Raw genomic sequence first — 230,686 nt, 5'->3', positions numbered from 1 at the left:
TAGGGCGTGCCGTCATCGTTATTACTGACGGTGAAAACCATGAAGGCGGAGCTGTGGAAGCTGCCAAGGCTGCTGCAGAAAAAGGTATTCAAGTCAGTGTTCTGGGTGTGGGTATGCCTGATGGTGCACCTATCCCCGTAGAAGGAACCAATGACTTCCGCCGTGACCGTGATGGAAACGTGGTTGTAACCCGCTTGAATGAGCAGATGTGTCAGGAAATAGCTCAGGCAGGAGATGGGATTTATGTGCGTGTAGACAATTCAAATGCTGCACAAAAGGTGATTGCTCAGGAGATTAATAAAATGGCGAAAGCGGATGTGGAAACACAGGTTTATACAGAGTTCAACGAACAATTCCAGGCTGTTGCATGGATTATATTGTTACTGTTGTTGGCTGAAATGCTGATTTTGGAACGTAAAAACCCGTTATTCCGTAATATCCATCTGTTTAAAAAGGAAGAAAGGTATGATGATGAGAAATAGAACTATCGGAATTATCTTGCTGCTACTGACGACTATTTCAGTTTCTGCACAGAAAGCGGAACGCGACTATATTCGTAAGGGAAACCGTGCTTATAAAGATAGTACGTATGTAAATGCTGAAGTGAATTATCGGAAAGCTATTGATGTGAATCCGAAGTCAGCGATATCCATGTATAATCTGGGTAATACGCTTATGCAACAGAATAAGTTGCAGGAGGCTATGGAGCAGTTTGTTGCTGCCACTAAAATGGAGAAAGATAAGGGTAATCTTGCTCAAATCTATCATAATATGGGAGTAATATTCCACTCCGGTAAGGATTATGCCAAAGCTGTGGAAGCATACAAAGAGTCACTACGTAATAATCCGAAAGATAACGAGACGCGTTATAACTTGGCTTTGGCTCAGAAAATGCTGAAAGATCAGGAACAGAATCAGCAGAATCAAGACCAGAACCAAGATCAGAATCAGGACAAAAAGGAGCAGGAAAAAGAACAAGATAAAGACAAACAAGACCAAAATCAACAAGATCAGCAGAACCAGGATCAACAGCAGCAACCTCCTCAGCCACAAGAAAATCAGATGTCAAAGGAAAATGCTGAACAGCTTTTGAAGTCGGTGATGCAGGATGAGAAAGATGTACAGGATAAGGTGAAGAAACAGCAAGTTATCCAGGGTGGTCGTTTGGAAAAGGATTGGTAAATAATAAAAGATACGATAATATATGAGAAAATTAATTTTCTTATGGATAGCACTGGTAGTAGTCAGTCTGCAAGCTTTGGCTAATGACAAGGTGTCATTTACCGCGTCAGCTCCTGATGCTGTAGCGGTGGGTGACCAGTTCAGACTGGCATATACAGTGACTACACAGAAGGTGAGGGATTTCCGTGCTCCTTCTATTAAGGGATTTGACGTACTGATGGGACCCAGTCGCTCTCAGCAAAGTAGTATGCAAATAGTTAATGGGGTATCGACCTCAACCAGCAGTATTACTTTCACTTATATACTGATGGCTACTGCTGAGGGTAGTTTCACAATTCCGGGAGCTACAATTACAGCCGATGGTAATCAGATGGTTTCTAATTCTGTGCAAATCAAGGTTCTGCCAGCAGATCAGGCCGGAGCAGCTTCTTCAGGCGGAGGTAATAGTAGCCAGCAGGGCAATACCAGTCGTGCTTCTTCAGGAACTTCTGTTTCCAATCAGGATCTCTTTATTTTGCCTACTATTAGTAAGGCCAATGTGTATGAACAAGAAGCATTCTTGCTGACTTATAAAATTTACACTCTGGTTGACCTTCGTGGTTTTGACAATGTGAAACTTCCTGATTTTAAGGGATTTCATTCACAAGAAGTAGAACTTCCGGGTGATAGAAAATGGAGCTTGGAACATTATAAGGGACGGAATTATCAAACTACCGTTTACCGGCAATTTGTGCTGTTTCCGCAGCAGTCTGGTAATTTGACTATTGATCCGGCACGTTTTGATGCTTCTATTGCTAAAGCTACTCAAGTATCTGATCCATTTGAAGCTTTCTTTAATGGTGGCAGCAACTACATTGAAGTCAAAAAGACATTGATGACACCGAAACTAACTGTAGATGTAAAACCTTTACCAGGCGATAAACCTGCTGATTTTTCCGGTGGAGTGGGAGAGTTTAGCATTTCTTCTTCCATTAATAGTACTAATGTAAAGACAAACGATGCTGTAACTATTAAACTTGTCATTTCCGGTACAGGCAATTTGAAGTTAATAGGTGATCCTGAGGTGAAATTCCCGGATGACTTCGAGGTATATGACCCTAAAGTTGATAATAAATTCAGGCTGACAAGTACAGGGCTTTCGGGTAGTAAGGTTATTGAATATCTGGCTATTCCACGCAATGCCGGAACATTTAAAATACCAGCGGTGAAATTCAGCTATTTTGATATCAAATCCCGTACTTATAAGATATTGACTACCGAAGAGTATGAATTGCATGTAGAGAAAGGTGAAGGAAATGCAGCGCAAACTATTGCTAACTTTACGAATAAAGAGGATTTGAAAGTCTTGAATGAGGATATTCGCTTCATCAAGCAAAATGATGTGACGCTTTCTCAAAAGGGAGACTTTTTCTTTGACTCTATGTTATATTGGTTGCTCTATTTAGTACCTGGCGTTGCATTTATCATTTTCTTTATCATTTACCGTAAGCAGATAGCTGCTAATGCTAATGTTGCGAAAATGCGTACGAAAAAGGCAAATAAGGTTGCTGTTAAACGTATGAAGTTAGCTGGTAAGTTGTTGGCTGAGAATAAAAAAGATGTTTTCTATGACGAAGTCTTGAAGGCTCTTTGGGGATATATAAGCGATAAATTGAATATTCCGGTTTCTCGCCTTTCAAAAGATAATATTGAAGAGGAACTTCGTAAATATGGAGTGGAGGATGCTTTGATTAAAGAATTCCTGGCTGCATTGAATGATTGTGAGTTTGCCCGTTTTGCTCCTGGCGATGATAATCAGGCTATGGATAAAGTCTATTCGGCTTCATTAGCAGTAATAAGTAAAATGGAGAATTCGATTAAACATTAATTAGGAGGTTATATGATGAAAAAAATACTGTTTTTTACTTTTGTTGGCCTATTAATGGCATTGACCTCTTCTGGACAGACTGTATCGGATACATTACAACAAGCGAATGATTCGGTAACAATAGGTTCACACACTGAATTCTCGGCTGCTGCGCAAGAGAATAGTGTGACAAAAGCAGAAGGAGATAGCGCATATGTGAAGAATGATTATGCCTCTGCTATTCAGATATATGAAGCTCTGCTGAAAGAAGGAGAAGCGGCCGAGGTATACTATAACTTAGGAAATAGCTACTATAAGGCTGGTGATATAGCAAAAGCCATTTTAAATTATGAGCGTGCACTTTTAATACAGCCAGGCAATGCTGATATTCGGGCTAATTTAGAGATTGCTCGTGCAAAAACGATTGATAAAGTGATCCCTGTACCCGAGGTTTTCTTTGTATCTTGGACGAAATCATTGATTAATTGTTTGAGTGTGGATGCTTGGGCAAAGGTAGGCGTCGTTTGTTTCTTTTTGTTGCTTGCATCTCTTTATTTCTTCTTCTTTTCCAAGCAAATCGTGTGGAAGAAAATAGGATTTATTGCAGGGATAGTATTTCTGGTGTTAGTTTTATTAGCGAATGTCTTTGCTTTTCAACAAAAAAATGAGCTATTGAATCGTAACAATGCTATCGTACTAACTCCGAGTGTAACAGTACGTAGTACTCCGAGTGAAAGTGGCACCAGTTTGTTCATATTGCATGAGGGACGGAAGGTTGAAATTAAAGATAACTCCATGCGTGAATGGAAAGAAATCCGCTTAGAGGATGGTAAAGTAGGATGGGTACCTGCGTCATCTGTTGAAGTTATCTGACAGATATAATTCTTTCATAATAAGATAGTTAATAATAGAAAGAAGCCTGTTGAAAGGGAAAATACAAATTTCCTTTTGACAGGTTTCTTTATTTTTGTAAAAAAGACACCGAAATAGTTTGTTTTATCTTTTTTTTTCCTTAAGTTTATAGCGTGATAAGTGAAACTCACAGAGTTATTAACCATTAAATTTATAAATATGAGAACAATAACATTTAATGAACTTCGCAGAATTAAAGATTCATTACCTACTGGTAGTATGCATAGAATAGCCGATGAGCTCGGATTGAACGTCGATACAGTTAGAAATTTTTTTGGCGGTCACAATTTTAAAGAGGGTAAGAGTGTTGGGATACATTTAGAGCCTGGTCCGGATGGTGGTTTGGTTATGTTGGATGATACTACCGTCCTTGATAGAGCTCTAAAAATTCTAGATGAAATGAATGCCAGTGCTGAGCCTGTTCGAGCTTAAGAAAAGAAAGTTATAAATGAATCCCAATTGATAGACAAACAATTGGGATTTCTTATTTGTTTATAAAGTAAAAACAGTTGATTATGGAAGACAAGTTAGTAACCTTAGCTATTCTGACTTATGCAAAAGCTCAGATATTGAAGAATGTGCTTGAAAATGAAGGCATTGAAACCTATATTCATAATGTAAATCAAATACAACCTGTAGTGTCTTCAGGTGTGCGCTTACGTATAAAAGAAAGCGATCTACCGCGTGCATTGAAGATAACTGAGAGCTCTGCTTGGCTTTCTGAAGAGGTAGTGGGAGGGAAGTCACCCAAAGTAGAAAAGGAGAGTAATAAGGTCTTAATTCCTGTAGACTTTTCTAATTATTCAATGAAGGCATGTGAGTTTGGTTTTAATTTCGCTCAGAATATGGGAGCGGAAGTTGTGTTGCTTCATGTTTATTTTACACCAATCTATACCACGTCATTACCTTATGGAGACGTTTTTAATTATCAGCTAACAGACGATGAAAATGTAAAAAACATATTACAAAAAGTTCATGCAGATTTAAATACTTTATCTGACAAGGTAAAAGCAAAAGTAGCTTCAGGAGAGTTCCCGAATGTAAAATATAGTTGTGTATTGCGTGAAGGTATTCCAGAAGAGGAAATTCTTCGTTATTCGAAGGAATATCGGCCACGTATTGTGATTATGGGGACTCGTGGTAAAAATCAGAAAGATATAGATTTAATTGGTAGTGTAACTGCTGAGGTAATTGAGCGAAGCCGCGTACCAGTTTTAGCCATTCCGGAGAATACTCCGTTTAAACAGCTGGCAGAAGCTAAACGTATTGCATTTATCACCAATTTTGATCAACGGGATTTAATCGCATTTGATTCTTTGATTGTTGCTTTAAAGCCATTTCATTTCTCTGTATCTTTGATTCATCTGTCAGATGTTAAGGACACTTGGAATGAAATTAAATTAGGTGGTATTAAGGAATATTTTCAAAAACAGTATCCGGACCTGGAAATTCATTATGATGTTGTGATGAATGATGATTTCCTGAACAGCTTAGATAATTACATAAAAACTAATCATATTGATATAATTACGTTGACTACTTATAAACGCAATATATTCTCTCGCTTATTTAATCCTGGTATTGCTCGGAAGATGATTTTTCATTCCGATACACCGCTGTTAGTTATTTATGGACGCCCAAGCTAAAATAAATAGCGCAAGCATTTCAAATTAATAATAACGATTATGTTTAATATATGGCACTAATATTCTTCTTGCATAATTAAAGCCAACTTCTTAGGTCTACCCATATCTTTTGGCGGTCCTGCCCCTGTGTGTACGGAGTGGCGTGTAGCCTTTATTTTATTGCGGGTTAAACGTCCCCAGTCCTCAAGTGCGGTGCGGCTTATACGGTATGTGTACTTAATCATATAAAATAAACCCTAAAAGTTTTTTGTCTAACTTTTAGGGTTCACTTCAAAAAGCAGTTTTTTAAGTTTATACTTTACATCAGCTTTTCAATTTCTTCAAATTCTGGTCCCATATCTAAATTATAATATACTCTGTAAAGACCATTCAACCATAAATCCTTTTGGTCAGGTTTTAATTCTCTTGCTTTTTCATAGCAAGGTTTTGCATTTTCATAGAAAGCTTTCAAAGTAATCTGATCTTCTTTATATTTAGGATCATTAACGTCAGTAGTAGCTTTTTCTGAGAAGTCTTGAGCTTGGAGACAGTAGATCAGTCCTAAATTGGAATAAGCTTCTGCATAAGTAGGATCTACTTCAATTGTCTTTTTGTAGTATTCAATAGCCTTATCATAATCCTTCATATTGTGGTAAAGATATCCTTTTACGTACAGATAGAATGTATTATTGGGGTCTTTAGCTAACATTTCATCAGCGAATTGCATGGCTTCATCGTATTTATTGTTATTGCTATAATAATCAATTAAATGACCGAAGAAGAATGAATGCTGAGGGTATTTTTGCAAACCTTCTTTTAATGAAGCAATCCACTTAACAGTATCGCCTTGTGCTTTTAAAGCTGTAGAGATGAACTCCATAGCATACTGACCTACTTCTTTGTCGTTCTGTGCATAAGGAGCATATTTCAGAACACTGGGATAATCCTCCATCTTTGCTGCTGCCAAGCTTGCATAATAAGCAATCTGAGCTAAGAGTGTATCTGTCTGCAAGAAGTTTTCCTTTTCAAACATCGGATTCTGAGCAATTTCAATATAAGTTCCAAAGAAATCTAATGCTTCTTTGTTCTTCTCTAAGTTATAATATTGAATACCGCCATTGATCAAGTTTGGGCGTTCTGCTACAATAGCAGCAGCATTGGGTTTTCTGTACTTGTTCTTGATTTTTCCCTTTTCATTTGGAACCTGTGCGAGTTCATCGCACTTAAGGTAGTATTTGCACATATTCAATGCGCTATTATATACCTTAAGAGTATCATAAGGTTTTCTTAAATAGGCATTTTCCATCTGTTTTTCATTAATCCTTTTCTGAATAAAACCTGCTACATCCCAAGTATCGGCATTATCCTTTGTTTCAGGATTAGTCAAGGCTTGATTGATGAGCTGCTCGGCCTTATTAAAGTCCGGATTCACTTCATTTGCAATGCTTTTAGCTTCTTTCACAGTCTTTTCTTGAGCGAAAGTGAAGCCTGCAGCGAGCAATAAAATCACTGAAAATAATACTCTTTTCATGATAGTTGTAAAATTAAAATTAATATTATGTCTATTCTTCATCTTCATTATTGACTTTATTATCAGAGTTATAGTCTTCCTCCTCTCCTTCTACCTCATTTATAGTGGGAATTGGAGAATTTTCATCATCAACAGGAATTTCATCTTCCATACTTTCTGATGTAACCTTACATACTGAACCGATCTCATCATTTCTCTTTTCAAGATTGATCAGACGAACACCTTGGGTAGCACGACCCATAATACGGACATCAGCAACTTTCAGACGAATGGTGATACCAGATTTATTGATAATCATCAAGTCATTATCATCTGTTACAGACTTAATTGTTACCAATTTACCTGTTTTATCGGTGATATTCATCGTCTTAACACCCTTACCGCCACGATTAGTCTTACGGTAGTCTTCGATATCAGAACGTTTGCCATAGCCTTGTTCAGAAACTACCATAATGGTTTCTGCTTCAGGATCTTTGATGCAAATCATTCCAACAACTTCATCTTGCCCGTCTTCGTCAAGCGTCATACCACGCACACCAGTTGCAGTACGTCCCATAACGCGTACAGCACTTTCGTGGAAGCGAATGGCACGTCCATTACGATTGGCAATGATAATTTCGTTGTCACCGTTAGTCATACGTACTTCGATAACGCGGTCGTCCTCACGGATAGTAATGGCGTTTACACCATTCTGGCGAGGGCGGGAATACTGTTCAAGTAATGTCTTCTTGATAACACCATTCTTGGTACAGAATAAGACATAATGGCTGTTGATGAAGTCTGTGTCAGAAAGGTTCTTCACACGCAGATATGCATTTACAGCATCGTCTGAATCAATATTCAGCAAGTTTTGGATGGCACGTCCCTTGGAATTCTTGGTACCTTCAGGGATTTCATATACTTTGAGCCAATAGCACTTACCCTTTTGAGTAAAGAACATCATGGTATTGTGCATGGTTGCCGGATATATGTGTTCAATGAAGTCTGCATCGCGGGTATCTGTACCCTTGGAGCCTACTCCACCACGGTTTTGAGCACGGAACTCACTCAACGGAGTACGTTTAATATAGCCCATATGAGAAATGGTGATAATCATTTCGTCATCTGCATAGAAATCTTCCGGATTGAATTCTTCGGATGAGTAAACAATCTCAGAACGACGTTCATCTCCGTATTTTGCTTTTACTTCAATTAATTCATCAGTAATAACTTTGCGGCAAAGTTCGTCATTCGAAAGAATTTCTTCGTAATAAGCAATCATCTTCATTACTTCTTCATATTCAGCATGAAGCTGATCCTGCATTAGACCAGTCAACTGGCGCAAACGCATTTCTACGATGGCACGAGACTGAATTTCTGTTAATTGGAAGCGTTCTATCAAGCCGGCAATAGCATCATTAGGTGTCTTTGCAGCACGGATGATACGGATTACTTCATCGATATTATCTGATGCAATGATTAAGCCTTCCAATATATGAGCGCGTTCTTTAGCCTTACGCAAGTCATATTGAGTACGACGAATAACCACCTCATGGCGATGTTCTACGAAGTACTTAATCATGTCTTTCAGATTCAGCAAACGAGGACGCCCGTGTACCAATGCTACGTTGTTCACACTAAAAGAAGTCTGTAACAGCGTCATTTTATAGAGTTTATTCAAAACTACGCTGGCGTTGGCATCACGTTTGATATCAATCACAATACGCATACCTTCACGGTCAGACTCATCATTGGCATTGGAGATACCCTCTATCTTCTTATCATTGGCTAAATCAGCAATATTCTTGATCAGTTCCGCCTTATTGACACCATACGGGATTTCCGTGATGACAATTTTGTCATGTGTAGAACTGGTTTCTATTTCTGCTCTTGCACGCATGATAACGCGACCGCGACCGGTAAGATATGCCTCGCGTACGCCACTCATACCATATATATATCCTCCTGTTGGGAAATCGGGAGCTTTCACATAGTTCATCAACTCCTCTATCTCGATATCGTTGTTCTCGATGTATGCGATGCAAGCATCAATAACCTCTGAAAGGTTGTGGGTAGGCATATTGGTTGCCATACCTACAGCAATACCAGATGCACCGTTTACCAAAAGGTTTGGAATACGGGTAGGCATAACGGTAGGCTCCTGCAAAGAATCGTCGAAGTTGCTCTGCATATCAACGGTTTCTTTGTCGAGGTCTTGCATCATATCTTCACCAATCTTGCGCAAGCGACACTCGGTGTAACGCATAGCTGCTGCGCTATCGCCGTCTACCGAACCATAGTTACCCTGGCCATCTACCACCATGTAACGCATTGCCCAAGGCTGTGCCATACGAACTAATGCACCGTAAACGGAAGAGTCACCATGCGGGTGATACTTACCCAATACTTCACCTACAACTCTGGCTGATTTTTTATAAGGTTTATCAGACGTATTTCCCAGTCCCATCATTCCGAAGAGAATTCTACGGTGGACAGGCTTAAAACCATCTCTAACATCCGGAAGGGCACGCGAAACGATGACCGACATGGAGTAGTCAATGTACGATGACTTCATTTCCTCCTCGATGTTAATCTTTATAATTCTGTCTTGTTCAAGCATTTAAAAAGATTATTAATTATACATACTTTGGTTCATGAAAAACCACGCTAAAGTACTGCTTTTTTACGATATACAAAAGTTTTCGCCCATAAACTTTATTTCAGAACCATTCTCTCACCTACTTTGTTCTTATAATATATAAATAAGGTATTAATAAGGAGCTTTTTCCCAAGAATGAAAGCACTTTAGTATGATACTGGTGAACGGATATTAAACTGTGGCACGGGTTTTGTATATAAATAATAAATAAAACGATGAAATACGTACTGGAAATTATAAATGCGTATCTTTGTATTAAGTAACACCTTAGAATAAGGAAGGAGAATATTAAGTATGAATAATCAGTTTTCACAAAGAGTTTCTGACATTATCACTTACAGCAAGGAGGAAGCTAACCGGCTGAAGAATAGATATATCGGTCCGGAGCATCTTCTACTCGGCATGTTGCGAGACGGCGGAGGGAAAGCTATAGAAATATTGCAGAAACTGGATATAGACCTAAACAGGGTTAAGAAACGGCTGGAAGGTTTTTTAAAAGAGATTGAAGATGATAACTTGTTGCCCGATGCAGACATTCCATTGTCTCCGATGGCAGCTAAGATATTGAAAATGTGTATACTCGAGGCTCGTCTGCTGAAGAGTGCCACTGCTGATACTGAACATGTATTGCTGGCTATCTTGAAAGACGGTAATAATTTGGCCGCTACGGTATTGGAAGAAAATAATATAGACTATAAGTCAGTGTTCGAACAGCTTTCTATGAAAGCCAGCCCTAACGCAGGTATGGGATTTACGGAGGATGATGACGAGGAAGAAGATGAAATGAATATGTCTTCACGCTCTTCTCAAAGTGGTAGTTCACAGTCTTCTACGCAAACTGCGTCTAAGAAACCATCCAATGATACTCCGGTATTGGATAACTTTGGTATGGATATGACCCGGGCTGCGGAAGAAGGTAGACTGGATCCTGTGGTAGGTCGTGAACGTGAAATCGAGCGGTTGGCTCAGATATTGAGCCGTCGTAAGAAGAATAACCCGGTATTGATAGGTGAACCTGGTGTAGGTAAATCAGCTATTGTAGAGGGATTAGCATTACGTATTGTCCAGAAGAAAGTATCCCGTATTCTGTTTGATAAACGTGTGGTAATGCTTGATATGGCTTCTGTAGTAGCCGGAACCAAGTATCGCGGACAGTTTGAGGAACGTATTCGTTCTATCATTAATGAGTTGCAGAAGAATCCGAATGTAATTCTGTTTATTGACGAGATTCACACGATTGTGGGTGCCGGAGCAGCTGCCGGTTCTATGGATGCTGCCAATATGTTGAAACCTGCATTGGCACGTGGTGAAATACAATGTATAGGTGCCACTACCCTTGATGAATACCGGAAGAATATAGAAAAAGACGGTGCTTTGGAACGCCGTTTCCAGAAAGTGATTGTTGAACCGACCACTGCTGAGGAAACGCTCCAGATATTGAAGAATATTAAAGAGAAGTACGAAGACCATCATAATGTGACTTATACGGATGAAGCGCTGGAAGCATGTGTCAAGTTGACAGACCGCTACATTACTGACCGTAATTTCCCGGATAAGGCTATTGATGCTCTGGACGAAGCCGGTTCGCGCGTCCATCTGACAAACATTACTGTTCCGAAAGAGATTGAAGAACAGGAGAAACTGATTGAAGAAGCCCGTCAACAAAAGGCGGATGCGGTGAAATCGCAGAATTTCGAACTTGCTGCCAGTTTCCGTGATCATGAGAAAGAGTTTTCTGCTCGTCTGGAAGAGATGAAGGCTGAATGGGAAGCTCGCTTAAAAGATGATCGCCAGATAGTTGGTGAGGAGGAAATTGCGAATGTGGTTTCTATGATGTCCGGTGTGCCTGTACAGCGTATGGCGCAGGCTGAAGGTATCAAGTTGGCGGGTATGAAAGAAGAGTTGCAAGCTAAAGTTATAGCTCAGGACCCGGCTATTGAAAAGGTGACGAAAGCAATTCTGCGTAGTCGTGTAGGATTGAAAGATCCTAACCGTCCTATCGGAACATTCTTGTTCCTGGGGCCTACGGGTGTGGGTAAAACTCACTTGGCGAAACAGTTGGCGAAATATATGTTTGGCTCTGCCGATGCGCTGATACGTGTGGATATGAGTGAATATATGGAGAAGTTTACCGTTTCTCGTCTTGTTGGTGCACCTCCGGGATACGTAGGATACGAAGAAGGCGGACAGTTGACAGAGAAAGTGCGCCGTAAACCTTACTCTATCGTATTGTTGGACGAGATTGAGAAAGCTCACCCGGATGTATTCAACATCTTGTTACAACTGATGGATGAAGGTCGTCTGACTGACAGTTATGGCAGAACTGTAGACTTCAAGAATACAGTGGTTATCATGACTTCAAACATTGGTACACGTCAATTGAAAGACTTCGGTCGTGGTGTAGGTTTTGCCGCCCAGAATCGTACGGATGATAAAGAATATTCACGTGGCGTGATACAAAAGGCTTTGAATAAGTCGTTTGCCCCTGAGTTTCTGAACCGTGTCGACGAGATTATTACTTTCGACCAGCTTTCGCTGGATGCTATCGAAAAGATTATCGATATCGAGTTGAAAGGCTTGTATGAGCGCGTGGAATCTCTTGGATATAAGCTTGTTATTGATGCTAAAGCTAAGACGTTCATGGCATCTAAAGGATATGATGTGCAGTTTGGTGCCCGCCCGTTGAAGCGTGCCATCCAGACTTATCTGGAAGATGGACTTTCGGAATTGATTATTTCTTCCGAATTGCAGACGGGCGATACGATTTCTGTCTCTTTGAACGAAGAAAAAGGAGAACTGGACATCAAGAAAGCATAAAAATGAAGTCTTCTTAGAAGATGATAAACAGTCAAAATGTCAGTCCTTATGGGCTGGCATTTTTTTTGCATTACACTTGCCAAACGATTAAATATATAAACCTAAAAATATAAATCATAAATAGTATGCAAAAAGGAAATATTGGGGTAACTACCGAAAACATTTTCCCCGTTATCAAAAAGTTCTTGTACAGCGATCATGAAATTTTTCTTCGCGAGTTGGTTTCTAATGCCGTAGATGCTACGCAGAAGTTGAAAACCTTAGCCTCTATTGGCGAGTTTAAAGGTGAGGTTGGCGATTTGACCGTACATGTGTCTTTAGGAAAAGATACAATTACTGTTTCAGACCGTGGTATTGGTTTAACTGCCGAAGAAATCGACAAATATATCAACCAGATTGCTTTTTCAGGTGCCAACGATTTCCTGGAGAAGTATAAGAATGATGCTAATGCAATTATCGGTCACTTCGGTTTAGGCTTTTATTCAGCTTTCATGGTGGCTAAGAAAGTGGAAATTATCACGAAATCCCATAAAGAAGGTGCTCAAGCAGTGAAATGGAGTTGCGATGGCAGTCCGGAGTTCACCATTGAGAACATTGATAAAGCTGACCGTGGTACAGATATAGTACTTTACATTGACGATGAAAGCAAAGAATTCCTGGAAGAAGCCCGCATCTCTTCTCTGTTGAAGAAATATTGTAGTTTTCTTCCCATACCTATTGCTTTTGGTAAAAAGAAAGACTGGAAAGATGGAAAACAGGTTGAAACAGACGAAGATAACATCATCAATGACAGTAATCCGTTGTGGACATTGAAGCCCAGCGAACTGAAGGATGAAGATTATAAGAAGTTCTATCGTGACCTGTATCCGATGTCTGATGAACCTCTGTTCTGGATACATCTGAATGTAGATTATCCGTTCCATCTGACAGGTATCCTCTACTTCCCGAAAGTAAAGAGCAATATCGAACTGAATAAGAATAAGATACAGCTTTATAGCAACCAGGTATACGTTACGGATTCAGTAGAAGGTATCGTACCTGACTTTCTGACACTGTTGCATGGTGTGCTCGATTCTCCGGATATTCCGTTGAATGTATCCCGTTCTTATCTGCAGAGCGACTCTAACGTGAAGAAGATTTCGACATATATCACGAAGAAAGTATCTGATCGTCTGCAATCTATCTTTAAAAATGATCGCAAACAGTTCGAGGAAAAGTGGAATGACCTGAAGATTTTCATCAATTACGGAATGCTTACTCAGGAAGACTTCTATGACAGAGCAAAAGATTTTGCCCTTTTCACCGATACGGATGGTAAATGCTATACATTTGAAGAGTATCAGAAGCTGATCAAAGATAATCAGACTGATAAAGATGGCAATTTGATCTATTTGTATGCTAATCATAAAGATGAGCAATTCAGCTATATCGAGGCTGCTAAGAATAAGGGATACAATGTGTTGCTGATGGATGGTCAACTGGACATTGCTGTAGTAAGCATGTTGGAGCAAAAGTTTGAGAAATCTCGCTTTACCCGTGTAGATAGTGATGTTATCGATAATCTGATTATCAAAGAAGATAAGAAAGGTGAAACTCTGGAAGCAGGCAAACAAGAAGCTCTTTCTGCTGTGTTCAAGAGCCAGTTGCCTAAGCTGGAAAAGGTTGAGTTTAATATCACTGCGCAGGCTTTGGGTGAAAACTCTTCTCCTGTGATGATTACTCAAAGTGAATATATGCGCCGTATGAAAGAAATGGCTAATATTCAGGCAGGTATGAGTTTCTATGGAGAAATGCCTGATATGTTCAACCTTGTGCTGAATTCAGATCATAAACTGGTGAAAGAAGTTCTTGCAGACGAAGAAAAAGAATGCGACTCTGTTGTAGCTCCTATTCAGCAAGAAATGAATGACGTAGACAAACGTCGTAATGAACTGAAAGATAAACAAAAAGGTAAGAAAGACGAAGAAATTTCTACTGCTGAAAAGGACGAAGTGAACGGATTGGATCAGAAGTGGGAAGAACTGAAAACAAAGAAAGACGAAGTATTTGCCGGATATGCAGCTAAAAATAAAGTTGTCCGCCAATTGATTGACCTGGCATTGCTGCAAAATGGCATGCTGAAAGGTGAAGCTTTGAATAACTTTGTGAAGAGAAGCATCGAGCTAATCTAAATACGCCCTTTATTCACAATCTATATGCCGGGAGCATTGCAACTTTTATAAGAGTTGTAATGCTCCTTTTTTCGTATATTTTGTGTGGGAACGCTTGTTTTTTAGCGTTGGATACGTCCAATTTCGAAACAATTGCATATATTTGAGCTTTGATAATAATATATTTTCAGCTCGGAACTTTGAAGTATGAAAAGAATTCTTTTGCTTTTATCGTTTTGTTTCTTGTTGCTGCCCATGTTGCATGCCCAAAAAGTTGGACTTGTATTGAGTGGTGGTGGTGCGAAAGGTATGACGCATATCGGCATCATTCGGGCTTTGGAAGAAAACAATATCCCTATCGATTATATTACCGGTACATCCATGGGAGCCATTATCGGTTCGTTGTATGCCATGGGATACTCTCCCGATGATATGGAGGCTTTGCTGCGTTCAGAAGACTTTAAACGCTGGTATTCGGGAAAAGTAGAGCCTAAATACGCCTATTATTTTAAGAAAAGTATCCCCACGCCGGAATTTTTTAATATCCGCTTTGACTTTAAGGACTCCTTGAATGTCAAACCGCAATTGCCGACCAGTATGGTTAACCCCATTCAGATGAATCTGGTGTTTGTGGAGCTGTTTGCCCGTGCTACGGCTGCTTGTGACGGTGATTTTGATAGGCTGTTTGTTCCTTTCCGCTGTATTGCTTCTGATGTATACAATAAACGGCAAATAGTGTTAGGGAAAGGTGACCTGGGAGATGCTGTCCGTGCTTCCATGAGTTTCCCGTTTGTTTTTAAGCCTATTGAGATAGATAGTGTGCTGGCTTATGATGGTGGTATTTACAATAACTTTCCAACGGATGTAATGCGGGATGATTTTCATCCGGATATTATCATTGGTAGTGTGGTGGCCGCCAATCCATCCAAGCCTAAAGAAAATGACCTTATGAGTCAGATTGAGAACATGGTGATGCAGAAGACGGACTATTCTATTCCGGATTCTGTCGGCATCCTCATGACATTCAAGTATGATGATGTGAACTTACTTGATTTCGACCGTCTTCAGGAACTCCATGATATAGGTTACAATCGCACTCTTAGTCTGATGGATTCTATAAAGGGGCGTATTCATCGTAGGGTGAATGCAGATAATGTGCGTTTACGCCGTCTGGTTTATCGCAGTAATCTGCCGCAACTCTATTTCCAGAAAATTTATATTGATGGAGCTAACTCACAGCAACAGGCTTATATTCAGAAGGAATTTCATGATGAAGAAGATGAGCCATTCACTTACGAAGAGCTGAAGCGTGGATATTTTCGTTTGCTTGCGGATAATATGATCTCTGAAATAATACCGAAGGCAGTATTCAATGAAGAGACCGATATGTACGATTTGCATCTGAAAGTAAAGATGGAGGATAATTTCTCTGTCCGCTTGGGGGGTAGTGTGTCTACGACGAGTTCCAATCAGATATATCTGGGCCTGGGCTATCAGAACTTAAATTATTATGCCAAAGAGTTTACGTTTGATGGCCAATTGGGTAAAGTTTATAATAATGCCCAACTGATGGTGCGTATAGATTTGCCTACTCATATTCCTACTTCATATCGGCTTATTGCGTCTATCAGTACTTTTGATTATTACAAGAAAGAGAAACTGTTTTCTAAAAACGATAAACCTTCCTTTAATTCAAAGGATGAACGATTTCTGAAGTTGATTATCGCTTTACCATTCTTAGCGAATAAACGGGCTGAATTTGGCTTTGGTATTGGAAAATTGCAAGATAACTATTTTCAATCTAGTGTGATAAACTTTGAAGAAGACCGTTCGGACAGGAGTTTATACAGGCTTATAGGCGGTTCTATTAGCTTTTATGGAAGTACACTGAATTCCCGTCAATACGCTACAAAAGGGTATAACGAGAAATTGATAGCCCAGATTTTTACGGGAAAAGAAAGATATAAGCCTGGAAATCCGGCAGAACAGCCTGTTACACAGGAACGGCAATCATGGTTACAGATTTCTTATATGAAAGAAGCATATCATAGTATGGCGCCTAAATTTGTTTTGGGATGGATGGCGGAAGCGCTGTATTCATCGAGGAATTTCTCGGAGAATTTTACGGCGACAATGATGCAGGCTGCAGAGTTTTCGCCGACTCCGCATAGTAAGCTGATGTATAATGAGGCTTTCCGCGCTAATCAGTTTCTGGCTGCCGGTATCAAGCCTATGTTTATTTTCAATGATATGTTTCATCTGAGAGGAGAATTTTATGGATTTATGCCTATTTTCCCTATCGAGAAGAATACGCAAAACAAAGCATTTTATGGAAAAGCTTTCTCAAAGGTAGAATATATGGGAGAAGTTTCTGTTATTTGCCAATTACCTTTTGGAGCGATCTCTGCTTATGTAAATCATTATAGCTCACCGAGAAGGGAGTGGAATGTGGGGTTGAGTATCGGCTGGCAACTGTTTAATTACCGTTTCATCGAATAATTTTCTTCAAAAAAAGTTTGTGGAATACTTGCAGTTTCGGAAAAAGTCCGTATCTTTGCACCCGTTAAACAAAAAGGCCGCGTAGCTCAACTGAATAGAGTAGCTGACTACGGATCAGCCGGTTACAGGTTTGAATCCTGTCGCGGTCACATCTTTTTGATAACAAGGTCGCGTAGCTCAACTGAATAGAGTAGCTGACTACGGATCAGCCGGTTACAGGTTTGAATCCTGTCGCGATCACGAAAAACCTCTGCAAATTACTTTGCAGAGGTTTTTGTTATACACCGTAGGGGTAACAGTGGATCAACGTAAAAACCTGAGGGCTTTTCTTTTTTAAGCATACAACATCGTCAGTCTATATAAAAAGAATGCCTTATCTTTTACCCCTCTGAACTGTGTCCTGAACGCTTTGAGTTTAGCATTGAATGATTCCGCCGCTGCATTGGTTGCCCTCCTTTCAAAGAAATTGATAATATTCAGATAGTGGGTCTGAATGGATCGTGCCACTCTTCCGAAAGCAAGAAATCCGGATTTATCTACCTCATCATACCATCTTGCAAGTCTCGTCAAGGCTACATCCTTAAACTTACACTGATGATAAATCAGGCCTAAACGCATGGCCAGATAATAGCCTTTCTTAATCTCCGGATACTCTTTAAACAGGATATCAGCCCGTTCTCTTTGAGACTGGGTCCACAAGGATTCTTTCTTGTAAAGAAGATAGATGCTTCTTGCCAGCAACTGCTTCCGCGTGTCTCCATTAGAGAAAACGGGAGCGTGATATATCCTGCCACAGGCTTTTGCATAGGCAATCTGTGTGGATTCTTCATCCAAAGCCTCCCAGCGCGCTTTCACACGCATCTCCTGAACGGCTTCATAAGCCAGTTTCTGTACGTGGAAACGGTCGGTAACCCGTTTGGCGGCAGGAAAACAGCTACGGGCAATCTGCTCCATATTGGGAGCCATATCCAAGGTTATCTCACGTACTTGATAGCGACGACGGCGGGAAAGTCTGAGTAAGACAGAACTTACCGTACAGACATCTGTGCCTTTTATTATGGCGATAATACTGCCTTTGCCACCATGGGCAGCCTTGTTGGTGAGTATGGTATAGAGCTCACCACGCGAAAGGGCAACCTCATCAATACAGACATAAGCACCGATATTCTTTTCAAAAAGCAGCCAATCCTGCGCATGAGCAAGCTGATCCCAGTGAAGATAACCACTCAGATGATTGCGGTATTGACGCTCCAGAAGAGCTCCGTCAATACCATACAGAGTGCCCAATAACTTACAGCTAACCGGATAACTATCAATATAGCTCTTTTAAAAAAGACGCAAAATCCTGCGTCATACGGGTACCTTCAGCGACCATACGCCAGTTGCGGCTGATGTACTCATTACTCTTCTTTAAAATCCAGCGACGACGACGGATATTCAGGAAAAGTTTCTTTCCCCGAAGAGGGAAGTCTTGAACAACCACAGGATCATAGAATCCTTTGCTTTCGGTTTCCCGGCTGGAATATTGCTCGGGAACGACATTCTTTTCTTCAAGATAAATAACAACCTCACTAGAGCTTTCCTGCACATCTACAAGATCAAAGTAATCTAAAGTACCTTCAGGAAGCAGAAGGCGATAACCATTGGAATCCATACTAAATAAATTTGAAGACAAAGATACTAATTTTTAAATTTACCCCTCAGGTTTTTACATTGATCCGTAACAGTTATATCTGTGTAGACTCATGCAAATATGTGTGTGAGTTGATACAGATATAACTGTGTGCTTGTGCAGATATAAGTATTAATTTCTTTCCTGAGATGAATAAATCCGTCTCATGAGACAGTAAAAATCAGCTTGTGAGACGAAAAAAAACATCCCCTGAGATGAAATAATCTATCTCAGGGGATGTTTTACAAAGAAGTATCTTCGTTTTTTCTTAGCACTTAATATTTAACTCATCCAAAATCTTCCGCATGGCTTCAAAAGTAGTAATCCTGGTAGGCACAAGCGGGAGGCGAAGTTTATTCTCAATCATTCCCATAACGTTCAACATTGCTTTTACGCCTGCCGGATTGCCATCCACAAAAAGAAGCTTGAATAACTCGGCAAATTTATGGTGGATAGTCAATGCATTTGCATAATCTCCTCGCAATGCCAGTCTTACCATGCGGCTAAATTCGCGTGGAAATGCATTTCCGATGACCGATATGATACCAACAGCTCCCAAGGTAATCAAAGGGAAGGTAATACCATCATCTCCCGAAATAACGTCAAAATTGGCCGGTTTATTTTTGATGATATCATCCATTTGGGTGATGTCACCGGAAGCTTCCTTGATAGCAATAACATTTTTGAAGTCACGGGCAATGCGCAGCGTGGTTTCTGCTTTCATATTTACACCGGTACGACCGGGAACATTATAGAGTACAATTGGGAGCTCTGTAGCCTCTGCAATTGCTTTATAATGTTGATAAATACCTTCCTGAGAAGGTTTATTATAATAGGGAACAACAGACAGAATGGCATCTACTCCGGTAAAATCGTCGTTTTGAAGCGTATCCACAATGGCACGCGTATTATTTCCACCAACACCGAGCAGGATAGGTATCCGACCATTTACGCGTTCGATGACCATTTTCTTGATTTTCTTTTTTTCTTCTTCCGTCAGTGTCGGAGTTTCTGCTGTGGTGCCCAGCACACACAAAAAATCAGTATTGTTTTGAAGTTGATAGTCCACCAAACGTATCAATGCATCGTAATCAACGCTTTCATCCTCTTTAAAAGGAGTAATCAGCGCTACCCCCATTCCTTTCAATTTAGTCTGTATCATGAGTGAAATTTAAGTAATCTCTAATTAAATGACTCGCAAAAGTACGAATATTTTCGATTTCTACAGCAAATATAAGCTATAAAAAAGATTTCACTGGAAAAATGTTACGAAATGAGCGCTAAAAACTCATCTTCGCTCATTATCTGTACACCCAGCTTTTGCGCTTTTTCCAATTTGGCAGGTCCCATATTTTCTCCTGCCAGGATAAAACTGGTCTTGGCAGAAATACTACCTACATTTTTTCCTCCATTCTTCTCTATCAAATCTTTATATTCGTCTCTGGAGTGATGGGTGAACACACCGCTGATTACAATAGACTGTCCGGCAAGCTTATCAGTATAGCCGCTCAGATCTTCTTCCTTCCGGCTAAACTGTAATCCGGCAATTTTCAGTCGCTCTATTAATTCTCTATTCAGAGGATTAGCGAAGTAGGAAATGATACTTTGTGCTATTTTCTCACCGATTTCATCGATATTTATCAATCTTTCAAGATCTGCATTTTCCAGTTCTTCTATGTCAGTGAAGGACTTAGCTATTTTCTTTGCTACAGTTTCACCGACAAAGCGGATACCCAGGGCGAACAAAGCTCGCTCAAAAGGCACTTCCTTGCTTTGGGCAATACCCTTGACGATATTTTCCGCCGATTTATCTCCCATACGGTCCAGGTTCTTGATATCGTCTACAGTCAGCTTGTACAGATCTGCCGTATCCTTAATGAGTCCTAACCGATAGAACATATCCACAGTTTCCGGGCCTAATCCGTCAATGTTCATAGCCTTCCGGCTGATGAAATGCTCGATCTTTCCTTTAATCTGGGGTGGACAAGCCGTTTCGTTGGGGCAATAGTGCGCAGCTTCTCCTTCGTAACGGATTAATTTGCTGCCACATTCAGGGCAATGAGTGATGAACTTCACTTTTTCACCTACCATCATACTCCGGGCATCTTTGTCTACTCCGGTAATTTTGGGTATGATTTCGCCACCTTTTTCTACATAAACCATATCGCCGACATGCAAGTCGAGCCCTTCAATGATATCTGCATTATGCAGTGAGGCGCGTTTTACGATTGTACCCGATAATTGTACCGGATCCAGGTTGGCAACAGGGGTTACTGCTCCGGTTCTTCCCACCTGGTAAGTCACCTTGTTTAAGCGGGTCAATGCACGCTCTGCCTGGAACTTGTATGCGATGGCCCAACGAGGAGATTTTGCGGTGAAACCGAGGTTTTTCTGCTGTTTCAGGCTATTAACTTTCAAAACAATGCCATCCGTGGCTACAGGTAAATTCTTCCGTTCTGTATCCCAATAATGGATGTAATCGAACACTTCCTGCAGGCTGTGGCACTTCTTCATATGGTCGGAGATTTTGAATCCCCATTGTGCAGCTTTCTGCAGGTTTTCATAATGTCCGTCGCAAGGTAGTTCTTCGCCTAATAAATAATAAAGGTAGGCATCCAGTTTGCGGGAAGCAACTATAGCAGAGTTTTGTAATTTCAAAGTGCCTGATGCAGCATTACGCGGATTAGCAAAAAGAGGTTCTTCGCGCGCCTCTTTTTCGCGGTTTAGTTCCTCAAAGACTTCCCACGGCATTAGTATTTCCCCTCTGATCTCAAATAATTGGGGATAATCACCATGCAAAACAAGGGGGATAGTACGGATTGTCTTCACATTATCCGTTACATCATCGCCTTTTTCACCGTCGCCACGGGTTACGGCACGTATTAATTTACCGTTTTCGTATGTCAGTGAGATGGAAGTACCGTCATATTTAAGTTCGGCACAAATTTCAAAATCTTCGTTCAGGGCTTTTTGAGTGCGATCATAAAAGTCAGATACCTCACCTTCAGAATAGGTATTACCCAACGAAAGCATTGGATATTTGTGTGTCACTTGCGTGAAATTCTTATTCAAATCGCTTCCTACGCGCATAGTTGGCGAAGTTTCATCCTGATATTCAGGGTGTTCTCGCTCCATATCCTGCAATTCCCGCATCATGTCGTCAAACTCTTTGTCGGAGATTTCGGGAGCATTCAATACGTAATAATTGTAGTTGTGCCGATGCAGTTCGGCACGGAGCTGATCTATCTTTTCTTTTGCAGTCATAGCTATTTCAGATTGTTTGAACGCAAAAATACAGGTTTCTCCTCTAATATTTGTACTTTTGCAGAAAATTAAAATTAATATGCGCATTGATATAATAACAGTTCTACCGGAGATGATTGAAGGCTTTTTCAATTGTTCCATTATGAAACGTGCTCAGAATAAAGGGCTTGCAGAAATATATATTCATAATTTACGTGATTATACTGAAGATAAATATCGACGGGTGGATGATTATCCTTTTGGCGGTTTTGCCGGAATGGTGATGAAAATAGAGCCTATAGAGCGCTGTATCAATGCCTTGAAGGCAGAAAGGGAGTATGATGAAGTCATTTTTACGACTCCTGATGGTGAGCAGTTCAATCAGCCAATGGCCAATACACTTTCACTTACCCAGAACCTTATTATCCTTTGCGGGCATTTTAAAGGTATCGATTATCGTATTCGCGAGCATCTGATCACTAAAGAAATCAGTATTGGGGACTATGTGCTGACCGGTGGAGAGTTGGCGGCAGCAGTGATGGCGGATGCTATTGTCCGCATTATCCCCGGTGTTATTTCCGATGAGCAATCAGCGTTATCCGACTCGTTCCAGGATAATCTTTTGGCAGCTCCGGTCTATACAAGACCTGCCGATTACAATGGTTGGAAAGTTCCGGAAATTTTATTGTCCGGGCATGAGGCTAAGATTAAGGAATGGGAGTTGCAACAGTCTTTGGAACGGACGCGCAGACTCCGCCCGGATTTGCTGGGAGAGGAATAAATCAGTTGTATAAAAATAGAAAAAGGACATTCATAGCGAATGTCCTTTTTTATATAAAATAGGTGCGAATGATATTCACTTGTTATTGGCTACACCTCAAGCGCACCGATAATTTCTTTCACAGACTTATATCCGTGTCTATCGAGATAGTCGTTTATACCTTCCGCTACTTTAATTGTAACTGCCGGATCGATGAAATTAGCCGTACCGATTTGGATGGCTGAAGCTCCGGCAAGCATAAATTCCACTGCGTCTTTCCAGTTCATGATACCTCCTAAACCTATGACAGGTATTTTTACCGCCTGAGCAACTTGCCATACCATGCGGAGTGCGATTGGTTTTACTGCTGCGCCGGACATACCACCTGTTACGGTAGAGAGTATAGGACACCTGCGTTCCGCGTCTATAGCCATTCCAAGCAGTGTATTAATTAATGAAACGCTGTCTGCACCGCCATTTTCTACTGCACGGGCTATTTCAGCGATGCTTGTCACGTTGGGAGACAGCTTCACGATAAGTGTCTTTTTGTAAGCTGCGCGCACAGCTTTCACCACTTCTTCGGCTCCTTTTGCAGTGACGCCAAAAGCCATTCCACCTTGCTTCACATTAGGGCAAGAGATGTTCAATTCAATGGCAGGAATTTTGTCAAGTTCGTTAATGGCTTCCGCTGTTTTTACATAATCTTCTATGGCAGAACCCGAAACATTTACAATCATATTGGTTTCGATGTCCTTAATACGCGGATATATCTGTTCAACAAAGTAATTTACTCCCTTATTTTGCAGTCCCACAGCGTTTAACATACCTGACGGAGTTTCTGCCATACGCGGATATGGGTTACCTTCACGTTTGTGAAGAGTCGTGCCCTTTACAATTATACCACCTATTCGCGTAATATCAATGAAATCGGCAAACTCTTCACCATATCCAAATGTACCGGAAGCCGTCATCACCGGATTCTTCATTTGTAATTCTCCAATGTTTACACTTAAATCTGCCATAATAGTTTGTTTATATTAAAAACCGGACCTTCTTTACATACACATAAATGCCCTTCCGTTGTATTTTCTACACAACAGAGGCAAGCGCCTATACCACACGCCATTGTATTTTCCAATGATACTTCACAAGCTATATCTTTACTTTTGGCATATTTAGCCACCGCCATCATCATAGGCTTAGGGCCACAAGTGTAAATCTGCTCGAATTGCACCTTACTCAATATGGAATGTTGTGTCACGTATCCTTTTTCGCCATGACTGCCGTCCTCGGTAGTCGTATATACATCACCATAAGCTGCAAACTGCTCCAGTTGCAGCAAGTCCTTATCGCTTCTTGCTCCCAGAAGGAACGTCGGTTTACTGCCGTTTTTAGCTAATTGCTCGCCCAGATAAAGCATGGGAGCTGTACCAACACCTCCACCTACTAACAGAAGCTTATCAGAAGCCTTTTCAGGCATTGTGAAGCCATTTCCCAAAGGAAGTACTACGTTGACCCTGTCTCCGGCTTTTGCTTCGCCTAATTGCCTCGTTCCGTCTCCAATCAGTTGGATCAGAAACCATACTTCATTGCGTTGTCTATCTACATAATTAATGGAAATGGGGCGGCGCAAGAAAGTAGTTGGAGATCCGTCCACACGTATTTCCGCAAATTGTCCCGGAAGCATATCCGGAAGCGGAGACGGAGACGTCAGTTTCAATAGCACATAATTAGCGTGCAGTCGGACGTTCTCAGTCACTGTCAAATCTAAAATGTATTTTTTCATTATCCTATATAAAGAGGTGAATTTTATCTTCAGGGTACAAAGATAATGCAAATCGAATGCAGAACTTTCATGCTTGCATGAAAAAGTTCTGCTGAGATGCTTATCTTATCCAAAGATACGGGAAATTGTGCAAATAGTCGTTTATGAGCCTTACTTTTCGGGTTTAAACGTCTCGTACGTATTATCGTCGAAGAAAATTCTTATTTCAGTGATTTTTCTGGGAGGCCTTTCTTTATAGATAATCTCCTGTTTTACAATCTCTTTAGTAGCATTTGCAGGTGTTTCTAATGCGATTTCCTTGCGATTTTCGGTCGGACCTGTCTCTTTGGACGGATTTACGGAATTCTCAGCGAATAATGGATAGTCGAATCCACTCTCGATAGAAGAGTCAGAATCGGAAGGCGTATTACTCATTTCACCTTGTCCGGTAAGTAACCATTCCAAATTTATATCATTATATCTTTGATGTAGACGAAGAATAACTTCTGTACTTGGATACTTATTACGCGGGCCTAAAATATGTGAGATGGTAGCTTGAGCTACACCAATACTTTCGGCAAATGCGCCTGCGGTTAATTTTTCCCGATCCATGATCATTTTGAACCTATCTTTTATGCTCATAACTGTTGCGATATAGGTGATGTTTACAATTGTATTGATTCTCTTTTGAATTACAAAAGTAAAAAAATGAAGTTACAAAAGCAAATTAAAAATATGAATTCTTTTATATTACAATTGTGTGCCTATTATTTCAAATGTTATATATACAAATGTGATGATATATATTACCTAGATTTTAAGCCCATATTTTTACTTTAATAAAACTATGTATATTATTGGTTATTATGTATATAAGTTTAAATTATTTCTGTGGTATATCCCATATTACAATTGTTTTCTCATTGATTTCTCTATTTATGAACTGATAGATCATATAAATAGTTGTTTTATATTGATTATTAGTAATTTAATTGTTATTTTACTCCTCGTTAACCCCTATCCTATTACCTTTGTTATTTTATCATTACTTCATTTAAAACAGTCTTATCACAATTGTGTATTATGCCTTTTAATTACGTTTGTTATATGTGTAATTGTTATATATCCAATTGTGAACATAGTGATATTACGTTTTTAATATTTCATAGTTGAAATAGCAACTATTTCCTTTTCTAATTGCATTTATTCTTGATGATAGATTCGATATTACAGAAAGAATTTGTTACACTAAAATAAGGAGAGTCCAATTGATATGTTCTAAAGTCTTCGTAATTGTAAATCCTTGCTTTATTTCTGTATAAATGATCGTGAACTTAGAATTTTTTAATTCTCAGGAGCTTATTTTATGCTTATTTGATTGTAATACAGTGTATTATACCCTATTTTTTAGTTCTAAAATTCTCTCATTCTAGAAAAACAACCCTTTTTTAAGTGAGAAATGACATAATGATAGTGAAAATGGCATTTACTTCTCTATTATTGCTGATATAGTTAACAAGTATAATCTCCTCTAAAATAAGAAATAGACAATCTATTTCTATTGATCTGCTGCCCGCTTTCTAAATATAATTTTCCTTTTTCTTAGAAAAAGTATATTGTTTTCCTATAAAAATATGCCTGCTTTACTCGGGACAGGAGAATATATTATATAAAAACACATGGTCTATTTAATGCAAATAGACCATGTGTTTATATCAGATAAATGGTCTGTTCACTGTATATAGACCATCTGTTTCTGCGAATACGTTGTATGTATTTCAGATACCCTTCCACACTCTATTACCTATGAGTAGTACGTTTGGGAACAGTGGAAGGGGGTGAAGGAAAAGCTAAATTTATTGTTTAATGAAGAGCGTATAGAAGAAAAAAGCTGTTAATGCAGGATCTTGAAGACCAGCTCGCGAAGAATATCCCCGTCACTTAAAGATGGATTTCCCACTCCTTTAGATTTTGCATCCGCATATCGTATTTCTCCGATAATTTGCATGGTCTTTACTCCATTATATCGGCGCATAGCTGCGAGATAGTCTTTGGCCTGCCAAGGGGTACGTAGTCCCAACATGTTGGCTATGCCTTGCTCCGATTTTTCAGGGGCATAATAGGCCAACATCAAGTTAGAAAAGAATCCAAAAAGTAAAGATAAAGTCATTTGAATAGGGTTTGTTTTCGGATTTTCTTCAAAATATTTTATTATCTTATTAGCTTTCAGGACATCCTTTTCAACGAGGGCACTGCGCAATTCGAAGTTATTATAATCCTTACTGATACCAATGTTCTTCTCTATCTGTTCGGGGGTAACGCGTGTATGACCTTTTGGAAGTGTAATGATCAGTTTTTCCAGCTCTCCTGTGAGGCGACTGAGGTCGGCGCCAACGAAATCGGCCAGCATGGCAGTGGCTTTAGGTTCCACGTCGATACCTTTGCGTTTCATATAAGAAGTGATGAATGCAGGCAGTTGCGCATCCTTCACTTTTTTAGATTCAAACAGAACACCAGTCTTTTCGATTTCGGCAGCCAGTTTCTTTCTTCGATCCAGTACGCCATGTTTATGGCATATTACTAATATGGTAGAAAGCAGTGGCTTTTGGAGGTAATAAGAAAGCTCCTCCATATTACGGATATTCTGCGCTTCCTTTACCACCACCACCTGATGCTCGGACATCATCGGATAACGCTTGGCGGCATTAATAACAGTAGCTATATCAACATCTGCCCCGTATACAACGGTCAGGTTGAACTCCTTTTCCGTTTCGGTCAGAATATTGTCTGTTATATAGTCGGCAATGAGATCGATGTAATAGGGTTCCTCGCCCATAAGATAATAGACGGGACGGTATTGCTTCGCTCTCAGTTCCTTTAAGATGTCATCACACGTGATTTCCTGTTTTGCCATATTCGTTTTTACCAGTCGAATTTCAGATGTTTTACGGTTTTCTTCTCGTCAATAATCATACGCAGGGATGCGATGCCGATTTCAACGTGCTCGGTTACGTAGTTTTGGGTAACCAGATTATCACTTTTATCGGTTTTTACTCCTTCAGGAATCATCGGCTGGTCAGAAACCAGTAAGATGGCTCCGGTAGGAATGTGATTGGCAAAACCGCAGCTGAAGAGAGTCGCTGTTTCCATATCGACGGCCATGGCACGGGTTTTCTTCAGATATTCCTTGAATTCCTCGTCATGCTCCCAAATGCGGCGGTTGGTAGTGTATACGGTACCTGTCCAATAGTCGCGGGCATGGTCGCGGATGGATGAAGAAACGGCACGTTGCAACATAAATGCCGGTAGCGCCGGTACTTCGGGCGGGAAATAGTCATTGGAAGTTCCCTCGCCACGGATGGCGGCGATAGGAAGGATGAGATCCCCTATTCTGTTTTTCTTATCGATACCACCGCACTTGCCCAGGAACAGGCAGGCTTTGGGCTGTATAGCACTTAGTAAATCCATGATAATTGCAGCGTTAGGGCTTCCCATACCAAAGTTGATAATGGTCATGCCTTCTGCTGAAGCAGACGTCATATTAGCGTCTTTACCAAGAACGGGCACATTGAACTTCTCCGCAAAAATATCCACATACTTGTTGAAGTTAGTCAACAGAATATACTCTCCAAAGTCCTCAAGCTTACGTTTTGTGTAACGAGGCAGCCAGTTAGCTACGATTTCTTGCTTTGTTTTCATAAGATTTCATTAAATTTGTTCCCTAAATACTTTCAGGGAGCGATTATTTAACTCACAAAAGTACAATAAAAAAGTAGAATTCGGAAATTTGTTAATCACTTATCACATATCAATATGTTATCGTTAAACTTACCTGTATTTGATGCTAAAGTCGTGAACCGTGAAGGGAAACCTGCTATTTTCGACGTGATACGGCGCCGATATGTAGCACTGACGCCCGAAGAATGGGTACGCCAGCATTTCGTACATTTTCTGCTGAACCATAAAGGATATCCGCAGACATTGATGGCGAACGAGGTACAGGTGCAGCTCAACGGAACGAAAAAACGTTGTGACACAGTGCTTTACCGTCGTGACCTCACGGCACGGATGATTGTGGAGTATAAAGCGCCGGATATAGAGATTACGCAAGCGGTGTTCGACCAGATTACGCGCTACAATATGGTGCTGAAAGTAGATTACCTCGTAGTGAGTAATGGAATGCAACACTATTGCTGCCGGATGGATTACGAGCGGAATAGCTATACTTTTCTTCCGGATATTCCTGATTACCAGACGTTATAATATCCATTAAAAAGGGCTACACCCTTTGCCCCGGATGGTTACACCCTTTGGGGGATATGGTGTAGCCATGTGAGGCAAAGGGTGTAGCCCTTTTCAATGAGACTAATCAGGATCTAAATCAATGAACTCAATCAGGGTCTAAACCTTCTCAGTTTTTTCTTCTATCTGCTTCTTTCCCAACTTTTCCTGTATCTTCTGCATTAACTCATAGAAATTAGGAATATAGACTGTGGCAAGCAGTGTATTCAGTGCCATACCAAACACGACAGCAGCTCCTAGTGCAATACGGCTTTCCGCTCCTGCACCCGTAGCAAACAGCAACGGCATCACACCGAATACAAATGCCAGGGATGTCATCAGGATAGGCCGTAAGCGGATATGCCCTGCCTGGAATGCCGCATCACGAATGGAGTTGCCTTGCGCACGGAAATCGCGGGCGAACTCTACAATCAGAATACCATTCTTTGCCGACAGTGCCACAAGCAGGATAATACCGATTTGTGTATAGATGCTGACAGGTGTTCCCATAATGAGACAGCCAATCATCGCTCCCAACAATGCTACCGGAAGTCCGATGACCGCAGCTACCGGGCTCGTCCAACTCTCGTACTGTGCTGCAAGTACCAGGAAGGCAACGAGTAACGCCATTACAAACACAACGGTTGTCGTCGTTCCCGCCTGCGTTTCCTGATAAGCTACTGACGTCCATTCATAACCAAATTCATCGCCCAATTGCTCCTTAAAGAGTGCCTCCATTTGTTGTATCGCCTCTCCGGAACTGCTTCCCGGGGCTACGTTGCAAGTGACGGAGGCAGTGGAATACATATTGTAACGGTTGATCTGGTCCATTCCCAACTGTTCCTCCACCCGCATAAAGGCTGAAAACGGTACCATCTCTCCCGATGCATTCTGTACACTCAACTTCAGTACATCGTCAATGATCCGTTGGGCACGATCCCGTGCACCGAGTTTTACCTGATAAATACGGCCGAACTCAACGAAATCGTTCACATAAGCAGCTCCCATGTAGTAACCTAAGGAAGTGAAGACACTGTTCAGCGGAATACCCATCAATTGCACTTTATCCCGGTCGATGTTCAGGAAATACTGGGGTACATTAGCCTGGTACTGACTGCTGACGGATGCCAATGCAGGTTTGGTGTGATAGGTTGCCATCAGCGTCTCTACGGCATGTTGCATTTCTGTGGCACCGAGGTTATTACGATCTTCCACTTGTAGCTGTAGACCGCCCGTAGCACCGAGTCCGGGAATGGCAGGGGGCACCATGGCAAAAACTTCTGCTTCCTGAATTCCATAAGCCTGCGCATTGAAACGATTTACTACAGACTGGGCCGTATGTTCCTTTCCTTTACGCTCGTCCCAGTTCTTCAAGATGACGAAATAGGTGCCGGAATTACTCTGTTCCCCGCCTCCCATGACAGAGAAGCCGGATATGCCGATATAATTTTTCACTTCGGGATAGCTGTTGAGGATTTCATTGATCTCACGTCCGACAGCTTCTGTGCGTTCCAGACTTGAAGCAGGCGGCAATTGCACCACGGCAAGGAAATACCCGTCATCTTCTTCGGGAATAAAGGTGCTGGGCCACTTCATAAACAGGATCACAGCGAGTGCCGTAAACCCGGCATAAGACAACAGTGCAGCGGCAGGGCGCCGGAGCAACCAACCCACGGTTTTATCATATATCCCTTGTGTTTTGTCGTACACAAAGTTGAAGCCCCGGAAAAGTGGCGACTGTGCAGGTTTTGTGGGCTGTAATATCAAGGCACACAATGCAGGAGTCAGTGTCAGCGAGTTGAAACCGCTTAGCACGGTGCTGGCAGCAATAGTCAGCGCAAACTGCTTATAAAGCTGCCCGGAGATACCGCTGACGAGCATTGTCGGAATAAATACGGCAAGCAACACCAGCACTACGCCCACAATCGGACCGGTGATCTCCCCCATCGCTTGAATGACCGCCTGCCGGGCACTGTACTGCCCTGTATCAAGCAAACGCGTGGAGTTTTCCACTACCACAATGGCGTCATCCACCACAATGGCCACAGCAAGTATCAGTCCGAACAGCGTCAGTGTATTGATGGAGAATCCGAAGAGCGCCATCACTGCCAGAGTACCGATAAGTGATACGGGAATGGTGATACACGGAATGATAACCGCCCGCCAATTTTGTAGGAAAAGGAAGATGACAAGTACCACAAGCAGGGTTGTTTCCAGGAAAGTTACCAGCACTTCGTCTACTGAAGCGTGGATGACGTCCGTCGTATCCAGGGTTACACTGTAATGGATGCCGCTGGGGAACGATTCTGATAGTTCCTGCATCTTCTCTTTCACACCTTTGGATACATCCAGCGAATTGGAACCCGGTTGCTGATAGATGGCAATGGCGGCGGTAGGTTGCCCGTTCAGTCGGGATACGACACTGTAGGATGCGGAGCCAAGGTCGATGTGAGCCACATCACGGAGGCGAAGCACTCTCCCGCCCGCTTCTGTTCGCAAGATAATATTGCCGAACTCTTCGGGAGATGAAAGTCGCCCTTTCACCGTCAGACTGTATTGATAGGCAGGGGCATTGTTGCCGGAAGAGACATTGCCGATGTTAGTGTTGCCCGGAGTAGGATTTCCCGGCAGGGGTTGTCCCACGGCTCCGGCACTGACTTCTACATTTTGTGATTGAATGGCCTGGTAAACATCGGCTGCCGAAAGATTACGGATACGCAGTGCTGCCGGGTCCAGCCAGATACGCATGGAGTAGTCTCCCGCTCCCATCACATTGACAGCGCCTACACCCGGTACGCGTGTCAACTGGTCAACAAGGTTCAGGGTGGCGTAGTTGCTGAGGTATAGTCCGTCATATTCCTTGTTTTCGGAAGTCATGGTGAGGAACATCACGATGTTCGACGACTGCTTTTGAACGGTTACTCCCTGTACCACTACCGGGGTTGGCAATGAAGCCTGTGCCACGCTGACACGGTTTTGGACTTGTACGGTTGCCATGTCGATATCTGTTCCGACGGCAAAAGTAATGGTGAGCGAATAGGCACCCGATGAGGAGGAATTGGAGGACATATAAAGCATGCCTTCCACTCCGTTTACTTGCTGCTCGATGGGTATACCCACGGTTTGGGCCACTGTTTGCGCGTTGGCACCCGGATAGACGGCACTGACCTGGACGGTAGGCGGCGTAATGTCCGGATACTGCGCAATGGGGAGTATGCCCAGTGTGACCAGTCCCGCCACCACGATCAGCAGCGCAAGCACGGTAGCAAAGATAGGACGGTTTATGAAGAATTTTGAGAACATGAGCTTAGTATTTAGTTATTTACGATTGGTTATTTGTTGATGGGCTTCACTTTCATTCCTTCCCGTACTTTCATCAGTGCCCGGGTGACGTAGCGTTCCTGTGGCGAGAGTCCGCCGGTTATTTGCCGCAGACTGTCGTCTATCAACTGTCCCACCTCGATGTGGCGATAGCGCACCATATCGGAATCGTTCACTACATACACATATTTTCCCAATTGATCGGTCCCGATGGACGCGTCTGGTATCAGTATAGCCTGCGATTCTTTGCCGTATGGCAAGGTGATGCTGACATAAAGTCCGCTTTTCAGTAAACCTTTCGGGTTGTCCAGGCGGGCACGCAGATTCAGAGTTCCGGTGCTCAGGTCTACATTTGGTGCGAAGTAATCGAGTGTGGCAGGATACGGTTGTATGCCGTCTTCCCCCAGGTTAACAGTGATTTGCCGGGGTAGTGTATCTTTTTGCTGTGCGGTTCCTTGTTGCATCAGCATGGCAAGCCACTGGTTATCAGTGATATTGAAGTATGTGTATAGCAGGTCATCTTTATAGATCGTGGCAAGGGTGACAGGTTGCAGACTTCCCCCTACATAACTGCCCACATCGACTTGATTCCGGCTGACAGTCCCATCAAACGGCGCCCGAACTGTGCAGTAGCCCAGATTCGTGCGCGCCGTATTTAGTGCAGCTTCGGCATTGCTGACTGCTGCTTGCGAAGTGGCAACATTCGATTTCGACTGTAACACCTGTATCTGGCTTACAGCATCGCTTTTCACAGCTTCCAGCATACGGGCATAGTTGTTCTGGGCATATTCCAGATTGGCTCGGGCGGTGTTCAGTTCCGCTTCCGCCTGTTCTACATTGTCCTGGTAAATAGTGGGTTCGATGACGAACAACACCTGCCCTTTCCGGACTCTGCTTCCCGGAGCATAGGCGATGGTTTGCAGTGTCCCGTTCACCCGTGCCACCAGGTCGACGGTCTTTTCCGAACTCAGATAGCCCGGATACTCTTTAGTCAGTGTGATGTCTTTCACCACCGGGCTGGCTACGCTTATCTCCGGAACGGGCATCGCTCCGCGCCCTGCTTCTTTTTTGTCCCCACATCCCGCCAGCAACGGAATCAGCGTGAGGATGATGTACATTTCATTTTTCATATATGGTTATGGTTTAGGAATTATTACTCAGTTCTCTTTATATCCTCCTCCCAGTGCCTGGTACAATGACACCAGATATAGCAGTGAACTACCCTCCGCCTGCGTCAACTGGTTTTCGTACGTCAGTAGCGAACGGAGTGCATCCAGTACATTCTGAAAAGGGCTAAGTCCCTGTTTATAAAGCTCCAGGGAGAGTTTCAGTGTCTCTTGTCCCTGATTTCGTACTTCCCGGAGGGCGACAATTTGTTTGATGGAATTCCGGTAATTATTCATCGCATTGTCCGTTTCCTGTACAGCGGTAAGTACGGTTTCGTTGAAGTTATGCACTGCTTCGTCCAGTTGTGCACGTGCCTGTTTGGTGGCATTCACCAGCTTTGTTCCGCTGAACAGTGTCCAACTGAGGGTTGGGGCAATTTCAAATGTCATACTTTTCCGTCGGGTCAGGTCTTTCAAATCCCGGGCGGCATATCCTACAGATCCTTTCAGGAATACTTGTGGCAGCCAGTCGCTTTTGCTGGCTCCCAATAGTGCGGCTTGTGCATTAACCAGTCTTTCGGCTTGGCGCACATCGGGACGACGAAGCAATAAATCGGCAGGTAATCCTACTCCAACAGGTTCCATGTAGTCGGGCAATTTCCCGATTCTTTCCAATGTGGGGCGTATCTCCTGCGGATAAGTTCCCAGCAGAATAGCCAGCGAGTTGATGTATTGGCTGATTCCGGATTCCAGTTGCGGAACAGATGCTTTAGTGCTGAAATACACTGATTTAGCCTGTGCTACATCCAGTTTCGATACAAGTCCCGTGTTGTAGCGTACTTTGGTGATGTTGAGCACTTCTTCTTGCGTCCGGCAGTTATGCATTACTACCTGCAGTTCCTGTTGCAGTTCTCGCAGGTTGATGTAGGCAGAAGCTACTTGTGCACAGAGGGATACCTGTACGGAGATGTACTCTTCACGGCTGGCTTGGAATGTTTCCCGTTGCGCCTTTACCCGTTGCCGGATGCTTCCGAATATATCCAGTTCCCAACTGGCATTGAGTGACGCATCATAATAATGTGTGATGGATTGGGGCAATTCGGTGGTGTTTCCACTGCTTTGCTGGCGGAGCCATCCACCATTTAAAGAAATAGAAGGGAAAAAATTACTGCGCTCCATCCTCAGGCTGGCACGTGCCTGTTCCATACGGTCTATAGCGGCAAGTACGGAATAGTTTTCGCCGGATGCTACGCTGATAAGAGAGTCCAGTACCGGGTCATTGAATGCTTTCCACCACTGGTCATCTACCGGTAATATCTGTCCGCTGAATAAGTTATCATCTGCGGATGCCGTGGTAGAATTAGCGGTTCCTGTGGAAGTAGGGACCGTTTTAGAGTTCGGAATCACCGTATTCCCCCAGCCTCGGGGCAATGGTTTTTCCAGATAACGGTTGCCATTCTGTGCCGTGACGGCAGAACATAGGCACGATAAGAGCAGCACGCTGCCCCAAGCTTTAATCTTCATAGGTTTAGGTTGTTTTTTGTGATACAGGGTTCATAACAACCTGGAGCTCTATTTGTTTAGAGAAGATTGGGGAGGTTATAATGGGGTTCTGACAGATGGATGTGGATTGGTGTGGGTGATCTATAATTGAAGAAATGAATTAAAGATTGCTGGTATCCTTTTGTTAGTTTGCTGATAATCAATTAACTGTATTTACCGACAGCTTACTGCAAGATGTAAAAGCATTTACCGCCGTATGTAACAACCTTTACCCCTTATTGTAACGGCTTTTACTTCGGCATGTAACGACCTTTACCGCGATATGTAAATGGAGTTACCGTGCGGGGTTAACAAAGCTATCATTTGGGGTAAACAGAATTTTCATGAGAGGAAACGACTGTGCACTTATAAAGTGAAGTAAGAGATAATCCATACCCCTACAATAATGAGTTTAATTCAACGACTTCGGTAGTGTATATATAGGAAAGGACACCCCTGCAAGCAACATCTTATTGCTTGCAGGGGCGTCCTTTCCTATATATACACCGCCGAATATTATTCCGCAGTCTTTTTTCTTCTAGTCGGCTTTTCCTTTACCTCTTCCTTGTGTTCGATGGTTACACCAGCCAATTCCGGGTCAATCATGATACGTCCGCAATACTCGCAAACGATGATTTTCTTACGAGAACGGATATCCAGTTGTCTCTGGGGTGGGATTTTGTTGAAGCAACCGCCACAAGCGTCACGCTGTACATATACGATACCCAATCCGTTGCGAGAGTTCTTACGGATACGCTTGAAAGACTGGAGCAAGCGCGGTTCGATCTTAGTTTCAAGTTCTTTGGCTTTGTCTCTCAGCTTTTCTTCTTCCTGCTTGGTTTCAGAGATGATTTCGTCCAGTTCGTTCTTCTTAACGTCCAGGTCTTTCTGTCTTTCGTCCAACGCTTCTGTGCTCTTTGCAGCTTCAGCAGACTTCTCCTGTTCCTGTGCAGCGAACTCTTTGATTCTCTTATCGCAAAGCTCCATTTCCAGAGTTTGGAATTCGATTTCTTTGCTTAGGAAGTCGTACTCACGGTTGTTGCGTACATTCTCCTGCTGTTCCTTGTATTTTGCGATAGAAGCTTTTGAAGTTTCAATCTCCACTTTCTTGGTAGCGATGGCGGATTTCAGTTCGGCTACTTCTGCCTTAATTCTGTCGATACGAGTGCTCAGACCGGCGATTTCATCTTCCAAGTCCTGTACTTCCAGCGGAAGTTCACCTCTTAAAGTCTTGATTTCATCAATCTTAGACAACATAGTCTGCAACTGGAACAGGGCTTTCAACTTCTGCTCCACGGTCAATTCCTGAGGATCTTTTTTTGCTTCTTTAGCCATTTTACTTATAAATATTTTATGGGATTGGTATTCACTTTGCACTGTTGCAGCGCAAGGTTAGGAAACAACTCCCGGATTATTGTATAGAATATTTCTTTTGTATATTGTTCGCTTTCGTAATGTCCTATCTCTGCCAACAGAATATCCGTATCGTGTCCGAAGTAATCGTGATACTTGATTTCCCCGGTGATGAACACGTCTGCACCGTTGCGTATGGCAAGCGGCATCAGAAATGCTCCAGCTCCTCCACACAGTGCCACGGTTTGTATTTCACGCCCGGTCAACTTGTTATGCTTCAGGCAGCCTACTTCAAAGGTCTTCTTGATGCGTTTCAGAAACTCCAACTCCGTTTCCGGTGTTTCCAGTTCTCCGATAACTCCTGCCCCAGCCTGTGTCCAGCTATTCTGCAAAGGATATAAATCGAATGCAGGTTCCTCATACGGATGGGCACTCAGTAGAGCTTTGATAACTTCCGATTTCTTATAGGCAGGCAATACGGTCTCTATCCGCACTTCCTTTTCCGTATGCAACTCTCCGATGCTTCCACAGAACGGGTGGCTACCCTCCTGAGCGCAGAAAGTTCCCTCTCCTTCTATATTGTAGCTGCATGCGTCATAGTTTCCTATGCAACCGCATCCGGCTGCAAACAAAGCTTTACGAACATCTTCCGCCTGTGCTGTGGGTACAAAAGTCACCAATTTTACCAAGGTATTCTCTTTGGCTTCCAGCACGCGTACATTACTCAATCCTATTTTCTCGGCAATCTTGAAGTTCACCCCTCCCGGAGCATTGTCCAGGTTGGTATGTGCCGAGTAGATCACGATATCATTCTTGATTGCTTTCATGATACAATGCTCTACATAGTCCCTACCCGTGATGGATTTATATCCTTTGAATATCAGCGGATGATGGGATATGACAAGATTGTACCCTAACGCAATCGCTTCGTCCAGCACGGCTTCGGTGACGTCAAGACACAACAAAGCCCCTGTTGCTTCCGCTTCTGTCAATCCGATTTGCAGGCCGGCATTATCAAATCCGTCTTGCAATGGCAGAGGCGCGAACCGTTCAAGGGCGCTTACTATCTCCTTAATTCTCATTATGTGAATAGAAAATTTCGATGCAAATATAGTAAAAATGCACTGAATAACTGTTTGTTTTACTCTTTTTTTATATATTTGTTCGGATAATTGTAAAACTCTATACCATGAAAGTATTACTTTTCTCGTTTTTCGCTTTATTATGCATTCTTTTCTCGTGCCAACCCTCACCCAAAGCCCAGGATGGCGGTGAAGAGGATGCACAAGAGGAATTTGTGGATACTACTCCGAAGGCTACAGCTATCTTCTGGATAGATAAACATAAGGAAATGCCCGGACAATCGTCAAAGAGGCCGGGGGCGGTACGTACCGTGAAAGCCAAAGTCAATATCCATTTGGCAGGGCGTATAGAAGTACTTTCGTATGTGAAACCGCAGAAAGGATATATAAAAAGTTATATAAATCGCCGTCTTGAGACGTTCCGGGTAAGGAAAGTGTTGATGGACAGTGCTTATATAAAACCCGGCGTACAGTATGTGCAGTTGCGTTATACTCCTGAAAAAGTAGAGCATTAACGGTTTTTCTTCTTTTCCTTTTTCTCTACCATTACCTGCAATAGTTTTCCGTTGGCATCGAACGACTTACGCGATGCCAACGAGATGGTAATCATCAGCGAAAGCATGGATGCCGTGAAGGTTATCACCATAATCATCATTTGATATTTGATGGCGACATTCGGGCTACTACCTCCCAGGATTTGTCCGATCATTGTGCCGGGCAGTGCCACCAAGCCCATAACGGCAATATTGGCAATCAACGGACTGAAAGACTTAATGATAGCCTGTTTGATAAAAGGCGCTTGTGCCTCTGCCCTTGTGGCGCCATTGCCAAGCAGATAGCGATACAATTGTTGTTCCCGTTTCAATCCGCTGTAATAAGCATTCAGCGCAACGACATTGCTGGATAGCATGTTTCCCATCAGGATACCGAATATCGGAATAAAATACTGGGCACTGAACACATTCTCCAACCGTAATACAATGGCAATGAAGTACATGCCGATGCAGACAACACTGAATAAGAAACCTATGGAGATAGGAATAAACAGTATTTTCCGTTTCAATTGGGTGCGTGCCAGGGCGGTTTGTGCGGCGACGAATATCATAATAATCACCCACAGAAAGTTGATCCACGGGTTATTCCACAGAAACAAGTATTTCAGGTAGATACCGATAAAGAAAAGTTGTACAATCATCCGTGCGATACCAATCACGGTAACCCACAATAGCCCTGTCTTGAACTTCCACAAGTAGAACAGCGGAATGAGCAACAGCAACAATCCGATGGCTAAACTGGTATATGATATGTCGATAGTTCCCACTTTATTAATCTCTTAGTTATAGCGTTATCATCTGGTTGCATCCTTGCGCAAATCCCTGGTCGTGAGAGACGGCGAGAATGGCACTTCCCTCCCTCATTCGTTTCCGGAAGAAAGCAAGTACTTTATCCGTAGAGTCCGAATCCAGTGCGGAAGTCGGTTCATCCACAATCAGCAGCGGCTTTTGCATCAGGGTGGCTACGGCAATCATGATACGTTGCCGTTGTCCTCCGGAGATCTCATTCACACGTTTATCGTACAATTCCTCTTCCAGCCCCAATTCATCGAAACAGGCAAATAGTTTGTCCAGTGAAAAGGGGGTATTCCGGTTAGCTTTCAGATTGAAAGGGAGTTGCACCATTTCCTTCACCCATTCCGATGGAAGCGCCAGTTCTTGCGGTATCCATGCCACTTGCCTGCGAATTTGGTCGATAGTTCCTTTTTCCAGTAAAATGCCGTTAACGGTGATGCTCCCTGCTTTGAGGGGTACAAATCCTAAAACTGCATTCAGCAAGGAGGTCTTTCCCCGCCCCGATTGTCCGGAAATGCAGGCGATTTCCCCTTCGTGCAGTTGTAAGCAAAAACCGGAAAAAAGTGTATCTGCTCCGAAAGCGATGCATGCGTTGTCTATTTGAAGTATAGTCCTGGTCTCCATTTGAAAGCAAATATAGAAAGGAATTCTGAGAAAACGACGGATTATTGGCTGAAATCAGTATCTTTAAATAAGATAAGCTGCATTTCGGCATAACTTTTTCATGCAAGCATGAAAGTTCTGCACTCAATTTGCATTATCTTTGCTATCAGTTTTTAATAAGAGTGAGAATTATGATACAGAACGAACGTGCAAGCCGCCACGAACATGTGTTGGACGTGGCAAGGCAGATGATGACTGCTGCCCGTACTGCTCCGAAGGGAAAAGGTGTAGATATAATTGAAATAGCTATGGTCACCGGAGACGATTTAAAAGTATTGTCGGACAAGATGGTTGCTATGGTAGAAGAACACGGAATGAAGTTCTTTTTGCGGGATGCCGCCAATATTTTGCAGGCTGAATGTGTAATTATAATAGGTACGCGCGAGCAGGCGCAAGGATTGAATTGCGGCCATTGTGGTTATCCCACTTGTGCGGGACGCCCTGAAGGTGTGCCTTGTGCCGTGAATTCGGTCGATGTAGGTATAGCTATCGGTTCGGCTTGTGCCACGGCGGCCGATTTGCGTGTGGATACCCGTGTGATGTTCTCTGCCGGACTTGCTGCGCAGCAATTGGAGTGGTTGCCGGGATGCAGATCCGTGTATGCTATTCCGGTCAGTGCTTCGACCAAGAATCCGTTCTTTGACCGCAAGCCGAAAGAAGAAAAGAAAGAATGATAAATATGAGTGATACGTTCAATGCTGTTTTGCCTGCCGAATGGGCGCCGCAAAGCGGAATACAGCTGACTTGGCCCCATGCCGGAACTGACTGGGCACATATGCTTACGGAAGTACAGGCCTGCTTTGCCGCTATCGCACGCGAAATAGCCCAACGGGAATTGCTTCTGATTGTAACTCCCGAACCGGAGGAGGTCAAAAAGCAGATTTCAGCTACCGTCAATATGCAGAATGTCCGTTTCATGGAGTGTGAAACGAATGATACCTGGGCGCGTGATCATGGTGCAATTACCATGTTGGATGCAGAAGGTGCTTCACTTCTTGATTTCATGTTCAATGGTTGGGGGCTGAAATTCGCTTCAGATAAAGACAATCTGATTACCCGTCAGGCTGTGGAATCCGGTTTCCTGAATGGGCGGTATGTTAATCGTCTGGGGTTTGTCTTGGAAGGTGGTTCCATTGAGAGCGACGGTTTGGGAACATTGCTCACCACGTCCGAGTGTTTGCTTTCTCCCAATCGTAACGGGCAGATGAGCCGCGATGAAATCGAAGACTATCTCTGTTCTGTATTTCATCTGAAACAGGTACTTTGGCTCGATCATGGGTATTTGGCAGGAGATGATACGGATAGTCATGTCGATACGCTCGCTCGTTTTTGTTCACCGGATACTATTGCCTATGTGCAATGCACCGATACGCAGGATGAACATTACGAAGCTCTCCATCAAATGGAAGAACAACTGAAAAACTTCTGTACTTTGAATGGAACCCCCTACCGTCTGTTGGCATTGCCTATGGTGGATAAGATTGAGGAAGAGGGCGAACGCCTCCCCGCAACGTATGCCAATTTCTTGATAATGAGTGATGCGGTGCTTTATCCTACTTACCGTCAGCCGGAGAATGACCAACGTGCTAAAGAAGTCTTGCAGGAAGCGTTCCCGGAATATGAGATTGTAGGCATTGATTGCCGGGCGCTGATTAAGCAGCATGGATCGCTCCATTGTGTTACGATGCAGTACCCTGCCGGTGTATTGAAATAAAATTAGAAAGATATGAGAAAAATAAAAGTCGGAATTATTCAGCAAGCCAATACAGCAGATCTTCGTACGAACCTGATGAACCTGGCTAAAAGCATAGAAGCCTGTGCTGCACATGGTGCGCAACTGGTTGTATTACAGGAACTGCACAACTCCCTGTATTTCTGTCAGACTGAAAACACGCAACTGTTTGATCTGGCGGAAACCATTCCCGGCCCTTCCACCGGATTTTATTCCGAACTGGCCGCTGCCAATAAAATCGTATTGGTAACCTCCCTATTTGAGAAACGTGCTCCGGGACTCTATCATAACACCGCCGTTGTTTTTGATCGTGACGGAAGCATTGCCGGAAAATATCGCAAGATGCATATCCCCGACGATCCGGCCTATTATGAAAAGTTCTACTTCACCCCCGGAGATATAGGTTTCGAACCTATCCAAACCTCTCTCGGAAAACTGGGCGTACTTGTTTGCTGGGATCAGTGGTATCCCGAAGCTGCCCGCTTGATGGCATTGAAAGGTGCCGAATTATTAATCTACCCCACCGCCATCGGTTGGGAAAGCAGTGATGCCGATGATGAAAAGGCACGCCAGCTCAATGCCTGGATTATCTCCCAGCGTGCCCATGCCGTAGCCAACGGACTTCCTGTTATCTCCGTTAACCGTGTCGGTCACGAACCCGATCCGTCCATGCAGACAAATGGCATCCAATTCTGGGGAAATAGTTTTGTAGCAGGCCCGCAAGGAGAATTCCTTGCACAAGCCGGAAACGACCGTCCTGAAAATATAGTAGTGGAAATAGATATGGAACGCTCGGAAAATGTACGCCGTTGGTGGCCTTTCCTGCGTGACCGCCGTATTGATGAATATGATGGATTGACGAAACGCTTCCTCGATTAAAATGCAATTCGATAAAAGTGTGATAAAGCGCAATTTGATAAAAGCGCAGTAAAACGCAGTTTGATAAAACGTTAACGGAACGTGATTCTCCTGTTCATTATAAAATTCACGCCTCCGTAGATGAACAGTCCCAGGAACTGAGCCAGGTATTCATCACAATTCAGTGCCTCGACTAACACTACCAAGAATAGGAATTGCGCCAGATACGCCATTCCGAAAGCGATAGAAAAGAGCAACACCTGCCTCCAGGTGTTGCTCTTCTTTTCTTTATCATCCAAAGGAAATATCCAGTGCTTGCACCAGATAAAATTATGAGTCTGTGCAATGACGTAAGCAGTTATGTTAGAGAGCATATAGTCGATGTCCAGTTCATCCATCATCAGCCAGATGACTGCTGCTATAATCAGGGCATTCAGCGTACCGATTACCGCAAAACGGAAGATGCGTCTCGACTCTCTCACAACAAATTAACCTACTCTTATTCTTTGATATCTACGATCAGATTCAGTTCGTCCAACTGAGACGGATCAAGTGCCGCGGGAGCATCCAGCATCACGTCGCGTCCACTGTTATTCTTCGGGAATGCGATGCAGTCACGAATACTATCCAATCCGGCGAAGAGAGATACCCAACGATCAAGACCATATGCCAGACCGCCATGAGGAGGTGCACCGTATTTGAATGCATTCATCAGGAATCCAAATTGTTCTTCTGCTTTCTGCGGAGTGAATCCCAGGATTTCAAACATCTTTGCCTGCAACTTCGGATCGTGGATACGGATTGAACCGCCACCAACTTCCACACCATTGATTACCATATCATAAGCATCGGCACGTACAGCTGCCGGATCTGTCTCCAGCAAATCAACGTCTTCGTCTTTCGGATGGGTGAACGGATGGTGCATAGCCATCAAGCGGTTTTCTTGCTCGCTCCATTCAAACATCGGGAAGTCTACCACCCACAAGCATGCGAATGTGTTCTTATCACGCAATCCCAGTTGGCTACCCATTTCCAGACGAAGCTCGCAAAGCTGCTTGCGTGTCTTCATGGTGTCGTCGCCGCTCAAAATCAGAATCAAGTCACCCGGTTTGGCACCGAAAGCTTCTTTCACCTGTTGCAGTACTTCCTGCGTATAAAATTTGTCAACGCTCGATTTTACACTTCCGTCTTCCTCTACACGGGCGTAAACCATACCTTTTGCACCAATCTGCGGTCTCTTCACGAATTCCGTCAGTGCATCCAGTTGTTTGCGGGTGTAGTGTGCGGCACCTTCGGCACAGATACCACCGATGTATTCGGCACTATCAAATACAGAGAAGCCATGACCTTTCAGTATATCCATCAGCTCCACGAACTTCATACCGAAACGCAAGTCGGGTTTGTCGCTACCATAATATTTCATGGCGTCCGCCCATGCCATACGCTGGAACTGACCTTCCAATTCCACACCGCGGATTTCTTTGAACAGATATTTCGTCATACCTTCAAACAGGTTGATGATGTCGTCCTGTTCCACGAAAGACATTTCGCAGTCTATCTGAGTAAATTCCGGCTGACGGTCGGCACGAAGGTCTTCGTCACGGAAACACTTGGCAATCTGGAAGTAACGGTCGAAACCGGATACCATCAGCAATTGCTTTAAGGTCTGCGGGCTTTGCGGCAAAGCGTAAAACTGTCCCGGATTCATGCGTGAGGGCACCACGAAGTCGCGTGCGCCTTCCGGAGTAGAGCCTACCAGTACAGGAGTTTCCACTTCGATGAAACCCTGGCTGTCCAGATAGCGGCGTACTTCAATGGTCATTCTATGGCGGAGTTCCAGATTTCTGCGTACCGATGGGCGGCGCAAATCCAGATAACGGTATTTCATGCGGATATCGTCGCCACCATCCGTATTATCTTCGATGGTGAACGGAGGTGTCAGGGCTGCATTCAGCACATTCAGTTCCGATACGATGATTTCAATATCTCCGGTCGGGATATTGGCATTCTTGCTGAAGCGTTCGTTCACCGTTCCTGTAATCTGAATGACGAATTCGCGTCCCAAGCGGTTGGCGTTCTCGCAAAGTGCGGCGTCCACCTCTTCGTTGAAAACTAACTGGGTGATACCGTAACGGTCGCGGAGGTCAATGAATGTCATGCCTCCCATTTTGCGGCTGCGCTGCACCCAACCTGCCAGCGTTACTTGCTTATTGACATCGGAGATACGAAGTTCTCCGCAGGTGTGTGATCTAAACATGTTGATAATTACTAATTATGATTTACTAATTACAAATTGGCTGCACTGTAATGGTTGCAGGCCAGTTGCTAATAGTCTGCAAAAATACAGATTTATTTTATAAAAAACTCAGATTTTCGTTAACTTCTTAATCTGCTCTTTACTCTTATCCAATATCATCTTATTCTTATGCACAATCTCCTCATTGATCTGCTTCAGGCCATTTATATAATCCTGTGCCCGTTGCAATACATTCGAAGAGTCTTTTTCGGCATATCGGGGGATGATTACCTGCAATCCTTCTTTGATAACCTTTACGTCGATGTTTTCCCCCATCATCATCGGGTCCCCGTCAAAGTGCACTACTCCTGGTTTGGTACGGTGGATGCGCAGCGTCTGGCAGCGGAAAGTTTTGATGCGGCTATTTTGGTCTATAGTCTTATTAAACAGTTGGAAAGACAGGGAGGGCACATCCAGCACCGTGAAAGGTTCAAGGATGGTCACGTCCAGTAATCCGTCCGTCAGCATGGCCTGTGGAGCTATGTACGCATTGTTTCCGTATTGCGAAGCGTTGCCGCAGGCTATCAGGAAAGCCTTATACTTTAAAGTACCGTCTTCCGTTTCCAGTTCGTAAGTTTCGGGCTGATACTTCAGACTCTCCAGCAGAGTCTTTTCTAAATAGGTAAGAGGGCCTCTCCTGCCCGCCTTTGCAAACTTCAGGCTGACAAAAGCATCAAAACCCACACCGCAGGTACAGAAGAAAGGCACTTCATTGATTTTTCCGTAATCGATGACGTCTATAATTCCTTCGTTGATGATTTCTATCGCCTTTTTGGGCTCCATCGAGATTTGTAGATGGCGTGCCAGTCCGTTTCCCGAACCACACGGAATGATGCCCAATGCAGTTTTTGTATGCACCAGCGAACGGGCTATTTCGTTAATCGTACCGTCACCGCCAATAGCCACTACAGCATGCACATTTTCCTTTGCTTTTTGTGCAGCAATTTCAACAGCATGTCCGGCATATTCGGTATAGATTACCTCTTGGACATACTTTGCCTTATCCAGCTTTTCATCGAGCAAATGGAGGATTTGCTCTTTGCTCTGCGTACCGGATTTCGGATTTATAATGAATGATATTTTCTTTTTTTCTTCGTCCATGCAAGGGTTGTTTCACTATGCAATTTTATAAATGGCAAAAGTAATACAAATACTTGAATTTTTAACCATAGAGTGGGCTTTAATCCATGGGCAAATATATTTTTTAGTAAAAAAAGAACAGATAAGCACATATTTTGCTATCTTTGCCCCCTGTTTTCAAAAGGCTTGTAATTAAGAGTTAAATATTTCATATTATATAATAAACATTTCATGGGATTACTACAAGACAAATTGGCGAAATACGACCTGCCACAGCAATATATGGCAATGGGCGTATACCCCTATTTCCGCACAATTGACAGCCATCAGGATACTGAGGTGTTGATGGATGGTAAAAAAGTCCTGATGTTCGGTTCGAATGCTTATACAGGACTGACTTACGATAAAAGAATAATAGAAGCCGCAAAAGCCGCCACAGATAAATACGGTACAGGTTGTGCAGGTTCCCGTTTATTAAATGGAACTCTTGATATACATGTAGAGTTGGAAAAAGAACTGGCTGAGTTTGTCGGAAAAGACGATGCACTCTGTTTTTCCACCGGATTTACTGTAAATGAGGGTGTTATTCCGCAATTGACGGGACGTAACGATTACATTATCTGTGACGACCGCGTGCACGCTTCCATCGTAGATGGCCGCCGTCTCTCCTTTTCTACTCAATTGAAGTACAAACATAACGATATGGCCGATCTGGAAAAAGAACTCCAGAAATGCGAGCCGGATGCTATCAAACTGATCGTGGTGGATAGTGTTTTCTCTATGGAAGGCGACCTTGCCAACCTCCCCGAAATCGTACGTTTGAAGAAAAAATACAATGCCAGCATCATGGTGGACGAAGCACACGGATTGGGTGTATTCGGAAAACAAGGACGCGGTGTTTGCGATCATTTCGGTGTGACGGATGATATCGACCTGATTATGGGTACGTTCAGCAAGTCACTGGCTTCTATCGGTGGTTTCGTTGCCGGAGATGCTTCGGTAATCAACTGGTTGCGCCACAATGCCCGTTCTTATATATTCCAGGCAAGTAACACGCCTGCTGCTACGGCTGCTGCCCGTGAAGCTCTTCACATCATTATGAACGAACCGGAACGTCAGCAACGTTTGTGGGACATCACCAACTATGCATTGAAGAAATTCCGTGATGCCGGTTTCGAAATCGGTGAAACTGAATCCCCTATCATTCCGCTGTATGTGCGTGATGCGGAAAAGACATTTATCGTAACTAAGATGGCGTTTGACGAAGGCATCTTCATCAATCCGGTTATTCCGCCCGCTTGTGCACCGCAAGACACGCTGGTACGCGTAGCATTGATGGCTACTCACACCAAAGAGCAGGTAGACTATGCTGTTGAGAAGTTGACGAAATGTTTCCGTGAACTCGGAGTGATTGAATAAGGATTTTCCTGAAATCAGATAAAATGCAAAGAGACTGTCTTCAAAAGGCAGTCTCTTTTTTTTAGGAATTGATAAAATTATGTAAGTTTGTAGCAGAATACTGAATTCCTATTCAATGAAAAACATCATTAACAAGATCAGGCAAGTTTATCCGGTTTCCGACGAAGCACTTCAGGCATTGCAGGCAGATATGCAGGTAAGATATTACCCTAAAAATACTTATATAGTGCACTCGGGGGTAACGGACCGTCTGGTTTATTTTATTGAAGAGGGAGTTGCCCGTTCCGTATTTCATCACAACGGACAAGATACTACCACCTGGTTCAGCCAGGAAGGTGACATTACTTTCGGTATGGATTCGTTGTATTACAAACAGCCGTCAGTAGAGAGCATTGAAGCTCTTTCGGATTGCAAAATCTATGTCATCCATATAGACAAACTGAATCTTCTTTACGAAACGTACATCGATATAGCCAATTGGGGAAGAATCCTGCATCAGAATGTAAATAAGGAGCTTAGCCATATGTTTGTGGAGCGTCTTCAGCTTTCGCCCAAGGAGCGGTACGAACAGTTTAACCGGCGCTATCCCGGATTGATAAACCGGGTGAAGCTGAAGTATGTGGCTGCTTTTCTGGGTATTTCCATTTATACACTCAGCCGGGTGCGTGCCCAAAAATAAGTATTCGCCGGTCTTTTTTGCTTTTGAGCAAAAAAACTTCAGATGGCAAGCTGTATCTTTGCCATCTGAAAATATTAACTTAATACTAAGAAACAAATGTCTAATACCCCCTCAGCAGCATTTTCGGATACCAAGGCGCATTACGATCTTCTGGACGGACTTCGTGGTGTAGCGGCCCTTATGGTGATATGGTATCATATATTCGAAGGCTATGCTTTTGCAAGCGATACCATGATTACAACGTTCAATCATGGATATTTAGCCGTGGATTTTTTCTTTATCCTTTCAGGTTTCGTTATCGGCTATGCCTATGATGACCGTTGGGGTAAGAGTCTTACAATGAAAGATTTCTTTAAGCGTCGTTTGATACGTCTTCATCCTATGGTGATAATGGGGGCTGTTCTGGGTGCTATTACATTCTGTATTCAGGGCTCCGTGCAATGGGATGGAACACATATCGGCATCTCCATGATAATGCTGTCTCTGCTCTGCACGATATTCTTTATTCCCGCAATGCCGGGCATAGGTTATGAAGTGCGTGGCAACGGTGAGATGTTTCCGTTGAACGGGCCTTGCTGGTCGTTGTTCTTCGAGTATATAGGTAATATTCTTTATGCCTTGTTTATCCGTCGCTTATCCAATAAGGCGCTGACTGTGCTCGTTGTATTGTTAGGAGTGGCATTGGCGCTATTCGCAGTCTTTGATGTTTCCGGTTATGGAAATATAGGTGTGGGCTGGACGTTGGACGGTGTCAACTTTGGCGGCGGATTATTGAGAATGTTGTTCCCGTTTTCTGTGGGTATGCTTATGTCGCGTAACTTCAAGCCTATGAAGGTGAAAGGCGCGTTTTGGATATGTACCATTGTATTGATTGCTTTGTTCTCAGTACCCTATCTGGAAGGTGCGGAGCCGATTTGTACAAATGGTGCTTATGAAGCATTTTGTATTATCGTAGCTTTCCCCGCCCTTGTATGGATAGGAGCATCGGGAACTACTACGGATAAAAAGTCAACTCAGATATGTAAGTTCCTGGGAGATATCTCGTATCCGATTTATGTGATACATTATCCGTTCATGTATCTGTTCTATGCATGGCTGATTAAAAATCAACTCTTTACTTTGGGAGAAACCTGGCAGGTTGCTTTATGCGTTTATGCCTTGAATGTAGTGTTGGCTTACCTGTGCTTGAAGCTGTATGATGAGCCTATACGAAAATATTTGGCTAAACGGTTTTTAAAGAAGAAGTGATTACGCCCTTTCAGGGTTCAGGTCGGGGCTGAGATCGCGATGCCCCACTACTCTAGTACACATTATTTTTCATAACCTTTCATTTTCAATATAATTATGGGTCGCATGATATAATCTTTAAGAAAGGAAGCATTATAGTATAAACTGGAATCTTGCCTGCAATACACTAAAATTCTTGTCGCTTATCTTCCGAATGTGTTTTCCGGGGATTACATAACTATAGTTTACTTTAATCCCTATATGCTTGTTTATGTAGTAATTCAATCCTAGAGAAAGATCCTTTTGTGCTCCGCCTAATACTTCCGCAGTCCGGTCGTTCATATCTACGATATTGAAACGTCCGCAGAGTTCGAGCGCACGACCTATAGGGCGGGAAGGACATGCCGGAGCTGCATCATAGTCATAAGTATCTCCTATCAGGAGCCACGAACATTGCGCATATCCACCCTGTCCGGTATAGTCGGCAAGGGCATTCCTGCGTTTCACTTGAGTACGGATATATTCGCTTTGAAAGAAGAATTTTCCGTAATAGATCAGCAGTTCAGTACCCAGCTTCACTTGATGGCGGGCATTATCCACTTCCGCATAAATCAGGTTACGATTGTCGATAGTACTCACTCCGGCAGATTTATAGACAAAGGTATTCTTGTTATCATCATCCGGCAAAGCACCATCGGGAGTGCGATAGATAGCGGCAATACCGAGATGCAATAGCTTTCCAGCTTCATTTACAGGTCGGTAAACAAAACGTCCGTCTACGGCATAACCTTGCGAGGTATTCTTTAAGTTACTGATATCGTTGTCGGTAAACAATCCTCCGCAAGCATAATAATGCGTAGCATTGTAAGTGTAGGCAACTCCCAGACGCCGACTGTTGGTCATGGCAAGCACAGAGCCGGGTGACTGATGGAAACGTAGGTCGAAAGTGCTGCAAAGCATATCCATGGTGAAAGGTTCGTAGAATTGCCCTACCTGGATGATATGCTTACCGGAAGTGTAAGTAGCGAAAGCATCTTTGATAGAAACCTTGCTGCCTACATAGCCTATTTCCACTTTCATGTCCCAGCGCTGGTAAGTGGCCTTCATGCCTACACGCAGATCATTGAATTCCGTACCGTTACCGAAATGATTGTCATTCCTGAGATAAACACCGCCATCCATAAGCATGCGGCCGGTTACTTTGTACTGTAATTTGTCGGAGAGAGTTTCCTGTGCTGTGGCGGTCAGAGAAGTGACGACCGCCAGCAGGCACAGGGAGGATTTAGAAAGGTAATTCATTAGTAAGAAGTTTGTTGGACTACTTCTATCAGACGTGTGAAATCTTCAGGATGTACATCTCCGATGTTGCCGATGCGGAAAGTATCTGCCTGAGATATCTTGCCCGGATAGATGACGAAACCTTTTTCTTTCAGTTGGGTGTAGAAAGAGTTGAAATCGAAACCTGCTTTCGGATAAAGGAAAGAGGTGATGATGGGCGACTGGAATTCGTCCGGCAGCAAGGTTTTGAAGCCGAGTGCACGCATTCCTTCTACCAATATGCGGTGGTTTTCGCAATATCTCTTGTGGCGGGCGGCTACTCCCCCCTCTTCTTCCAGTTCGGCAAGTGCCTGCTTGAAGGCTCTTACTACATGGGTGGGTGAAGTAAACCTCCATTTACCATGTCCTTTTTCCATCGTCTCCCATTGGTCGTAAATATCGAGTGAGAGTGAACGGGAAACACCTTTGCAGTGTAACAGTTCGGATTTGCGGGCTATGATAAAACCGAAGCCGGGAACACCCTGGATGCATTTGTTGGCACTGCTGATCATGAAGTCGATACCTAATTCATGCATATCCAGAGGCACACCGCCGAAGCTGCTCATAGCATCTACAATCAGCTTTTTGTTGTGGAGCTTCACAATGTGGGCAATTTCTTTGAGAGGGTTCAGGATACCGGTAGTGGTTTCGCAATGTACTACGGCTACGTGGGTGATATCTGAATTGTTGGACAGGTAATCGTCTACATAGTCAACGGAAACCTGTTCGGTTTCTTCGAAAGCAAGCATATCGTAGTTGATGCCGTGATACTCGGCAATGTGGCCCATGCGGTCACCATAAGCGCCATTGCTGAGGATAAGCAGTTTGTGTTTGGGAGTGATAACACTGCCGATAACGGCTTCCACGCAATAAGTACCGCTTCCCTGCAAGAGTACGGAAGTGTATTCGTCGGTGGCTGTGGTGGCAAGGGCAACGAGGGATTTGCGGATTTCTTCTACAATGTGTACGTTATAGTCGGCGTCCCATGTACACCAATCGGTCATCATGGCTTCTTTTACGGTTTCTGACGTGGTTAATGGGCCGGGGGTTAATAATAAATAGGGTTTCATATTGGTTTGATATTTAAAAGGATTAATGATTCGTATTCAGTTTATGATTGATAAGTTCTATGATTTTGGGAAGCTCTTCGATGCTGTCCACCACATAGTGGGCGCCTGCCAGAAGCATGCGCTGTCTGACTTCTGCTTTCCGGGCAGTGAGCGTTGCGGGAGACATTTGTTCTACTTCCTCCTGGGTTAGTCCCAGTTCGTTGCTGCCGAGTATGACACCGACGGTCCAGACTTTGGCATTGATACCCTCTTTGATGTCGGCAATGGTGTCACCGTACTTCAGAACACAGTCTGTTGAAGGGATGGCAAGATCGATCATGTTTTGGTAAATCATATAAGGGAAAGGACGTCCGGCAGGCAGGTCGTTGGGAGTGACACACTTGTCGGTGGTGTAACCTTTGCGGGCTGCATTGGGGAGCACTACGTCCATCATGGCTTGGGTGTAGCCGGTGGTGGAACCTATTTTGATGCCTTGTTTTCTCAGTTCGTTCAGGGTATCGATGACTCCGGGAATGGGGTCGGTGTAGTTTGCCAGGGAAGCAAAAAGGTATTCCTCGAATTTGGCGTTCATATCTGTTACGTCCTGTTCGTTCCAGGGACGGTGATAGAGTTTCTCAAACTCCTCGCCTACTCCGTCCATCTTGAACAGTTCGCGGATGTGGTCTATCTTGGCCATTCCCATAGGGCGGCGGGCTTGTTCCATCGTGATGTTGATGCCTATTTCATTGAAGGCTTTCAAGAAGGCGGCTACCGGAGCGAAACATCCGTAATCAACTGCAGAGCCTGCCCAGTCCATAATGATACATTCTATTCTTTTCATATTTACTTGTTATTTTATAATGAGTTGTTTAATAATAAATTGGGGTTTATCTATTTTTGTAAGCCTTTTAGGCTACCTGCAAAACTTGAATTATTCATCTGTTGAATTATTGCTTATTGCGATAAGATGTTCTTATTTCTCTTACTTTTTTAGCTGGGCATCACAGAAAATGCAGATTGTAACATTTCCGGTTTCTCTTCTACCGCACGTCCCGTGCGCAGGAGTTCTTCTTTCTTATGTCTCTGTACCAGATAGACAATAGAACAGCTGAATGCTACGGTACAGATTATTCCTACATAACCGGACATCTGGTTGTAAAAATCGAGCCAATTGATATCCGTATTAAAGAATTCCTTGAACATCAGGACGAGTACAGTACCAGTATATCCGATGAAATCAATAGTCACAATAAAGAATCCTACATTTCCTTTTATCTTGAAGCATGCTATGAAGCGGTCGAAAAATATGCTTTGAAAACAAAGGTAGGCAATGTAAAGGCTCAGACTCTGGATGAACAACCAAGTCACGGTGCTGAGTTGAAGCGTATCGTAATTGAGTGATACGAAACTCATGGTAGCCGTTCCGGCAACCACCATACTCAAGAGGATGACCAATACTTTGATATTACTCTTTACAAAGACCATCATTCCGAAAAGTGCCAGGATGATAAGAGTAACAACACTGTCGATCTGTGCAAACAGCCAGGAAGAATGTCCGCTCATGTCGATAATCTTCACCAGGAAATCTTCTTTAATATCCCGGAGGATAACCAACAGAAGGTTGGCTACGAACAGGAGGATCAATACAGGCATGAAGTTGCGGAACAGTTCTTTGCGTTGTTTTCCGTTGAGAGTGACACGCTGGCTCTTTTCGGCAATGTCTTGTTGGGTGGGTTGCGGCAGGCGATTCAGGGTGTAACCCAGCAAGGCAAGCAATGGCAGGGCAAAGGCACCGATGAGAGCGGGCATCCAGAACTCTCCTACATGCAGGGTGTTCATAACGAACAGTCCGATAGATTTTGCCACGCCGGAGCTGATGACAATACTGATACCCAAAAGGCTGGCAAGAATATCGGTGGTGCGTCTGCCTTCGATGAAGCTGAATATCACGCCCCACATGCAGCCCAGTGACAAACCGTTGAAGAACATGGCGAAGATATTATAAGGAGCGGGCAAGAGTCTGAAGAGAACCAGGGAGAGTTCCGCTACCAGAATAGAAGCCAGAATGAACTTCATGCGGTGCTCCTTCTTTAATTCGGAAATCAACTTGATACCGACAAACTTGGCGATGAGGTAGCCCAGAATCTGGACGATGGTAACCAATACTTTATAATCCAATCCGAAGGCATCCAGTCCGTCGAAGGAGGCAGCGGTGAAAGGTTTGCGAAGCGCATATACTAAGGAGTACGAAAGAAGCGCTGCACCTCCTGCCCAAAGTATGAATACAAGATCGGATATTTTCTTGTTTGAAAGTAGTTCCGTTTTAATGTCGGTAATTGTTTTCATTTTATTCTCTTTTGATTTCGAGGGCAAAAGTAGAAGGATGATGTTACAGAAAAAATGAATATTTATTATTAATACATTTAATTATCGGATAGAAAATAAAGTAACATTAATGTAACATTAATGCAATCGGAATATAACACAAGTGGGTGTTCTTTGCAAATTAAAAACCAAAAACACTTACAAAATATGGAGGAACTATTAGAGATATATAAGCGGATAGAAGATCTGCGTAATAAAGGGGTGAAAATGAAAGATATAGCTGACAAAACGAATATGCCCGCCAGTGTGCTGTCTTCTCTCTATTCAAGTGTGCTGCCCACCTTTGCAAGATCGGTAAAGAAAGGAATGACGGAAGAAGAAGCATTGGACTATGCCCTGTCTCAGGTGAATAATGTTTCGAAGAAACGTTTGCTCGGCAACCTTACTGAAATGAAAGAGCAGTTGCTGGAACTGGAACCCGTGACAACCGGTAACCAGAAGGAAATTCCATTCGTCAGAATGTTGACCGAAGAGATGAATCATTCGGCACAGGAAGTGTATAATTATAGTGGTATATATATAAGTTATAGTCTTTCGTCTTCGAGTGATTGCCTGAAGATGGAACCGTATCTGATTAGTGCCTCCGAAAACAATGACTATGTACAGGTGACTCATATGAGCGCTTACAATACAACGCATCGGGGGATCGGGTTATTAAATAATCATCAGAATGCATATATCATCTTCAACGAAAGGGAGGCTCCGCAGCTTGCATTATTCACCATCTATCTGCAACTGCCCATGTACGACTATCCGTCTATGCTGAAAGGGCTTTACCTGAGTCTGGACTATAACCGGAATCCGATAGCCCGGCGGATTGTTTTCGTGAAATATTCCGATAGCACCAGCATGGATGATTTTATAGAACTGAAAGGCGGACTGCTGACCGAGGAAGAACTGACACCGGAGCAAAAGGTCTATTTTGAATATACATGCCGGGGCGGGGATTATATAAAAACGTGTACGGTGCCCTCCCCTCACCTGAATGGTGACGATCTGGAAAGGGAGAAGAAGATGCTGAAACTGTGATTCTGCTAATAAGAATAGAATGACGGTATGTCTTTTGTTACAGATTTACAGTTTTTCTTATCATCTTGCTTTGATATTGAAAGTTTTTTAGTATGTTTGCCGCATTATTAATGAAAAACACGTCTTTTCAATGAAAAAGCAAGATTTCCTGTTTATTATTCTGGTGGTGGTAGTCTTTCTACCCTTCTTTTTGAGTGACGCGGTTTATGACTGGTATAAGTCGTTCAATGCTGAACATGGTATGGTGATGAGCTTTCTGAAGTTTGCCATTCTGTCTTCGTTGGGCGAAGTGCTGGGATTACGAATCAGTGCGGGAGTGTACAACCGGAAGGGCTTCGGTATTATTCCGCGCATGGTGGTATGGGGCATACTCGGTATGGGTATCAATGCCGCTATGATTATCTTTTCAAAAGGTGTGCCGCAGTTCATGGAGTATATGGGAATGGCAAATGCTGCCGCAACGTTTACAAGTGAAGCGATGTCTCTCGATAAGGTGCTGGTGGCGCTGGCCATATCGGTAACGATGAACACAATCTTTGCTCCGGTATTCATGACTTTCCATAAAATAACAGATACGCATATCCTGATGTGCGGCGGTTCTATTAAGAGTCTTATCACCCCTATTCCGATGACGAAAATCATCACCGGACTGAACTGGAACGTTCAATGGAACTTCGTTTTTAAGAAGACAATCCCGTTCTTCTGGTATCCTGCACACACCATTACTTTCATGCTTCCACCGGATATGCGCGTATTGTTTGCAGCATTGCTGGGCATTGTGCTGGGAGTATTGCTGGCAGTGGCGGCACGGAAATAGTTTTTTTATTACCTTTGCTTCCTGCTAAACGAAGATAGATGTATGAAACTATATAGTAAGCAGGAAGCAATCGCACGCATGAATATGCTGGCAGGCTGTTCAAAGTCGTTTGTCTTTCTGATTGATTATTCGCAGGAACAGGTTTATGTGGAAGAGACGGCAGAGGTCTCACCGGAGGAGTTGATATATAACCTGAATGGATTTACGAATGAAGCAGTTGCCGGTTTAACGGATGAATTGCTTCCGGAGAGTTTGCCGGAACAGATAGAATGGATCTCACAGCCTGTTTCTTTTCAGGAATACAGTCGTGCTTTCGAACATGTGAAAAAGAATATTCTTGCCGGAAACAGCTTTCTTACGAATTTAACTTGCCGGACTCCGGTACAAACCAATCTGACTTTAAAGGATATATATTGTAACTCCCGTGCTTTATATAAAGTATGGGTAAAGAATCGTTTTGTAGTTTTCTCTCCGGAGATTTTTGTTCGGATAAAGAAAGGGATTATCAGCTCTTATCCCATGAAAGGTACGATAGACGCTACCCTGCCCGATGCCGTACAAACCTTGATGAACGACGGGAAAGAAGCGGCGGAACATGCTACGATTGTGGATCTGATCAGGAATGATCTGAGTATTGTAGCATCTCATGTCCGGGTGGAGCGTTATCGCTATATAGATGTGTTACAGACAAATCGGGGACCGATATTGCAGACCAGTTCGGAGATATGCGGTGAACTTCCAGAAGATTACAAACGGCAGTTAGGTGATATTCTTTTCAGTATGTTGCCTGCCGGTTCTATTACCGGTGCACCCAAAAAGAAGACGATGCAGATTATTCGTGAAGCTGAAGGATATGAACGGGGATTTTATACGGGAATAATCGGATATTTCGATGGAAACAATATGGATAGTGCCGTGATGATACGTTTTGTGGAGCAAGAGGCGGACGGAATGTATTTTAAAAGCGGTGGTGGCATTACTTTCAAGAGTGACGCCCGCAGTGAATATGAAGAAATGAAACAGAAAATATATGTGCCGATTTATTGAAACGATACAAGTACGTGACGGTAAGTTGCAGAACCTTGCCCATCACAACCGTAGGATGAATGAGACGAGACAGGCGGTTTTCGGAATGGCGGATCAACTAGATATTCTGGATTATACAGGAGATTGTCCTGAAAGCGGTTTTTATAAATGCCGGGTAGTTTATGGCAGAGAAGTACGTGAAGTGGCATTTTCCGCTTATACAATGAGGACTGTACGTTCGCTCCGGTTAGTCGGTTCGGATACGATTGATTATCGCTACAAAAGTACGGAACGGAAGGAACTGGAAGCATTGTATGCCCTGCGCGGCAATCAGGATGATGTATTGATTGTCAGAAACAATCTTTTGACGGATACTTCCATTGCTAATGTGGCGTTAGAAAAAGAGGGAGTCTGGTATACACCGAGGACTCCCTTATTGAAAGGCACAAAACGTGCATTGCTGTTGGAACAGGGGGTACTGACGGAATGTGATATTCCGTCAGATGAGATTTCCTCCTATTCACATATCGCTTTATTTAATGCGATGATTGATTTTCAGTCTCTGGTTCTGGAGATTAACCGGGATACGGTTATTCGTATTTGATACTATCTACCGGATTATTTCTTGCTGCCCGATAACTGTTCAGGCATACTGTGAGCAGGGTGATGCAGACAGTGAAGAACAAAGGAAGCAGGAAATGAAGGATACCAATGTGTACATGGTAAGCAAATTGTTGCAGCCAATAATTCATCAGATAGCAGACCAGGGGTACAATGAGTATAAACGCTATACCTATGTAGTACAGGAACGGGCGGTTGACAAGCCATAATATTTGCCCGAATGATGCACCGTGAATTTTCCGAATTCCTATTTCGCGTATACGTTGCTGGATAGCATAATGGGTGATGCCGAACAATCCGAACAGTGTGAGGAACAAACTGATTGATGCATACATCAGCAGGATGCGGGAAAAGTCGGTGACTTCCTGATTATTGGAGATCAGTACCTGATAAGGGTCTTCATAATTGAATGGAGTACCGGGGTATTTCTTTTCCCATAATCCGCGAAGATGATTGATAACTGCTATGCGATCTTGTTCGTCAAACTGTAAGGTCAATGTGGTATAGTTATCTTGGGGCATTTCGTGCAGAATCATTCTCAGTGGAAACACATTGTTTGTGAGCGAATATTTCTTGAAATCTTTCATGACGCCGATAATAGTACCTTTCTCACTCTTTTCGGGCACGTATTTAGAGATCGGTTGTCCCACCGGGTCTTTTCCTTCGGGCACAAGATAGCGAATGAAGGACTCGTTGATGATGACCGGCACAGAGGTACGGAGTAATAAATGGAATGTTTGTTTGGCATCCAGTAAGTCGAAATCGTATATATCCAGGAAGTCCGGACAGTTTTCATAAAGTTCAAGCATCAGAAGATCATTCTTCTCACCATTTTGGCGGGGAACGGCCATACTCATGGTATAAAGGCCTGATTGAGAAGATACAACAGACTTCACTCCGGGGATGGATTTAATGTCTTCTATCCAAGTAGATAAAGGGGATTGCCGGGAGTCGCCGATTCCAAACTCAACGATTCCTTTGTAGCGGCTTCCCTCCTGCTCTATCAGGTCCATTTGGCTACGGATTATCATAAAAGCACTTAGCAGTCCGATAGAAATCATGAATTGTAAGGTGACCAGTGCTGCTACAATGCGCTGTTTCTTACGACCTGTAAAGAAGCTGCGGTAACGGCTTTCGGACAAGGTCTGTATCTTCCGGCTCATGTATTCTGCCGGAACAACGGATAGAATGATGACAAACAGCAGGATAACAGGGAATACCTGAACGGAGAAAAGATAGGAGAACGACAGATGTGCGGATATTGTTGCATTGAATACTGCTAACAGGTCGCTCATCAACAGAATGGATAACAAGAACGCTGTAATCACCATCAGGAAAGTATCGGCAAAGAGTTGCCAACGGATTTGACGGTGGCTTGCACCTAAAAGGCTTTCAATGTGTAAGGTGCGTATTTGCTTCAATAAGCGTGAAAAACTGAGGTTGATATAGTTGAAGCAACCGATGAACAAGATTAATAAAGCAGATAGCAGTCCGACGCTTAACAGGGCCTTTTGCCGATGCTCGATACACTGGTTGCTATCTTGTGTGGTAGTGGTAAAATAGGATTCCTGTAAAGTCTGGGTACGGTAATACCCTTTGCCTAATAAAGTAGGAAGTTCGGTTGTCTCGAAGCGTTGGCGAAAGGCGTTGAGGTCTGTTCCTTCTTTGAGAAGTATCGAACAGGTGGTTCCTTCGGGAATTTTTAGATGCGTGAGCAAGTCTGCCTGCAACATGCTTTGCGGTGGCAGGCGGAAGACGGCGGCGATACGGTAGGCACTTTCGCCGGATTGAGGGATATCCAGCAGCTTGCCGAGGCAATCGGTGGTACCAAAACAACGTTCGGCCAGAGCTTGGCTGATGGCAATGGTTCCCGGGTGAGTCAATACTTCTTCTATTTTTCCTGCAAGGGTTTCGATGGGGATAAACTTGGGCAATGTGCTGTCTGCCGATAGCAGGTTCAGTTCGGAATATTCTTGGTCGCCCACACGGATTTTTGTGTGAGTGATGGCTTGTGTGCGTAGTGAAGCTTCTATCTCAGGGAATTGTGAGATGATTTCGGGGACAGATTCGTGGTATACGAATGTTCCCTGCATTTCTTGTTGTGCGAAAGGTAGTGTTTGTGTCAGCCGGAGGATACGGTCACGGTTGGGGTTGTTATACTCAATGTTGTATTCGTATAGGACGAAGGCTGTCAGTAGGTTGGTGCAGGCGATACCGATAACCAGACTGACAAGAGAAATAGTGACGAACAATTTATTTCGCCACCAGCTACGCAGGACAAACTTCAGAATGTACATGTTTAATATCTTGATATGTTATTTGAAAAGTAGGTCAATCTGTTACCCTGGGCTTGTCGAAAGATATCTTCTCTTGACACAAGGTTGTAGAGATGAGATTCTTCGATCTTGCCCAGGATGACAGGACTTGACAGAGTAAAGAAACGTTTACAGACTCACCTCTGTCACCACCTGTCCGTCGAACAGATTAATGATACGTCCTGCAAAACCGGCATCGTGCTGTGAGTGGGTTACCATGACGATGGTGGTTCCTTCTTTGTTCAGTTCATTCAGCAGTTCCATCACTTCCTTACCGTTCTTGGAGTCCAGATTACCGGTAGGCTCATCGGCAAGGATCAGCTTTGGATTGGCTACTACGGCACGGGCAATGGCTACACGTTGCTGCTGACCACCGGAGAGCTGCTGTGGGAAGTGTTTGCTTCGGTGTGTAATGGCCATGCGTTCCATAGCTGTTTCCACGCGACGTTTGCGTTCGGCGGAAGGAATGCCCATGTAGAGCAACGGCAGTTCGATGTTTTCGTATACGTTCAGTTCGTCAATCAGGTTGAAGCTTTGGAATACGAAACCAATGACGCCTTTACGCAGGCTGGTACGTTGTGCTTCGGTGTATTTGGATACTTCCTTTCCATTGAGGTAGTATTCTCCACCGGAAGGATTATCGAGCAAGCCGAGGATATTCAGCAATGTAGATTTACCGCAACCGGAAGGTCCCATGACTGCGACGAACTCGCCTTCTTTCACTTCGATGTTCACATTGTTCAAAGCCCATGTTTGCACTTCTTCTGTCTTGAAGATTTTCTGCAGGTTTACTGTTTTAATCATAATAGTGATAATTTTAATTAGTAATATTGTTTATTCATTTTTTATTATCTCGGCCGGATTGATATGCATGATCCGGTAAATTTTATATGCGGTGGTGAGGAATATCATGAAGGCTACGCTGAAGAATAACAGAATTCCCCAATCCCAGCCTTGTATACATTTCACTGTACCTTCGCCTATTGATAGCAGCATCAGTCGTACCAAAGGATAAGCAACCGCAAAAGCCAGCAGGAAAATCACCAGATAAGCTTTACTGAATATACCGGCAATGACCCATGGGGTAGCTCCGTTGATTTTACGAATGGCTATTTCCTTCTGTCGGCTGACTGTGTCCATGGAGATGGCCGAATAGATGCTCAGTACAACTAATAGTATACTTACAATGGCCAGGATTGTCATCGCCACTTGTGTCATATACATCGATCCCATCATCGTTTGTTTGTTATCGGACAGGGAACGGATTTCAAGAGGCAAGGTTGTGGGTACGTAGTTACGACAGATATCAGTGATGCGCCGGATACTTTTGGTAGCGTTTGTACCCGGTGCCAGCTTGACATAGAAATACCTGAAATGGTTGCTGGGGAAAAATACCGAACCGATGGTTGCTCTTCCCTGAGTTTCTTTATAGAGCTCTTTAAAGATACCGATGATACGGTAACTCTGGCCCTCAATCTCTACTCTATCTTGCACGTTGTCCTTATCCAATTGGAGTCTGAAAGCCTCACTGACATAAACGGTACCTTCTGCATCTCCATTTACTTCTTTTCCTTGCAATGGGATGTTCAGGAATTTAAAGTAACTCGGAGCTCCCTCTGCTATGGCAATCATGACCTCCGATTGGTCAGCTTTCTTATAGGTGCGCATAAAATGATTTCCACTTTGCAAATCATCTGTCATGGTTAGTGTCTCTATACACTCCGGTAATGCTTGAATATCAGATAATATAGGGTTTATGTGCTGCCACATACGTTGGCTGTTCACCTTCAGGGAAATGATATTTTCTTCTTCTTCGGATGTAAGCGGATTGTATGCTCGACCGAACACTTCGTGCCACACCATATTGACGCCGAGTGTACTGCCCACAAAGAAAATGGCAATGCCTAACTGCAACCACATCATAATCGAACGGAAAATATGACGGCTACGGTTATTGCTGATTTGGCTGATTATGCTCACTTGCCGTAAACGGCGGATAGGAAACCATATTACGAGCATACAGATCATCAGAAGTGCAATATATATTTGAAACTGTACAACATAGATAGATGACAAGGGTAAGTCAGGCATATCATGGCTTGGAATGTATATCTTCGCAAGATTTATCATGAGTTCCGTTAAAAACAGAGATAAAAGAAATGCGGTGGACATCATCCAAAATACTTCAGCAAAAAGGAGCAGGAACAGTCCTTTTATCTCAGATCCCATACATTTGCGAAGCGCCACTTCACGCTGACGATTATAGAACATCTGAATGATGAACTTAAGGAAATTAATTAGCCCTGAAACCAGGATAAGTGAGGCTATGAATAGTATCAGATACTGCACCATTGTCAGTTCTTTGTCCTGCCGCATACTGAACGCTGCGTAAGGGTGTACGGTGTCCTCATTCCGTTGCCACGTTATGGACTGTAAACTTTTGTTTAGCATTTCCATAGTTGCCTTAGACGATAGATAACCTTTTACACTCAAGGCGTCATAAGTCATGATTTTATAGGAGAAATAACAATCGACTTTGGGGTCTTGCAGTCCGTTATCTTCCACTACATTCACGACTTTAAAGCTCTGTATTGTATTTTCAGCTATACTTTGTGGGTTAGCAAGGCGTATGGTTGTTCCAATAGGATTTGCAGTGCCGTATGCTTTACTTGCAAATTTATGGGATAATATCACTTCATCAGGTGCTTCGGGAAGTCGGCTGCCATGTAGCAATTTTCTGTTGTTATAGGAGAAAAAGTTACTGTTAACCCCTCTATAACCTATTAGAAAAGGTAAATTACGTTGTTCGTTATCGATGACTTCTATTTCCGTAGAATTGTTAAAGGATTGTATGGTCAGGCATTCTAAACCACTGATAGATTGCTCTTCCAGTCGCTTTATTTCACTGGTTCGAAAAAAAGGACTTTGTTTCTGGTTGACTGTTATTCTTATCCGTCGCTCGCTGTCTGGTAAGTTTTCAAGTTTGCTCCATTCCTGCATGAAAAAGCATACAATGGTATAGCATACGATTCCCACTGCCAGGCAAAGGGCGGAAATGAAACTGTGAGTCTTGTACTTCAGCAGATTCCGTAGAGCAACTTTCAAATAATGTAATACCATTGTTCTTATTCGTTTTTAATTACCTCCGCCGGATTCGTTTTTGCTATCCGCAAGATACGGAAAAGTATTGTAAAGCCTGTAATAAAAGTAACAATCAAGAAGATACAGAGCCAGAAAAGCAGACCGCAGTCAAAGAATACCGTATACATTTGTTTCCATAACATCAATACAACATATACAAGCGGGAATGCAACGATGGCACTACACAATAACAAGATAATATAAAGACGGGCAAACAACAGGATAATCTGCGGAACATCTGCCCCATTTACTTTACGGATAGCAACTTCTTTCTGACGTCGTTCTGTATCGAGCGTGATACTGGAGTATACACCTAATAGTGTGATAATAATGCTGATAACAGCAAAGAACAAAATGATGTCCTTCAGATTATACTCAAGAGCCTGCAAAACATGGATATCATCCAGGAATGTTTTAGCCTGATAAGTTATATTTTCTGGAAGCATCTCGCGGTAGACTTTCTCAATCCATCGGGCTACTTCTTTTTGCTGGCCCGGATGACTCTTTATGTAGCAATGACCTATGTAGACTGAAGAATCATAAGGGAGGAAAGCATATCCACTACTTCGGTTATATACATTGGCCTGAAAAGGTGTGGATATTCCACAGATTGTGTAGTCGGTATTACCGCTATACAAGTTCATACCGATTACATCTTTCTTCTGCATCTCCTGCCAGACATTGTCTACCACAATATCTTTTTCCGTTTGAGGAAGTCTTCCTTGTTCTATGGGAATATTCATGAAAGAGAAGAAATTGGCGGGTACAGCCATGACACTAATATCAATCCAGGAGTTCTCATTTCCCTTTTCGGTCGTTAATCCATTGCCCGACATTCCTTGCATATAACCGACATCTGATAACAGAATTTCTTTCACTCCGGCATGTTGTTTAAAACGCTCTATCAACGCCAACTTTTCTTCATTCTTCATAAAGGGATAGTCCAGAGGAATACTAAGAATCTCCGATTTTTCTTTTTGACTTAGCGTATGGATTAAACTATTGGTCGTTTTCTCTGCTTGCAGATATAAAGCAGCTGTCAGGGATACAAATACCCAGCAAATAAAGAACTGGATACCCAGCATAAGGTTACGTCCCCATTGCTTACCTCTACGTTTATTGTTTCCATAAATACCTGTTTGCACGGTAATGCGACGAATACGAATGGAGACAGACAAACATATAAGGACGCAGAGTATGATAAGAAGAACGATATATTGCAGAGCATGTATTAAAAGCGTTTCAGAGGTAAAGGCCATTGCAAAGCCCGGCAAAGAGAAATTCATGTGATTCCCCAATAATTCTATGCCTGATAATACCAGTATGGAGGATATGGATATGACGATCAATGACTGTGTGAATAGTAAACAGAAAAGTTGTTTCCAGTTGCATCCTATCATTTTCATGATACTGTATTCTTTAGTACGATTGAAGAAAGAACCGATAAGGAAATGGAAAAAATTGATCAGCCCTACTAATAATATCAGTGTACCTACAGTTCCGGTAACTAATCCCAGATAGGAAGCACCTTGTTTTTTCAATCTGGCTCCCATACTACTGGCAGTGACAGTGTAAGCTTCGCCATACAAAGTATAAGTATAGCCTCTTTTTGAGAATTGCTTTTCTAAATCGGTACATGTAGTTTGTGGTGATAACAGCACGTAGGTATTTGCTCCCGTCATGTTATGCCGTTTGGGACTTTGCAGAAGTCCTTCACTATCGTTTACGGTCAGCATATCTATGTTTTGCATAAAATCCAAACTATTGTTCAGAGGGATATCTTTCATTACTGCTTGAATGGTGTAGACGATACCTCCTGTTTTCGGGGTGCTTTCAGGAGAAGTATTGAGCCTTCTCATGAGAGTCATGTGTTTGCCGATAGCACTTTCTGCATTACCGAATATTTTAATGGCCATAGATTGGCTCAGGATGACGGAGTTAAGAGACTGACTTGCCATTTTCCAATGTCCTGCTACCATTTCCGGAGTGAAGATTTTATTGTAGCAAGTATCTATTTCAATCGTTTCAAGTTCATAAGGTAGCATCTTTTCCGGAGATAACTCTACATAATAAGGGCGTTCGCGAGGATAGGTTACGGATGAAATGGCTTCCGTTTCTCCCAAAGACCATGTACGCAAATCTTCGGCCAGAGGAACCGGAGAACCGGAAAAATATCTGTCTGCCTTGCCGTCATAGAGATTTAATTCTGCTATGCGATCATGATTAGTAAAACAATGGTCTGTAGTTTCTACAAAGCGACTGCAATATATGCAGACACAGAAGCAGAGCAAACCTACTGCTAATCCGATGATGGAAATGATATTTTGTGTCTTATGCTTACACAAGTTTCTGAATGCTATTTTGAGATAATGGAATATCATGGTATATACATTTTATATTTTATATATTCAAAACTTATGCCAAGTATGTAACTTTCTATTTATTAATGATATACTGGTTTTTGTTATAGAGTATTAGTGTGCTATAGTGCACAAAAATAGTGCATATCCGCACATGAATTCTATACTTACTCGGTCTTTATTATATCCACCGGATTTATTTTTGCAATTTTCAAAATGCGGAATATGACAGTAAGTAAAGTCATGAGAACTATCCCAATAAATATGCAAATCCAGAAGCAGAAACCGTCATCGAAAAAGACAATATACATTTGTTTCCATAATTGCAGTATTGTGTATAGCAGTGGAAATGCAATCACTGCTGTTATTACTAATATCCGGACATACATGCGCAAGAACAGATAAAGTATTTGCCATAGTCCCGCACCATTAACTTTACGGATGGCTACTTCTTTGCATCGGTGTTCAGTATCAAGGGTAATGGCTGAATATACTCCCAGTAAAGTAATGATTACACTTACTATTGCAAAAAATAGGATGATGTTCTTCATTTTCGATTCCAATCCTTGTATTTCTTCCAAATCTTGTTGCAGCGTACTGATTTGTGGGGACAAAGTGTATGGAAGTGCTTCACGGAGCACTTGGGATGCATACTCTTCTACGGCTTTTACTTGAGCTGGCAGGCATTTAATGTAGCAATATTCTATGGATCCTTCCATTTTAAGTGGCAAGAAAGCCATACCCTCACTTCGGAAAAGACTCTCGCTCTGGAAATATACATTGGTTATAAATGAAGATGTAATGCCTTTGACGGTATAGCCACCGTTAAAGTTATACAAGATGTTGCCTAAAATAGGTTTGGGAATCCGTTTTTCTAAAACGTCATCAATTACCATTTCTGTATTGTTTTGCAGATTATTGCCTTTCAACAGAGGAATATTCATGAAATGGAAAAAATTGGGAGCTGCATATATGAAACTACTGTTGATATTAGAATCCCTGTTGTTCTCTTCAGATTGGAATCCGGTAATAGAAATTCCACCGGCATAATTGTTATTTGACAATAATTTCTCTTGCACACCCGAATGTTGTGCTATACGTTCTGTAATGGCAAGTTTCTCTTCATTTTTCATGAAGGTGTAGTTCAGAGGAATACTGAGAATACATTCTTTCTCTTCTTTTGAAAGAGTGCCAAAAAGCGTGGAGGTTGTTTTCTCTGTTTGTAGATAAAGGGATACTGCCAATGTGACGAATATCCAGCAGATGAAAAATTGAATGCACAGCATAGTGTTCCGTATAAAATGTTTGCTCATACGTCTGACATTGCCTTTGATCCCTTCTTGAATAGATATGCGATGGGTATATGCAACAGTCAGTGTACAAATGAGCAAATTCAGTAGAAATATCAGTATAAGATATTCGGAACATTGCTTCATTAGTGATGTTTTGTCTATTTCCAATGTAAATACTACTAACGTAAGATGAAAAAAGGGAGCCAGTAGTTCAATTAAACAAAAAGTAATCAGAAAGGCTAATAAGATAATCAGTGCCGATTGAATGAAAAGCTGTGATAACAGTTGGTAGTTACTGCTTCCTAATACCTTACGGAGACTATATTCGCGGCTACGGTTAAGAAATGAGCCGGTAAGGAAATGGAAAAAATTAAGAAGGCCGATAAGTAAAATTAGTATTCCTAATGCAGTGGTAACACTGATAAAGTAAGGGCTGAAGGTTGCACTATAGGCTCCCTTCCCCAATGCAGTTGCACAAATCGTATTATCAGGGAATGCATCGCTGGATAGATTCAGTTCGCGAAGATGATCCTCCAGTTGTTGTACACTTTTCCCTTTATGCAATAAAGCGAAAGTGGAGCAACCGGTCGTAAACTTTCTACTTTCACTCTGGAACAAACCTTCACTATCATTTAGCACTAATAAATCAATTCTATTGCAAAAATTCAAGCTGTTATTTTGTGGTATATCTTTTATGATTGCCTGGATGGTATAGACAGTGCCACCTGAATTTGGGGTAGCATCTGGTGAACTCATTAGTTTTTGGGTCAGTACCATACGTTTACCGATCGGATCACCATTTTCACCAAAAACCTTGCGTGCGGTGCTTTCCATCATAATAATAGCATTGGGAGTATGGACAGCAACATCCCAGGAACCGGCTATAATCTTCGGAGTGAATACTTGGCGGAAACAAGAATCAATTTCGATAGTTGACATTTCAGTAAATGGATATTCCTTTCCGTCTTTCATTTCTATATTGTATGGACGTGGATCAGCATTAGCGATGTGTGTTAAAATGTCCACTTCATTCAATGGTATATCCTGCAATTGCTCAAAGACCGTAGCAGGAGTTCCGGAGAAGAACTCCCCGTTTGAACTCTTTAAAACAATATCGGCAATATGATCATGATTTTCAAAACATTGGTCAATACTTAGAAAGAAACGACTGCAATACATGCATATACTGAAGCAAAGCAGACACACTGCTAATCCTACGATACTGATAAGATTTTGCGTTTTGTATTTAAGCAAATGACGTATTGCTATTTGAAAATAGTGTTGTAACATTTTTTATGGCGTATTATATATGTATTTATTCACTTTTTATCACTTCTGCCGGATTCTGCCGTGCTGCCTGCCATACCCGCCAGCCAATGCATAACAGAATAAGTAAACCTATCCCACTAAATATAGCCAGATATATCCATGCACTGATTGTTGTTTGTTCTATATAACTTTCCAGCCATTTTTTCATCAAAGCGTATCCTATAGGAAATGCCATCACTGATGCTGCAACGAGTAATATAAAGTACTCTTTTACAAACATAGCAAGTATTTCTTTTACAGACGCTCCATTTACTTTGCGGATGGCTATTTCTTTGCGCCGCTGCTCGCAACTTAGCGTAATGAAAGAGAATATTCCGAAAGCGGCAATGAGTACGCAAATAATTGAGGCAAAGCCAAGCAGCTTCAATAATAACGTTTCGGATTTCAGGAACTTAGAATATTCCTCTTCTATATTGAGAAGAGAATGATATTCATTATTGCCAGTTGAGATTTTGGCATATACATCATCTACTCGCTTTTTAAGATCCTCCCATGTTCCTGCGCGATATTTTATCAATATATCACCATAGTTGGCATCGGAATCGGAACCTCCCAGACCTCCTTTATTGCAGAATAAAGTAGGTGCTGCCGGGATTGTAGGTGCTGTGATATGGAAGTCTTTTACAATTCCGACGATTGTAACTCCTTGGTGAATATTGATTTTCTTACCTATCGGATCATCTAAGCCTAATCTTCTTGCACAAGTCTCGTTGATGATAGCCTTATCCGCATCATCCGGTTTTAGCATTTCACCTTCTATTAGTTTCAGGTTGTAGAAATTGATAAATTCCCTCCCTTCTCTTATGCAGATGATATCTACTCTATCTTCCTTATCCGTGCTTTTCTTTCCTTCCCAGCTGTTTATCCTGTAAGTCAGTGTACTATATCTTGGAAATAAAGGTTCACATCCTTTCAGTGTCTCTACAATACATGGCATCTTATCTATTTCGGCACTGACGGCAGCATAAGATTCCGGAGAAACATATTGTCTTAATACTGCTGTATTCTTTCTTTCCCAACCAATGTCACCATTTGCCAAATGATTGAGTTGTTTCATAAGAATGCTTACGCAAAAGATAAATAAGATACATATTATCAATTGGAATACTATGCTGCATTTACGGAACAGGAATAGGTTGCCGGATTGCCTGTAGTATCGGCGGACAATAAAAGGTATTAATAGGATATAGGATATGAAAAGAATACCTGTAAAGTAGAGGAATGATTCTCCATAAATATTTCCATTAATTTCGGACAGCTCTCTGAATTTCGGAAGCGATAATTCGATAAACGTCATTCCTAAAAGACCGGATAAAAGCAGCACAAATAAATATTCAGTACCAAAAAGTATGAATAAATTCCGAATGGATGAACCACAGACTTTTCTTAATTCAATTTCCCGGTTTCGTGTGCGCATACGGGTGATAAACAAGGAGAGATAGTTGAACAATGCGCAAAGTATAATCATGCCGCTTGCTATGGAGAAAAGTACTAAATAATTGAATTTAAGGGTCAGTTTTTCATTTATGGCAGAGTAATGGTATTGGGTTAATGGAATTATCTTATATTTTTCGAGAGGTTTGGGATACCATTGGTTTCCGGATTCGTAGTTCTTCATTTTTTCCTGAAAAGATGTAGCATCCATTCCTTTACGTAGCCGAACGTAGGTTTGAAATCTATGTACTCCCCATTCGCTTTTTACTTTTTGAAATTGTGATGACATTGCCCATGCGGCAAAATAGAGATTACTATGTCTCTCTACATTTTTCAGAATGGCACAGACTGTCTTAGGTGTATCATCTGTCTCTATCTCTTGTCCCAAAACTTCTGTTGAACCGAATAATGACATAGCAGTCTCCTCTGTTAATGCAATTTTATTATCAGAATAAAGGAATTCCATGCTTCCGGATAATATGGAGGTAGGTTGGAACATCTCTAAAAATGTGGAGTCAGCATACATGCAATTAACTTTTGCCGTTTTCCCCTCTTTGGTTTTCAGCCCTGTTTCTCTTTGGTAAACTGCACATGCGGCTTCTACTTCCGGAAATTCTTGCCGAAGTGTAGTAGCTAACATATATGAACTGTATGTGCTGAATGTTGATTCACTAAAAGTGGCTTCTTGATAAAGTAAATGAGTTCGTTCCACACCTTCGTAGAATTTGTCATACGTTATTTCGTAGTGTATCCACAGATTTGAGAGTGCAAAGCAAGTAAATCCTACTGCCAAACCTATAATACTGATAATACTCTGTATTTTATATTTCAGTATATTACGAAATGCTATCTTGCAATAATGCTGTATCATGTCTTTGATTTTTCTATTATTCACTTTTTATCACTTCTGCCGGATTCTGCCGTGCAGCCTGCCATACGCGCCAACCGATACATGCAAAAATAACGATCATTATGCCACCGAATATAGCAAAATATATCCAGGCACTGATAACTGTCTGTTCTACATAGTTTTCAAGCCAACGCTTCATCAGCACATACCCTACAGGGAATGCGATGACAGATGCTATAATCAGTAAGAGCATATATTCCTTCACAAACATAAGAAGAATATCTTTAATGGCAGCTCCATTCACTTTGCGTACAGCTATTTCTTTGCGCCGTTGTTCACAACTTAGTGTAACAAGAGAGAATATGCCGAAAGCGGCGATCAGCATACAAACAATAGCGATAAAACTCAGTAACTTTATCAGTGCATCTTCTGATTTCAGATAACCGGTATACTCCTCTTCTGTATTATATAACTTATATCGCACTTCCGGATATTCATAAGTGAATATGCTATCTATCCGATTTTTAAGTTCTTTCCATTTACCATCATGAAACTTGATTAGTATTTGTCCTTTCCCTATCGAAAATCCGGAGTTTTTAAGAATATCTTCTGTAATTAGAGTATAAGGCTGTACCGGTTCTGTTGGAGCTGTGATGTGGAAGTCTTTGATTATGCCTGTAATGGTCCATGCTCTATTATCCAGATAAAGCTTCTTTCCAATCGGTTCACTCATTCCAAGTGCTTTTACTGCCGACTCGTTAATCATGATTTTATTAGTTTCTGTTGGTTTTACCATTTCCCCTTCCAGCAGTTGCAGATTGTAGAAAGATACGATCTTTTCACAATTCCACAAACTCAGCATATCTATGCTTTTCATACCATCTTCTTTCCCATCCCAATTTTTGAAGCTTTGTGAAAAACCTGATGACTTGGGCAATAAACAACAATGTCCGGTTATGACCTCTTTTGTGCATGAGAATTGCTTTATCTTATCAGCAATGGTTTCAAAATCTTTATCCGGATATAAAAGATTGATAGAAGCTATATTTTTTCTTTCCCATCCCAGATCCGTATTCGTAAGATAGTAGATTTGCTTCATTATGACTATCATGCAGAATGTGACAAGAATTCCTGTTACTAACTGGAATGTAATGCTTGCTTTACGGAGCATGTATCTGTTTACGGTATTCCGGATGCGTGAGCGTCTGATGACGAATGGTACCAACAGAAGCAATGATAACAAAAGAATCCCAATAAAATAAAGAAGTGATTCTCCATAAATGTTTCCGGATACTCCTGATATCTCTTTAAAAGCAGGTAAAACGATTTCAATCAAAGCCATGCCCAATATTCCTGATGAGAATATGATGTATAGGTATTCTACAATAAACAGAATAAACATCCCTCCAATGGAGGATCCACATACTTTGCGTAATTCTATCTCACGGCTACGCATCTGCATACGGGTAATAAACAAAGAAAGATAATTGAATAATGAGCAAAGAATGACCAATCCGCCAGCTACGGAAAATAGTATCAAATAATATAGCTTGATGGATTTAGTTTGATTAATCGGTGAATAATGATATTGGATGAGTGGTATCAATCGGACGTTTTCAAATACCCGATGAGGATCTCGCGGATCAGCTTTAGCTTCATGTACAGCTAATTTCTTCTGGAAAGCTGCAACATCAGTTCCTTCGTGCAATTTAATAATTATCTCAAAACCTCCATTCCCCCATTCATCCTGCCAGCTGCGGAAGTACTTGCCCTGGCCCCAAGAGCCAAATGAAAGATTGCTGTGATGAAGGTCTGAAAGAAGAGCACAAACTGTTTTAGGATCATCATTGTAGTTTTTTACTTCTTTGCCCAGTACATCCGTGGTGCCAAATAAACGCATTGCGACGTCTTCTGTTAAAGCTATCTTGTCATCTGAATACATAAAGTCCATGTTACCGGATAGAATGGAAATTCCGAACATGTTCATGAAACAAGAGTCCGCCTGCATCTCATGAACTTCTACTGCGGGTTGACCGTCTACTTTTATGTCCGTTGCTTTTGTCCATCTGGTATATGCGCATGCGGCTTCCACTTCAGGAAAGTCGTTTTTCAGCACCGTTGATGCCGGATATGGCATATAAGTGGAATACCCGCTTGTTCCAAATATATTTTCTTTGCAGAGGATGTACATCCGGTCGGCTCCTTCGTGGTAAGCATCATACGTAGTATCATAATGTATCCATAGATTTGCAAGGGCGAAACAAGTAAATCCTACTGCCAGACCTATAATACTGATAATGCTTTGTGTTCTGTATTTCAGTATATTACGAAATGCTATCTTGAAAAAGTGCTGTATCATAGCTATATATTAGTTCACGCATTATTTTACTGATGCCATTCACAAGATTATATATCAAAGTGAATTTCTTTTTTAGATTAAGATTCAAATCTCGTGCCAAAGTTATAACAGATTGTTTTTCAGGTAAATATTTGTTTTAGTAATATTGCTTTAGTGTGCTATACTGCACAAAAATAGTGCATATTCGCACAAATGGTACATTTAAAATCACAAAGAATAGTTATAGGCTCTGACTATAACTTCTTAACTTTTGATGAAGTAATAATCTAGCTGTGAACAGGTGTAGCGTTTTTTCTCTTTTAATAATCGGGAAGATGCTTCTACTTTTCTCTAAAAAACCATGCATTAGATGCACTCATGAATACACTCCTTGATGATGGACTAACTATTGTATATCAGTGTTTTATAGTCTAAAAATAGAAAGAAATATGTGGTGTTAAGGGTTCAAAATAGGGTCAGGGTCACTTATACCCCCAAATTCTGCTCAAATGAATAGAATATTTTAAGTGGGTGTAAAATAAAAGCACTGATATGGCGTCAAATTACCAAGGAATCAGATTTTATAATCCACTCTTTATTACTTTTGCTTCACTTTTCTGTTTTTTGTATCAAACATTTACTCATAAAGAATCGTTCGCATTACAATATTTCGAATCTACGGGAATTTGTTTTTTGCAAAAACCGTCTAAAATCAACTATCTGTATATCAATGCAATATTGACTAGTGGAATTAAAAATCACCTGCAAATGGGGCTATAAGTGACCCTGACCCTATTTTGAACCCTAACAAGCCTTTTATTAGTCTTGGATTTGTTATATTTATTGAATAAAAGCACGTGAGAAATATTATGGTAAGTCAAGGCATAGTCAACCCCTGCCTTAAACGGAACATAAGAAGCAATGTCGTGATGCAAAACTAGCAATATTCCACATTACGAGATTGCTAGTTCTGCATCACGACATTGCTTCTTATAATTTTATACTCCCAAAGGACAAATCGTTTTTATTCTTTAATCACTTCCGCCGGATTCTGCCGTGCTGCCTGCCATACGCGCCAGCTGATACTTATGGTGATAACCATTGCTATCCCTGCAAAAATGAGGATGAACGGTAATGTTCCTATACTTACCTGACGATTGTACGTCTCTATCCAGTGCTTCATAATAGTATAACCGGCAGGGAAAGCTATCAATGAAGATACGATCAATAGCATTGCGTATTCTTTAAAGAAGATGCTCAGGATATTGCTGATGGTAGCCCCATTTACTTTGCGGATAGCTATTTCTTTCCGGCGTTGTTCGCATGTCAATGATACCAATGAATATATGCCGAATATAGATATCAGGATACAAACAATTGCAGAGAATCCCAATAGACTGGATAATGCATCTTCTGATTGCAGATACTTATTATATCGTTCTTCCTCGCTGTCCAGAAATAATTTGCGGTCGGGAAGTTCAGCTTGCTGCATTTCCTCGATGCTACGACGACATTCTTCCCAGGTTCCCGGTTTATACTTGAAGAGGACAAAGCAACGCGACCACATCCACTGTGATTTATTGGTATTGACAAATACAGTATGAGGCAGGTCCTTGGAAGGCGACCTGTACGCACAGTCTTTTATGACTCCGATCACAGTCATAGGTTCCACTTCTTTATTGCAGTAAAAGATGTGTTTGCTGATAGCTTCTTCAGGTGTCCATCCCATAGTGCGTGCTGTCGTTTCCATGATATTAACTTCACGGATATCCGACTTATCCGATATCCATTCTCCTGCTACCAGTTGCATGTTATAGAATTTGAAGAACTCCTCTCCTGCCAGAATCTCATCTATACCCATTGGGTTTTCAGTTGTCCCATTCAATCCGTCCCAGGAATCTACCTCAAAAGCTGAATAAGAACCCATACTGATGAGCGGCCAGTAAACAGGCCGTACAACTTCAGTTACCATGGGTAACGCTTTTATCTTCTCTGCCCATACATTCATGTCCACATTCATCCAGATGCCCAGGGAAGCACGGTTCCGATAATCCATTCCCATATCTACATTACGCAAATGATAAAGTTGCATTTGCATAATGACAGTACAAAGTATAAATGTAAGGCAAACAACAAGCTGTATTACAATGCTTCCCTTACGGCATATATGTCCCATTATACTCATTTGAGTACTATGAAGTGTATTCTGCAATGAGTGACGGCGGAATAGGTAAACAGAACATAGCGCCACTATAAAAGCCAATACTGACATACCTGCGACGTATAATATGCAATTCCCATAAATGGATATATCTGTATCGACAATCATGGAATATTGCAAGAACCAGGGTTTTAGTAATTCCACGAAGAACATCCCTAAGAGTGAAGCCAATAGAATAGTAAATAGAAAGTCCGTACTAAGTAATGCCAATAACGAACGTTCGGATGCTCCATTCACTTTGCGTAGTGCCATTTCCCGTTTACGCGAGCGAAAACAGTCGATATAAATCGTTAAATAGTTGATTAATGCGCACAGAATGATAAGCACTCCTGTGATGGAGAAATAAACAATGTAACGGAACCGTACTATTTGTTCGTTTCCACGAATAAATTCATCCGCATAACGCAGTGAGGTAATGGGCTCCAGATAGAAACGTGTATATCCGGTTACACCATAGCTGTTCTTTTTGAGTTCATCCGGAAAGTGCTGATTCATTTTTTCTAAAAGTACATCCACATTTGTTCCGGGCTTTATTTTTATCAGCATCCTGTAATTGGCGTTATCCCATGAAGTATCATTATTGGTACGCCCCATAAAAGCATATTTAAAGTTAGAATGCTCTCCCCAATCGCTGACAATGGCGCTTATGCGATACTCGTACCGACGGTTATTGTCTGTTATGGTCTCTCCAATCACTCTGGTAGTACCGAACAAGTCTTGAGCAGCTTTTTCTGTAATGGCTATCCCGCTCTTTTCCGGTGAGGTGGATAAAAAGAATTGGTTGTCACCCTCCAGAACTTTTATATCCATCATACGGATGAAAGTTGTATCAGGCATTAACATCGGATATTCCGTAATCTGTTTCCCATTTTTAATGAATAGAGTATTCTGACCTGATGCACAGAAATCTTCTATTTCAGTGTAAGTCGTTTTTAAATGATTCCCCAACGCGTAGGGCACAAAGTCAGAGTAGTGCCCTCCAAAGTGGCAATCGTCCATTCGTACCAAATAAATGCGTTCTGCATCCTTATGGAAATCATCATAAGTCATTTCATATTGCACCCAGAATGTAGACAGTGCAAAACATGCCAGACCGATTGCCAGTCCGATGATACTGATGATACTTTGCGTTCTGTACTTCAACAGATTCCGATATGCTATTTTTAAATAATGGTGTATCATAACTAACCTCTTTATTCTGCTTTCATGATTGTTGCCGGATTGATGCGGGTTGCTTTATTCACCTGCCAGAACAATGTTCCCAACGAAATGCCTGCCACCACTAATATAGCAATCAGGTAGATGAATATACTAACAGGAGCTTTCACTATAAAATCCCGTGTATAGATGTATATCAGATAATAAGATAAAGGTATGGTCAGCAATGCTGCACCGGTTATCACCCATATATACTTGCGGAATAGAACGGAATACAGGTTTTTCAATTGTGCCCCATTCACTTTGCGGATGGCTATCTCGCGGTAGCGTTGGCGGATGTCGAATAAGGAAAGTCCGAATAATCCCAATGCCGAGACAAAAATAGAGATGGTGGCAAACAATGTAAACACGGTTGCTACACGGCGGTCGTCGTCATACAGGGCCTGAACATCTTCTTTCAGCCAGTGATAGTCGAACTCTTCCGCATGAAAAATCTCCTCTCTTGTGTCTTGCAAATATTTGATAAGTTCCTTTTCCTTACCGGCCTTACAGGCTATTTGGAATTGTGCTCCACCGTAACCGGGTGTCACGATGTATACCACGGGTTTCTTTCCGGCTGTAAGATGGCCGGTATAGTAATCTTTGATGACAGTTCCTACAGGCATCAAAGACAGGCCGCCTTCTACTATTTTTCCGTCCATTGAGGAAGTAATCCAGAGTGCCTGTTCTCCTCTTACGAATGCTTCTTCCTGCTTCGTATAACCGAATGCTTTCAAAGCTGCCTCATTCATGACAACTACATTCTCTGAATAATCCTTTGCCTCCACTTTCCCCGGCAATGTACCTTGTACTGCTTGCAGTTCATACAGCTTGAAGAAATCCGCCGGTATATACATCACCATCATATTTAGCTTCACGTCTTTATCATTAATAAGTGTCGTACTGCCTCCGCTACTGAGGATGCCACTTTGCGAGGGATCGCCACAGAACCACCGTTCTATGAAAGGACATTCATCCAGCTTTTGCCGGATGGTAGTCGTATTCTGCCAGCGCTGTTTTCTTTCGGCTTCACTTTCACCTCCCCAGCTCTTGGGGGTAGGAATCAGATTAGCATAAAGTATACCTTCCGTATTGAATCCCGGAGGGGTGTTTTGCAGGAAACGGAGGTGGCTGCTGAAGTACAGAGAGAGGACTATCAGCAAAAGAGTGATGCTATACTGGATAAACAGGAAAACCGTACGTGTAGCGACAGAATGCCGTGAACTTCCGATGGAACGTATGGACACGATGGGTGGCAGATAATTGTATTTGATAAAAGGATATACAGTAGTGAGTAGTGGCAAAAGCACCAGCACACCGAGCGACAGTTGCCAGTCGAAAGCCGTATAAGGTACATCGCTGCCCAGCAACCTGCTGGCATATCCCGAAAATATTTCGATAAAGAACCAGGCCAGCAGCAGCGAGATGACGATCATCAACATATTTTCCGTCCATAACTGGAGAAAGAGTGCACGTCCACGGATGCCGAATACTTTCTTGATACCATACTCCTTGGAACGTTTCAGCATAAAAACCAGATAGATGTTGACGAAGTTTAGTATGCCTGCCAGCAATAATAACAGGCATACTCCCATAAGTACCAGAATGTGCGAACGACTGCTGTAATGCCACATATTCGGTTGATCGGCCATGGCAGCCAATCCCTTATTCCAGTAGAGTTGACTGACAGGAATAAAGTCGTAACTCACCATATATCCCCATTCTGTTTGTCGCTTCACATGGCTGATAGCATTAATGGCATCTACATCTACTCCGGGCATAAAACGCAGGATTTCTATATACATTTTGCTCCACTCTCTTCTGGTTTTCAGTTCCAGATTTATCAGTATATCAAATGTTAGCGAAGATTTGCATGCCGGTTCTTCCAATATACCACAGATCGTCAAGAGCTTGCCTCCGGAGTATCCCATCGTTTGTCCTATAGGATTCTTATCTCCGAACACACGTTTGGCAAACTGACGGGTAATGAGTACTTCTTCAGGCGCTTCTATGTGTTTACCTTTCAATGGGTAGTGAAAGAAGTGCAAGAATGCTGTGTCTGCTACCAATGCTTGGACGGTATAAGGTTTCTCATCGATGGTTACATTGTCATTGTCCAGTGTGATGAAGTAACTTCTCTTTTCTATGGCTTCGGGAGCGTAGTAAGCCGTATCCGCACCACTGTCTTTATTCACACTGCCAGGGAATACATTGCCATCAATTTCCCGTAGCGGGATAAAAGTCCTTTCAGCATGGGTGCAGTGCGTGTTCACTTGCAACTCACGGTGAATGTAGCGTACTAATATGATGGTACATGCCAGGCTGAGTGCCAGACCAATGACATTAATGATCGTATATGACTTGGAGCGTATCAGGAAGCGCCAGGCGTATTTGAGTGTTTTCATATTTCAGTCTTTCTATATTTTAGTTATATTTTATTTCTTATTCGCTTTTCATAATTTTTGCCGGATTAATCCGTGCAGCTTTATTCACTTGCCAGAGCAATGTACCTAACGAAATGCCAGAAACTACCAGTATGGCTATGGAATAAATGAATATGCTGATAGGAGCTTTCACTACAAAATCTTGCGTATAGATGTATATCAGGTAATAGGATAAAGGTATGGTAATCAATATGGAAATTCCTATTACCCAAATGTACTTGCGGAACAGAACTACATACAGATTGCTCAATTGTGCTCCGTTTACTTTGCGGATGGCTATTTCCCGATATCGCTGTCGGATATCAAACAGAGAAATACCGAATAGCCCGAGACCTACAATTATAATCGCAATACAAGCAAAAACGGAATAAATAATGCTTGTTTGTCTGTCCTGGGCATAGATTGCTTTTACGTCTTCCTCCAGAATGCTGTATTCAAAATCTTCACTGCCATAAATCTTTAATTCCGTTTTACGTAGGAACTCAAGCACTTCTTTCTTTTTACCCGGCACACAGGCTATCTGATAGACATCGCCGCTCATCTGATTGCTCACCATATAAACAGTAGGTTTCTTTCCTAAAGTTAAATGTCCGTTGTAGTAATCATCTACCACCGCTACAATGGGTTGGGTTTTGGATTCGTTTCCTCTTTTCAGGGGATTTTCTATGCTGGCACCTTGACAAGTGGTGTAGTTTAAGGCTTTCATAGCTGCCTTATTCACCACCAGAACTCCGAAAAAGCCTTTATCTGATAAATCGGGGAGCTCGCCTTCGATAAATTTAATATCATAGACCCGAAAAAAATGAGGCGTGGCAAGACGCATATTCAGGTAGATCTTCTTCCCTTGCTCGTTTATATAATCACTGCCATAATCTCCTTTAAGAATGTCAATATAGCTAGTCTCAAAATCTTCTATATAGGGACAGGAAGAAAGCTCCTTATTTAATGCGTTCACTCGCTCCTGCTGTTGTTTCATGCTCTCTTCCGTGTAAGTATTAAAATCCTTTGATTCGTAAGTCAGCTGAGCAATGATAATATCTTTGGTACGAAACCCCGGTTCGGTACTAAGCAACATATTCAGTTGATTATTGAAATAAAGCGAAATTACTACCAATAAAAAAGTGAGTACGTACTGAATCCCCAGAAATAGGATCCGTGAATGTATTGAACGACTTTCCGAACCTATAGAACGGATGGAGACAATAGGGGGAGTATAATTGTATTTGATGAATGGATAAAGAGAAGTAACCAATGGGAGTACTACCAATATGCCTAATGATAATTGCCAGTCAAATGTCGTATAGCTAAACTGATGATTGAAAAGATTTCTCACTGGCACAGTACTTACTTCTACAAACACCCAAGCTATGAGCATAGCGGCTGATACCAACAAAGTATTCTCTATCCATATATTAAGAAATAGTTCTTTACCCCTTGCACCGAACACCTTTTTCAATCCGTATTCTTTTCCCCTCCGGAGCATGACAACCAGATAGATATTGATGAAATTAATAATACCTGCTAATAACACTAATAGGCATACTCCTATCATAATCCACAGATGGGAATAGCTGCCGGCAGAGAACATCAATGTCTCCTCATTACTGATGGAGCTATCCCAATAGAATTGTTTGACGGGAATCAAAGAATAAGTATAAGTACGCGTATCACCGCTTTCGGGCGAGTTTATATATCTTGGGATACTACCTGTTTTGTTTAGCTTATTTATATCAGTGCCCGGCATGAATGAAAACAAGTCTATAGCCATACGTTCCCAATTATCAGATAAGGCTTTAGACAATACTACATCGAACTGCAGGAAAGTCTTGTTTCCGGGATTACCCAATACACCCTCAATGGTTATGTCCTTTCCATTAGAACAACGGATGATTTTACCTACCGGATTCTCCTTACCGAAGAGCTTGTGGGCAAATGCCTCTGTAACTAAAGCGGAGTGCGGAGAAGGTAATGTAATATTTCCCTGCACCACCGGGTAGCGGAATAGCTGAAAAAAGATACTGTCTGTTACGATGATTCGCGAAGGAAACCGATTTGCCCCAACCATTATATGGTCTTTCTCCAACGGAATGAAGTTGCTCTGCTTATTGATGTAGCGTTGATCGATAAGGCTGCTATCTCCCCTATTAATAAGCATACTTAAATATTTATTGCCACCCATATCCGCTTTGACACCATAAACCTGTTCCCGGTCAATGCAATGGCTATCCACTGTCAATTCCCTGTGAATATAGCGGAATAGAATAATGCAACATGCCAGACTGAAGGCCAGCCCCAGTAGATTAATAATCGTATATGATTTGGAGCGTATCAGGAAGCGCCAGGCATATTTGAGTGTTTTCATATTTCAGTCTTTATTATATTAATCTCTTTCTGTTATTTTGCTATTCTCTGATGATGCTGTATTTGTTCCTTATTTTAATATCAGTTCTTCCGCTTCGCCAAAGTTATCATATCCCGTCGTAATAACCCAATCTCCCGGCTGTAAACCGTCTGTAATCTCGTATTGCTGGGGATTCTGGCGTCCGATACTGAGAGGGACACGAATTGCTTTCGTTTTGGATGCGTTTAGTTTGTAAATCCATTGACCACCGGTAGCCTGATAGAAATTACCGCGTGGGATAACGATGGCCTGTTCGGGTTGTCCCAACTCTATCTGTACACGAAAGCTCTTTCCTACACGTACATTGTCGGGCATCTCTCCGGTAAATACTAAGTCGACATCGAAAGTGCGGTCTTTTACTTCGGGAACTACCTTTGTAATACGGAGTGGATATTTACGCCCCTGATAATTAATTGTGGCGGGAAGCCCTGTAGTGATACGGTCTATGTAGTATTCACTGAGTGAAGTATGTATTTTATATTGGTCTAGTACCTTGATTTCGGCAATACCTTGGTTGGATGATACTTGTTGTCCCGGAGTAACTTTTACGAAACTAAGCTGTCCGGCGACGGGGGCCTTAATCACTAAATTGTCCAGTCGTTCGCAAGCGCGTTCATACTTTTTACGTTCACGTTCCCGATCATTATGAATCAGGTCTTTGCGGATAATGGCAACAACAGAATCCTGACGCAAACTCTCGCGTTGTAACTTTGCTTTCTTTACATTATAATTATACTCATCTTCGGCAACTTCCAGTTGAGCTTTACTTTTTATCCCCATTTTATATTCTTCTTTATCAAGATTGAAACTTTTTTGAAGACGGGCCAACTCATAGTTGGTTTGCAAAGTTTGTTGCTGGAGGGTCAGGCTCTTCTGTTCCATCTCAATTTCTTTTTCACGGAAAGAAATCAATTGCTTCTCCAAATCATCACGTTGTTCTTCAATGTTGTGTATCAGATCAGGGTTTTCGAGCACAAGGATTGTATCTCCTTTTTGAAGTAAACTTCCCTCCTCGCCTACTATACGGTCTACACTTCCTGATTCACGGGCATTAACGATAATGGTGAGGATGGGTTGTATAAGTCCTTCCACGTCTACATATTCCATGAATTTATCATTTTTGACTTCGGCAATCTGCACATTCTCCTGGTCGATGCGAAGCTTGCTGGGACCGGCAGAAAGGATGATAACGTAAATAATGAAAGCAAGGAATAGAATTCCTCCTGCTAGGTAATAGCGGTAGCGGATGTACCAAGGTTTCTTTTCGAGTTTAATATCCATAATATCTTTATTGTTTTACAATTTATAGTCAAGTTTATAATATGTCCCTTTATTTTTTTATCATCTTGTCCATCACTTCCTCTATTCTTTCTGTTTCTGTCAGCGGTGCATCTACTTCAAAATCATAAAGTGTGATACTGCGGAGGGTGTAGTATAAACTCCAGTAGTTATATAGTGCAGTGATGTAATTTCGTCGGGCGGCATCTTTTTCACTGATGGAAGCATTGAGGTCGAGTACGGTAGACTTTCCCAGGATATAAAGTCGTCGGGCTACATCTGCACGTCGTTGAGCCGTCTCATCGGTGCGGGCGGCAATATGTACGCGCTGGGATTGTAAATTGAATTGTTTCACCAGTTTGCGGACATTCAGTTCAAAGTCTGTCTTATCCTGCTCTACTTGAGTATAAGTTAAGTCACGATTAGAACGGGCTACCCGGACCTGTCCTTTGCCACGTCCCCAATCCAATATAGGCAGACTAATGCCGAGGGTGACATATTGTTGGTCCAAGGGATTGTGATAAGCGTCTTTCAGTTTATTGCCGGTCTGAGTCAGTCCGAAACGCAAGTAAAGATCGGCTTTCAGTCCGGCATTGGCACGGGCACTGGCTACCCGGCTTTCGCTTTCCAGCTTGCGTCGCTGCATGTCCAGTATATCCGGGCTGTTTTGACGTGCTGTGATTAAAGCTGTGCTTAGGTCTATGTGAAGATTGGGAACATGATCGCTGACATCTACTTTGATCAGTATATCCTCCTGGATACCGAGATACGAACGGAGTTCTTGCATGCAATTTTCTACTTCGATATGGGCATTCATACGATTTGTCTCTTCGGTCAGCTTATTAAGTTCCAATTGTAGCATCTCGTTTTCGGTAATGGTACCTATATTATAGCGCCCTTGTGCATATGTATATAAGGTGTCTGCATTGGCATAGTTGGTAGAAGCTATTTCGTAGTTGCTTTGTGCAGTGGCAAGGGCAAAGAATTTCTGCGTAGCATTGGCAGCAACGAGCTCCAGGGTTTCCACATAAGTTTTCTTGGCTTCCTGGTAACGCAATGGTTCGATACGACGATTCCATTTCAGACTATTATATCCAAAAAGAGACTGACTATAGCCGACATTTATGGGTGATGTCTGCCAGGAGGTAGAGTTGTCACTAAATAAATCAAGCCGCTGGGCAGAAGTTTCCACGAACAGTGTACCACCTGTCCAAGGAATATTCTGTGTCAGGCTTAAGGTGAGGTCGGTACTTAATAAGTTTTGTTCCACAAATTTCACGCTACCATCGCTCATTGTAATTTTGTTGATGGCACGATTCAGATACGGATCGGAAGTTAATTTCAAGGCGGGCAAATAGTTGGCCCGATAATATTTGTAGTTCCAGTAGGCGGAACGAAAACTGTGTTGGGCTGTTTGCGCATCGGGTGATTGTCGGCGGGCACGCTCTATGGTCTGACCTAATGTCAGCTCCATAGTGTGTTCCTGCGCATCAATAGTTATAAGAGTTCCGCAAGCTATTAATAATAAAAGTATTTTTTTGTACATAGTATGTTCCTTTTGGTAGAAGAGATTCAAATCTTATGCCAAAGATGTAATGCTTTGTATTACAATGTTATACTTCTGTATGATGTAAATTGAGCGTGTGCCATACCGCACAAAAATAGTGCGCATACGCACACACAACACATCGATATATTGTTTATCTTTGCACATCGGATATATTCATATTGCAGAAAAGACTATCGGATAATAATAGCTTCGTATGGAACAATTAGGAAAAATATTAATAGTAGATGATAATGAGGATGTACTTTTTGCCCTCAACCTTCTGTTGGAACCTTATGCGGAAAAAATAAAAGTAGCAGTAACCCCCGATCGTATCGAATATTTCATGACGACATTCCAGCCGGACATTATCCTGCTGGATATGAACTTCAGTCGCGACGCCATCAGTGGGCAGGAAGGCTTTGAGAGTCTGGAACAAATCTTGCGTATTGATCCTCAGGCGGTTGTTATTTTTATGACAGCATATGCAGATACAGATAAAGCGGTACGGGCCATTAAAGCGGGTGCTACCGATTTCATCCCGAAACCGTGGGAAAAAGAAAAACTACTTGCTACACTCTCATCCGGTATTAAGTTACGCCGTTCCCGCTGTGAAGTTAATCTGCTAAAAGAACAAGTGGAAGTACTTAGCGGTGCGGGAAGTAGTGTGGAAGAATCTATTATTGGTGAATCTGCCGCGATGCAGGAAGTGTTTGCCACGATAGAGAAGCTGCGTGATACAGATGCTAACATTCTTGTACTTGGTGAAAATGGAACAGGAAAAGATGTGATAGCCCGTTTGTTATACCGTTGTTCGCCACGTTACGGACGGCCATTCGTTACAATTGATCTCGGCAGTATCCCGGAACAATTGTTTGAGAGTGAATTATTTGGCTATGAAAAAGGTGCATTTACTGATGCCCGGAAACCGAAAGCCGGACGGATGGAGGTGGCAACGGGAGGTACATTGTTTTTGGATGAAATAGGAAATTTGTCACTGCCTATGCAAGCAAAACTGCTGACTGCTATTGAAAAACGGCAGATCAGTCGTTTGGGTAGTACACAATCTGTATCCATCGACGTACGCTTGATTTGTGCTACAAATGCGGACATCCGCCATCTGGTGGAAGAAGGGAATTTCCGGCAGGATTTACTTTATCGTATCAATACGATTGAACTACATATTCCTCCTTTGAGGGAACGGGGAAATGATATTATTCTTCTGGCAGATTATTTCTTGCAGCGTTATGCCCGGAAATATCAAAAGGAAATGCGGGGCTTGACACGTGAAGCAAAAGCTAAATTGCTGCGTTATTCCTGGCCGGGAAATGTGCGTGAGTTACAGCATACGATGGAGCGTGCGGTGATTTTGGGTGACGGTTCATTGCTTCGCCCCGATAATTTCTTGTTCCAGGCTTCCTCCCCCCGTCTTAAAAAAGAAGAAGAAATACTTAATCTGGAACAATTGGAACGGCAAGCTGTAGAAAAGGCAATGCGGTTGAGCGAGGGGAATATGACACGTGCTGCGGAATATTTGGGAATTACGCGCTTTGCATTGTATAGGAAGATTGAGAAACTGGGATTATAAATTAAGAAGTAATATGAAGCAGTATTCCTTGGTTGTTATCTTGCATATCTGTCTGCTGGCAATACTTTCTGTTGGCGTTTATGTGTTATATTGTGCTGATTTATGGTTTAGCATGCTTATAACATTCCTGTTTCTTCTGGGGACAGGAATACACCTTTATTATATACAGATGAAGCAATTGCAGATGATGCGTCGCCTGACGGACAGTTTGCGTTATAATGACATGACACAAGCTTTCCGTCCACCTTATAAAAATAAACTGATGACAGAAATGGCTGTAGAGCTATCTGAAACCTTGCAGGCATTTCGTGCCCGCCTGTTGGAAGAAGAAATAAAACATCAGTATTACGAAAGTCTGCTGAACAAGGTAGATACTGCTGTATTAGTGACTGATATGTCCGGACGTATTGAGTGGCTGAATCGTGCTGCTACTGCCCAGTTAGGGCAAGATCCGCAATTGCCGGCCGAGCTTTTGAGCCTTCCTTCCGGTGAAACGCAGGTCATACGTATTCATCGAAATGGAACCACTTTAGAAATGGCAGTAGCTACTACTCTCTTTGTAGCCCGTGGCATGGAGAGGCGCCTTATCAGTTTGAAGAATATTCATTCTGTACTGGAACGGAATGAAATGGAAGCCTGGCAAAAGTTGATACGTGTACTCACTCATGAAATCATGAATTCCATTACTCCTATCATTTCCCTCTCTGAAACACTTAGTGAGCGTGGTGTACCCGTTACATTAAAAGATGCAGCGGGCGAAAAAGAATATGCTGTAATGCTACAAGCTATGCAAACCATTCATCGACGTAGTAAGGGACTATTAGGTTTTGTAGAAAACTATCGTCGTCTTACCCGTCTCCCCGCTCCTGTTTGTGCCAGCGTGCCGGTTCGGGAGCTATTCACCGATTTACAGAAACTTTTTCCTGATGAAACTATTCATTTCGAGCTTCCACCTTTGGAGAAAACACTGGATGTGGATCGTGCTCAGATAGAACAAGTGCTTATTAATCTGTTGAAAAATGCTCGTGAAGCATCTGCCCGCCGCGAAACGCCCAAGATTGAGGTTAAAGCTGTTTTTGCACCGAAAGTGACTTCTTCTCTTACTGCATGGCGTTGTACTATTACTGTTCGGGATAATGGTGAAGGTATCTTACCTGAAGTACAGGATAAAATATTTGTTCCATTCTTCACAACAAAAACTGCTGGTTCGGGTATCGGACTCAGTCTTTGCAAGCAGATTATGAATCAGCATGGAGGAAATATTACCGTTTATTCGGAACCGGGAAAAGGAAGTTGTTTTACTTTACAATTCTGTTAGATAAATACTGCAGCAGCAAAAGGTTGTTCTGTGTCTATTAAAAAATATAAATATTATATAATCATAAAAATTCTGTGCCGATATTTTATTGCTTTTAACAGCTACTAATTTTTCCATTATTTATTTTTGCAGCCACATAAATCGATAACTCATATTTAATTAACCATAAAATTCTATATGATTATGCGAACTAATTATTTGCTGCTATTAACTATTTTGTTGGGTTTAATACCCGTGAATTACACACACGCCTCTGACTCAATTCCAAGCGTGTTTCTTTATTCTCCTTATACAAAGATTTCTGTTTCTCCGGGAACGAGTATTGATTACAAAATTGATTTAATCAATAATTCGGATATTCCGGTCAATGTAGATCTGTCTGTTACAGGATTACCAGCAAGTTGGAAACGTGAATTGAAATCCGGTGGTTGGAATATTAACAAATTAGCTGTCCTGCCTAGTGAAAAGAAAGACTTTAACTTGAAATTGGAAGTTCCATTAAAAATAAACAAGGGTAGCTACAATTTTGTTGTAGCTGCTGGAGGCTGTCAACTTCCTTTGACTGTCACCGTAGCTCAGCAAGGTACCTATCAGACTGAATTTACTACTGATCAGCCCAATATGCAAGGTAACTCAAAATCGACATTTACTTTTAATGCCGTACTGAAGAATCAGACGGCTGATCAGCAGCTATATGCATTGATGTCTAATGCGCCCAGAGGATGGAATGTAATTTTTAAACCTAATTATAAGCAGGCAACTTCCGCACAAGTAGAAGCGAATGCCAGCCAGAATGTGTCGATAGACGTCACTCCGCCGGCTAATGTTGAAGCTGGGAATTATAAGGTTTCAGTACGTGCAGTAGCCGGTAATACTTCTGCTGATCTGGATTTGGAAGTGGTGGTTACCGGTACATATCAAATGGAACTGACTACTCCACGGGGATTGTTGAGTACTGAAATAACTGCCGGAGATGTGAAGCGTCTGGAATTAGTTGTCAGAAACACAGGTTCCTCTTTATTAAAGGATATTCAACTCTCATCCGGTAAGCCAAAAGATTGGGAAGTATCTTTTGAACCTGCCAAAATAGAAATATTAAAAGCTGGAGAAACATCTACTGTTACGGCTATAATGAAAGCTTCGAAAAAAGCTTTGCCAGGCGACTATGTAGCAACAATGGAAGCCAGAACTCCCGAAGTAAATGCAACTGCACAATTCAGAATTGCAGTAAAAACACCAATGCTTTGGGGTTGGGTAGGAATATTAGTCATCGTTGTAGCTGTGGGAGGTGTCTATTACCTATTCCGAAAATATGGAAGGAGGTAATTATGGGCGAACAAGTGATTGTACTTACCGATTTAACCAAAAAATACGGTAATTTCACTGCTGTAGACCATATTAGCCTGTCAATCTGCAAAGGAGAGATTTTCGGATTATTGGGTCCGAATGGTGCGGGAAAATCCACAACTATCCTGATGATGCTAGGGTTGACAGAACCAACTTCCGGTAAAGTGGAAATTTGTGGAATAGACTCCACTACAAATCCTATTGAAGTCAAGAGGAAAATTGGTTATCTTCCTGAAGATTTAGGCTTTTATGATGATATGACCGGGTTGGAAAACCTCATCTATACAGCACTTCTGAACGGCTTTTCAAGGAAAGAGGCTGAAGAGAAAGCAAAGGAACTTATGCGTCGGGTTGGACTTGCCGAACAGGTGAATAAAAAGACCGGAAAGTATTCCCGCGGTATGAGGCAACGTTTGGGTTTAGCGGATGTATTGATAAAGAATCCGGAAATCATTATTCTGGACGAGCCGACATCCGGTATCGATCCTGCCGGAATTCAGGAATTTATAGAATTGATTCGTAATTTGAGTAGGGTTCACTCTTTCACCGTGTTATTTTCCTCACATAATCTGGATCAGGTACAGAAAGCTTGTGATCGTGTGGGCTTATTTAATCACGGAGAATTACTGGCACAGCTTGATCTTAGAGAAATGGAAGGTAAACAAGTAGAACTTATTGATATCTACAATAATTATATAAAGGAAGGAGGTGAGAAGTATGAACGGAATTGAGCAGCCTTTCTGGGTTATTGTGAATAAAGAAATCCGGGATCATGTGCGTAGTTGGCGCTTTATTATTTTACTTGCCATTATCACGCTCACTTGCTTGGGAGCCTTGTATACATCACTCACCAGTATGCATGAGGCTGTCAAATCAGGTGATGTGGAAGATACTTTTTTCTTCTTGAAATTGTTTACTGTATCCGATGGCACATTGCCTTCTTTTGTTTTGTTCATCAACTTTTTAGGGCCGCTGTTAGGTATTGCCTTAGGATTTGATGCCATGAATTCGGAGCTGAACAAAGGGACATTATGCCGTATATTATCACAGCCGATACACCGTGATTGTATAATCAATGCCAAATTTGTTGCTGCACTGATTGTGATTACAATTATGCTGTTTGTATTAGGTTTTTTGGTAATGGGAGCCGGGCTGATAGCCATCGGTATTCCACCTACACCGGAAGAATTTGCCCGTATCATTTCCTTTTTGATCCTAAGTGTTTTCTATGTAGGTCTTTGGTTGAATATGGCGATACTGTTCTCGCTCTGCTTCCGGCAGACGGCTACTTCAGCTTTGGCTTCTCTGGCGATATGGTTGTTTTTCAGTGTATTTTATACGATGATTGTCAATTGGGTTGCTAAGATGTTCATGCCTTCTGATATGATGCCGCCTTATTATGTTGTCGGTTATCAAAAAATAGTTTGGGGCATAATGTCATTGAATCCGTGCGAATTATTCAATCAGGCAACTTCTGTATTGCTGATGCCATCACTTCGAAGCTTGGGACCGTTAATGATGGAGCAGGTTCAAGGGGCAATACCCAGCCCTCTCCCATTGGGACAGAGTTTGCTGGTTATATGGCCACAGCTAACAGGATTGATTGCAGTTACAATTCTCTGTTTTGCACTCTCTTATATCATATTTATGCGTAGAGAAATACGTTCAAGGTAAATTGATTGGTTAGGTTAGGAAGAAATCCCTGACGATATTTAATACTTTAAAGTCGTCAGGGATTTATATATTGCAGTTTGTATTATTTCTGCCTTATATACTCCAGAGTATATCCATAATTGGAACTTAACACTAACGAATCCGGCGTTAGCTTGTCAATCTTCAGTGTATCCACACCTTCAATCTCTATTCCATTACCGATACTTTTTACTGTCAGATAAAGCTGGTCACCTTGTTGTTCCCATTCTTTGTATATCAAAGTGTGCATATTAATGGAAGATGCTTCTCCATTCTCTTCCAGTTTGATTCCTTGCACTTCTCCAGGTTGCCCGTTAATGGGCATTACCCAAGATCCTACTACGGTAGCGGGAGCTTTAGAACCACCACAGGCAGCAAATACAACTGCCATGACCGCCATGCTAATGATTTGTTTTTTCATGATGTCTTTTTATTATAGTGTAACGTTGAAACCTACCAATTGTTTTCAGGGGATAAAGATAATTGAAAAATATCGTTCCGGAGCTATTATTCTATATTTAAGTTTCGCAGGCTAACGTTCTTTTCCCTAAGCTTGATTGGCCAAAGCATATCAGGATTTACGCAATCAGTCCAATATGGCAATAAGATAGTGAAATACGATATTTCTCTTCAATACGTTTGTATTTCCCCATTATCAGCAATAAGGTTTTCTGTCAAAAAGGCCCTTCTGGAAGAATAAAACCTTAGTTTATCATTATCATATCATCTATTGGTATGCTACAGATGGTCTATTCAGCGCTATTGCATGATTTGTTTTAACCAAACAGACCATCTATTTGATCCAAACGGATGATGTAATTTGGAAAATGGCTACACCCTTTGCCTCATAGGGCTACACCTTCATCACTAAAGGGTGATACTATCACGGAAAAAGGGTGTAGCCCCTCCGAAAAGCAGGTGATATTTTTCTGTTTTGAAGAAGATAAGCAACGAAATCTAATAATCACTTTTTAGGAAATATATCAAATACGCAATCAAATAAGAATGAAATACAAAGAACTCACTTTCCAAAATACACTTTCCCTCATTATTATAAATCATACGGCATTTACCAAACAGGAAATCCTTGCGTCTTTTCGCACTACGCCAACTATTGATACGAAAGGATGAAACGTAGGACATCACGATTTACATTTTGTCATTTTGCTTAAGTTCCGCAAGTGTAGTGAATGATCTTGAATTATTTTATATTACATAAATAACAAGGAAACAACCAGCCCCCCAATCACTATGACAGTAAAACAACCTGTTCCTTTTATCTTTCTTGCCTTGTCAAAGTCTTCTTGCAAAAACTTACGGCCACATTTTGGACATGCATAACACGCCGTACCAGAAAGCTTTCCACAATTGGGACACGTCACATAAAGACCTTTAGTCCTTTCAAGAGGATGCACGCTTAATCTATCAGGTATCGGCTGTTTCTTTAATCTGAATTGATGACCGCATTTTAAACAGCTAATCAATATCTTATTACTGAGAAATTGACCATAAGCAATCTTTTCAGCGTGTATCTGAGTAGAACCACATCTCGGACATGTTACCGGGGTGTCATCATATTCATTAAAGTCTGTATGTTGTCGCTCACCTTTCATTGCTTCTTAATTAGTTGATTCTATCTGTCCTTTCTATATTGAAGAGTTTTATGCTAGAACAACATCAAACTCTGAGGACCCACTGCTTAGTAGCCTCTTATATAATCCTTGTAGTTTACCGCCTTGAACTGATTGTTCATGCACAGGGACATACGCCCAGTATCCATCACTTCCACCTTCAATTGTAGATGCATACGGATATTCATCTCTGGAAAGCCCCGGCGCATACTTTACATCTTTAAATAATTGATTATCATCTCTAGAAAGCACCTTTACACGATTTACTTCATGAATGCTTATTGGCGAGTATGGTATTTTTTCTTTATCGGCTTGTACTTTAGTAACTATTTCTCCATTTGTCATATTCCTTACATAAACTACCGATTCTTTATTTGGAATATAATTCAAAGTGTTTGGAGCTCCTTTATCTATTGCACAAGCTGTAAACTCCCATATATTAGGAGTCTTGCTCTTTTCTATGATATGATTTTCTTTAAATTGGGTGCAAAGAGGATCTATAGCAGTAGTTCTTTGGCAGATACTATTTATATTGGCCTTTTGCATTTTATGACTAATTCGATTGTCTTTAAACATAATGTTTGAATTATAATCCGAGAAACTCAACGTTTTCGAACATTTATTATCCTCTTTAGGGGAGTGTTGACTACAATAGCATTTCATAATATTAGATTTTAGTTATATAATTAATTACCATTTTTTCGATGAACTTATGTTTTTTCAAGGACCTTCTCATTACTTGAGTTTAAAATCAGTTATAAGATAGTTATAAGAAAATCTCCTTTATTAGCATAGAAAGAATGTCAAATAACACAATTTTTGCTATAAATGACGTAGAGCCGATGCAAATTGCATCAGCTCTACGTCGTCTTAATTAATTAGTTTTCAGTCTTTTAGACTTTAGTCGGGGTAGCGGGATTCGAACCCACGACCCCCTGCTCCCAAAGCAGGTGCGCTAACCGGACTGCGCTACACCCCGAATACTTTATTTCTTAAAAGCGAGTGCAAAGGTAGAAACTATTTTGTAATAAACAAAACAAATCGACTCTTTTTACAAAAAAAAATCAGATGAGGTCATAAATACCCATTTAGACAGGGCCAACTTCGTATTTGCTCCGTACCAACTCCCCATAAAAACATAAAATATAATCGCATGGGAAGAAAACGCTCTTTTATCACATGAATTAGAGAGGTTAAAACAGCCTGTCAGAAGTGCTAAAAAAGAGTCGTTATTATAACTATCTTATAAAAAGAATAAGCTGCTGATTTTTTAGTAGCTTATTTTGTATATGGAAACATCCAACAAAATAACTGTCTATTGAGATAAAGGCATGATAGCATCAAACTACATTTTTAAATAAAAATCTTTTGTCAGTGCAATATATTCCGGTGTAAATTGATGGTGTTCCACTTCAATACATAAAGTCTCTTCTATGCACTCATGTTCTTCGTGGCTGAATGAAATAAGTACTCTTCGGCTTGGTTTACCCGGTTTGGTGAAGACATAAAGACGACGCGAAGGGTACAACTTGTATTTCCAGGCTGTGTCAATTACTAACTTTTCTGCTTCGGTAGGAATGATAACACATACCCTCCCCTGCTTTTCAAGGAGATGTGCCGAGCGTCGAAAAAGTAACTCATAATTTAGTTCACAGGTATGACGTGCCATATTGCGTTGCTTGTCAGGGCAGTTCAATGCATCAACAAAATATGGTGGATTAGAAACTATCAGATTATATTTACTTTCGGTCTGAAATAGACTGAAATCGTTACAGATAACTTGTATTCGTTTTATCCATGGAGAACGGGCTACATTCATCTTAGCCTGAGCTGCCGCAGCTTCATCTATTTCTATAGCCGTGATTTGCGACAATGAATATCGCTGTGCTAACATTATCGCTATCAGTCCAGTGCCAGTTCCTATATCGAGGATTTTTTGCGAGCTTTCTGCCTCTGCCCAAGCGCCTAACAGCACTCCGTCTGTACCTACTTTCATGGCACATTTATCGTGCCATATAGTAAATTGTTTAAACTGAAAATAAGGATTTGACATAGATTGTAGTTGTTAATAGAGAGCAAAAATAGACAAAGTCGGGAATATTACGACAAATTTGGCACCGTTTTTGTCTTTTTATAGAAAAGGTGCTTTATATTAATGAAGAATAGATTAACTTTGCAGGCGCTTTATAAGCCCTGTCAGTATGACATAAACTTAAAAAGAACGAAATGAAGAAAAGACTTTACCTAAAAGATACGGAAGCAAGAGAAGAAGGAAACACTTTTTCAGTGATTGCTGATTTTGAGGGGAATGAAGAACAGTTGATGGATATTGAAGTGAATGAGATACTTCCGATATTACCTTTACGGAATATGGTTTTATTTCCAGGTGTATTTATGCCGGTATCTGTCGGGAGAAAGACTTCCATGAAATTAGTACGTGAAGCTGAAAAAAAAGGTGCATATATCGGAGTGGTTTGCCAGAAGGTAGCAGAAACGGAGATGCCTTCGTTGGAAGATTTGCATACTATTGGTACGGTAGGTAAGATTATCCGTATCTTGGAAATGCCTGATCAGACTACCACTATTATTCTGCAAGGCGTCAAACGTATGGAATTGGAAGAAATTGTAGATACAACTCCTTATTTGAAAGGGCGCGTAAAAGCATTGGGAGAAGATATTCCTGACAAAAATGATAAGGAATTCCATGCATTGGTGGAAGCTTGCAAGGATCTGACTATAAGATATATCAAATCATCTGATATGTTTCCGCAGGATTCTGCATTTGCCATCAAGAATATTACGAATCCTATGTTCTTGGTGGATTTTATCTGCACGAATCTTCCGCTGAAAAAAGATGAGAAGATTGAATTGCTGCGTATTGATGCATTGCGTGCACGTACTTATCGTTTGTTGGAGATACTGAATCGGGAAGTGCAACTTGCCGAAATCAAGGAGTCCATACAGATGCGTGCACGGGAAGACATTGACCAGCAACAACGTGAATATTTCCTGCAACAGCAGATTAAGACCATTCAAGATGAATTGGGTGGTGGTGGCCAGGAACAGGAAATAGAAGAATTACGCCGTAAAGCAATCGCTACTAAGTGGAGTGCGGAAGTAAGAGACACTTTCATGAAAGAGGTGGATAAACTGGAACGTACACATCCACAATCTCCTGATTATAGTGTGCAACTCAATTATCTGCAAACAATGCTAAGTTTGCCGTGGGGAATATACACTACAGATAATCTGAACTTAGTCAATGCTGAGAAGACTCTGAACAAAGATCATTATGGCTTGGAGAAGGTGAAAGAACGTATTCTGGAGCACTTGGCTGTATTGAAGTTGAAAGGTGATATGAAGTCGCCTATTATCTGTTTGTATGGCCCTCCGGGAGTAGGTAAAACCTCTTTGGGGCGTTCTATCGCTGCTGCCCTCAAACGGAAATATATCCGTATGTCATTGGGTGGCGTGCATGATGAAGCAGAGATACGTGGACATCGTAAGACGTACATCGGTGCTATGCCGGGACGTATTATCAAAAGTCTGATCAAGGCCGGCTCATCCAATCCGGTGTTTATCCTGGATGAAATAGATAAGGTGAGTTCAGATCGTCAGGGAGATCCTTCTTCTGCTTTGCTTGAGGTGCTTGATCCGGAACAGAATACAACATTCCATGATAATTTCCTGGATGTAGATTACGATTTATCTAAAGTAATGTTCATTGCTACTGCAAATAATCTGAATACTATCCCTGGACCGTTGCTCGATCGTATGGAGTTGATTGAGGTAAGTGGTTATATCACTGAAGAGAAGATTGAAATAGCCCGTCGCCATCTGGTTCCGAAAGAACTGGAAGCCAACGGTATGAAGAAGAATGATATCAAAATACCAAAGAATACGCTGGAAGCTATTATCGAGTCGTATACCCGTGAAAGTGGTGTACGCGAATTAGAGAAGAAGATAGGTAAAATACTTCGTAAATCGGCACGCCAGTATGCTACGGATGGCTACTTTGCCAAACAGGAAATCAAACCGGGAGATTTGTATGAGTTCCTCGGAGCACCTGAGTATACCCGTGATAAATATCAGGGCAATGAATACGCTGGTGTAGTGACCGGGTTAGCATGGACCGCCGTGGGGGGAGAAATCCTGTTTGTAGAAACCAGTTTGAGCCGCGGAAAAGGTGGGCGTCTGACGTTGACCGGAAATCTGGGTGATGTCATGAAAGAGTCTGCAATGCTGGCCTTGGAATATATCAAGGCACACGCTTCTTTGCTGAATCTGGATGAAGATATTTTTGATAATTGGAATATCCACGTACATGTGCCGGAAGGTGCTATTCCTAAGGACGGCCCCTCGGCAGGTATCACCATGGCCACTTCTCTCGCCTCTGCCCTCACCCAGCGTAAAGTGAAGGCAAATCTTGCCATGACAGGAGAAATAACACTTCGTGGCAAGGTACTTCCCGTGGGTGGTATTAAGGAGAAGATTCTGGCTGCGAAACGTGCCGGCATCAAGAATATTATTCTAAGTGAAGAGAACCGTAAGAATATTGATGAGATACAGGAAATATACCTCAAAGGGTTAACTTTCCATTACGTGAAAGATGTGAAAGAGGTGTTTGCCATTGCGCTGACCAATGAGAAGGTTGCCGATGCCATCGACTTGTCCGTAAAGAAAGAAAAGAAAGCAGAATGACATTCGACTTACAATATACAGACAGTAAAAGTAATGCGCGTGCAGGATTGATAACTACCGATCACGGGCAGATAGAAACTCCTATCTTTATGCCGGTAGGTACCGTAGGAACGGTGAAAGGTGTGCATGTAACCGAACTGAAAGAAGATATTAAGGCGCAAATCATATTAGGGAATACCTATCATCTATATCTGCGTCCGGGATTGGACGTACTGGAAAAAGCCGGAGGACTGCATAAGTTCAACGGCTTTGACCGTCCTATGCTGACAGATAGTGGCGGATTTCAGGTGTTCTCATTATCAGGTATCCGTAAACTACGTGAGGAGGGTGCAGAATTCCGTTCACATATCGACGGTAGTAAACATATCTTCACTCCAGAAAAGGTAATGGATATCGAGCGTACGATTGGTGCAGATATCATGATGGCGTTTGACGAATGTCCTCCAGGAGATTCGGATTATGCGTATGCCAAAAAGTCATTAGGACTCACACATCGTTGGTTGGACCGTTGCATTCAGCGTTTCAATGAAACGGAACCGAAGTATGGATACCAGCAGTCTCTCTTTCCTATTGTTCAAGGATGTGTATATCCTGATCTTCGCAAGCAGTCGGCAGAATACATAGCATCGAAGGGTGCGGATGGCAATGCCATCGGTGGTCTGGCAGTAGGTGAACCTGTGGATAAAATGTATGAGATGATTGAGTTGGTGAATGAAATCTTACCGAAAGATAAGCCACGGTATCTGATGGGTGTAGGTACACCGGTCAATATTTTGGAAGGTATCGAGCGCGGTGTAGACATGTTCGATTGTGTAATGCCAACCCGAAACGGACGCAATGGCATGTTGTTCACCAAAGATGGTATCATCAATATGCGTAATAAGAAATGGGAAACAGACTTCTCGCCTATTGAAGCAGATGGAGCTTCTGCGGTAGATACCTTATATAGTAAGGCGTATCTGCGTCATTTGTTCCATGCACAGGAGTTACTGGCTATGCAAATTGCATCTATTCATAATTTGGCATTTTATCTGTGGCTGGTGGGTGAAGCTCGCAAGCACATCATTGCCGGTGATTTCTCCACATGGAAACCGATGATGGTGAAACGCGTATCGACAAGGTTATGAAAAAACTGAACTGGAACATGAAAGGTATAAAGATGCCGGATAACTGGAAATGGTTGAAGCGGCTCGACTTCTACATTATTAAGAAGTTCCTTGGAACTTATGTGTTTGCCATTGCATTGATTATCTCCATTGCAGTGGTATTCGACTTTAATGAGAAGATGGACAGATTTATGTCACACGAAGCTCCTTGGAAAGCCATAATCTTCGATTATTATCTGAATTTCATTCCTTACTTTGCAAACCTGTTCAGTCCGTTGTTTGTGTTTATTGCGGTTATTTTCTTTACCTCAAAACTGGCTGAGAACTCCGAGATTATTGCGATGTTCTCTACTGGAATGAGTTTTAAGAGGATGCTTCGTCCCTACATGGTGTCAGCAGCTATAATTGCAATAGTAACATTCTTTTTGGGTTCTTATATCATACCCCAAGGTAGTGTGACGCGTATTAACTTTGAAGATAAATATTATAAGCAGCGCAAATCGAATACAGCTCGTAACATTCAGTTGGAAGTAGATTCGGGCGTCATTGCTTATATTGAACGCTTCGAAGATTATAGCAAGACGGGATATCGTTTTTCATTGGATAAGTTTAAAGACAAACAGTTGGTTTCTCATCTTACGGCACGATCTATCACTTATGATACAGCCTCCGTCCATAAATGGATTATAAAGGATTATATGATACGTGAAATGGATGGTATGAAAGAGAATATTGTTAAGGGAGACCGCATCGATAGTACTCTTTTTATGGAACCTGCCGATTTTCTTATTATGAAAAATCAACAGGAAATGATGACCAGTCCACAATTAAGCGAATATATTAGCCGGCAGCGGCAGCGCGGCTTTGCCAATATCAAAGAGTTCGAAATTGAATATCACAAACGCATTGCCATGTCGTTTGCATCATTTATCCTCACATTGATAGGTGTTTCTCTTTCTTCGAAAAAGACTAAAGGGGGAATGGGATTACACTTGGGGATAGGTTTGGCATTGAGCTTTTCATATATTTTGTTCCAGACGATTGCTTCCACTTTTGCAGTGAATGGTAATGTTCCTCCGGTAATTGCTGTATGGATACCGAATATACTCTATGCGTTCATTGCATTTTATCTGTATCAGAAGGCACCGAAATAGAGTAGCCAACTCAACTTAACAAAAATAAGAAGCCCCTCCCGCTCCTTGTGTTACCACAAGTGCAGGAGGGGCTTTTTTGTTGTATCCATTTCCTCTTTTGTCTTTGCTTCTTTTGACTCTAACGATGCTTTTTTCATCACATAAGTTTTAGAAGCAACCCCACTTTCGTCTTACAGGTTCTTTAAATCTTTCATGGCAATGTGCAGTGAAAGCTTAATTCAAGTAAGCTGAAAGTTCTGCAGCAGAGATGTTTTTGGCTATAATTACACCATTATCATCCAGTAAATAGTTAGTAAATCCCCGGCCTAAACGGTACTTTTTAAAGATGCCGGACGACTCGCCTTTAGTTTCCACGAAACAGGTGGGCGTAACTATTTGGTCCTTACGAATGGTTTCCTCGAAGATAGATTGATATTCATCAAATGATACGGAAACCATTTCCACATTATTGTTTGGAGAAGTTGAGTGAAGCGCATTGCTCAAACTTGCGTTTTGCATCCGGGATTGCGCATCATAACTTGCCCAGAAACTGAGTAACACATATTTTCCCTTCATCTTGGAGAGATTTTGAATAGGTTGTTGCTCAGTCGACATAGTTTTGATTTTAAAATCAGGGGCTATGTCACCCACATTTAAACCTCCGGTAGGTTTGTCTTTTTCTACGAAAGAAGTCAAGGAACTAATTAGTAATACAACAAAAATCCATTTTACATGCTTCATGTAAGGCGGTTTTGGTTAATACTGGTTGATTTATAGATGTTTGTCAGACGGTAAAAACAACGTCTTAGCTAACAAATATACAATCAACGTTTACTAAGATTATAGAACCACTCGTTCTAAATCGGCGACAAAGGTATAACTTTATTATTGAAAATCAAGTAAACGGTTGACTTTTTCATGTTATATAACATGTTTTGCATCTCTGGATACCTCTCTGCACAGTATTGATCCGGTGATTTTCGAATATATATTATGTGTTTTTATCATTTGTATCAAGTATATCCTCAAGAGAAATAGGAAACATTTCATGGATATTACTGTTAAATACATATTTCTATGTTAATTGGTGTATATAGCAGGAATTTTATCTACTTTTGCACCGTGTTACTCATTAATTTAGATAAACAATTTTATATGCAACCGTTGAGCACAGAACTTATTCTTATTCGCGTTACGGGCGAAGATCGTCCGGGATTAACTGCATCCGTTACAGAAATTTTAGCTAAATACGACGCTACTATTCTTGACATTGGTCAGGCGGACATTCATAATACACTGTCATTGGGTATCTTATGCAAGACAGAGGAACAACATTCAGGATTCATTATGAAAGAGTTGCTTTTCAAGGCATCTTCTTTGGGAGTGACGATTCGCTTCTATCCTATTTCGGTGAAAGAATATGAAGATTGGGTCAATATGCAGGGAAAAAATCGCTATATCCTTACTTTACTGGGACGTAAGTTGTCTGCCCGCCAGATCTCCGCAGTCACCCGCATTCTTGCCGAACAGGGGATGAATATTGATGCTATCAAGCGCCTGACGGGACGTATCCCATTGGATGAATGTGATTTACGTACTCGTGCGTGTATCGAATTCTCCGTCCGTGGAACTCCGAAGGATCGCATTGCCATGCAAGAGCAACTGATGAAGCTGGCGAGCGAACTTGAAATGGACTTCTCTTTTCAACTCGATAATATGTATCGTCGTATGCGCCGTCTGATATGTTTCGATATGGACTCCACACTGATTGAGACGGAAGTAATTGACGAATTGGCCATACGTGCCGGTGTAGGAGATGAAGTAAAAGCCATCACCGAACGGGCCATGCGTGGGGAAATAGATTTTACCGAAAGCTTCCGCGAACGCGTAGCCTTACTGAAAGGGTTGGATGAATCTGTAATGCAGGATATAGCGGAACACCTGCCTATAACAGAAGGAGTAGACCGATTGATGTATGTGTTGAAAAAGTACGGCTATAAGATTGCCATTCTTTCCGGTGGTTTCACCTATTTCGGACAATACTTGCAACAAAAATATGGTATTGACTACGTATATGCCAATGAACTGGAAATTGTGGATGGTAAGTTGACTGGACGTTATTTGGGAGATGTTGTAGACGGTAAGCGGAAAGCTGAACTGTTGCGTCTGATTGCGCAGGTGGAAAAAGTGGATATTGCTCAAACTATTGCCGTGGGTGATGGAGCCAATGATCTTCCGATGCTGGGTGTTGCCGGTTTGGGTATCGCTTTTCATGCTAAACCCAAAGTGGTTGCCAATGCCAAACAGTCCATCAATACAATCGGGCTCGATGGAGTGCTCTATTTCTTAGGCTTCAAGGACTCATATATCGATTTGCCGAAATGAGCTGAACTATTCCGCAAATATATTTGTTTCATATAATGACATCTATATTTGCGGAACCTCTTAAATATTAATACTATGAAGAGAATACGGAACCTTTTCTATCTCTCTTTGTTTTTGACTGTCCCTGGCCTTCAAGCCGTTGCACAAGAAAAACTTCACGTTAGCCTCCCTGACTCTATAACGACTGTTGGATATGCCACAGGCCTTCGCAAGAACCTTTCAGGACTTGTAGAAAGAATCACCGAAAACCAGATGAATAAAGACCAGATAACCAATCCACTGGATGCAATCCGCGGACGGGTACCGGGTTTGACTATTCTGAAAGGTTCCAACGGACCTGCAGCATTGGATGCTGTCCGCTTGCGTGGTACCACTTCATTGACTACTGGCAATGATCCGTTGATTATTGTAGACGGTGTTTTTGGTGATTTGAGTATGCTTATGTCTATCTATCCGGCGGATATTGAAAGTTTTGTTATCTTGAAAGATGCTTCGGAAACAGCGCAATATGGTTCGCGCGGAGCATCGGGTGTTATTGAAATTACCACTAAAAAAGGTGTTAGTGGGCGTACAAGTGTGAACTATAATGGTAGCTTCGGTATTGCTTCAAGCTATAAAACGGTAAGAATGCTTAATGGAGATGAATTCCGGGCAGTAGCTAAAGAACGTGGCGTTTCTATTCTTGATTTGGGAAACAATACCGATTTTCAGAAGGAAATAGAACAAACAGGGCTGCAACATAATCATCACATTGCCTTCTCCGGTGGAACAAACACCTCCAACTATCGTGTTTCACTTGCTTTGATGAATCGTGAAGGAGTAATTGTCAATGAAAAGTTGCAGAACTTCACATCGAATATGAATATGACGCAGTACGTATTTGATAATTTTCTGAAATGTGATCTCGGAATGTTTGGTTCTATACAGCAAGAGCGTAACCTGGTAAATTTACATAAAGTGTTTTATTCGGCTGCTGCATTTAATCCCACTTTCCCTAATCATAAGAATCCGGAAACCGGAAGTTGGGATGGAAGTGTTCTTGCCAGCCAGTTGTCTCATCCGCTGGCATGGATGGATGTGAATGATAAAGACGCTACTTCGCACATTAGTACGCATGCACGGTTGACATTTAATTTGTCTGAAGCATGGAAACTGGCACTGTTTGCTTCCTACACCTATAATGTGATTGAAAATTCACAGTATCTGCCGGTTGCGGTCTGGGCGCAAGGGCAGGCATACAAAGGAACTAAGAAAATGGAATCGTTATTGGGGAATCTGATGTTGTCTTATAAGAAAGAATGGCGGAAGCATTTCTTTGATGTTTTGGGGCTGGCGGAAGTGCAAAAAGACCAATATTCGGGATTCTATACCACAGTTACTAATTTCAGTATTGATGGTCTGGGCTATAACAATCTTCAGGGAGGTGCTCTCCGTCCGTGGGAAGGAACTAATTCTTATTATGAAGATCCTCGTCTGGCCTCCTTCATGGGACGTGTGAACTATACATACGATGATCGTTATATACTGACAGTGAATGCCCGTGGAGATGCCTCTTCCAAGTTTGGCAGTAATCATAAATGGGGGTTCTTTCCGGCTGTATCTGTTGCATGGGTAGTTAGCAAGGAAAAGTTTATGGAGAAACTGCCTTTCATTGACAATCTGAAAGTCCGCGCAGGCTATGGTTTGGCAGGTAACCAAAATGGAATTGATTCGTACACCTCGCTGAATCTGATACGCCCGAACGGAGTTGCTCCGGTAGGTTCATCACCTGTGGTCACAATGGACCAATTGAAGAATATGAATCCGGACTTAAAATGGGAAGTGAAACAGACCTTCAATGCCGGTATAGAAATGGCTTTGCTGGGTAACCGGTTGTTACTGACCGCCAACTATTATAATTCCAAGACGAAAGATATGCTCTATCTCTATAATGTAAGTGTACCGCCTTTCGCTTACAACACTTTGCTGGCAAACATTGGTTCCATGCGTAATTATGGAACAGAGCTATCCATTGGCATAACTCCATTGAAAACCAAAGATATGGAACTGAATATCAATGCTAACCTGACTTTTCAACAAAACAAATTGCTTTCCCTCGACGGCAACTATCAGGGTGAACATATTTCAGCAACAGAATACAAGAGTCTTGCCGGATTGGATGGTGCCGGATTTCATGGCGGATATAATCATATCGTTTACCAGATTGTAGGTCAGCCGCTGGGGGTATTTTACCTCCCCCATTGCACAGGATTAGTATCCGATGGTAACGGAGGCTATACTTATCAGATTGCTGATTTGAATGGTGGTGGTGTTAGTCTGGAAGATGGTGAAGACCGGTACATAGCAGGTCAGGCAGTTCCAAAAACAATTCTTGGCTCTAATATCAGTTTTCGTTATAAAGATTTCGATGTATCGTTACAGATAAACGGTGCATTCGGGCATAAAGTCTATAATGGTACTTCGCTTACTTATATGAATATGAATAGTTTTCCCGACTATAACGTTATGAAGAAAGCGCCTACACGGAATATAAAGGATCAGACAGCTACAGATTATTGGTTGGAAGATGGTGATTATGTGAACTTCGACTATATCACAGTGGGCTGGAATGTTCCATTGAAAAATACCCGTTACCTGCAATCACTTCGCCTGTCACTGACGGTCAACAATCTGGCTACTATTTCCGGTTATTCCGGATTGACACCCATGATAAACAGTTCATCGGTGAATTCTACTTTAGGTATAGATGATAAACGCAATTATCCTTTATACCGCACATATACCATCGGATTAAGTGTAAACTTCTAAACCTTAAAGACATGAAAAGATATTCCATAATTCGTTCGTTTTGTGTTTTGGTCACCTTCAGTTGGTGCATGATCTCATGTGATGGTTTTCTAAAAGAAAGTCCCCGCGATGCATTACCCGAAGAAGAAGGCTATCGTAACATTACTGAACTTTATCTGAATGCGGTTGCTTCTCTCTATAACTACATTGGAGGAAATTCCGACAGTCAAGGATTGCAGGGAACGGGACGCGGCATATATGATCTGAATACTTTTACAACCGATGAAGCCATTATGCCTACTCGTGGTGGTGACTGGTACGACGGTGGTTTCTGGCAAGGACTATTTTTGCACAAATGGGGAATAAATAATGATGCGATACAAGCCACTTGGGAATATCTCTATAAAGTAGTAATGCTCAGTAATAAGTCTTTGGAACAAATTGAAAGCTATGCACTTACACATGCAGATGCAGAACTTCCAGCCTATCGTGCCGAAGTACGTGCCTTACGTGCAATGTACTATTATTATCTGACGGACTTGTTCGGTAGTATTCCGTTGGTTCTATCTTCCAAGGTTGCCTCAAAAGATATTGTACTGAGTGAACGTGAGAATATCTTTAATTTCATATTCAAGGAACTACAAGAGACAGCCCCACTTCTGCCCGCTCAGTTCAGTAACCGTTCTGGTAATTACTATGGCCGCTTGACACGTCCCGTAGCCTACTTCCTGCTTGCAAAACTGGCACTGAATTCAGAAATTTATATGGATAATAACTGGGTGGATGATACCCATCCGGATGGGAAAACAATCTTCTTTGATGTGGATGGCAATACATTCAATGCCTGGCAGACCGTAGAATTCTATTGTGACCAAATTACAGCTTTAGGTTATCGTCTTGAATCAGATTATGCCGCCAATTTTGCCGTATATAATGAAGGCTCTGTTGAAAACATCTTCACTATTCCGATGAATAAGACGCTATATACCAATCAGATGCAATATCTTTTCCGTTCGCGTCATTATAATCATGCCAAAGCGTTAGGTTTGTCTGGTGAGAATGGATCAAGTGCCACTATCGAAGCCTTACAGACTTTTGGATACGAGACAAACGAACAGGACCCGCGTTTTGATTATTGCTATTATGCAGGTACTGTTTATGATTTGAAAGGTAATGTCGTGAAATTGGATGATGGAACAGCTTTAGTTTACGAACCGTGGAAGGTTAAACTGGATCTGTCTGATGAACCTTATGAAAAGACTGCCGGTGCCCGTATGAAAAAATATGAGATAGATGACAAAGCCATGAAAGATGGAAAATTGATGGAGAATGATATTGTTCTGTTTCGTTACGCTGATGTATTGCTTATGAAGAGTGAAGCCAAAGTCCGTGACGGACGCAATGGAGATGAAGAACTGAATCAGGTGCGTACCCGTGTAGGAGCACCGGAACGTACTGCTACTTTGGACAATCTTCTGGCTGAGCGCCAATTAGAATTGGCCTGGGAAGGTTGGCGGCGTCAGGACTTAATTCGTTTTGGACAGTTTACCCGTTCTTACAACAGTCGTCCGCAACTTCCCAACGAAGAAAGTGGGTATACTATTGTCTTCCCCATTCCCGAGAAAATCAGACAAATGAATCCGGAATGGGAACAGCATCCAGGGTATTAAAGGAATGGATTGCAAAGTAGCTTCATTCTTTTGTGATAATCACTTTATTTCCTATCTTTGCGACTAAATAAAAAGAAACATGAAGTTTTCCGAACTACAACTGAATGATCAGGTGCTTGATGCACTGGAAGCCATGCGCTTCGATGAGTGCACACCTATACAAGAGAAATCCATTCCCGTTATACTTGAAGGCAGAGATTTAATAGCCGTGGCACAGACCGGAACCGGTAAGACGGCTGCCTATCTGTTGCCTGTACTGAATAAACTTTCCGAAGGTGGACATCCTGAAGATGCTATAAACTGTATTGTTATGTCTCCCACACGAGAATTGGCGCAACAAATAGATCAGCAGATGGAAGGTTTTTCCTACTTCATGCCTGTCAGCAGTGTGGCAGTTTATGGTGGTAACGATGGGATACTCTTTGAACAGCAAAAGAAGGGGCTAATGTTGGGAGCCGATGTTGTTATAGCTACTCCGGGACGTTTGATAGCTCATCTGAGTTTGGGATATGTAGATCTTTCCCGTGTTTCCTATTTCATTCTTGACGAAGCCGACCGCATGCTCGATATGGGTTTCTTCGATGACATCATGCAGATTGTGAAGTATTTGCCTAAAGAACGGCAAACCATCATGTTCTCTGCTACCATGCCTGCAAAAATACAACAACTTGCCAACACCATTCTCAATAATCCCGCTGAAGTCAAACTTGCCGTTTCACGCCCTGCTGATAAAATTGTGCAAGCCGCCTATGTTTGCTATGAAAATCAGAAGTTGGGTATAATTCGCAGTCTCTTTGCTGAACAAACACCGGAGCGTGTCATTATCTTCGCATCATCCAAGTTGAAAGTAAAGGAAGTGACAAAGGCCTTGAAAATGATGAAGCTGAATGTAGGCGAAATGCATTCTGACCTGGAACAGGCACAGCGTGAAGAAGTGATGCATGAGTTTAAGGCAGGTCGTATAAACATTCTGGTTGCCACTGACATCGTGGCTCGTGGTATTGACATTGATGATATTCGTCTTGTGATTAACTATGATGTTCCGCATGACAGTGAAGACTATGTTCATCGTATTGGTCGTACGGCGCGTGCTAATAACGATGGTGTTGCTCTAACCTTTGTAAATGAAAAGGAACAAAGTAACTTCAAGCAAATTGAGAATTTCCTGGAAAGAGATATTTATAAAATACCTGTACCTGAAGAATTAGGTGAGTCACCCGAATACAAGCCACGTAGTTATGACGGAAGGGGCAAACGTAACTTCCGTGCTAAAGGACGAAATACCAATAAAGGTAGTGGAAATGCTCCGAAGAAAGGAGATGCTTCAAAAGGAAGAGGTAATGCTCCGAGAAAAAGTGCTAATCCTTCAGGAAAAAGCAACAAATAAGAGAAGGATTTCTTTAATAGATATTGTTTGATGGTGGAGTTTTACTCCACCATTTTTATATGTAATTGCTTATCAGTACCGATAGTCAGGCTTACGAGATGATAAACGGAACTTTCCGGAATACGGAGCATGGCTTCATAGTGATAGCCTTTTCCATCCACATTTATAAAATTCATGTCGGAAAGAATGGTCTGATTTAACACTTCCTCCGGAAAAATAGTTGCGAAAACTTTTTTAGTAATATCCTTGCCATACAGTAATTTCTTGCCTTCATATACACAGATATGTATCACGTTGTCATAGTATACATTGTCCACACCTATACCTTCATCAGAATATACTGTTTTTATTACTTTCATCTTAGAAGGGTTGATATAGACATAGCCCCGATAACGCGTTCCTTTATACATAACCACACTATCTTTTTTGATTACTTCTGAAGTGCTGGGGATAACTTCCACTTCCTGAGTGGAGAATGCCAGAGTGTCTTCCGGATTATCGGACTTATATAGCTTTACGATATCATCAGATAGAGAATGAAACCAAAAGCTATATTCCGTTTGACGGTCTATTTTATAAGCTGTAAGGGTATTTCCGCGTAAATAAATCGTATCACGAAGTACCTTGAAGTAAACAGGTGCATTTTGTGGGTCAGCATAATAGATCGTATCACCGCTAATACGCATTAACGGCATATCCGTCTCATCGTCCAGCCAGACACCTTGCAGCAATTCTTTAGCGGTTAAGTCTTCCCTGTCGGAATTTTCCCCATTTTTAGTACTGCTACAGGATGATACAAGCACAACGACGAGCACCATAGAAATAGTACCCCACTTTATCATAACTCTCTCTGTTTTATATTTTTAATGTCCGATGCAATGATAGGTAAATCCTTGCTCTTCCATTTCTTTCTTGTCATAGATATTACGCCCGTCCAACACCACAGGTTTCTCCATGGTTTTCTTGATAACTGCCCAGGATGGTAAGCGGAATTCTTTCCATTCGGTAACCAGCATCAAAGCATCAGCATCAAGTACAGCATCATACATATCTTTGGCATAATAAATGCTCTCACCTATCCGACGGCGACATTCGTCCATTGCAGCGGAGTCGTAAGCCCGCACTTTGCATCCGGCTTTCAGCAGTTTGTCTATTAACACCAATGAAGGGGCTTCGCGCATATCATCCGTCTCCGGTTTGAAAGCCAGTCCCCATAAGGCAATTGTCTTACCTTTCAGTTCGTTGTTGAAGTGCTTGCAAAGTTTGTCGAAAAGAATGCTTTTCTGTAGTTCATTGACTTCTTCTACAGCATGGAGCACACGCATCTGATAGCCATTTTGTTCAGCGGTTTTGATGAGTGCTTTTACATCTTTTGGAAAGCACGAACCACCATAACCAATACCCGGATAAAGGAACTTACGTCCGATTCGGGTATCCGAACCGATGCCACTACGTACCATATTGACATCTGCCCCTACCAGTTCGCAAAGATTAGCGATATCATTCATAAAACTAATACGGGTAGCCAGCATTGAGTTAGCCGCATACTTCGTCATTTCAGCAGACGGGATATCCATAAATATTACACGGAAATTGTTCAGCAAGAATGGTTTATAAAGCTTACTCATCAATTTCTTTGCACGTTCGGACTCCACTCCCACTACTACACGGTCCGGGCTCATAAAATCATTGATAGCATTTCCTTCTTTCAGGAATTCGGGATTAGAGGCTACATCAAATTGAATACTAACACCCCGTTTATCCAGTTCCTCCTGGATAGCGGCACGTACTTTCTTTGCAGTACCTACAGGAACCGTACTCTTTGTGACTACCAATATGTACTTCTGCATGTTTCTACCAATGGTACGGGCAACTTCGAGCACATAACTGAGATCAGCACTTCCATCTTCGTCAGGAGGCGTACCAACGGCACTGAAAACAACGTCTACCTCATTCAGGCAGCTCTCCAATGAAGTTGTGAAATGTAGGCGACCGGCTTTTACATTTCGGTTCACCATTTCTTCCAGGCCACTTTCATAGATAGGAATAACACCTTTCTTGAGCGCTTCAATTTTTTCACTGTTCGTGTCTACGCAAATGACGCTGACACCGATTTCTGCAAAACAGGTTCCGGTCACTAAACCGACATATCCTGTACCGACGATGGCTATCTTCATACTCTTTATTCAAAATATGTCGCATCCCGGAAGGATGGAGCTGTTTTATCTTTAGGAGATAATAAAAGTTGTTCTTCTGCTATAGGCCACTCAATTCCTATGGTTTCATCATTGAAACGAATGGATGCTTCTGCTTGTGGAACATAAGCATTATCTACTTTATAAATAAAGATAGCTTCCTCACTCAGAACAAGGAAACCATGTGCGAATCCACGGGGAATGAAAAATTGCCGTTGATTTTCCTCACTCAGTTCTGCAGAGACATATTTACCGAAAGTTGGTGATGATTGGCGCAAATCCACTGCCACATCCAGTACTTTTCCTTTTATAACACGTACCAGTTTGGACTGACAATATTCTCCTTTCTGATAATGTAATCCACGTAATACACCGAAGGAAGACTTCGACTCATTGTCCTGAATAAAGTGCACATCACCGATATGCATTTTGAATTCCTCTTCTTTAAAGGCTTCCATAAAATAGCCACGCTCGTCACGAAGAACTTTCGGTTCGATCAGCCATACACCATCAATTTCCGTTTGTATGTAATTCATCTTTTTCAGAATGTTTTTTGTACTTTCAACTGGCAACCTAAATTGTCACCATATATCTCTCCTATATCGAAAGCAATGGATGCATTGAACCGCCATCCTTTCCATTTATGGGGAGTATAGAAAACTGATGCAAAAGTAGAAAAATTTTCTAATATATTAGGTATAGGTTTGAAAGGAGTTCCCCAAGTTTTATTATATGATAGTTTTGCGAGGTATGTCCATTCATTGCTGATGTCTCCACTCCAACCTAAATGCAAGGCTCGGATACGGTTGTATTTGAAACTCATGTCACCGTCTTTGTTATAAATGGGAGAAGCTATCAATGGGTTAGCCATAGTCATTCCCCAGTGTACCCAGCCGGGATACCACTCGTTGTTATAATAATCGTCGGCACCTCCCGTTTTCTCTACTACGGTGAAATCCACTCCATGCATTGGACCGCTCTGATTAGTAGTCTGATAGTATTCCAGTACAAAACCGTTGATGGCCTGTTTGTGGTTAGATTTGTATTCAATCCCCCATAAACCATCAAATCCGTTGAGTTTTCCCATTCCACTGAAATCATCGTAATAATTCTCCAGATAAGCACTGATGGAAAAATCTTCATGACGATAAGTCATCCGTATATGTTCGCTACCCATAAAATTACCTTGATAGGCAATTTGTTCTCCTTCAGGACTACTGTCATCTCCACGACTGGGAATAAATACCTTGAAATAATCTTTCCAACTATTTCCCAAATCTCCTGCATCCATTCCGGCGCTTTTATATCCACCAAACTGTACATCCAAGCTCATACCCAGGTCTAGTTGCCACTTACCCTGTGGAACTCCAATGCGTAGGAATCCGCTTTTATGGTGATATTTGATGCTTTTAGTATACCAATAATCCTCTCCTACCTGCTTTCTCTGATATTTATTATCAGTAAACCATCCGTACGACATTTCTGCTTTTAAAGCGAGGCGTGGTAATACTTGCACATATTCAGGAAGTCCTATCCATACTTGTGGAATAGGTCTTGCATTACCCGACCAGGTTAGTCCGCCACTACTTAATTGCTGATTTAATAAAGGTGAGTCAATCTCTTTACTACCAATGAGTATCCCCAACCATTTATATCGTATGTCAGCATAAGCCTGTTGCAATATAAAAGTGGATGTAAAACCGGATGCAACCGCCATATCCAGTCCTCCTTCCAACCTCCACTGGCGGATTGTATCTGTATAAAAAGCTCCACCTCTTAAATAAGTATTATTGTCAATAGAGGATAATCCATGTTGATTGCTGACCTGCCACAAAGGAGTGTTGTCACCGGTATGGACAGATGCTCCATATTCAACGAAAGATGAAATGTTCTGATGCTTCAGTCCGCTTTGCGCTGTCATTACTGACGAAGCAGAAAAGCAAAACAGGATTGTAAGTATGTGACAGGTTATACGCATGAGTTTATCGGAATATAATTTTCATTGTGTTGAACATGATTTTCAGGTCTAATGAGAACGACCAATGTTCGATATACCATATATCATATTCTACTCTTTTTTTCATTTTATCCAACTTCTCCGTTTCACCGCGCAGGTTGTGTATCTGGGCCCATCCCGTGATACCCGGCTTCACAATAAGTCTTTTATTGTATTCAGGAATGATATCACAATATTGCTCAGTATGTATCAGCATATGAGGACGTGGCCCCACTACGGACATGTCTCCTTTAAGCACATTCCAGAATTGTGGTAACTCATCAAGACTGGTGACACGCAGGAAATGTCCTAATGGAGTAATACGTGGATCCTCATTGTAGGCTTGTTGCGTATCGGCTTCAACATTGGGCAGCATGGAGCGAAACTTATAACATGTAAATACCTTCCCATATAAGCCGTTGCGCTTTTGAGTAAATATAATCTTACCCGGCATCTTTATTTTGATGCAACACCCGATGATGATATATGCCACTGGATATATCGTAGTCAAGACTATCAATGATAACACTATGTCAAGTGTTCGTTTGAGTATACGGTTACTTTTCCGTTTCAACGGAAAAGTATATATTGAAGATTGTATATTCATTCTTAAAATACAGAATTCTTTAGTATATAGAACGTTAAATTGTTATCTATATTGTTTTATAATATTAGAGAATTATATATTTCTTTGGTCTGTCCGGCTATATTGGTCCAGTTATATGCAGACAAGTTGTAAGAAACCCGTTCTGTCTGAGCATTTTCCAATTGTTTCTTCAGAGCCTGTTGCAAACAGGATAAATCTCCACTTTTGAAGTAACATTCCTCCGGTAATCCTATTTCCTTATTAGCAGGAATATCACTTGCCAGTACCGGACAATTATAACTCATAGCTTCAAGTAGTGCGATAGGCAATCCTTCATGCGTGGAAGGTAATACAAATATCCGTGCGTATGTATATAATTGTGCAAGTTTTTCTCCTTTGATAAAGCCTACCAGGCGTATGTTCTTCTGCCCTTTACACATTTCTTTTAACTTTTGAGTATATTCATCCTGATAATCAGCATCCCCGGCTATTACTAATTTTATAGATACTGGAGATAGTTGTTTGAAGGCTTCAATTAGTTTATCAAAGCCTTTCTCTTTCACAAGACGCCCTACTGCTAAAATATAACCATATTCTGTCAAATCCAGACTTTGAAGATGTTCAGTGCTACGTGCAGGAAATACTGGATTTATTCCATTGTAGATCAGTGTTATATTTTTCTTATCTGGATATTTCTGTTGAATCATTCGTCTGATATGTTCAGAAATAACTATGATATGATTAGCATAGTACATTCCTGTTTTTTCTCCCATACGAAGTATCCATTTGGCAAACTTCCCCCATTTATCACGATCATAATCTGGACCATGATGGGTGATTACCGCTTTCATACCTAATAATCGTACTAAAGGGGTCATTAATGCCGGACCTACTGCATGAATATGTACAATATCTGCTTTTACTTTGCGTGCATATAACACGGCCAAGAAAGTATGTATGAAAGCTTCCAAATGCTTGTTACGCAGCACTCTTATGTCTTTTATAATAACTTGTTTATATACTTTTACAGAATGATCCACTGCATAATAGGGACGGCGAACAACAATAATTTCATGCTGTTTATCTGCAATTAATGGATAGAGCTCTTCGCAATGCGTTTCTACCCCTCCCTGTATACCGGGAATGCCTCTGGTCCCTGTTACTACAATTTTCATATTTCTTTATCGTTTAGTATTATGGGATGTCCCAGTATGGAGTGTATCTTTTGATGCAACACCCATCGCATTGGAGTAGTTATATATTTCTTCATGACCGGAGCAGCTGTTCCTACCATCCAGCAATTTTTAGGACACTCACACACCTGGAATCTGATGCGTTCGGCTTGTTCGCTTCTCCACAACTCTTCAAAGGAAGTCATAGTACGGATGTTTCCCATACTTTCTTTCCAGTATTTACTTTCCATGCCATTACAGGGATAAACGTCCCCATATGGATCTACAAAGAAATTAACTAAACCAGCTTCACAAGGAAGCAAACGAGGTTTTCCTTTGATATAATTAATTAGTCCCCAGTTAAAATATGCACGAAACCAGGATTTCGGATGTTTTTCTTTTAGTTGCCATTCTATTAATTTACTAAAATTACCACAGACTTCTGTTTGATTGGTAATCACATTATCTGTTTTATGAAAGTAATACGAATTATGTAAGGCTGCGGTTGCAAATTCCATTTCCAATGAACGAGATAAGCGGTATAAGGAAAGCATATCAGCTGAATTGGAGTTGGAAACAGTAATTCCGAAACCGATATCCTTTACTCTCATTTCTTTGAGTTGTAACAGGGTGCGAAGTCCCTTATCGAACCCGCCTTGCCTTCCTCGAAGTTCATCATTTTTTTGAGATAATCCTTCAATACTAATACGTATCCCTATTTTAGGAAACTTTTCAGCTAAACGGATAATACGTTCTTCAAACCATCCTGAAGTTGAAATAACAACGCGAGGAGACTTATGGAATGCTACTTTTACAATTTCTTCCAGATCCTCCCGGATAAAAGGTTCTCCTCCTGTAATATTTATGAACTTCACTTTCGGTAGTTTTTCAATTTCTGCCGGAGTGATTTCTTTATTTTTATCTGTGGGATTTTGCCATATATTACACATTTGGCACTGCATCGGGCAGCGATATGTAACAATGATACACATGTCAGTGGGGGAATTTATAGCGGATTTCATATATATGCAGTTTATTTATTTGCAAAAATACTATTTTTCATTCCTTTCCTACTACTTCAAGCCACTTTTGATAATAATGCTCACCGGAGAAGCGTTGCAAGGCCGCGGTGGATAATTCATCTCTATTGGCAGAAACAACGGTATTGAACATTTTAGTAATTAGTGAAGGTAATTCTTCGTCTTGAGTGAAGAGGCGATTAAAGCTGCTGGTTTCTATTAATTCCGGTATGCCACCAATATTTCGCCCTAGCACAGGAGTACCACAACACAAGGATTCTATTACGCTTAGTGGGTTATTTTCATACCAAATAGCAGGAATGACAGTAAATGATATTTTTTTGAGTAATTCAATAGTATCCATTATTCCCAAATGTCCAAGAAAAATTATGTTATTTGCAGTATATTTTTTCTTTAAATCAGCTTCTAAAGGTCCGCTGCCGGCAATATATAGTTTATAAGGTAAAGAAGAGGCAGCTTTTAAAAGTGACTCAACACCTTTTTCTTGTGAAAGTCGTCCTATATATGCGTATGCTTCTTCCCGTATGGGGTTGGGGGTATTTATTATATACTGCACTTGTTCTTCTCCAATGAAGTTACTAATGACCTGTAGTTTACTGGCCGGATATCCTCCTTGCTGCATTTTTTTCGCCATGAACTGACTAGGACAGATAAAACTGTTTGTCCATAATGAAAGCTTATTCTTATTCCAGTTCATGGCTTCTCCCCAAGCCAATATGCTTGCCGGAAAACTGTTCTTCATGCATTTACGGAGTACTACGTGCTTTTTATTTGTAAAACATGCTTCACAGGTATTTCCCTTGCAAAGACAGCTGTATGAAGGACAGATCAATTTATAGTCATGGAGTGTCCATATTACTTTGACTCCTCTTTGATATGCCAGTTTCGCAACTATAGGTGAAAGATACGAATGAATATTATTCAGGTGCACAACGTCAGGCTGAAATTCCTCTAAAAGTTTTTTGAAGTTTTGCACTACTCCTATCCCCCATATAATGCGACTGGCAGCTTTTATTTTTCCTTGTAGATCCTTCGCAGAGAAACTTATCTCTTCGGCAAAATATTTGTTTTCTTCACATACTATATTTTGTGAATAACTCATTGCGTAGAAACATACGTCGTGACCTGCATTGCGTAATAATTGCTTTAGATTTAGGGAGTGGACGCAGTCACCTCCCCGAAGATATAGGAACTTATTTACAATGAGAATTCTCATAGTCATTTCATATTGAATTGTTTTATGAATTTGTTGGGAAGTTCTGATAATAAGAGTTGGGAAGAATAGCGTGAGCAATTATCCACATAATACTGATTGTTCATCACTATTTCATGCATATCTTCTTCTGTCCAATTATCTTTAACTATTCCTAGCTTATTCTGTGTTATCCATTCATGGCTATACGGAACCGTATTTGTAAGTACCGGAGTTCCTGCTACTATAGCTTCTCCTATCGACAACATATTTAGTTCTTTCTTGGAATTGCAAAGTAAACAAACAGATTCGCTTAGATATTTACTCAATTCCCTTTGCGGGATTCTTCCCAAAAAGAAAATTTGATTACTCAGTTGGTTACTTTGGACATAGTCTTTCAGATTCTCAGATTCCTCCCCTTCTCCGATTATGTATAATGAATATTGTCTGTCAGAATATCGTTCTATGAATTTCTTATAGGAGATGATAATAGATATTACATCCTTATCTCTATCCAAATGGGCTATAACAATAAATGAAGCTTTCTTTTCTTTTTGGAAATGAAATACTTTTCCATCTACACCGTGATCTATAAAATTAGAAAAAACATTCAAACCAAACTGTTTTGTGAACTTTCCTGCTATAAGAGAACGGGGTATGACTCTTACCTTGCGCATAAATGTGCGTGCTACAAAATGATACCATATCAAAGATGGCAATTTGAAGAATTTTCGATTATGATTGCCTGATTCTTGCCATATAAGAGTTTTATCAGGCACTAAGCATGCAGCAAATAAAGAATTAAACGAAAAAATTTCGCTGCTGATAATCATGTCAAACTGTTCTTTGTGTTTCTTGATGAAGTGAATCAGTTGCGGATGAAAAGGCAGTACAGTCGGCAGGAACAATTTAGGCAGCATGGAACGGAAATAAACTATTTCTATGGGAAAATCCTGCTGATTAGTTGGCTTATAATCTTCCGCAGCTACTAAAGTCACCTCATGTCCCTGATTAACAAACTCTATCCCCAGTTTTATAATCATGCAATCTTCAATAGAAGCTACCTGGGGGATAAATCTCCCTTTAGCTGTGGTACGGGGAGTATATAATATGGAATTCAGTAATAATATGCGCATGTTACTTCATTTTAAAATATCCTTTTGTTATAATCAAATCAGAAATATAACTTCTTCTTTCTTCTAATGGGAGTAATAGTATAGAGTCCTTACGAAAAATACTATGCCCTAAACCTTTCCACGGATAGTTATTAGCCCCCATTAAATCAAGTAAAGTCGGATATATATCTATTTGTTCCATTTTAGAGGTGTAATTCAGCTTTTGTGAACCATTGAGTATAATCATTGCTATTTCTTTATCTTCAGGTAGAGTCTCTTTTCTATTTTCAATTTGGTTCTTATCTATTTCGTTGTGATCCGAAATAATTGCTATAAGTGATTTCTCATAGATTCCTGTTTCTTTTAATTCTTGAATAAATTTGCCAATAGCATTATCACAAAAATGGGCTTTTTCCAGAAAGTTTCTAATATCTTTGGTATACAATTTTGATTTAGAAATATTTGTAGAAGGAATCTCTAATGTATTATAAGGATAATGCATGCTAATTGTCACCAGCTGTGCGTAAAAAGGGAAATCGACATGTTTAATTTGATTGGCAGCCTTTTCTAACAAGATATGATCATTTATGTTTCCTGAAGTATTCATCATCGAACGACTATCATATAATTGTGTAAATCCATAAGATTTGAAAGCTGTTTCTTGATTCCAATATTTAGCATCATCACAAACCATAGATAATGATTTATACCCTTTTAACGCTTTTGCCAAAGAAGGATATTCAGCCTCTCCAAATCGTACAGCCACCGCACCATTATTTATAGGTAACAGTCCTGTATTGTACATGAAATGTGCATCACTTGATCTACCACTTTTGACTTGAGGTTGTATATGTAAAGCAAGAATTGAATTATTTTCCTGGCAAAGTTGATTTAAATGAGGGGTTACTTCTATACTATCCAGTTTAAAATTAATAAGCCATGAGTTAAGAGATTCAACTATTATCACAATTAAATTCTGTTTTTCTTTAACAGCGTATTGATTATCTGTATATTTAAGCATGTATTTGCTCAAAAATGATTCTATTTCTTCTTTCTCTTTAATATCCAAACTGCGTTTTTCTAATATGGTGTTTATAAATGAATGTATACAGAAGGGAACAAATCCATTAAAGTCAAAATACGATATGTAATTAACCGTATTAACATAGCGAATTCCTAAATGACAAGTCGTCCTATTTTGCATTTTTGAATAAAACACATATGCATTCATTAAATGTATAAGAATAGCAAAAAGTAAGATACTAATCGTATATATGACTCTTTTTTTAGAATTGACAGGTGTCTTTTTTATTGTATCCACAAAAAGAAACCAATAAAGAATGAATAAAAAGAATGGTGGCAGAATAAACAGAATATCTGTTAATTTCATGGATGCTTTTATGCTATTTAATAATAAAGGGGAAATATTATCAAATAGGAGAAAAGAGGAAAATGGCATCAGATCATCATAAGTACGATAATACCATAATTGAGACAATCCCCAAAAAGAGAATAGGAAAACTATAATACTAACATAATATATGCGTAATTTAGCAGGAAGCAACCAATAAGGTAGTAGTAGCAAGAGTGCGTCAACCATAGAACGGGCACTGTAGCTCAACAATCCTAAATCCTTATCAAAGTGTAATAAAAGGTCATAGCGAAGATGCAATAGCTGTAAAATTAGAGCTACCATTGCTGCTATATAAAAAAGTTCATTAGGATATTTTTTCCAGCTGCTTAATCTATAATCTTTCATTTTTATCTTTATTTTCTGCGTTTTAAAAACGCCACAATACCTATCATAATTACAAATTCAATGAATAAGTACACAACGGCATATCCATGTTCCTTCCATGTCTCTATAGCAAAGTAGTAACATATACATGAGAATAGGTTACTCAATGACATAATAATGATATAGAGACGTATACGGCCTTCTGTAAAATATATTTTCATGCATGCCAAGCTGACGGCGGTAAAAGGCATTGCAAATGTCATTATACCGATAAGGGATGATAGCTTTTCCATGGCGGCATACGGCATTTTTCCTAATCCGAACAATTCCTCGGCAATAAAAGTACGTAACAGGAAGATAACCAAAGAAGTGCATATCGTAAACAGAAATAAACGTAAAGTTACCCGCAAAGTGACATGATACATTTCTTCCTTTTCACCGTGGCTGTATAAATTGTTGAGCTTTATTTGAAGAACAGAAGTTATTTGCTGTATGAGTGCTAACGGAGCTTGGATAAACTTCTGTGCATAATTGATGATAGTTATTATTCCCGGCTGATATTGGGACAATAGATACATGGGAAAAGTGGATGCAAAAATAATGATTCCCTGATTAACAGCCAGCCCGGTTAACGCTTTGCTTTGTGAACGGACAAGAGCGAATTTTACTAACGAGAATTGCCATCTCAGCTTTTTCTTCATAAACCAAAGCAACAAGACAATATTCAGTAAGCATGCACAACAGCTACTATACATCACGATTGAAACATCTGCTTTTTGACCTAATAAGATAAGTGCGACAATGCCACTAAAGTTTATCATGAAATTACACGAAAGTCCCAATGTAAAATACTTGAATGAAACCAATATTTCACTTACATAGAGATTTACTATGATAAGGAGAGTCAGTGGGAAAAATAAGTAATATACTGAGATGTGACTGCGTATATCTTGGGTGGGGAAATTCATAATCCATTCTGGTGCTTGTTTGCCTCCAATTATGCAGAATAGAAGTAATGCACCTGCTGCCAGTAATAAGAATGTGTAAAGAAATGAATTGTGAAATTGCATTTCAGCTCTTGATGATTCATTATAGCGCAGGAACATAGCTTTAGGAATTAAAATAGATGTATTAAGTGTTTGCACTAGCCCACCTACTAAAATAGCTATATTAAATAAATAAAAATAAATATCCGTTCCTGTATTTGCCCCCAGATAGTAAGCAATTAGAAGCTGCATGACAAAAGCTGTCAGTTTACTTCCGATGCTGAAAGCGGAAGAATATACGGCTCCTTTTTTATATGTTCCAATTTTCAGCTTCATTTATTCGAAGATAATATAAGACCTAATAATATCAATATAAACAATCCCCGGTTTTGCGTAAAAGTGGCATCGGCAATTCCTTCTATCAGAAAAAATATAAATATTAGCAAAACAAACAATTGCCCACTAGGCAATTGTTCTTTCGTTGATTTCCTGAGGATTGAGAACCAAAAAGCAAAATAGAGTATGACGCCTGCGACTCCAAATTGGGCTAATTCGGGATAGAATGCATCACATATAAATGCAGGCATATCTTTTGATAATCCCCACAAGTGATCAATTCCGTAAGCGGAGTAGACAGGAGAATAATATTCTGCAGAAGCGAATGTTCCAAAACTTCCCAATCCACTTCCAAAAGGAAAATAGTCATATAAGATTTGCATGGAAGTAAGCATCATGGCAGGACGGCTCCACATTTCTTGGGAGTTCATCATTCCATCCACATAATAGAGTATAATCTTGTCTTTTGCCAACCAAATAGTTATTAAAGCAAGACACCCGAACAGGACTGTTGTTGTTATGTTAAAACGTATTCTTCCGCCCAATTTCATATAGACCATCAGAAAAATGGCGATTGCCCAGAAACCATGAAATTTAGAACGGGTGGAAATCAGTCCAATGGTCAATATTAACAATAATACGACAATGTCGCTCCATGAATTGGTAGAACAATAGCTAAGTAGAAAAAAGGTAGCAACAACGGCTGTCGCATAACGGGATTGATGGCCGAAAAACAAGAAATTAACATCAATGATTCCTAAGATGAAAAGTCCGCCCGCTATTACTATGCATAGAATGGATAAGAAGCGTTTCTGGGATATAGTTAGTACTGGAGCTATCAGAAAGGTACAATAAAATCCCAGAAAAGGCTTTAGTTGTGTCAAGAAATCCATGCAAATTGCAATGGGAGTATTGGATTTGATAAGAAATGAATATATCAAGTAGAATATAAAAATTCCGGCAACTATTCCTATGGGTATCAACTCTTTCCATTTTTTGCGTTCCATTACCACCATCCCGGTAAAGACAACTAGAAAGAGAGCCATTAACTCATCTACATAGTCGAATCCGATGAAGTCATAGAAGATAACTCCGAATAAATAGCCAAATATGAGAAAGGCAAAAAATAAGTTGTTTTTAGAGAACACTAACCGGGATAGCATGGCTTATTTTGTTTTAGTGAAAACAAACACCCGAAAACTAATAATGATCAGTGAGAGAATGAAAGTTGCAGCAAGTGCTATTGCCAGTACAAACACTTTGCGTGGATATACAGGCTTTGCCGAACTATATGCTGCGTCTACCACCCTACCCGCCTGCTCGTCCGGAGAGTTTACCAACTCTTTCTCCTGCAATTTTTGCATAAGGAACAAATAGACACTCTCTTTTATTTTTTGTTGACGCTTCATTTCGATGTATTCCCTTTCTTGGGTGGGTAGAGCACTAAGCTGGCTGCTGAACACCTGATTTTTCTTATTTATTTCCTTCAGGCTTGCACGTATGCTTTGCCGAGCTGCATCTATAGCCTCCAGCAGCATTTTGCGCTGTTCGGCCAATTGTTTGTCGGCAAGTATCAAAGCTGGATTCTCTTTCTCGGAAGAAAGAAGCAGGCGCTGTCGGTCAAGTACCAATTGATTATAAAGGGCAATAGATTTTTCACCGATTCCTTCTATAGCAGGCACTGAAGCATACTCATTCAGGGGATTTTTCATATAATCCACTACATAATCCAGAATTTTCAGACGAGTTTCCGTTTCTAAAATAATACTTTCCAATTCTTGATATCCTGTAACGGTCGCTTTAGCATATAAAGCAGGCTCCGGTATGTTATTCCGTTTCTTATAAGTTTCGATCTGATGTTCCAGATATGCAAGTTCCGTAGTAATGGTATCCAAACGTTCTTTCACAAACTTCGCATTGATAGTGGCTTCCTTTACTTTTACATTTCGGCTATATCGGTTGTAAGTGGACATGATAGTATTTAAGAAATCATATCCCCGCTGTTTATTCTCGTTTTCAAACAGGAGTATTATTATGTCTGAAATTGTTTCTTGTGCACCTGCGTATAAATCATCATACAAATCTTCATAGGTTTGCTGCAATGGAGTAATCCGAATAGTCAGTGTTTTTTCTCCGGGAACGGAAACGTCTGCATTCGGGGTAATCATAATGGTGCCAATAGGTAATTGCAATCGACAAGGCAGCGGCTGTTCTTTTACTTTCACCGTCTTAAATAAAGTTGATTTTATTTGGGCTGATTGTATGATTCCATTCGATAATGTTAGTTTTATTTTTACTGGTTTACTTAAGGTATCTAAAAACTGTTCGGGAAAGAGAAATGTTACTGGATTGTCTTTTCCATAAAGCAGTACATTTTTTAAGCCTTGCCGTTCACGCGTTTCCACTTGGTATCCGGTTTCACGAATCGCTTCAGTCATATTGGTACGTGACATCAGTACTATTACTTCATCTTCCACACTGCTTCCTGAACTACTTCCGCCCAACATTGCACCTATACCTGTGCTTTTCAACATTTTCAGTTCAGACATCATCCCTTGATTATCTCTGATTAGTTGTATACGTGCTGTAAACTGATATTCTTGAGGTGTGGCTATTAAGAAACAGACGGCGGCAATCAGGCAGATAATGCCAATAGGTGTATATATTTTCCAGTAAGCTAGGAATTGCTTTAAAAGCGCTCCTATATGTATGTTTTCGTCATTCATAACTAAGTGATTTATTTAACCAATAATGCGATCCCTAACGATGCCAACACCGATAAAGCGCTGATTATAGTTGATGCCAAAGATACGTTAAATTGCCCGTTCTGGCTATATTTGGCATTTCCTTTCCTTGCTTTATTAGGCTCCACATAGAGAACATCATTCTGCCGTAGATAATAGAAGGGTGAAGTCAGAGTTTCTGCGGATGTCAGATCAAAACGGTGATATTCTTTTTTTCCGTTGTTATCACGGATTAGAAGCACATTAGTACGGTTGCCATATATTGTTAAATCTCCTGCCATACCAAGGGCATCAAGTACGGACAGGCGTTCATTAGGTACATTTACCGTTCCGGGTTTATTAACTTCACCCAGTACTGAAACTTTGAAATTCCTTATCTGTATCGTAACAATTGGAGACTTGACGTAAGCGGAAATCTTTTCAGTCATCATGTCTGTCAATTCGCTACGTGTCATATTAGCAACTTGTATTTTACCAAGTACTGGGAAATCAATCTCTCCGCGTGAATTTACTAAATAAGTATGAAGTACAGGTGTAGAGGTAACATTTGTTTCCCCTGGGGCCAAATAGCTGGCAAGTGGCATATTGAATGCTGCTACAGCATTCGGATCTGTCCCAGATACAGTTATTGATAATTGATCATCAGGAGCAATCCGAGGGGTATAATTAACAGATTGCTCGATAACAGCTGGCATCTGGTTGTCTAAATCCTGAAAATAGGTAATAGTATTAGTCGTTGTTTTGCACGACATTAATATTAGTAACGAAAAAGCAGGAATCAGCATTCTTATTTTCATCGTATATCTTATCTTTTATTAATTTGACTATCGTAAAAGCAATAGTTCTATAGTCAATAAACGTTGGTTAGGCGGGTTTATTGTTAGGTTGTCTATAATTTGTTCATTGTTTCTAGAGCGTTTTATCAAATAAAGCACTAGTGATTATACTTCGCTGTCCGACGCGGTATTTTTTGTTGCGGTTTATAATTTGTTTGGCGATATGAATAGTTGAGTTTACCATTTTGTCTTTGAATATATTATTATCATTTACAATCTTATCAAACATTCAATCCGGCTAAAGAAAGTACTGCTATAAACTGTTATATCCTTTTAGAGACGATCAATACTTATATCCAAATATACAACACTATGGGAGGAATGGTTCTAAAATTGCCAATAGGAACAAAAGGACAAAATGAGATATATGTAGATACTTATAAATTGCCTAATGGAATTTATATTTATTCATTGGTAACAGATGGTCGTTTGATTGATACAAAAAGAATGATCATAGCTAATTAACGAAAATACAGGTCCGAAATTAATAAAAGCTGGCTGATTCATTAACGAATCAGTCGGCTTTTATTCAAAGAAAGCATTGTACCATTCTGCATTGTTTATAAATTGTTGAAAAGAAAAATGCCCTGAAACTGGCTTATATCCGAGATTTGCGTTACTTTTGCAGCATGATTGAATTGGCACAACATATAGAAGCTTTGTTATTGGAAAATGACTGCGTCATTGTTCCGGGTTTGGGAGGATTTGTTGCTCATTACGCTTCGGCTACAAGAGTGAAAGAAGAAAATATTTTCCTGCCCCCTACCCGTATTATCGGCTTTAATCCGCAATTGAAGATGAATGACGGTTTGCTGGTACAGTCTTATATGTCTGTGTATGGAACCAATTTCTCTGATGCTACCAAGATGGTAGAACGTAAAGTGGACGAATTAATAGCCACGTTGCACGAAGACGGTAAGGTTGATTTGCCGAATGTTGGCGAAGTACGTTACACTATTCATAACACCTTCGACTTCGCACCTTATGATAATAAGATCACAACTCCTTATTTATATGGGCTGGATGCATTTGAGATGCAGGAATTGTCTGCTTTGGAAAAACCGTCGACCGAGAACGTTGCTGCTTATTCAGCGCCTGCCGCTATCAAAAAGGAAAAACGTACTTTCTCCATCAAGTTTAACCGTGCATATCTGACTAATGCTGCCGCAGTGGTAGCTGCAATTGTGCTTTCTTTCTTCTTTTCCACTCCGATAGAGAATACGGAAGTGGTGGAAGAAAATTATGCAAAGCTATTACCGGATGAGCTGTTTGAGAAAATAGAAAAGCAATCTTTGGCTATTACACCGATTGTTGTAAAGCAGAATACTCCCACCCGCAAATCAGCTAACAAGCAAAAAGGGACACAAAAGAAAGTGGTAGCCCCTGTTGCGGTTAGAGAAGTCAAAGTTGGTAAAACACCGGCTGTATCTACAGAAGCTCAAGCTAAGACTGAGACTTCTAAAGCAGTTGTAACTTCTGAGACTCCTAAACAAAATGTGCAACCTATTGCTGCTAAACAGTCCGTTGCCACTCCTAAAAGACCCTATCATATTATCATTGCTAGCGTGGGCACAGAACAAGATGCAGAAGCAATGGCAGCCCAGCTGGTTGCAAAAGGCTTCTCCACTGCAAAAGCGATTGTTGGAGACGGCAAAATGCGTGTCAGCATTGAATCTTGCGGAACAGAAGTGGAAGCTTATCAGGCTTTGGCAAGAATTCGCCAAAATGAGATGTACAAAAATGCTTGGGTGCTGAAGAAGTGATAATTCTTAATTTTTTAATCTTATGAAGCGTATCCGTTGTCCTAAATGTGAGAATTATCTTTTGTTCGATGAAACAAAATACAGCGAAGGTCAGTCATTGGTCTTCGTTTGTGAGCATTGTGGCAAGCAGTTTAGTATTCGTCTGGGAAAGACAAAGATGCGTGCTCCGCAAAAGGAAGAACGCCCTGATGAAGAAGAATTTAAAGATGCTTTTGGCAGTATTACAGTGATTGAGAATGTGTTTGGCTTCAAACAAGTGCTTCCTTTGCAGGAAGGTGACAATGTAATTGGCCGTCGCTGTGTGGGAACCAATATTAATACTCCTATTGAAACGTCGGACATGAGTATGGATCGCCGTCACTGCATTATTAATGTGAAGCGAAATAAACAAGGCAAACTTGTTTATACTCTGCAAGATGCCCCCAGTCTGACCGGAACTTTTCTGAATAATGAAATACTGGGAGATAAAGACCGTATCCGTATTGAGGACGGGGCTATCGTTACTATCGGGGCCACAACATTCATATTACGGGGAGCAGAATAAAAAGAAAATTCCCATAACACTATTTTCTAAAAGGAACCTACATCATACACCGAAACGATTAAGTCGTTAATTTACAAGTTGATATATGATGTAGGAAAGTATGTAGAAAGGTGTAGGAAGCCTGCCTTCCTACACCACAATTTTACTGAAATCACAACTTTATCACTTCGTATATCATCCCTTTCTTAGTTCGTTTGGACTGAATCTGGTTTCTTTTCAAAATACGTCCAAATGTAGTTATACTGCTTTGAGACAGATTAATAGCCTTGTTCTTCTCTTGTAGATATTCAATAATCTGCATGGCGGACAATTGTTCTCCCGTCTCTCCTTCTTCCGGTGAACGAAAATGACAATGGAAAAGTTGCTCCAGCGGACTGATTTGTTCGAATTCCCGGTTAGATTCCTTCAGAATTGCTTCGTCTGTGTCATCAAACCAGTAACGTTCTCCTTTCGTGATAGCCTCCATTGCTTGTGCATACAGTTGACGGTAGTTGATGGTAACGTTTGTATTGATGGGTGCCGTTACCTCGATACAGATAAAACGGCGGCTACCACTCGGATCGGTCAGCAAATCTTTTTGGTTACTGGTACCTATGAATGAAGCATAACGTCGCATCTCCTGAATACTACTGCCATAAGGTTTGCGCAGATTGGCTACAGGCTTCTGTAACAGATGTTTTAGAAAACCTTGCTGATTCATGCTGACCTGGTCAAACTCATCAATGTTGATCAGCATAAAACGCCCCAGATACATTTCGGCATCCCGCTTATTTCTGAAATCCAGGCTGTCCGTATAGCCGAAACGAAGTTCGGGCGGAAGAATGATCCGGCAATAGGTTGATTTTCGAAAACCTTGAGCACCGACTAAAAGAGGCGATGTGCTGTTGGCATACTGTTTGTTGAGCCCCCGCCAGTGAGCCACCATGTTCAGAAACCAACGGTAGAAGAGTTGACGCCAGTGTGGATTATTGCAAGGCACGAGGTCGGCAAGCGCATGAATACGATCTTTACCGTCCCAACGCCCTACGCTGCACAGATAATCTTCTACCGGATTGTATAGTGGCACACGGTTGGACGCCAGATAGCGGTTTACATCCCGGTCCCACACTTTGATGCCTTCTTGCAGGGCATCCATTGATATGCTGTTCCGTGCCCGTTGGTCAACAGGCTGGAAGTAGAAGTGAATGGAGTCCTTTTGACGAAATTCCAGATCATTGCTGACGGTATTAAAACGGAATTCATATCTACGTCCCATGAATTCCTCCAATTGCAGTGAGATTTTTTGTTCCGGTGTCAGGGCTGACTTCTTACCAAATCCTTTGCATTCACGATACAGATTGTGAATGGTTATCCTGACATCCTGTTCGTCTGCCTGTCTGTAATAGTGTATCATAACCTGACGTACGGTTTCTTCTTCCGGTATCCCTGCTTTGAAGCAATTTTCGGCCAGGCACACCAGTAGCGGATGCAAGGTATCTCCCCGCTTCCAGTTCTGCATTTCATCCAATGCCTTACCGAGGGTTGTTTCAAACAGTATGGTGAAGGTTTCTGATGTCTCAAATCCGGGTTTCAGTCTCAGCAACGGATTCTTTTCCGTCAATTTCCGTTGGTGGAAAGTCTGTTCACCGGGCATGCTGAACGGCTGCTCCTGGCAGAAAGCTATGGCGTCAGGATTGAAATAAGGATCAGTGTCCAGTGTCATACGGCAGCTTTGTGCGGGGTTAGGCTCTTTCAAGGTTATGGGAAACGGCAGTATGGGTTGATAGCACTGCACAGCCATACGATAAGCGCAGGCATGAAAGAGAGTGATATTTTCCTCTTTTACAGGGAGATTTCCGTCGGGAAGCACGAATTTCACCCATATCTTTACGCTCCGTCCGCTGCTTCCGGTAATAGCAGCCCAAGTTTGCGGTAATAATCTTGCCTGCTCTTTCACTAGTTCCACTTCTGACAATCCGGCCAGGCCATTTACTTCGAGCATTACTATGCCGTTGTAGCGCTTCAGCTTTCTGCCTCCATCGCGGCTTCTTCCATATTCTACAGCCGGATAAATGCGTGGCAATTTATCAATGTGCTCGTAGTGACCACGAGCATCAGGGGTGGTATATAGTAGCATGGTCCGTAGTGCGGTGACGTGTGCTGCTTTAGTTTCTGTCTTTATCCGTTCCAATAATACATCTGCCTCGCAGGTGCTGACGGCTTCTCTCCCACTCTCTTTTTCTTCTCTGACAAGGGTTATTTTCATTTGTGTGTTTATTTAAAAAATAATTTATTCCTAAGAACCTTTTCCTAAGAGACTGCAAGGTAGGTATAAAATGCGTTTGAAACAAATAAATCAAGGCTTTTGTTAAGCGGTAACACCCCTTTTTTGTTCATCATAAAGCAATCATAAAAATTGAAATATAGTTGGTAGAAAACTTGACTTTCCCTTATTGTTTTTGTATCTTTGTCAGTAGCAAAACTTCGTCCCGCAATTGCGGGACGGACAGTTCTCGGCTGTGGGCTGTGCATCCTATAATTGCAGGATGCACAGCCCACAATTGGAAAACAAAGTTTTGCCTATAGCTTACTGATATTTTCTTTAATGCAAAAGAGGAAAAGGAAAGGGGCAAATGATGATTTAGTAACTTAATAACATAGCATTATGGCAGCAGAATATGATTTTCGGAGACGCCCGAACCCGAAGGGTGACGGCGAATTACAACCTTTGTACCCACGTATCGTAAATAAGGGTACTATTGAAATGGAGCGCTTGGTTCAGGATATAGCCGATATGTCCAGCTTCACTCCCGGTGATGTGAAGGGCGTGGTGGCTTTGCTTGAGGACCGTATTTCCTATTACCTGTCCGAAGGACATCATGTACAGTTAGGTGATATCGGATATTTTTCGGCAAGCTTGCAAGCCCGTCCGGTAATGGATCCCAAAGAGATTCATTCGCAAACTATTTTCTTTGGCAAAGTACACCTGCGTGTGTCTCCCGATTTCCGGAAACGCTGTGCGGGCTATGTAGAACGTGCCAAATATGGTTTCCGAAAAAGCGCGGAACTTAGCGGTACGGAGCGTTATCGCCGTTTGCTGGCTTTTTTGGAGACACATCCTTTCATTACCCGTCATGATTATAGCGGAATTACAGGACTTTTGAAGAATAAAGCATTGAATGACCTCAATTTGCTTGTAGAAAAGGGGTATTTGAATACAGTGGGGCAAGGTTCGCACAAAGTGTATGTACGGGCTGATAATAAGGAGGTTACAGAATAAAAAACGTTTTTTTTATGAATTTCGGGGTGTAGGAAGAGAATTTTATACATCTGCCTACACCCTTTTATACACCATATATTTGCCTGATATTCAATGGAGTATAATCATGGGTGTAGGATGTAGGAAACAACGTCTAAAAAACGTTGTTACTTATCAACGCGTTTCCATTTGCGTACTTCCTCCACGGTACTGGTTTTGGTAGGACTTTCATCTACTTTTTCTGTGTGATCTATTTCATAATGATAATCACAGTGTCCGCAGTTCGTTTCCTGATGATAAGTAATAGTACCTGTCCAATACTCATGGCTTGACACTATGTCCTTGCTTTCATAGCGAGTTTCCCATTCTACAAAATCAAAGCCTTTGTCCTTGATTTTCCCTTCTTTCCGTGAAGTATACTCATGGCGTTTCACATTTGAATCTTTTACCAGCGAAGTAGCTTTTAAAGCATGCTGTCCGCACTTAGGGCATGCAAACTCTTTGAGAGGCTTCCAGTCATTCACCGAATCAGTCTCACTATCCGTATGTGTGTGGTGATGACAAACGGCACACTCTGTATCGGTTTCCACCAAGTGATGTTCCCGTCTACGTGCTTTTTCCACATCAACAAGTGTATTCTTTATCCAACTTGTCCCCCATACAGGCTCCACGTCCACACCTGTCAAATAAGTGATTTCAACTACATTTAATTTATTAAGTGCCGCGCATGACGGGCAACGGGCGTCACGAATGGAGAGTTTTTCTACAGCAGCGCACATCCATATCAGTAGCAATACGCCTCCCGGCAAAAGAATTATCCAAAGAGAATTGAATAAGTAGAGACAGGAAAGCAACAAGATATACATCCAAGGGATCATGTATACATATTCCAGTTTGGCGATAAACGAATTTTTCACTCCCGGCATGCGCCCCAGTGCAACAAACAGGAGACTTGCGGCTCCATACACTATCAGCGTCAATCCGCCCAATATCAATAAGAACAGTATCAGCTTCATGAGAAACCAGAAAATGGAAGAGAAAATCCCCTTAAACCACGAACCGAATTTACTGCTTAAGGATTTGTGGTGCAGCGGCTGACTATTAGCGTCTATCGTAAAGGGCTGGAAGTTCGTGACAAGATTCCAACTAATTATATAATAAAAGAAGGGTGCACTCGTGTATAAGTTATATTTTAACTCTGAGGTACGTTCTGTATGTATCACAAGTCCCTGTTCATCTACCGTGAGTAACACTCCTTTCGTTCTTCCTTCCCCTTTGGCCAGCACAACTTGCGGAAAATAATAACTGCGTGTCGATACATCGGCCATCAAATAGTCTCCGGCTTCTTTGCATATACGTTCTAATGAGAAACCGGTCAATGAATCGGCTCGATAAACATAGCGGAAATCGGGATTCATAGCTCGTAGCTCCTTTACTTCACCTTCGACAGCCAATTTGGGCACGCCAAAGCGGTTGCCGTTTTCATCTTCCACAATCCATGTCCAACGTCCATCTTCGGCAATGCCTTTCAGGCTTGTACCGGCTTTTAATGTTTCGTTGGTTTCTTCAAGTTTTCCACTCTCACCAGACCATACATATATCCATTTATTACAGTCTTCCTTCAATACAATCTTCACATCTTTTTTTGCCAGTTCTCGTGAAGGACTCCAGAAAAGAAAAAAACAAAACAATACCAGGCATACTACAAAAGCAATAAGACTTTTCGTTAAAGAAGTCGTCTTACAATACTCTCTTCTTTTTAATTCTTCTTTCATATAAGTACTCGTTATTAATTAGTCTGTACTATCTCAATTCTCCTCCTCCTGGGAATTGAGATAGTATAAGTTATTTCTTGCTTATTACTTAGTCTATTCTATTTATCGTTATAACCTCTTGGGGAAATTAATATCTTTCTTTTCGGTTATGAATCAGTTACAAGCAACGAGCTACAAGTGCCTTTCGGAATATAGCGCAGCTACTTGTAGCTTGTAGCCGGTAGCTTGTAACCATACCTCGTGAGCTTGAAAATGTTATTTATTGCAAAGAAAATCTTTTTTTTATGGAAAGCAAAGGGATAATAGAAAAAAATAGGGCGAAGCCTCCGCCCCGCCCTATCTCCTTTGTGATACTTGTAGATTAATTAAAGAATTCCCTTTACTGTTTCCAGCATACCTTTTTCTTGGATAGAATCCAGATCAGCTTTCACAGCAGCGGTAAGTCCCGGGATATTATTCAAATCTTCGCCCCAGATAGAAGTTGCAGCAAGTACACCTTCGGTTACTTTCTGGGTATCGCCTGTTGCCCACAGGTCTTTCAGTAATTGCATGATTTCCGGAGCATCGTTCGGGGTGATCTCAGCACCGTCTTCACGAACACCACCTTTATAATAAGTAATAATAGCGGCCAAACCGAGAACCAGTCCCTTAGGCAATTCACCTTTGCGTTGCAGATAAGTCTTCAAGCCAGGCAGGTCGCGAGTTTCATATTTCGGGAAAGAGTTCAGCATAATGCTGGTAACGGCATGGTCAACAAACGGATTGTTGAAACGCTCCAATACATCTTCCGCAAACTTCTTCAACTCATCTTTCGGCAAGTTCAATGTTTCCATCAACTCATCGAACATTACCTTATTGATGTACTGACCAATAACCGGATGTTGACAAGCATCACGCACAATGTTTACGCCCGACAAGTAAGCTACCGGAGAAAGAACAGTGTGAGGACCATTCAGCAACGTTACTTTTCTTTCGTGATACGGTGCTTCAGAAGGAACGAACAATACATTCAAACCAGCCTTGTCAGCAGGGAATTCTTTGGCAATCTCCTGCGGAGCTTCGATGACCCAGAGGTGGAAGATTTCAGCCTGTACCACCAAATTATCATCATACTGCAATTTTTCCTTGATTGCTGCAATATCCTTGCGCGGGAATCCCGGAACAATACGGTCAACAAGCGTAGCGTACACACCACATGCTTCTTCAAACCAAGTTTTGAATTCATCACCCAATTGCCATAATTCGATATATTGGTAGATGGTTTCTTTCAACTTGTGACCGTTCAGGAAGATAAGTTCGCAAGGGAAGATAATCAGACCTTTGCTCTTATCACCGTTGAATGTCTTGAAACGATGATACAGTAGTTGGGTCAGTTTGCCCGGATAAGAAGAAGCCGGAGCGTCAGTCAGTTTGCAGGAGGGATCGAAAGCGATACCGGCTTCCGTAGTGTTGGAGATTACGAAACGCATTTCCGGTTGCTCAGCCAACTTCATGAATTCATTGTTCTGAGTGTAAGGATTCAGTGCACGGCTGATAACGTCGATCATTGTCAGGCTATTGACAGTTTCTCCTTTATCCAATCCTTGCAGGTTTACGTGATAAAGATTATCCTGTGCATTCAGCATGTCTACCATACCTTTGTCGATGGGTTGAACTACTACAACACTGCTATTGAAGTCAGTTTTTTCGTTCATGTTATAAATAATCCAGTCGATAAATGCACGTAAGAAGTTTCCTTCACCGAATTGAATGATACGTTCCGGGCGCTGAGCCTTGGGAGCGGTCTGTTTGTTTAATGCTTTCATGCTTAAAAATCGTTTTTAAAGTGATTGATATTATGATGTTTATTCAAATTCAAAATAGAAATTGATGTTTTCTTTCATCAGGATGTCGATAGGCATATACTTTACACCGGTCACCGGACGTTTGAATACGACATGGTCGCACAGAGCTTTTACCCCACAGTATCCTTGCAGTCCCGGTCGTTGTCCGATGAGATAATTTACTTCGCCGGATTTCAGGTACTCCACGTTCTTGGGCAGAAGGTCGTATCCAACTAGTCCTTCCAAATGGTGTCCTGTCTCCTGTAGATATCCTGCCACCTGGTAGACACGTGAGTTAAAAACGGCTCCTAATACTGCCTTGGGATGTGCGGCAAAGAAATCTTCCAATGTCCGGCGGTTGGCTTCATCATCTTCTTTATTCAGTACTACATCGTGAACCACCAGATTCTCATGTTCCTGTGCAATAAAATTCATGAAACCGTCCATGCGTCGTTGCATCTGTATTTCTGCCGGACTATTCTTTTTATTATTAAGAAATAGTATCAGTTCCTGTCCTTCCTTATACTTGCGCATCAGGATTTTAGCAGCCATATACCCGCTTGTTTGGGAGTCCTGGCCGATGTAGCAGAGTGCATGGGTGTCTTCTATATTAAAGTCGACAAATGCGTAAGGTATCTTTTTCCCTTCCAGATAAGATGTCAGCGACATTGTCTCTTCACGGAAATTGGGGGCGATCAATACGGCATCCACTATTTCTTTGCGGAGCTTTGCGCAGGCTTTTTCATAAGAAAGCCGGTCGGCATGATGGTAGCACAAAAAGTCCACGCTTACATTAAAAAGACGCAACTCTTGTGCGGCACGGTTGATACCTTCTGCAACGGAATGCCAATAGTCATGTTCCACATAATAAGGTATAATACACAGAACACGGTAGCGCTTCTTGGCTGCCAGACCAATGGCAAACATATTAGGATGATAGTCTATCTCATCAAGCACTTTTTGAACCTTCTCCCTGCTGGCAGCAGAAACATCTCCCCGATTGTGCAACACGCGGTCCACAGTTCCGGCAGAAACACCCGCCATGCGGGCAATGTCTTTAATGGTGTAGTTCTTGTTTTCCATATTCTTTGTCTCATTCGTTTTAAGGCACTAAAGGTTCAATGTCTAAAACTTAAATATTATAAATATTTGCGGCAAAGATACGAATTATTTTGTTTCTCCAAGTAAATTTTCTACTTTTGTGTTCGATAACGGTTAATAAAAGCAAAAACCAATATCTTGCCTATTAGCTTTACAATCAATACTATATAGGTATAGAAAAGAGAAAGTAATATTTTTATATACTTAAAACACAGTAGAATGAAAAAATTTATGGATGAAAACTTCCTGTTGCAGACAGAAACCGCACAGAAGTTGTATCATGAACATGCGGCCAAGATGCCGATTATCGATTATCACTGTCACTTAATCCCTAAAATGGTAGCGGACGACTATCAGTTTAAGTCATTGACTGAAATCTGGTTGGGCGGCGACCATTACAAATGGCGTGCTATGCGTACCAATGGTGTAGACGAATGTTTCTGCACAGGTAAGGATACTTCCGACTGGGAAAAATTTGAGAAGTGGGCTGAAACCGTTCCTTATACTTTCCGTAATCCTTTGTATCACTGGACACACCTGGAGTTGAAGACAGCGTTCGGTATCGATAAGATCCTGAGCCCGAAGACTGCCCGTGAGATTTATGACGAGTGTAATGAGAAGCTGGCTCAACCGGAATACTCTGCTCGTGGTATGATGCGCCGTTATCATGTGGAAGCTGTTTGTACTACGGATGATCCTATTGATTCTCTGGAATATCATATTCAAACACGCGAAAGTGGTTTTGAAATCAAAATGTTGCCGACATGGCGTCCTGACAAGGCAATGGCTGTAGAAGTCCCTGCTGACTTCCGTGCATACGTTGAGAAACTGGCTGAAGTAAGCGGTGTTGCTATTTCTAATTTCGATGATATGATAGCTGCCCTGCGCAAGCGTCATGACTTCTTTGCTGAACAAGGCTGTAAATTGTCTGACCACGGTATTGAAGAATTCTACGCAGAAGACTATACAGATGCTGAAATCAAAGCTATATTTAATAAGGTATATGGTGGAGCAGAACTGACTAAGGAAGAAATCCTGAAATTCAAATCAGCTATGCTGGTTATCTTCGGTGAAATGGACTGGGAAAAAGGCTGGACACAACAATTCCACTATGGCGCTATCCGTAACAATAACAGCAAGATGTTTAAGTTGCTCGGTGCTGATACTGGTTTCGATTCTATCGGTGAATTTACTACTGCTAAGGCAATGTCTAGATTCCTCGACCGCTTGAATTCCAAAGGCAAGTTGACGAAGACTATTCTTTATAACCTCAATCCGTGCGCTAATGAAGTTATTGCCACTATGTTGGGCAACTTCCAGGATGGCACGATTCCGGGTAAGATACAGTTTGGTTCCGGCTGGTGGTTCCTCGATCAGAAAGACGGTATGGAGAAACAGATGAATGCTCTTTCCGTATTGGGTCTGCTGAGCCGTTTCGTAGGTATGTTGACGGACTCTCGTTCATTCCTCTCCTATCCGCGTCATGAATATTTCCGCCGTACATTGTGTAATCTTGTTGGCCGTGATATTGAAAATGGTGAAATTCCGGCTTCTGAAATGGACCGCGTGAACCAGATGATTGAAGATATCAGCTATTATAACGCTAAGAATTTCTTCAAGTTCTAAAAGAAGAATTACTTTTTACTCATAGCAAGGAGTGCATCAAAGTTATATTGATGCGCTCCTTTTATATATATGGGAGAGAAAATTTCTCTATGTTATTGGCTTTTATAAATTATTCATTAACTTTGCGACACCTTTAGGAATATTCTGATATACTCCTAAAAGGCTACATATTAAATAGTTAGAAGCGTTTACCATATTATTCTTGTCAAGGAAATCGCCAAATTTCAAATGGGTATAAGAATAATAGGCAACAAAACGCTCATGCTCGCTGTATATCCAAATGTATAGTAGAGCGTGGGCTGTTGTCTTTATTATCTATATCCGGGTGTTTGGCGATACCTCTTGACAGATAATGGCAGCAGTTCCCACGCTTTCATTTTATTTATAGGTGTCGTATGGGGACTTTCGGCACCGGATATACACGATGAGAAATACTATATCTGTCTTATGTGCGGCAATTTTTCTGTGCCTGCTCTGTTCTTCCTGTTCATCAAGCAGGCAAGTATCCTATTTGCAAAAGCTGAATGAGGGATTCCGGGACACTCTTATAGAATATGATGCCCGCATCATGCCTAAAGATTTGCTTACCATCTCCGTCAGTTGTTCTGAACCGGAAGCCGCCTTGCCTTTCAATTTAGTGGTACCTGCTTCGCAAACAGGAATCAATTCCACTAATTTAGTTTCACAACCTACCCTGCAAAACTATCTGGTGAACAATCAGGGCGAGATCGTTTTCCCTGTACTCGGCACCTTGAAAGTAGGTGGAATGACCACTCAGGAAACCTCTGAACTGATTGTGGGGAAATTGGAACGCTACTTGAAAGAGCGTCCCATCGTGACTGTCCGGTTGGTAAACTATAAGATTTCCGTAATTGGAGAAGTAAGCCGCCCGGGAGTCTATACCGTAAATAACGAACAGGTAAATATCTTTGAAGCTGTAGCAATGGCGGGTGATCTGACCATATACGGGAAGCGGGATAATGTACGTATCATCCGCACCGTAGACGGCAAACAAAAACTTATCACCATCAACTTGAATGATGAAAACATCATTTATTCCCCCGACTTCTATCTACGGCAAAACGACATCGTCTACGTGGAGCCGAACAAGGCAAAGAAACAGAGTGCCAACATTGGTTCTTCCACCAATCTTCTGATTTCCATAACCTCTATACTTATATCCCTGGCGGGGTTAATGGTCAATATTTTACGATAAAAAGTATAATTCACTAACTAACACAATCTATATATATGAACACCAATCATACAGATACTAATCAAATGCAGGAACAAGAAATAGACCTGATTGAACTATTCTACAAACTGTTGGCGCACTGGCGGTGGTTTCTGCTGGCTGCTGTGGTAGCACTTGCCGGCGCATACATTTATGTACATGTAGCTACTCCCATCTATCAGGCAACGGCTTCTGTTGTCATCAAGGATTCGGAAGGAAGCAATAAGGCCATTGATGAGCTATTTCAGAAAGTCGCTCCTTCTTCCCTCAGCTCTGCAAATACGCAGATTGAAGATGAAATGGAGATATTGCGTTCACGCTCTATCCTGCTGCAAGTGATTAATGAGCTGAATCTGCATATGAAGTACAAGGTGAAAGATGGACTTTTCTATAATGAAACCACTACACCTCCCATCATTGCTTCTATGGATAAAGCATCCATGGATACATTGAGCGGGACATTGCTGATACAAGTAGAGAAAGCAGGTGAACGTTATGCCGTGAGCAGCGCCTTGGACGATATTTGTGTAACGGAGACTTTCACAGGTTTCCCCGCTTTTATAGAAACTCCTGCCGGACGATGCACTCTAAGATTGCTGCCCGGACATCAGTTTTCCGAAGCTATAAAGATAAGTATTTGTCGTCCTATCGATGCCGTGAACGATTATTCCGGTCAGCTGGTGGTCACTACTACCTCAAAGAAAACTTCTATCATCAGTCTGACCTTCAAGGATACGGATAAGAATCGTGCGGAAGCTTTTCTTGCCAAGTTGATTGAAGTCTACAACCGGGATGCAATGGATGATAAGAATAAGGTGACAGGAAATACACTCATCTTTTTGGAAGAACGCTTGGACAGTATCAGCAACGAACTGGGATTTGTAGAAAAGCATCTGGAGCAATACAAGCAGAAAGAACGCCTGAGCGATCTGAAAACCAACATGACCCTGGATCTGAATACAAACAATGAGTACGAAAAGAAGTTGCTGGATGTGGAGATGCAGCTAAATATGACTAACTATATCTATAACTATTTATCGGATGATAAACACCGTTTCTCGCTATTACCGGTGAATACGGGTATTGCCGATACGGAGCTGATGCAACTGATTAACGAATATAACAAGGAGTTGCTGGAACGTGAACGGCTGATGAACACCATGAAAGCAGATAATCCGACGATTGTTAATCAGGATATTCGCATAGATGCGCTGAGAAGAAATGTGGTAAGTTCTGTGGTCGGTGTAAAAGATGGACTTAGCATAGCGCGTACTGATATTCTGCGTAAAACCGATTATTTCAACTCCCGTATCGGAAATATGCCGAAGCAGGAAAGGGAATTCAATAACATAGATCGGCAACAGCAAATCAAGGCAAACCTATATTTGATGCTGCTTGAACGGCGTGAACAGGCAGCTATTTCTTTGGCCGCCACAATGAACAAAGCAAGGGTGATTGATGCTCCCCTATCCGCTGATAGACCGATAGCTCCGCGAAGTATGATGATCTATGTCGGAAGTCTGTTTCTGGCATGTGTAATGACGGCAGGAGTCATTTTGTTCGGAGGAATTTTCCGTACTAAAATTATGTCGGTAGCAGAAGTAGAGAGTACACAAATTCCTGTAATGGGGATCATTCCTTATACCAAAGAAGGTGGTGGCGTTGAAGAAGGACAAAACGGTATCATGGAAGAATCTTTTCGCCGCATGAGAAGCAATCTGCGTTTTCTTACCGAAGACGGTGACAAAAAATGTATCCTGGTGACCTCCACCATTAGTGGAGAAGGAAAGAGTTTCATCAGCATCAACCTGGCTCTGACCTTTGCTTTTCTGGGATGTCGGGTACTGGTGGTAGGACTGGATATCCGTCGTCCCAGACTGGCGGAGTATTTTGGAATAAAAAGTCACGTAGGTATGACCAGCTACCTTTCGAGCAATGATGTAGAACCGGGAGAAATAATCTTTCCGTCAGGAGTACACGATCAATTATTCGTTGCGCCTGCCGGACCTATCCCTCCTAATCCGGCAGAACTGTTGGAAAGAGCCCGATTGAAAGAAGTATTCGCGTATTTTCGTGAACAGTTTGATTATATCATTGTGGACTCGGCCCCGGTGGGATTGATTAGTGATACACTGAGTCTGAGCAAGGTTACTGACTTCACACTCTATGTGTGCCGTATGAATTATACGCACAAGAATGTGTTGTCTGAAATTGTAGAGATACAACGGTCAGGGCAACTGAACCAAATATCTTTGGTAGTGAATGGTGGTAATCTGGCGGAAAAGAAATATGGTTATGGCAGCAGATATGGTTACGGATATAGTTATGGTTACGGAGATACTCATAAAAAACAGAAGTAATATATACTCATTTTCATCTCACTCTTTTTGTTTTCAATGAGGATGCCGTTCCGGACTCTTATGGGTTAAGTAAGGTCCGGACGGTATTTTTTCTAAAACCACCACTTCTTTTTTTTGTCCTGATCCGCAGGGATATTGCCTTGCGTATAGATATCCCGGAAGGTTTTACGTTCTTTAATCATCTGATAGATAAGTCCCCAATCGGGCAATCCGCCCAGATTACGGTCATCAATGAAAAGGTCTACTTTCAGTTTACGGGAGAATCCACAGTCCTGCTGCTTCTCTTCGGGATAATCACGATTGACAGCATAGAATTCCACTCCTCTTTCTTTGCACCAGGCAACGGCTTCTTCCAGAAGTTCACCTTCGCGCACACTCCACAAAATAAGCCTGTGCTGATCTTGCTGCAACAGTTTTAAAGTGTCTGTTGCAAAAGGAATTTCTCTACCGATACGGGGATAGCGATGTTCTACTATAGTTCCGTCGAAATCAACTGCTATTGTCATAGTTTTATGCTGAAAAATTACAGAACAAAGATACGAATCTTATTGAAAAAACAAAGCGTTCTCTCCCTTTTACAATAGGCAAATATGAAAGAAATTTGCATATAATTTCATAAAAATGTATTTTTGCGCTTAATTTTTCACTAACAACATAATATTAGGATGACTCAATCACCCAAAAATGTATCTAAAGGGTTCACTAAAGCCTTTTGGGTAAGCAACACGGTCGAACTGTTCGAACGTATGGCGTATTATGCCGTTTTTATCGTTCTCACTATTTATCTTTCTTCTATTTTAGGCTTCAACGACCTTGAAGCGAGTATGATTTCCGGTTTATTTTCCGGTGGTCTTTATCTTTTGCCTATCTTCACGGGTGCTTATGCCGATAAGATAGGTTTCCGGAAATCCATGATTGTTGCTTTTTCGCTGCTGTCTGTCGGATATCTGGGTTTAGGAATTCTCCCTACCCTGCTGGAAGCTGCCGGTTTGGTGGAATATGGCAAAGCAACCCGTTTCACCGGACTGCCGGATAGCGATAGCCGCTGGATGATCGTTCCTGTGCTGTTTGTTATCATGGTGGGCGGATCGTTTATCAAATCTATCATTTCGGCTTCAGTGGCAAAAGAAACTACGGAGGCAAACCGTGCACGCGGTTATTCCATCTTTTATATGATGGTGAATATTGGTGCATTTACCGGAAAAACAGTGATTGACCCGTTGCGGAATGTTATTGGAGAGCAGGCGTATATCTATATCAACTATTTCTCTGCTACGATGACCATATTGGCATTGCTTTCCGTTGTTCTGCTCTATAAATCTACCCATACGGCAGGCGAAGGAAAAAGTATGCGTGAAATCGGTCAGGGCTTCCTGCGCATCATAACAAACTGGCGTCTGCTGATTCTTATCCTGATTATAACGGGATTCTGGATGGTACAGCAACAGTTATACGCTACGATGCCTAAATATGTAATCCGTATGGCGGGTGAAACTGCCAAGCCGGGTTGGATAGCCAATGTAAATCCGTTTGTAGTGGTTTGTTGCGTTAGTTTCGTGACGCGTTTGATGGCGAAACGGTCGGCTATTACTTCCATGAATATCGGTATGTTCCTTATCCCCTTTTCGGCTCTGCTGATGGCATGCGGTAACCTGCTTGGAAATGACGTGATAAGCGGAATGAGCAATATCACATTAATGATGATAGCCGGTATTGTGATACAGGCTTTGGCAGAATGTTTCATTTCACCGCGTTATCTGGAGTACTTCTCCCTGCAAGCGCCTAAGGGTGAAGAAGGTATGTATCTTGGATTTAGCCATCTCCATTCTTTCCTCTCTTCCATCTTCGGTTTTGGTATCGCGGGAGTATTGTTGACAAAATACTGTCCCGATCCTGTCCTCTTTGAGACTCGTGAAGCATGGGAGGCTGCCAGCACCAATGCGCACTATATCTGGTACTATTTCGCCGCTATCGGTCTGATATCTGCACTGGCACTGTTAGTATTTGCCAAAATCACCCAATCCATCGACAAAAAGAAGAAAGCCAAGGTCTGAATATCTCATTTTTTATGTATATTTGCCGTCACTTTGCCATAAAAGTGGCGGCTTTTTCTAAATTGAGGAGAACATAATGAAAGTAAAATTTATAAGCCTTGCGAGCGGAAGTAGTGGCAACTGCTATTATATAGGCACTGAAAAATACGGAATACTTATTGACGCTGGTATAGCGGTACGTACTATTAAGAAATCATTGAAGGAGGTGGGCATCGGTATGGAAACAATACGCGCGGTATTTGTTACACACGACCACGCAGACCATATCAAAGCTGTAGGCGGACTGGGTGAGAAACTGCACATCCCTGTCTACACAACTGCACGTATCCACGAAGGAATCAACAAAAGTTATTGCATGACGGAGAAGCTCCACTCTTCCGTTCATTACCTGGAGAAAGAAGAACCGATGGTATTGGAAGATTTTCACATTGAGTCTTTCGAAGTTCCCCACGACGGTACGGACAATGTGGGTTATTGCATTGAAATCGACGGAAAAGTATTCTCGTTCCTTACCGACCTTGGTGAAATCACCCCTACTGCTGCCAAGTTTATCCGTAAAGCGAACTACCTGATACTGGAAGCTAACTATGATGATGAAATGCTGCGTATGGGTACATATCCGCAGTATTTAAAGGAGCGCATCACCAGCCGTACGGGACACATGAGCAATATTGCAACTGCCGAGTTCCTGGCTGAAAATATCACGGAAGACTTGAAATATATCTGGCTTTGTCATTTGAGCAAAGACAATAATCACCCGGAACTTGCTTACAAGACGGTGGAATGGAAATTAAAGAGTAAAGGTATATTGGTAGGTAAAGATGTGCAACTCTGCGCTTTAAAGCGTAGCACTCCTTCCGACTTGTACGAGTTTGATTAAAAAAAGCCGCTTTCATCGAAAAAAGATTTTATTTTGCTTGGATGAATAAAATAAAAGGACTACTTTTGCACCCGCAAATAAGAAAAACGATGCACTCTTAGCTCAGCTGGTAGAGCAATTGACTCTTAATCAATGGGTCCAGGGTTCGAGTCCCTGAGGGTGTACGAAGATAAGGTTCTGAAAACAATTGAGTTTCAGAACCTTTTTTATCGTCACTGGATGTGACTTTGCTACTAGACTAAAAGAATCTTGAAAATCTCCCGTATGTAGATGCAACAACAGGAGGCATTTATCTGTTTTTCATTATATAGTTTCACTCTCATCATGAATAATTGGAAGAAAAAATTTATCATAATATGGAGCGGGCAACTATTTTCTATATTAAGTAGTTCCATCGCTCAGTTCTCTATTGTCTTATGGATTAGTCTCAAAACGGGTTCTGCGGAAGTTTTGTCCTTTGCTATGATTGCCGCCTTGTTGCCGCAAGCCTTGTTAGGGGCATTTGCAGGCGTATATGTGGATCGCTGGAACCGGAAATGGACTATGATAGGTGCAGATAGTTTCGTTGCACTCTGTTCCGGTATCATCGCTTTGTTATTTTACCTGGATATTGTGGAATTGTGGCACATCTATATATTATTGGCACTTCGTTCCATTGGTGGTTCGTTCCATTCACCGGCAATGAAATCATCCATTCCATTGCTGGCTCCGGAAAAGGAACTGACCCGTATTGCGGGAATTAACCAGGCTATCCAGTCTATTTGTAATATTGGTGGCCCTGCGTTGGGAGCGGTTCTGCTTCTGGCATTCGATATGAGTGTAGTCATGTTATTGGATGTGGCAGGTGCAATCATTGCCTGCACTTCCCTACTGTTTGTTTACATTCCGAATCCGAAGAAGGAAAATATCTCAGCTAAGAGTGTCTTGAACGATATGCGCGACGGTTTTCATGTGATTATGCGCAACCGAGGAGTTAGTTGGGTGATGGTTACAGAAATCCTGATTACTTTCTTTGTGTTGCCGATAGTCGCCCTGATGCCGCTGATGACTCTGCATACTTTCTCCGGAACAGCTTATCAGATTAGTTTGATAGAAACACTTTTTGGGGTGGGTATGTTGGCTGGAGGAGCTTTATTGGGGATTTGGAATCCTAAGATCAGGAAGATACTGATGATTGCGTTCTCCTATGCAGTACTTGGTCTGGCATTGGCTATATGTGGTATGTTGCCCGGCAATGGGTATGTCTTTTTTGCCATACTGACGGTGGTACAAGGGCTTATCGTGCCATTTTTATCCGGTCCCTTTACCGCTCTATTGCAGACGCAGTTCAAACCGATTTATCTGGGACGTGTATTCTCGCTTTTCGACAGTATAAGTTTATTCCCTTCTATTATCGGTTTGCTTGTCACAAGCTTTGTAGCTGACTCTCTGGGAATAGGCAACATATTTATATACTGTGGTTTTGCCATTGTACTGACTGCAATTTTGATGATGTGTATTCCTTCTGTTAGAAATCTGGAGAAAGAGGAGATCAGGAAGAAAAAGTAAATAGTATTATTGCGCGTCTATACCTCTTTTTTTCAGCATCTCAAAGTCTTCTTTTCTCATTCCTATATCATCCAGTGGACGCGGTTCATTATGATCATTCAGATAAACCCTCGATTTCTCTGTATAGAGAGGGCTGGTGACAGATAGACTGTCATTGCGATACGGAGTTTCTATTCCGGCCAGTTCCATCATGGTCTGGAAAAAAGAAATGCTGGAAGATATATTTTTCTGTTGGTTCATCGAAGCAGCTTTCTCTATCCCGGGATACTCTTCCCTATAACTGTCGGATGTCCACAGCAGGAAAGGTACGTGTAGCTGGTAATAGGACGGAACGGGGGATGCATGAAGAAACAGGTGTCGGCCATCGTCGAAGATATCTTCCCCATGGTCGGACGTGTAAAGCATACTGGCATCTACTTGCTGCTCCTCCAATAGGTGGATGATACGTGCCAGGAAATTATCCGTATACCGAATGGAATTGTCGTAGGCATTCATCAGGTTATCTTTGTATTTCACTTCTGCATCTACGGGGAAATCCGGTAAGAAGAAAGCGGCAGTTTCCGGATAACGTTCCCGGTAATTGAAGTGAGATCCATAGGTATGCAATACAATAAACTGTTTCCGATTTCCTTTCTCAAGTTCTTTTTCTACCAACATTAACAGGTCGTCATCTGAAGGGTTATATTGCGAATCCTGGGAATCTTCCTTGATAAAATCATAAGTATCCGCTTCCATTCCGAAGAAGTCGATGAAAGAATGGTTGTATCGCTGGTTTGAGAAGAAAGCTGTCTGGAAGCCGGCTTCTTTGAAAGCGGTAATGATACTTTTCCGATAATAAATGGAATCGAAATTCTGTGCAGAAACAGGAGAAAGCAGCATTGGTACACTCTTGTGCGTAGTATTCGATTCTGTCAGAACATGGCAGAAAGAGGTCACTCCTTCTATTTTAGAAAGCTCAGGGTTCGTATCCCGATCATAGTCGTAAAGACTCCAGTTCAAGGCGCGGGATGTCTCGCCCACTACCATAATATAAATTTCGCGCTTGTCTTCCGGATGGGAAGGCTGGGCGTTAAAAGTAAAGTTCTCTGATGTGCAGTGATACGTCCTTGTTTGGGCATTACGCTGGAATGCGAGTGCTACATTGTAACATACGTTGGCCGGATACAAATCCGATTTCAGCTCGTAACGTTTATCCAGTCCATAAGCGGCGCCCAATGAAATAAAACCGATGAGCAAGGCAATCCATGCCTTTTTCCGTTCCCGACGGATAAATTCCGGAGATAATTTCCGCTTCTTTATAATGGAGATTGCAGCCAGAATCAATGCCGGTATATAAAGGATAATCACACTCACTAATGCCGGAACAAGATTATCCAGCAACTCCATAGCTTCACTTGAATTAGTGGTTACTAGATTCAGAAACATATCCACAGCAATAATGGACTGTCCGAAGAGATAAAGCAGTACTATCTGGAAAGCTCCGAAGAAGATGAATAGGAAAAGGATCCAGAACATCTTTCCACAGTTTCTCGACAAAGTCATCAATAGATAATAGAAAGCAAATGGCAACAGTACATTGCACACTTTTGCCACCACAGGCATCGGCTCTGTAAAACAGAGGATGATATTGGGTACTATCAGGATCAACAGGAACAGATAGAACAAATGCTCCTGATTTTCCAACCATTTCTTTATGTTTTTAAAAAGCTTCATTGATGTTGAATATAAATCCGGTCTGGCCTTTTCCAAACCCTAAATCTAACCTTACGTTTACTCTCTTTTTGAACTCCCACCGATAACCAAAACCATAATTAGGGAGGATATGTTTAACTTCGAAGCCGGAGAATTTAGGAAATACGGTTCCCGCTCCTGCCCATACAGCTACGCCATTTCGCCTCCAGACGTGCTGACGAAGCTCTATCTGCGCATCCATAGCACATTTATCACGGTAACGCCCTTCGTAATAGCCACGCATGGAATAAGAACTTCCCAATGTTGCCATCAGTCCCCAAGGCGGATTACCGTAATTCAGCAACGTATGGAATTGTCCAGCCAATACTCCCCCTTTCCATACAGGATGATAATAGCTGGTAGTCAGCTCTGTGCTGCTGAAAGCATATTTATTACCGAGGAATGCGGGACTGAATCGTTGGTCTATTCTCAGGTAATAGCCACTATAGGCATTTGTGAGGAAATCCCGTGAATCATAGAGTAATGAGAATCCGAGGCTTATATTGGTAGTCCGTGCTTTCATTCCTTCCCACAGTTCGGGCTTTTCAAAATCGTGGCCGTAGACATAATCAAAGACAGCCATTGGACCGATATAGAAGTTCCGCGCTACACGGGTCATGAAGTCTACCTTTACTTGTGCTTGGAAGCGGTCATAATCACTTTCATTATCGTCATTAGAACCGTTTTCATATCCTTTTCCCCAATACAGGCTGGGGAACGAATAGAAATAAAGATTGTAATTCAGACGGTATTTGTCTTGTGGAAAGAGATGATTTCCACGTACACCCAACAAATAGAAACCTACCGTAGATACATCACCGTATAAAGATACATTAGATGGCGGAAGGATAGTATCATTCAGGTCTGTACGATATAATCCGGCGGCTACCAGACCGATACCGAACTTGGTATCACTGGAGTAATGAGGCCCTCCGATAACGCTGAAGTCAAACTTCTTGTTTTTTTTCTCTTTATTGGCATCATTAAAATAGTCCAGGAATTTCTTGAAGAAACTTTTCTTTTGTGGTAAAGTGTCAGTTACAGATACAGAAGATTCGACTGAAACATCTGTTCCTGTGGGGCCTTGTGCCCATATATCGGTGGCTATTATCAATAACAGCACCGGTAATACCCATTTCATTAGTTTAGCGTCCATGATTATACCTGTAGAAAACTACGTCGGCAAATTTAGTTTTATTTTAACCATATAACAACAATTTTGTGAAGTGTTTTGTTCAAACTTCTTCCATTAAGAAAAAAAGGGGAGGAAATAAGAATTTCAGAACTTTATTCCCATTTTAACGTTATTCTTTTAGAACGAATAACGAACTTCATTATGAAAACAAAAATGGATATTCCCGATAAAGAGGGACGAAAACGACTTGTGATTGTGGGTGGCGGCTTCGGTGGATTGAAGTTGGCACGAAAATTGAGAAGTGATAAATTCCAGATAGTGTTATTGGACAAGAATAATCATCATATTTTCCAACCCCTACTCTATCAGGTAGCAACCGCCGGTATTGAACCGAGTGCAATTTCTTTTCCTTACCGCAAGATATTTAAAAAGAGAAAACATTTCCATATACGTATTTGTGAGGCGCAACGGGTAATTCCCGAAGATAATATACTGGAGACTTCCATCGGAGCTCTTTCATACGATTATCTGGTTGTCTCTACCGGATGCCGTACTAACTATTTTGGTAACGATGGGCTATCTCAACGTACAATGGCCCTGAAGAACACTGCGGAAGCTTTGTTTAATCGCAACCAGATACTGGAAAGTTTTGAAAAAGCACAGAATACCAGCAATCTGGAGAAAAGAAAACGTCTCATGACATTTGTCATCGTAGGTGGCGGTGCTACGGGTATAGAACTTTCCGGTGCATTGGCAGAAATGAAGAAATTTGTGCTTCCGCAAGACTATCCCGATCTTGATATGAACCTGATGCGCATTATTCTTGTGGATGGTGCTCCCCGCCTGCTTTCCGCTTTCTCTGAAAAATCTTCGGAAGAAGTGGCAAATTACTTATTAAAACGTGACGTGGAGATCATAACCAGTGTGCAGGTTACGAATTATGAGAATGGAACGATGACTCTGAGTGATAACAGTACCTTGGAAACGATGAACGTCTTTTGGGTTGCAGGTGTACGTGCCAACAGCATAGAGGGACTTACAAAAGAAGCCTATGGCCCCGGTAACCGCCTCCTTGTTGATCTCTACAACTGTGTTCAGGGTTATAACAATATTTTTGCCATCGGTGATACTGCACTGATGATTTCCAAGGAATACCCGAAGGGACATCCACAAGTAGTTCAACCAGCCATTCAGCAAGCCCGTAATCTGATCCAGAATCTGGATAGAAAGGAACGGGGGCTTGAAATGCAACCTTTTGTTTATCACAACAAAGGTTCCATGGCTACCATAGGACGCAATCACGCAGTGGTGGAACTGAAAAACCTTCGTTTCGGTGGTTTCCCCGCGTGGGCAGTATGGTTATTCATCCACTTAATGAGTATTGTCGGTGTAAAGAACCGTCTGTTTATCTTTGTAGACTGGATGTGGAGTTACTTTACATACGATCCTTCTTTGCGGGTAATTATAAAACCTTTGCGTAGAGATAAACCATAATGCCTTATTTTTCGTTATATTAAATATAAATGTTTAAACGAACGACTATGCTTTACAAATTTTTATTCCCGTCTAAACCGGATGGAGCAGCAACGTCTGCTATATTATTAATAGTGAGAATTATATTTGGTGTGTTACTAATGAACCATGGTATCGAGAAGTGGTCCAATTATCAGGAGTTATCCGCTGTATTTCCCGATCCGCTGGGTGTGGGCAGTCCTCTTTCCCTGGGATTAGCCATATTCGGTGAATTGGCTTGTTCTATGGCATTTATCATTGGTTTCCTTTACCGTCTGGCAATGCTGCCGATGATATTTACAATGGGGATGGCATTCTTTGTCATTCATGGAAACGATCCGTTTGCGGTCAAAGAACTGGCTTTCATATATCTGGTGGTATACGTACTGATGTATATTATCGGTCCTGGAAAGTTTGCCGTAGACCACTGGCTGGGTAAGGCTTTAACTCCCAAAAAGCCTTAATTTTACTGGGGCTGTTTAACTGAAAATTTGTTTTTGTCTCTTATTTAAGTGTATTTTTCACAAAAAGCACTTATATTTGCCCGAAGAAAAAGAGCAAAGAGTTAAATCAATAAACTCAGTAAAACAAAAGAAAGTAATTATGAAAAAGAGTAATTTGAATTTGGCTGCAACCGTGATGATTTGTGGCGCATTTCTTTTCAGTTCTTGTATCGGTTCTTTCGGCCTGCACAGTAAATTGGTAAATTGGAACCAAAGTATCGGTACAAAGTTTGTTAATGAGCTTGTTTATCTGGCTTGCAACATTATCCCCGTATATCCTGTTTGTTATCTGGCAGATGCGTTGGTAATCAACTCCATTGAATTCTGGAGCGGTTCCAATCCGATGGCTAACGTGGGTGATGTGAAGAAAGTAAAAGGTGAAAACGGAAACTATCTCGTAAAAACATTGGAGAACGGTTACTCTATCACAAAAGAAGGTGAAACCACTGCTATGGAGCTGGTTTACGACAAAGAATTGAACACTTGGAATGTTGTTGCAGAAGGTGTTAGCACTGAATTGCTGCAAATGAACGGTGATGGTACTGCACAGATGTATCTGCCGAATGGTGAAGCAATGAATGTGACATTAGATGCACAAGGCGTAGCTGCTGCTCGTCAGGCAACGATGATCAACACTTATTACGCTGCACGCTAATTAAGAAAAGAATTTGAATATGCGGGCGGATGAGCAATCATTCGCCCGTTGATTTTTATACCCCTCCCGATTTTTTAGAATGGGTAACCTACTGCAAAGTGGAAAGCAAAGTCACGTCCGAAGTCAGGACGCAGAATGGGATAACGATCCTTTCCCTTTTCAGGGTTAATAGCCTTCATACCACCATCAAAGCGAAGTACAAAGAAATCCAGATCCAGACGTAATCCCACACCGTAAGCTACGGCTATTTGCTTATAAAACTGGTCGAACTTGAATTTACCCCCCGGTTGATCCTGATATTCGCGAATCGTCCAAATATTTCCCGCATCTACAAACAAAGCACCTCTGAACTTCCAGAATAAACGTGTGCGGTATTCTATACTGGCATCCAGCTTGATGTCACCCGACTGGTTCATGAAGTTACCTTTTTCATCGGAGAAAGTACCGGGACCAAGACTACGTACCGACCATCCGCGTACACTGTTTGCTCCACCCGAGAAATAACGTTTCTCGAAAGGAATCATCCGTGCGTTTCCGTAAGGAATGGCAATACCTCCCCCAATATGAAATGCAATGGAGTTACGGTTATCGATGACGATATTTTTGGCAAAGTCCAGGTCACCTTTTATATATTGTGCATACGGAATATTCAAGATAGTGTATTCATCCTGATCATTTTTCTTTAAGTTGCTCATTTTAGAAAGCACATACAGGAGATTTCCCGCAGACTCAAAGTTAAAACGTATACTATAAGAATTACCAATCACTGCATTGTTCATCAATGCTTGTCCTGCGCTGTTATAGATATAGCTGTACCCGGTACGAACAATCAAACGGTCTTTATAGTTATACTCCAGCAGATAGTTCTTCTCATCGTTCAGGAAATTGTTTTTAAACTCGGGTTCTATCCACGGCATATACAAATAGTTGATGTCCAGCAAGTCTATACGATGCTGCGAACGCTGTCGCTGCAAACCCCATTTATAACTCCATGAACCGGATGCAACGATGCGTGTAAACTCGGGACGCATCTGATAATTATATTGCAGCCCGAATTCTGTGGTTGCCCTTATCTTCCGCTTAAAGTCATTGGATATGAACGGAAACATGAAGCGGGGAAAGTTTATACTGGTTTCCATACCGAGTTCCGTATAGTTGTCATTCTTATACCCTAAACCGGAAACAGCTTCGTAAGCTCCGCGAAGCTTAACCAGAAAAGTTTCGGAACCTCTGAATACATTGCGATTCTGAAAAGATACAGATGCTGCGGCACCCAAATCACCCGCAGAGTTCGTTCCTTCCAGTTCGAAAGATACAGACTGATGTTTGTTCTTCGTCAGCATAACATAGGCATTCAGCTTTGCGCTATCATTTACCTGTGTTTCGAAGAAACGTACATTGGTATATTTCAATACCGGCAGACGTCCGAAGTTGGAGTAAGTGCGTTGCACATCCTGTTCATTGTAAAGTTCTCCCGGAGTTATCCGCAGATTATCAGTCAAAACTTTAGGACGCAGGTACAATTTATCTTTATAATATATGGGAACCCCTTTATAGTGTATTGAATCATTGATTTCCACACTACTGAGAGCTGAAGATTGCAGCACGTCATAGTCCGCAATGAAATTCACTTTATTAATCGTATACTGTGGATGATCCTGCAATTCAGCACCGGAATGCTGTCTGTATCGTGCCAGATGCAAGGTTAGATCCACCTGATAAGTGCCACGTACCGTATCTGCCGTATAAGAAATATAATCTTTATTGAATTTATAATAACCGTTGCGAAGCAGGTTACCCGTGATCCGTTGGCGTTCACTGTCCAGTATGTTGGCATTGAAGTACATACCTTCGGATAAATAGGTCGATGCAGAATCTTTCTGCATATATTCCCAGATTTTTTCATCCTGAACATCATATTTCAGGCTACGGACAATATACGGCTCTCCGGTGTTTACTTTATAAGCCAGTTTTACCTTTTTCTTCTTGATTTTGGGAATGTACTCTACGGTAGCACCCATGTACCCCATATTCTGAACGGCTTTCGTCATTTCCTCCCGTGAACGTTCGGTTTCTTCCTTACTATAGATAACGGGGGCATCTCCCAGCCTGCGTAAAGCCCGGTTCACCCAGCGGGTAGAATCACGTCCTGACCAGTTGTAAACATACAGCTGGGTTTTAATCAGACTAAACCATTTGGAGTTCGGATTTTGCCGTACATATATGGACAAATTAGAAGGCTTCACATTTTTATTATCAGTATGTATGCGCACTTCATCCAGCAAGTATGAACCATCCGGCACATATTTGGTGGTCGAGCAGGAAGCTAATGTAAGTATGGCAGCAGTAAGTAGTGCGTAGTGGAAGCCTTTCTTCATACCAGAATTAATAAATTGCGCATAATTGACTACAAATATAAATCTATTTTTTCTTTTCCGAAATAAAAAACCGGATGAAGTGTGTTCCGTTTTTTGATTATATAGAAATAATCACGTACTTTTGCCAAACGATAACATTTAAGCTATGGCACTGAGCAAAAACCGCATCAAATATATCCACTCGTTGGAGCTGAAGAAGAATCGTAAAACAGAAAAAGTCTTTCTGGCAGAGGGTCCTAAACTGGTAGGCGATTTGTTAGGACATTTTCCCTGCCGTTTTCTGGCAGCTACGCCCGAATGGTTATCGCAACATCCCAAGCTTCCGGTAGAAGACGTCTCGGAAGTGTCTGATGAAGACCTTTCCCGTGCCAGCTTATTGAAAACTCCCCAGCAAGTACTTGCCGTATTCGAGCAGCCGGAATATGAAACGGATGCTTCCGTTATCAGCCATTCACTCTGCCTGGCGCTGGACGATGTACAAGATCCGGGAAATCTGGGCACTATCATTCGCTTGGCAGACTGGTTTGGTATAGAGCATATCTTCTGTTCCCCGAACACCGTAGATGTATATAATCCAAAGACGGTCCAAGCCACCATGGGAGGCATTGCCCGTGTGAAACTGCACTATACTTCCCTGCCCGACCTCATTCAAAGCCTGAAGGATATACCAGTTTATGGCACTTTCCTCGATGGAGAAAATATGTACACACAGAAATTATCATCCAACGGATTGATTGTGATGGGTAATGAAGGCAACGGAATCGGGAAAGAAGTAGAGCAACTCATAAACCGCAAACTTTATATTCCCAATTATCCCGCAGAGAGAGAAACGTCCGAGTCACTGAATGTGGCAATTGCTACCGCAGTAGTCTGTGCCGAGTTCCGCCGACAGGCAGCATCGTTGTAAAATCGAAAGGATAAAGTAGATAAGCATTTATTCCGGAAGGAAACGTTTCTTGGCAGAAAACTTCCGGAAGTTCCTGTAATACTTCATTTGCTTTCTGAAATATACCGGAGTACCCTTCGAAAATATCTTCTTCATTATTTAATAAAGCAATGACTCCGGGAAACCATTCCACTCCTTCAATCTCCTCTGTCAAGGGAAAGGCGGACACGACTTGTCCTTCTTCCACTCCTACCACATATTGTTTGAGATAACCATGTCCGGGCAGAAAAATAAAGTGTGAAGCAAATCGTTTGATCATCAGGGATTATCTTTACGGAATTGAACGTGCTCCGGATTATCCAATTTCTTCAGTGTAGGTTCCGAAGATGGACGAGGACGGGTAGCATCACGTCTGCGCGGATTATCATTTATCTTTTCTTCCACAGGTTTCAGTTCCTCTTTCTTGAGTTCCTGAGGTTCTATTTTCTCTGTCTTAACAGAATCTTTCTGAATAGAATCATTCTTAGCAAACGACAGTGTATCCGTAGCATGATAACGCATCAGTGAAATGCGATCGGTCAGCAATGTACGGGTAGCCTGTGCTGCAGGATAATAGATATACCCACGTATTTCCCGGATTTCTCCCAACGTATCGGCAAAGAGGGAAACCGTTTCCATACCCGATTTATATACTTTCTGAATATCACTGATTATGCTGTCCTTATAGACAATCTGCATAGCCATGACAGGAGCATATAAGGAATCAGGCGCACCGTTGTGGAAGCGGAAACGAACGTTCCACCGCAAAGTATCGCGGTCTTTAAAGTTGGTATCTGAGGGTAAAACGAAAGTAATCTTGTTGTCCATCGGCATACCTGTCAGCTGATAGATACGTTGCCATGCCCATACATCAATACTGTCACCCGGAAGACTTTCCTTCGGCTTATTGTCACGTATGGCAATTAAATGGTTGACAGCATCCCGCTCCGCTTTCAGCCTTGCGTTTACTTTCTCATAAATCTTGGTGAGTACTTCCGGATTACGCGTGAACCAAACCATTGAAGAGTCAAATTCGGCTTGCGTAATGCCATGCTTTTTAAACACCGATTCAATGTACAACACTCTTTTATAGCCATCGGTATAAGGAACTTCTTCCCCCATAGCCTTTGCTATATGGTAGTCATAAAGCACATTTTCCATCTTAGCATCCGATATAACCACCTTCGGTCTTTTCACCTGACAGGCTGTCAAACAAGATGCTAACAGGAATATGCTAAACCATTGAATTCGACGCAGACCTTTCATGATTTCTTTATTGCATGATAAGAGTCATTTAAATATTTGCTGTAAAATAATAACAGGGCAATGATACCACAACTGATAGCGGCATCGGCAAGGTTGAATATCGGGCTGAAGAATATGAAATGATCCCCACCTACCAACGGCATCCATTGAGGCCAGTTCGTATCAATGATAGGGAAATAGAACATATCCACCACCTTTCCGTAGAACAAAGGAGCATATCCTCCGCCTTCCGGCAGGAATGAAGCTATCTGCGAATGTGTACTCTCATTGAACAACACACCATAGAATACACTATCGATGATGTTACCCAACGCTCCTGTAAGAATGAGAGATACGCATATGATATAGCCTGTCTTCAAGCCCTGCTTGATTATTCTCGTCAAATACCACCCTATCGCTCCTACTGCAACAATACGGAACAAGGTAAGGAATAACTTACCGAATATTTCCATACCGAACGCCATACCGTTATTCTCGGTAAAGTAAATATAAAACCATGTAGGCGGTTCTGCATCTACCATGCCCAGCTTCTCATAAAGCCATTTTATGGCGTTTTCGCTCTGATGCCAATACATGTGAGTCTTGACATAGATCTTGATTATCTGGTCAGCAATTAATACCGAGAAAATAACGAGCAGCGCAATGCGACCTTTCGTGAGGTATTTGTTCATCCTTACTTCTTACCGTTATTTTTGGCCTCAATGCTCAGTGTAGCATGGGGCACAGCACGTAAACGTTCGGCAGGAATCAACTTACCTGTTTCACGGCAAATACCATACGTTTTGTTCTCGATGCGTACCAATGCGGCCTGCAAACCCTGGATAAACTTCAACTGACGTTGAGCCAGGCGTGTCGTTTCTTCTTTGGACAAGGTGTTGGCACCTTCTTCCAAAACTTTGTACGTAGGAGACGTATCGTCGGTATCATTACCGTCGGCTCCGGTTAAACTGGCTTTCAGCAATTCATAATCGCGTTGTGCCAATTCTAACTTCTCATTAATAATGGCGCGGAATTCTTCCAATTCAGCATCCGAGTATCTTGTTTTTTCTGCCATAACTTTACGTGTTAAATCGTTAGTATTATTATTCTTTTACAACGCTTACGTACAGGGAGAAATCGTCAAAGTTAAGTTCCGTGCCGTTTTCCACCTCATCGGTCAGCGTCAGTGAGGTTCCTAAAACCTGGTTACAAATATAGTCTTTATATTCGTTTACCGCATCATCTGTTTGCTGATTTTTTGATAATGTAATCTTTATTTTGTCTGTTATCTCCAAACCGCTTGACTTGCGGATATTCTGAATACGGTTAACCAGTTCACGGGCAATACCTTCGCGGCGAAGTTCTTCTGTTACGGTTACATCCAGGGCAACAGTCAGCTTTCCTTCGTTGGCAACCAGCCATCCCGGAATGTCTTCACTGAAGATTTCTACGTCAGCGGCTTCCACAACCACATCCGTACCATCCAGTTGCAAAGTATAAGAACCGTTCTTTTCCAGTTCGGCAATAGCTTCCTGTGACATTTCTGCTACAGCGGCAGCTACGGCTTTCATTTGCTTGCCAAATTTCGGTCCCATCTTCTTGAAGTCACATTTCACTTTCTTTACCAGCACACCGGCGGCACCGTCTACGAACTTGATATCCTTCACGTTCACTTCGCTCATGATAAGTGCTTTTACTGCTTCGATGTGGGCACGTTGTTCCTCGTCCACTACCGGTATCATGATACATTGCAGCGGTTGGCGTACTTTGATGTTCACCTTGCGGCGCAAAGCCAATACCATGGAAGTTACGTCTTGTGCCATTTGCATGCGGACTTCCAGTTCCTTGTCTATCATGTCCTCCTTATATTCGGGGAATTTAGCCAAGTGTACGGATACCACGTTGTCGCGTCCCGTTGCGGTAACCAAGTCCATATAGAGCTTGTCGGCATAGAACGGAGCGATGGGCGACATCAATTTGGCAACGGTTTCCAGACAAGTGTACAGAGTCTGGTATGCAGATAACTTATCCTGCGTAAATTCACCACCCCAGAAACGTTTACGGTTCAGACGAACGTACCAGTTGGAGAGGTTGTCATTTACGAAGTCGGATATCAGACGTCCGGCCTTTGTCGGCTCGTATTCGCTATAGCAAGTATCCACTTCTTTCACCAGTGTATTCAGTACAGAGAGTATCCAACGGTCGATTTCAGGGCGTTCAGCCATCGGCACGTCAGCTTTCTTGTATTCGAATCCGTCTACATTGGCGTAGAGGGAGAAGAAAGAATACGTATTATATAATGTACCGAAGAATTTACGACGAACTTCTTCGATACCGTCTACGTCGAATTTCAGGTTATCCCACGGAGAAGAATTGGTGATCATGTACCAGCGCAAGGGGTCGGACCCGTATTTCTCGATAGTTGAGAAGGGATCTACACCATTGCCCAGACGCTTGGACATCTTGTTACCATTCTTGTCAAGTACCAATCCGTTAGAGATAACAGCTTTGTAAGAGATGGTATCGAATACCATTGAAGCAATTGCATGGAGCGTAAAGAACCAACCGCGAGTCTGGTCCACACCTTCGGCGATAAAGTCGGCGGGGTAAACCTGGTGGCTATCCAGCAATTCTTTGTTCTCGAACGGATAGTGGATTTGTGCATACGGCATGGCACCGGAATCGAACCATACGTCTATCAGGTCCGCTTCACGCTTCATGGGCTTGCCGTCTTTGGATACGAGGATGATATCATCCACATACGGACGGTGCAAGTCTATCTTATCATAATTTTCTCCATTGTACTCACCGGGTACGAAACCTTTATCCTTATAAGGATTGGACTTCATGAATCCGGCAGCTACGGATTTCTCTATTTCATTATAAAGCTCTTCAACCGAACCGATGCAGATTTCCTCGCTGTTGTCTTCCGTACGCCAGATAGGCAGCGGAGTACCCCAGTAACGTGAACGGCTCAGGTTCCAGTCATTTAGATTTTCCAGCCACTTGCCAAAACGTCCCGTACCGGTGCTTTCCGGTTTCCAGTTGATCGTCTTGTTCAGCTCTATCATGCGGTCTTTGCAAGCGGTAGAGCGGATGAACCAGCTATCCAACGGATAATACAATACCGGTTTGTCCGTACGCCAGCAGTGCGGATAATTGTGCACATGCTTCTCTATCTTGAACGCCTGGTTGTTGGCTTTCATCATCATGCAGAGACTTACGTCGAGACTTTCGTCCTGATCTGTCAGATTCGGATCGTAATCGTTCTTCACGAAACGACCTGCATATTCCTTATATAAGTCTACGTTTACGCGTTCTTTCACGAAGTTTTCGTCCAGTTCGTCCAATTTATAGAACTTACCGGTCAGGTCCACCATCGGGCGGAGTTCACCTTTCTTATTGATGAGTTGCAACGGTGGAACACCGGCGGCTTTCGCTACCTGGGCATCGTCGGCACCGAATGTCGGAGCGATATGTACGATACCTGTACCATCCTCCGTAGTCACATAGTCACCTGAGATTACACGGAATGCACCTTCACCCGGATTCACCCAAGGTATCAGTTGCTCATATTCCATACCTACAAGTTCCGGACCTTTATATTCTCCTACAATTTTGAACGGTATCAGCTTATCTCCCGGTTTGTAATCTTCCAGGGCGATGTCTTCCGCTTTCTTATTGAAGTGCGTGTAGAGCAAAGCTTTGGCAAGTACAACGGTGATTTTCTCTCCGGTGTATCCGTTGTAGCTTTGTACGGCTACATAGTCTATCTTCGGGCCTACGCAAAGCGCGGTATTTGAAGGCAATGTCCACGGAGTCGTGGTCCATGCTAAGAAGTACGGAGTTCCCCACTCTGCCATTTCCGGCTTCGGATTCTTCATCTTGAATTGTGCCACACAGGTCACATCCTTCACGTCACGGTAGCAACCGGGCTGGTTCAATTCGTGTGAGCTCAGTCCTGTTCCGGCAGCGGGAGAATACGGCTGTATGGTGTATCCTTTATAAAGATACCCTTTTGTATAGAGTTGCTTCAACAGCCACCACAAGGTTTCGATGTAGCGGTTGTCGTAGGTGATATAAGGATCGGTCATGTCTACCCAATACCCCATCTTGTGAGTCAGATCTTCCCATTCTTTGGTGAACTTCATCACATCTTTGCGGCAGGCAGCGTTATAGTCGGCTACGGAGATCGTTTTACCGATATCTTCCTTGGTGATACCCATTGCTTTTTCCACACCCAGTTCCACAGGAAGTCCGTGTGTGTCCCAGCCGGCTTTACGTTTCACCAGGAAACCCTTCATGGTTTTGTAACGGCAGAAAATATCTTTGATGGAGCGAGCCATTACGTGGTGAATGCCCGGCATACCGTTGGCAGAGGGCGGTCCTTCATAAAAAACGAAAGAAGGACAGCCTTCACGTTCTGTCATACTCTTGGCGAAAACCTGGTTCTCGTCCCATTTCTTCAACACTTCCGCGTTTACCTTTGAGAGGTCGAACTGCGAATATTCGGCAAACTTCTTACCCATCTTATTTGCAATTTAACTATTTACAATTTAACGATTAAGGAGGCACTTTGAGACGTGCTAAAGCGACCCTCCTTATTTTAAGGGTGCAAAGTTACAAAAAAGTTAGAGAAAAGATATTATTGAATAGAAAAAAACATATCTAAATGGAATGAGACAAACAGAATACGAATACAATATGCTATTTTTGCAAAAAATAAAAGGCTGATATTTATGGAACAATTAGATGTATTCGACTGCTCAAACGTGCTTATAGCAAGTTACTTCACCGATGACCGGGGATGTGCTCACGAGAACAGGGAACATACGCTCATTTATCTCTGTTCCGGAGAACTGGAAATTGAAGAACGGGGGAAGAAAACCGTTTTGCATCCGGGAGACTGCGCCTTTATGCGGCGCGACAACCGGATGTGGTTACAAAAGAAAGTTGAGGATGATAAACCGTACCGCTCTGTCGTGCTGAAATTTTCAAGGGCTTTTCTGAGAGAATTTTACCAGTCACTCAACCGTCAGCAACTCCCGACTGATTCCAAACGCGAAAAAGTAAGCCTGCGTGTACTGCCAAGCAACAGGCCGGATATCCGGTCGCTGTTCGAATCGGTCATTCCCTATTTCGATGCGGGCAAAAAGCCATCGGAAGAAGTACTGAAACTGAAGATGATAGAAGGAGTCTACATCCTGCTCAACACTGATCATAATCTCTATGCTTCACTGTTTGATTTCGTCGAACCGTGGAAAATAGACATTCTTGACTATCTGAATGAAAATTATATGTGCGATCTCTCGATGGAAGAAATTGCGAGTTATACCGGACGTAGCTTGGCTACCTTTAAGCGGGACTTTGCCAAAGTAAGCGACCTTACGCCGCAGAAATGGATTATCAAACGACGTTTGGAAACAGCACATGAGTTAATTAAGTCGGGGAAAAAGAAAGTAACGGAGGCTTGTTTTGATGTAGGCTTCAAGAATTTGTCGCATTTTTCCAAAATATATAAGGAAAATTACGGAGTTGCGCCATCTTGGTAAGATGAGCTTTATAACAAAATGTTTTGAGCCTCGTAGCAAAGTTGTTGCGGGGCTCTCTTCGTAAATTTGCACCCGAACATTAAAACATCAGAATCATGGAAGAAATGAATAAAATGAATCTCAGTCGCCGCGGATTCCTTAAGACGGCGGCATTAGCGGGTGCAGCATTGGCCATGCCCGGCGGATTAGATAACGTTTTTGCCGCCGGAACGAAACAACAACCGGAAACATCGGGCAAGGATACTGATGCCGCACATATTACGGGCCATCGCGTATTGGGTACCGGTAAGGCAGCCTTTGAGGTTTCGGCCCTCGGTTTCGGTGTGATGGGCATGACCTATAACCGCAGTCAGCATCCGGACAAGAAGCAATGTATCCGGTTATTGCATGAAGCGGTGGATCGTGGGGTGACACTTTTCGATACAGCCATCATCTACGGGCCGCTGAATAATGAAGAATTGGCAGGGGAAGCCTTATCTGAGTTTAAAGGAAAAATCAACGTAACCACCAAATTCGGACATGAAGTGATCAATGGCAAGGGAACCGGTAGACAAGACAGCCGTCCGCAGACGATTCGTCGTTATTGTGAGGAATCACTCCGTCGCCTCCGACTCGATTCGTTGCCGATGTTCTATCAGCACCGTGCCGATCCGAATGTATCAGCAGAAGAGGTGGCATCGACTATTGCCGATCTGATGAAAGAGGGCAAGGTACAACACTGGGGAATGTGTGAGGTCAGTCCTGAGACTATTCGTAAAGCCCATGCAGTATGTCCGCTCACTGCCATTCAGAGCGAGTATCACTTGATGCACCGTCTTGTGGAGGATAACGGAGTGCTTGATACCTGTCGGGAATTGGGCATTGGTTTTGTTCCATATAGTCCGATTAATCGCGGCTTTTTGGGCGGCTGCATTAACGAGTATACGGTTTTTGATTCGAACAACGACAACCGTCAGACTTTGCCGCGTTTCCAACCGGAAGCGATGCGGGCAAATATGCGCATTGTAAATACACTGCAAGCCTTCGGCCGTACACGGGGCATGACTTCGACGCAGGTAGCACTTGGCTGGTTGTTGCAGAAAGCGCCGTGGATCGTACCGATTCCCGGAACGACGAAATTGTCGCACTTGGAAGAGAACTTGCGCACGCTGGAATTTGCCCTTTCGCCTGAAGAGTGGGAAGAGCTGGAAAAGGCAGTTGCTACCATTCCGGTGGTGGGAGACCGTTATAATGCCGAACAGCAACGGCAGGTAGAACGTTGAGAAAAGATTCTACTCACTTTATTTTGGCCGATTCTATCGTTTTTACGCAATTTATACTTATTTTTGCCTGTCGCAATTATTTATTCACCCAAACAAAACATCAAAAACAATAGTATGGACAAAGATCTAAAAAAGGTTGTGGTGCTTCTGGCACACCCCAACATGGAAAACTCACAAGCCAATAAAGCCCTGTTTGATGCCATAAAGGATATAGAAGATGTGGCTGTTTTTAATTTATACGAGATGCCGGATGAGGATATCCTCAATATGGATGCATGGAGCCGGATTATATCTCATGCCAATGCGGTGATATATCAGTTCCCATTTTATTGGATGTCGGCACCATCTTTATTAAAGAAATGGCAGGACGGGATATTTACCTATTTGGCAAAAACTCCGGCAGTAGCCGGTAAACCTTTGTTGGTGGCTACCACTACCGGTTCTGAATTTGATGCGTACCGAAGTGGAGGAAGAAATCGCTTCACGGTGGATGAACTTTTGCGTCCTTATCAGGGTGGTGCTGTGCATGCAGGGATGGTATGGCAGACTCCTTTCGTGGTGTATGGTATGGGAACACCCGATGCGGAAAAGAATATTGCCCTGGCAGCGGATCTTTATAAAAAACGGGTGATGGCACTTATCGGGAAAGATAAATCGGAAGATAGCTGGTAAAGTGTAAAGTATCAGCCAAAACACTTGATTTTGCCTTTACGATGTTGTATCTTTGTAGAAGCTTTAAGCTGAGTTTTATTATAAACCTAAACCTTTAGTAAAATGGCAAAAGTTATTCTTTCTTTTTCGGAAACCTCTAAATGGTGCATTTATTTGACAGATATTTTATGTAAGATAGGCTGTCTGCCGGATAACTATAGGTGGTTCGCTCGTTAGCAAATTAAATAGATTATAGTTATTTCAGATGTTTGGCATCTGGAATAATAATAGGCAAAAAAGAAAATAAGGTGGTATTTCCTCACAAGGATTTGCCACCTTTTTTGTTGATTTATATTTGGGTTAGGGTTTAAAGCTCATTTTTGCGCTGTTAATAAACGTTGGATACGTTCTTAAAAAACGTTCCGGTTATTCTTTAAAAACGCTGTTTACGGTTATTAATGGAATGTTTTATATGTTATGATTTCAGAATCTTCTTATCAATTGATTTATTCATCAAAAATTAAAAAGAACTATTTTTACATAGTGGTTTCCTTGCCAAAAACTATCAAACTAAAATATTTCTTCATTAGATATTATCTTTCTACTTTTGCATAAAACTTTATAATAATGGGACAATTTAATGAGTATATGGAGCGTCTTGATTTCTCTGTCTTCAAAAAAATATTTATAGAGAAAGGTAGAATACGTCGCTACAAGAAGAATGAATATTTCCTGAATAAGGGAGACAAACATTCCTATATAGGTTTTATTTTAGACGGAACTTTTAGATATACTTGTATTGACAATAATGGCAATGAACATGTGGTTGCCTACAATTTCTCTAATGAACCATTAGGAAATTATTCTGCATTCCAAAAGAAAGAATATGCCCTGCTGGATATACAAGCTGTGACAGACAGCGCTGTTTATTTGTTATCCCATTCTGATGTAAACGAATTCTATAGCTCAAATATGGAAGCACAACAACAAGGCAGAATCTTAGCCGAAGAGCTACTATATGTTGCATGGAATAATATTATTTCAGCGTATAGAGCTACTCCGGAAGAACGATATAAAGAACTCTTGCAAAGATGTCCAGACTTGCCCAACCTAATAACTCTTAAAGAATTGGCTTCGTATATAATGGTAACGCCCGAAACATTGAGTCGCATACGTAAAAGAATTCTATTGGAATAAGTCTTGACCTCAATCAAGACTTTTATTTTTTCTTCTGCTTAGTTTTGTCTCATATTACTAAAACAATAATAATATGGAGACAAAGAAAATACAAATTGATAACGATCTGTGTTCTAAATGTGGCAAGTGTGTAAAAGCCTGCTTGAAAAATGTATTATCCCAAGAGAGTAAAAAAGCAGATATAAGAATCTGGAATATCACACAATGCGACTCGTGTGGTGCCTGCATCAAAGTTTGTAGAAGAAAAGCCCTTGAAATAGAAGGTATATCTTTGAGTAAAAAGCCTTTCAGCGAACAAGTGAAAAGAAAAGGACTGGCATTCTCGCTCATACTTTTCCCCATGATGTTATTAGCAGGTTTCTTGATGCACCCACATTTGGAACAAATGAAGATGATATTTACTGCACAAGATTTAGTGGAACGTTTTCATTATAATTCTTATTATCACATCGGACATTTAATCGTCATGTTCTCAGTTCCTTTTATAATGGTTTCAATGATAGGTATCATGAATAACCTACAATTTTCTGGAAAGGTTTGGGGATTTTGGGGTTGTATCATTGGAGTGTTCGGGGCATTTATTTTAGCTGTAGATAAAGGAGCTCTATGCCTGGTTTTGTCGGCATTTGATACGCTTCCGGAAGCAGACTTTATCAAAATCAGTCCGTTTTTGCAAGTCATTGTTGATAAGGCAGGATTGTTGAAAGTCTGCTATCTACTTCCCCTATTACCTATCGGTGCAATCATTCAAGGTATAGGATTAATAAAAGAAAAATGCATAAAAAGATGGCAGGGTATATTGATGATTGCAGGCTTATTGCTCCTGAACAACCCTGACATAGAGTTAATAAGCACTATTGGAACATTATTAATGTGCTTTGGATATTTCCCTATCGGTATAAGGGCTTTGCACAATACATTATGATTAAAGGAGATTAAAGAATAAGTAAGCCATAAATTGTAAGGCAAGATTTTCTAAAATAAATCCTCCTCCCTTTGGATAGTGTCTGAAATATGCACTACCTTTGTCGCCAAAGCAAAAACATTGCATGTGAAAAGGTTACTTTCCAACATTGTAAAGTATGTACTGATAGTAGTATTTGTTTATTACTACGTAGGAAACACAGCCTTTGTCCATACACATATAGTCGATAATTTTCTCGTAACTCACTCCCACCCCTACCTTCCGGGTATGCACCATTCGCACACGGAGGCACAGTGGGAAACCGTTTCCTGGTTTAATTTATTATGCCTGGACAGTTCGCATGAGTTACCGATAGTTCCCTTTATTTTATTTTTCCTAAGTTTCATCTTCTTGTTGCATGGAGCAAACCGGATTGTTCGCACGGCCCGGTCTTTCCATTTACGTTCTCCACCCTGTCATGTATGCTGAGAACAGATTTTGTTATTTAAGTTTCGTATGTAGCCTGAAAGGCAGAGCATATGCGAAACCTTAATCTGTTATTCCCAAAATACATGAAGAAAAACGAGTTCTTATCATAACGACAAAGAAATGAAATACATATATTTATTGTGCCTGACCGGCATGATGTGCTATGCCTGTACCGGTCAGCAAAAAGAACAGGAAAACCAGGAATTTTCTGTCTCAGGAGATACTATTGTGGTATCTTCGGAATCCCCCATCGCCAAGAAACTGAAAATAAGCGAAGTTCAGAAAGAATTGCATGAAACAACATTCACAGTTTCGGGCATCGTGAAAGCCATCCCCAATCATTATGCAGAAATAGCCTCTCCGTTTGCAGGACGGGTGACGCGCTCCTTTATCCGTCTGGGACAAAAAGTGGATAAAGGCAGTCCTCTGTTTGAAATCAGTTCGCCCGACTTTTTTGAAACCGGAAAAGTCTACTACCAGGCAAAGCAGGAAATGGAACTGGCTTCCAAGAATCTGCGCCGCGAACAGGACTTGTATGCACACAAAGTAAGTGCGCAAAAAGAAGTGGAAGAAGCCGAAGTGAACTATGAATTGAAAAAGAAAGATTATGAAAATGCGTTGGCTGCGCTGAAAGTATTCCAGATAGAACCGGATCAGTTAGTACTGGGTCAGCCTATGATTGTCCGTTCACCCATTTCCGGTGAAATAGTGAAGAATAACATTGTAATCGGGCAATTCATGAAAGACGATGCCGATCCGGTGGCCGTGGTAGCCGATCTGAATGAAGTATGGGTAGCTGCCAATGTGAAAGAAAAAGATATGTCCCTGCTCTCTTCACTGAAAAAGGTGGAAATATCCCTGGTATCGCAATCAAATCAGACCTTCAGCGGTACAATCTATCATATCAACGAAATGCTGGATGAAGATACGCGTTCGGTAGAAGTATTAGTGGCATGCGATAATAAAGAGCGACTGATGAAGCCTGCCATGTATGCCACAGTAAAACTGACTGACGAACCTGCTGAAAGCATTCTGATCCCGACTTCCGCCATTTTGCAGGAAGAAGAACAGGCGTATGTACTGGTCTCTTCGGGCAACAATAAATTCCTGAAACGGAAAGTGGAAACTTCTGCTACGGATGGCGACAAGAGTGTCATTACTTCCGGCCTGCAATCCGGAGAAAAGTATGTTTCAGACGGTGCTTTCTATCTGCTGAACGCCAACTAAACACCGGGGTTACATAGTATGAAGAAGTTGATTTTTCTGGCGATACATCGTCGAGGACTGATGTTCGTATTATTTGCCTTCATTGCCGTGGTGGGTTACTATTCATGGACAAGACTGGCAATAGATGCTTATCCGGATATTGCGGATACCACCGTACAGATTGTGACACAAGTGCCGGGACTGGCTGCCGAAGAGATAGAACAGCAAATCACGATTCCCATTGAACGGGCCGTAAACGGTCTGCCGGGACTGAACGTGATGCGAAGCAAAAACACTTTCGGACTGAGCACCGTGGTACTGGTGTTTGATGACGGAATTGATGACTACTGGGCACGCCAGCGTGTGCAGGAGCGCTTGGTAGATGTAGAATTACCTTATGGTGCCGTACCGGGGCTGAATCCCCTGACCTCGCCCACCGGAGAGATATTCCGCTACGTCATTGAAAGCGATAATCTGGACCTGCGTGAGATCACCGATTTGCATAAATGGGTGATTATCCCTCGGTTGAAGCAAGTGACAGGCGTAGCCGATGTAAGCAACTACGGCGGCATCACTACCCAGTATCAGATCGAGCTGAATCCACGTAAGATGGAAGAGTACGATATTTCCCTTTCTGACGTGACCGAAAAAGTTGAAATGAACAATGTGAACGCCGGAGGAAGTATGTTGAGCCGGGGTGATCTGAGTTACGTGATTCGCGGTATCGGTCTGGTGAAGGATTTGAAAGATTTAGGACGTATCGTTATCAAAACGGATAATGGAGTACCTGTGTATCTGGATGATATCGGAAAACTGAAATATGGCAGCCTGGAGCGCAAGGGTGTACTGGGCTTTTATGATGGCAAACGTAATTTCTCTGACGGCGTAGAAGGCATCGTGCAAATGTTGCGCGGTCAGAATCCCTCGCAAGTGCTCGAAGGAGTACATGCCGCTATTGACGAACTGAATAACGAAGTACTGCCCAAGGGTACACACATCCATCCTTTTATGGATCGCACAAACCTGGTGGATATGACCTTACACACAGTTTCGCATACACTGTTTATGGGTATGATCCTGGTGATAGTGGTACTGATTCTCTTTTTAGGAAGCTGGCGGGGTGCATTGCTCGTTGCCGTCACTATTCCCCTATCGCTACTGATAGCTTTTATCCTGATGCACGTGACGGATATACCTGCCAACCTGCTTTCATTGGGAGCTATTGACTTCGGTATCCTGGTAGACGGCTCTATCGTGATGATGGAAACGATTCTGAAGAAGCGTGAACGGCATCCCGATGAAGTATTGGAAGAAGATTCCATCTTACGACGTACAACGGAAGTCGCCCGCCCTATCTTCTTCTCTATCCTTATTATTATAACCGCTTATTTGCCCTTATTTGCCTTCGAACATATCGAGAAGAAATTGTTTACACCGATGGCATATACAGTGGGATATGCACTGATAGGTGCTCTGTGTGTAGCATTGTTTCTAATTCCGGGACTGGCATATATGGCTTACCGTAAGCCTCGGAAAGTATATCATAACCGTTGGTTGGAAAAATTGCAGATGCTGTATCACGCACAAGTGGTTCGTGTAATTGACTGCCCGAAAGCCGTATTGGGAGTATTGGCAGGAATCCTGGTTTTAGCAGGTGTTTTGAGCTATACAGTGGGAAAAGATTTCCTTCCTCCCTTAGACGAAGGGGCTATCTGGATTCAGGTACAATTGCCTCCGGGTATCTCTATCGAGCGTTCCAAAGAGATGGGAGCTGAATTAAGAAATAAGTTGGGGCAGTTTCCGGAAGTGTCGTACGTAATGACACAGGTGGGACGTGACGATGAAGGTGCAGAAGCCTTTTCCCTTTCGCACATCGAGTGCGGTGTAGGATTGAAACCTTACGATAGCTGGACTACAGGACGCAATAAAGCCAAGCTGATTGAAGCGATGAATGATACGCTCATGACCATGCCGGGATATTCGGTAGGTTTCTCCCAGCCGATTATTGACATGGTGATGGACCAGATAGCAGGTGCGCACAGTGATCTTGCACTGAAGATATACGGGGAAGATATCACGGAAACGCGTCATATTGCCGATAAGGTTGTCAATGTCATCAAGCAGATACCGGGCGCGACGGATGTTGCCGTAGATCAGGAACCTCCCCTTCCCCAACTTCAGATTATAGCAGACCGTGACCGTATTGCCCAATACGGATTGAATGTCTCGGACGTGGCCGATCTGATAGAACTCGCCATTGGCGGCAAGGCCATTTCACAAATCTTTGTAGGTAGCAAGTCGTATGACGTCATCTGCCGTTTCAGCGAAGAGACGCGCAATACACCGGAACGCATCGGAAACCTGATGCTGACTTCGGGCACAGGCGCCAAGATACCATTGAGTCAGGTTGCGGAAATCAAACTGACCACAGGGGCAAGTACCATTTCACGCGAGATGAATAAGCGCCACCTTACAATCCGTGTCAACCTGCGTGGTATCGACCTGACTTCTTTCTTGCAGAAAGCGAACAGGATGATTGATGACCAGGTGAAATACAATCACGAAGATTTTCATCTGAAATGGGCGGGACAGTTTGAAAACCAGCATCGTGCATACAATCGTTTGGGCGTGGTAGTTCCGTTGGCATTGGGCATTATGTTACTGCTATTGTTTGCCGCCCTCGGCAAATTCCGGCAGGCGGCTTTATTGATGTGTATCATTCCGTTGGCACTCTTCGGAGGTATGCTTGCACTGAATGTACGGGGAATGACACTGAATGTATCTTCTGCCGTAGGCTTCATTGCGTTGATTGGTGTAGCTATTCAGAATGGAGTGATTATGATTTCTCATATCAATAATTTGCGCGAACGGGGGCGCGACTTGCGCGATGCCGTAGTTACCGGTGTGCGTCATCGTTTCCGTCCCATTCTGATGACAGCTACCGTTGCTGTGCTGGGTTTGCTTCCGGCATCCCTGAGTACGGGAATTGGTTCCGATGTACAGCGTCCGCTGGCAACGGTTATTGTATACGGATTGCTGTTTGCTACTGTGGTGACACTGTATATTCTCCCCACTTTATATTATATGATGGAAAAAAAGGAAGATAAAAAGGATGAAAATGAAAAGATATAATATTGCGTTGTTTACCCTTATTGTTTGTGCCTGTTCAGTGCAGGCACAGACTGTAGAACCGATTACTTATAAGCAGTATATGCATAAAGTAAGTGCCGACAATCTGGAATATGCAGCGGAGAAGATGAATGTCAGCGCCGCACATGCAGATGTGATAGCTGCCAAGGTATTTGATGATCCGTCGCTCTCTTTTACTTATTCCAACAATGAAGATCATACTTTGCAAATGGGGCAAAGCTATGAACTGGAACTTTCGCAGAACGTAACTTTAGGAAGACGTACGGCCGGCATCAAGTTGGCACGCAGCCAAAATGAACTGGCGGAGATTGTGCTGGATGATTATTTCCGGAATTTACAGGCGGACGCCACCATTGCTTATCTGGAAGTAATGAAGCAAAAACAACTCTGTGACATCAAGAGAAGTGCATGGAGCAATATGTACGACCTGGCGAAATCCGATAGTATTCGTCTGGCATCCGGCAAGATCATGGAAGTGGAAGCGATACAAAGCAAGTTGGAAGCAGACATCATGTATAACGAGGTGCTGCAAGCTGAGACGGACTTAAAGCAGGCATATCTGCAACTGTCCCTCTTTGTCGGAACCACAGTTACAGATACGCTGTTTCATCCGGTGGAAGAACTGAAAAAGCCGGCACAGGTATTTGTGCTGAACGGATTGATTGAGGGAGTTATAGAACATCGTTCTGATTTACTGGCAGCTTTGAAGAATACGGAGGTTGCACGCCGTGAACTGATTCTGGCTAAGCGTGAAAAGCGTCCTGATGTGGAGTTTTCATTAGGATGGAGTCATAACAAGCGTGTACGCAATGAAGAAGCACCTGCCCCGGCATTCAATGGAGTCAGTGCGGGGATTGCGATTCCTTTAAACTTCTCTTCTCTGAACAGAGGTGCGGTCAATGCTGCCCGTTTCCGTGCTCGCCAGGCAGAATTGCAATATGAGCAAATGTGCTTGCAGGTACAACGGGAAGTTATGGGAGCTTATCAGCAATTCCAATCGCAGGCACTTCAAGTGAAACATTACGAAGGCGGAATTCTGAAACAGGCGCAGGATGTGCTTGAAGGGAAAATATACAGTTATAACCGGGGCGAAGTTTCTCTGCTGGAAATACTGAATGCACAACGGACGTATGATGAAGTTCAGGCGCAATATATAGAAACGCTGTTTAATTATAATGCGGCACTCGTCGAGCTGGAACGCAGCTGCGGAATTTGGGATATAAAGGGATAAATTGTTGATAATATAAAAATGAGGGTATGTAAACTTTTACAATATCCTCATTTTTTGTATCATTGCAAATATAATTCTCTAAAGAACATACTATTATGAAAACTAGATTTTTATTATTTGCCGTATTTCTATTGGTGTGCAGCACTGCATTCGGTCAAGACAGTGATAATGCGAAGTTTATTGAGGTTACCGGAACTTCGGAAATAACCCTTGTGCCCGACGAGATTCATTATCTTATCGAGATTAAAGAATATTGGGAAGAGGAATTTGACGGAAAGTCCAAACCGGAGAATTATCGGACCAAAGTACCACTGACCGGAATAGAGCGAAATTTGAGAGCTGCCTTGCGAAAGATCGGGATTCCGGAAGACGCCATCCGTACACAAGAAGTAGGTGACTATTGGCGTGAACGCGGACTTGAATTCCTGGTATCCAAACGGTTTGATATCACATTGACCGATTTTAGTCAGATAGATGAGATTCTAAAGGTTATCGACACGAAAGGTGTCAACTACATGCGTATCGGAGAACTGAAAAACAAGGATATGCAGGTCTATCGGCAACAAGGCAAAATAGAGGCACTGAAAGCCGCACAAAAGAAAGCTGAATATTTGGTGGAAGCATTAGGTAAACGCCTAGGAGGTGTCATTCGCATTGTCGAACCGCAGGAAAGTGCAGGTTATTCCCGGTATTTTGCAGCCCAGAGCAATGTAAGTTCATCACAGGCAGAAGCTTACGATGCTTTCCGTACGATAAAACTGAATTATTCGATGCTGGTGAGGTTCGAGATAAAGTAGAATCGTACGGAAAGCAACGAAAGACTCTATTTCTTCATCCTCACCTCATACAAGTCATTCCTCCTGTCTTTCAGATTGCGCACACTGCCGTAAGTATGCAATTCATTCAATAAATCCAGATCCACATCGGATACCAGTATCATTTCTGTATTCGGTGTGGCTTCTGCACGCTTGCCATCCGTCGGGAATGCAAAGTCGCAGGGAGTAAATACACCTGACTGTGCATACTGAATATCCATATTGTGCACGCGCGGAAGATTACCTACACTACCGGCAATGACAACGAAACATTCATTTTCGATGGCACGGGCATGGGCGCATACCTTTACACGTGAGTAAGCATTTTGCGTATCCGTCAGGAAAGGAACGAATAAAATCTGCATACCTTGGTCTGCCATAATACGGGATAATTCCGGAAATTCCACATCATAGCAAATCAGCACGCCGATCTTAGCACAGTCCGTATCGAATGTCTGCAAAGCCTTTCCGCCACTTAATCCCCAGCTTTTTATTTCATCGGGTGTGACGTGCAACTTCTCATACATCTCAAAACTACCATCGCGACGACAAAGGAAACCGACATTATACAAAAGTCCATCTTCTTTAATAAGCGGCATGCTACCCGTAATGATATTGATATTGTAACTGATAGCCAACTTTACAAATCGTTCTCTGATCTCCTCAGTATAAGCCGCCAGTCCGCGAATGGCCTGTGACTCCCCTTCATTATTGAATTTTGCCATCAGCGGGGCATTGAAGTATTCGGGGAAAAGAATGAAGTCACTCTTATAATCGGATACGGCATCCACAAAGAATTCTACCTGTTCAAACAGGTCATCCAGCGTTTGATAACTACGCATCTGCCACTGCACCAATCCTACGCGCACGGTGGTTTTCGGTGCAATATATTCTTCCGTAGGTTCCTGATAGTAAATGTTATCCCATTGCAACAGACAAGCATAATGCTTGGACTCTTCATCATTAGGCAGGTAATTGCGCATCACCTTGCGTACGTGGAAATCATTGGAAAGCTGAAAGGTCAATACGGGGTCGAAAATTTCTTTCTGCTTTACCTTATCTATATACTCTTTCGGGCGGAGTTGATCCGAGTATTTATAATAGTTGGGAATACGCCCACCGAACATAATAGCTTTCAGATTCAGAGTTTCGCAAAGCTCCTTGCGGTATTCGTACATACGGCGTGCCAGGCGAAGTCCACGGTATTGGGGATGAATAAAGACTTCAATACCATATAATATATTGCCTTTAGGATTATGGGTATTGAAGGTTTCTTTACCCGTCACCTGTGCATAAGTATGATCGTTCTTCACATCATCGTAATTCACAATGATGGAAAGTGCGCAGCCGACAATCTTTTCGTCTACCACGGTTACAATCTGTCCTTCGGGGAAAATTCGGATGAGTTTTTCAATTTGTTTGTGTGTCCAAAACACATCGCTGCCATCCGTATATACACGGGTGAATGATTGCGCCAGTTGCTCGTAGTCTTCTATCTGTAAATTACGCAACTGTACTTTGTTGATTTTCAATGAGTCCATAATGTCTCTTTTTTATACCAAAAGTTAAATCCGCTGCAAAGGTACGGTTTAAACTTATACATTGTCTCCCGGAATGCATATTTTTGTGAGAGACTGATTTTGCAATAAAAAAGAAATGAGGATTTAACACTTTAGGGATAAGAGTATTTTGCTTTTTTTATACTTTTGCATCGTTTTCTACAACTTTCTGTTTATTTCTTATTTAATTTTTTTAAAATCATGGCTAAAAAGATGTTATTCCTGTTTGTGCTTTTGCTTTCCCTTACAGGAATGCTCAAGGCACAGGTAACTACTGCCGGAATGAGTGGTAAAGTGATGGCTGACGAAGAATCTGTCATCGGCGCTACGGTTGTAGCCGTACACGAACCTTCCGGAACCAGTTACGGTACTGTTACCAATGTAGACGGACGTTTCAGTCTGCAAGGTATGCGCTCCGGTGGTCCTTACAAGGTGACGGTATCTTACATAGGTTATCAAACGGCAATCTATACAGGCATCCAGTTGCAACTGGGTGAAACTTATTCATTGAATGTAACCCTGCACGAAGCTTCGGAATTATTGGGAGAAATCACTATTACGGCCAGTAAGTCAAAGTTCAGTGCTGAAAAGACGGGAGCTACTACCAATATTTCTTCTGAACAACTCACCACATTGCCCAGCATTAACCGCAGTATCAGCGACTTTACCCGCATCTCTCCATATGCGTCAGGAAACAGTTTTGGAGGCCGTGACGGACGCTCCAATACGTTCACGGTAGACGGTGCGAACCTGAATAACAACTTCGGTCTGTCGTCCGGTTTGCCAGGCGGTGGAAATCCAATTTCACTGGATGCCATTGATGAAGTACAGGTTGTGATTGCCCCGTACGACGTGCGTCAGGCAAACTTTATCGGTGCAGGCATCAATGCCATTACGAAATCGGGTACAAACGCTTACAGAGGTAGCGCTTATATGTACTTCAACAATGAAGTGATGCGCGGTAACAAAATTGGTGATACTGATTTCGGTGTGCGTGCCGAAGAGTCCAAGACTGTTTACGGTGCTACATTTGGCGGTCCTATCATTAAAGACAAGCTGTTCTTCTTTGCAAATGTAGAGTATGAGAAGAGTCCGCAGCAAGTGATTACATGGCGTGCGGCAAAAGAAGGAGAAACTCCGAATAATTCTACGATTTCACGAACTACGGAAGCTGATCTGGCGGAATTTTCACAGATTCTGAAAGACAAATACGGATACAATACTGGTTCGTTCACAGATTTCCCAGCCGATGTCACCAACCTGAAGTTGCTGGGACGTATTGACTGGAATATCAATCAGGGAAATAAGTTGAGTGTACGCTATAACTTTACCAATAACAAAACCTGGGAAGCACCCAATGGAAGTTCGGGAAATACCGGGTATCGTTTGGCATACAACCGTGTTTCGGCATATTCCATGTCCTATGCAAACTCTTGCTATTCGTTGCAGAACATTGTGAACTCGGCTACCGCCGAATTGAACAGCCGTTTCTCTTCCAATATTTCCAATCAACTGTTGTTTACATACAGTGACATGAAGGATGAACGCGGTACGAACTCCAGCCCCTTCCCTTTCATTGATATTATGGCCGGATACTACGAAAACGGTAATCAGATATTAGAGCCTTACATGACTGCCGGTTACGAGTTGTTTACCTATAACAATCTGGTGAAAAATACGGTTATGACTATTGTGGATAACTTCACCTATTATCTGGGAGCTCATAAACTGACGGCAGGTATCAGCTACGAACGTCAGAAAGCCGGGAACTCGTATATGCGTAACGGAACCGGATATTATCGCTATTCCAGCTTCGAGGATTTCAAGAATGGAGCTGCACCTGAGTCATTTGCCTTGGCTTACGGGTACAATGGTAATACAAAACCTTCTGCGGACGTGAAATTCGGCCAGTTGGGTGTTTATCTGCAAGATGAATGGAACATACGCGATAACTTTAAATTGACCGCCGGTATACGTATGGATAATCTCAGTTTCCTGAATGATATTATGCGCAATCAGGCTATCTACGATCTGGACTTCAACGGTATGCATATTGATACGGGGGCATGGCCCGATAGCAAACTGCAATTTTCTCCGCGTGTGGGTTTCACCTGGGATGTGTTCAATGATAAGACTTTAAAAGTACGTGGTGGATCAGGCTTCTTCACCGGACGTATTCCTCTGGTGTTCTTTACCAATATGCCTACCAACTCGGGTATGATTCAAAATCTGGTAAGTATTACAACCAGATATAAGGATGGCGTTGTAACCAGTCGCGATCCCCGCCTGGAATTACTGAAAGGTAATATGATAACAGACGTAAACCAGATGATTTCCACATTAGGACTTCCTACCTCTATCAGTCCAGAAGAAGGTGTGTTGCCAAGCTCCGTAGTGGGTATAGATCCGGACTTCAAGATGCCGCAAGTCTGGAAAACCTCATTAGCTTTGGATTACCAGCTGCCTGTATCTTTCCCGCTGACGGTTACACTGGAAGGAATGTTCTCTAAAGATATCAATGCAGTACGCCAATACAATTACAATGTGCAGGCTCCGGATAAAGATACATGGTCACGTTTTAACGGACCGGATGATCGTTACATTTATCCTGAAAACTTCCTGCAACACACGAATATCAGTAATGCAAACGTATTGACCAACACTTCCAAAGGTTGGGGATGGACAGGCAACATCACCGTAATGGCAGAACCCGCCAAGAATGTGAACATTATGGCAGCCTATACTCATACCGAGTCAAAGGAAATCAGTGGTATGCCCGGTTCGGACGCTAACTCTGCCTGGACAAATGTTCCATCCATCAACGGACCGAACAGCTCGGGACTCATGCGTTCACAATATGTCACTCCCAACCGTGTAGTTGCTTCCATCAACTGGCGCGTACATTTGAATAAGAAGACATCTTCAAACTTCAGTCTCTTTTATAGCGGATATTCATCCAGTGGTTATAGTTTTATGTACTCTAATGATATGAATGGCGATGGTGTAACCAATGATCTTATTTATATTCCGAAGACTAAAGATGAAATCAAGTTCACGAGTGCCGAAGATGCAGATGCTTTCTGGAAGTTTGTGAATCAAGACCCTTATCTGAAGAAGCATAAAGGCGAATATGCCGAAGCTTATTCGGCACGTGCTCCTTGGGTACACCGCTTTGATTTCCGTTGGAGTCGCGACTTCTTCGTGAAGATTGGCAAAACTAAGAATACGCTGCAACTCAGCCTGGATATCCTGAATATAGGTAACTTGCTGAACAGTAAATGGGGTGTAACGAAAAACATGTCCGGCGCTAATGGTGGACGGATTCTGACCTATAAGGGTAAGGATGAGAGCAACACTCCTATTTTCTCGATGTACAAAGACAGTGATGGTAATTATCCTACCGGAAGCTTCACCCGAAACCTGAATTACAGCGAATGCTGGAAGCTTCAGATCGGTCTGCGATACGTATTCAATTAAAGCTTCAGAACGTATATTTATCAAAAAAAGAAAGAGGTTGTGTCAAAATGTGAACTGCACCCCAAAAGTTAGACATAAAACTTTTGGGGTGTTTTTTATGAAGTACAGTTATGAACAAAGGCTCATCATCGTTAGCCGAGTAAAACAAGGAGAAGCAATAGCGCACTTGTCGAAAGAGTATCATATCAGTGCGACTGAGATATTGGCATGGGTGAGAATGTGGGACCACTATGGTCGTTCCGGACTGGAACAACAATCCCATTGCCGTCCTACGGTTAAATTAAAGGAAGAAGTAGTACGTTTAATATTAGAAAAAGGCGTACCTTTGGCCCATGTAAGAGTAGAATACAGAATTGGCAAGACGGCACTACAACGCTGGGTCAGCGTAGTACGCAAGTATGGTTATGGGGCTCTTGAGCCGTCCAAACGCCGAGGAAGACCACCGAAATATCCTATGGGACGCCCAAAGAAGAAAGAACCGCAAACGGAACTTGAGAGGCTTCAGGCTGAAAATCTCCGCCTGAAGGCGGAGAACGCGCTGCTAAAAAAAGCGAAGGCCTTAGTCGAGGCAAAGAAAGCCCAAGCACTTCTGAATGGGCACGGACCATCGACGAACTAAGGTCGGATTATCCTCTTGACTTGCTATTGGAGTTAAGAAAGATGGCTCGTTCTGTGTTCTATTACCATCTGAATCGCCTTAAAGCCGCTGACAGATATGCCAATGAAAAGGAATCGATTAAACTGATTTTTCATGAGCATAAGGGACGCTACGGCTATCGCCGTGTGACAGCGGAGATGCATAATCGTGGTTTTATGTTAAACCACAAGACCATTCAAAAGCTTATGGGTGACTTGGGGCTTAAAAGCAAAATACGCCAGGTGCGCTACCGGTCATACAAAGGTGAGGTCGGTAAGATTGCCCCAAACATAATAGACAGGGATTTTACGGCAGAAGCTCCAAACCGCAAATGGGCGACAGATGTAACACAGATAAATATCGGTTCCGTCAAACTTTATCTCTCGCCGATATTGGATATGTTCAACGGCGAGATAATATCATACAATATCTCCCGGAACCCAAATCTGGAACAGATATACGATATGTTGGATAAAGCGTTTGCAAAGTTCGACAATCTTGACGGCCTTATACTCCATTCTGATCAAGGATGGCAATACCAACATTACGGCTACCGTAAGCGTTTGGAAGAACACCATATAGTACAAAGTATGTCTCGCAAAGGCAACTGCCTTGACAACGCTATGGTGGAGAACTTTTTCGGTATTATGAAGTCTGAACTTCTATATGCCGAGCAATTTGAATCGACCGAAACCTTTATAAAGGCTTTAGATAGCTATATTGAATATTATAATAATAAAAGAATCAAAGCCCGGTTAAATGGAAAGAGCCCGGTACAATACCGAACTCTTTCTATTACGGGATAATGTTTAACCTGTCCAACTTTTGGGGTGCAGTTCAATTTTGACACAACCTCTTTTGCATTTATAAGATATTAAAGGAGAGAGAATTTTATTTGTTTTTTCTCCAGAGTTTACTCATATCTTCCAGGGTCTTGCCCTTCGTTTCGGGTACCCAACGCCAAACGAAGAAGGCAGCTGCAACACAAATGATGCCATACAAACTATATGCGAACATCGGACTGAAGTCGTACAGTGCCGGGAATGTAGAGGATATGATATAGTTGAAAATCCATTGGAAAGCTACTGCAATAGCTACGGCTTTGCCACGGATAGTATTCGGGAAGATTTCTGCAATCAATACCCAGCAAATCGGTCCCCATGACATCATGAAGAATGCTGCGTATACAATTACGGAAAGTACCGGAACGATGCCCTTGATACCCATGCTGTCGCACATTGCCACTGCAAATGCACCTACTGCCATACCGATAGAACCGATAATCAGCAAAGGTTTGCGTCCGAAACGGTCTACAGTAAAGATAGCTACAAGCGTAAATACAATGTTTACAATACCCATGATAACAGTTTGCATCATACCACCACCTTCAGCACCTGCGTTTTCAAAAATACGCGGAGCATAGTAGAGTACGGCATTGATACCGATGGCTTGCTGGAATACGGAAAGCAAAATACCGATAACGATAACTGCCACACCGTAAGAGAACAGTTTCTCTGTCTTTTCCTTGGAAGTAGCCTTGATTTCTGCCAGAATTTCTTTTGCTTTGTTTGCACCATTCACCTTCTCCAGGATAGAGTATGCCTTTTCGTCCTGATGTACCAGCACCAGATAACGCGGAGTCTTCGGTACGAAGAAAAGAAGGAAGCCGAATAATGCAGCCGGGAATGCTTCCGAACCGAACATATAACGCCAGCCGGTTTGCACGCTCCACATATCCGAAGCGGCGTTCACTGACAATATACCTTCAGCACTCTTGTCGATAATAGGATTTGTGTGGTCGCCCATAATCAGGAAGTTGACGAAGTAAACCACCAACATACCGAAGATAATGGCAAACTGGTTACAAGATACCAGTGTTCCACGAATATTAGAGGGTGCAATTTCTGCGATGTACATCGGACATACGGCAGAGGCAAGACCTACACCGATACCGCCCAATACGCGATACAAATTGAATGCGATGAGCAATTCCATGTTTGGCTCACCGTAGTTGAAGAATAAAAATTCGGGATAGTAAGATCCCAATGCAGACAGGAAGAACAGCACGGATGCCAGTCTCAGCGAATTGCGTCGTCCCAAGCGGGAAGCGAAGAAACCGGAAAGAGCACCACCGATCACACAGCCGATAAGTGCACTGGAAGAAGTGATACCGTGCATCACCTTGTCATATTGGAAATCCGTAGCCATCAGGAAGAAAGCTTCCAAGCCCTTCTCCGCACCCGAGATTACCGCCGTATCGTAACCGAACAGCAAGCCTCCCAGAATGGCAACGGTTGTAATAGAATACAGGTAGAGTTTACTACCATTGTTAGCATCATTCATGATAAAAAAGATTAGGTTGATAAATGAGTAAAAAGTGATAAAGAGATAAGGTGGTAGAGTGCCCTCACCCTACCACCTTATTATATTAGCAATACATATTCACGATTGCTTCATACAATTCTTGCTTACCGCTGGTTTGTTTCGGTTCGCCGTTAGCTTTCGCATAAGCTACAACATCTTCCAAAGACAATTTGCCTTCTTCGAATTCCTTGCCCTTGCCACCGTCGAATGATGCGTAACGGTCAGCCAACATCTTCTTGTAAGGAGATTCTTCCAGTAATTTAGCTGCACTTTCCAGAGCACGTGCCATAGCATCCATACCTGCAATGTGAGCGATGAAGATATCTTCCAGGTCGGTAGAGTTACGACGAGTCTTAGCGTCGAAGTTAGTACCGCCATTACCCAAACCACCGTTGCGGATGATCTGCATCATAGCCTGAGTCAATTCGTAGTTATCGATAGGGAATTGGTCAGTATCCCAACCGTTCTGATAGTCACCACGGTTAGCATCGATAGAACCCAACATGCCGTTGTCAACAGCTACAGCCAATTCGTGTTCGAAAGTATGGCCGGCCAAAGTTGCGTGGTTAACCTCGATGTTTACTTTGAAATCCTTATCCAGACCGTGAGCTTTCAGGAAGCCGATCACTGTTTCAGTATCTACGTCATACTGATGTTTTGTCGGTTCCATCGGTTTCGGTTCAATCAGGAAAGTACCTTTGAAACCGCGAGCACGTGCATAGTCACGAGCGATAGTCAACATCTTTGCAAGGTGCTCTTTTTCACGTTTCTGGTCAGTGTTCAGCAAAGACATGTAACCTTCGCGACCGCCCCAGAACACATAGTTTGAACCACCCAGTTCGATAGTAGCGTCAATAGCGTTCTTGATCTGAACAGCAGCGCGTGCTACAACGTCGAAATCAGGATTGGTAGCAGCACCGTTCATATAACGTGCATGACCGAATACGTTAGCAGTACCCCACAACAGCTTGATACCAGTTTCAGCTTGTTTTTCTTTTGCATAAGCTACAATAGCTTTCAGGTTAGCTTCATATTCTTCGATGCTTGCACCTTCAGAAATCAGGTCTACATCGTGGAAGCAATAGTATTCGATACCCATCTTCTGCATGAATTCGAAACCTGCATCCAATTTATTTTTAGCTGCTTGCAAAGCGTCAGAGTCACCATTCCAAGGGAATTGTTTCGTTCCGCCACCGAATTGGTCACCACCTTCTGCGCAGAGAGTGTGCCACCAAGCCATAGCAAACTTCAACCAATCTTTCATCTTCTTACCCATGATTACCTTCTCAGCATCGTAGTAACGATATGCCATCGGGTTCATACTCTCTTTACCTTCGAATTTAATCTTTCCTATTCCGGGAAAATACTCTTTTGTTGCCATAATTTTAATTGAATTTTAAAGGGTTAATTATGTTTTGATTGTTAACTGTACTATTTTAATTCCCCTCGTTTTCAGAGGAGAGTTAAGTTAGCATTATTTTGCCATTGATTTTTCCAAACGATGTTTCCAGCGTGCATAAGCATCTGCATATTCCTGGCGCTTAGCCTGATTAGGCTCGATAACATCCAGTTTTTCCAGCGTTGCGAATGCTTCGTTATTATCCTTATAGATGCCTGCACCGATACCTGCTCCCTTGGCTGCACCTACCGAACCATCCGTATCGTACAGTTCGATTACAGCTCCTGTCACACCTGCCAGCGTATCGCGGAAGATGGAGCTAAGGAACATATTTGCATGGCCTGCATGGATTTTCTGTACAGGGATGCCCATACCTTCCATAATATCTATACCATACTTGAATGAGAATACAATGCCTTCCTGAGCTGCACGCACAATGTGTTGTTTGCCATGCAGATTGAAGTTCAAGCCACGGATAGAGCAGTTGATCTCTTTATTTTCGAGCATACGTTCCGCACCGTTACCGAAGGGCAGGATACTGATACCTGCACTGCCGATAGGAGCTTGTGATGCCAGTACATTCATTTCATTGTAAGAGATGCCTTCGGGAGCAATCGTACGTTTCACCCAAGAATTAAGAATACCCGTACCATTGATGCAAAGCAATACCCCTAGACGGGTTTGTTCGTCCGTATGGTTTACGTGAGCGAATGTATTTACGCGTGATTTCGGATCATAGTTCACTTCACCGTTCACACCATATACAACGCCCGAAGTGCCTGCTGTAGAGGCGATTTCTCCCGGATTGAATACATTCAGTGAAAGAGCGTTATTCGGTTGGTCACCTGCACGATATGTGATCGGTGTACCTTCTTTTAATCCCAATTCTTTTGCTGCGGCAGCATTCACACGTCCTTGTTCGGAGAATGTGGGTTTGATGTCCGCAATTAGAGAGTTATCGAAACCATAATAATCCATCAGGAAGTCGGCTACACGATTGTTCTTGAAATCCCAGAACATACCTTCCGAAAGTCCGGAAACAGTGGTACAGATTTCACCGCTCAACTTCATGGCGATGTAATCACCCGGCAACATAATCTTATAAATCCGTTCGTAGATGGCCGGTTCGTTTTCCTTTATCCATGCCAGTTTAGAGGCAGTGAAGTTACCCGGAGAGTTCAACAGATGTGAGAGACATTTCTCTTCTCCCAGTGTTTCGAAAGCTTTCTGTCCGTAAGGCACAGCACGCGAGTCACACCAGATAATGGAAGGACGCAGCACATTCTGGTCTTTGTCCACACATACCAATCCATGCATCTGATAAGAGATACCGATTGCCTTGATTTCACCTGCGTTTGCACCCGATTCATTCATGACAGCCTGTGTGGCAAGTTTTAGATTTTCCCACCAGCTTTCGGGATTTTGTTCCGCCCAGCCCGGTTTTACTGCAATGATTGCCGCCTCTGTCTTCGGGAAGAAAGCAGAAGATACACATTTGCCGGTTTCGGCGTTTACCAGGCTCGCTTTTACGGACGAGCTTCCAATGTCATAGCCTAATAAATACATGGTATTAATTATGAGTTTTGATTTATGAATTATTTTATTAATACTTATCTTCTTACCTTATTATATATCTTCTTATCGAATCGATAATAGCGTGCGGCACGGTGGGCAACTCCCTGTTGTTTTTCCTCCAATGGAACAACATATTCCATCATCGCTATTTTCTTATGGAAGTTCCGCACGTCAATAGGCTTGCTATATATCAATTCATATAAAGTACGCAGTTGTGATGCCGTAAACTTACGAGGAAGCAGATCGAACAAGGCTGACGGATTAATCTCCACGTACTGGCGGATATATACCAGTGCTTCTTTAATAATCAGATTATGGTCGAAAGCCAATGCCTTAATATCTTGCAGTGCCACCCAATATGCTTCGAAATCAGCCAGATTCCGACTCAGTGCCCGATCTATCTTCACCAATGACAAGTAAGCAATTGTAACGATACGCTCCACCTTCGATTGCATGGCGCGTTCCAGCCAATGAATGTCTTTCGGGTCCTTCGTCCTATTCTTAGAACCGAATGCCTTGAATTGCATCAGATTGACGTTCTTCAAACCCGTTAGTTCGTTCAACACACGCTGGGCAGCTTCGTCCAAATCCTCATCCATATAGATCAGACTTCCGGGAAGCTTCATATCGTGAAAAATTTCACCTTGCTCCTCACCTACACGTTTTATCAACAGAACTTTTAATTGTTCTCCGTCAAAGCCAATCACTACACAGTCTACTGATATATGATTGTTCGCTAATGGGGTTTTATGTTCCATGTTTTGCATAATATCCATGTTTAAGCGCTGCAAATATAAACAGGTTTTTTGAATATACAAGCGCAGAAAACTTAATTTCTATTATGTTATAAAGCACTATTTTTCAATATGATAGATATCGTACATTTTACAATATCAAAATATGGTCTTATCGTTGAAAGTACAATATGTATTGTTGATAAACGGAAGAATCAGGTAATTGTAGGAAGTACAATAAGAGTGAAGTGCTTTATTTTTAAGGATTTTAGTATACCGGAAGATTAAAAAGACAAGTACCTCTTATTGTATTTTAGTTGAAGTGCTATAAAAAGATTTTTTTCTCATCTATCCCTCTGCTTCCCAATAAACTCCCTTCTCCGAACGGAGGGAGTTAAAATAGCTTATTGCACAAAAATCCTTCGTTTGTGCGGTCAATATCAGAAAAAGCTATACCTTTGCACCACTTTTTTAATTAACTACTAAAACAAGAACAGTATGAAAGCATTTGTATTTCCGGGTCAAGGCGCCCAATTCGTAGGAATGGGAAAAGACTTGTATGAAAACTCCGCTTTAGCAAAAGAATTGTTTGAAAAAGCCAATGATATCCTGGGATATCGCATTACGGATATTATGTTCAACGGTACAGACGAAGACTTGCGTCAAACGAAGGTAACTCAGCCTGCTGTATTCCTCCACTCCGTTATCTCCGCACTTTGTATGGGGGATGATTTTAAACCTGAGATGACTGCCGGTCACTCATTGGGCGAATTCTCTGCTCTGGTTGCTGCCGGTGCATTGAGTTTCGAAGATGGGTTGAAGCTGGTTTATGCCCGTGCCATGGCCATGCAGAAAGCTTGCGAGGCACAGCCCTCTACAATGGCGGCTATCATTGCCCTCTCCGATGAAAAAGTAGAAGAAATCTGCGAGCAAGTAACCGCTGAAGGCGAAGTTTGCGTTGCAGCCAACTATAACTGCCCGGGACAGATCGTAATTTCCGGTTCTATCGAAGGCATCAATAAGGCATGCGAACTGATGAAAGCTGCCGGAGCAAAACGTGCTTTGCCTTTGAAGGTAGGCGGCGCTTTCCACTCTCCGCTGATGAATCCTGCAAAAGTTGAATTGGAAGCGGCTATCAACGCTACTGAAATCCACGCTCCCAAATGCCCGGTTTATCAGAATGTAGATGCATTGCCTCACACTGATCCGGAAGAGATCAAGAAGAATCTCGTAGCTCAGCTGACAGCTTCTGTACGCTGGACACAGACTGTTAAGAATATGGTTGCTGATGGTGCTACCGACTTCACAGAATGTGGCCCAGGTGCTGTACTGCAGGGTCTGATCAAGAAGATTGCACCGGAGGTATCTGCTCACGGTATTGCATAATCCTTAAATACAATATATTTGTAGGGGTTGTGTCAAAACGTTGGCACAACCTTTTTCTATAATTTATAGTCCTGTTATCTTTTCTTTTGTCTACGCCGCTTTTTTCTCATTCATTTGGTAACAAGTTGCTATCTTCCCGTTGTATCGGGTTATAAATAGTCCAATAAATATAGATTTAGCAAGTGTAATGAGCTCCTTTCCTGCTTTTCTCAGTTTTGCACACATCTTTTTGATATTAAAAGCTATGGCAAAGAAGGCAAAGTCCATTTTCACCTTGTCTTCTCCCACATGCCGGAACCTTCTGTATGCCATGTTGTATTTCATTTGTCCGAAAACAGCTTCCGGTTCTATACACCGCCTGCCTCTATGCCTGATTCCTTCTTCTGAGAGTAACCTTTCCCGTGCCTGCCGTTTATATTGGTTTAACCGGTGGTTGACTTCTATAATACGGTTCCCCTGTGCTTTAAAACAACTTCCATGCAAAGGACAACCTTCGCATCTTTGTGTTTTATACCGGGCACTTTCGGTGATGTATCCGCTCGCTGTTTTGTCACGTCTGGTTCCTATGCGGTTCATGTGTTGCCCCATCGGACAAACGTAATAATCCTCCCCCGCATTGTAATGGAGACTTTCCGCATGGAACGGGTTGGGAGCATAACGGGGACGCTGCTCTTTATGGAAGTAGTTGTACTTGACAAAGGCCTCTATCCCATTTTCCTGCATGAACCGGTAATTTTCTTCCGAGCCGTAACCGGAGTCTGCCACACCGATACCCGGTAAGCGGTTATAGCGGTGCTGGAAGGAGTGGAAGAAAGGGATCAGGGTCAGCGTATCGGTGGGGTTGGGAAACAGCCGGAAGTCTATGATGAACTGGTTTTCAGTACCTATTTGTAAATTATACCCGGGCTTGGTCTGCCCGTTCTTCATGGCGTCTTCTTTCATACGCATGAATGTGGCATCAGGATCGGTCTTGGAATAGGAATTACGTTCTCCAAGGACTTCAAGGTGATTGTCGTATTCCATCAGCTTGTCACGATACCCTTCAAGTTCCCTGACCTGTTTCTTCTTTTCACGCAAGGCTTTCTTTTGTTCCTTGTCCTGTGTTGTAGGTTGGTGTTCCAGCACTTCTTTGAGTTCATCCACTATGTTAGAGAGCATGGAGGGAGTCAACTCCACGGATGTGTCTTTTGCAGAGTTCTCCTGTACAATGGCTTCATCCACCTGTTCCAGAAGGATGCGAATCTTATTCAGCAACCTTGTACGGTTCTTTTCGACTGTCTTGCGCCAGACAAAAGTATATTTATTAGCCTTGGACTCAATCTTGGTACCGTCGATATACTCCACGTCAAGACTGATGAAACCCTTGTCGGCAAGGACAAGAACCAACTGCGTGAAGACGTTGTTTATCTCCTCCTTTACACGGTTACGGAAACGGTTGATAGTTATGAAATCCGGATGCTCATGACCGGCAAGCCAGATATAATGGATGTCACGCAAAAGAAGCTTCTCTATTTTACGGCAGGAATAGATATTATTCATGTAAGCGTAGATAATTACCTTGAGCATCATTTTAGGATGATAAGCAGAGCGCCCCGCTTCTTTATAAAGCTTCTTGAAATTATCAAGATTGAGATTATCAACAACTGCATTGACTATGCGGACCGGATCGTCCGCAGCTATGTTTTCATCAATTCTTTGTGGAAAAAGAACGGTTTGGTTGGGAATGTAAGGACGAAAATGTAACTTTGCCATAACGAAAAAACTGATGCCTAAAGTTACATAAACTTTGGGTAATAACAAAGCCCGGGCTTGGGAAAGTCTGGGCTTTGCGCATAAAAAAAGGTTGTGCCAGCATTTGAACTGCACCCCAAAAGTTGGACAGGTTAAACATTATCCCGTAATAGAAAGAGTTCGGTATTGTACCGGGCTCTTTCCATTTAACCGGGCTTTGATTCTTTTATTATTATAATATTCAATATAGCTATCTAAAGCCTTTATAAAGGTTTCGGTCGATTCAAATTGCTCGGCATATAGAAGTTCAGACTTCATAATACCGAAAAAGTTCTCCACCATAGCGTTGTCAAGGCAGTTGCCTTTGCGAGACATACTTTGTACTATATGGTGTTCTTCCAAACGCTTACGGTAGCCGTAATGTTGGTATTGCCATCCTTGATCAGAATGGAGTATAAGGCCGTCAAGATTGTCGAACTTTGCAAACGCTTTATCCAACATATCGTATATCTGTTCCAGATTTGGGTTCCGGGAGATATTGTATGATATTATCTCGCCGTTGAACATATCCAATATCGGCGAGAGATAAAGTTTGACGGAACCGATATTTATCTGTGTTACATCTGTCGCCCATTTGCGGTTTGGAGCTTCTGCCGTAAAATCCCTGTCTATTATGTTTGGGGCAATCTTACCGACCTCACCTTTGTATGACCGGTAGCGCACCTGGCGTATTTTGCTTTTAAGCCCCAAGTCACCCATAAGCTTTTGAATGGTCTTGTGGTTTAACATAAAACCACGATTATGCATCTCCGCTGTCACACGGCGATAGCCGTAGCGTCCCTTATGCTCATGAAAAATCAGTTTAATCGATTCCTTTTCATTGGCATATCTGTCAGCGGCTTTAAGGCGATTCAGATGGTAATAGAACACAGAACGAGCCATCTTTCTTAACTCCAATAGCAAGTCAAGAGGATAATCCGACCTTAGTTCGTCGATGGTCCGTGCCCATTCAGAAGTGCTTGGGCTTTCTTTGCCTCGACTAAGGCCTTCGCTTTTTTTAGCAGCGCGTTCTCCGCCTTCAGGCGGAGATTTTCAGCCTGAAGCCTCTCAAGTTCCGTTTGCGGTTCTTTCTTCTTTGGGCGTCCCATAGGATATTTCGGTGGTCTTCCTCGGCGTTTGGACGGCTCAAGAGCCCCATAACCATACTTGCGTACTACGCTGACCCAGCGTTGTAGTGCCGTCTTGCCAATTCTGTATTCTACTCTTACATGGGCCAAAGGTACGCCTTTTTCTAATATTAAACGTACTACTTCTTCCTTTAATTTAACCGTAGGACGGCAATGGGATTGTTGTTCCAGTCCGGAACGACCATAGTGGTCCCACATTCTCACCCATGCCAATATCTCAGTCGCACTGATATGATACTCTTTCGACAAGTGCGCTATTGCTTCTCCTTGTTTTACTCGGCTAACGATGATGAGCCTTTGTTCATAACTGTACTTCATAAAAAACACCCCAAAAGTTTTATGTCTAACTTTTGGGGTGCAGTTCACATTTTGACACAACCTCTTATTTTGTAATCGTACTATCCGCATTCAGAATAGGGAGATAAACAGCATCTCAACAAAACTTTTTCATGTAAGTATGAAAGTTCTACATTCAACTTGCATTATCTTTGCAAAAACATGCATGATATGGAGAAAATCAACGAATACAGAAACACCCTTGCAATGCCTCTTTGCAAACTATCAATAGATAAGTTGGTGCAGAAAATATGCCTGCATCCGGAATACCTTAAAGATATATACCAGTTGATTTCCGATGATAAAATTGTCGTTTCATGGCGGGCTGTATGGGCATGTGAGAAAGTGAGTGAGAAACATCCCGGTTGGTTTGTTCCATTGCTGGATGATATTATTCAGCGATTATTAGTCTGCAAACATGATGGTTCCAAACGGTTGTTGCTGTCTATATTATATAATGTACCTGCATCTGATCCTGTCTCTGTCGATTTGCTAAATTATTGCCTGGATCATATGTTAGCCCCACAAGAAAGTATCGGTGTGCAGGCGTTGTCTATCAGAATGGCTTACCAGCTTTGCAAGTCTGAGCCGGAACTTTTGAAAGAGCTACAACTCATATTAGAGAATGCAGATACCGAATATTATTCCACGGGCGTTAAAACTACCATACGGAATATCCTGAAAAAGATAAATAAATAAGTTCCCGTTTCTACATCCTTTTTTCACTCCTGATTTGATGAGCAACACATTTACTGGGTATGCACAATTTTTCTGTAATCCCCATCACTTTTCTTCTTAAACCCATTACTTAGCAATACCTTTATTGAAGCTGCGTTTTCTTCCGAAGGGTCTGCTGCTATTTCACGTCCTCCCAATTCAATGATCTTCTCTTCCAACTTCCGGATAATCATTTTACCGATGCCTCTATTCAGATACTCTTCTTCACCAATCAAATATCCGATCTCGTAAGTATGGTTCTTTTCGGGGATGTCTCCATACAAACTCTCAAAGTCGTGCCCTTCTTCCTCCAAGTCCTTCAAGAAAAAACAATCAGCAAAAAGACAATACCCAATCTTCTTATCTTTATAGTAAACAATAAAATGTCTTATGAAGTCATACTTACCATTTCTGTTGTTTACCTCATCCAACCAGGCCTCTCTTTGTTCTTCCCCATCCGGACACAGCCACTTATAGATATAATCTTTATTCAACCACCTGTCAAACAACGGTATATCTTCGTCAAGCAAAGGCATTAATGCAATTTCATTCTTATTGATCATAAGCTTATTGAAGTCATTTTCATGTTTATTCAACCCGATTCCCTTTCACATCTATAAAGAAAGTTTCGCCGTTCAGCTTCACCTTTGCTTTACCATCTTTATTAAAATAGCGGGCGTCATCATATATAAAAGGAATAACCTCTTTCCCTGCCTGATCTATAAAGCCGCATTTACCCTCCATGCATACTGCTGCCAGCCCGGTTTTGGTAAAAGACCATGCAGGATTATATATACATGGAATCACTTCCTTCCCCGTTTTATCCACATACCCCCACCAACCATTCTGCCTGACTAATGCCAATCCTACAGAAAAGGCATGGGCATAGTCATAGATAAACGGCACGACTTCTTCGCCTGTTGCTGCATCTATAAAGCCCCATTTACCATCGTATTCCGTTGGTACTAATTTTTGTACTTTCATTTTTTGAGTATCCATAATTGCTGTAATCCGTTAAACTTTGAATCGATAAACAAGAAATAGTTCAGAGGAATGAACTTACCCATATTGCGGAACATTCAGAATCAGCATACAGAGTATGCTCAGTGGCAAAGATAAAGATAAAAAGCGAGAATAAAACACCGGTTAAGAAGAAAGCTTGTGAAACGAAGCGCAATCAGAAAGAAAAAACAGATTTCAAAAGAATAATTCTCCGCTTTATACTATTTTTGCAGAAAGCGCTTAAAAAGTATTCTTATGGATTATAAAATAAATGCCCCGACCGATGGAGATGAGATGATATTCAGACATGCGGATATCTTTTTCAGTTGTTTCTACAATGACGAAAATCATTGTGTACATCAATCCCGCGAGCACGCCATGAACTATGTTTATTCAGGCGAAATGCTCATTGATGACGGGAACAAAATCACCCATGTACAGAAAGGCGAGTGTGTGTTTATCCGGCGCGACCACCGGGTTACGCTGACTAAGAAACCACTCGACGGCGAGCAGTATTGCGGTATTTTCCTGATGTTTACACGGCGTTTCCTGCGCGAGATGTTTCAGCGACTTCCTTCGGATAAAGCGCTGGACAATGTGTCCAAAGTCCGTTCAAGCGTGATTAAATTGCCTATCAGTATGGAAATTGACAGCCTGTTCACTTCGATGACTCCTTACTTCAACCAGAAGCTCCGGGCACAGGACGATTTCATGAATCTGAAATTGCAGGAGGGACTGCTGGCGTTGCTACATATCGACGAACGCTTTTATCCTACACTCTTTGATTTTAACGAACCTTGGAAAATTGACATCCTGGAATTCATGGAACAAAATTATATGTACGATTTCAGTATGGAAGATTTAGCTACATTTACGGGACGTAGTTTGGCTACGTTCAAACGGGATTTCAAGAAGATCAGCACCCTTACTCCGCAAAAATGGCTGATTCACAAACGCCTCGAAGCGGCCTACGAGAAAATGAAAACCGGCACACGGAAAGTACAGGACGTTTATCTGGAAGTAGGATTCAAGAATCCATCCCACTTTGCTACGGCTTTTAAAAAACAATTCGGCGTCTCTCCTACCGCTATCTCCCAATAAATTTCCGTGAGTTGCGATTGATATAGTAAATTGAGCTTCTGAGAAAGATTCTTTGAGCCTCGCAGCAAATCCGCTGCGGGGCTTTTGCGTTAACTTTGCATTGTTGAATCAAAAGACAAAAAACAATGAAAAAAGTAATAATGCTAATCATGCCTCTGATGCTGACAGTTGTTAGTGTTCAGGCACAAAATCAAAAAGAAATGAAAGGTAGTAATATTAAAGCACAGGAGTTAGTTCTCACGCAGGAATGGGACAAGACTTTCCCACAGTCCAACAAAGTGAATCACCGTAAAGTGACGTTTGTCAACCGCTATGGAATTACATTGGCAGCAGATCTCTATGAACCGAAAGATGCGAAAGGCGCATTGGCAGCCATTGCAGTAAGCGGTCCTTTCGGTGCCGTAAAGGAGCAGTCCAGCGGATTATATGCGCAAACAATGGCTGAACAAGGTTTCCTTACTATCGCCTTCGATCCCTCATTTACAGGTGAGAGTGGTGGCGAACCTCGCAGGGTTGCTTCACCGGACATCAATACGGAAGATTTTCAGGCTGCCGTCGATTTTCTCTCCACCCAGCCGAATGTTGACCCGGAACGTATCGGTATTATCGGCATTTGCGGATGGGGCGGTCTGGCACTTAATGCAGCTGCTATCGACACACGCATCAAGGCTACTGTTGCCTCTACAATGTACAACATGAACCGCGTAAATGCAAATGGCTATTTTGATGCCGACAACAATGAAAACGCCCGTTACGAGAAACGCAAGCAACTCAATGCACAGCGTACCAAAGAGTATGCCCAGGGTTATTATGAACAAGGCGGTGGCGTGGTCGATCCGTTGCCAGCCGATGCACCTCAGTTTGTGAAGGATTATTACGATTATTATAAGACACAGCGCGGATATCACAAGCGTTCGGGCAATTCCAACGATGGATGGACAGTTACCGGCCCAATGTCATTCCTGAATCAGCCTATTCTTGCTTATAGCAAAGAAATCCGCTCTGCCGTACTGATTATGCATGGTGAAAAAGCACATTCCCGCTATTTCAGTGAAGACGCCTACCGCGATATGACCTCTTACACCAACTATCGTGACAATAAGGAACTTCTTATCATTCCAGGTGCCTCACACACCGACCTTTACGACGGTGGAGGAAAAAATGTCATTCCATTCGATAAATTGGCGGCATTCTTCAACGAGAATCTGAAATAAGAAAACTCGGGAAACGTGGAAAATGATTTCCATCGTAAAATAGCTTACTGAAATTTGGCATGCCGTTGTGAATCAACTATATTTGTACATTCATTATAAGTACTATAATTATGCAAGATTTTGTAAACGGACGCTGTGGTTGGTGCGGAACTGACGAACTGTATGTGAAATACCATGATCAAGAGTGGGGAAATTTAGTGACCGACGACAAGACGCTGTTCGAGTTTCTTGTGCTGGAGAGTGCCCAGGCCGGATTAAGTTGGATAACCATCCTCAAAAAACGTGAGGGATATCGCAAAGCCTTTTGTGGTTTCGATGCCGGACAGGTAGCACAAATGACCGATGAAGATGTAGAACGGTTGATGCACTTTGATGGCATTGTAAAGAACCGTCTGAAAATCAAATCGACCATTACAAATGCAAGGTTATTCCTTGCCATACAAAAGGAGTTCGGTAGCTTCTATGAATATACACTGTCGTTCTTTCCCGGCAGAAAGCCGATTATCAATACCTTTCAATCCTTGAGTGAGATTCCGGTATCATCTCCCGAATCTGATGCCATGAGCAAGGATATGAAAAAACGAGGATTCAAGTTCTTCGGATCTACCATCTGCTACGCCCACTTGCAGGCTGCGGGATTCGTCAACGATCATCTGGAGGACTGTATCTGTCGAAAAGGATAAATGACAGTATAACTTCATACAAAGTAAAAGGCGGTATTTCCTTGCATGGATTTACCGCCTTCTCGTTTTACTTTTTTATTCCCAAAATACTTCTTGCTTTCTCTTCACTGGAGATAAAATCGAGTGCATTGATTATCTCGTCATAATTCTCCCGGTCGGAGATATTCGGAGCTAAGATTTTCAGGACTTCCAGTTTGTCATCATCAAACCGGTATATCGACATCATCCGCACACACTGCTTGCAACTTAATCCCCTGTTACCGATTCCGGCTTCCAGCAAATCCAGTTGATCGTCTTTGAAAGGTTTGGCCTTCACTTTGTTGTAAAGAGACTGGAAGTCTCTCTCATTCATTCCGTTCCCAATGTTGGCATGTGGCCGGGAAGGTATATTCCCATTGACTTCTACGGACGGATAAACCGCTACGGGAGAAGGGGGAGCATCTGCCCGGAAAGAATCCATACTAATCACACGCCCGTCAATGAAGCTGACTATAATCGTAGTCCATCCGGCATTGTCAGCAACATTCTTTACGAACTCCCACTCCTCCACGTCATGATCAAAACGGCGATAGTCCGGCTTCCCAAGTATAGATGACACTTCTTTCTGACTCATTCCCTTCTGAACGCTCATCATGACACCTTTGTCAATCCCTAAAATCATGGCACAACTACCCATACAGATTGCAAATGCCAGTAGTGCTAATGTCAGTTTTATTGTTTTCATTGTATATATTGTTTTTAGTTTTTATGTTGCTACAAATATAAGTGGAGAAAAACATATAATATTATCTTTTTCCCTATTATTTAGGGAGATTTCCCTATTATGTCAGTATTCACAATGCTCCGAATTCTCTTCGTATCACGGGAAATAAGAGAATAATTCTGATAATCAACCAATATTAAATAGAACCTTATTCAATTTTTTCAAATTAATTCCATATCTTTACCAAAATATCTACTACTATGGCACAGATAATCAGATTTCTTTTCTACATTTCGATGTCCTTTTTATTTTGTACAGTCGGACACGCACAGCAACAAGATTCAGTAACTATTAGTGGACGAGTGACAAATTTCAATGGGCAACCGATAGATAGTTGTTCTGTATGTTGGTACACTCCCCGATTCAATCCTGTATCAGAAGGTATCACTAATAAAGATGGCTACTACACTGTCAGGGTACCTAAAGGTAAATATCAAAGTGTATATGCTATCTACTATCCTACTTATGCACACACAGCCCTCAAACTTGGACTCCCCGAAGCGGAACACCGTTTAGAGTTTTGGGCATGGGATTTTATTGCCGATCGCGACACTACGTTAAACATACGATATCATCGTATGGAAGCTTATGGAATACGTGCTTTCCGCATCCCCGGCGCTATGCCTGCTTATCAGATATATGTCCGCCCCATGAGTCTGACACGCTTTTACGAATGGATGAAGACCTCCGAACCGGCTTCTATTGTGCGCAATGAAGATCTTAGCAATAAGAAACAGCAAGCTCAAAGTAAAGAAGCCAAAGTGGATCAATGGGCTCCACCAATCGATCAACTGAAAGTTGTTGTCTGGATAGATGGCGAAGAAGTTCCCATTCTGATGAAGCAGGAAATAAAAGAATACTACGATGCCGACGAATATGGAAGCGCCTACCTGCTGACGGTAGATCTCCCTAAGCATTTGCAGAATGACCTCCCTTATCGTGTATTCAAATTAGAACTGACCGACTTGGAGAATGGTGATCGTGGCGAGGGTCTTTATTATATGGAAAAAGAAAACTATATAAAATAGGTCTTAAATATCACTTTCCTTTTTTTCGTTAGCATCAGCTTTGTCACCTTGTTTGTATTCACAGGGGGAGACGCCTTTATGACGCTTAAAAGTCCGGTTGAAATATGGCACATTATTAAAACCAACATTATAGCAGATTTCTGAAACCGTCATCCTCTTCTGCTTCAAAAGCTGGCAGGCTAAACCTATACGATACTCGTTCAGATAAGTGACAAAAGTCTTTCCGGTAGCTTTCTTGAAGAATATACAAAAAGAAGCCCGGTTCATGCCTACATACCGTGCCACATCATCGAGCGTAATATCCCGCTTTGCATTGCAGATAACGTATGTCTGGATCTGATTCATACGCTTCGTTTCTTTGTCAATCCTCTGATATTTACCTACCACGTGCTCACTGCCGCTATCTGCCATTATAAGGATAAGTTTTATCATGGAAGCAACCCTTTCAGCTTCACTTTGATTACACATCTCTTCCAGAAGGTCAATGATTGCCTCCGACTTTTCCTTATCGAATTTCACCGCATCATACTTCTTCTTCAACTTATCTATATGTCCGCACAGTTCAGGAAAAGTACCGGAACACCTATCGAGGAAATCATTGTCAAACGTTACAGTAATGTTCGCAATCCTGCCCTGCGCATCCGTATCATCGCCCTCAAAATACCAGCAATGTGGAATTTCCGGCGGTATCATAACTACCTCTCCGCCAAGAAAAGGCTCCGTCATGTCGCCTATCAACCTCATGCCGGAACCTACGATCACATACGAAAGCTCCCAGGTAGATTGCTGATGCAAACCTATCTGTTCATCAGGCGCAAGATGAACATTCTCGAAAGTAAAAGAACGTCTTTCTGATTGGGGCATTATACTATAATTTAATATTCTCTATTATTTTCCTCCTTATACAGGGAAATATGCAAATATAAGACAATTCTAATAAACGATAAGATAAATGCATAAACTAATTGAGGGATAACTTTGCAGGCGATATAAAACTGATAATATCAGATATCTGGATAACTTAGGTCCTGCCAGGCTTGCGAAAATATGGCAGGTTATTTTTTAGTGTAAAAATGAATTTAATATCAAAATAATGAATACAACAACTTATTTGGCATCGAAGCCGCGCTATGAAATACTGGACGGGCTCCGCGGCGTTGCCGCAATGATTGTGGTAGCTTACCACTTGTTTGAAACTTATTCTGCGGGCCCTGTCCATCAGATTTTGAATCATGGTTATCTGGCTGTGGATTTCTTTTTTGTTCTTTCCGGTTTTGTAATAGGATATGCCTATGATGACCGTTGGGACAGGATGTCCATAAAAGATTTCTTTAAGCGACGCTTGGTACGCCTGCATCCTATGGTGATTATGGGCACGTTAATAGGAGCTGTCTTTTTCTATCTGGGCGACTGTTCCGCTTTTCCTCTGATTATGGAAACACCTTGGTGGAAAGTCCTCTTGATGGTTCTGCTCGGTTGCCTGATGATCCCCACACCAGTTTCATGGGACATACGGGGCTGGTGGGAAGTAAACTCCCTGAACGGCCCTACCTGGTCGCTAATGTGGGAGTATATAGCAAACATTCTTTATGCTTTGTTTATCCGCCATTTCTCTAAAATCGCCTTGGGAATCTTTGTCGCCTTGGCAGCGTTGCTGACTATCGACATAGCATTCAATATAGATACTTTTGGTCTGTTGGCCACAAGAGAAGCGGCTGCATATACCTTTATCGGCGGATGGAGCCTTACTCCCGATCAACTCTACATCGGTATATCCCGACTGCTTTATCCTTTCTTCGTGGGGCTACTGCTTTCGCGCGTCAACAAACTGATAAAGATAAAAAGAGGATTTTACTGGTGCTCATTGCTGATAGCTGCCATTTTAGTTATGCCCCGCATCGGCGGTACGGAAGCCATGTGGATGAACGGTGCCTACGAAGCTTTTTGTGTACTTATTATGTTCCCTTTAATAGTAGCGATGGGAGCAGGCAGCAATGTGACTGGAAAACGTTCCGTAGCCATCTGCCAATTTCTCGGAGAGATCTCCTACCCTCTTTATATCACACATTTTCCGCTGATTTATATGCAGATAGCTTGGGCACGGAATCATCCGGACGCACCTTTAGGCATGCATGTTTTGCTTGCAGTTTCCATCTTCATTTTATCCATTGCTATCGCGTATGCTTGCCTTAAACTGTATGACGAACCGGTACGTGAATGGCTGAAAAGGCGTTTTTTGATGAAAAGAAGGTAAAATACCTCTATGCTAAGTAGCATTTTCTTGTAATTTGCAAAATCAGCAATCGGGATTTATAAGTAATGCGGATAGGAAACACCTATCCGCATTATCCAATATCAACTTCCAATAGCTGAAGAATATCTTATGTTGTAACTTCATGTACTTTTTTATGTGGCTATCTTCCTCCCACAGCATGGTATAAATCAATTACTCCTTGTATTTCCTCAAATTTATCTTGAACCTGCATTAATTCCGCTTCCAGTAGTCTCTGACGTGCAGTCAATACTTCAAGATAATTAGTGGAAGTATGTTGCATCAGTAATTCGGTTTTGCGCACGGCTTCTTGCAAGGTCATGATTTGTTGATTGACATAATCCATCCGAATGCGGGCAGATTGCCAACGTGTCAAAGCATTGTTTACTTCTTTTCCAGCATCTAACAGGGATTGCTGGAATAGAAGAAGAGCTTCTTCCTGGCGAGCTTTTGCCTGACGCAGGTTAGCTATATTCGTTCCCTTGTTGAACAGAGGTTGCATAAGCGAGCCTACCGCACTGAACAACCAACTTCCGGGATTGACTACAACACCGCCGACATTGTTCGTCCATCCGGTAGAGCCGGAAAGAGTAAGGCTCGGATAAAAAGCGGAACGGGCGGCATTGGTAGCATAATATGCTTGTGCCAGATTCCATTCTGCTTGTCTCACATCAGGACGGTTGGCAAGCAGCTGTATGGGAAGTCCGGCAGAAAGTGTGTCGGGAAACTGTTGCTTTTGCAGTGCTCCCCGCATGATGTCATGTGATGTATCGGCCAGTAATGCTGAAAGTCCGTTCTCTGTTTCACGTATACTTTTCCGTATGGACACCACAGACGCTTCCAATGCCAAACGGTTCGCTTTGGCCTGAAGTACCGCTGCATCGTTGGATTTTCCAGCCCGTTTCAACGCCTCGATAGAGTGTTCTGTCTCTTTCCAAGTAATCAACGTCTGTTCACTGATGATGAGTTGGCGGTCGAGCATCAGCAACATATAATAACTATTGGCGATTGTGGCTATAAGCTGTGTCTCTACCGCCTGCCTGTAAGCCCGACTTCCTTCGAGAGCGGCAAGCGCCTCTCGTTTGGCATTGGTTACTTTTCCAAACAAATCTATTTCCCAGCTTGCGGAAGCGGCAAGATTATATGTCTTTATCGCTTTCGCTCCCTCTGTACCACTGATACTGCCATCCGGAGCCAGTACTACCGATGGCAGATAAGAAAGTCGTGCATTCATTAACACCGCTTCTGCAGCTTTCACCCGTGTATGGGCTACACGCAAATCCGTATTTCGTTCCAACCCTTTATCGATCAAGGCTTGCAAATTTTTGTCCGAGAATAAATTCCGCCAGCCGAGAGTAGCTATTGAAGCAGTGTCTCTTGTTTCCTCCAAGTCTCGGTATAATCCTTCGGTCTGAACTTCAGGACGGGAATAAGGTTTATATATGGAGCATCCCGTCATCAGACAAACTGCCCATAACAATATGAATGTATAATATGCAAATTTCATCTTCATTCTTTTATCTTAAGGTTCTCCAATTCCGTTTGTATCGCCCAATCCGCACCTTTACATGAAGTCTGTGCAGGTCTGATTTTTTCTTGCAAATACTGAAAGACAATGAAAAGGACGGGAACAAATAGCAGCAGTGCCAATGTTCCTATCAACATACCTCCCACTACACCGGAAGCCAGAGAACGGCAACCGTTTGCACCCACACCATGTGCCATCATCAGAGGCAGCAATCCAAATATCATAGCCATGACCGTCATCAAAATCGGACGTAAACGGTCTTTTGCCGCCACATAAGCAGCTTGTATGAGCGACATGCCCGCTTTTCGGCGTTGTACTGCATATTCAGTCTGCAAAATGGCGGTTTTGGCGAGCAATCCTATCAGCATGATGAGTCCGGTCTGCATATAGATATTATTTTCCAGACCTAAAATCTGAGCAAACAGGAAGCTTCCTAAGAATCCGCACGGAACGGACAGAATGATCGAGAAAGGAATGAGCAAACTCTCGTAAAGCGCACACAATATCAAATATATCAACACCATACAGATGGCAAAGATAATAGCCACATTATTAGTCGTCTGACTTTCCTCGCGGGAAATACCTCCAAACTCGTACGCATAATTAGCCGGAAGCAGCTTCTCTGCTGTTTCCTGTACCGCTTTCAATGCGTCCCCCGAACTGTATCCGGATGCAGGTGTTCCATTGATAGAAATGGAATTATAAAGGTTGAATCGTGACACGTCCTGTGGCCCATAGGTTTTAGTAAGCTGTACGAATTGTGCGAGAGGCGCCATTCCCTCACCCGTTCGAACATAAATATGGTTCAAGGATTCAGGAGTAACCCGGTATGTCGGATCTGCTTGTATCTGCACACGGTACAATTTGGAGAAACGATTAAAGTTCGACACATAACCTCCTCCGTAATAACCGGAAAGAGTTTCCAGAATCTCAATAGTGGAAATACCTGCTTGTTCGCATTTGGCAGCATCTATATCAACCCAATATTGCGGGTAGTTCGTTTCAAAAGAAGAATATGCCATCTCTATCTCCGGACGTTCATTGAGAGCTGCTACGAAGTTGTCCGCCACTTCCTTGAACTTGTTCAGATCGCCTGAAACCTTGTCTTGCAGATAAAGTTCGAAACCGCTTCCCATCCCGTAGCCCGGTATCATTGGAGGAGTCACGGCAAAAAGTTGCATATCCGGTACACCGGGAGCGAAAGCATAGATACTGTCTATGATTTCCCTTGCCGATTGTCCTTTTCCCTTTCTCTCGTCCCAGTGTTTAAGAGAAAGAAATGACATTCCCATAGATGAACCTGCGCCACTGAAGGAATATCCCACGATGTTGGCGTTATAGTCAATGCCGGATATCCGGTTTATGTTCCGGTTTACTTCTTGCATGATACGCCGGTTTTCAGCCATCGAAGTTCCGGGCTTGGCATTCATACTAATCATTACCGAACCTGTGTCCTCATCGGGAACAAGTCCGGTTTTGGTGGTACGCACCAAAAAGACAAGCAATATCATCGACACCGCCAGCGTTCCCCACATCAGCCATTTACGCTTGACAAGGAACAGAACAGAGCGCATATATCGGGAAGTTATCGCATCGAAAGCCGCATTGAACGCTGTACGGAAACGAGCGGCAAAATTGTTCTTCGTATTCCCTTGCTCATCCTTGTAAGGATGAAGCAGCAAAGCGCACAAGGCAGGTGAAAGGGTAAATGCATTGATCGCTGAAATACCCACAGCTACGGCCATCGTGATGCCGAATTGCTTGTAGAATTCTCCGGATGTACCTCCCATCATGGAAACGGGAATAAACACGGCCATGAATATCAGCGTAGAGGTCAGGATAGCCGATGCGACACTCCGCATAGCATCGTTGGTGGCCATATAGGAAGAACGATAACCTATATCGAAACGTGCTTGTACCGCTTCGACCACGATAATGGCATCATCCACTACCGTACCGATAGCAAGAACCAGTGCAAAGAGCGTGATTAAATTGACAGAAAATCCAACCACTGCCATAAAAGCAAATGTGCCAACAATGGATACCACAATGCCTATCGTCGGAATAAGGGTGGAACGAATGTCATGCAAAAACACATATACCACCAGCACTACCAGTAAGATAGCTTCCAACAATGTTTTCAATACAACCTTGATGGATGCTTTCAGAAAAATGTTCGTGTCGTTCAGAGTTACGAATTCCAGTCCTTTAGGTAAATCCTTGCCGAGCTCGTCCAGTACGGCATCTATTTCATTGATAGTTTCCGAAGCATTGGAGCCGGCCTTTTGGTAAATCATTGCCATAGCAGCCGGATGGCCATTCATCTCAGTCGAATAGTTGTAGGCTTCATCGCCCAACTCTACATCTGCCACTTCATTGAGTCGGAGAACCTCACCGCTAGGGAGGGAACGAACGACAAGTTCACCGAACTCTTCCGGAGTGGAATATCGGCCTCGGTATTTCATTGTGTACTGATAAGCGTTATCATGATTTTCCCCAAAGGCTCCCGTAGCAGCTTCAATGTTCTGCCGTTCCAGCATAGCGGTGATGTCCGAAGGGATAAGACCGTATTGCGCCATCTTATCGGGTTTCATCCAGATACGCATACTGTAATTGGAACCGAACAGCATCATATTACCCACACCCCCGATACGCTTGATGCGCGGTTCCACGTTTATCTTCATGTAGTTGTTCAGGAACTGCAAATCATATTTCCCGGTAGGGTCAAAGAGCGAGAATGTTTTCAGTTCGGCATTCTGTTGCTTCATGGTGGTAACACCGACTTTTGTCACTTCGGCAGGAAGCAAACTCAAGGCAGTGGATACACGGTTCTGTACGTTTACCGCCGCCATATCAGCATTACTTCCCTGCTTGAAATAAACATTTATCATGGCATCACCGTTATTAGAGGCCGTGGAGGTGATATAAGTCATATCTTCCACCCCGTTGATGGACTCCTCCAGAGGAACTACAACCGATTTCTGTACCGTTTCGGCGTTGGCTCCCGGATAGTTGGCAAATACTTGAATAGTAGGCGGTGCAATATCAGGATACTGTTCCACAGGCAGATTCGATAAGGCGATGAATCCCATTAGTACGATCACGACAGATATGACGCCAGAAAAAACTGGGCGGTCTATAAAAAATCTTAGGTTCATAGTTTTTTATTATTTGGAGGGTTCATCTTTTCTTATATCTATCTGAATACCGTCCCGCAGAAGTCCCGTTCCTTCGGTTACAATTACGTCACCTACGGCAAGACCGGATCTGACAATATAATCTTTGCCATCATTGAGTTTTTCCACAGTCAGTTCACAAGAGTGAACACAACCGTCTTCAGCTACCTTATATGCCAGAATCTTATTCTGCAATTCGGTGGTAGCCGTCTGCGGAATGACAATGACAGAATCTTCACGATGCGGAATAATGACATTACCGATTCCCCCACTTAATAATGTACGGTTGGTATTATCAAAAATACTGCGGACGGATACCGTACCGGTCTTCCGGTTGATAATGCCGCTAATGCTCTCTACGTGTCCTTGTCCATCATACAGACTACCGTCATTCAGTTGTAATCTGACCGGAGGCATTTGGCGGATTACTTCATCATGGGATCCGTATTGTCGGAGTAAGGAATGAACCCGCTTCTCGGTTATTGAAAAATAGACATACATCTCTGAATTGTCGGAAACGGAAGTTAACGGAATAGCCATCGAAGCGCTGACCAATGCGCCCTCCCGGTAAGGTAGTGTGCCGACAACTCCATTCGACGGACTTTTTACCTCCGTATAAGACAGGCTGTTCCGTGCATCCTCTTCCAAAGCCCTTGCCTGTTCCAATGTCGCTTCGGCAATGGCAAGGGCATTCTTCGCAGTGGACAGATCGTATTCTGAAACGACTTTTTCCGCAAAAAGCTGTTGCTTGCTGCGATATTCCAGACGAGCCGTCTCCACCTGCGCTTCAGCTGCATGTACATCAGCCATTGTTTTGCGCCATGCTGCACGGTAAGGCACTTGATCTATGACGAACATTACTTCACCTTTCCGAACCGTTTTCCCTTCATACACACGAAGCTCTGTTATTGTACCCGATATTTGTGGGTAGATGTCAATATCCTGCCGCCCTTGTATGGAAGCTGAATAAGACTCGTTTATTTCCACCGCCTTTGCGGCAACAGTCATCACCCGGCACAATGGCAGTGTTTCTTTCACTTCCCTGTTCTTGCACGAAGACAGGCACATTGTACATGCTAAAAGTATAACTCCAATAATTCTTTTCATTCTTTCTTCTCTTTTTTGGCGCAAAGGAAAGAATTACGGAACTGTACCGCAATAAGCAAATGCGTGAAGCGTAGAAAACAGTTTCGGAAACGTAATAAATGGATTACGACATGTGGATAATGAAATATACTCTCTTTTTCATTTCCTGTATTCGATTCACACTCAATTTATATCATTTCGAGAACTATTTATGAAGCTTCGTCTCCACTTTGTTTGGAGGAAGAGGTGAAAGTCACTTATTTTGCAAATAAAAACGGATGGCAAAAACCAAGTTCGACAATATAAAAAATCGCGTGCTACTGGTAGTGATTGTATTTCTTCTCAGTTATCTGCTGACAGCATTGATCGACAAAGAATATACTACGTGGTTTTTCGGCGGCGAACTGTCGTTTGTAGATTATATGATCGATTTCGGCGTGTCGTTGCTGATAAGTTTCGTATTCGTGGAACTATCTGTCTTTTATAGCAGTTGGTCGTTTCGTCTTGTTTCATTTACGGATAAGCCGTATCTACGACTGTTTATCTGTGCTTTCCTGCTACTCTTATTTAACAACCTGACAGTTTGGTGCTTTTCTCTGTTGATAAATATATGTTTTGATGAGGGGCTTGCTTTTTTTCATCAGGGGTTGTACATATTCAGTGTAATGGCGACATTCGTGTCTTATATCTATACTGATGCCCAATATATGGAATCATCCATATTAGCCGAAAGACAGAAAAAGGAGTTGGAAATAACCCTTCTGAAAGAAAAGGAACATGCCGCACAGATGCAATTGGAAGTATTGAAATCGCAAATAGACCCTCATTTCATGTTCAACAACTTCAGCATTCTTTCTGAATTGATAGTGGAAGACACTGCATTGGCTGAAAAATTTCTGGACAACTTGTCAAAGGTGTACCGGTACGTCATCCAGAATCTGAAACGAGATACGGTAAGCATCGAAGAAGAAATCGCTTTCCTCCATTCTTATATTTACTTGATAAAAATGCGCTACGAGGACGCAGTCTGCATAGATATAGATGAAACATTGAAGCAAATCGACGGGCAGATACCTCCCGTTTGCCTACAATTATTGGTGGAAAACGCCATTAAGCACAACTGTGCATCGGCTAGACACCCTCTCTCGATACGTGTTTTCCGTGAAGAAAATGATATTGTAGTAGAAAACGACTTACGCCCGATAGCATCCGATTTTGAATCGACGGGGATCGGCAATAAAAATATCATCGGGCGTTATCTCTTACTTTGCAAGAAAAAACCTTTTATCGAACAACGAGAAAATACCTATATTGTCAAACTGCCTATTATAAATAATACTTAATATGAATATCTTAATTCTTGAGGATGAACAGCGAAACTTCAATCGCCTGAGACGTCAATTGGAGGAGATAGATACGACTTTTCATGTGGAAGGACCACTGGCCAATATTCAGGAATCGGTGGAATGGCTACGAACCCATCCGACTCCGGATCTTATACTTGCGGACATACGCCTGTCCGATGGACTAAGTTTTGACGTATTGCGTCAGACGGCCATACCATCCCCAATCATCTTCACCACTGCCTATGATGAATATGCAATCCAAGCTTTTAAATATAACAGCTTCGACTACCTGCTCAAACCCATTAATTCCGAAGAATTGGCTGAAGCCATCAATAAGGTGCGTCGCCGGACTTTGTCCGACACGCATGGAGAAGATATGCGTCGGTTAGTGGAATATATGTACCGCAATAATTACCGTTATCGCGAGCGTTTCCTGTTGCCTTACCGGGATGGGTACATCTCCGTACAAGTGAAAAACATCAGCCATATCGCTTTGAAAGAACGGACGACGCTTATATTTCTGAACGATGGAGCATCCATGAACATATCTTATTCATTGGATGAACTGGAAAGCCAACTCAATCCCGATATTTTTTTCAGGGCAAACAGGCAATATCTTTTGCACATTGACAGCATACGGAATGTAAGCAACTACTTTAACTCCAGATTAAAAATACATATGAAAAAATATCCTGATACAGAGATTATTGTAAGTAGAGAACGAGCTTCTGCTTTGAAAGAGTGGTTGGATAAATAATCATTAATGGTTGTTTTTAATCTGGTATTTGAAAAGTATAGTTGTTCATATTTCCGTTTTTTATCCTTATCTTTATCACATAAATGTGGTGAATAAGTCATCTTCGTAATGACCTGAATGCTCTAAAAATTAGTAGATCTCAATATATGAAAACAGAATTGGAAAAGTGCTTAGCCGGAGAACCGTTCAATGGCGGTGACAAAGTATTGGTAAATATGACGCTGAATGCTAAAAGATTATTGAAACGGCTAAATGAAACGGATTATGCCGACACGGAACAGAGAAAGCGAATCTTTCATGATTTGTTCGGCAAGATGGGAGAACATGTTCACATCGATATTGATTTCCATTGCGAATACGGGAAGCACATTTTCATCGGTGATCAGGTTATCATCAACATGAGCTGTACGTTTGTAGACAATAATATCATCGAGATAGGCGACAATGTGTTGATAGCATCCAATGTACAGATATACACAGCCACCCACTCTACCAAATTGCAAGAAAGGGTCGTGGCGGATTGGGAAGCAGGAGAAGGTATTTGCAAAACCTATGCACTCCCCGTAAGAATAAATGATGGAGCGTGGATTGGTGGTGGTGCAATAATCCTACCGGGAGTGACAATTGGGAAAAACAGTGTCATAGGTGCCGGCAGTATAGTAACCCACTCTATTCCTGACAATTGCGTAGCCGTAGGAAATCCTTGCAGGGTGATTAAACAAATTGATAATGAAGTAGTTTAACAGAACTATCACAATGTATCATTGATCTGTATTCCTCAAAGTATTTAAGCTATACTTTGAGGAATATTTTTTGTGAAGACCTGATTTTAGAATCATTTCAATGCCTTGCCATCCGAAAAAGCCTTACCCACCTTTTCGCCCACCTTCAGATAGTCGTTGTTAAACGGATCGAAGATGATGGGAGCTACTTTGGAAGCATCTACTTTTCCATTTTCATCAAGTACACGCTCGTCTACACTTACATTTACGATCTCTCCACGCAAGATGCAGGTTTCGGGATTGTAATCTTTCAGTTTGCACTCCACCGCTACAGACAGTTCGTCAATCAGCGGGGCGTCCACGAACTCCGAACGGGTGGCATGGAAACCTGCACGGGCGAATTTGTCCGTTACCTTATTGCCGGAAACGATACCTACGTAATCGCAGGCAACAACTTGCCCCACTTCTGCCATACTTACTGTAAATGCTTTGCGTTTCAGGATATTCGCAGTGGTCTTGTGTCCTTCGCTGATGCAAATACTGATCTCTTTCATTTCACTGATACCGCCCCAAGCCGCATTCATAGCGTTTGGGAGTCCATTTTCATCATAAGCAGCGATGATAAACACCGGCTGCGGATAGGAAAAGGGTTTTGCTCCGTAATTCTTTCTCATACTAATTTATTTTTTAGTCCATTGTTTAATGTCTTCTTTGGTTGCACCGTTCAGCAGTTTGCCTTTCTGCCACTTCAGATTGGAATAAGTTTTCTGCAACTCTTTTTCGGAATTGGAGATACTGCTTCCGCCCGATGTGGCAAACAGAATCACTGTCTTACCTGAAAAATCACCACTTTCTATAAAAGTATTGATGATTCTCGGAGCTAAATTCCACCAGATGGGAAAACCAATATAAACAGTATCATAGTCCGCTAGGTTCTCCGCTTTGGAGCTTAAAGTAGGACGTGATTTGGCATCCGCCATCTCCACACTGCTGCGTGAGGACTTGTCGTGCCAGTCCAGATCGGCAGAAGTGTACTTCTTCGCAGGCTGTATTTCGTAGAGAGTGCCACCTGTGACTTCAGCAACTAACTTGGCTGCTTTTTCTGTTGTTCCCGTTGCCGAGAAATAGGCAACCAATGTCTTAGAACTTTGTTTCTGTGCGATTGCGGTCAAACATAACGCCATAATCGCTACCATAAAGAATGTAAGTCTTTTCATACGATATATTATTTAGTTCAAACATAGATTACTTTTCCGTAGCAAACGCTTCGATTCGGGAAGCATATTGCAATGATACAAAATTACGGAGTATTATCCAGTATGCAGGTATATAAATTACGGAATATATAACCAATATTACGGATGTATCTCCTTTTGACATACTTTATACCCTCTATTATTGGATTGTAACTATTTTGTAGTTACATTTGCTGAAACTTATAAATGAATGGGAACAAAAGAAAAACTTATCGAACGTTTCAAGTCGTTACCAGCAAATTTTACATTTGAAGAAATGGAACGCTTGTTGTCGATATTTGGTTATGAAAAATCGAATAAAGGTAAAACTTCCGGTTCGAGAGTTATCTTTAAGAATGGAGACAAACGCCCTATAATGATTCACAAACCTCATCCCGGCAACCTAATCAAAGGGTATGCAATGAAACAAGTATTAAATGATTTGATGGGTGCAGGTTTTATAAAATGAAGAAAGGAGTATTATTATGAATACATTAAGGTACAAAGGTTTCATTGGGTCTGTCAACTTCAGTGAAGAAGACAGCGTTTTTTTCGGTAAAATAGAAGGAATAAATGGAATGGTTAATTTTGAAGGACAGAGTGTTCAAGAACTGACAGAAGCATTTCATGAAGCAGTCGATGATTATCTGGCTTATTGTGAGGAAGAAGGAATACAACCGCACAAAAGCTATTCAGGATCATTAAATGTTCGTCTGACTCCTGAGATACATAGCCATATCGCAATGCTGGCACAGCGTGCAGGTATCTCTATCAATGCTTTCATCAAACAAGCACTGGAGAAGCAAATTACAGCTATGTTATAGAATAGAAATTCACTCTGTTATAATCATACTATAAAAATCTACAGAGTGTAAAGCATATATCTGGTATTGCAGAGATTATCCGATAAAAAGAATAGTCTCTGCATTTTTTTATGTTAAAAGCACAAATGACTGTCACAATTCTCTTCGGCCCATGTCTAAATATATAAAACAGAAATCATGAAAATAGAAATCTATCATGTGGACCAAGCGATAAATGGCTCTAAAGAGGCATTAGGAGCAATCATTGAAAATATTGAAGGCCCGGCGTTTAATTTGTCATTGCGCATGCTCGGGCGGATTGAAGATGCTGAAGACGCAAAGCAAGACATTCTGATAAAGGTCATCACAAGCCTTTCTTCTTATAAAGGAAAAAGTTTATTTTCGACATGGGTGTATAAAATAGCCGTAAACCATTTAATCAATGAGAAGAATAAAGACTTCGTAAATCATCCCTTGTCTTTTGAAATCTTCGGGAGTGATATAGACAGATATGTCGCCTCTTCAGTTGACCAAACGAATCCGGCTGAGAAAAAGATTTTCTCGGAAGAGCTGAAACTGTCATGCACCAACGTTTTGCTTCAATGCTTAAATCCATTCGACAGGTTAATCTTCATTCTGGGAACCATGTTTGATGTAGACAGCCGACTGGGAAGTGAGATTACAGGATTGTCGGCTGACAACTTCAGGCAACGGCTGTCACGCTCCAGAAAGGTAATGAGTACTTTCCTGTCAGAATATTGCGAGCACGCAGGAGGCAAGAAATGCAACTGCATGAACCGGGTAAATTATGCCCTCAGTCAACACCGTATCGATCCTGCCCTGCCTTACTCATCATCATTGATACCGGAGAGAATCTCCACATCGAAGTCTGCCATGGAAAACATTGATGCCGCGACGGCCCTGTATTCAAACTTACTCAGACATTCTTCTAAACAGCAAGCCAAAGAGTATCTTTCAATTTGCTTAAAACGGATGATTTTTCATCACTAACTAAATAATATCTAACATGGACAAATTACTTTTCTCGGCAATTATCGGATTGGTTGCCGGAGTCATAGACATCATTCCTATGGTTATGCAGAAACTTCCCCGCTACTCCACCGTTTCGGCGTTTTTTCATTACTTTTTCGTTTCAATTATTATTCTCAATGTAGACATTCCTCATATTCTCTGGTGGCTGGAAGGAGGCGTTGTAGGCTTGGCACTAACTATCCCGATGCTTATTCAGGTAGGACATTCGGATAAGAAATCTTTGCCAATAATAGCATTCAATGCCGTATTATTGGGAACATTGGTTGGACTTGCTAGACACTATATTTCAGTTTTCTAAATCCACACAGAGCAATGTAGGATTTGAGTCATCCTCCTCACTGGCTAAGCCATATTGAGCCAATTTATCAATAGAAAGCAATGTATATGCCTTGTTGTTCCGGATAAGGGAAACGGGAGTATTTACAATTGCTTTCTCATTATAAGGCATGGCATATCCTTTTTCCGAATGAATCAACAATTCCCCGCTATTTGTATCCCATAGTGTATAATGCCTGCTTTCATTCCAGAAGAAATCATAAAACAACAGGTCATTCACCAATAAAGCATTTTCCGCCTTAATACAATATTTCCCTTCCGTAAGCATACGTTCAAGATCACCATTCAAATCTGTCGGCATCTTTAGTTTGCCCTGATTGATGGCTACAGCGGGAATGAGTTTTTCCTTTCTACTGGCATACAACGTATCATTAATCACAATACACACTTGGTCGTTTCCGTCTCTGAATCTGGGCACAATGTAGCCACCTGAAAAGCCCGTTACCGATTCAGCATCGAAAGGAAAGAAAGATTGTTTCATGTTCCAGTCCTTATCAAAGAAGGCTACTAAGTGCGATTTCTGATATTCTCTTTTGTAGGTTCCCCAATATCCGTTGGACACACCTATAAAGTTGGATATACTATCTTTGGGGTATTCGCTGACGAAAGTCCCGTCCGGCTTATATAATTTAGTCTTATTAGGAGTAGCAACATAAATCAACTCTTTTTCCTCATCAAAAAAGCGGGAAAAGATGTCGGCATATTCTTCAGGTCCATTTCCCTTCCTGTCCATCACAAAAAGAAAAGAACCGTTTTCGGCATTAAAGAAATAAAAACTCGTCTTATCTCCGATAACTATGTACTTTGGAGTCACATTAAGCAGGTACGCATTAGCACTCAACAGGCATTTATCATTCGTTTCCAGCCGGATCGTTTTCGGATTTTTGAAAAGAGATTGATATTGTGCCGAAGTGTAGTCCGCATCAAAGTGTTCGACGCCTTTATCTATACTGACTGTAGAAACCTGATCATGTGAACCTTTTTCTCCGGAACAAGCCGTGAGAAGAAAAAGAGAGATGCTGAGAAAGGAAATACAAGAGTGTCGCATATTGTTTTTTGTTATGTTGTAAGTTGGGCAAATTTATAAAAAAAACGAATATACAAGATGTTATCTTAGAAAAATGAGAAGAATAAAAAAAAGAAAAAATAAAAGTCGGAAAAACCAACCCAAATACTTGACTTCGCCTTTCTGATGTAGTATCTTTGTAGAGCTTTAAAAAACAGAATTTTAATATTAAACCTAAAACCTTAGCAAATGGCAAAACTGATTCTTTCTTTCTCCGAATTGGCCGGTATGTATTTCCCCGGTTGTTCCACTCCGAAAAATGCGGTAAGATCTTTACAACGAAGCATTAAAAGGTGTACAAATCTGGCGACTGCTCTAGTTGAAACGGGCTATCAGCCTTATAATCATCGCTGGCTCTCTCCCAAGCAATACGGGCTGATAATAGAGAATCTGGGTGATCCATTCCCGGAATAATAATAGACAATAAATAGGAAAGGCGGTAATTCTTCATAAGAATCACCGCCTTTTTTGTTGATATTTATCAAATTCAGGCTTAAAAGAGGTTTTTTACGTTTTTAATAAACGTTGAGCACATTTTTTAAAAACGTTCCCATTATTCTTTAAAAACGAATAACAGGAAGCTGAACAAGGCAGAAAAACGCCTATAATTTGTCTATATTTAAGACTGTGGTATATTTTATTTCACTTAGCACAAACGAACTTTACGTTTTCACAATACCATACATAAACATAGACAGGTTATCCTTTCACTGCAATACTAAATGTTGTGATATGGAGAATTACAGTGATCACTATATGAATTTTCCTTTAGGGAAATTTAGAGTTACAATTGAGTTCTCAAAATAATTAGCGTATAATTTAGCTTTTGCAGAAATCAGTAATTTGAACACATTTAGCTGAAGAGAATCACTAACATAAGCTCCCTCTCTATCACTTTCTTTCAAAACTAAATTCGAACATTTTTGCCACCAACCTATATGTTCATAAAAAGGTGTATTTCTCTGTGAGCAAGTAAACAGACCTATATCAAATCTACCATCTTGCATAATCCATTCCGTTGCTTTCCTTACTAACATACTCCCTATTCCCTGTTCTCTATATTCCGGATGTGTACAAACACAGCTCAACCCACACATTTTAAAAGTTTTATTTTTTACGATAATATTCCATGAAACAACTCCTAAATAGCCAATAAATTCATTCTTTTCTATAGCGCAAAATGACATGACATTCATTTCTTGGGGATGAATATCTTCTATATTTATATCCTCCCAAATAAGATAAAGCAAACTTTTTAATAATTGTTTATCTATTTCCGTAATGTTATTATATTGAAAACTTTTTATATCCATAATGACCCGTTCCGATACTTGGTATCTCACAAAAAAGGTAAAAGAGATACGTGACATGGTTTGACAATCAAAAGAACTATTTTAGATTCTACGATAAACTTCATCAAACGGTACTCTGCACCGTTCTCCCCAGATTCCTTTATTTCCGTCCCGTATTCCACAGGGGATAACCATATTTATTTCAGCACCATGAGGCAATTTCAGTATCCTTTTTAACCGACGGCTATCCAAACCTTCCAGAGGACAAGTGTCATACCCTTCGTTTGCCATAGCAATCATAAACGTTTGGGCAGCAAGTGCACAAGATTTATGGGCAGTCACGCGCATATCATTTTCGGAGACTTCGAGCATCATCGGGCGGAAAATGCTGATGATATTAACCAGTAGTTTTCTGAATAATCCCAAAATTCCAAAGAAACGGGCATAAACAAACGGCATCAATTTGCCATAGTATAATTCCCGGTCTTTGATGCGTTTGGCCTGACGCTCTTTCGGACTGTAACGCCGGATATTCTCCCGCTCGAAGTCAAGTACAAACCGCGCATGTTTCCTGTACCAATCACGCCGCACCACGAAAACAACTATTTGTGAAGCTGTAGAAGTGGCTTTCTGATCGAGACAAGCTCTTGAAACCTTTGCCAGTAATTCGGGCTGAGTGATATGATAGAACTCCCACAACTGCATATCCGAGCTGTTGGGAGCTAATGTTGCCAATTCCAGATAATGTTTTATTCTTTCCGGATCTATCAGTTTTGTTCTGTCATACGCTCGCACAGAGCGACGATAATGGAGGACTTCGTTTAAATTCATAATGCTGTAAATGTTATAATACTATTATACTTTTCCTTAGAGCTAAAAAACTTCAGGATATTCATAGAATTAATTCTATCGTAGTATAAGATTAAAACAGCCCCATAAGCTAATTGTTCCTCAACTAACCGGACTTTTCGTGTAATCAGAATGATCGATGTGCTGTATATCACTAATTCGTGATGAGATATTTAATTACGATGTCCTATATTCATTCGGTGAACATCCTATAATGCGCTTAAACGCTTTACTGAAATATTGTGGATATTGATATCCCAAAGCGTAGGCTACATCACTGACTGATTTGTTTGGGTCTGCAAGCAATTCTTTTGCTGTATCCATTGTTTTTGTCAGAATATATTCCTGAGCAGAAGAACCAGTCTCCTTCTTAATCATATCTCCAAAATAATTTGCAGACAGATGCAGTTGGTCTGCACAATAAGCCACGGTCGGCGTACCAAATTTCGAGGGTTTGTCCGACGTGAAATAGTCGTTCAGCAACGCTTCGAAAGAACTAAGTGCATCTTTGTTCTCCTTTTTACGGGTAATGAACTGCCGGTCATAGAAACGGATGCAGTAGTTTAACAGCAATTCAATGGCCGAAGCGATAATCAGCTTGCTGTGTTTGTCCGTTGCTCCCTTGATCTCCTCGTCAATTTTCATCATACAATCTATCATGGTCTGCCGTTCCTGTTTAGAAAGATGTAATGCCTCATTAACGGCATAGGAAAAGAGCGTGTAATCCTGCATGTGGCGGCCAAGCGGTGTACCATGTAACAATTCGGGCTGAAATGTCAGCCACCAACCTTTGGGTTGGAATGGCTCTCCTGTATCATCGTTGCCGATAATCTGTCCCGGAGCGGCGAATACCAGTGTCTCTTCCTGAAAATCATAGAATTTACGGCCATACTTTATCACATCGGCGCACTTGATGTCCTTCAGATAAATGACATAGAAGCCAATGTTTTTACAGACATGGTGCAACGGTTTGATTTTGGAAGCGTCGATTACGCTTACCAACGAATGGGGAGTTTCTATACCCAGAAAATCATTGTAATCCTTGATCGTATTCAGCTTTATAATCTTCTCCATGACAGTGGATTTCATTGTTTTTACGCAAATATATAAAATATCTTCGGGCAATCTGTTTCAACCTGTAATAATTATACGTGAAACCGTAATTTATACCCTATGGAACTTTCGGATAGCCCGTAATTTTGCATCATGGAAAAATAAATAGAAAAAAAGAACAGTGATACAAATGAATAATTCCGTACTTATGACTATTGATATGTTCAATAAATTGACGGGACATGAAACGCTGCATCCGCAGATTTGCATGATTGATCTGTCGAAAACAAATTTGAGTGAGGATATTCGGATAATGTGTGATTTTTACGGGTTACTGTACTACAACTCTCCGAAGCAGAGCAAAGCGTCGGAAAAGGAATGGTTACGGCTGATTTATCCCGGTGAGGTGGTCGAGATACCCTCGAAGCAACACCGGCATGCCGACTACTATTCGGGTGTGCTTTTCCATCCCAACCTGTTGTGCGACACATCGCTTGAAAACCGTATCGAAACCTATCCGAAACGCTGCCGTTGCCGGGGTGCACTGACAGAGCACGAACAACAAATTATAACCGATAACCTGCGGGAGATCGGCGAAGAGTTGCACCATGCTATCGACCGTTATAGTGCATCGATCATCGCCTCACACATCGAACTGCTACTTAACTACTGCGTACGCTTTTGCAGTCAATAAAATAAAGAAGATGCAGCAAATCCGTAAAAATTATCCTTCAAATCGTAATTTATGACCGGTCGAAGCGAAAATTCCAGCCTAATTTTGCATCAGATAAAAACAGGAAATATAAAATGATAGAGATTATGAAAATAAAAACGAGAATTAGGATGACGCTGATCTGTATCCTTTTCGGATATGGAATCGCAGCCGCCCAAAACCCAAAAATGGAACAAGTTATGAACAGTAAACGGAAACACATTGCAGAGGTCGCCACCCTTACGGGTAAGGGAGACCTCGATAAACTGAAACCTGTCCTTATCGACGGATTAAATGACGGAATGACCGTGGGTGAACCCAAGGAAGTGATGGTACACGCCTACGCCTATTGCGGTTTCCCGCGTGCCTTGCGCGGACTACAAACCCTTGTTGTGGTACTCGATGAACGGAAAGCGAAAGGTATCGAGGATAACCGGGGTCGTGAAGCATCGCCGATAACTGATACCCGCAGCAAGTACGAACGCGGACGTGATATTCTTGCCGAAATTTCGGGTGCTCCGGCAGATGCGCCGAAAGCCAATTATGCTGTACTGGCTCCGGAAATCGAAGTATTCCTGAAAGAGCACCTCTTTGCTGACCTTTTTGAGCGGGATGTCCTGACATACGCCGAACGGGAACTGGTGACCGTTGCCGTGATCGCCTCTTTGGGCAAAGGCGTAGAGCCGATGCTAAAAGGGCACATGGGTATCGCACTGAATGTGGGCGTAACACCGGATGAATTACGTGGTGTGCTGGCCATCATCGAAAAAAATATCGGTCGCAGTGAGGCTGATGCCAGCAAACTAATATTGAACGAACTGCTACAAAGTAAAGGATTAATCGCTGATTCCCAAGCCCCGGCCGTGGCAGCAGAGAATGGCGTGAAGAAGCAGAAGGTAACGTTTCACAACCGTTTCCTTATTGATGTGGTTGGCGATCTTTATTTCCCTGCAAACTACGACCCTGCAAAGAAATATACTGCCATCATCGTCGGTCATCCTTTCGGTGGTGTCAAGGAACAGACTTCGGGACTACATGCCCGTAAGTTGGCAGAATTCGGTTATGTGACATTGGCTTTTGATGCTTCCTATTATGGTGAGAGCGGCGGTTATCCGCGTCGTATTGAGTCGCCCGAGGTACGGGTGGAAGATTTCAGCGCAGCGGTCGACTTCCTTACAAACCATCCGGCTGTTGATGCCGATAAGATTGGTGTCATTGGTATCTGTGGCGGAGGATGTTATTCCGTCAGCGCAGCGCAGATAGACCATCGCATCAAGGCGCTGGCAACGATCAGTATGTACGATATGGGACGTGCCCGCCGTCAGGGTGTGGGCGATTCCCAGACATATGAACAACGTATGGCAATTCTCGATGAGATCGGTCGCCAGCGCACGGCAGAATATGGCGGAGCTACACGTAAGGATATCCGTGCCCTACCCGAAAAAGTAGATGAAAACACACCGAAGTTTGCCATCGACTTCCTCGATTACTATGACAATCCGGAGCGTGGCCAGCATCCCAATTCTACGGGCTATTACTCCTACACGAGTCTTGCACCGATGATGAACTTCTTCCCGTTCGCACAGATCGAGACCATATCACCGCGACCGGTACTCTTCATCGTGGGAGAAAACGCTGTATCAGCTTACTTCTCGAAAGACGCATACGCAAAAGCAGCCGAACCGAAAGAGCTGTTTGTCGTACCCGGAGCAACACACGTAGATTTGTACGACCAGCCGGAGTATCTGAAAATCACGCTGCCCAAACTGGACACATTCTTTAAACAACATCTTAAATAACCATTTGAATATGAGAAAATTATTTTTTATTCCATTTTTGTTCCTTCCGCTGACGACTATGGCAGCTTGTTCTTCAGACGACACTCCTGCATTGCAGACGGAACAGTCGACAACTCCCGATGATACTGACAACCCATCCGGTAACAGTAAAACTCTCGTAGCCTACTTTTCCGCGCAGGGGCACACGCAAGCCGTAGCCAAACGAATTGTGGAACTTACCGGTGCTGACATATATCGCATTGAGGCGGCCGATCCGTATGCAGAAAATCCATACGATGACAGCGACCGTATTCAGAATGAGGCTTACAACGACCTGCGTCCCGGAGTGGCGAATCTACCCGATAAGGAAATTATTGCGCAATATGATACGATTTTCGTTGGCTCACCTTGCTGGTGGCATCAGCCTGCTATGGTGATTTGCACATTCCTCGAAGCATACGATCTGAAAGACAAAGTTGTTATTCCGTTCTTCACTTATGGAGCTACAACCTATTTAAACGAATCAATGCAGAAGATTTATAAAGTAACCCCTGAGTCAAAGCATCTTCCGGAAACGCTTCCCGAAGACCTCAATCCGGATGACATTACTACTCCCGGCCCATCCGACGATGCAGGTATTGATATGCCAGGCAGTGCTAATGACACGGAGGCTTGGCTTCGGAGAATCGGAATCATCAAATAAAAAACATAAAATAAGGAAAAGATGAAAAAAGGAAATCTTCATGTACGGACTCCGGTTTTGATATCCTAAGAATACAGAAAATAAAATCTAAAGAGGGTATCAAAATAAAGCTTAGAACACAAATTACACGAATTACGCAAATAATTCATTTTTTATACTTCTGATAATCAGAGCTTATCTGATTTGTTATTTACGTAATTCGTAGAAGTGGCTTTCTGATCGAGTTCCGAATCTAGCTCCAAATAGTATATTGTCTCGTTATGAATTTGGTTATTTTTCACCATTGTGTGAATGGCCGAAACAGACTATTTTTGCAAAAAATTAATCATTCATAATCTATTAAGCAATGAAAAGTAATACTATTTGTCAAGTAATTCTTGCAGGAAGCATCATATTGGCTTCTTGCCAATCTAACAATTCTGCTAAGCAAGATGAGTCTCAACAAACAATGAACGAAACAGTTATGAACAAAGTTACAGATTGCAAAATCAGTGCGGGAAACATCACTTTCACTAATGCCATCAATGGAGCTGAAAATTGCGTGAAACTGCTTGATGATGGCGCATTGGAATTCCATTGTGCCGAAGGACTGGATTTCTTCAGTGACCCGAATGGAAAACTGTCAAATACAACGCTTCCTATTCTGCTTGTCCCCGTTGAGAACACGAAACCTTTTACGTTAATAGCCAAGGTTACTCCGGAGTTTACAACAGAGGGATTGTATAATGCAGCCGACCTTTTTGTATATTCTTGTGATTCACTTTGGCAGAAACTGGCATTTGAACAGGATGAATACGGTAACCACCGTATTGTTACAGTAAGAACACAAGGAACATCCGATGATAATAATCATGATAAATTAAATGTTTCATCTGTTTACCTGAAGATCTCATCTGATACAAAAACCATTGCCAGCTATTATTCCATCGACAAGAAAAGATGGAACATGGTTCGTCTATACAAGAATTATTATCCAAAGAACATTTATTTGGGCATCAGCAGCCAATGTCCTCAAAAAGGCAGCTGCACAAGTCGTTTTGAAGAAATTTCTTTGTCTCACGATAATGTTAGCGATTTCCGCTTGGGAGAATAAGCCATTATATATTGAAGGTGGAATTCTTAAAATGGCATGACAAAAGCCGCAGAATATTTCTACTTTCTGAAAAAGCTTATGATTTAAGTATAGTTTTGGAATCAATTGATAACAAAGAAAAGAATCTTGCTCTTATCTTTAAAAATTATAAGAAAGAGCAAGTTCTATCGATTTTCATAAAGCTCTTTAAATCATTCATTTACAACTTTTCTCAGAAAAACCCACCCCAAGGCATCAAAAGAGTACAATACTTCCCGCACTACATCCTATCTTTGCAATGTCATCAGAAATAAATGATGGCAAATGAACCCTATTTTTTTTAACCAATTAAACTTTAATTATTATGGCTTTAGAGTATGTAGTGACCAAAAGAGTGTTTGGCTTTGACGACACAAAGACAGAAAAGTATGTAGCGAAATCTGTACGTTCGGGACAGATGAGTTTTAGTAAAACGTGTGCAAAGGTTAGTCGACTTTGCGGAATCCACCGAAAGGTAGTAGATTTAGTAGTCAGCGGTCTGGTTGATATGATGGCGGAGGATATTGATGACGGAAAGAGTGTTCAATTAGGAGAGTTCGGCATCTTCCGCCCCACCATTAAGGCTAAAAGTGCGGATACGGCGGAAGGTGTAACGGCAAGTAATATAGTACGCAAGCGTATTGTATTTACTCCGGGAAAGATTTTCCAACGTACTTTGGGAGAAATGAGTGTGACACGTTCTATTCCCGTTGATACGGATTATACGGACGGAAGTAGTTCCGGTGGTAACGGCAGTGGTGGAAATCAGGGCGGTGGCAACCAAGGTGGTGACGGCGGTTTGGATGAAAATCCATTAGGATAAATCTCCTTGTCAGAGTGAAAAAGTGAGTAGTGAAGTTCTTTCGTTACTCACTTTTCTGCTACTATAAAAAATTCACTACTCGATGTAAAATCATTCTTGCCGAGTAGTTCTTTATAAATAGATATTTTACGAAATCCTACCTTTTTCAATATACTTGTTATTTCTTCCTCCGAATAATACCTTTCCCAAATGATGAAATGTTTGGCTTAGAAGTAAATATTCACTTTCATTCCAGAACCCACCGCAAGGGGCATATTCCCAATCCCGGCTTTCCTGTCTGTCATCAATAATCCCTTCCGAGAAAATATCAAAAATGAGAATACCTCCATCAGTCAGCAATAGCTCATTGGCAAACAAATATCTGTTTTTCCGAATGATCACAAAATGCTTCTTCTTCAAAACTGCCAAACTTATGAAGAATTTCAAAACCGTTCCATTCCAGGTATGAATCTAACTCTTGAGGAAAGAATAGCCTCATATCCAAATTCTGAACCGAATCAAACTCACCATTAATGAAATAGTGCCATTCTATGCGATTTATCTGAGTTTTGCTCTCGTATCGCATGATCTGCTTTATCAATACTTCTCTCCCATCTTTGGTGGTATATTTAGCAATTTCTATGGGTTCTTTTTCATGTTCTACTCTACCCCGCTGATATCATATCCTTCCTGCGCTATCGGACATAGTAAGTCTGCCTGTACCGCAACAAAGTTCAAGTATACAGGCAGACTTGTTTTTAGGCAGCCATCGCTTGTAAAATAGCAAATCATCTATATGGGTATTCATTCCATCATAAATATTCGCATCATAAATTAAATCCCCAACTTTATAATTGCTATTCATCTGATTCTTCAATATCTGGTGAGTACTAGTATTTACTTAACCATACAAAGGTAATATATTTGTTTTCATTAATAAACACTATTCCAAGTAATTCACTCTGCTTTGTCCGAATATGTTCGTTAGTCAAAACTTTTTTCTATATTCTTGTGGTGTTACCCCTTTCAATTTTTTAAAAATTCGATTAAAATGTGGTACATCATTAAATCCTACTGCAAAACAGATTTCCGACACTTGTTTTTGTGAGTGTTTTAGGAGCTCGCAAGCCGTATTCAGGCGATACTGGGTCACAAATTGTGAGAATGTCATTCCTTTGCATCGTTTGAAATATGAGCAAAATGCAGAACGGTTCATGCCTACTTCTGCGGCAATATCGTCTAAAGAGATAGCATGGACATAATGGGCCATCACATAGGTGCAAATTTGCTGCATGCGTCTCACATCCCGATCTATATTCATAGGTTTACCTGCAAAAGTATGATCGGATGAAGTGAATATGACAGGTAGCAAGCGAAACATCTCGCACAATCGTTCCAATTCGTCCATATCGTTCATCTCCAATAATATTTTGCGAATGATTCGAGAACTTTCCAAGCCAAACTTTAATGCATTAACAGGAAATGTAAGACCTGCCAAACGGTTTCTCAATTCGGGAAACACTTCTATGCATTTCAGTACAAAGGTATGACTGAAAGCAACCATCAGGTAATGAATACACCCGTCAGTGTCTGTCGATGAAGGTGTATATTCCCAGTAATGATGCATAGATGGTGGTATCAATGCTACATCACCTGCCGAAAAAGGTTGTAACGTATCACCTGCCATTCGGGTGCCATGTCCATGTAACACATAATATAGCTCCCATGCATCATGCTGATGCAGTTTGGCTTCTATATGAGCCTCAATTCGTTGGTCTATAAAAAAGAATGAGTGGTTCTCTACTTCGGGCAGCTCATAGGGAGTAATCATATCTTCCATAATTGTATGCAAAATGGTTTAATGCAAATATACGACAATTATACGAAACAATACCACAAATATACAACAAGAAAGCGGCATAACTTTGCTGCCGAAAATAACAAGTATAACTATTAAAATGTATTGTTATGGATTTCTATCAAGTATTAGAGAAAAGAAGAACCATCCGCGACTTTTCCAATAAGGAAGTAACGGATGAAGTGTTGGTAAAGGTATTGTCTGCTGCATTTAAAGCTCCGACCAACGACCATTTGCGGCAGTTTGAGTTTATTGTTGTAAGAGGGCAGGAAAACATCACCCGATTGATAGCACCTGTGGCAGAAAATACCAAAAACATCCAACAAACTGGGCTTGAAGCCACCGCAAGCATCATGGACAAGGACGAACATGCCATGTTTACCGATGCATTGCCCAAACAACAACGTATGCTAATCCAAAGCAATTGCCTTATCCTGCCGTTTTTCAAACAGAAGGATTATCCTTTATGCAAGCCGGCAAACCAAAGTTCTTTGAACTATTTCGCTTCGGCTTGGGCAGCTGTAGAGAACATTCTGTTAGCCGCAACTGCAGAAGGGCTGGCATGTGCTTTCCGTATTCCCATCGGCAATGAACCGGAGTACGTGAAACATCTCGTTAATGCTCCCGTTGGATATGAATTCACCTGTTTCCTTGCTATCGGTTATGCAGCTGAAAATGCACATATATGCAAGCAGAAAGATATTCGGGTAGAAGAGAGAATTCACAAAAACATCTGGTAAATTCAGTATAGATTAATAAAATCATCATTCCTAAAACATTGAATTTTAATTAAATAGGAATATGTCTTAAGATTTTTATCAGAATTATCTGTTTAAAGGTACTCAAAGGGGACAATCCCCCTTGTGCCATATAGTACCTTTGCAAAGTCATCTGAAACAAATGACAACAGTAAACCTTATTTTTTTAACCTATTAAACTTTAATTATTATGGCTTTAGAGTATGTAGTGACCAAGAGAGTGTTTGGCTTTGACGACACAAAAACTGAGAAGTATGTAGCAAAATCTGTACGTTCGGGACAAATGAGTTTTAGTAAAACGTGTGCAAAAGTCAGTCGACTTTGCGGAGTCCATCGAAAAATGGTAGACTTGGTAGTCAGCGGTCTGGTTGATATGATGGCGGAGGATATTGATGACGGAAAGAGCGTTCAATTGGGAGAGTTCGGCATCTTCCGCCCCACCATTAAGGCCAAAAGTGCGGATACCGCAGAAGGCGTTACGGCAAGCAATATAGTACGTAAGCGTATTGTATTCACTCCGGGGAAGATTTTCCAACGTACTTTGGGAGAAATGAGCGTAACCCGCGCCATTCCCATCGATACAGATTATACGGACGGAAGCAGTTCCGGTGGTAACGGTAGCGGCGGCAACCAAGGAGGTGACGGTGGCATAGAGGATGATCCGTTAGGATAATGCCAAATTAAAGTAGCGAAAGAACTTCGCTACTTTTTTTGTTTCCATACCTATTTATATGGATAATATCTCTTATTTTTGCACATATTATAACTATAAATAGGTAATATGGAAACATCAAAAGTCTACTACACAGACCTGCGTACCTCTCCTACTTCCAATCTTCTGGATAAGATGGAGCGCCTGGTAAAGCGGGCAGGTATTGAACAGCTACCCTTAAAAGACAGTTTTGTCGCTATCAAGATTCACTTCGGTGAGCCGGGAAACCTTGCTTATCTTCGGCCGAACTACGCGGCTCGCATGGCAAACCTATTGCGCAACAATGGTGCGAAACCTTTCTTGACGGACTGTAACACACTATATTCAGGCCGTCGTGCCAACGCCGTCGATCACTTGCAAAGCGCAATGGAAAACGGTTATAATCCTATATCCGCCCAATGCCAGGTCATCATCGGAGATGGATTAAAAGGTACGGATTGCCGGGAAATTCCCTTGAACGGTGAGTACTGTGCCGCCCCCAAGATTGGTACTGCCATAGCCGATGCGGATATTATCATCAGCATGAATCACTTTAAAGGGCACGAACAGGCCGGCTTTGGCGGAGCTTTAAAGAATTTAGGCATGGGCTGTGCCAGCGTAGCCGGAAAACTGGAACTGCATTCGGCCTCTCAACCCAAAATAGATACGGAAAGTTGCATCGGCTGCAATATCTGCGTGAAGCACTGTGCACACGACGCCGTACATCTGAATGCAGGACGCAAAGCAGAAATAGATTACGCGAAATGCGTAGGTTGCGGGCAGTGTGTCGCCTTGTGCCAGTATGACGGCGCCATTATGGGCGATGAAGATACGTCCGAACGCTTAAACTATAAGATTGCCGAATATTCACTGGCCGTAGTGAAAGATAAGCCCAACTTCCACATCAGTTTTATAATGAATGTATCTCCGGAATGTGACTGTTGGAATCATAATGACGCCGCCATTGTACCCGACCTCGGTATTCTGGCATCTACAGACCCGGTGGCTCTGGATAAAGCATGCGCGGATATGGTGATCCAGGCTCCTATACTGCACACGGGTAACCGCCTTTCTGCCGGACATGAGCACGATGATTTGTGCGGCCATGATAAGTTCCACATGATGCACCCGGATACGGACTGGCTAGCTGGATTGCGCCATGCGGAAAAGATCGGATTGGGCAATATGCAATATGAATTGGTGAAGATTTAAACCTTTTCCGTCCGAAAGAGTCTTAATATAAATGTAGCGATACAAAACCTGTAAGGATTGAGACAAATCTTCAAACAAAATGAGCACTCATCCCCTACTTTTGTATCTTGAAGAAACATAATAATAACAAATTAAAATCTAATCATTGAATAATGGAAACATCTGCTAAACTCTACTCTTTGTCGTTCAGTAACGTGAAGACCTATTTGTTTGCATTCTTATTTGTTGCAGGAAATATAGCATTGCCGCAGCTTTGCCATCTGGTTCCCATGGGCGGACCGACTTTGCTGCCTATCTATTTCTTTACACTGATTGCTGCCTATAAATTCGGTTTCCGTGTAGGACTGCTTACAGCTTTACTTTCTCCGGTGATTAATCATTTACTGTTTGGTATGCCCGCTGCCGCTGCATTGCCTGTGTTGCTGATAAAATCCGGTTTGCTTGCAGGAGCCGCTGCATTTGCCGCACGATATACAAAGAAGATATCCTTAGTTGCATTGCTTGGTGTGATTCTTGCTTACCAGGTGATAGGCACTGCTTTTGAATGGGCTATATGTGGTAACTTCTTCCTGGCCGTACAAGATTTCCGTATCGGTATTCCGGGTATGCTGATCCAATGGTTCGGTGGTTACGCTCTGCTGAAAGCTATTTCCAAACTTTAATAATAGACTATCTCCCATAACAATATGGCAAAAACAATGGAAGAAGTGCTGGAGCGCTTCCGCACAATTGAATTCCACGATGATTTTGATATGATCGTGGCTATTGCTAATGGCGGTATCGTTCCAGCAGGTATCATCAACCAGCGATTGCAAAAAGAAGTGCATCTGCTACGTATCAATTTGCGAGATGAATACCAGCATCCGAAGTATGATGCACCCCAGTTGCTCGCTCCGGTTGACTTTGATTTTAAAGATAAAAGCATCTTATTGGTAGATGACCGTATTAAGACAGGCTCTACCATTCGTCTGGCGTGCGAATTACTGAAAGAGGCACGTCTGATAAAAACATTCGCAGTCAATGGTACGGCAGATTATGCCTTGTTTGACGAGACGTGTTTTAAGTTCCCGTGGATACTATAAGTAATTAATAATTAGCAATTAATAATTAATAATTAATAATTCGAGAAGGGCCTATGGATAGAAGGGATTTCTTAAAGACTCTGGCGGTGACGGGGGCGGTGATGACCGTGCAACGTTCCGAAGCAATGGACATACTGGCGCAAAAGCTGACAAATGCTGGCGGCGGTAAGGTGGATCTGGTAGCTGTGATGGGTGGAGAACCGGAAGCGATGTTCAGGCGTGCTATTACAGAAATGGGTGGCATGAAACAGTTTATCAAACCGGGACAAAAGGTAGTGGTTAAACCAAATATCGGTTGGGATAAAGTACCCGAACTGGCCGGTAATACGAATCCGAAGCTGGTTGCGGAAATTGTGAAGCAATGTCTTGCCGCAGGTGCCAAGGAGGTTACGGTTTTTGATCATACTTGCGATGACTGGCAGAAGTGCTACAAGAACAGCGGCATTGAAGAAGCTGCCAAAGCTGCGGGTGCCAAGGTTATGCCGGCTCATCTGGAAAGCTACTACAAACCAGTCTCATTGCCCAAAGGCGTACGCATGAAAAGTGCCAAGGTACACGAAGCTATTCTGAACAGTGATGTATGGATCAATGTGCCCATCCTGAAAAACCATGGAGGTGCCAATCTGACGATTTCCATGAAGAATCACATGGGTATTGTCTGGAATCGCGGTTTCTTCCATTCCAACGACTTGCAGCAATGTATTGCCGATATCTGCACAATGGATAAGAAAGCAGTGCTGAATGTGGTGGATGCCTATCGCGTTTTGAAAACGAACGGCCCGCGCGGACGTTCTGCTTCGGATGTGGTATTGACCAAAGGATTATTTATTTCACAGGATATTGTGGCCGTAGATACGGCTGCCACCAAATTCTTTAACCAAGTTCGCGAAATGCCGCTTGAAAGTGTAGCTCACCTTGCTAATGGGCAGGCATTGAAGATTGGAACGATGGATTTGGATAAGCTGAATGTGAAGCGTATCAGGCTTTAATTCAAGCAATATAAAGTATACACACTTATGTTGAGGAAAGCACGTATTATACTGTCCGTTGTTATCTTCGGGCTGATAACCTTTTATTTTCTGGATTTTGCGGAAATATTGCCAAATAGTTTCCACAGACTGGCGCATATACAGTTTGTACCGGCATTGATGTCACTCAGTTTTATCATCCTGGCAGTGCTGATACTGATTACCTTGTTATTGGGACGTATCTATTGCTCTACAATTTGTCCGATGGGTATCTTTCAGGATATAGTGACCTGGATTTCTAAAAAAACGGCAAAGAAAAAGAAACGTTTCCGCTACTCGCCTGCCAAGAATATACTGCGCTGGGGAGTATTGGGTGTAACAGCTATAGCTTTTCTTTTCGGATTTACGGTCATTTTAGGTCTGCTTGATCCTTACAGTGCTTTCGGACGTATGACGGTCAATGTGTTTAAACCTGTGTATATGTTAGGGAACAATTTGCTGGAAAGCATATTTTCAAGTTTTAATAACTATACTTTCTATCAAGTGGACGCTTCTCTCCTGAGTATCTCGTCCTTTATTATCGGACTGTTAACGTTCTTAGTGTTTGGCTTTCTGGCATGGAAATACGGACGTACCTGGTGCAACACAATATGCCCGGTAGGTACGCTGCTTGGCTTTCTAAGCCGCTTCTCACTATTTAAAGTACGTATCGATACAGAAAAATGCAATCATTGCGGACTGTGTGCCACTAAATGCAAAGCCTCATGTATTAATAGTCCGGAACAGACTATTGACTACAGTCGTTGCGTAGATTGTTTCGATTGTCTGGGTGAATGTCGCCAGAACGCACTTAGTTATACCACTCCCCTCAAAACAGAGAAACAGGTGACTGACGCTTCCAAGCGCCGTTTTTTACTTGCCGGGCTGACAACTGCTGCCGCAACTCCTAAAGTTATGGCACAAGCCCAGAACGTAGCAGCTGCGGCAGCCGGAATGAAAAGTGATAAACGTCAGACGCCTATAACACCGCCGGGATCTATCAGTCTGGAGCATTTTCAGGCACATTGCACCTCGTGCCACCTGTGTGTCAGCAAATGCCCCTCTCATGTACTGAAACCTGCTTTTATGGAGTATGGTTTCGGGGGAATGCTGCAACCGACCGTTTTCTTTGAAAAGGGTTTCTGTAATTTTGATTGTACCGTATGCGGGGATGTTTGTCCGAATGGAGCTATCCTGCCACTGACGAAAGAGCAGAAACACCTGACACAGATGGGTAAAGTTGTCTTCATCGAGGAGAACTGCATCGTCTACCGTGACGGAACCAGTTGTGGGGCTTGTTCAGAACATTGTCCTACGCAAGCTCTGTCGATGATTCCTTTCAAGGACGGATTGACAATTCCTCATATAGATACGGAAATTTGTGTAGGTTGTGGCGGTTGTGAATATGTCTGCCCTGCCCGCCCTTTCCGCGCCGTATACATCGAAGGAAATGCCGTACAACAAGAAGCTAAACCCTTCACCGATAATCATCAGGAAGAAATTCAGGTAGATGATTTTGGCTTTTGATTAAATATTTTCCCGATTCCCACTGACGCCTGTCTTCGATTGTATAAATTGGGGGCAGGCGTTGCTTTTTCTCTATACTTAGCACATTTTTCTCCCTTTTTACTTTCAACCTACGATAAAATCACTAATTTCGTGGCGAACAAATATATGGTAGATTTTTTACATGGAGGCAACATCAAATAATTGGTTTACGAACAAATATCCTATAGGATATGCTTTGAGCGGTGGTTTTATCAAGGGTTTCGCGCATCTGGGCGTGATGCAGTCATTGTTGGAACATGACATCAAACCTAATATCCTTTCGGGAGTAAGCGCAGGGGCTTTGGCAGGCGTGTTTTATGCAGACGGTAACGAACCGCATAAAGTGCTGGATTACTTTTCCGGGCATAAGTTCCAGGACCTGACCAAATTAGTCATCCCGAAAGTGGGATTGTTCGAGTTAGGAGAATTTATTGATTTTCTGAAAACCAACCTGAAAGCAAAGACGATGGAAGAATTGCAAATACCTCTCATCATCACTGCAACCGACCTCGATCACGGACGTGTGGTGCATTTTCACAAAGGGAATATTGCCGAACGTGTGGCGGCTTCCTGCTGTATGCCCGTCCTCTTCTCTCCTGTAAAAATAGAAGGAACGCATTATGTAGATGGTGGGGTGTTTATGAACTTACCTGTATCTACCATCCGGCGTGTTTGTAGCAAAGTGGTGGCAGTAAATGTTAGCCCGCTACTGGCGAACAAATATAAGATGAATATTGTAAGTATTGCCATGCGTTCCTACCACTTCATGTTCCGTGCCAATACATTTCCAGAACGGGAAAAAGCGGATTTATTAATAGAACCGTATAACCTGGATGGATACAGCAATACCGAACTGGAAAAAGCAGAAGAGATATTTATGCAGGGATACAATGCCGCTAACACTCTTCTGGATCAATTGAAAGCGGATCAGGGAACCATCTGGAAAGATGAAAGTAATTATCAAATCATAAAATAAAAAAGAGAATGGGGAAAGATGAAAAAATGATTATCTATCAAGTGTTTACGCGCTTGTTTGGTAACAATCATAATCACTGCATCAATAACGGAAACATAACAGAAAACGGATGCGGTAAAATGGCGGACTTTACAGCCAAGGCACTCAATGAAATAAAGAAGTTGGGAGCCACCCATATTTGGTATACCGGTATCATAGAGCATGCCACGCAAACGGATTATCGCCGTTACAACATACGTCCCGATCATCCGGCTATTGTTAAGGGTAAAGCAGGCTCTCCTTATGCCATCAAGGATTATTATGACGTGGATCCGGACTTGGCAAACGATGTACAGGAGCGTATGAAGGAATTTGAAAATCTGGTACAACGTACTCATCGCAGCGGTCTGAAAGTCATTATTGATTTTGTTCCGAATCACGTTGCCCGCCAATATCATTCGGATGCACAACCTGACGGAACTTCACAGTTGGGTGCAAATGATGATCCTAATTACGCTTTCAGCCCATATAATAATTTTTACTATATCCCTCAATCCGAATTGCACGGTCAGTTCGATATGAAAGGATCGGCTGCTGAACCTTATAAAGAATGTCCTGCCAAGGCTACGGGGAACAATCGTTTCGATGCCTATCCCAATATCACCGACTGGTACGAAACCGTGAAACTGAATTATGGAGTGGACTATCAGAATGGTGGAACCTGTCATTTCAATCCCACTCCGGACACCTGGACAAAGATGCTGGATATCCTTCTTTTCTGGGCAGACAAGAATATCGACGGTTTTCGTTGTGACATGGCGGAAATGGTTCCGGTTGAGTTCTGGGAATGGGTGATTCCGCAAGTGAAAGAAAAGCATCCTGACTTGTTATTCATTGCAGAGGTTTATAATCCGGCAGAATATCAGAATTACATATTCCGCGGAAAATTTGATTATCTATATGACAAGGTAGGTCTTTATGATACACTTCGCAATGTGATTTGCGGCTATGATTCGGCTACGGCCATTACCCGTTCCTGGCAAAGTCTGGGTGGCATCGAGAAACGGATGCTGAATTTCCTGGAGAACCATGACGAACAGCGCATTGCTTCTGATTTCTTCGCCGGCAATCCGCGTAAAGCCATTCCGGGATTGATTGTTTCAGCTTGTATGAATACCAATCCAATGATGATTTATTTCGGGCAGGAATTCGGTGAACTGGGCATGGATAGCGAAGGTTTCAGTGGCAGAGACGGGCGTACCACTATTTTTGATTATTGGAGCGTAGATACCATTCGTCGCTGGCGGAATGGTGGGAAGTTCGATGGCAAGATGCTGACGGAAGACCAAAAACACATCTATAGTATCTATCAACGCATCCTGACGCTTTGCAACAAAGAAAAAGCAATCACTGAAGGAGAATTCTTCGATCTGATGTATGCCAACGCAAATGGCTGGCGCTTCAATGAGCATAAACAATACACATTCTTGCGCAAAGCTGGAAAAGAGTTATTGTTCATTATCGTGAACTTTGACCACATTTCAGTAGATGTAGCTATCAATGTGCCTTCTCATGCCTTTGACTTCCTGCAGATACCGCAGATGGATATTTATCCGGCAGTAGATTTGTTAACCGGAAAGACGGAAAGTATTAGTCTGCTGCCTTATAAGGCTACGGAGGTTTCTGTAGAGGGATACAGTGGAAAGATTTTGAAAATCAAGCTATAATAAGAATTTCACCACGGAGTAACACAGAGCTCTGTGTTACTCCGTGGTGCTTTCTCCTTCCAGTTTTTCCTTCAGTCTGTACAGACGCGTAATGGCCGGATTGTAAAACTCATCCGGATAATGCGCTTTGATATCGTTTATATTTGCCACTACGTATTGTCTAAGATTCACAATCTTTTCGGCCTCACTTAGTTGTAACTCTTTGGGTAACTGTGCGTTCTCAGCCCACTTCATCAAGGCATTCACACTTTCCTCATCATACTTATATTCCATATGTTCGTATAATTTTTCTACAAAGATATAAACAAATGATAAAAACACACATACCCCTTCGAACTTTTTCTGTGGAGACGTGTTATATTATTGTGTTTTTCATAGTATTAGATATAAGATTAATTAAAGGAGACTGTACCCGCTTGTGATAAGTAAGTACATCAAAAACAGAAGCGTCTGTTTGATTGATAAATGTGTAAGGAGCATCGGTTTACCAGAGCCGATGCTTTTTTTGTCCCTGTTTGTAGCATGTTAGGAAAATTATGCGTAATTTTGTCAGATAATAAGGAAAATACCAATATGAACATCCCTGTTATTTTTCAATTCTTGAAAGAAGTGTCCGCTAACAATAACCGCGAATGGTTCAATGCTCACAAGGACTTGTATGAAGAAGCCCGTGGGGAATTTGAGAACCTGTTATCGGCTATAATTACCCGTATCTCGCTTTTCGATGAAAGTATTCGTGGCGTTCAAGTCAAAGACTGTACTTACCGGATTTATCGTGATACGCGCTTTTCGCAGGACAAGACCCCGTATAAAACTCATTTGGGCGGATACATCAACGCCCGCGGTAAGAAATCAGACCACTGCGGTTACTATGTTCACATTGAACCGGGCAACTGTCTGTTGGCAGGTGGTAGCTATTGCCTGCCTCCTAAGACGCTGAAAGCCGTGCGACAGGCAGTGTATGATAACATAGACGAATTTCGCGGTATAGTTGAAAATCCGGATTTCAAGCAATACTTCCCGGTAATAGGCGAAGACTTCCTGAAAACAGCTCCCAAAGGATTTCCAAAGGATTTTGAATATGTACAATATCTGAAATGCAAGGAATATACCTGTTATTGTAATCAACCGGACAGCTTCTTTCTGGCATCCGATTGCGTGGATCGTACGGCGGAAATCTTCAAGCAAATGAAACCTTTTGCTGATTTCCTGAACTACACGATTGACGACTTTGAATAAAATTTGATAATAATATAACTAACTTAAAACATTAAAGCTATGGTAGTAGATAGATTAGAAAATTTAGAAAAATATGCATCGTTGAACCCCTTGTTCGCCCAAGCTATTGAATTCTTGCAATCACATGACTTGAACGCAATGGAAGTTGGCAAAACCGAACTGAAAGGTAAAGACCTGGTTGTAAACGTAGCTCAAACTACCCCTAAAGCTAAAGAACAAGCCAAACTGGAAACACACAATGAATTTATAGATATCCAGATTCCGCTCTCCGGTGCGGAAGTAATGGGCTATACCGCAGGAAAAGATTGTGTACCGGCTGATGCTCCGTACAATGCAGAGAAAGATATCACTTTCTTTGAAGGACTGGCTGAAACTTATATCACTGTAAAACCTGGAATGTTTGCTATATTCTTCCCTCAAGACGGACATGCCCCCGGCATTTCTCCCGACGGTGTGAAGAAAGTCATTGTGAAAGTGAAAGCATAATAATCCAATCAATCAAAAACTCATCCTTTATGGAAACATTGAATTTGATCAAAAACGACCCCTGGCTGGAACCTTTCGAAGATGCCATTAAAGGCCGTCATCAGCATGTATTAGACAAAGAGGCTGAACTGACGAACAAAGGGAAACAGACTTTGTCTGATTTTGCCTCGGGATATTTATATTTCGGACTTCACCGTACTGCTGACGGCTGGATTTTCCGTGAATGGGCACCCAACGCCACAGAAATATTTATTGTGGGCACATTCAATGAATGGAAAGAACTGAAGAAGTACAGTCTGAAACGTAAGGATTATGGTGTTTGGGAAATCAAACTCCCGGCAGATGCCATGAGACACGGTGATTTATACAAACTCATTGTACATTGGGAAGGCGGTTGCGGAGAACGTATTCCTGCCTGGGCAACACGGGTGGTACAAGACGAGCAAACCAAGATTTTCAGTGCGCAGGTCTGGTCACCGGAAAAGCCATATAAAGTAAAGAAGCGTACATTTAAACCTAATACGGATCCTTTGCTTATCTACGAATGCCATATCGGTATGGCGCAACAGGAAGATAAAGTAGGAACTTACAACGAGTTCCGTGAAAAAACTCTTCCGCGCATAGCTAAAGCCGGATACAATTGCATTCAAATCATGGCAATTCAGGAACATCCCTACTACGGTAGTTTCGGTTACCATGTATCCAGTTTCTTTGCCGCTTCTTCCCGTTTCGGTACTCCGGAAGAATTGAAGGAGTTGATCGATACCGCACACGGATTGGGTATTGCAGTGATTATGGACATCGTTCATTCTCATGCAGTAAAGAATGAAGTGGAAGGCTTGGGCAATTTTGCCGGTGATCCGAATCAATACTTCTACCCCGGCGCACGACGTGAACATCCGGCTTGGGACTCACTTTGTTTCGACTATGGAAAGAATGAAGTTATCCATTTTCTTCTTTCTAATTGTAAGTACTGGCTTGAGGAATACGGATTCGACGGCTTCCGGTTCGATGGTGTAACATCTATGCTCTATTATAGTCACGGACTGGGTGAAGCCTTCTGTAATTATGGAGACTATTTCAATGGCCATCAGGATGACAATGCCATTTGTTACCTGACACTTGCCAACAAACTTATCCACGAAGTAAATTCCAAAGCAATAACGATTGCTGAGGAAGTATCGGGAATGCCCGGTCTTGCAGCTAAAGTTGAAGACGGCGGCTATGGTTTCGACTACCGTATGGCTATGAACATCCCCGATTATTGGATCAAGACCATCAAGGAAAAAATAGACGAAGACTGGAAACCGTCCAGCATGTTCTGGGAAGTAACCAATCGTCGTAAAGATGAAAAAACCATATCTTATGCAGAAAGTCATGACCAGGCATTAGTGGGCGATAAGACGATTATCTTCCGTCTGATAGATGCCGATATGTACTGGCATATGCAGAAAGGTGATGAAAACTACACAGTGAATCGTGGTATTGCTCTTCACAAGATGATACGTTTACTGACTTCAAGTACTATCAATGGTGGTTATCTTAACTTCATGGGCAACGAATTCGGTCATCCCGAATGGATTGATTTTCCACGTGAAGGTAATGGATGGTCATGCAAGTATGCCCGCCGTCAGTGGGATTTGGTAGATAACAAGAATCTTACTTACCATTATATGGCCGACTTTGATGCTGATATGCTCAAAACCATTAAGAGCGTGAAAGCTTTCCAGGCAACACCTGTTCAGGAAATCTGGCACAATGACGGCGATCAGGTATTGGCATATATGCGTAAAGATTATGTCTTTGTGTTCAATTTCAATCCCAAACAGTCATTTACCGATTATGGCTTCCTGGTTTCTCCGGGCACATATGAAGTAGTATTGAATACGGATAATCCTGCTTATGGCGGTAATGGATTGACTGATGACACTGTAAAACATTTCACTATTGCTGATCCTCTTTATGAAAAAGAGAAGAAGGAATGGTTGAAGTTATATATTCCTGCCCGTACAGCAGTAGTATTGAAGAAAACTAAATAACATACTATAAATAAGAAAGCCGTGTCGGGAAATTCCAACACGGCTTTTTTATTCTTCTTTTCGATAGATTATTTCAATTGCGCTTCAATTTGCGGTAATAGTTTCTTAATATTATCTATCATACTTTTTTCACGAGGTTTGTCTGCCGAGAGTAAGGGGAGTGCACGTTCCAGATACGTTTTAGCATTCTGGAAGTTTTTGTCAGCGATTTCTTTCTGTGCATCATACTTAGCTTTATCTGAATTAGCCAATGGTGCTGCATTCTTCAGAACTAAAGCTGCCTTATTATAAGAAAGTGTACCCAAGCTGTACAATGCATTGGTATTCTTTTCATCGTCAGCAAGTACTTGTTTGAAAGCTTCTTCAGCATCATCCAGTTTATTAGCCTTTTGTGCTTTAATACCGGCGTTCAGATAATAATTAGCATGAAGTCTTTTCAATGTCTTGTTTTCCGGAGCTGCTTCTATACCCTCTTTCAGAGTAGCAAGATACTCACTGTCTTTTTTCAAATCCTTCAATGCACCGGCTTTACCTACATATGCATTTCCCAGATTATATTTCTTTTGAATAGCAATATCAAAATACTTGAGAGCTTCTTCCGGTTTTTTGATTTTATCGGCACAAACGCCGCAGTTGTAAGCGATAACAGAGTCCTGATTGTTTGTCTGTGTCAGGTAGGTACTGAATTTTGTAAATGCTTCCTGGTAATTTTTGGCTTCGAGTGCTGCCTTTCCTTCGTTAATTAGATTTCCAGGTTCTGTAGTTTGCGCAAAAAAATTAGTTGCTGCACAACACAGCGCAATGGATAACAAAAATTTTTTCATGTGCTTTAAATTTTAAAAGTTGATATCCCAAAATTAGTGTTCATAGCTATAGAAGCAAAACCATTTTAACTTTTTTGTAGTTTTTAGGACAGCTGTAACAAATGTTATTTTACGTAAATTTCAAGGGGGACTATCTAGAGACCAACAGCATGAGAAAAACAAATTGTGCACATAATCAAAATAGATTATATTTAGAATGAAAATAAATCATACAGAAAAATCCCCGTATTCTACAGAATTACCCTAATTAATGAAACAGAAAAGTCGCAAATGCTTATTTATTAGCGATTTGCGACTTTTCTTCTGTGATTCCGTTGCGATTCGAACGCAAGACCCACGCCTTAGAAGGGCGTTGCTCTATCCAGCTGAGCTACGGAACCATCCTTAATTGCGGTGCAAAGGTACGCTTTTCTGTGAAATTTGCAAAGATTTTACGCAGAAAATATTTTGTAAATAGATGCTTTTATATCCGATTAGATGTTATAATCCTAATGGTAAACC

185 protein-coding genes, 5 tRNA genes and 3 pseudogenes (2 of these 193 cut by a window edge) are annotated in these 230,686 nt (G+C 42.0%); 95 read left to right on the top strand and 98 right to left on the bottom strand.

Features of this window, described 5'->3' with window-relative positions:
• The 6 genes from K429_RS0126495 to K429_RS0126470 all read left to right on the top strand — a co-directional run.
• Positions 1–482, top strand: the 3' portion of a protein-coding gene (locus K429_RS0126495; RefSeq protein ID WP_007214245.1) for a VWA domain-containing protein. 565 nt of this gene lie to the left of the window's left edge; the window shows 482 of its 1,047 coding nt (coding positions 566–1,047); the start codon falls outside the window, past its left edge; its stop codon occupies positions 480–482.
• Complete coding sequence (locus K429_RS0126490) at positions 466–1,182, top strand: tetratricopeptide repeat protein (RefSeq protein ID WP_029328722.1); 717 nt, start codon at positions 466–468, stop codon at positions 1,180–1,182. Before K429_RS0126495 ends, K429_RS0126490 begins: the two co-directional genes overlap by 17 nt.
• A gap of 22 nt (positions 1,183–1,204) precedes the next feature.
• Positions 1,205–3,049 carry a BatD family protein gene (locus K429_RS0126485; RefSeq protein WP_029328721.1) on the top strand — a complete coding sequence of 615 codons (1,845 nt, stop codon included), beginning with the start codon at positions 1,205–1,207 and terminating at the stop codon, positions 3,047–3,049.
• 12 nt (positions 3,050–3,061) lie between these two features.
• Positions 3,062–3,901, top strand: a complete 840-nt coding sequence (locus K429_RS0126480) for a tetratricopeptide repeat protein (RefSeq protein ID WP_029328720.1) — start codon at positions 3,062–3,064, stop codon at positions 3,899–3,901.
• A 198-nt stretch (positions 3,902–4,099) separates the two neighbouring features.
• Positions 4,100–4,372: a hypothetical protein gene (locus tag K429_RS0126475; protein ID WP_007218563.1), complete on the top strand. Its 273-nt coding sequence runs from the start codon at positions 4,100–4,102 to the stop codon at positions 4,370–4,372.
• Positions 4,373–4,455: 83 nt separating this feature from the next.
• Complete coding sequence (locus tag K429_RS0126470) at positions 4,456–5,586, top strand: universal stress protein (RefSeq protein ID WP_029328719.1); 1,131 nt, start codon at positions 4,456–4,458, stop codon at positions 5,584–5,586.
• A gap of 298 nt (positions 5,587–5,884) precedes the next feature.
• Here the strand turns inward: K429_RS0126470 and K429_RS0126460 are convergent, their stop codons facing one another.
• On the bottom strand, positions 5,885–7,144 hold the full coding sequence (locus tag K429_RS0126460) for a tetratricopeptide repeat protein (protein ID WP_007214239.1): 1,260 nt from the start codon (positions 7,142–7,144) through the stop codon (positions 5,885–5,887).
• Entirely contained in the window at positions 7,128–9,695 is a 2,568-nt protein-coding gene (gene gyrA / locus K429_RS0126455; protein ID WP_007218561.1) for a DNA gyrase subunit A, read from the bottom strand. Before gyrA ends, K429_RS0126460 begins: the two co-directional genes overlap by 17 nt.
• 333 nt (positions 9,696–10,028) lie before the next feature.
• Between gyrA and K429_RS0126450 the strand changes: the two genes are divergently transcribed.
• The 5 genes from K429_RS0126450 (at position 10,029) to K429_RS0126430 (ending at position 17,440) form a co-directional block, all read left to right on the top strand.
• Entirely contained in the window at positions 10,029–12,551 is a 2,523-nt protein-coding gene (locus K429_RS0126450; RefSeq protein ID WP_007218560.1) for an ATP-dependent Clp protease ATP-binding subunit, read from the top strand.
• 125 nt (positions 12,552–12,676) lie between these two features.
• Complete coding sequence (gene htpG, locus K429_RS0126445) at positions 12,677–14,722, top strand: molecular chaperone HtpG (protein ID WP_022393886.1); 2,046 nt, start codon at positions 12,677–12,679, stop codon at positions 14,720–14,722.
• Positions 14,723–14,908: 186 nt separating this feature from the next.
• Positions 14,909–17,200, top strand: a complete 2,292-nt coding sequence (locus tag K429_RS0126440) for a patatin-like phospholipase family protein (protein ID WP_029328717.1) — start codon at positions 14,909–14,911, stop codon at positions 17,198–17,200.
• Positions 17,201–17,275: 75 nt separating this feature from the next.
• A tRNA-Arg gene (locus K429_RS0126435) sits at positions 17,276–17,349 on the top strand.
• 17 nt (positions 17,350–17,366) lie between these two features.
• Positions 17,367–17,440 (top strand) — tRNA-Arg (locus K429_RS0126430).
• 93 nt (positions 17,441–17,533) lie between these two features.
• Here K429_RS0126430 and K429_RS0126425 read toward each other — a convergent pair.
• The 4 genes from K429_RS0126425 to ligA all read right to left on the bottom strand — a co-directional run bounded on the left by K429_RS0126425 (position 17,534) and on the right by ligA (position 22,136).
• Entirely contained in the window at positions 17,534–18,454 is a 921-nt protein-coding gene (locus K429_RS0126425) for a transposase (RefSeq protein ID WP_029328716.1), read from the bottom strand.
• A gap of 58 nt (positions 18,455–18,512) precedes the next feature.
• Entirely contained in the window at positions 18,513–18,854 is a 342-nt protein-coding gene (locus K429_RS0126420; RefSeq protein WP_029328715.1) for a hypothetical protein, read from the bottom strand.
• Between the two features lie 286 nt (positions 18,855–19,140).
• The gene (gene dapA / locus K429_RS0126415; RefSeq protein ID WP_007214232.1) at positions 19,141–20,034 is read right to left on the bottom strand and encodes a 4-hydroxy-tetrahydrodipicolinate synthase; all 894 of its coding nucleotides are present in this window, start codon (positions 20,032–20,034) and stop codon (positions 19,141–19,143) included.
• A 104-nt stretch (positions 20,035–20,138) separates the two neighbouring features.
• Complete coding sequence (gene ligA, locus K429_RS0126410; protein ID WP_007218556.1) at positions 20,139–22,136, bottom strand: NAD-dependent DNA ligase LigA; 1,998 nt, start codon at positions 22,134–22,136, stop codon at positions 20,139–20,141.
• 79 nt (positions 22,137–22,215) lie between these two features.
• Here ligA and trmD point away from each other — a divergent pair, with 79 nt between their 5' ends.
• Entirely contained in the window at positions 22,216–22,896 is a 681-nt protein-coding gene (gene trmD, locus K429_RS0126405) for a tRNA (guanosine(37)-N1)-methyltransferase TrmD (protein ID WP_007214230.1), read from the top strand.
• An 89-nt stretch (positions 22,897–22,985) separates the two neighbouring features.
• Here trmD and K429_RS0126400 read toward each other — a convergent pair whose 3' ends face one another.
• The 5 genes from K429_RS0126400 to K429_RS0126380 all read right to left on the bottom strand — a co-directional run bounded on the left by K429_RS0126400 (position 22,986) and on the right by K429_RS0126380 (position 28,339).
• Complete coding sequence (locus K429_RS0126400) at positions 22,986–23,897, bottom strand: dihydroorotate dehydrogenase (protein ID WP_029328714.1); 912 nt, start codon at positions 23,895–23,897, stop codon at positions 22,986–22,988.
• Positions 23,885–24,661 (bottom strand): dihydroorotate dehydrogenase electron transfer subunit, encoded by a 777-nt coding sequence (locus K429_RS0126395; protein WP_007214228.1) that lies wholly within the window; start codon positions 24,659–24,661, stop codon positions 23,885–23,887. The genes K429_RS0126400 and K429_RS0126395 overlap by 13 nt, the downstream gene beginning before the upstream one ends.
• A gap of 150 nt (positions 24,662–24,811) precedes the next feature.
• Complete coding sequence (locus K429_RS0126390) at positions 24,812–25,282, bottom strand: helix-turn-helix domain-containing protein (RefSeq protein WP_007214227.1); 471 nt, start codon at positions 25,280–25,282, stop codon at positions 24,812–24,814.
• Positions 25,283–26,534: 1,252 nt separating this feature from the next.
• The gene (gene holA / locus K429_RS0126385) at positions 26,535–27,554 is read right to left on the bottom strand and encodes a DNA polymerase III subunit delta (protein ID WP_022210439.1); all 1,020 of its coding nucleotides are present in this window, start codon (positions 27,552–27,554) and stop codon (positions 26,535–26,537) included.
• 8 nt (positions 27,555–27,562) lie between these two features.
• Positions 27,563–28,339: an AMP nucleosidase gene (locus K429_RS0126380; RefSeq protein WP_007214225.1), complete on the bottom strand. Its 777-nt coding sequence runs from the start codon at positions 28,337–28,339 to the stop codon at positions 27,563–27,565.
• A gap of 114 nt (positions 28,340–28,453) precedes the next feature.
• Here K429_RS0126380 and K429_RS0126375 point away from each other — a divergent pair, with 114 nt between their 5' ends.
• Entirely contained in the window at positions 28,454–28,903 is a 450-nt protein-coding gene (locus K429_RS0126375; RefSeq protein WP_007218551.1) for a type I restriction enzyme HsdR N-terminal domain-containing protein, read from the top strand.
• 138 nt (positions 28,904–29,041) lie between these two features.
• Here the strand turns inward: K429_RS0126375 and K429_RS0126370 are convergent, their stop codons facing one another.
• From K429_RS0126370 to K429_RS0126350, 5 genes are all read right to left on the bottom strand, one after another.
• Complete coding sequence (locus K429_RS0126370) at positions 29,042–32,224, bottom strand: efflux RND transporter permease subunit (protein ID WP_029328713.1); 3,183 nt, start codon at positions 32,222–32,224, stop codon at positions 29,042–29,044.
• Between the two features lie 29 nt (positions 32,225–32,253).
• Positions 32,254–33,372, bottom strand: a complete 1,119-nt coding sequence (locus K429_RS0126365) for an efflux RND transporter periplasmic adaptor subunit (RefSeq protein ID WP_029328712.1) — start codon at positions 33,370–33,372, stop codon at positions 32,254–32,256.
• Between the two features lie 27 nt (positions 33,373–33,399).
• The gene (locus tag K429_RS0126360) at positions 33,400–34,872 is read right to left on the bottom strand and encodes an efflux transporter outer membrane subunit (RefSeq protein ID WP_029328711.1); all 1,473 of its coding nucleotides are present in this window, start codon (positions 34,870–34,872) and stop codon (positions 33,400–33,402) included.
• Between the two features lie 534 nt (positions 34,873–35,406).
• Positions 35,407–36,225, bottom strand: a complete 819-nt coding sequence (locus K429_RS0126355; RefSeq protein ID WP_007214220.1) for a zinc ribbon domain-containing protein — start codon at positions 36,223–36,225, stop codon at positions 35,407–35,409.
• Positions 36,226–36,230: 5 nt separating this feature from the next.
• Complete coding sequence (locus K429_RS0126350) at positions 36,231–37,325, bottom strand: Nif3-like dinuclear metal center hexameric protein (RefSeq protein WP_007218548.1); 1,095 nt, start codon at positions 37,323–37,325, stop codon at positions 36,231–36,233.
• Positions 37,326–37,432: 107 nt separating this feature from the next.
• On the opposite strand from K429_RS0126350, the gene K429_RS0126345 reads away from it, so the two are divergent.
• The gene (locus tag K429_RS0126345) at positions 37,433–37,840 is read left to right on the top strand and encodes a DUF4891 domain-containing protein (RefSeq protein WP_007218547.1); all 408 of its coding nucleotides are present in this window, start codon (positions 37,433–37,435) and stop codon (positions 37,838–37,840) included.
• On the opposite strand, the gene K429_RS0126340 is transcribed toward K429_RS0126345, so the two are convergent.
• Positions 37,837–38,646, bottom strand: coding sequence for an ABC transporter permease (locus tag K429_RS0126340; protein ID WP_007214215.1), 810 nt, complete (start codon positions 38,644–38,646; stop codon positions 37,837–37,839). The two genes, K429_RS0126345 and K429_RS0126340, sit on opposite strands and share 4 nt — an antisense overlap.
• Positions 38,647–38,662: 16 nt before the next feature.
• Entirely contained in the window at positions 38,663–39,283 is a 621-nt protein-coding gene (locus K429_RS0126335) for an ATP-binding cassette domain-containing protein (RefSeq protein WP_029328709.1), read from the bottom strand.
• A 185-nt stretch (positions 39,284–39,468) separates the two neighbouring features.
• On the opposite strand from K429_RS0126335, the gene K429_RS0126330 reads away from it, so the two are divergent.
• From K429_RS0126330 to K429_RS0126320, 3 genes are read left to right on the top strand one after another with little or no spacing between them, the layout of a single operon-like run.
• Positions 39,469–40,011, top strand: coding sequence for a ferredoxin domain-containing protein (locus K429_RS0126330; RefSeq protein WP_007662536.1), 543 nt, complete (start codon positions 39,469–39,471; stop codon positions 40,009–40,011).
• Complete coding sequence (locus tag K429_RS0126325; protein WP_029328708.1) at positions 40,008–41,051, top strand: agmatine deiminase family protein; 1,044 nt, start codon at positions 40,008–40,010, stop codon at positions 41,049–41,051. Before K429_RS0126330 ends, K429_RS0126325 begins: the two co-directional genes overlap by 4 nt.
• 12 nt (positions 41,052–41,063) lie before the next feature.
• Positions 41,064–41,948 (top strand): carbon-nitrogen hydrolase, encoded by an 885-nt coding sequence (locus K429_RS0126320; RefSeq protein WP_029328707.1) that lies wholly within the window; start codon positions 41,064–41,066, stop codon positions 41,946–41,948.
• 71 nt (positions 41,949–42,019) lie between these two features.
• On the opposite strand, the gene K429_RS0126315 is transcribed toward K429_RS0126320, so the two are convergent.
• The 3 genes from K429_RS0126315 to K429_RS0126305 all read right to left on the bottom strand — a co-directional run bounded on the left by K429_RS0126315 (position 42,020) and on the right by K429_RS0126305 (position 45,324).
• Positions 42,020–42,409, bottom strand: a complete 390-nt coding sequence (locus K429_RS0126315) for a GtrA family protein (protein WP_007214210.1) — start codon at positions 42,407–42,409, stop codon at positions 42,020–42,022.
• Between the two features lie 17 nt (positions 42,410–42,426).
• The gene (gene aspS, locus K429_RS0126310) at positions 42,427–44,184 is read right to left on the bottom strand and encodes an aspartate--tRNA ligase (RefSeq protein ID WP_029328706.1); all 1,758 of its coding nucleotides are present in this window, start codon (positions 44,182–44,184) and stop codon (positions 42,427–42,429) included.
• A gap of 108 nt (positions 44,185–44,292) precedes the next feature.
• The gene (locus tag K429_RS0126305; protein WP_007218543.1) at positions 44,293–45,324 is read right to left on the bottom strand and encodes a diacylglycerol kinase family protein; all 1,032 of its coding nucleotides are present in this window, start codon (positions 45,322–45,324) and stop codon (positions 44,293–44,295) included.
• A 210-nt stretch (positions 45,325–45,534) separates the two neighbouring features.
• Between K429_RS0126305 and K429_RS0126300 the strand changes: the two genes are divergently transcribed.
• From K429_RS0126300 to K429_RS0126290, 3 genes are all read left to right on the top strand, one after another.
• The gene (locus K429_RS0126300; protein WP_007214203.1) at positions 45,535–46,722 is read left to right on the top strand and encodes an aminotransferase class I/II-fold pyridoxal phosphate-dependent enzyme; all 1,188 of its coding nucleotides are present in this window, start codon (positions 45,535–45,537) and stop codon (positions 46,720–46,722) included.
• Positions 46,723–46,837: 115 nt separating this feature from the next.
• On the top strand, positions 46,838–47,401 hold the full coding sequence (locus K429_RS0126295; RefSeq protein WP_007214202.1) for a Crp/Fnr family transcriptional regulator: 564 nt from the start codon (positions 46,838–46,840) through the stop codon (positions 47,399–47,401).
• A gap of 96 nt (positions 47,402–47,497) precedes the next feature.
• Complete coding sequence (locus tag K429_RS0126290) at positions 47,498–48,649, top strand: acyltransferase (protein WP_007214201.1); 1,152 nt, start codon at positions 47,498–47,500, stop codon at positions 48,647–48,649.
• 132 nt (positions 48,650–48,781) lie between these two features.
• Here the strand turns inward: K429_RS0126290 and K429_RS0126285 are convergent, their stop codons facing one another.
• The 4 genes from K429_RS0126285 to K429_RS0126270 form a co-directional block, all read right to left on the bottom strand.
• On the bottom strand, positions 48,782–49,927 hold the full coding sequence (locus K429_RS0126285; protein WP_029328705.1) for an OprO/OprP family phosphate-selective porin: 1,146 nt from the start codon (positions 49,925–49,927) through the stop codon (positions 48,782–48,784).
• Positions 49,927–51,015: a 2-aminoethylphosphonate--pyruvate transaminase gene (locus K429_RS0126280; protein WP_029328704.1), complete on the bottom strand. Its 1,089-nt coding sequence runs from the start codon at positions 51,013–51,015 to the stop codon at positions 49,927–49,929. The genes K429_RS0126285 and K429_RS0126280 overlap by 1 nt, the downstream gene beginning before the upstream one ends.
• A gap of 22 nt (positions 51,016–51,037) precedes the next feature.
• Complete coding sequence (phnX, locus tag K429_RS0126275) at positions 51,038–51,835, bottom strand: phosphonoacetaldehyde hydrolase (RefSeq protein ID WP_029328703.1); 798 nt, start codon at positions 51,833–51,835, stop codon at positions 51,038–51,040.
• 149 nt (positions 51,836–51,984) lie between these two features.
• The gene (locus tag K429_RS0126270) at positions 51,985–53,340 is read right to left on the bottom strand and encodes a DUF5690 family protein (RefSeq protein ID WP_029328702.1); all 1,356 of its coding nucleotides are present in this window, start codon (positions 53,338–53,340) and stop codon (positions 51,985–51,987) included.
• Positions 53,341–53,526: 186 nt separating this feature from the next.
• Here K429_RS0126270 and K429_RS0126265 point away from each other — a divergent pair, with 186 nt between their 5' ends.
• From K429_RS0126265 to K429_RS0126250, 4 genes are all read left to right on the top strand, one after another.
• Positions 53,527–54,408 (top strand): hypothetical protein, encoded by an 882-nt coding sequence (locus tag K429_RS0126265; RefSeq protein WP_029328701.1) that lies wholly within the window; start codon positions 53,527–53,529, stop codon positions 54,406–54,408.
• A gap of 130 nt (positions 54,409–54,538) precedes the next feature.
• A complete protein-coding gene (locus K429_RS0126260) occupies positions 54,539–55,225 on the top strand; it encodes a hypothetical protein (RefSeq protein ID WP_007662546.1) in 687 nt (228 codons plus the stop codon).
• Between the two features lie 42 nt (positions 55,226–55,267).
• Positions 55,268–56,272 carry an aminodeoxychorismate synthase component I gene (locus tag K429_RS0126255; protein ID WP_029328699.1) on the top strand — a complete coding sequence of 335 codons (1,005 nt, stop codon included), beginning with the start codon at positions 55,268–55,270 and terminating at the stop codon, positions 56,270–56,272.
• A complete protein-coding gene (locus K429_RS0126250; RefSeq protein ID WP_029328698.1) occupies positions 56,256–56,855 on the top strand; it encodes an aminotransferase class IV family protein in 600 nt (199 codons plus the stop codon). Before K429_RS0126255 ends, K429_RS0126250 begins: the two co-directional genes overlap by 17 nt.
• Here K429_RS0126250 and K429_RS0126245 read toward each other — a convergent pair.
• The 12 genes from K429_RS0126245 to K429_RS0126190 all read right to left on the bottom strand — a co-directional run bounded on the left by K429_RS0126245 (position 56,842) and on the right by K429_RS0126190 (position 83,018).
• Complete coding sequence (locus tag K429_RS0126245; RefSeq protein ID WP_029328697.1) at positions 56,842–59,169, bottom strand: ABC transporter permease; 2,328 nt, start codon at positions 59,167–59,169, stop codon at positions 56,842–56,844. The genes K429_RS0126250 and K429_RS0126245 overlap by 14 nt on opposite strands.
• Positions 59,170–59,316: 147 nt before the next feature.
• Positions 59,317–59,991 (bottom strand): ABC transporter ATP-binding protein, encoded by a 675-nt coding sequence (locus K429_RS0126240; RefSeq protein ID WP_007218531.1) that lies wholly within the window; start codon positions 59,989–59,991, stop codon positions 59,317–59,319.
• A 30-nt stretch (positions 59,992–60,021) separates the two neighbouring features.
• On the bottom strand, positions 60,022–62,307 hold the full coding sequence (locus tag K429_RS0126235; protein WP_029328695.1) for an ABC transporter permease: 2,286 nt from the start codon (positions 62,305–62,307) through the stop codon (positions 60,022–60,024).
• A gap of 5 nt (positions 62,308–62,312) precedes the next feature.
• Entirely contained in the window at positions 62,313–64,709 is a 2,397-nt protein-coding gene (locus tag K429_RS0126230; RefSeq protein WP_029328693.1) for an ABC transporter permease, read from the bottom strand.
• A 146-nt stretch (positions 64,710–64,855) separates the two neighbouring features.
• Entirely contained in the window at positions 64,856–67,270 is a 2,415-nt protein-coding gene (locus K429_RS0126225) for an ABC transporter permease (RefSeq protein ID WP_029328692.1), read from the bottom strand.
• Between the two features lie 25 nt (positions 67,271–67,295).
• Positions 67,296–69,614, bottom strand: coding sequence for an ABC transporter permease (locus K429_RS0126220; RefSeq protein WP_029328691.1), 2,319 nt, complete (start codon positions 69,612–69,614; stop codon positions 67,296–67,298).
• A gap of 16 nt (positions 69,615–69,630) precedes the next feature.
• Positions 69,631–71,952, bottom strand: coding sequence for an ABC transporter permease (locus tag K429_RS0126215; protein ID WP_029328690.1), 2,322 nt, complete (start codon positions 71,950–71,952; stop codon positions 69,631–69,633).
• Positions 71,953–72,955: 1,003 nt separating this feature from the next.
• Positions 72,956–75,334: an ABC transporter permease gene (locus tag K429_RS0126210; RefSeq protein WP_029328689.1), complete on the bottom strand. Its 2,379-nt coding sequence runs from the start codon at positions 75,332–75,334 to the stop codon at positions 72,956–72,958.
• An 11-nt stretch (positions 75,335–75,345) separates the two neighbouring features.
• Positions 75,346–77,754 carry an ABC transporter permease gene (locus K429_RS0126205; RefSeq protein WP_029328688.1) on the bottom strand — a complete coding sequence of 803 codons (2,409 nt, stop codon included), beginning with the start codon at positions 77,752–77,754 and terminating at the stop codon, positions 75,346–75,348.
• A gap of 37 nt (positions 77,755–77,791) precedes the next feature.
• Positions 77,792–80,155, bottom strand: coding sequence for an ABC transporter permease (locus tag K429_RS0126200; RefSeq protein ID WP_029328686.1), 2,364 nt, complete (start codon positions 80,153–80,155; stop codon positions 77,792–77,794).
• Between the two features lie 69 nt (positions 80,156–80,224).
• On the bottom strand, positions 80,225–81,475 hold the full coding sequence (locus K429_RS0126195) for an efflux RND transporter periplasmic adaptor subunit (protein WP_007214179.1): 1,251 nt from the start codon (positions 81,473–81,475) through the stop codon (positions 80,225–80,227).
• A gap of 49 nt (positions 81,476–81,524) precedes the next feature.
• On the bottom strand, positions 81,525–83,018 hold the full coding sequence (locus tag K429_RS0126190; protein WP_007218522.1) for a TolC family protein: 1,494 nt from the start codon (positions 83,016–83,018) through the stop codon (positions 81,525–81,527).
• A gap of 217 nt (positions 83,019–83,235) precedes the next feature.
• On the opposite strand from K429_RS0126190, the gene K429_RS0126185 reads away from it, so the two are divergent.
• From K429_RS0126185 to K429_RS0126165, 5 genes are all read left to right on the top strand, one after another.
• Positions 83,236–84,606 carry a sigma-54 dependent transcriptional regulator gene (locus K429_RS0126185; protein WP_007214176.1) on the top strand — a complete coding sequence of 457 codons (1,371 nt, stop codon included), beginning with the start codon at positions 83,236–83,238 and terminating at the stop codon, positions 84,604–84,606.
• A 13-nt stretch (positions 84,607–84,619) separates the two neighbouring features.
• The gene (locus K429_RS0126180) at positions 84,620–85,924 is read left to right on the top strand and encodes a PAS domain-containing sensor histidine kinase (protein ID WP_029328685.1); all 1,305 of its coding nucleotides are present in this window, start codon (positions 84,620–84,622) and stop codon (positions 85,922–85,924) included.
• 177 nt (positions 85,925–86,101) lie between these two features.
• A complete protein-coding gene (locus tag K429_RS0126175; RefSeq protein ID WP_029328684.1) occupies positions 86,102–87,250 on the top strand; it encodes an NEW3 domain-containing protein in 1,149 nt (382 codons plus the stop codon).
• Positions 87,251–87,252: 2 nt separating this feature from the next.
• The gene (locus K429_RS0126170; protein ID WP_007214173.1) at positions 87,253–88,002 is read left to right on the top strand and encodes an ABC transporter ATP-binding protein; all 750 of its coding nucleotides are present in this window, start codon (positions 87,253–87,255) and stop codon (positions 88,000–88,002) included.
• A complete protein-coding gene (locus tag K429_RS0126165) occupies positions 87,989–88,945 on the top strand; it encodes an ABC transporter permease (RefSeq protein WP_007214172.1) in 957 nt (318 codons plus the stop codon). The genes K429_RS0126170 and K429_RS0126165 overlap by 14 nt, the downstream gene beginning before the upstream one ends.
• 82 nt (positions 88,946–89,027) lie before the next feature.
• On the opposite strand, the gene K429_RS0126160 is transcribed toward K429_RS0126165, so the two are convergent.
• The 5 genes from K429_RS0126160 to K429_RS0126135 form a co-directional block, all read right to left on the bottom strand.
• On the bottom strand, positions 89,028–89,384 hold the full coding sequence (locus K429_RS0126160; RefSeq protein ID WP_029328683.1) for a lipocalin family protein: 357 nt from the start codon (positions 89,382–89,384) through the stop codon (positions 89,028–89,030).
• Between the two features lie 790 nt (positions 89,385–90,174).
• Positions 90,175–90,576, bottom strand: a complete 402-nt coding sequence (locus K429_RS0126150) for a hypothetical protein (protein WP_029328681.1) — start codon at positions 90,574–90,576, stop codon at positions 90,175–90,177.
• Between the two features lie 48 nt (positions 90,577–90,624).
• Positions 90,625–91,170, bottom strand: coding sequence for a NucA/NucB deoxyribonuclease domain-containing protein (locus K429_RS0126145; protein WP_029328680.1), 546 nt, complete (start codon positions 91,168–91,170; stop codon positions 90,625–90,627).
• 328 nt (positions 91,171–91,498) lie between these two features.
• A tRNA-Pro gene (locus K429_RS0126140) sits at positions 91,499–91,573 on the bottom strand.
• A 366-nt stretch (positions 91,574–91,939) separates the two neighbouring features.
• Entirely contained in the window at positions 91,940–92,647 is a 708-nt protein-coding gene (locus tag K429_RS0126135; RefSeq protein ID WP_029328679.1) for a tRNA1(Val) (adenine(37)-N6)-methyltransferase, read from the bottom strand.
• A gap of 173 nt (positions 92,648–92,820) precedes the next feature.
• Between K429_RS0126135 and lon the strand changes: the two genes are divergently transcribed.
• From lon to K429_RS0126120, 3 genes are read left to right on the top strand one after another with little or no spacing between them, the layout of a single operon-like run.
• The gene (gene lon, locus K429_RS0126130) at positions 92,821–95,295 is read left to right on the top strand and encodes an endopeptidase La (RefSeq protein WP_007214165.1); all 2,475 of its coding nucleotides are present in this window, start codon (positions 92,821–92,823) and stop codon (positions 95,293–95,295) included.
• Positions 95,292–96,422 carry a tRNA guanosine(34) transglycosylase Tgt gene (gene tgt, locus K429_RS0126125; RefSeq protein WP_007214164.1) on the top strand — a complete coding sequence of 377 codons (1,131 nt, stop codon included), beginning with the start codon at positions 95,292–95,294 and terminating at the stop codon, positions 96,420–96,422. The genes lon and tgt overlap by 4 nt, the downstream gene beginning before the upstream one ends.
• Entirely contained in the window at positions 96,419–97,555 is a 1,137-nt protein-coding gene (locus tag K429_RS0126120; protein ID WP_081593094.1) for an LptF/LptG family permease, read from the top strand. The genes tgt and K429_RS0126120 overlap by 4 nt, the downstream gene beginning before the upstream one ends.
• 213 nt (positions 97,556–97,768) lie before the next feature.
• Here the strand turns inward: K429_RS0126120 and K429_RS0126115 are convergent, their stop codons facing one another.
• Entirely contained in the window at positions 97,769–98,275 is a 507-nt protein-coding gene (locus tag K429_RS0126115) for a thioredoxin family protein (RefSeq protein ID WP_007218515.1), read from the bottom strand.
• A gap of 414 nt (positions 98,276–98,689) precedes the next feature.
• Between K429_RS0126115 and serB the strand changes: the two genes are divergently transcribed.
• The 4 genes from serB to K429_RS0126095 all read left to right on the top strand — a co-directional run bounded on the left by serB (position 98,690) and on the right by K429_RS0126095 (position 105,763).
• A complete protein-coding gene (serB, locus tag K429_RS0126110; protein ID WP_029328676.1) occupies positions 98,690–99,919 on the top strand; it encodes a phosphoserine phosphatase SerB in 1,230 nt (409 codons plus the stop codon).
• A gap of 75 nt (positions 99,920–99,994) precedes the next feature.
• Positions 99,995–102,727: a SusC/RagA family TonB-linked outer membrane protein gene (locus K429_RS0126105; protein WP_029328674.1), complete on the top strand. Its 2,733-nt coding sequence runs from the start codon at positions 99,995–99,997 to the stop codon at positions 102,725–102,727.
• A gap of 11 nt (positions 102,728–102,738) precedes the next feature.
• Positions 102,739–104,376, top strand: a complete 1,638-nt coding sequence (locus K429_RS0126100; protein WP_029328673.1) for a RagB/SusD family nutrient uptake outer membrane protein — start codon at positions 102,739–102,741, stop codon at positions 104,374–104,376.
• A 79-nt stretch (positions 104,377–104,455) separates the two neighbouring features.
• Complete coding sequence (locus K429_RS0126095; RefSeq protein ID WP_007214158.1) at positions 104,456–105,763, top strand: DEAD/DEAH box helicase; 1,308 nt, start codon at positions 104,456–104,458, stop codon at positions 105,761–105,763.
• Positions 105,764–105,804: 41 nt separating this feature from the next.
• On the opposite strand, the gene K429_RS0126090 is transcribed toward K429_RS0126095, so the two are convergent.
• Genes K429_RS0126090 through K429_RS0126025 form a run of 14 tightly spaced genes read right to left on the bottom strand, consistent with a single transcriptional unit; the run spans position 105,805 to position 121,660 of the window.
• Positions 105,805–106,605 carry a DUF4738 domain-containing protein gene (locus K429_RS0126090; RefSeq protein WP_022209593.1) on the bottom strand — a complete coding sequence of 267 codons (801 nt, stop codon included), beginning with the start codon at positions 106,603–106,605 and terminating at the stop codon, positions 105,805–105,807.
• Between the two features lie 21 nt (positions 106,606–106,626).
• Positions 106,627–107,940, bottom strand: a complete 1,314-nt coding sequence (locus tag K429_RS0126085) for a UDP-glucose/GDP-mannose dehydrogenase family protein (RefSeq protein ID WP_007214156.1) — start codon at positions 107,938–107,940, stop codon at positions 106,627–106,629.
• Positions 107,941–107,945: 5 nt separating this feature from the next.
• Positions 107,946–108,494, bottom strand: a complete 549-nt coding sequence (gene rfbC / locus K429_RS0126080; RefSeq protein ID WP_007214155.1) for a dTDP-4-dehydrorhamnose 3,5-epimerase — start codon at positions 108,492–108,494, stop codon at positions 107,946–107,948.
• A 5-nt stretch (positions 108,495–108,499) separates the two neighbouring features.
• Positions 108,500–109,936 carry a capsule assembly Wzi family protein gene (locus K429_RS0126075; RefSeq protein WP_029328672.1) on the bottom strand — a complete coding sequence of 479 codons (1,437 nt, stop codon included), beginning with the start codon at positions 109,934–109,936 and terminating at the stop codon, positions 108,500–108,502.
• A gap of 4 nt (positions 109,937–109,940) precedes the next feature.
• A complete protein-coding gene (locus K429_RS29160) occupies positions 109,941–110,561 on the bottom strand; it encodes a sugar transferase (RefSeq protein WP_052340684.1) in 621 nt (206 codons plus the stop codon).
• Between the two features lie 56 nt (positions 110,562–110,617).
• A complete protein-coding gene (locus tag K429_RS0126065) occupies positions 110,618–111,715 on the bottom strand; it encodes a glycosyltransferase family 4 protein (protein ID WP_029328670.1) in 1,098 nt (365 codons plus the stop codon).
• Positions 111,712–112,734 carry a radical SAM protein gene (locus K429_RS0126060; RefSeq protein WP_029328669.1) on the bottom strand — a complete coding sequence of 341 codons (1,023 nt, stop codon included), beginning with the start codon at positions 112,732–112,734 and terminating at the stop codon, positions 111,712–111,714. The genes K429_RS0126065 and K429_RS0126060 overlap by 4 nt, the downstream gene beginning before the upstream one ends.
• Positions 112,735–112,771: 37 nt before the next feature.
• Positions 112,772–113,968, bottom strand: coding sequence for a glycosyltransferase (locus K429_RS0126055; protein ID WP_029328668.1), 1,197 nt, complete (start codon positions 113,966–113,968; stop codon positions 112,772–112,774).
• A gap of 2 nt (positions 113,969–113,970) precedes the next feature.
• Positions 113,971–115,080, bottom strand: coding sequence for a glycosyltransferase (locus K429_RS0126050; RefSeq protein WP_029328667.1), 1,110 nt, complete (start codon positions 115,078–115,080; stop codon positions 113,971–113,973).
• A gap of 1 nt (position 115,081) precedes the next feature.
• The gene (locus K429_RS0126045) at positions 115,082–116,818 is read right to left on the bottom strand and encodes an LTA synthase family protein (protein ID WP_029328666.1); all 1,737 of its coding nucleotides are present in this window, start codon (positions 116,816–116,818) and stop codon (positions 115,082–115,084) included.
• An 8-nt stretch (positions 116,819–116,826) separates the two neighbouring features.
• The gene (locus K429_RS0126040) at positions 116,827–118,119 is read right to left on the bottom strand and encodes a lipid II flippase MurJ (RefSeq protein ID WP_029328665.1); all 1,293 of its coding nucleotides are present in this window, start codon (positions 118,117–118,119) and stop codon (positions 116,827–116,829) included.
• Positions 118,116–119,282: a hypothetical protein gene (locus K429_RS0126035; RefSeq protein WP_029328664.1), complete on the bottom strand. Its 1,167-nt coding sequence runs from the start codon at positions 119,280–119,282 to the stop codon at positions 118,116–118,118. The genes K429_RS0126040 and K429_RS0126035 overlap by 4 nt, the downstream gene beginning before the upstream one ends.
• Positions 119,283–119,285: 3 nt before the next feature.
• The gene (locus tag K429_RS0126030; RefSeq protein ID WP_029328663.1) at positions 119,286–120,845 is read right to left on the bottom strand and encodes a GNVR domain-containing protein; all 1,560 of its coding nucleotides are present in this window, start codon (positions 120,843–120,845) and stop codon (positions 119,286–119,288) included.
• A gap of 11 nt (positions 120,846–120,856) precedes the next feature.
• On the bottom strand, positions 120,857–121,660 hold the full coding sequence (locus K429_RS0126025) for a polysaccharide biosynthesis/export family protein (protein WP_029328661.1): 804 nt from the start codon (positions 121,658–121,660) through the stop codon (positions 120,857–120,859).
• 234 nt (positions 121,661–121,894) lie between these two features.
• Between K429_RS0126025 and K429_RS31360 the strand changes: the two genes are divergently transcribed.
• From K429_RS31360 to K429_RS0126005, 3 genes are all read left to right on the top strand, one after another.
• Positions 121,895–122,164, top strand: coding sequence for a T9SS type A sorting domain-containing protein (locus tag K429_RS31360; RefSeq protein ID WP_081750944.1), 270 nt, complete (start codon positions 121,895–121,897; stop codon positions 122,162–122,164).
• A 164-nt stretch (positions 122,165–122,328) separates the two neighbouring features.
• Positions 122,329–123,462, top strand: a complete 1,134-nt coding sequence (locus K429_RS0126010; RefSeq protein ID WP_029328660.1) for an SPOR domain-containing protein — start codon at positions 122,329–122,331, stop codon at positions 123,460–123,462.
• A 22-nt stretch (positions 123,463–123,484) separates the two neighbouring features.
• Positions 123,485–124,006 (top strand): FHA domain-containing protein, encoded by a 522-nt coding sequence (locus K429_RS0126005; protein ID WP_029328659.1) that lies wholly within the window; start codon positions 123,485–123,487, stop codon positions 124,004–124,006.
• A gap of 151 nt (positions 124,007–124,157) precedes the next feature.
• Here K429_RS0126005 and K429_RS0126000 read toward each other — a convergent pair whose 3' ends face one another.
• Positions 124,158–126,251 carry a BT4734/BF3469 family protein gene (locus K429_RS0126000; RefSeq protein ID WP_029328658.1) on the bottom strand — a complete coding sequence of 698 codons (2,094 nt, stop codon included), beginning with the start codon at positions 126,249–126,251 and terminating at the stop codon, positions 124,158–124,160.
• A 399-nt stretch (positions 126,252–126,650) separates the two neighbouring features.
• On the opposite strand from K429_RS0126000, the gene K429_RS0125995 reads away from it, so the two are divergent.
• Positions 126,651–127,265, top strand: a complete 615-nt coding sequence (locus tag K429_RS0125995; RefSeq protein ID WP_029328657.1) for an HU family DNA-binding protein — start codon at positions 126,651–126,653, stop codon at positions 127,263–127,265.
• A gap of 146 nt (positions 127,266–127,411) precedes the next feature.
• On the opposite strand, the gene K429_RS0125990 is transcribed toward K429_RS0125995, so the two are convergent.
• The 3 genes from K429_RS0125990 to K429_RS0125980 all read right to left on the bottom strand — a co-directional run bounded on the left by K429_RS0125990 (position 127,412) and on the right by K429_RS0125980 (position 131,925).
• Positions 127,412–129,019 (bottom strand): hypothetical protein, encoded by a 1,608-nt coding sequence (locus K429_RS0125990; RefSeq protein ID WP_029328656.1) that lies wholly within the window; start codon positions 129,017–129,019, stop codon positions 127,412–127,414.
• Positions 129,020–129,384: 365 nt separating this feature from the next.
• The gene (locus K429_RS0125985) at positions 129,385–130,824 is read right to left on the bottom strand and encodes a tagaturonate reductase (RefSeq protein ID WP_029328655.1); all 1,440 of its coding nucleotides are present in this window, start codon (positions 130,822–130,824) and stop codon (positions 129,385–129,387) included.
• 39 nt (positions 130,825–130,863) lie between these two features.
• Positions 130,864–131,925, bottom strand: coding sequence for a substrate-binding domain-containing protein (locus K429_RS0125980; protein WP_029328654.1), 1,062 nt, complete (start codon positions 131,923–131,925; stop codon positions 130,864–130,866).
• A gap of 237 nt (positions 131,926–132,162) precedes the next feature.
• On the opposite strand from K429_RS0125980, the gene uxaC reads away from it, so the two are divergent.
• From uxaC to K429_RS0125965, 3 genes are all read left to right on the top strand, one after another.
• A complete protein-coding gene (gene uxaC, locus K429_RS0125975) occupies positions 132,163–133,569 on the top strand; it encodes a glucuronate isomerase (protein ID WP_029328652.1) in 1,407 nt (468 codons plus the stop codon).
• Between the two features lie 424 nt (positions 133,570–133,993).
• Complete coding sequence (locus tag K429_RS0125970) at positions 133,994–134,785, top strand: polysaccharide biosynthesis/export family protein (RefSeq protein ID WP_029328651.1); 792 nt, start codon at positions 133,994–133,996, stop codon at positions 134,783–134,785.
• A 35-nt stretch (positions 134,786–134,820) separates the two neighbouring features.
• Positions 134,821–137,163 carry a tyrosine-protein kinase family protein gene (locus tag K429_RS0125965; protein WP_029328650.1) on the top strand — a complete coding sequence of 781 codons (2,343 nt, stop codon included), beginning with the start codon at positions 134,821–134,823 and terminating at the stop codon, positions 137,161–137,163.
• Positions 137,164–137,255: 92 nt separating this feature from the next.
• Here K429_RS0125965 and K429_RS0125960 read toward each other — a convergent pair whose 3' ends face one another.
• The gene (locus K429_RS0125960; protein ID WP_029328649.1) at positions 137,256–137,669 is read right to left on the bottom strand and encodes a BT0820 family HAD-type phosphatase; all 414 of its coding nucleotides are present in this window, start codon (positions 137,667–137,669) and stop codon (positions 137,256–137,258) included.
• Positions 137,670–137,828: 159 nt separating this feature from the next.
• Between K429_RS0125960 and K429_RS0125955 the strand changes: the two genes are divergently transcribed.
• The 4 genes from K429_RS0125955 (at position 137,829) to K429_RS0125940 (ending at position 141,645) form a co-directional block, all read left to right on the top strand.
• Entirely contained in the window at positions 137,829–139,217 is a 1,389-nt protein-coding gene (locus K429_RS0125955) for an MFS transporter (protein ID WP_007214128.1), read from the top strand.
• A gap of 76 nt (positions 139,218–139,293) precedes the next feature.
• Positions 139,294–140,097, top strand: a complete 804-nt coding sequence (locus K429_RS0125950) for an MBL fold metallo-hydrolase (protein WP_007218484.1) — start codon at positions 139,294–139,296, stop codon at positions 140,095–140,097.
• Positions 140,098–140,188: 91 nt separating this feature from the next.
• Positions 140,189–140,261, top strand: a tRNA-Lys gene (locus K429_RS0125945).
• 160 nt (positions 140,262–140,421) lie between these two features.
• The gene (locus K429_RS0125940) at positions 140,422–141,645 is read left to right on the top strand and encodes an MFS transporter (protein ID WP_029328648.1); all 1,224 of its coding nucleotides are present in this window, start codon (positions 140,422–140,424) and stop codon (positions 141,643–141,645) included.
• A gap of 6 nt (positions 141,646–141,651) precedes the next feature.
• Here K429_RS0125940 and K429_RS0125935 read toward each other — a convergent pair whose 3' ends face one another.
• Complete coding sequence (locus K429_RS0125935) at positions 141,652–143,358, bottom strand: phosphoethanolamine transferase (RefSeq protein ID WP_029328647.1); 1,707 nt, start codon at positions 143,356–143,358, stop codon at positions 141,652–141,654.
• Positions 143,345–144,532 (bottom strand): BamA/TamA family outer membrane protein, encoded by a 1,188-nt coding sequence (locus K429_RS0125930; protein ID WP_029328646.1) that lies wholly within the window; start codon positions 144,530–144,532, stop codon positions 143,345–143,347. Before K429_RS0125930 ends, K429_RS0125935 begins: the two co-directional genes overlap by 14 nt.
• 180 nt (positions 144,533–144,712) lie before the next feature.
• Between K429_RS0125930 and K429_RS0125925 the strand changes: the two genes are divergently transcribed.
• The 3 genes from K429_RS0125925 (at position 144,713) to K429_RS0125915 (ending at position 147,181) form a co-directional block, all read left to right on the top strand.
• Positions 144,713–146,005: an NAD(P)/FAD-dependent oxidoreductase gene (locus K429_RS0125925; protein WP_029328645.1), complete on the top strand. Its 1,293-nt coding sequence runs from the start codon at positions 144,713–144,715 to the stop codon at positions 146,003–146,005.
• 47 nt (positions 146,006–146,052) lie between these two features.
• On the top strand, positions 146,053–146,487 hold the full coding sequence (locus K429_RS0125920) for a DoxX family protein (RefSeq protein ID WP_007218479.1): 435 nt from the start codon (positions 146,053–146,055) through the stop codon (positions 146,485–146,487).
• A 139-nt stretch (positions 146,488–146,626) separates the two neighbouring features.
• Positions 146,627–147,181 (top strand): DUF3332 domain-containing protein, encoded by a 555-nt coding sequence (locus K429_RS0125915; protein ID WP_007218478.1) that lies wholly within the window; start codon positions 146,627–146,629, stop codon positions 147,179–147,181.
• Between the two features lie 74 nt (positions 147,182–147,255).
• Here the strand turns inward: K429_RS0125915 and K429_RS0125910 are convergent, their stop codons facing one another.
• Complete coding sequence (locus K429_RS0125910) at positions 147,256–149,559, bottom strand: BamA/TamA family outer membrane protein (protein ID WP_029328644.1); 2,304 nt, start codon at positions 149,557–149,559, stop codon at positions 147,256–147,258.
• A 145-nt stretch (positions 149,560–149,704) separates the two neighbouring features.
• Between K429_RS0125910 and K429_RS0125905 the strand changes: the two genes are divergently transcribed.
• Positions 149,705–150,466, top strand: coding sequence for an RNA methyltransferase (locus K429_RS0125905; protein WP_029328643.1), 762 nt, complete (start codon positions 149,705–149,707; stop codon positions 150,464–150,466).
• Here K429_RS0125905 and K429_RS0125900 read toward each other — a convergent pair.
• From K429_RS0125900 to ileS, 5 genes are read right to left on the bottom strand one after another with little or no spacing between them, the layout of a single operon-like run.
• Positions 150,417–150,764: a hypothetical protein gene (locus tag K429_RS0125900; RefSeq protein ID WP_052340683.1), complete on the bottom strand. Its 348-nt coding sequence runs from the start codon at positions 150,762–150,764 to the stop codon at positions 150,417–150,419. The genes K429_RS0125905 and K429_RS0125900 overlap by 50 nt on opposite strands.
• The gene (locus K429_RS0125895; RefSeq protein WP_029328641.1) at positions 150,764–151,750 is read right to left on the bottom strand and encodes a DUF4296 domain-containing protein; all 987 of its coding nucleotides are present in this window, start codon (positions 151,748–151,750) and stop codon (positions 150,764–150,766) included. Before K429_RS0125895 ends, K429_RS0125900 begins: the two co-directional genes overlap by 1 nt.
• On the bottom strand, positions 151,747–152,421 hold the full coding sequence (locus K429_RS0125890; protein WP_029328640.1) for a lipoprotein signal peptidase: 675 nt from the start codon (positions 152,419–152,421) through the stop codon (positions 151,747–151,749). The genes K429_RS0125895 and K429_RS0125890 overlap by 4 nt, the downstream gene beginning before the upstream one ends.
• Before the next feature lie 2 nt (positions 152,422–152,423).
• On the bottom strand, positions 152,424–152,804 hold the full coding sequence (locus K429_RS0125885; protein WP_007218473.1) for a TraR/DksA C4-type zinc finger protein: 381 nt from the start codon (positions 152,802–152,804) through the stop codon (positions 152,424–152,426).
• 28 nt (positions 152,805–152,832) lie between these two features.
• A complete protein-coding gene (ileS, locus tag K429_RS0125880) occupies positions 152,833–156,258 on the bottom strand; it encodes an isoleucine--tRNA ligase (protein ID WP_029328639.1) in 3,426 nt (1,141 codons plus the stop codon).
• 210 nt (positions 156,259–156,468) lie between these two features.
• Here ileS and K429_RS0125875 point away from each other — a divergent pair, with 210 nt between their 5' ends.
• The 9 genes from K429_RS0125875 (at position 156,469) to K429_RS0125835 (ending at position 168,168) form a co-directional block, all read left to right on the top strand.
• Complete coding sequence (locus K429_RS0125875; protein WP_029328638.1) at positions 156,469–157,281, top strand: AraC family transcriptional regulator; 813 nt, start codon at positions 156,469–156,471, stop codon at positions 157,279–157,281.
• Positions 157,282–157,376: 95 nt separating this feature from the next.
• Positions 157,377–158,543: an aldo/keto reductase gene (locus tag K429_RS0125870; RefSeq protein WP_029328637.1), complete on the top strand. Its 1,167-nt coding sequence runs from the start codon at positions 157,377–157,379 to the stop codon at positions 158,541–158,543.
• A gap of 114 nt (positions 158,544–158,657) precedes the next feature.
• Entirely contained in the window at positions 158,658–159,215 is a 558-nt protein-coding gene (locus K429_RS0125865; protein ID WP_007218468.1) for an NAD(P)H-dependent oxidoreductase, read from the top strand.
• Positions 159,216–159,821: 606 nt separating this feature from the next.
• On the top strand, positions 159,822–160,391 hold the full coding sequence (locus tag K429_RS0125860) for a Crp/Fnr family transcriptional regulator (RefSeq protein ID WP_007218466.1): 570 nt from the start codon (positions 159,822–159,824) through the stop codon (positions 160,389–160,391).
• Between the two features lie 73 nt (positions 160,392–160,464).
• On the top strand, positions 160,465–161,316 hold the full coding sequence (locus tag K429_RS0125855; protein ID WP_029328635.1) for an ATP-binding protein: 852 nt from the start codon (positions 160,465–160,467) through the stop codon (positions 161,314–161,316).
• 588 nt (positions 161,317–161,904) lie between these two features.
• Positions 161,905–163,011, top strand: coding sequence for an efflux RND transporter periplasmic adaptor subunit (locus tag K429_RS0125850; RefSeq protein WP_029328634.1), 1,107 nt, complete (start codon positions 161,905–161,907; stop codon positions 163,009–163,011).
• 18 nt (positions 163,012–163,029) lie between these two features.
• The gene (locus K429_RS0125845) at positions 163,030–166,122 is read left to right on the top strand and encodes an efflux RND transporter permease subunit (protein ID WP_029328633.1); all 3,093 of its coding nucleotides are present in this window, start codon (positions 163,030–163,032) and stop codon (positions 166,120–166,122) included.
• The gene (locus tag K429_RS0125840; protein WP_029328631.1) at positions 166,109–167,371 is read left to right on the top strand and encodes a TolC family protein; all 1,263 of its coding nucleotides are present in this window, start codon (positions 166,109–166,111) and stop codon (positions 167,369–167,371) included. The genes K429_RS0125845 and K429_RS0125840 overlap by 14 nt, the downstream gene beginning before the upstream one ends.
• A gap of 95 nt (positions 167,372–167,466) precedes the next feature.
• Positions 167,467–168,168: an SIMPL domain-containing protein gene (locus K429_RS0125835; RefSeq protein WP_029328630.1), complete on the top strand. Its 702-nt coding sequence runs from the start codon at positions 167,467–167,469 to the stop codon at positions 168,166–168,168.
• A gap of 26 nt (positions 168,169–168,194) precedes the next feature.
• On the opposite strand, the gene K429_RS0125830 is transcribed toward K429_RS0125835, so the two are convergent.
• On the bottom strand, positions 168,195–169,727 hold the full coding sequence (locus K429_RS0125830; RefSeq protein WP_022210065.1) for a carbon-nitrogen hydrolase family protein: 1,533 nt from the start codon (positions 169,725–169,727) through the stop codon (positions 168,195–168,197).
• 219 nt (positions 169,728–169,946) lie between these two features.
• On the opposite strand from K429_RS0125830, the gene K429_RS0125825 reads away from it, so the two are divergent.
• The 3 genes and pseudogenes from K429_RS0125825 to K429_RS0125815 form a co-directional block, all read left to right on the top strand.
• Complete coding sequence (locus tag K429_RS0125825) at positions 169,947–173,222, top strand: TonB-dependent receptor domain-containing protein (RefSeq protein ID WP_029328628.1); 3,276 nt, start codon at positions 169,947–169,949, stop codon at positions 173,220–173,222.
• Between the two features lie 97 nt (positions 173,223–173,319).
• Positions 173,320–173,841, top strand: a complete 522-nt coding sequence (locus K429_RS0125820) for a helix-turn-helix domain-containing protein (protein ID WP_025726501.1) — start codon at positions 173,320–173,322, stop codon at positions 173,839–173,841.
• A pseudogene (locus K429_RS0125815) lies at positions 173,826–174,665 on the top strand (IS3 family transposase); the annotation flags it as partial. The gene K429_RS0125820 and the pseudogene K429_RS0125815, both read left to right, overlap by 16 nt.
• 85 nt (positions 174,666–174,750) lie before the next feature.
• Here K429_RS0125815 and xylE read toward each other — a convergent pair.
• From xylE to K429_RS0125795, 4 genes are all read right to left on the bottom strand, one after another.
• Positions 174,751–176,202, bottom strand: a complete 1,452-nt coding sequence (xylE, locus tag K429_RS0125810; RefSeq protein ID WP_022210067.1) for a D-xylose transporter XylE — start codon at positions 176,200–176,202, stop codon at positions 174,751–174,753.
• Positions 176,203–176,287: 85 nt separating this feature from the next.
• Entirely contained in the window at positions 176,288–177,604 is a 1,317-nt protein-coding gene (xylA, locus tag K429_RS0125805) for a xylose isomerase (RefSeq protein WP_007214097.1), read from the bottom strand.
• 93 nt (positions 177,605–177,697) lie between these two features.
• Positions 177,698–179,188 (bottom strand): xylulokinase, encoded by a 1,491-nt coding sequence (locus K429_RS0125800; RefSeq protein ID WP_007218455.1) that lies wholly within the window; start codon positions 179,186–179,188, stop codon positions 177,698–177,700.
• 44 nt (positions 179,189–179,232) lie between these two features.
• A complete protein-coding gene (locus K429_RS0125795) occupies positions 179,233–179,964 on the bottom strand; it encodes an NUDIX domain-containing protein (protein WP_029328626.1) in 732 nt (243 codons plus the stop codon).
• Between the two features lie 465 nt (positions 179,965–180,429).
• Between K429_RS0125795 and fabD the strand changes: the two genes are divergently transcribed.
• Positions 180,430–181,317 (top strand): ACP S-malonyltransferase, encoded by an 888-nt coding sequence (fabD, locus tag K429_RS0125790; RefSeq protein WP_007214093.1) that lies wholly within the window; start codon positions 180,430–180,432, stop codon positions 181,315–181,317.
• A 90-nt stretch (positions 181,318–181,407) separates the two neighbouring features.
• Here the strand turns inward: fabD and K429_RS0125785 are convergent, their stop codons facing one another.
• The 3 genes and pseudogenes from K429_RS0125785 to K429_RS0125775 form a co-directional block, all read right to left on the bottom strand.
• Positions 181,408–183,069: an IS1182 family transposase gene (locus K429_RS0125785; protein WP_029328625.1), complete on the bottom strand. Its 1,662-nt coding sequence runs from the start codon at positions 183,067–183,069 to the stop codon at positions 181,408–181,410.
• Between the two features lie 138 nt (positions 183,070–183,207).
• Positions 183,208–184,047 (bottom strand): annotated as a pseudogene (locus K429_RS0125780) (IS3 family transposase); the annotation flags it as partial.
• On the bottom strand, positions 184,032–184,553 hold the full coding sequence (locus K429_RS0125775) for a helix-turn-helix domain-containing protein (protein ID WP_025726501.1): 522 nt from the start codon (positions 184,551–184,553) through the stop codon (positions 184,032–184,034). The gene K429_RS0125775 and the pseudogene K429_RS0125780, both read right to left, overlap by 16 nt.
• Before the next feature lie 189 nt (positions 184,554–184,742).
• Between K429_RS0125775 and K429_RS0125770 the strand changes: the two genes are divergently transcribed.
• Complete coding sequence (locus tag K429_RS0125770) at positions 184,743–185,270, top strand: hypothetical protein (protein WP_029328624.1); 528 nt, start codon at positions 184,743–184,745, stop codon at positions 185,268–185,270.
• A gap of 50 nt (positions 185,271–185,320) precedes the next feature.
• On the opposite strand, the gene K429_RS0125765 is transcribed toward K429_RS0125770, so the two are convergent.
• On the bottom strand, positions 185,321–185,851 hold the full coding sequence (locus K429_RS0125765; protein ID WP_029328623.1) for a GNAT family N-acetyltransferase: 531 nt from the start codon (positions 185,849–185,851) through the stop codon (positions 185,321–185,323).
• A 25-nt stretch (positions 185,852–185,876) separates the two neighbouring features.
• Positions 185,877–186,272 carry a WG repeat-containing protein gene (locus K429_RS0125760; RefSeq protein ID WP_231501916.1) on the bottom strand — a complete coding sequence of 132 codons (396 nt, stop codon included), beginning with the start codon at positions 186,270–186,272 and terminating at the stop codon, positions 185,877–185,879.
• A 273-nt stretch (positions 186,273–186,545) separates the two neighbouring features.
• On the opposite strand from K429_RS0125760, the gene K429_RS0125750 reads away from it, so the two are divergent.
• The 3 genes from K429_RS0125750 to K429_RS0125740 all read left to right on the top strand — a co-directional run bounded on the left by K429_RS0125750 (position 186,546) and on the right by K429_RS0125740 (position 189,288).
• Positions 186,546–187,391 carry an AraC family transcriptional regulator gene (locus tag K429_RS0125750; RefSeq protein ID WP_029328620.1) on the top strand — a complete coding sequence of 282 codons (846 nt, stop codon included), beginning with the start codon at positions 186,546–186,548 and terminating at the stop codon, positions 187,389–187,391.
• A 125-nt stretch (positions 187,392–187,516) separates the two neighbouring features.
• A complete protein-coding gene (locus K429_RS0125745) occupies positions 187,517–188,605 on the top strand; it encodes an alpha/beta hydrolase (RefSeq protein ID WP_369796101.1) in 1,089 nt (362 codons plus the stop codon).
• Between the two features lie 110 nt (positions 188,606–188,715).
• A complete protein-coding gene (locus K429_RS0125740) occupies positions 188,716–189,288 on the top strand; it encodes a DNA-3-methyladenine glycosylase I (protein WP_029328617.1) in 573 nt (190 codons plus the stop codon).
• Between the two features lie 67 nt (positions 189,289–189,355).
• On the opposite strand, the gene K429_RS0125735 is transcribed toward K429_RS0125740, so the two are convergent.
• Positions 189,356–190,012, bottom strand: a complete 657-nt coding sequence (locus K429_RS0125735) for a DUF4476 domain-containing protein (protein ID WP_029328615.1) — start codon at positions 190,010–190,012, stop codon at positions 189,356–189,358.
• A 239-nt stretch (positions 190,013–190,251) separates the two neighbouring features.
• Between K429_RS0125735 and K429_RS0125730 the strand changes: the two genes are divergently transcribed.
• The gene (locus tag K429_RS0125730) at positions 190,252–191,079 is read left to right on the top strand and encodes a carboxypeptidase-like regulatory domain-containing protein (protein ID WP_029328614.1); all 828 of its coding nucleotides are present in this window, start codon (positions 190,252–190,254) and stop codon (positions 191,077–191,079) included.
• Positions 191,080–191,082: 3 nt separating this feature from the next.
• On the opposite strand, the gene K429_RS0125725 is transcribed toward K429_RS0125730, so the two are convergent.
• Positions 191,083–191,943: an AraC family transcriptional regulator gene (locus K429_RS0125725; RefSeq protein WP_029328613.1), complete on the bottom strand. Its 861-nt coding sequence runs from the start codon at positions 191,941–191,943 to the stop codon at positions 191,083–191,085.
• 229 nt (positions 191,944–192,172) lie between these two features.
• On the opposite strand from K429_RS0125725, the gene K429_RS0125720 reads away from it, so the two are divergent.
• Complete coding sequence (locus tag K429_RS0125720) at positions 192,173–193,333, top strand: acyltransferase (protein WP_007214077.1); 1,161 nt, start codon at positions 192,173–192,175, stop codon at positions 193,331–193,333.
• 160 nt (positions 193,334–193,493) lie between these two features.
• On the opposite strand, the gene K429_RS0125715 is transcribed toward K429_RS0125720, so the two are convergent.
• The 3 genes from K429_RS0125715 to K429_RS0125705 are packed head-to-tail and all read right to left on the bottom strand — an operon-like array spanning position 193,494 to position 199,162.
• The gene (locus K429_RS0125715; RefSeq protein ID WP_044097231.1) at positions 193,494–194,810 is read right to left on the bottom strand and encodes an efflux transporter outer membrane subunit; all 1,317 of its coding nucleotides are present in this window, start codon (positions 194,808–194,810) and stop codon (positions 193,494–193,496) included.
• A 50-nt stretch (positions 194,811–194,860) separates the two neighbouring features.
• The gene (locus K429_RS0125710) at positions 194,861–198,037 is read right to left on the bottom strand and encodes an efflux RND transporter permease subunit (RefSeq protein ID WP_029328611.1); all 3,177 of its coding nucleotides are present in this window, start codon (positions 198,035–198,037) and stop codon (positions 194,861–194,863) included.
• Positions 198,038–198,046: 9 nt separating this feature from the next.
• On the bottom strand, positions 198,047–199,162 hold the full coding sequence (locus tag K429_RS0125705; RefSeq protein WP_029328609.1) for an efflux RND transporter periplasmic adaptor subunit: 1,116 nt from the start codon (positions 199,160–199,162) through the stop codon (positions 198,047–198,049).
• 257 nt (positions 199,163–199,419) lie between these two features.
• Between K429_RS0125705 and K429_RS0125700 the strand changes: the two genes are divergently transcribed.
• The 3 genes from K429_RS0125700 to K429_RS0125690 all read left to right on the top strand — a co-directional run bounded on the left by K429_RS0125700 (position 199,420) and on the right by K429_RS0125690 (position 201,987).
• Positions 199,420–200,484: a sensor histidine kinase gene (locus K429_RS0125700; RefSeq protein WP_029328608.1), complete on the top strand. Its 1,065-nt coding sequence runs from the start codon at positions 199,420–199,422 to the stop codon at positions 200,482–200,484.
• A 1-nt stretch (position 200,485) separates the two neighbouring features.
• Entirely contained in the window at positions 200,486–201,244 is a 759-nt protein-coding gene (locus tag K429_RS0125695; protein WP_007214071.1) for a LytTR family DNA-binding domain-containing protein, read from the top strand.
• A 146-nt stretch (positions 201,245–201,390) separates the two neighbouring features.
• Positions 201,391–201,987: a sugar O-acetyltransferase gene (locus tag K429_RS0125690; protein ID WP_029328607.1), complete on the top strand. Its 597-nt coding sequence runs from the start codon at positions 201,391–201,393 to the stop codon at positions 201,985–201,987.
• Positions 201,988–202,079: 92 nt separating this feature from the next.
• Here the strand turns inward: K429_RS0125690 and K429_RS0125685 are convergent, their stop codons facing one another.
• Complete coding sequence (locus K429_RS0125685) at positions 202,080–202,640, bottom strand: flavin reductase family protein (RefSeq protein ID WP_007214069.1); 561 nt, start codon at positions 202,638–202,640, stop codon at positions 202,080–202,082.
• Positions 202,641–202,646: 6 nt separating this feature from the next.
• The gene (locus K429_RS0125680) at positions 202,647–203,183 is read right to left on the bottom strand and encodes a flavodoxin (RefSeq protein WP_029328606.1); all 537 of its coding nucleotides are present in this window, start codon (positions 203,181–203,183) and stop codon (positions 202,647–202,649) included.
• A 229-nt stretch (positions 203,184–203,412) separates the two neighbouring features.
• Here K429_RS0125680 and K429_RS0125675 point away from each other — a divergent pair, with 229 nt between their 5' ends.
• From K429_RS0125675 to K429_RS0125660, 4 genes are all read left to right on the top strand, one after another.
• Positions 203,413–203,670 (top strand): type II toxin-antitoxin system HicA family toxin, encoded by a 258-nt coding sequence (locus tag K429_RS0125675; RefSeq protein ID WP_029328605.1) that lies wholly within the window; start codon positions 203,413–203,415, stop codon positions 203,668–203,670.
• Positions 203,671–203,686: 16 nt separating this feature from the next.
• Positions 203,687–204,025 carry a type II toxin-antitoxin system HicB family antitoxin gene (locus K429_RS0125670; protein WP_007218434.1) on the top strand — a complete coding sequence of 113 codons (339 nt, stop codon included), beginning with the start codon at positions 203,687–203,689 and terminating at the stop codon, positions 204,023–204,025.
• Positions 204,026–204,202: 177 nt separating this feature from the next.
• Positions 204,203–205,015 carry an RNA polymerase sigma factor gene (locus tag K429_RS0125665; RefSeq protein WP_029328604.1) on the top strand — a complete coding sequence of 271 codons (813 nt, stop codon included), beginning with the start codon at positions 204,203–204,205 and terminating at the stop codon, positions 205,013–205,015.
• Between the two features lie 16 nt (positions 205,016–205,031).
• The gene (locus K429_RS0125660) at positions 205,032–205,355 is read left to right on the top strand and encodes a hypothetical protein (protein WP_029328603.1); all 324 of its coding nucleotides are present in this window, start codon (positions 205,032–205,034) and stop codon (positions 205,353–205,355) included.
• Here K429_RS0125660 and K429_RS0125655 read toward each other — a convergent pair.
• Positions 205,344–206,441, bottom strand: a complete 1,098-nt coding sequence (locus tag K429_RS0125655) for a 6-bladed beta-propeller (RefSeq protein ID WP_029328602.1) — start codon at positions 206,439–206,441, stop codon at positions 205,344–205,346. The two genes, K429_RS0125660 and K429_RS0125655, sit on opposite strands and share 12 nt — an antisense overlap.
• Positions 206,442–206,648: 207 nt before the next feature.
• Here K429_RS0125655 and K429_RS0125650 point away from each other — a divergent pair, with 207 nt between their 5' ends.
• Positions 206,649–206,873, top strand: a complete 225-nt coding sequence (locus K429_RS0125650) for a DUF4248 domain-containing protein (protein ID WP_007214061.1) — start codon at positions 206,649–206,651, stop codon at positions 206,871–206,873.
• Positions 206,874–207,211: 338 nt separating this feature from the next.
• On the opposite strand, the gene K429_RS29570 is transcribed toward K429_RS0125650, so the two are convergent.
• The 3 genes from K429_RS29570 to K429_RS0125635 form a co-directional block, all read right to left on the bottom strand.
• A complete protein-coding gene (locus K429_RS29570) occupies positions 207,212–207,772 on the bottom strand; it encodes a GNAT family N-acetyltransferase (protein ID WP_181991750.1) in 561 nt (186 codons plus the stop codon).
• Positions 207,773–207,853: 81 nt separating this feature from the next.
• Complete coding sequence (locus tag K429_RS0125640) at positions 207,854–208,582, bottom strand: nitroreductase family protein (RefSeq protein WP_029328599.1); 729 nt, start codon at positions 208,580–208,582, stop codon at positions 207,854–207,856.
• Positions 208,583–208,777: 195 nt separating this feature from the next.
• Complete coding sequence (locus K429_RS0125635; RefSeq protein ID WP_029328598.1) at positions 208,778–209,674, bottom strand: AraC family transcriptional regulator; 897 nt, start codon at positions 209,672–209,674, stop codon at positions 208,778–208,780.
• A 169-nt stretch (positions 209,675–209,843) separates the two neighbouring features.
• On the opposite strand from K429_RS0125635, the gene K429_RS0125630 reads away from it, so the two are divergent.
• From K429_RS0125630 to K429_RS0125600, 5 genes are all read left to right on the top strand, one after another.
• Positions 209,844–210,347: a transcriptional regulator gene (locus K429_RS0125630; protein WP_229125718.1), complete on the top strand. Its 504-nt coding sequence runs from the start codon at positions 209,844–209,846 to the stop codon at positions 210,345–210,347.
• A 125-nt stretch (positions 210,348–210,472) separates the two neighbouring features.
• Positions 210,473–212,164 (top strand): alpha/beta fold hydrolase, encoded by a 1,692-nt coding sequence (locus K429_RS0125625; protein ID WP_029328595.1) that lies wholly within the window; start codon positions 210,473–210,475, stop codon positions 212,162–212,164.
• A 10-nt stretch (positions 212,165–212,174) separates the two neighbouring features.
• Complete coding sequence (locus K429_RS0125620; protein ID WP_029328594.1) at positions 212,175–212,846, top strand: flavodoxin; 672 nt, start codon at positions 212,175–212,177, stop codon at positions 212,844–212,846.
• Between the two features lie 346 nt (positions 212,847–213,192).
• Complete coding sequence (locus tag K429_RS0125610) at positions 213,193–213,939, top strand: DUF1349 domain-containing protein (RefSeq protein ID WP_029328593.1); 747 nt, start codon at positions 213,193–213,195, stop codon at positions 213,937–213,939.
• A gap of 343 nt (positions 213,940–214,282) precedes the next feature.
• Positions 214,283–214,780, top strand: a complete 498-nt coding sequence (locus K429_RS0125600) for an HU family DNA-binding protein (protein ID WP_007214057.1) — start codon at positions 214,283–214,285, stop codon at positions 214,778–214,780.
• Between the two features lie 126 nt (positions 214,781–214,906).
• Here K429_RS0125600 and K429_RS29150 read toward each other — a convergent pair whose 3' ends face one another.
• The 3 genes and pseudogenes from K429_RS29150 to K429_RS0125585 all read right to left on the bottom strand — a co-directional run bounded on the left by K429_RS29150 (position 214,907) and on the right by K429_RS0125585 (position 216,599).
• Positions 214,907–215,179, bottom strand: coding sequence for a hypothetical protein (locus K429_RS29150; RefSeq protein WP_231501923.1), 273 nt, complete (start codon positions 215,177–215,179; stop codon positions 214,907–214,909).
• A pseudogene (locus K429_RS31060) lies at positions 215,124–215,624 on the bottom strand (hypothetical protein). The gene K429_RS29150 and the pseudogene K429_RS31060 overlap by 56 nt, the downstream one beginning before the upstream one ends.
• A gap of 123 nt (positions 215,625–215,747) precedes the next feature.
• Positions 215,748–216,599: an AraC family transcriptional regulator gene (locus tag K429_RS0125585; RefSeq protein ID WP_022210094.1), complete on the bottom strand. Its 852-nt coding sequence runs from the start codon at positions 216,597–216,599 to the stop codon at positions 215,748–215,750.
• Positions 216,600–216,727: 128 nt separating this feature from the next.
• On the opposite strand from K429_RS0125585, the gene K429_RS0125580 reads away from it, so the two are divergent.
• From K429_RS0125580 to K429_RS0125540, 9 genes are all read left to right on the top strand, one after another.
• On the top strand, positions 216,728–217,357 hold the full coding sequence (locus K429_RS0125580) for a nitroreductase family protein (protein WP_029328590.1): 630 nt from the start codon (positions 216,728–216,730) through the stop codon (positions 217,355–217,357).
• A gap of 208 nt (positions 217,358–217,565) precedes the next feature.
• Positions 217,566–218,048, top strand: coding sequence for an HU family DNA-binding protein (locus K429_RS0125575; RefSeq protein WP_029328589.1), 483 nt, complete (start codon positions 217,566–217,568; stop codon positions 218,046–218,048).
• A gap of 108 nt (positions 218,049–218,156) precedes the next feature.
• Positions 218,157–219,278, top strand: a complete 1,122-nt coding sequence (locus tag K429_RS0125570; RefSeq protein ID WP_007218420.1) for a DUF362 domain-containing protein — start codon at positions 218,157–218,159, stop codon at positions 219,276–219,278.
• Between the two features lie 152 nt (positions 219,279–219,430).
• A complete protein-coding gene (locus K429_RS0125565; protein WP_007214052.1) occupies positions 219,431–219,940 on the top strand; it encodes a hypothetical protein in 510 nt (169 codons plus the stop codon).
• Positions 219,941–219,964: 24 nt separating this feature from the next.
• Entirely contained in the window at positions 219,965–220,360 is a 396-nt protein-coding gene (locus K429_RS0125560; protein ID WP_029328588.1) for a phosphoribosyltransferase, read from the top strand.
• Positions 220,361–220,413: 53 nt separating this feature from the next.
• Entirely contained in the window at positions 220,414–221,349 is a 936-nt protein-coding gene (locus K429_RS0125555; RefSeq protein ID WP_029328586.1) for a DUF362 domain-containing protein, read from the top strand.
• Between the two features lie 27 nt (positions 221,350–221,376).
• The gene (locus K429_RS0125550) at positions 221,377–222,894 is read left to right on the top strand and encodes a 4Fe-4S binding protein (protein ID WP_029328585.1); all 1,518 of its coding nucleotides are present in this window, start codon (positions 221,377–221,379) and stop codon (positions 222,892–222,894) included.
• Positions 222,895–223,057: 163 nt separating this feature from the next.
• Complete coding sequence (locus tag K429_RS0125545; protein WP_029328584.1) at positions 223,058–223,891, top strand: patatin-like phospholipase family protein; 834 nt, start codon at positions 223,058–223,060, stop codon at positions 223,889–223,891.
• Positions 223,892–223,899: 8 nt separating this feature from the next.
• Positions 223,900–225,597: an alpha-amylase family protein gene (locus K429_RS0125540; protein WP_029328583.1), complete on the top strand. Its 1,698-nt coding sequence runs from the start codon at positions 223,900–223,902 to the stop codon at positions 225,595–225,597.
• Positions 225,598–225,633: 36 nt separating this feature from the next.
• On the opposite strand, the gene K429_RS0125535 is transcribed toward K429_RS0125540, so the two are convergent.
• Positions 225,634–225,870: a hypothetical protein gene (locus tag K429_RS0125535; protein ID WP_007662788.1), complete on the bottom strand. Its 237-nt coding sequence runs from the start codon at positions 225,868–225,870 to the stop codon at positions 225,634–225,636.
• Between the two features lie 300 nt (positions 225,871–226,170).
• Between K429_RS0125535 and K429_RS0125530 the strand changes: the two genes are divergently transcribed.
• The 3 genes from K429_RS0125530 to K429_RS0125520 are packed head-to-tail and all read left to right on the top strand — an operon-like array spanning position 226,171 to position 229,361.
• Positions 226,171–226,836, top strand: a complete 666-nt coding sequence (locus K429_RS0125530) for a DUF2461 domain-containing protein (RefSeq protein ID WP_022210103.1) — start codon at positions 226,171–226,173, stop codon at positions 226,834–226,836.
• A gap of 39 nt (positions 226,837–226,875) precedes the next feature.
• Positions 226,876–227,322 carry a YhcH/YjgK/YiaL family protein gene (locus tag K429_RS0125525; RefSeq protein WP_007214042.1) on the top strand — a complete coding sequence of 149 codons (447 nt, stop codon included), beginning with the start codon at positions 226,876–226,878 and terminating at the stop codon, positions 227,320–227,322.
• Positions 227,323–227,351: 29 nt separating this feature from the next.
• On the top strand, positions 227,352–229,361 hold the full coding sequence (locus tag K429_RS0125520) for an alpha amylase C-terminal domain-containing protein (protein WP_007218412.1): 2,010 nt from the start codon (positions 227,352–227,354) through the stop codon (positions 229,359–229,361).
• A gap of 68 nt (positions 229,362–229,429) precedes the next feature.
• Here the strand turns inward: K429_RS0125520 and K429_RS0125515 are convergent, their stop codons facing one another.
• The 3 genes from K429_RS0125515 to K429_RS0125505 all read right to left on the bottom strand — a co-directional run.
• Entirely contained in the window at positions 229,430–230,185 is a 756-nt protein-coding gene (locus tag K429_RS0125515; RefSeq protein ID WP_007218411.1) for a hypothetical protein, read from the bottom strand.
• A gap of 306 nt (positions 230,186–230,491) precedes the next feature.
• Positions 230,492–230,565 (bottom strand) — tRNA-Arg (locus K429_RS0125510).
• A 100-nt stretch (positions 230,566–230,665) separates the two neighbouring features.
• Positions 230,666–230,686: the end of an AbgT family transporter gene (locus tag K429_RS0125505; RefSeq protein WP_029328582.1), read on the bottom strand. The gene runs 1,434 nt beyond the window's last position; only the last 21 of its 1,455 coding nucleotides appear in the window; its start codon lies off the right edge, out of view; it ends in the stop codon at positions 230,666–230,668.

The organism is Bacteroides sp. 14(A), assembly GCF_000526555.1.
GTDB classification, from domain to species: Bacteria; Bacteroidota; Bacteroidia; order Bacteroidales; family Bacteroidaceae; genus Bacteroides; species Bacteroides cellulosilyticus.
This window is presented reverse-complemented; position numbering and strand designations above follow the sequence as displayed.

Coding starts and splice junctions, on each gene's coding strand:
- K429_RS0126490 (WP_029328722.1), top strand. CDS start 466: ATGATGATGAGAAATAGAACTATCGGAATTATCTTGCTGCTACTGACG.
- K429_RS0126485 (WP_029328721.1), top strand. CDS start 1,205: ATGAGAAAATTAATTTTCTTATGGATAGCACTGGTAGTAGTCAGTCTG.
- K429_RS0126480 (WP_029328720.1), top strand. CDS start 3,062: ATGATGAAAAAAATACTGTTTTTTACTTTTGTTGGCCTATTAATGGCA.
- K429_RS0126475 (WP_007218563.1), top strand. CDS start 4,100: ATGAGAACAATAACATTTAATGAACTTCGCAGAATTAAAGATTCATTA.
- K429_RS0126470 (WP_029328719.1), top strand. CDS start 4,456: ATGGAAGACAAGTTAGTAACCTTAGCTATTCTGACTTATGCAAAAGCT.
- K429_RS0126460 (WP_007214239.1), bottom strand. CDS start 7,144: ATGAAGATGAAGAATAGACATAATATTAATTTTAATTTTACAACTATC.
- gyrA (WP_007218561.1), bottom strand. CDS start 9,695: ATGCTTGAACAAGACAGAATTATAAAGATTAACATCGAGGAGGAAATG.
- K429_RS0126450 (WP_007218560.1), top strand. CDS start 10,029: ATGAATAATCAGTTTTCACAAAGAGTTTCTGACATTATCACTTACAGC.
- htpG (WP_022393886.1), top strand. CDS start 12,677: ATGCAAAAAGGAAATATTGGGGTAACTACCGAAAACATTTTCCCCGTT.
- K429_RS0126440 (WP_029328717.1), top strand. CDS start 14,909: ATGAAAAGAATTCTTTTGCTTTTATCGTTTTGTTTCTTGTTGCTGCCC.
- K429_RS0126420 (WP_029328715.1), bottom strand. CDS start 18,854: ATGGATTCCAATGGTTATCGCCTTCTGCTTCCTGAAGGTACTTTAGAT.
- dapA (WP_007214232.1), bottom strand. CDS start 20,034: ATGATACAGACTAAATTGAAAGGAATGGGGGTAGCGCTGATTACTCCT.
- ligA (WP_007218556.1), bottom strand. CDS start 22,136: ATGACTGCAAAAGAAAAGATAGATCAGCTCCGTGCCGAACTGCATCGG.
- trmD (WP_007214230.1), top strand. CDS start 22,216: ATGCGCATTGATATAATAACAGTTCTACCGGAGATGATTGAAGGCTTT.
- K429_RS0126400 (WP_029328714.1), bottom strand. CDS start 23,897: ATGGCAGATTTAAGTGTAAACATTGGAGAATTACAAATGAAGAATCCG.
- K429_RS0126395 (WP_007214228.1), bottom strand. CDS start 24,661: ATGAAAAAATACATTTTAGATTTGACAGTGACTGAGAACGTCCGACTG.
- K429_RS0126390 (WP_007214227.1), bottom strand. CDS start 25,282: ATGAGCATAAAAGATAGGTTCAAAATGATCATGGATCGGGAAAAATTA.
- holA (WP_022210439.1), bottom strand. CDS start 27,554: ATGGCAAAACAGGAAATCACGTGTGATGACATCTTAAAGGAACTGAGA.
- K429_RS0126380 (WP_007214225.1), bottom strand. CDS start 28,339: ATGAAAACAAAGCAAGAAATCGTAGCTAACTGGCTGCCTCGTTACACA.
- K429_RS0126375 (WP_007218551.1), top strand. CDS start 28,454: ATGTTATCGTTAAACTTACCTGTATTTGATGCTAAAGTCGTGAACCGT.
- K429_RS0126370 (WP_029328713.1), bottom strand. CDS start 32,224: ATGTTCTCAAAATTCTTCATAAACCGTCCTATCTTTGCTACCGTGCTT.
- K429_RS0126365 (WP_029328712.1), bottom strand. CDS start 33,372: ATGAAAAATGAAATGTACATCATCCTCACGCTGATTCCGTTGCTGGCG.
- K429_RS0126360 (WP_029328711.1), bottom strand. CDS start 34,872: ATGAAGATTAAAGCTTGGGGCAGCGTGCTGCTCTTATCGTGCCTATGT.
- K429_RS0126355 (WP_007214220.1), bottom strand. CDS start 36,225: ATGGCTAAAGAAGCAAAAAAAGATCCTCAGGAATTGACCGTGGAGCAG.
- K429_RS0126350 (WP_007218548.1), bottom strand. CDS start 37,325: ATGAGAATTAAGGAGATAGTAAGCGCCCTTGAACGGTTCGCGCCTCTG.
- K429_RS0126345 (WP_007218547.1), top strand. CDS start 37,433: ATGAAAGTATTACTTTTCTCGTTTTTCGCTTTATTATGCATTCTTTTC.
- K429_RS0126330 (WP_007662536.1), top strand. CDS start 39,469: ATGATACAGAACGAACGTGCAAGCCGCCACGAACATGTGTTGGACGTG.
- K429_RS0126325 (WP_029328708.1), top strand. CDS start 40,008: ATGATAAATATGAGTGATACGTTCAATGCTGTTTTGCCTGCCGAATGG.
- K429_RS0126320 (WP_029328707.1), top strand. CDS start 41,064: ATGAGAAAAATAAAAGTCGGAATTATTCAGCAAGCCAATACAGCAGAT.
- aspS (WP_029328706.1), bottom strand. CDS start 44,184: ATGTTTAGATCACACACCTGCGGAGAACTTCGTATCTCCGATGTCAAT.
- K429_RS0126305 (WP_007218543.1), bottom strand. CDS start 45,324: ATGGACGAAGAAAAAAAGAAAATATCATTCATTATAAATCCGAAATCC.
- K429_RS0126300 (WP_007214203.1), top strand. CDS start 45,535: ATGGGATTACTACAAGACAAATTGGCGAAATACGACCTGCCACAGCAA.
- K429_RS0126295 (WP_007214202.1), top strand. CDS start 46,838: ATGAAAAACATCATTAACAAGATCAGGCAAGTTTATCCGGTTTCCGAC.
- K429_RS0126290 (WP_007214201.1), top strand. CDS start 47,498: ATGTCTAATACCCCCTCAGCAGCATTTTCGGATACCAAGGCGCATTAC.
- K429_RS0126285 (WP_029328705.1), bottom strand. CDS start 49,927: ATGAATTACCTTTCTAAATCCTCCCTGTGCCTGCTGGCGGTCGTCACT.
- K429_RS0126280 (WP_029328704.1), bottom strand. CDS start 51,015: ATGAAACCCTATTTATTATTAACCCCCGGCCCATTAACCACGTCAGAA.
- phnX (WP_029328703.1), bottom strand. CDS start 51,835: ATGAAAAGAATAGAATGTATCATTATGGACTGGGCAGGCTCTGCAGTT.
- K429_RS0126270 (WP_029328702.1), bottom strand. CDS start 53,340: ATGAAAACAATTACCGACATTAAAACGGAACTACTTTCAAACAAGAAA.
- K429_RS0126265 (WP_029328701.1), top strand. CDS start 53,527: ATGGAGGAACTATTAGAGATATATAAGCGGATAGAAGATCTGCGTAAT.
- K429_RS0126260 (WP_007662546.1), top strand. CDS start 54,539: ATGAAAAAGCAAGATTTCCTGTTTATTATTCTGGTGGTGGTAGTCTTT.
- K429_RS0126255 (WP_029328699.1), top strand. CDS start 55,268: ATGAAACTATATAGTAAGCAGGAAGCAATCGCACGCATGAATATGCTG.
- K429_RS0126250 (WP_029328698.1), top strand. CDS start 56,256: ATGTGCCGATTTATTGAAACGATACAAGTACGTGACGGTAAGTTGCAG.
- K429_RS0126245 (WP_029328697.1), bottom strand. CDS start 59,169: ATGTACATTCTGAAGTTTGTCCTGCGTAGCTGGTGGCGAAATAAATTG.
- K429_RS0126240 (WP_007218531.1), bottom strand. CDS start 59,991: ATGATTAAAACAGTAAACCTGCAGAAAATCTTCAAGACAGAAGAAGTG.
- K429_RS0126235 (WP_029328695.1), bottom strand. CDS start 62,307: ATGGTATTACATTATTTGAAAGTTGCTCTACGGAATCTGCTGAAGTAC.
- K429_RS0126230 (WP_029328693.1), bottom strand. CDS start 64,709: ATGATATTCCATTATCTCAAAATAGCATTCAGAAACTTGTGTAAGCAT.
- K429_RS0126225 (WP_029328692.1), bottom strand. CDS start 67,270: ATGTTACAACACTATTTTCAAATAGCAATACGTCATTTGCTTAAATAC.
- K429_RS0126220 (WP_029328691.1), bottom strand. CDS start 69,614: ATGATACAGCATTATTGCAAGATAGCATTTCGTAATATACTGAAATAT.
- K429_RS0126215 (WP_029328690.1), bottom strand. CDS start 71,952: ATGATACAGCACTTTTTCAAGATAGCATTTCGTAATATACTGAAATAC.
- K429_RS0126210 (WP_029328689.1), bottom strand. CDS start 75,334: ATGATACACCATTATTTAAAAATAGCATATCGGAATCTGTTGAAGTAC.
- K429_RS0126205 (WP_029328688.1), bottom strand. CDS start 77,754: ATGAAAACACTCAAATACGCCTGGCGCTTCCTGATACGCTCCAAGTCA.
- K429_RS0126200 (WP_029328686.1), bottom strand. CDS start 80,155: ATGAAAACACTCAAATATGCCTGGCGCTTCCTGATACGCTCCAAATCA.
- K429_RS0126195 (WP_007214179.1), bottom strand. CDS start 81,475: ATGGATATTAAACTCGAAAAGAAACCTTGGTACATCCGCTACCGCTAT.
- K429_RS0126190 (WP_007218522.1), bottom strand. CDS start 83,018: ATGTACAAAAAAATACTTTTATTATTAATAGCTTGCGGAACTCTTATA.
- K429_RS0126185 (WP_007214176.1), top strand. CDS start 83,236: ATGGAACAATTAGGAAAAATATTAATAGTAGATGATAATGAGGATGTA.
- K429_RS0126180 (WP_029328685.1), top strand. CDS start 84,620: ATGAAGCAGTATTCCTTGGTTGTTATCTTGCATATCTGTCTGCTGGCA.
- K429_RS0126175 (WP_029328684.1), top strand. CDS start 86,102: ATGATTATGCGAACTAATTATTTGCTGCTATTAACTATTTTGTTGGGT.
- K429_RS0126170 (WP_007214173.1), top strand. CDS start 87,253: ATGGGCGAACAAGTGATTGTACTTACCGATTTAACCAAAAAATACGGT.
- K429_RS0126165 (WP_007214172.1), top strand. CDS start 87,989: ATGAACGGAATTGAGCAGCCTTTCTGGGTTATTGTGAATAAAGAAATC.
- K429_RS0126160 (WP_029328683.1), bottom strand. CDS start 89,384: ATGAAAAAACAAATCATTAGCATGGCGGTCATGGCAGTTGTATTTGCT.
- K429_RS0126150 (WP_029328681.1), bottom strand. CDS start 90,576: ATGAAAGGTGAGCGACAACATACAGACTTTAATGAATATGATGACACC.
- K429_RS0126145 (WP_029328680.1), bottom strand. CDS start 91,170: ATGTTTAAAGACAATCGAATTAGTCATAAAATGCAAAAGGCCAATATA.
- K429_RS0126135 (WP_029328679.1), bottom strand. CDS start 92,647: ATGTCAAATCCTTATTTTCAGTTTAAACAATTTACTATATGGCACGAT.
- lon (WP_007214165.1), top strand. CDS start 92,821: ATGAAGAAAAGACTTTACCTAAAAGATACGGAAGCAAGAGAAGAAGGA.
- tgt (WP_007214164.1), top strand. CDS start 95,292: ATGACATTCGACTTACAATATACAGACAGTAAAAGTAATGCGCGTGCA.
- K429_RS0126120 (WP_081593094.1), top strand. CDS start 96,419: ATGAAAAAACTGAACTGGAACATGAAAGGTATAAAGATGCCGGATAAC.
- K429_RS0126115 (WP_007218515.1), bottom strand. CDS start 98,275: ATGAAGCATGTAAAATGGATTTTTGTTGTATTACTAATTAGTTCCTTG.
- serB (WP_029328676.1), top strand. CDS start 98,690: ATGCAACCGTTGAGCACAGAACTTATTCTTATTCGCGTTACGGGCGAA.
- K429_RS0126105 (WP_029328674.1), top strand. CDS start 99,995: ATGAAGAGAATACGGAACCTTTTCTATCTCTCTTTGTTTTTGACTGTC.
- K429_RS0126100 (WP_029328673.1), top strand. CDS start 102,739: ATGAAAAGATATTCCATAATTCGTTCGTTTTGTGTTTTGGTCACCTTC.
- K429_RS0126095 (WP_007214158.1), top strand. CDS start 104,456: ATGAAGTTTTCCGAACTACAACTGAATGATCAGGTGCTTGATGCACTG.
- K429_RS0126090 (WP_022209593.1), bottom strand. CDS start 106,605: ATGATAAAGTGGGGTACTATTTCTATGGTGCTCGTCGTTGTGCTTGTA.
- K429_RS0126085 (WP_007214156.1), bottom strand. CDS start 107,940: ATGAAGATAGCCATCGTCGGTACAGGATATGTCGGTTTAGTGACCGGA.
- rfbC (WP_007214155.1), bottom strand. CDS start 108,494: ATGAATTACATACAAACGGAAATTGATGGTGTATGGCTGATCGAACCG.
- K429_RS0126075 (WP_029328672.1), bottom strand. CDS start 109,936: ATGCGTATAACCTGTCACATACTTACAATCCTGTTTTGCTTTTCTGCT.
- K429_RS29160 (WP_052340684.1), bottom strand. CDS start 110,561: ATGAATATACAATCTTCAATATATACTTTTCCGTTGAAACGGAAAAGT.
- K429_RS0126065 (WP_029328670.1), bottom strand. CDS start 111,715: ATGAAAATTGTAGTAACAGGGACCAGAGGCATTCCCGGTATACAGGGA.
- K429_RS0126060 (WP_029328669.1), bottom strand. CDS start 112,734: ATGAAATCCGCTATAAATTCCCCCACTGACATGTGTATCATTGTTACA.
- K429_RS0126055 (WP_029328668.1), bottom strand. CDS start 113,968: ATGAGAATTCTCATTGTAAATAAGTTCCTATATCTTCGGGGAGGTGAC.
- K429_RS0126050 (WP_029328667.1), bottom strand. CDS start 115,080: ATGCGCATATTATTACTGAATTCCATATTATATACTCCCCGTACCACA.
- K429_RS0126045 (WP_029328666.1), bottom strand. CDS start 116,818: ATGAAAGATTATAGATTAAGCAGCTGGAAAAAATATCCTAATGAACTT.
- K429_RS0126040 (WP_029328665.1), bottom strand. CDS start 118,119: ATGAAGCTGAAAATTGGAACATATAAAAAAGGAGCCGTATATTCTTCC.
- K429_RS0126035 (WP_029328664.1), bottom strand. CDS start 119,282: ATGCTATCCCGGTTAGTGTTCTCTAAAAACAACTTATTTTTTGCCTTT.
- K429_RS0126030 (WP_029328663.1), bottom strand. CDS start 120,845: ATGAATGACGAAAACATACATATAGGAGCGCTTTTAAAGCAATTCCTA.
- K429_RS0126025 (WP_029328661.1), bottom strand. CDS start 121,660: ATGAAAATAAGAATGCTGATTCCTGCTTTTTCGTTACTAATATTAATG.
- K429_RS0126010 (WP_029328660.1), top strand. CDS start 122,329: ATGATTGAATTGGCACAACATATAGAAGCTTTGTTATTGGAAAATGAC.
- K429_RS0126005 (WP_029328659.1), top strand. CDS start 123,485: ATGAAGCGTATCCGTTGTCCTAAATGTGAGAATTATCTTTTGTTCGAT.
- K429_RS0126000 (WP_029328658.1), bottom strand. CDS start 126,251: ATGAAAATAACCCTTGTCAGAGAAGAAAAAGAGAGTGGGAGAGAAGCC.
- K429_RS0125995 (WP_029328657.1), top strand. CDS start 126,651: ATGGCAGCAGAATATGATTTTCGGAGACGCCCGAACCCGAAGGGTGAC.
- K429_RS0125990 (WP_029328656.1), bottom strand. CDS start 129,019: ATGAAAGAAGAATTAAAAAGAAGAGAGTATTGTAAGACGACTTCTTTA.
- K429_RS0125985 (WP_029328655.1), bottom strand. CDS start 130,824: ATGAAAGCATTAAACAAACAGACCGCTCCCAAGGCTCAGCGCCCGGAA.
- K429_RS0125980 (WP_029328654.1), bottom strand. CDS start 131,925: ATGGAAAACAAGAACTACACCATTAAAGACATTGCCCGCATGGCGGGT.
- uxaC (WP_029328652.1), top strand. CDS start 132,163: ATGAAAAAATTTATGGATGAAAACTTCCTGTTGCAGACAGAAACCGCA.
- K429_RS0125970 (WP_029328651.1), top strand. CDS start 133,994: ATGAGAAATACTATATCTGTCTTATGTGCGGCAATTTTTCTGTGCCTG.
- K429_RS0125965 (WP_029328650.1), top strand. CDS start 134,821: ATGAACACCAATCATACAGATACTAATCAAATGCAGGAACAAGAAATA.
- K429_RS0125960 (WP_029328649.1), bottom strand. CDS start 137,669: ATGACAATAGCAGTTGATTTCGACGGAACTATAGTAGAACATCGCTAT.
- K429_RS0125955 (WP_007214128.1), top strand. CDS start 137,829: ATGACTCAATCACCCAAAAATGTATCTAAAGGGTTCACTAAAGCCTTT.
- K429_RS0125950 (WP_007218484.1), top strand. CDS start 139,294: ATGAAAGTAAAATTTATAAGCCTTGCGAGCGGAAGTAGTGGCAACTGC.
- K429_RS0125940 (WP_029328648.1), top strand. CDS start 140,422: ATGAATAATTGGAAGAAAAAATTTATCATAATATGGAGCGGGCAACTA.
- K429_RS0125935 (WP_029328647.1), bottom strand. CDS start 143,358: ATGAAGCTTTTTAAAAACATAAAGAAATGGTTGGAAAATCAGGAGCAT.
- K429_RS0125930 (WP_029328646.1), bottom strand. CDS start 144,532: ATGGACGCTAAACTAATGAAATGGGTATTACCGGTGCTGTTATTGATA.
- K429_RS0125925 (WP_029328645.1), top strand. CDS start 144,713: ATGAAAACAAAAATGGATATTCCCGATAAAGAGGGACGAAAACGACTT.
- K429_RS0125920 (WP_007218479.1), top strand. CDS start 146,053: ATGCTTTACAAATTTTTATTCCCGTCTAAACCGGATGGAGCAGCAACG.
- K429_RS0125915 (WP_007218478.1), top strand. CDS start 146,627: ATGAAAAAGAGTAATTTGAATTTGGCTGCAACCGTGATGATTTGTGGC.
- K429_RS0125910 (WP_029328644.1), bottom strand. CDS start 149,559: ATGAAGAAAGGCTTCCACTACGCACTACTTACTGCTGCCATACTTACA.
- K429_RS0125905 (WP_029328643.1), top strand. CDS start 149,705: ATGGCACTGAGCAAAAACCGCATCAAATATATCCACTCGTTGGAGCTG.
- K429_RS0125900 (WP_052340683.1), bottom strand. CDS start 150,764: ATGATCAAACGATTTGCTTCACACTTTATTTTTCTGCCCGGACATGGT.
- K429_RS0125895 (WP_029328641.1), bottom strand. CDS start 151,750: ATGAAAGGTCTGCGTCGAATTCAATGGTTTAGCATATTCCTGTTAGCA.
- K429_RS0125890 (WP_029328640.1), bottom strand. CDS start 152,421: ATGAACAAATACCTCACGAAAGGTCGCATTGCGCTGCTCGTTATTTTC.
- K429_RS0125885 (WP_007218473.1), bottom strand. CDS start 152,804: ATGGCAGAAAAAACAAGATACTCGGATGCTGAATTGGAAGAATTCCGC.
- ileS (WP_029328639.1), bottom strand. CDS start 156,258: ATGGGTAAGAAGTTTGCCGAATATTCGCAGTTCGACCTCTCAAAGGTA.
- K429_RS0125875 (WP_029328638.1), top strand. CDS start 156,469: ATGGAACAATTAGATGTATTCGACTGCTCAAACGTGCTTATAGCAAGT.
- K429_RS0125870 (WP_029328637.1), top strand. CDS start 157,377: ATGGAAGAAATGAATAAAATGAATCTCAGTCGCCGCGGATTCCTTAAG.
- K429_RS0125865 (WP_007218468.1), top strand. CDS start 158,658: ATGGACAAAGATCTAAAAAAGGTTGTGGTGCTTCTGGCACACCCCAAC.
- K429_RS0125860 (WP_007218466.1), top strand. CDS start 159,822: ATGGGACAATTTAATGAGTATATGGAGCGTCTTGATTTCTCTGTCTTC.
- K429_RS0125855 (WP_029328635.1), top strand. CDS start 160,465: ATGGAGACAAAGAAAATACAAATTGATAACGATCTGTGTTCTAAATGT.
- K429_RS0125850 (WP_029328634.1), top strand. CDS start 161,905: ATGAAATACATATATTTATTGTGCCTGACCGGCATGATGTGCTATGCC.
- K429_RS0125845 (WP_029328633.1), top strand. CDS start 163,030: ATGAAGAAGTTGATTTTTCTGGCGATACATCGTCGAGGACTGATGTTC.
- K429_RS0125840 (WP_029328631.1), top strand. CDS start 166,109: ATGAAAAGATATAATATTGCGTTGTTTACCCTTATTGTTTGTGCCTGT.
- K429_RS0125835 (WP_029328630.1), top strand. CDS start 167,467: ATGAAAACTAGATTTTTATTATTTGCCGTATTTCTATTGGTGTGCAGC.
- K429_RS0125830 (WP_022210065.1), bottom strand. CDS start 169,727: ATGGACTCATTGAAAATCAACAAAGTACAGTTGCGTAATTTACAGATA.
- K429_RS0125825 (WP_029328628.1), top strand. CDS start 169,947: ATGGCTAAAAAGATGTTATTCCTGTTTGTGCTTTTGCTTTCCCTTACA.
- K429_RS0125820 (WP_025726501.1), top strand. CDS start 173,320: ATGAAGTACAGTTATGAACAAAGGCTCATCATCGTTAGCCGAGTAAAA.
- xylE (WP_022210067.1), bottom strand. CDS start 176,202: ATGAATGATGCTAACAATGGTAGTAAACTCTACCTGTATTCTATTACA.
- xylA (WP_007214097.1), bottom strand. CDS start 177,604: ATGGCAACAAAAGAGTATTTTCCCGGAATAGGAAAGATTAAATTCGAA.
- K429_RS0125800 (WP_007218455.1), bottom strand. CDS start 179,188: ATGTATTTATTAGGCTATGACATTGGAAGCTCGTCCGTAAAAGCGAGC.
- K429_RS0125795 (WP_029328626.1), bottom strand. CDS start 179,964: ATGCAAAACATGGAACATAAAACCCCATTAGCGAACAATCATATATCA.
- fabD (WP_007214093.1), top strand. CDS start 180,430: ATGAAAGCATTTGTATTTCCGGGTCAAGGCGCCCAATTCGTAGGAATG.
- K429_RS0125785 (WP_029328625.1), bottom strand. CDS start 183,069: ATGGCAAAGTTACATTTTCGTCCTTACATTCCCAACCAAACCGTTCTT.
- K429_RS0125775 (WP_025726501.1), bottom strand. CDS start 184,553: ATGAAGTACAGTTATGAACAAAGGCTCATCATCGTTAGCCGAGTAAAA.
- K429_RS0125770 (WP_029328624.1), top strand. CDS start 184,743: ATGGAGAAAATCAACGAATACAGAAACACCCTTGCAATGCCTCTTTGC.
- K429_RS0125765 (WP_029328623.1), bottom strand. CDS start 185,851: ATGATCAATAAGAATGAAATTGCATTAATGCCTTTGCTTGACGAAGAT.
- K429_RS0125760 (WP_231501916.1), bottom strand. CDS start 186,272: ATGAAAGTACAAAAATTAGTACCAACGGAATACGATGGTAAATGGGGC.
- K429_RS0125750 (WP_029328620.1), top strand. CDS start 186,546: ATGGATTATAAAATAAATGCCCCGACCGATGGAGATGAGATGATATTC.
- K429_RS0125745 (WP_369796101.1), top strand. CDS start 187,517: ATGAAAAAAGTAATAATGCTAATCATGCCTCTGATGCTGACAGTTGTT.
- K429_RS0125740 (WP_029328617.1), top strand. CDS start 188,716: ATGCAAGATTTTGTAAACGGACGCTGTGGTTGGTGCGGAACTGACGAA.
- K429_RS0125735 (WP_029328615.1), bottom strand. CDS start 190,012: ATGAAAACAATAAAACTGACATTAGCACTACTGGCATTTGCAATCTGT.
- K429_RS0125730 (WP_029328614.1), top strand. CDS start 190,252: ATGGCACAGATAATCAGATTTCTTTTCTACATTTCGATGTCCTTTTTA.
- K429_RS0125725 (WP_029328613.1), bottom strand. CDS start 191,943: ATGCCCCAATCAGAAAGACGTTCTTTTACTTTCGAGAATGTTCATCTT.
- K429_RS0125720 (WP_007214077.1), top strand. CDS start 192,173: ATGAATACAACAACTTATTTGGCATCGAAGCCGCGCTATGAAATACTG.
- K429_RS0125715 (WP_044097231.1), bottom strand. CDS start 194,810: ATGACGGGATGCTCCATATATAAACCTTATTCCCGTCCTGAAGTTCAG.
- K429_RS0125710 (WP_029328611.1), bottom strand. CDS start 198,037: ATGAACCTAAGATTTTTTATAGACCGCCCAGTTTTTTCTGGCGTCATA.
- K429_RS0125705 (WP_029328609.1), bottom strand. CDS start 199,162: ATGAAAAGAATTATTGGAGTTATACTTTTAGCATGTACAATGTGCCTG.
- K429_RS0125700 (WP_029328608.1), top strand. CDS start 199,420: ATGGCAAAAACCAAGTTCGACAATATAAAAAATCGCGTGCTACTGGTA.
- K429_RS0125695 (WP_007214071.1), top strand. CDS start 200,486: ATGAATATCTTAATTCTTGAGGATGAACAGCGAAACTTCAATCGCCTG.
- K429_RS0125690 (WP_029328607.1), top strand. CDS start 201,391: ATGAAAACAGAATTGGAAAAGTGCTTAGCCGGAGAACCGTTCAATGGC.
- K429_RS0125685 (WP_007214069.1), bottom strand. CDS start 202,640: ATGAGAAAGAATTACGGAGCAAAACCCTTTTCCTATCCGCAGCCGGTG.
- K429_RS0125680 (WP_029328606.1), bottom strand. CDS start 203,183: ATGAAAAGACTTACATTCTTTATGGTAGCGATTATGGCGTTATGTTTG.
- K429_RS0125675 (WP_029328605.1), top strand. CDS start 203,413: ATGGGAACAAAAGAAAAACTTATCGAACGTTTCAAGTCGTTACCAGCA.
- K429_RS0125670 (WP_007218434.1), top strand. CDS start 203,687: ATGAATACATTAAGGTACAAAGGTTTCATTGGGTCTGTCAACTTCAGT.
- K429_RS0125665 (WP_029328604.1), top strand. CDS start 204,203: ATGAAAATAGAAATCTATCATGTGGACCAAGCGATAAATGGCTCTAAA.
- K429_RS0125660 (WP_029328603.1), top strand. CDS start 205,032: ATGGACAAATTACTTTTCTCGGCAATTATCGGATTGGTTGCCGGAGTC.
- K429_RS0125655 (WP_029328602.1), bottom strand. CDS start 206,441: ATGCGACACTCTTGTATTTCCTTTCTCAGCATCTCTCTTTTTCTTCTC.
- K429_RS0125650 (WP_007214061.1), top strand. CDS start 206,649: ATGGCAAAACTGATTCTTTCTTTCTCCGAATTGGCCGGTATGTATTTC.
- K429_RS29570 (WP_181991750.1), bottom strand. CDS start 207,772: ATGGATATAAAAAGTTTTCAATATAATAACATTACGGAAATAGATAAA.
- K429_RS0125640 (WP_029328599.1), bottom strand. CDS start 208,582: ATGAATTTAAACGAAGTCCTCCATTATCGTCGCTCTGTGCGAGCGTAT.
- K429_RS0125635 (WP_029328598.1), bottom strand. CDS start 209,674: ATGGAGAAGATTATAAAGCTGAATACGATCAAGGATTACAATGATTTT.
- K429_RS0125630 (WP_229125718.1), top strand. CDS start 209,844: ATGAATAATTCCGTACTTATGACTATTGATATGTTCAATAAATTGACG.
- K429_RS0125625 (WP_029328595.1), top strand. CDS start 210,473: ATGAAAATAAAAACGAGAATTAGGATGACGCTGATCTGTATCCTTTTC.
- K429_RS0125620 (WP_029328594.1), top strand. CDS start 212,175: ATGAGAAAATTATTTTTTATTCCATTTTTGTTCCTTCCGCTGACGACT.
- K429_RS0125610 (WP_029328593.1), top strand. CDS start 213,193: ATGAAAAGTAATACTATTTGTCAAGTAATTCTTGCAGGAAGCATCATA.
- K429_RS0125600 (WP_007214057.1), top strand. CDS start 214,283: ATGGCTTTAGAGTATGTAGTGACCAAAAGAGTGTTTGGCTTTGACGAC.
- K429_RS0125585 (WP_022210094.1), bottom strand. CDS start 216,599: ATGGAAGATATGATTACTCCCTATGAGCTGCCCGAAGTAGAGAACCAC.
- K429_RS0125580 (WP_029328590.1), top strand. CDS start 216,728: ATGGATTTCTATCAAGTATTAGAGAAAAGAAGAACCATCCGCGACTTT.
- K429_RS0125575 (WP_029328589.1), top strand. CDS start 217,566: ATGGCTTTAGAGTATGTAGTGACCAAGAGAGTGTTTGGCTTTGACGAC.
- K429_RS0125570 (WP_007218420.1), top strand. CDS start 218,157: ATGGAAACATCAAAAGTCTACTACACAGACCTGCGTACCTCTCCTACT.
- K429_RS0125565 (WP_007214052.1), top strand. CDS start 219,431: ATGGAAACATCTGCTAAACTCTACTCTTTGTCGTTCAGTAACGTGAAG.
- K429_RS0125560 (WP_029328588.1), top strand. CDS start 219,965: ATGGCAAAAACAATGGAAGAAGTGCTGGAGCGCTTCCGCACAATTGAA.
- K429_RS0125555 (WP_029328586.1), top strand. CDS start 220,414: ATGGATAGAAGGGATTTCTTAAAGACTCTGGCGGTGACGGGGGCGGTG.
- K429_RS0125550 (WP_029328585.1), top strand. CDS start 221,377: ATGTTGAGGAAAGCACGTATTATACTGTCCGTTGTTATCTTCGGGCTG.
- K429_RS0125545 (WP_029328584.1), top strand. CDS start 223,058: ATGGAGGCAACATCAAATAATTGGTTTACGAACAAATATCCTATAGGA.
- K429_RS0125540 (WP_029328583.1), top strand. CDS start 223,900: ATGGGGAAAGATGAAAAAATGATTATCTATCAAGTGTTTACGCGCTTG.
- K429_RS0125535 (WP_007662788.1), bottom strand. CDS start 225,870: ATGGAATATAAGTATGATGAGGAAAGTGTGAATGCCTTGATGAAGTGG.
- K429_RS0125530 (WP_022210103.1), top strand. CDS start 226,171: ATGAACATCCCTGTTATTTTTCAATTCTTGAAAGAAGTGTCCGCTAAC.
- K429_RS0125525 (WP_007214042.1), top strand. CDS start 226,876: ATGGTAGTAGATAGATTAGAAAATTTAGAAAAATATGCATCGTTGAAC.
- K429_RS0125520 (WP_007218412.1), top strand. CDS start 227,352: ATGGAAACATTGAATTTGATCAAAAACGACCCCTGGCTGGAACCTTTC.
- K429_RS0125515 (WP_007218411.1), bottom strand. CDS start 230,185: ATGAAAAAATTTTTGTTATCCATTGCGCTGTGTTGTGCAGCAACTAAT.